A 230,686-nucleotide genomic window follows, 5' to 3' on the forward strand; every position below is an offset into this window, starting at 1 on the left:
GTGGAAGCCGCTGACGAGCCGGTGCTGACGCACTGAGCAGGCGGTGAGGACGACGGTGCCCGTGCCCCTCGGGGTGCGGGCACCGTCATGTCCGCCTCGGTCAGCAGATGCGCGTCCGGCTCTCCATCGCGCGGCGCGCGGTGTCCTCGTCGCCGTACACCTCGCACATGTGGCGGCCGTCCGGCGTCGCCGTGTGCTCGACCTCCCACAGGCTCGTCTCGCTGCCGTCCAGGAGCAGGAACGCGTGCTCGTACAGCGTGAAGCCCGCGTCCCGCCCGTCCACCTGGCACTGCCGGCCGAAGATCTGCGTGATGTGGTGGGCGAAGGCGGCCCGCAGCCGGCGGGCGGTCCCCTCGCCGGGTGCGTCCCCGTTCTCCGCGCGGCGCAGCACCCGGCGTGCGTGGTCCGCGGAATTGTCCGGGGCGTACGTCCGGGGGAGCGGGGCCGGGGGTGCGGCCATCAGGGCGGTGAGGATCTCCAGGTCGGCCTGGGGGCCCTCGTCCCCGAAGAGAAGGGTGTCCTGGAAGCCGCCGGTCAGGCGGGCCGCGGCGATGTGCACGTCGGCCTCGTCGTCGTAGAGCTCGTGTTGCCGCAGGCCGGGCTGCGAGCCGTACCGGGGATCCGCGGCGTCCCGCTGACCGCCGTGGATCAGCTCCCACAGGGCGAACGGGGTGCCGTCGGCCAGCAGATACGTGTGCCGGTAGGTCTCGCGGTGCAGGGTGGAGCTGTGGTGCGAGGAGTGCAGGGAGCTGCTGTGGGCGAGCGCGGTGCCGAGCCGCTCCACCGAACTGTCGGGCAGGTCGAACGAGTTGAGAGCCCGTCGCAGGAGTCGCTCGAGGTGCTGCTCGGTTGTCTCGTACGGATCGCTCAAGGTGCTGTCTCCAGGCCGTCGCCGCGTGTTACTCGATGCGTGCATAACGTAGTCCCTGGGTCTGACATCGTGACCGGGGTTCACAAAAACGTACGGTGCACGCAGAAGGTTCCCGGCGATTTTCCCGAACTTCCTTACGCGGGAGGTGAGTCGGTTCCCGGTCCGGTGCCGTCCGCCGGCTGCCCGGGACGGCCCTGCGTGCCGTAGAGATCGCCGTACGAGGGGTAGGTGCCGCCTCCCGCGCAGCCGTTCACGCCCGAGGCCGCCCGCACGGCCTTCACGATGGCGCGGGTCACGGCCTGCGCACCCGCCGCCAGCAGGTCGTTGAGCGCGATCGGGTTCGCCGGGTCCAGCGCGTGGGTGCCGGTGGCCAGGGCGAAAACGGTGTCCCCGTCGGTCAGCAGATGCACGGGATGGATGGCCCGCGCCAGTCCGTCGTGCGCCGTGCCCGCGAGCTTCTGCGCCTGCGCGCGGCTGAGATCGGCGTCCGTGGCGACGACGGCGAGCGTGGTGTTGAGCGGGGGGCGCGTGTTCCCGTCGTGCGCCTGCGCCAGGCGCTGTTGCGCCGCCCGGTGGATCTCCGGCGCGGGGGCGACGGCCGGCTCGGCGGCTCCGTATTCGCCGTACAGCACCCCGGTACGGGGATCGAGCACCGAGCCGGCGGCGTTCACCACGACCAGCGCGCCCACGGTGAGCCCGGAGGGCAGCCGCACGCTCGCCGTCCCCACCCCGCCCTTGAGCTGTCCGGCGACCGCCCCCGTGCCCGCGCCGACACACCCCTCGGCGACCGCCGCCCCGGGCGCCGTGCGCGCGGCGTCCTCCACGGCGGCCCGGCCGGTGGCCGCGTCCGGGCGGGCCCGCCAGTCACCGCCCCGCCCGAGGTCGAAGAGGCACGCCGCCGGGACCACCGGGACGACCTGTGCCGGATCGGCGCCGACCCGCACCCCGCGCCCCTGCTCCTCCAGCCAGGCCATCACCCCCGACGCCGCGTCCAGGCCGTACGCGCTGCCGCCGGTGAGGACCACGGCGTCGATGCGCTGCACCAGATTGCGCGGGTCGAGCGCGTCCGTCTCCCGGGTGCCTGGGCCGCCGCCGCGTACGTCGACCGCCGCGACCGCACCGCCCTGAGGGGCGAGGACCACGGTGGTGCCGCTGAGCGCCCCCTCGCCCGTGAGCCGCGCATGCCCCACGCGCACCCCGGCGACATCGGTCAGTGCGTCCTGCGGGTCCGGCAGCCGCGAAGGAGTCGGCGGGCGGGTGCTGTCCTGGCCGGTCATCCGGTGCTCCTCGTGGTGCGCGCGGCTGGTTGCGGGGCTGCACGGCGAACGTACCGGCAGGGGTGGGGGAAGGTGACCTCTCCACCGCATCGGGCACGAACCCGGACCGCGCACCGCAACCGGCCGCATGCCGGGTGAGCGGTGCGCCCACCCGGCCGTACCCCCGGGAGTCGCAGGGCGACGCGCTCACCCCGTAGCTCCACAAAACAGGACCAAAATCCCCATACGGCCCTACGGTGACGGGGTGACCGAGCCACCAGAAGCCTCCGCTGCCGCCGCGCAGCCCGCCCCCGGTGTCAGCGCCGGCTCCTCCGGCGCGGCCGAAGACCCGCCGCCCGCCGGCTCCGGGGCCGCGGGTCCCCGGTCCGCCACCGCGCGCGCGACCGCGGCCGGTGCCATCGTCTCCCTCCTGCTCATCATCGCGATCGTGCTCGGCAGCAGGCTTCTGGAGAACTTCGACTCGGCCCTCCTGCCGTACGCCGTGGCCACGGTCTTCCTCGCCTTCGGAGTGGCCTACCGCTACACGGTCTGGATCTCCGCACCGGGAGCCAGGCGGCTCTTCAGGAAGGGCTGGGGGAGCCTCTTCTCTGCCGCCAACTTCCGCCAGGCCCCGACCGCCCTGCCGAAGATGATCGCCACCTACCTCGGCTTCCAGAAGTTCCTCGGCGCCCGCTCCCACGCCCGCTGGGCCGCCCACCAGCTGATCTTCTGGGGCTGCATCCTCGCCTCCCTGATCACCTTCCCGCTGACCTGGGGCTGGTTCACCTTCACCTCCGGCAGCGGGTCCGGGCCCGGCTACGAGATGCGTATCTGGGGCTTCAAGATCATCGGCTTCGACTCCCTCAACATCCTCGGCTGGCTGATGTTTCACGGCCTGGACATCGCGGCGGTGCTCGTCATCCCGGGCGCCTGCTACTTCCTGTGGCGCCGGATGAAGGACCGCGGTGCCATCACGGGCCAGCGGTTCGGCTACGACCTGGTGCCGCTCATCGCGCTCGTCGTCATCTCCGTGACCGGCCTGCTGCTCACCTTCTCCTCGATCTTCCTGCACGGCGGCGGATACGAGTTCCTGGCGATCCTCCACATGGTCGCGGTGGTCTTCACCCTCATCTACATCCCGTTCGGGAAGTTCTTCCACATCGTCCAGCGCCCTGCCGCGGTCGGGATGCAGCTGTTCAAGTACACCGGCCGGCAGGACGAGAAGGTCTTCAACTGCCGCCGCTGCGAGGAGCCCATCGACACCGCCCGTACGTCGAGAACCTCCGGGGCACCATGCGCGACCTCAGCCTCGACTTCGACGCGTGGACCGAGTACTGCCCGCGCTGCAAGCGGGTGCTGCGCGGCAGTGCCTATCTCTCCCAGGTGAAGAAGGGCTTCAATTGACCGCGGATCCGCGAGCGGCCGACACACGTGCGGTCATTCCTCTCGACCCCTCCCTCGCGCCGCCGGGCACCCGCGCCTTCCGGGACGCGGGCGGCATCCCCGCCGACCAGTGGCACGCCGACCAGAACGGCGAGACTCTCGTCCCCACCCACTGCTGCTTCTGCGGCGTCCAGTGCGGGATGTATCTGCGCGTCGACCGGGCCGGCAAGGTCTTCGGTGTCGAACCCCGCAACCACGACATCAACCGGATGCGCCTGTGCCCCAAGGGCATCAACGCATATCAGCAGGTCAACCACCCCGACCGGCTCACCGCCCCGCTCATGCGCCGCTCCCGTGACGAGGACTTCCGTGAGGTCTCCTGGGACGAGGCGCTCGACTTCACCGTCGCCGAGATCAAGCGCATCCAGCAGACCCACGGGAACGACGCCTTCGGGCTGCTCGGCGGCGCCAGCCTGTTCTCCGAGAAGACCTACCTGGTCGGAAAGTTCGCCCGGGTCGCCCTCAAGTCCCGGCACGTCGACTACAACGGCCGGCTCTGCATGGTCAGCGCGGCGGGCGCCAACAAGCTCGCCTTCGGCATCGACCGGGCCGGGAACCCCTTCTCCGACATCCTGCTCACCGACTGCCTGCTGATCGCGGGCTCCAACGTCGGCGAGTGCTTCCCCGTACTGACCCAGTACGTCTGGGGTGCCCGGGACCGCGGAGCCAGCCTGATCGTCATCGACCCGCGCGAGACGGCCATCGCCCGCACCGCCGACATCCACGTCGCCCTGAAACCCGGCACGGACTCGGTGTTCTTCAACGCCGTCCTGAACGTGGTCATCGAGGAAGGGCTCACCGACGAGAACTACCTCGCCGCCCATGCCACCGGCTGGGCGGAGGTGAAGGCCAAGGCCGCCGAGTACCCGCCGTCCAGGGCCGCGGAGGTCTGCGGCATCCCGGCCGAACAGGTCGTCCAGGTCGCCCGCACCTTCGCCCGCGCACCCCGGGCCATGGCCTGGCACGCCCGCGGCATCGAGCACCACTCGCAGGGCGTCGAGAACTGCCTCACCGTGATCAACCTCTGCACCGCCACCGGACACATCGGCAAACCCGGCGCCGGATACGGAACCCTCACCGGCCAGGGCAACGGTCAGGGCGGCCGTGAACACGGCCAGAAGTCCGACCTCCTGCCGGGCGGGCGCTCGATCATGAACGAGGAGCACCGACGGCAGATCTGCGAGATCTGGGGGATCGAGGAGTCCGAACTCCCGCCCGCCGGTACGTCGATGATGGAAATGGTCTGGCAGATGCAGCGCCGTGAGATCCGCGGACTGATCGGCATCTGCAACAACCCCTTCGTCTCCCTGCCCAACTACAAGGTGGTCAAGGAGGGGTACGACGCGACGGAGTTCCACGCGCAGTTCGACTTCTTCCTTTCCGAGACCGCCGCCAACGCCCATGTCGTCTTCCCCGTCACCAGCTGGGCCGAGGACGACGGGGTGATGGCCAACGCCGAAGCCCGAGTGGTCAAGCACAACAAGGCCCAGGAGCCGCCCCCCGGCGTACGGACCGACACCTGGGTGATGTGCGAACTCGCCAAGCGCCTAGGCGTGGGCGACAAATTCGCCTTCGCCGACTCCCGCGAGGTCTTCGACGAACTGCGGGTCGCCTCCGCCGGCACCGTCAACGACTACTACGGCATCACCTACGAGCGGCTGGAGGAGACGGGCGGAATCGCCTGGCCCTGCCCCTCCACCGATCACCCCGGCACCCCCCGTCTCTTCGAGGACGGCAGGACCTACCACCCCGACGGCAAGATCCATATGCAGGTCGTCGACTGGCACCCGCCGATGGACCCGTACGACGACGAACACCCCATGTCCCTCACCACCGGACGCACCGTCGCGCACTTCCTCTCCGGCAACCAGACCCGCCGCCTGGGCGCCCTCGTCGAACAGACCCCGCGCCCGTGGGCCGAGATCCACCCCTCCCACGGCTTCCGCAACGGCGAACCGGTCCGCGTCGTCACCCGGCGCGGCAGCGAGGTCTTCCCCGCCCTGGTCACCGAGGCGATCCGCCCCGACACCGTCTTCATCCCGTACCACTGGCCCGTGCCCGCCGCCGCCAACGCGCTGACCATCGATGCCCTGGACCCCCGCTCCAAGATCCCGGAGTACAAGGTGTGCGCCTGCCGCATCGAGCACGCCGAGAAGATCGACGAGGTCCCCGCACCTCCTGTCGCGCCCGGACACGTCGCCTACCCGGAGACCCAGGTCTCCCGTACCGACCCGTTGCCGCCCACGTCCCCGCAGGGCCGTGGCACCTCGGAGAGGAGCTGATGCCCGCATGATGGGCAGAACGATCTTTATCGACCCGGGGCGCTGCATCGGCTGCCAGGCCTGTGTCTCCGCCTGCCGCGAATGCGACTCGCACCGCGGCAAGTCGATGATCCACCTCGACTACACCGACGAGGGCCAGTCCGTCGCCTCCCTCCCCACGGTCTGCATGCACTGCGAGGACCCCGTCGCCCCGTGCGCCGAGGTCTGCCCCGCCGACGCGATCCTGGTGACCGCGGACGGGGTGGTGCAGCAGGCCGACACCACCCGCTGCATCGGCTGTGCCAACTGCGTCAACGCCTGCCCCTTCGGCGTCCCGAAGATCGACCTCCAGGCCAAGCTGCAGATGAAGTGCAACCTCTGCTACGACCGCACCGCCTACGGTCTCGCCCCCATGTGCGCCACGGTCTGCCCGACGGGCGCCCTCTTCTACGGCACCGTCGAGGAGCTCCAGGCGGAGCGCCCCGGCGTCCAGGTCGCCGACACCTTCGTCTTCGGCGAGAGCGAGGTCCGCACCGGCGTCGCCATGGTCGTCCCCGCCGACCGGGTCCAGTGGCCGGTGCCCGGCGGCCTGCCCGTCGTGGAGATCAACGGGAAGGACGTCCGCCGATGAGCGTCACCGGACAGCAGCCCTCCGGGGACCCGCGGGGCGCCCTGCACGACCGGATCGCCGCGGACTCCCTCACCACCCGGCGCGACTACCTCCGGATCGTCGCCACCGTCTCCGGTGGCCTCGCCGTCGGCGGCCTCGGCGTCGCCGGTGGCATCCTCCCGCGCCACGGCGACCCCGACGACGACAAGGCACTGGAGCCGAAAAGGGTCAGCGGCCAGCTGCTGCCCGGGGAGTCCGTCTCCTTCCACTACCCGGACGAGGAGGACGTCGCTGTCGCCGTACGGCTCAACGACGGCACTCTCGTCGGCTACTCGGCGATCTGCACCCACCTCGCCTGCGCCGTGCTGTGGCGCAAGGACCGGGGCTCCGAGGGGAGCTGTACTGCCCCTGCCACGAGGGTGTCTTCGACGCCCGTACCGGCGAGGTCACCGCGGGACCGCCGCCCCGGGGACTGCCCAAGGTGGTCCTCACCGAGCAGCCGGACGGCAGCATCTGGGCGGTGGGCACCACCCGCTCCGGCGAGAGCATCGAACACGGCCTGTGCCGCCAGCTCGGCGACGACCGCTCGGACCTCGCCTCCCGGATCGGCTGTCCCGGGGCCAAGAGGGGCGCCGAGGCCCCCGCAGCCGCGGGAGTCTCCCGTACCGCCCCGACCGGGGCGGCCGAGGCCGGGACCGGCCCCGAGACCACCGGCAGGCGGACATGACCGATGCCCAGCAGCCCGAGCCGGGCCCGCACTACCCGGAGTACCACCCCGGCAGCGCCCGGCCCGAGCTCAACCGGCCCGTCCGTGAGCGCTACCCGCAGATCCGGCCCACCAGCGGCTACGGCGACCCCCGCGTCCGCCACACCGGGCCGGGGCCGGGGGCCGGCAGCGACCAGGAGCCGGAGCGCTCGTCGAAGCTGACGGCGCGGCTGACCCTGGCCATGACCGTGGTCATCGGACAGCTCTGGGGCCTGACCGTCATCGTCGACGAATGGATGGAGGGCAACTCCGGCACCGCCTGGTGGGGGCCGGTTTCCTCTGCCTGTCGTTCCTCGTCGTGCTCGGCCTCTGGGCAGTCGACCCGAAGGACCGCTGACCACCGCCGTCTCTCGGGGGCGGATGCCCGCTCTGAGGGCGGCCGCACCCGGAGAGCCCGGGTGGCCCGGAGTGGCCCGGAAGGGCGAGGTGTGCGGGAGGGCCCGGGGTGGTCCGGAGGGACGGGTGTGCCGGAGGGCGGCCGCACCCCGCCGGGGGCCGGGGTGCCCCTGAGAGCGGCGGTGTCCCGAAGGGCGGCCGTACCCTGGGGGGTATGAGTACCGCCCCCACCCCCGGACCGCGTGATTCGAAGCCGGAACCGCCGGACCGGCCGAAGCCCAAGCCGGCGTTGATCTTCGACGATCCGCTGGACCAGCAGTCCGCGGACGACACGGACCGGGGCTGGGGAGAGCGGGCCCCGTCCGGCGGCAGCGCCGCCGACCTGGCCCGATTCCTCGACGAGAAGCCCCCGCACCACGGCTGAACCGGCGCTCCGGGCCCGGCCGGGGTGCTTGCGGCCGCGCGAGCTATCCCTCGCGGTCCGGTCCCGGACCGGCGTCGCGGTTCTCCCCGGCCGGGCCGCCACGCTGCGCGACGAGCGCGTCGCGGATCTCCTTCAGCACCTCCAGCTCGCTGATCTCCAGCGTCTCCTGGACGCCTTCCTTCGCCGCCAGCATGGCCGCGCGCCGGGCGAGGTACTTCGCCATCGGCAGGACCATCAGGAAGTAGACGACGGCGGCGGTGATCAGGAAGCTGAGGGTGGCGCTGAGCACCGAGCCCCACAGGATCCGGATTCCGTCGGTCGTCTCGCCCGTCTTCGGATCCGTCAGGCAGGGGCCCTTGAGACAGGAGCTGTAGCTCTCCAGGTTTTTCGTGCCCACCGCACCGACGAGCGGGTTGATGACGCCCCTGACGATCGCGTTCACGATGTTGGTGAACGCTGCGCCGATGACCACGGCGACCGCCAGATCGATCACGTTGCCACGCAGCAGGAAGGCCTTGAAGCCCTCCAGCAGACCGAACTTCTTCTTCTCGCTCAAGGGTGAGCCGTCCTTCGTACGTGCCGTGGGGGGAGCAAACTCCCGGGCAACCTACGGCAGTACGAGATGAATCGACCCAATCCAGCGCTGTTGTCAGGTGACATGGTGGTTCATCAGTACGAATCAGCACAGGATCACCGCGAGTCCGGCCGAGACTCCCGCACCTGCCAGGGTTGCGGCCGTGGTCCGGGGCACGGACAGCACGATGAGAGCGCCGCGCTCCAGCGAGCCTTCGGCGGACGCCTGCGGCACCTGGGTCACCCGCGCGTTCTTCGCCAGCACCCGGGCCTCGGTGTCGGGCCCCTCGGACGCGATCACGTCGACGTGATCTCCCGGCCGCAACAGCCGCACGGTCGCCGCATCCGCGATCCGGACAGGCGCCGACACCAGCCGGGCCGGCGGCGACGCCTGCTCCGGAGCCGTCCCGGCCGAGCCCGCGGACGCGCCGGATGCCCCGTGTGCCGCCTCGCCGCCCCCGCCCCCGCTCCCGCCGAGCCCCGAGGCGGCCAGCGCGGCAGCCGTCAGCGCCAGCCCCGCGGCCATCGCCCGCCGCTGGCGCCACACCGCCCGCCGCAGCCGGTGCCCGCTGCCTCCGCGCACCCGCAGGGGCGGGAACGCGGGCACCCCGCAGGGCGCAGGCGGGGGCGCGCACACCGGCGGAGAGCCGGAATCGGAAGGAGCAACGGGCCGGGGAGAAGGTACGGGGAAACCGGAAGGGCGCATGCCAAACACCGCCTGCAGTAAGGAAACTCAGGGAATCGAGGGAGTCGGAGAATCGAAGAGTGCGACCGGAAGACCGACCGGACCAACGAGCCGGAAGACCGACCCGGACCACTGGCCCGGACCACCGGCCCGGACGCCCGGACCCAGCAGCTCCGGACGAACAACCCTCACGATCCACCCTCCGGGCGATTCCCGCCGAGCCCTGTGGACGGCCCACCCGATGTGGATAACTCCCTCACCCACCCGATGTGGATAACTCCCTCACCCACCCGAGGTCGTCACCCGCCCCACCTCACGCCGACTCGTTCCCCGCCCTGCCTCCCGGCAGCTCGCACCGACGCTCGCCCCGCACGAGGCCGACGCCCGCCCAGCCTCCCGTGCAGTCCGCGCCGACACCCGCCCCGCCTCCCGGCAGTCCGCGCCGACGCCCGCCCCGCGCCCGAGGACAGCCCCGCGCCCGAGGACAGCGCCCGCCCCGCCCTACGGCAGCTCGATCCCCGTGTCGATCCCGTCCAGCGCGTGTCCGCACGGGCAGGCGCGGTCCGCCTCTGCGGGCAGTGCGGTCACCGCGTCGAAGAGGACCGTGCGCAACCGGTCGACATTGGCCGCGAACACCTTCAGGACTTCGGCGTGGGAGACGCCCTCGCCGGCTTCCGCGCCCGCGTCCAGGTCGGTCACCAGCGTCATCGTCGTGTAGCAGAGGCCCAGTTCGCGGGCGAGCACGGCCTCGGGGTGGCCGGTCATGCCGACCACCGACCAGCCCATCGCCGCGTGCCAGCGCGACTCCGCCCGGGTCGAGAAGCGCGGCCCCTCGACGACGACCAGGGTCCCGCCGTCCACCGGCTCCCAGTTCCGGCCCCGGGCCGCCGCCATCGCGACCTTGCGCCCCTCGGGGCAGTAGGGGTCGGCGAAGCCGAGGTGCACCACGTTCGGTGCCACCCCGTCCGCCCTGGTCTCGCCGTCGTAGAACGTCTGGACGCGGGTCTTCGTGCGGTCCACGAGCTGGTCCGGCACGAGCAGCGTCCCCGGCCCGTACTCCGGGCGGAGCCCGCCCACCGCGCACGGGCCGAGCACCTGGCGCACGCCGACCGAGCGCAGCGCCCACAGGTTGGCCCGGTAGTTGATGCGGTGCGGCGGCATGTGGTGGCCGCGTCCGTGCCGGGGGAGGAAGGCGACCCGGCGGCCGCCGATCTCGCCGAGGAAGACGGAGTCGCTGGGCGCTCCGTAAGGGGTCTCCACGCGCACCTCGGTGACGTCCTCCAGGAAGGAGTACAGCCCCGAACCGCCGATGACACCGATCTCTGCCGTACCGCTCTCTGCGCTCACCATGCGGTCACAGTATCGGGGGCGGGAAACGCCGAGGACCCCGCCGAGTGGATCAGCGGGGTCCCAGGTGGAGCGGGTGGGCCGACGGCGGTTCAGGCGGCCGACGTACCGCTCGACGAAGACGATGAGGACGACGAGGAACTCGAAGAGGAGGACGCCGAGGACGAGGACGTCGACGAAGAGGCCGAGGACTTGCTGTCCGACCCCGTCGAGGACGACGATCCGGAACCGGACGTCTTCGCGGCTGCCGGGGCGGGCGTGCTGCTCGACGAGGAACCGCGGCTGTCGTTCCGGTAGAAACCGGATCCCTTGAAGACAATGCCGACCGCCGAGAACACCTTCTTCAGGCGTCCTTCGCAGTTCGGGCACACCGTCAGGGCGTCATCGGTGAACTTCTGCACCGCTTCGAGGCCCTCGCCACACTCGGTGCACTGGTACTGATAGGTCGGCACTTGTTCCTCCTGGCACTCTGACTCGATGAGTGCTAACGACGCTCCATAGTGACGTATTCCGCTGGATCAGTCCACCGTGACCGGCCCGCGGTGACGGACACCACGTGCCACGGTCCGCCCCGAAGCCCTCGGATGGAGCCGGGATCGCAGTGCCAGCAGGGTGACCAGCGCCAGCGCCGTACCCACCAGCGGCACCAGGAATCCGGTGCTCGCGCCGTGGGCGTCCGCGAGCCGTCCGGCGACCGTCACGGCCGCCGCCTGCCCGAGGGCGACCGCGCCCGTCAGCCAGGTGAACGCCTCGGTCCGGGCGGAGCCCGGCACCAGTGCCTCGACCAGCGTGTAGCCGCTGATCAGGGCCGGGGCGATGGACAGGCCGACCAGCAGCCCCAGCCCGGCAAGCAGCGGTACGGAGTGCACCGCCCACAGGCCCGACGCGGTCAGGGTGAGTGCGGCGTACCCGGCGATGAGCCGGCGCCGCGGTCCGGTCTTCCAGGCGATGGCTCCGCAGGCGATCCCGGCCAGCATGTTGCCGGCCGCGAAGATCCCGTACAGCAGCCCGTTCGCGCCGGGGCTGCCGATCTCCTCGGCGAAGGCGGTCAGCGAGACCTGCATGCCGCCGAAGACCGCGCCGATCCCGAGGAAGGCCACCGCGAGCACCCGTACGCCGGGTACGGACAGGGCGGAGGCGTGCCGCTGGGGGCCGGTGGACGTGGTGTCGCGCACCGCGGGCTGGGTGGCGCGCTGTGCGGCGAAGAACAGGCCGCCGACCAGCGTCAGGGCGGCTTCGGCGATCAGTCCCGCCGCCGGGTGCACCGAGGTGCACAGCGCGGTGGCGATGACCGGTCCGATGACGAAGGTGAACTCGTCCGTCACCGATTCGAAGGCGGCGGCGGTCGACATCAGCGGTGAGGCCTCACGGCCGGGTGCCGCGCCCAGCACGGCCGCCCAGCGGGCCCGCACCATCGGGCCGACCTGCGGGATGGATGCGCCGGTGGGCACGGCCGCCAGGAAGAGCGCCCACATCGGCGCGTCCGCGAGGGCCAGCACCGTCAGGGCGGATACGGACGCGGCGTGCACCAGGACACCGGGCAGCAGCACCGCCCGCTGGCCGAAGCGGTCGGCGAGCTTGCCGGTCTGCGGCGCGAACAGGGCCATGGAGACGCCGCTCACGGCCGCTACCGCGCCCGCGCTGCCGTACGAACCGGTGGTGTGCTGGACCAGCAGGACGATGCCGATGGTCAGCATGGCGAAGGGCTGCCGTGCGGCGAAGCCCGGCAGGAGGAAGGTCCACGCACCCGGGGTGCGCAGCAACTGCCCGTATCCGGGGCGGTCGGAGACCGTGGACGCCACGGTCCATGCCTTTCTGCTGCCTGGTGGCGGTGCTCCTGCGGGGCGGGCCGGCACGTGGGTGCGGGCCCGGTCAGGGGCTGCCGAGAGCTGTCCTCTTCGCGCGGGACTGCGGTAGATGCCGGGCGCTCGCAACAGAGGCGGAGGACGCCACGACCGCCATACGGTCGCGCCAGCTCTGCGTCAGGCAGAGTTGGTGTCGATCAAATCAGTGAGTAGCGGTGGATCAAGTCGTTGCCGGACGCGGCACTTCGGTGCGGCACCGGGGTGCGTCACAGCTGTGCGCAGCGTCGGCGGGTTTCCTTCATGGTACAGGCAAAGACTCTTGCGTACCTGTGATTCCGCGCAAGTCACCCTCCGTAACCTGGGAACGCGGGTGTGTTTTCAGTGGTGGGCCTTTGTCTCGTGAGACTTCTCCCGGCGCGTCCTGGCCTCCCGTGCCTTTGCCTCCTCCGGTGTCCTGCCGAGCTTCTTCACCGCCTTGAGGGCATTGGACACGTGGGGGCCGGTGAAGGCTTCGCCGCCGGTGTGCCCCTCGGCTCCCAGCCAGCCGGCCAGCTTGCCGCCCTCGCCGACCGCCCGCAGCCGTGCCTCCGCCGCGTCGCGCACCGGATCGGTGGCCACGACCAGGAGTTCGTCCCCGCGGCGCAGCACCGTGGGCGGCGTGGGCACGAAGCTCTTGCCGTCCCGTACGACCAGAGTGACCGCGGCCCCGGAGGGCAGGCGCAGTTCGCCGACCTCCACGCCGTGCATCTTCGACTTCCCGGGGATGGCCACCGAGAGCAGATGTCCGCGCAGCCGCTCCAGGGGCGCCGACTCGATGCCCAGGTCGGCGGCCTCGGACGGGTCGTCGGCGATCTTGAGGGCCTTCGCGAGCCAGGGCAGGGTCGGGCCCTGGATGAGGGTGTAGACGATGACGAGCACGAACACGATGTTGAAGACCCGGGTGGAACCCTCGATGCCGGACACCATCGGGATGGTCGCCAGGATGATGGGCACGGCGCCGCGCAGCCCGGCCCAGGACATCAGGGCCTTCTCCTGCCAGGGCAGCCGGAACGGCGCCAGCGAGATGAAGACCTCCAGCGGCCGGGCCACCACGGTCAGCACCAGGCCGACGACGACGGCGGGCCAGAAGTCGTCGAGCAGGTCGTGCGGGGTGACCAGCAGGCCGAGCAGCACGAACATGCCGATCTGGGCCAGCCAGCCGAGTCCGTCGGCGAAGCCGCGGGTGGCGGGCCAGTGCGGCAGCTTGGCGTTGCCGAGGATCATCGCCGCGAGGTAGACCGCGAGGAAGCCACTGCCGTGGACCATGGCGCCCGCCGCATACGCGGACACCGCGATCGCCATCACCGCGATCGGGTAGAGGCCGGAGGCGGGCAGTGCCACATGACGCAGTCCGTACGAGCCGAGCCAGCCGACGGCGATGCCCACGGCCGCGCCGATCGCCAGTTCCAGGGCTATCTCGCCGACCAGCAGGTACCAACTGTCCACCGGGCCCTGAGTGGAGAAGGCGACCACCAGGATGACCACGGGGGCGTCGTTGAAGCCCGACTCGGCCTCCAGGACGCCGGTGATCCGGGCGGGCAGTGGCACCTTGCGCAGCACCGAGAAGACCGCGGCTGCGTCCGTCGAGGAGACGACCGCGCCGATGATCAGCGCCTGCCGCCATTCCAGGCCGACCAGGTAGTGCGCCCCGGCCGCTGTCACACCCACACTCACCGCGACACCGACGAGGGAGAGCATCACGGCCGCGGGCAGCGCGGGTTTGATCTCTTTCCACTTCGTGCCCAGGCCGCCCTCGGCGAGGATGACCACGAGGGCCGCGTAGCCGATCACCTGCGTCAGTTCCGCATTGTCGAACTTGACGTCGAAGATCCCGTCCTGCCCTATGGCGATCCCGATGCCGAGGTACAGGAGCAGGCTGGGGAGCCCGCTGCGTGACGAGATGCGTACCGCCGCCACCGCGACGAGCAGGACGAGTGAGCAGACGAGCAGCAGCTCGTTGAGCGCGTGGACAGTCAGTGGCCGGTCCTTCCCTGAAAAGGCCTGCCGGATCGTGTTCCGGCGGCCGGTACTTCGTTACCTTACCTAATCTTTAACGTTTTCTTGATGCGTTCGAGTACTCGTGCGATCGCTACGCAATTCGAGTCATCCCGATACCGCGTCAGAGGGGCTCCGACGCTGCGCCTATGGTTGCTCCTGCACTCCCAGGACCACCCTGCCCCTCGAAGGACAGCGATGCCCGCCAACACAACCGCCTCTTCCGGCTCCACCGGTACCGCCGGTGGCGGGACCGGCAAGAAGAAGGGGCGGCGCGCCCGCCTGCTCGTGATCGTCCTGGTGCTGGCGCTTGTCGCGGGTATCGGTTACGGCACGTACTGGTCCGTATCCACCGTGCGGGCCTCGTACCCGCAGACCCGCGGGACAGCCCAGCTCGCCGGCCTCGACAGCAACGTCGAGGTGAAGCGCGACGGCAACGGGATCCCGCAGATCTACGCGGACTCCGACGCCGACCTGTTCCGCGCCCAGGGGTTCGTCCAGGCGCAGGACCGCTTCTGGGAGATGGACGTCCGCCGTCACATGACGGCCGGCCGGCTCTCCGAGATGTTCGGCTCCGGCCAGGTCGAGACGGACTCCTTCCTGCGCACGCTGGGCTGGCGCAAGGTCGCGCAGGAGGAGTACGACCACGTCCTGTCCCCGGAGACCAAGAAGAACCTCCAGTCGTACGCGGACGGGGTGAACGCCTACCTCAAGGGCCGCGACGGCAAGGACATCTCCGTCGAGTACGCGGCGCTCGGCTTCACCAACGACTACAAGCCGACGGAGTGGACCCCGGTCGACTCGGTCGCCTGGCTGAAGGCCATGGCCTGGGACCTGCGCGGCAACATGCAGGACGAGATCGACCGTTCGCTGATGACCAGCAGGCTCGACTCGAAGCAGATCCAGGACCTGTATCCGCCGTACCCGTACGACAAGCACAAGCCGATCGTCAGCGAGGGCGCGATCTCCCCGGTCACCGGGAAGTACGACCCCAAGGCGACGCCTTCGGAAGGCGTCGGCTCGTCCACCGCGCAGGGTGCCACGCAGGGCCTGAACACCCAGCTGGGCGCGCTCTCCGACACCCTCGACGAGATCCCCGCGCTGCTCGGCCCGAACGGCACCGGCATCGGGTCGAACTCCTGGGTGGTCTCGGGCAAGTACACGACCACCGACAAGCCGCTGCTGGCCAACGACCCGCACCTGGCGCCGCAGCTCCCCTCGCTCTGGTACCAGATGGGGCTGCACTGCCGCACGGTCTCGGCGACCTGCAAGTACGACGCCGCCGGCTACACCTTCTCCGGCATGCCGGGCGTGATCATCGGCCACAACCAGGACGTCGCCTGGGGCTTCACCAACCTGGGCGCGGACGTCACCGACCTCTTCCTGGAGAAGGTCTCCGGCGACGGCTACCAGTACGACGGCAGGGTGAAGCCCTTCACCACCCGCGAGGAGACCATCAAGGTCGCGGGCGGCAGCGACCGGCACATCACCGTCCGTGAGACGAACAACGGTCCGCTGGTCTCCGACCGCAGCAGCGAGCTGGAGAAGGTCGGCCAGAAGGCCCCTGTCACCAATGCCGCCCCGGACCGTGCGGACGGCTACGCGGTGGCGCTGAAGTGGACCGCCCTGGAGCCGGGCAAGTCCATGGACGCGGTCTTCGAGCTCAACCGGGCCAAGGACTTCACGTCCTTCCGTGCGGCGGCCGAGCACTTCGAGGTCCCCTCGCAGAACCTCATCTACGCCGACACCAAGGGCCACATCGGCTACCAGGCGCCGGGGAAGATCCCGGTCCGCAGGTCCGGCGACGGCACGATGCCCAGCCCCGGCTGGTCCTCGGCGTACGGCTGGAAGAAGGACCCGATCCCGTTCGACGAGCTGCCGTACGAGTACGACCCCAAGCGCGGCTACATCGTCACCGCCAACCAGGCCGTGATCGACGAGGACAAGTACCCCTACCTGCTCACCAAGGACTGGGGCTACGGCACCCGCAGCCAGCGGATCAGCGACCTCATCGAGTCGAAGATCAAGGGCGGCGGGAAGATCTCGACCGATGACATGCAGAAGATGCAGATGGACAACACCAGTGAGATCGCCGCGCTGCTGGTGCCCGAACTGATGAAGATCAACATCTCGGACAAGGACATCCGGGAGGCCCAGAAACTGCTGGAGGGCTGGGACTACACCCAGGAGGCCGACTCCGCGGCGGCCGCGTACTTCAACGCGGTCTGGCGCAACATCCTCAAGCTGGGCTTCGGCGACAAGCTGCCCAAGGAGATGCGGGTCAAGGGTGAATGCCTCAACGTCCCGCCGGCCAGCAGCTCCGGCCCGGTCGACGAGCAGGACAAGCTGGTGCGCGAATGCGGTCAGCGCGCCCCGGACTCGGCACAGCCGGACGGCGGTGACCGCTGGTACCAGGTCGTCGCGAACCTCATGGACAAGCCGGACAGCGACTGGTGGAAGTCGCCGAGGAGCCGCAAGGACCCGGCGACCGAGAACCGCGACGAGCTCTTCGCCCGCGCCATGGAGGACGCCCGCTGGGAGCTGACGGCCAAGCTCGGCAAGGACATCACCACCTGGAACTGGGGCCGGCTGCACCAGCTGACCCTGAAGAACCAGACCCTCGGCAAGGAAGGGCCCGGACTGCTCCAGCGGGCACTCAACCGGGGCCCGTGGGACCTCGGCGGCGGCGAGGCCGCGGTGAACGCCACCGGCTGGAACGCGGCCGGCGGCTACGAGGTCGTCTGGGTGCCGTCGATGCGGATGGTCGTCAACGTGGGGGACTGGGACAAGTCCCGCTGGATCAACCTCACCGGCGCCTCCGGGCACGCGTTCAGCGCGCACTACACCGACCAGACGGACAAGTGGGTCAACGGTGAGCTGCTCGACTGGTCCTTCGGCACCAACGCGGTGGCCGGATCGACGACCGACACGCTGACCCTGAAACCGTAGGGCGGGCGCCCGGACGTTCAGCCGCGGCTGAAGCGCCGGGAGCCGGCCGGTGTCACCACGGCGTCCACGGGGTGGTCGTGCGGTTCCTCCGGGACCCGCGCGGCCACCTCGTCGCCGTACAGCAGGACGATCAGCGCCGGGTGCGCCCCGGCCGCAGCGAGCCGCGCCAGTACCCGGTCGTAGCTGCCGCCGCCGCGGCCGAGCCGCATCCCGCGCCCGTCCACCGCGAGGCCCGGCAGCAGCACCACGTCCGCGCCCAGGACGGCCTCGGGGCCGAGCCGCTCCCCGTCCGGCTCCAGCAGCCCCCGGCCGGCCGGCAGCAGCCGTCCGGCGCCCTCGTACGGGGCCCAGTCCAGGTCGTTGTCGGCCAGGAGCACGGGCAGCAGCACCCGTACGCCGCGCGTGCGCAGCGCGTCCAGCAGGGCGTGCGTGCCCGGCTCGCGCCCCACCGAGACGTACGCGGCGACGGTACGGGCTCCGGAGACCTCGGGGAGCGCGAGCGCTTCGCGGGCCAGGGCGGCGGCGGCCCGCTCGACGTCCTGCGCGGTCAGGAGGCGGCGCGCGGCGCTCAGTTCACGCCGCAGCAGCGCCTTTGCGGACATGTCGGTGTTCAACGGGGCACCTACAGATCTCTCGTACAGGCATATATAAGTACAAAGTTAACCGGAGGCTCATGTTCCGCCCAGAGGCGGCGGTTAAGGTTCAGCGCATGACTCAGTCGAACCCCAGGATCAGCAAGGCTGTCATCCCGGCAGCGGGCCTCGGTACCCGCTTCCTGCCGGCCACCAAAGCCACTCCCAAAGAGATGCTGCCTGTCGTCGACAAGCCTGCCATCCAGTACGTGGTCGAGGAGGCGGTGGCCGCCGGCCTCTCCGACGTACTGATGATCACCGGTCGCAACAAGCGTCCCCTGGAGGACCACTTCGACCGCAATTACGAGCTGGAGTCCGCGCTCACCCGCAAGGGTGACGCCGAACGGCTGCGCAAGGTCCAGGAGTCGAGCGACCTCGCCACCATGCACTACGTCCGCCAGGGCGACCCGCGCGGCCTGGGCCACGCGGTGCTGTGCGCGGCGCCGCACGTCGGCGACCAGCCGTTCGCGGTGCTGCTCGGCGACGACCTGATCGACCCGCGCGATCCGCTGCTGGCACGCATGGTGGAGATCCAGGAGCGTGAGGGCGGCAGCGTCATCGCGCTGATGGAGGTCCCGCCGGAACTGATCCACCAGTACGGCTGCGTGGCCGTCGAGCCCACCGCCGAGGGCGATGTGATGCGGATCACCGGCCTGGTCGAGAAGCCGGAGCCGGCCGACGCGCCCAGCAACCTCGCCATCATCGGCCGCTACGTCCTGGACCCCGCGGTCTTCGAGATACTGCGCCGGACCGAGCCGGGCCGCGGCGACGAGATCCAGCTGACGGACGCGCTGCAACTGCTGGCCGAGGACGAGAAGATCGGCGGCCCGGTGCACGGCGTCGTCTTCAAGGGCCGCCGCTATGACACCGGTGACCGGAGCGATTACCTCCGTGCCATTGTCAGACTCGCGTGCGAACGTGAAGACCTGGGGCCGGAGTTCCGGACCTGGCTCCGCAGTTACGTCACCGAGGAGATGTAGCACCTTGAGCAGCACGATCTGGTCGGTGGACGAGCACCTGGAAGACATCCTCGCCGCGGTGAAGCCGCTCGAACCCATCGAGCTGCAACTGCCCGAGGCACAGGGCTGCGTCCTGGTCGAGGACGTCGTGGTGGAGATCGCCCTGCCGCCCTTCGACAACAGCTCGATGGACGGCTACGCGGTCCGCGTCGCCGACGTGGAGGGCGCCACCGAGGAGTTCCCCGCCGTCCTCACCGTCATCGGTGACGTCGCGGCGGGCGACGCCGGTCTCTCCGGTGACCAGCGCGTGGGACCGGGCGAGGCCGCCCGCATCATGACCGGCGCCCCGCTGCCGGCCGGTGCGGAGGCGGTGATCCCGGTCGAGTGGACCGACGGCGGCACGGGCGGCGGCCCCGCCGCCACGATGCGCGCCCACAGCGACGCCCCCGAGGGCGCGGGCGGTGAGGTCCGCGTCCACCGCCCGGTCGAGGCCCGCGCCCACGTCCGGGACCGCGGCAGCGACGTACGTCCGGGAGACCTGGCGCTGCGCGCGGGTTCGGTGATCGGACCCCCGCAGATCGGCCTGCTCGCGGCGATCGGCCGCTCCACGGTGAAGGTGCGTCCCCGCCCGCGCGTCGTCGTCATCTCGACCGGCAGCGAACTGGTCCAGCCCGGCGAGGAACTGACCGGCGGCCAGATCTACGACTCGAACAGCTTCGCGCTGACGGCCGCCGCGCGCGACGCCGGAGCGATCACCTACCGGGTCGGCGCCGTCACCGACGACGCCGAGACGCTCCGCGCCACGATCGAGGACCAGCTGATCCGCGCCGACATCGTCGTCACCACCGGAGGCGTCAGCGTCGGCGCGTACGACGTGGTCAAGGAGGCCCTGTCCTCGGTGGGCGACGAGGACGAGCCGGGCAGCGGCATCGACTTCCGCAAGCTGGCCATGCAGCCCGGCAAGCCGCAGGGCTTCGGCTCCATCGGCCCCGACCACACCCCGCTGCTGGCGCTGCCGGGCAACCCGGTGTCCAGTTACGTCTCCTTCGAACTGTTCGTACGGCCCGCGATCCGCACCCTGATGGGCCTGCCGGACGTGAACCGCCCGAGCATCCGGGCCACGCTGGTCACCGGGAAGGCGCTGTCCTCGCCCGCCGGCAAACGGCAGTTCCTGCGCGGCACGTACGACGCGCAGGAAGGCACCGTCACCCCCGTCGGCGGTTCCGGATCGCATCTGATCGCGGCCCTCGCCCAGGCGGACGCGCTGATCGTGCTGCCCGAGGACGTCACCTCCGCCGAGCCCGGCGCGGACACCGAGGTGATCCTGATCCGCTGACCGACGCCCGGTGGCGGTACGGTATCTGCCGCTGTGCCTTCCGGGGGACACCCCCCGGACCCCGGGACTGCACCCCGGTGCAGCACAGGGGCAACCGGCGCCCTACCGCTAGGCGGAGTTAGTTGAGTACGCAGAACAGGCTGACGCATATCGACGAGGCGGGCGCCGCCCGCATGGTCGACGTCTCCGAGAAGGACGTCACCGCGCGCGTCGCCCGCGCCAGCGGCCGGGTCCTCGTCTCACCGCGCGTCGTCGAGCTGCTCCGTGGCGAGGGTGTCCCCAAGGGCGACGCCCTCGCCACCGCACGTATCGCCGGGATCATGGGCGCCAAGCGCACCCCGGACCTGATCCCCCTCTGTCACCCGCTCGCCGTCTCCGGGGTCGAGGTCGACCTGAGGGTGGCCGACGACGCGGTGGAGATCACGGCCACCGTGAAGACGACGGACCGCACGGGCGTGGAGATGGAAGCGCTGACCGCGGTGTCGGTCGCCGCGCTCACCGTGATCGACATGATCAAGGCGGTCGACAAGGCCGCGGTCATCACCGACGTCCGGGTCGAGGCGAAGTCGGGCGGCAAGTCCGGCGACTACCGGCGCCCCGCGCCCGGCGGGGCGGACGCATGACCGCGCCGGAGACGCCGCCCGCCCCGTCCGATTACCGCGCCCTCGTGGTGACCGCGTCGAACCGCGCCGCCGCCGGGGTCTACGCCGACAAGGGCGGTCCGCTGATCGCCGAGGCGCTGAGCGGGCTCGGCTTCACCGTCGACGGGCCGCAGGTAGTCCCGGACGGCGACCCGGTCGAGCAGGCGCTGCGGGCCGGGGTGGCCGCCGGGTACGACGTCATCGTGACCACCGGCGGTACGGGCATCTCGCCCACCGACCGCACCCCCGAGGCGACCCGCCGCATCCTGGACCACGAGATTCCCGGCATCCCCGAGGCGATCCGGGCCGAGGGCCGCGACAAGGTCCCCACGGCCGCGCTCTCGCGCGGACTGGCCGGTGTGGCCGGCCGCACGGTCGTCGTCAATCTGCCCGGTTCCACCGGCGGCGTCCGCGACGGCCTCGCGGTCCTGACCCGACTCCTGGTGCACGCCGTCGACCAGCTCCGCGGCGGCGATCACCCCCGACCCGGGAGCCCGAGCTGAACGTCCCGACCTGGCCGGTGATCCTGGTGGACGGCGATGTCGCCCTCCGGCCGATAAAACTGCGAGACCAGAGCGCGTGGCGCGAGGTCAACCGGCGCAACCGGGACTGGCTGCGCCCCTGGGAGGCGACCGTGCCGCCACCGGCTCCGGGCGGCCCGGTGGCCCAGCGGCCCACGTACCGGCAGATGATCCGTCATCTGCGCGGCGAGGCCAACGCCGGCCGGATGCTGCCCTTCGCCATCGAGTACCAGGGCCGGCTGGTCGGTCAGCTGACCGTCGCCGGGGTCACCTGGGGCTCGATGTGTTCGGGCCATGTCGGCTACTGGGTGGACCAGGAGGTGGCGGGCCGCGGGGTGATGCCGACCGCCGTCGCCCTCGCCGTCGACCACTGCTTCCGCGCGGTCGGACTGCACAGAATCGAGGTGTGCATTCGCCCGGAGAACGGGCCCAGCCGGCGGGTCGTGGAGAAACTCGGATTCCGCGAGGAGGGGATCCGGCCCCGCTATCTGCACATCGACGGCGCATGGCGGGACCATCTGATCTACGCGCTCACGGCCGAGGAGGTGCCCGACGGGCTGCTCCGGAGGTGGCGACGGGCCAGGCCGGAACGCCCCGGAACACCGTCCTAATAAGATGTATGTTCGAAATTGATCGGCGCATGACTGCTAAAGACCCCGCAAACGCCGACTGTTGATCCGAACAATCACAAAAAAAGTCCGTGATATCAGCCGGATCGTGCGACACACCGCGTCAATTGGCGGATGCCTCCGCGCAAACCCCTCTACGGTGTGAGATGTGAGCAGCAGCGGCCTCATCTACGCAGTCATCGTCGGGGCCTGGGCCGCCTACTTGGTGCCGATGTGGCTCCGCAGGCAGGACGAGCTCAACGAAGCCCGTCCGACGGAACGCTTCAGCACCGCCATCCGGCTGCTGTCCGGACGGGCGGCGATGGAGCGCCGGTACGCCAAGGGGCTCCAGGAACGCACCGACGATGAGGCGGCGCCCGACGCCGAGCCGGACGTGAGCACGGATCGAATGGATTCCGTCGACGTCCGGGACTTCTCCGCGCCTCCGGCGCACACCGAGGCCCGGGTGCACGACCCGGCCCGTACGCCGGACCGCACCACGCCGGAGCGCGCACCGCGCAAGCGCCCGGCCCCCAAGCGCGCATCCGACCCCGCATCCGACCGGCGCCGGCGCCCCGGCGGCATCGACGCCGAGCGGGCCCGGCGTGCGCAGCGCACCCAGGTCCTCGCGCGCCGTCGGCGCACCACGGTCATGCTCTTCCTCGCCTTCACGCTCGGCGCGATCGTCGCGGCGGTCGGCGGCCTCCGCTTCCTCTGGGCCCCCGCGGTTCCCGCGGTGCTGCTGAGCACGTACATCGTGCATCTGCGCGCCCAGGAACGGCGCAGGTTCGCCTTCACCATGGACCGGCGCCGGGCCGAGGTGGCGGCGCAGCGGCTCCGCGAGAACCGCCCCCGCAGGCACCAGCCGGCCGCGACGGCCCCCGCCGAGCCGGACGAGGACCCCGAAGCGCGCCACCCCGCCCCGAGCCCACCCCCACGCTCTCCCCGCAGGAGGCCGGCCGCCGCGCCCTGGTCGAGCAGACGGACCACGCGGAGTGGGTGGACCAGCAGCGCGAACGAGGCCGGGTCCAGGGCGACAGCTGGGAGCCGGTCCCGGTCCCGCTGCCGACCTACGTCACCGCCCCGGTCGCCCCGCGCGCCGGCGGCGGCGTCGAGGTCGGCAACCCGGAGACCTGGAGCGCGGCCCGCTCCAGCACCGCCGAACCCACCCAGCCGGCCCCGCACCCCACGGCACCCCCGTGGACCCGGCGCCACGCCAGCGCACCAACCAGTCCCGCCGCTCCCGCGACCGGGGCCGGACCCCCCTCTTCGACCAGTACGAGGACGGCGACCGCCCCCGCGCGGCCAACGAGTGAGACCCCCGCACCGCACTGCGACACCGACTCGGCTGACCAGCGCGGAACGGATTTCCGAGCACCCCGTCGAGGGTGCTAAAGTTTCACTCGTTGCAAGGGCCTGTGGCGCAGTCTGGTAGCGCACCTCGTTCGCATCGAGGGGGTCTGGGGTTCAAATCCCCACAGGTCCACCGCAGCTCAGAGCCCCTACCGGGGAAATCCGGTAGGGGCTCTTTGGCGTCGTACAGCAGCGGAGTACAGCAACTGCACACGAAGTCCGAATCGACCCACAGCTCACCAGCCGCCCTCTTGGCGATCTCCCGAGCCTCCCGGCGGATCCGCAGCGCGGTCATGCAGATCTCAGGCAGGGGCAAGGTGGCCGACGACGCCTCGGTCTTGGTCTCGTCGTGCACCAGCTGGCGGTCGATCCGTCTGGAGGAGCACTCAAAGCTCTGGGTCGGCTGATTGCACGCAGCGGAACCCGACGTGGCTGGTGGTGTCGCGAGGGCCGTGCGCCTGGCGTGCGGCTGGCCGGTACCGGCGGCAGTAGGAGGGTGCGCAGAGGTGTGAGCCGCCTTTGATGACGAACTGGTCGTGCTCGCTCAGGGTGGTGCGTGGCAGGCAACAGGCGGGTGCGGTGCCTTGGCCGCCGAGCCCGGGCGCTTCCGCCGAGTGGTTGGGGGTCCAGCGTGTTGCGGTCAGTTCCCAGACGTTGCCGGTCGCGTCGTAGAGGCCGTAGCCATTGGGCGGGAACTTCTTCACTGGGGAGGTCCGGGTATGGCCGTGCGGGGCCGTGTTCTGGAAGGGGAAGCGGCCGTGCCAGGTGTTGGCCATGATCTGCCCGCTGGGCATGAAGTCCTTCCCCCAGGCGTAGGTTGCGCAGTCCAGGCCGCCTCGTGCGGCGTGTTCCCACTCGGCCTCGGTGGGCAGCCGCTTGCCCGCCCATGCGGCGTACGCCTGAGCGTCTTCCAGCCCGATGTGCACCACGGGGTGCTGGTCCCGGCCGTGGACGGTGGAGCCGGGGCCTTCGGGGTGGCGCCAGCTGGCGCCCGGCACCCAGCGCCACCATTGAGTCCAGTCGTGCAGAGGTACGGGTCCTGATGTCGGGGTGAACACCTGCGAGCCGGGCACCAGCAGCGAGGGGTCGGCTCCGGGGAAATCACGTGAATCGGGGGTCGTCTCCGCGATGGTCACGTGCCCGGTGTCGGCGACGAAGCGGTGGAACGCGTCGTTCGTGACCGGATGGTCGTCAACCCAAAGGCTGTCCACCCTTGCGGTGACCACCGGGCCTTCCTCGGGGTAGAAGTCGGCGCTGCCCATCCTGAAGGCCCCGCCCGGAACCAGGGTCATGCCGCACCGGGACGCGCGGTCGTTGTCAGGTTCCACGCTCGGAGGGCGGCCGGGTTCTCCTTCGACTGCGCCGATATCCGCCCCGAGGCCACCTGCGCCCCGCATGGTCTCCCTCATGCGCCTTGCGGGGGCTGGACCCCGTGCTCGGGCTGGTGCTGTGCCAGGTCGGGTGTTTGGGCATGGGGATGGCGGAGCGTCGTGACGTACTGGGTGATGGGGCCGATTTGCAAGTGCTCGTGCGGCACCAGCTGTCCGGGCTCGGGTGGGGTGTAGGGGTCGGGTGTTCCTGGTTTGATCGGTGGCTCGATCGCCAGAGACTTCAGGAATGCGCCGGCTGCGGCGGCCATCGGATGCACCACCCAGGCATGTGGGAAGTCGACAGGGTGCTCTTCGCGCGGGTCCCATTCGAGGTTGTACAGGGCCGGTACGTTGTAGGGCGCCCAGGTGGAGTAGAAGTCGTCGTTCTGGAACAGGTGGGCTTTCCACTGGTGCCACTTCACCGCCTGTAGCCGGTTGCCCTGCATGCACAGGACGGTGTCGCGGCCAGATTCGTCGTTTTGGCCGAGAAGGAAATCGCGCATGTCCATCCCGTCGATCTGGCGGTCAGACGGGACAGTTCCGCCGCCGGCCAGCACCAGAGTGGTGAACAGATCGACTTCGTGCACGAGTTCGTTGCTGACCGTGCCGGGCTCCACGTTGCCCGGCCAGCGGATGATGCACGGCGTCCGGTTCGAGCCCTCCAGCGAGGTGAACAGGGAGCCGCGCCACGGGCCGGCGAATCCGCTCCACAGGCCGCCAAGCGGATCAGGGTCACTGGCGGGCATCCGCCACGTTGAGTCGGGTCCGTTGTCGGACGTCCACACCACGATCGTGTCGTCGGCCAGCCCCAGCGCTTCGCACGCGTCCAGAATCCGGCCGGTGAAGTCGTCCACCTGGGTCAGCAGGTCGGCCCAGTTCCCCCGCCGCGTCTTGCCCGCGTACTCCGGATCGGGAATCGGCGGGACGTGTACCTGGGTGTAGGGCAGGTACAGGTAGAAAGGCTTTCCCTCGTCGTGAGAGCGGTGCATGAAGTCGATCGCCCAGTCGGTGATCTTGCGGTCGAACTCAGCCCGGAACTGAGTGTCGTAGGTGGCGATCACTTCATGCTCTTCGCCCTTCCTGCGTCTGTAGATCGGCTCGGGCTCCAGAGGGATTTTGGTATCGCCTGTGTAGGGCGCTGAGGTGACAGTGCCTTCGGGGAAGTAGGACTGCGTTGTCCACAGCACCTCGTCGGCGGTCCGCGGTGACCACACCGCCTCGTCGAACCCGAAGTCGACAGGGCTACGGCTCTCCGGATCACTGCCCAGGTGCCACTTGCCCCACATACCGGTCGCATAGCCCGCATCGGAGAGCGCCTGGGCGATCGTGATCTCCCACTGCGTCAGGCCGTCCGGGCCCCCTGTGAGCGGGACCGTCTGCGTCCCGGAGCGGATCGGGTGCCGGCCGGTCAAGAGCGCGGACCTGCTCGGCGTGCACTGTGCTTCGACGTTGAAATTCAGCAGCCTCGATCCTTCGGAGGCCAGCCTGTCGATGCGCGGTGTCGGTGCCCCGCGCAACACCCCGCCGCCGTAGCACCCTGGCTCACCCCATCCGAGGTTGTCCCAGAAGAACACCACGATGTTCGGCTGGTCAGTGCTCACGATCTACTCCTCACCGCAGCTGGTCGAGCTAGGGCAGCCTCTGATTCGTGACCTGGACGACTAGGTCCCCCGCCCTTGTGTGGCCGCGATCTAGACAGGGACCCGCCACGCTGGGACACCGCACGCCCACAGGGTGCACTGAACCAATGCTGCGCCACCATGCCTGTCCAGGCATCTGCAACCGATGGTGAGGAGCTGCGAGCAGGCGTGCCAGATACGTGCTGGACCGAACGGCCAGTCACGGTCATTTGAAGCCGCCGCGGTTTCCGCAATGTCTCTTACGGTCGTCGCAGAGGCAACCAGGCTGACCTGCGGTTATGTCCTACATGACCCGGCTTACGGAGCAGATGTCGTTCCGGTTGGCCGGAGCCACCGGCGTTCAGCACCCCGGACGCCCGTTCTGGTCTGCCGATACCCGCTGTGCAGACTCCAGGATCACGGCCCACGGAAGTTCTCGATTTGCCGGCCGTAGTTCGCGCTCGCCGGAGCGACGACGTAGCGGTCAGCAACAGGGTGTGGGCGAGGCTCAGTCGGCAAGCGAGGCGTATCCCGCACCGGCGAGCCGGTCAGTGCTTCCAGGCGTTCCAGCTCGCCGTTCGCCCCTCAGCCCCCGCATGGACAGGCTCGCAGCCCTCAGCGACCGCCACGCCGATAGTTCGCATCGAGGGGGTCCGGGGTTCAAATTCCCCAGGTCCACCGCACACCGCAGCTCAGAGTCCCTACCGGGAAATCCGGTAGGGACTCTTTGGCGTCGTACAGCAGCGCGATCCATCCACCGTCACGGCGTTCCTGCGGTGCCGAAGTGTCCGCGTCGCGGTGCGATGACGCATGCCGGGGGCCGAGGCACAGACCGATTCAACCGCGACGAACTTCCCTGGCTGCACCCGGCGTCGTGTCGTTCTGCGGTGTGAACTGTGCGCGCGGGACATCCGGACCGGCACCCGCGCCGATGGCCGCTTTCCCTCGTCCCGCGCCGGGTCAGTGCGCGGCGTCCAGGCGGGCCCGCTGTTCGTCCGTCAGCTCCAGGTCGACCGCCGCCAGGTTCTCCTTCAGCTGGGCCACCGACGACGCGCCGGCCAGCGGGATCACGGGCAGGCGGCTGCCGATCTGCCAGGCCAGCACGACCTGGTTGACGCCGGCGCCGGTCTCGGCGGCGACCTCGTGCAGTACCGCGAGGCGGGCGGGTGTGCCGGGGTGGTCGAAGTCCTGGGGGAGCGGCTTGTCGGCACGCGTGTACGCGCCGGTCAGGAGCGGCGAGTACGCGACCAGGGTCAGGTCCGGTTCGGCGCGCAGGTAGCTGAGCAGTTCGGGTCCGGCGTGGCCGAGGCTGCCGTCCTCGAAGAGCGGGCTGGGGACGTCGGACCGGGGGCGGAGGTAGCTGTGCTGGTACTGGAACACCTCGTAGCCGGGGACCCCGGCCGCGGCCGCGAGCGCCCGGGCGCGCTCCAGCCGCCAGACGGCGTGGTTGCTGGCACCCAGCAGCCCGACCGTCCCGTCCGACGTCAGCTCCCCCAGCGCCTCGACGGTTTCGCGGAGCGGGACGGTCCGGTCCTCGATGTGCGCGTAGAGCAGGTCGAGCTTGTCCACCCCGAGCCGCTCCCTGCTGCGCTCGGCGGCCTCCCGGACCGCCTTCGCCGACAGGCCCTCCGGGTTGTCGACGTAGCCGGTGCCGGGGGCGAGGGGTTCGGCGCCCAGCTTGGTGGCGATGACTATCTCGTCACCGATACCGCGGCTGCGCCGCCACTTCCCGAGCAGCCGCTCGCTCTGGCCGCCGAGGCCGCCGTCGACCCAGAAGGCGTAGTTGTCGGAGGTGTCGATGAAGGTGCCACCGGCCTCCACGTAGTGGTCGAGGACGGCGAACGAGGTCTTCTCGTCGGTCACCGACCCGAAGAGCATCGCGCCGAGCGCCAGGACGCTCACCTCGCGGCGAGTGGCGGGATCCGTTCCTATGGTGCGGTACTTCATGGCTTTCCCCTCCGGTTCCGGTCACCCTCGGTCGGTGGCCGTGGGAGGGAGTGTGGTTGTTGAAGTGCGCTTCATCGCAAGGGGGTCGGCCTGCCCCGGCAGGCTCAGTGGCGCGTGCGGAATGTGCGGCGGCACCTCGTCGGCAGGGGTGAAGTGCCTTTTGAGCAGCGGTCTTTGGCCGGGTGTCAGGGCGTGGCGACCGGTTCCGGAAGTGGATATCCGCTCCGGAGTACGCTTCGCCTACGCTGAGAGCGCTCACATGCATCAGTGTTTCCCGTACAGAGGAGCGTCCTGTGACGGCCGGCATACCGCACCCGCAGATCGACACCAGCAAGCCTCACCCCGCGCGCGTCTACGACTGGTTGCTGGGTGGCAAGGACAACTACCCGGTCGATCAGCAGGTGGCGGAGACCCTGCCGGAGGAGGCGCGGGGCAACGCGGCGCGGAACCGGGCGTTCATGCACCGGGCCTCGGCCTGGCTGGCGCGTGGCGGGATCGACCAGTTCCTCGACATCGGCACCGGCATCCCCACCGAACCCAACCTGCATCAGATAGTCCAGGCAGTCACACCGGCGGCCCGGATCGTGTACGCGGACAACGACCCGATCGTGCTGCGCCACGCGGAGGCACTGCTGGTCAGTGCTCCCGAAGGGGCCACCGACTACCTCCACGCCGACGTGCGGGAGCCGGAGGCGATCCTCGAACGGGCGCGGAAGCTGCTGGACTTCGACCGGCCCATCGCCCTGTCCCTGATCGCGCTCATGCACTTCCTGCCGGACGACCAGGACCCGTACGCAATCACTCGCACTCTCGTCGACGCGCTCGCCCCGGGCAGCTACCTGGTCCTTTCGCACGGCACCGCCGATCAGCACCCCGAGCTGAAGCAGGAGACCGAGACCGCGTACAAGAAGGGGGCCATCGCGCTGCGGATGCGTACGCGCAGCGAGGTGGAGCCGTTCTTCGAGGGACTGGACCTCGTCGAGCCCGGACTCGTTCCCGCCGCCGAGTGGTACCGGGAGGGTCCGGCGCCGGTCAACGAGCGCAGCGGTTTCTACGTGGGTGTGGGACGGGTCCGATGAACACCCGGGCGGGCCGGGAGTTCGCGGCGGCGGACGGTGTCACCCTCGTGTACGACGACTCGGGCCCGTCCGGAGGTCTGCCGCCCGTCGTCCTCGTCCACGGCCATCCGTTCAACCGGAGCATGTGGCGCCCGCAGGCGGCGGCGCTGGTGGCGGCCGGACATCGGGTGATCACGGCCGACCTGCGGGGCTACGGGGACAGCGACGTCGTGCCGGGGCGCACCCTGTTCCTGGACTTCGCCGACGACATCGCCGCGCTGCTGGACCACCTCGGCATCGGGCAGGCCGTCGTCGGCGGGCTGTCCATGGGCGGGCAGATCGCCATGGAGTTCCACCGCTCGCACCCGGACCGGGTCGCGGCCCTGGTCCTCGCCGACACCTCCCCGGTCGCCGAGACCGAGGACGGCAAGGCCTTCCGCAACCGGCTGGCCGACCGGCTGCTCGCCGAGGGAATGGACGGTTACGCGCGCGAGGTGATCGACCGGATGATGGCCCCGTACAACGTCACCGCACTGCCCGACGTGGCCGCGCAGGTGCTGGAGATGATGCGCACCACCGCTCCCGAGGGGGCCGCGGCCGCACTGCGGGGCCGGGCCGAGCGGGCCGACTACCGGGAGTCGCTCGCCGGGGCCGTGGTGCCGGTACTGATCGTCGTCGGGGCGGACGACGGATACACGCCGGTCGCGGACGCGCAGGCCATGCACGGGCTGATTCCGGACGCGGAGCTGGTGGTGGTCGAAGGGGCCGGCCACATGCCCAACCTGGAACGGCCGGAGGCGTTCAACGACGCCCTGATCGGGTTCCTCGACAGCCCCTAGGGTCTTTCGTTTGGGTCAGGCCGGATAAGGGAGCGGGGTCCGGTGCTGTGCCTCGCAAGGCGGAGGAGGGAGCCGACGCGGAGCGTCGGCGACCGACGACAACGCCGCGAGGTGCGGTGCCGGGGCACGCGAGCCCGGCATGATCCAAACGAGAGGCCCTAGCCCTGCAGCGGCTTGGCGAAGCAGCGGCTGTTGTCGTACGTCCGGTAGTGGCCGAACTTCCCGCAGGGCGTGTAGCCGCTGGAGAGGTAGAGGGCGATCGCCTCGGGCTGCTGGTCGCCGGTCTCCAGCACCATGCGGGTGCGGCCCGCGGCGCGGGCGTCGTCCTCCAGGGCGGCCAGGATGCGGCGGGCCAGTCCGTGGCCGCGTTCCTCGGGTATCACGTACATCCGCTTGAGCTCGGCGTCACCGTCCGAGTAGCCCTCGGCGTTGTGCTCCTGCGCGCGCCAGCCGCCGGTGGCGACCGGGCGTTGTGCCGCGTCGTAGGCGACCAGGTACAGACCGTGCGGCGGGTCGAACATCGTGGCGTCCAGCGGTGTGATGTCGCCCTCGTCCCCGTAGCGCTCGGCGTATTCGAGCTGCACGCTGTCGTTGAGTTTGACGGCGTCGGGGTGATCGTAGGCGCATGGCTGGATATTCATGCGAGACATCGTACATGTATGCGGATGCGGGATGTCGATATCGTGCCGGAATGCTGACTGTGACCTCCGTGAATGTAAACGGCCTCCGCGCCGCCGCCAAGAAGGGCTTCGTCGAGTGGCTGGCGCAGACCGAAGCCGATGTGATCTGCCTCCAGGAGGTCCGGGCCGAGCCGCAGCAGCTGCCCGACGAGGTGCGTGAGCCCGACGGGTGGCACACCGTCCACGCGCCGGCCGCCGCGAAGGGCCGGGCCGGGGTCTCGCTGTACTCCCGCCGGGCGCCGGAGCGGGTGCAGATCGGGTTCGGCGGCTTCGGTGACGCGGGGAGCGAGGAGTTCGACGCGAGCGGCCGCTACGTCGAGATCGACCTGCCCGGTGTCACGGTCGCGAGCCTGTACCTGCCCTCCGGCGAGGTCGGCACCGAGAGGCAGGACGAGAAGGAGCGCTTCATGGCGGCCTTCCTGCCGTACCTCGCGGGGCTGAAGGTGCGGGCCGCCGCCGAGGGCCGAGAGGTGGTGGTCTGCGGTGACTGGAACATCGCCCACCAGGAGGCGGACCTCAAGAACTGGAAGGCCAACAAGAAGAACTCCGGCTTCCTCCCCGAGGAGCGGGAGTGGCTGACCCGGGTCTTCGGCGAGGCCGCGTACGTCGACGTCGTGCGCGCCCTGCACCCGGACGTGGAAGGCCCGTACTCGTGGTGGTCCTACCGGGGGCGCGCCTTCGACAACGACGCGGGATGGCGCATCGACTACCAGGTGGCGACCGCCGGGCTGGCGGAGCGCGCGGTGAAGGCGTGGGTCGAGCGGGCCACCACGCACGGCGAGCGGTGGAGCGACCACGCGCCGGTGACGGTGGTGTACGAGCAGTAGGAGCGGGCCGCCTGTGCGTACGTGCGGGGGGCGGTTGCCCCCTTTGTGACGGTGGCCTGTTCCCCGTGCGTGCGTCGGCGGCTGCCCTGCTCCGGCGGCTGCCCCGTGCGCGCGCCGGCCGCTGCCCTACGCCGGTGGCTGCGCCGCCTCCGCGTCGCGGCGCAGGCGCCGGTCCAGGGCCATGGAGAGTTCCGCGTCCACCACCGCGCGGGCCAGCGGGCGCAGTTGGGGTGGTTCGGCCTGCGTGCTGTGGTCGCGCAGGGTCGCCACGAAGAGGTCGGCGAGGGCGTCCGCGTGTTCCCGGACCCGGCGGCCGGAGGCGAGCACCTCGGCGAGCGGGACCCCTTCGCGTACGAGCTCGGCGGACACCTCCAGGAGACGGCGGCTGATGTGCACGATCTCGTCGCCGTCCGTGCCGAGGTAGCCCAGTTCCATGGCGGTCGCCAGGTTCTCCGGGGTGGACTCGCCCTCGAAGTAGTCCGCGAGCTGCTCGGGGGTGAGCCGGACCGGGGTCTCCTCGGTCGGTTCGCCCAGGCCCAGCACCTCGGCGACGTCGCGGCCGCTCTCGAAGGTGCGGGCGAGGTCGGCGATGCCGGTGAGGGTGTGGCCGCGCTCCAGCAGGCCGGCGATGGTGCGCAGCCGGGCCAGGTGGTGGTCGTCGTACCAGGCGATGCGGCCTTCGCGGCGGGGCGGTGAGATCAGGCCGCGTTCCCGGTAGAAGCGCAGGGTCCGTACGGGGATGCCGGCCTCCTTGGCCAGCTCCTCCATCCGGTATTCACGGTGCTCGCGTCCGTCTGCCACACCCGCACCCTACCGGCCTCCCCCGCGAGGGAGGCCGCGTGTTGTACCGCCGGTAACTTTCCTTCGCCGTACCCTACCCATCGGTACGGAGCTGTTCTAGTCTCCCAACAATGCCAGTGATTGCTGGCAGAGTCGTGTGACGTACCGCGGGAGGCGGCAGCATGGCCCAGCACGAGCATGTACGAGTGGCGGTGATCGGATCCGGGTTCGGGGGCCTCGGAGCCGCTGTCCGGCTGCGCCGCGAAGGCATCACCGATTTCGTGATCCTGGAACGCGCCGGGTCGGTCGGTGGCACCTGGCGCGACAACAGTTATCCGGGCTGCGCCTGCGACGTACCGTCCCACCTCTACTCGTTCTCCTTCGCGCCAAACCCCGAGTGGCCCCGCACCTTCTCCGGGCAGGAGCACATCCGCGCCTATCTGGAGCACGTCGCGGACACCTTCGGGCTGCGCCCGCACCTCAGGCTGAACCACGAGGTGACGATGATGCGCTGGGACCGGGAGGAGCTGAACTGGGTCATCGAGAGCGCCGACGGCACCACGATCGTCGCCGACGTCGTCGTCTCCGCGACCGGTCCGCTCTCCGACCCGAAGATGCCCGACATTCCGGGGCTCGCCGACTTCCCCGGCAAGGTCTTCCACTCCGCCCGCTGGGACCACGACGCCGACCTGACCGGCAAGCGCGTCGCGATGATCGGCACCGGCGCCTCCGCGATCCAGATCGTGCCGTCGATCCAGCCGAAGGCAGGGAAGCTGACGCTGTTCCAGCGCACCCCGCCGTGGGTCATGCCGCGGATGGACCGCTCCATCAGCGGCGCCGAGCGCTGGCTGCACCGCACGCTCCCCTTCACCGGCACCGCGCGCCGCGGACTCCTCTGGGGAATCCGGGAGTTGCAGGTCAGCGCCTTCACCAAGCACCCCGACCAGCTGGGTCTGGTCGAGCGGATAGCCAAGTCCAACATGGCGCGGTCGATCAAGGACCCGGCGCTGCGGGCCAAGCTGACCCCCTCGTACCGGATCGGCTGCAAGCGCATCCTGCTCTCCAGCGCCTACTACCCGGCGCTCGCGCAGCCCAATGTGGATGTGGTCGCCTCCGGTCTGAGCGAGGTGCGCGGGTCGACGGTCGTCGCGTCCGACGGCACGGAGGCCGAGGTCGACGCGATCATCTTCGGTACGGGCTTCCACGTGACGGACATGCCGATCGCCGACCGGGTGGTGGGCGCGGACGGCATCACGCTCGCGGAGTCCTGGAAGGACGGGATGCAGGCGCTGCGCGGTGCGAGCGCGGCCGGCTTCCCCAACTGGATGACGATCATCGGTCCCAACACCGGGCTCGGGAACTCCTCGATGATCCTGATGATCGAGGCCCAGCTGAACTACCTGGCCGACTACCTGCGGCAGCTGGACGTGCTCGGCGGGCGGGCCGCACTCGACGCGCGGCCCTCGGCCGTCGGGGCCTGGAACCGGGGCGTGCAGGAGCGGATGAAGCGCACGGTGTGGAACACCGGTGGCTGCAACAGCTGGTACCTGGACTCCAACGGGCGCAACACCACGGTCTGGCCCGGCACCACCGCCGAGTTCCGCAAGGTGACGCGCAGGGTCGACCTCGCGGAGTACGAGGTCGTACGGGCGCCCGCGGGGCGCGATACGCACAAGGCCGTGGCCGAGGAGGTCGCGGGATGAGCCGGCAGCTGCGGCGCGAGGTCACCCGTCCGGTGCCCGCGCGCGAACTCATGGCCGTCTCCGCGGACGGCTCCCGCGTCCATGTCGAGGTGCACGGGCAGGACGGCGCACCCGCCGTGGTGCTCTCCCACGGCTGGACCTGCAGCACCCGCTTCTGGGACGCGCAGATCCGGGACCTGGCCGTGGACCACCGGGTCATCGCCTACGACCAGCGCGGCCACGGCGGCTCGCCGGCGGCCGGCCGGAACGAGTACACCACCGACGCGCTGGCCGACGACCTCGAAGCGGTGCTCGCTGCCACGCTGGCGCCGGGCGAGAAGGCCGTACTCGCGGGGCACTCCATGGGCGGCATGACGATGATGGCCGCCTCGCGGCGGGCCGGTCTGCGCGAGCACGCGGCCGCCGTGCTGCTGTGCAGCACCGGGAGTTCGCTGCTGATCGCGGAATCGCTCGTGCTGCCCATGCGGGCCGGCGCGGTGCGGTCCCGGATGACCCGGGCGATCCTCGGTGCGCGGGCACCGCTCGGGCCGGTCACGCCGCTCTCCAGGCGCATCCTCAAGTACGGCACGATGGGCGGGGGTTCGGCTCCGGACCTGGTCGACATCTGCGCCCGGATCGTGCACGCCTGCCCGCGCGCGGCCCGGGTCGCCTGGGGGCAGGTGCTCGCGGAGCTCGATCTCGACGAGGGCGTACGGGAACTGCGGGTGCCCACCGCGGTGATCGCGGGTACGGCCGACCGGCTGACGCCGCCCGTCCACGCCCGCGCCCTCGCGGCGGCGCTGCCCGAGTGCCTGGGGCTCACCGAGTTGGCGGGGGTAGGACACATGACGCCGGTCGAGGCGCCGGAGACGGTCACGGCGAAGATCCGGGAGTTGGCGAGCACGTACCTCCCGGTGCAGGGTACGGCTGTTGTCGAGGGCAAGGAGGAGGTCGCATGAGCGGCAGGCGCAGTCTCGAAGGACAGGTCGTCGTCGTCACGGGCGCGGCGCGCGGCGTGGGTGAGCTGCTGGCCCGCAAGCTCTCGGCGCGGGGCGCGAAGCTGGCGCTGGTCGGCCTGGAGCCGGACGAGTTGAAGAAGGTCTCGGAGCGGCTGCACGCGGAGAGCGACCACTGGCACGCGGACGTCACCGACCACGAAGCCATGGCGCGGGTCGCGCAGGAGGTCAAGGAGCGTTTCGGGAAGGTCGACATCGTCGTCGCCAACGCGGGCGTCGCCTCCGGCGGACCGTTCGTCGACTCCGATCCGGTGGCCTGGCGACGGGTCATCGAGGTCAACCTGATCGGCGGCGCGGTGACCGGCCGGGCGTTCCTGCCGGTCCTGATGGAGAGCCGCGGCTACTTCCTGCAGATCGCCTCGCTGGCCGCGATCACTCCGGCACCGATGATGACCGCGTACTGCGCGTCCAAGTCGGGCGTCGAGGCCTTCGCGCACAGCCTGCGGGCCGAGGTCGGCTACCGCGGGGTGAAGGTCGGGGTCGGCTACCTGTCCTGGACGGACACGGACATGGTGCGCGGCGCGGACCAGGACGACGTGATGCGGGAGCTGCGGCAGCGGCTGCCGTGGCCGTCCAACCGCACCTACCCGCTGGGCCCGGCGGTCGACCGGATCGTGGCCGGCATCGAGCGGCGCTCCGCGCACGTGTACGCGCAGTGGTGGCTGCGCGGGATGCAGTCCGTGCGGGGTTACCTGCCGGCGCTGATCGGCGCCGTCGGGCAGCGGGAGATGCAGCGGTTCGGATCGCGGCTGGAGGGCGTCAGCAAGGGGTTGGTGGGCGCCGGAGGCGCCGCTGACCAGGACGAACGCGCGGCGCGCACGCAGCGTGAGTGATCGAAATGCGGCGAATGTCCGGGCGTGTAAGTCTGGTCGAGGCCCCACCGGGGCCACCCCCACGCACCCCACAGAGGAGTGAACAGCATGGGCATCGCCGACCAGTTCAAGGACAAGGCGCAGGATCTTGCCGGCCAGGCGCAGAAGAAGATGAAGGACGGCAAGGGCGAGAACCGGGGCCGGTCGCAGAATGCGTCCGACCGGGCCTCGGACGCGTCTGAGCGGGGTCGTGACAGGGCCCGGGGTGCGGCGGACGACCTTCGCGAGAAGTTCGACCGTTGACGTCTGCGCTTTCGCTAGTTGCGCGTTGAGGGACGCGCCCGGTTTCCGGGCGCGCCCCTTTTCTCTGTCTCCAGGGCGCCTTGGCGGCCCAGCCGCGTCGGGGCGGATCTACCCCAGCGCCCTCTCCAGTGCGTCGAACGCCGCATCTACCCGCGCCCCGTGGTCGTCCGCCAGTGCCGCCGCCGGCTCTCCCGCGAGGAGGCGGCGGGCGGTGGTGGCGTAGACCGAGCGGTAGGCCGCGACGGTCAGGGCCGCCGCGAGCTCCGGGTCGGCGAATCCGGAGCCGGTCCCGGCGAAGGTCCGTGCCAGGGCGTGCTCCAGGTCCTCCACGCCCTCGCGGGCGCGGGCGCGCAGGGCGGGCGAGGCCAGGACGATCCGCCAGAAGGCGGGGAAGTCGTCGTCCACCGCGGACAGCGGATGGCGCTGGTCGAGGAGCCCGAGCGCCAGGCCGCGCAGGGCGGCCAGCGGGGACTGCCCCGGCCCCCGCTCCCGTACGGCCTGGGTGAACAGTTCGATCGCCTGGGGGATGCGGTCGAGGAAGAGATCCTCCTTGCGCGGGAAGTAGTTGAAGACCGTCATGGCGGAGACGTCGGCGGCCCGGGCGACCTCCGCGACGGTCACCTCGTCGAAACCGCCCGTGAGGAACAGCCCCGTCGCCACGTCCGAGATCCGCTGCCGCGTCGCCCGCTTCTTCCGCTCCCGCAGCGGCAGTTCCGCTTCCTGGCCTTCCCGGTCCTTCGTCATGGCGAAAACTCTAGCGAGAAAACTATAGCGAACATACTTTTATAGTGACTAAAGTTATCTGGCATGGATCTCATGACGCGCTACGACGTGGTGGTCTCCGGCGCCGGACCCGTCGGCCTGCTGCTCGGCTGCGAACTGCGGCTCGGCGGGGTGGACCGGGTACTGATCGTCGAGCGCATGGCCGAACCGGACGAGACGATCAAGGCGGGGGCCGTCAACACCCCCACCGTCATGGCCCTCGACCGGCGGGGGATGCTGCCCGCCCTGGTGCAGGTGCAGCGGCGGGCGATGGAGCTGTTCCGGGAGTTCCAGCGGGCGCGCGGCGGCGACGAAAACACCCCACCGCCCCCGAAGTTCGCCGGCCACTTCGCCGGGATCATGCTGGACGCCCGGCTGCTGGACGCGGCGGACCCGGCCTTCGCCGACGCCGGTCCGGCCGGTGACGTGGGGCTGGTGCCGCAGGCCGCGCTGGAGCGGCTGCTCGCCGACCGTGCCCGGGAGCTCGGCGTCGAGCTGCGCAGGGGGGTCGAGCTGACCGGCTTCGAGCAGGACGACGACGGGGTGACCGTGCACCTGGCACCCGCCGGCGGCCCGGCGCCCGAGTCCGTGCGCGCGGGCCGGCTGGTCGGCTGCGACGGCGGGCGCAGCACCGTGCGCAAGCTCGCCGGCTTCGACTTCCCCGGGACGCCGCCGGAGATCACCGGTTACCAGGCGATGGTCGGCCTGGCCGGCGCCGAAGGGCTCGGAGCCGGCTGGATCGCGACGGACGCCGGCCTGTACGCCTACGGCCCGGTGCCCGGCCGCATCCTCACCGTCGAGTTCGACGGACCGCCCGCCGACCGCACGACGCCCGTCACCGCCGAGGAGCTGCAGGGCAGTCTGCGCCGGGTGTCCGGCGTGGACGTCACCGTGACCGAGGTGCGCACGGCGACGCGGTTCACCGACAACTGCCGTCAGGTCACGGACTACCGGGCCGGCCGGGTGCTCCTCGCGGGCGACGCGGCCCATGTGCACTCACCGTTCGGCGGGCAGGGGCTGAACCTCGGCATCGGGGACGCGATGAACCTGGGCTGGAAGCTCGCCGCCGTGGTGTGCGGCCGGGCGCCGGAGAGCCTCCTCGACTCGTACACGGCCGAACGGCATCCGATCGGCGCCTGGGTGCTGGAATGGAGCCGCGCCCAGGTCGCCCTCATGCGGCCGGAGTCGCACGCACGCTCGCTGCGGGCGGTGGTCACCGACCTGACCCGTACCGTCGACGGCACCACCCACCTGGTCAAGAAGATCTCCGGCGTCTGGCAGCACTACGACCTGCCGGGCAGTCATCCGCTGGTCGGACGCAGCGCACCCGACCTGGAACTCGCCGACGGCAGCCGGCTCGCCGACCACCTGCACGGCGGCCGCGCACTGCTCCTGGACCTGGCCGACGACCCGAAGCTGCGGGCCGAGGCCGAGGGCTACGGCGGCCGGGTGGACGTCCGGGCCGCCGCCTGCCCCGGCCGTCCGGAACTGGCCGGGCTGCTGGTGCGCCCCGACGGGTTCACGGCCTGGGCCGCCGACCGGCAGGGGCCGGACGCCGGGCGGGAGCAGGCGGGCCAGGAGCCGGGGAGCCGGTGGCGGACGCGTTGGAGCGGTGGTTCGGAGCGCCCGCAGCGTGAGCCCCGGCGCCTTCCCGCAGGGCGGCCCTCAGCGCGGCGGCAGCGGCGGCCGGCGGCGGTCGGGGACGTCGGAGTAGGTCGGGGCCGTCGCCGGCGGGTTCGCGGCCAGCAGGTCAAGGGCCGCCCACACCGCGTCGTCGAGCACCGCGTGCCGGCCCTCCGCCCAGTCGAGCGGGGTGCGCAGGGCCTCCAGGTCCGGTTCGACCCCGTGGTTCTCCACCGACCAGCCCCAGGCGTCGAACCAGGCCGCGTTCATCGGCACCGTGATCACCGTGCCGTCGCCCAGCTGGTGCCGGCCGGTCATGCCGACCACCCCGCCCCAGGTGCGCTGCCCCACCACCGGGCCCAGTTTCAGCAGGCGGAACGCGGCGGTGATCATGTCGCCGTCGGAGGACGTCGCCTCGTCGGCAAGCGCGACCACCGGGCCCCGTGGGGCGTTGGAGGCGTACGACACCGGCTGGGCGTTGCGGGTCAGGTCCCAGCCGAGGATGGTGCGGGTGAGCTTCTCGACGACCAGTTCGCTGATGTGGCCGCCCGCGTTGCCGCGCACGTCCACGATCAGGGCCGGCCGGGAGACCTCCAGGCGCAGGTCCCGGTTGAACTGGGCCCAGCCGGAGCCGCCCATGTCGGGGATGTGCAGGTACCCGCAGCGGCCGCCGCTCACCTCCCGTACGACCTCACGGCGTTTGGCCACCCAGTCCTGGTAGCGCAGCGGGCGTTCGTCGACCAGGGGGACGACCGCCACGCGGCGGGCGCGGCCCTCGCCGCCGGCGGGCAGGAAGGTCAGCTCGACCGTCGTGCCGCCCGCCGCGGAGAGCAGCGGGTAGGGGCCGGTGACCGGGTCGACCGCGCGGCCGTCGACATGGGTGAGGACCGCGCCCTCCCTGATGCCCGTACCGGCCAGGGGCGAACGGGCCTTGGAGTCCGAGGAGTCGCCGGGCAGGATGCGCTGGATGGTCCAGTCGCCGTCCCGGCACACCAGGTTCGCGCCCAGCAGGCCGATCGCCCGCTGGTAGTGCGGCGGGCCCTCGTTGCGGCGTGCGGGCGCCACGTACGCGTGGGAGGTGCCCAGCTCGCCCAGCACCTCACGCAGCAGATCGGCGAACTCGTCGGGGGTAGAGACGCGTTCGACCAGCGGGCGGTACTGGTCCAGGATGGCCGGCCAGTCGATGCCGCACATGTCCGGCTCCCAGAAGTAGGAGCGGATGATGCGGCCCGCCTCGTCGTACGCCCCCCGCCACTCCGCGGGCGGGTCGACGTCGTGCAGGATGCGGCGCAGGTCGAGGAAGACCGTGGAGTCGTTGTCGCCGGGTTCGGACGAGGGGACGGCGCTGAGCTCGCCGTCGTCCATGACGACGAGCCGTGAGCCGTCGCCGCTGACGGCGAACCAGTCGATGTGGCTGACGAGTTGGGTCTTCTTCGCCTTGGCGATGCTGAAGTGCTCCAGGGTGGGGCGGCCCGACATGTCCGCCGGGTTGGCGAACGTCTCGCCGAGCGCGCCGGAGATCGGCCAGCGCAGCCAGACCAGCCCGCCGCCGGCGACCGGGTACAGCGCCGAGTACTTGGAGGCGGACACCGGGAAGGGCGTGACGCGGTTCTGCAGGCCCTCGAACTCGACGGTGACCGTGGAGCCTTCGGCCGCCCCGGCCTCGGCGGAGTCCACCGGATCGAGGCCGCCCGCGGCCGGCCGGCCGTCGGGGGAGAGGGCGAAGGGCGACGGGGTCGCCGAGGAGAGCGGGACCAGGTACGGGCGGCAGCCGAGCGGGAAGGAGAGGTCGCCGGTGTGCACGTCGTAGACCGGGTCGAAGCCGCGCCAGGAGAGGAAGGCGAGATAGCGGCCGTCCCCCGTGAAGACGGGATTCTCGTCCTCGAAGCGGCCGTTGGTGACGTCGACGACCACCGGTTCCCCCGGACCCGTGATCCGGGCGAGCTTGATCTTGCGCAGCGAACGCCCGATGCCCGGATGCGACCAGGTCAGCCAGGCACCGTCCGGCGAGAAGGCCAGATCGCGGACCGGGCCGTTGACGGACCGGATCAGTTCGGTGGGTTCGCCGGTGGCGGTCTCCTCGTCGGTGTCCAGGAGCAGCAGCCGGCCGTCGTGCGAGGCGATGGCGAGCCGTTCGCCGTCCGGGTCGGCGATCAGCTCCTGGACCCGGCCGACCAGGCCGGGGGCGAGCCGGCGCGGCGGACGGTCGCCGCTGGCGCGCGGCAGCGAGGCGATCTCGATCGAGTCCTCGCCCTCCGCGTCGGTGACGTAGGCGACCTGGCCACCGCTGCCGAGCATCTCCGGCAGCCGGACCCGGACGCCGGGGGTGTCGCTGATGGTGCGGGCGGGGCCGTCGCGGTGGGTGAGCCAGTACAGGCTGCCGCGTACCGAGACCGCGCTGGCACGGCCGGTCTCGTCGACGGAGAGCGCGTCGACATGGCTGGCGGCCGGCACCTGGTAGCTGCGCCGCCCGGCCCGCGGCCCGCCGAGCCGGACCGCCAGCTTCCGGGGGCCCGCGGTGGGCGACTCCAGGTCGTCGACCAGCCAGAGTTCCCCGGCGCACTGGTAGACGACCCGCCGGCCGTCGCTGGAGGCGTGCCGGGCGTAGAACGCGTCGTGGTCGGTGTGGCGGCGCAGATCGCCGCCGTCGGGCCGGCAGGAGTAGAGGTTGCCGACGCCCTCGTGGTCGGAGAGGAAGGCGATCCGGCCGCCGACGAACATGGGCGAGTCGAGGTGCCCGCCGATGTCCGGCAGCAGTCGCTCCCCGTGCAGCCACAGCCGTCCGGTCGCGCCGCCCCGGTACCGCTTCCAGGCGGCCGGCTCGTGCGGGGGTGTGCCGGTGAGCAGCAGGGTGCGCCGTTCGCCGTCGATGTCGGCGACCGCGATGTCGGAGACCGGGCCCCAGGGAAGCTTGCCGCCGGGGCTGCCGTCGGTGGGCAGGCTGTAGGCCCAGGAGAAGTACGAGAACGGCTGGTTGTGCGAGGAGACGGCGAGGATCTGGGCGGCGTCGCCCGGGTCGGGGGTCCAGCCGCGGACCCGGGCATCCGTCGAGCCCCAGTAGGTCAGCCGGCGGGCCGGGCCGCCGGCCACGGGTGCGAGGTGGATCTCGGGGTCGAGGCTGCGCCAGGTCGTGTAAGCGATCCGGGTCCCGTCGGGGGAGAAGCGCGGGTGGCTGACTCTGGTGCGGTCGACGGTCACCCGCCAGGCGCGTCCGGGCTGATCGCCCTCGGGGACGAGGGGGGCGACCCAGAGATCGTCCTCTGCGGCGAAGCAGAGCAGATCCTCGTGGAGGTGCGGGAACCGGAGATACGAGACGTCGTCACTCACCCCCCAATGCTTTCCGGGCGAGGGGGCGGCGGCAACTTGTGGTGCGGAACACAAGCGAAACGATTTCGTTTCGCTCGACCGGCGAGGTACCGTCGAGGTGTACGAAACAGTTTCGTTCGATTGACTGACGTACGAATGAGACGGACTCAGCGGAACAGGAGGTCGAGACATGGCACGGACAAGGCTCACGCCCGAGCGTGAGAGCGAGCTGTACGCCGCCGTGCTCGACCTGCTTCGCGAGGTCGGCTACGACGCCCTGACCATGGACGCCATCGCCGCGCGCACCCGTTCCAGCAAGGCCACCCTCTACCGCCAGTGGGGGAGCAAGCCCGAGCTCGTCGTCACGGCCCTGCGGCACAACAAGCCGGTGTCCCTCGGCGAGGTCGACACCGGCTCGCTGCGCGGCGACTTCCATGCCGTGCTGGACCGCACCGACGACTGTCAGATGGAGAAGGACTCCGCGCTGATGCGGGGTCTGAGCCATGCCGTCCACGAGAACCCCGACCTCCTCCAGGCCCTGCGCGAACTGCTGATCGAGCCGGAAATGACCGGCCTCGAGATGCTGCTGCGCCGAGCCGTGGACCGGGGTGAGCTGCGTCCGGACAACCCGGCGCTGAAGTACGTACCGCACATGCTGATCGGCGCGTTCGCCGCTCGGCAGCTGGTCGAGGACCGCGCTGTCGACCATGCGTTCCTCACCGACTACGTCGACTCCGTGATCCTCCCCGCTCTCGGAGTCTGACCCCCGTCCCTCGCACGGCCCTCTCCCCACGCCCCACCTGACACGCCGCTCTCGTCGTCGGGCTGGTTCCTCACGCCCTGTTTCCACTCAACGACCTGACCGGGAGTACGCCTCCGTGGCCACATTCCTCTACAAGCTCGGACGGCTCGCCTTCCGGCGCCGCCGCTATGTCGCCCTCGTCTGGGTGGCACTGCTGGCGCTCGCCGGATTCGGTGCGGCCTCCGCGTCCACCGCCACCTCCAGCTCCTTCTCGATCCCGGGTACGGAGGCCCAGAAGGCCTTCGACCTGCTGGAACAGCGATTCCCCGCAGCCAGCGCCGACGGCGCCACCGCACGCATCGTCTTCAAGGCCCCCCAGGGCGAGAAGATGACGGACCCGGCGAACAAGGCCGACGTCAAGAAGATCACCGGTGAGCTGAAGTCCGGCTCGGACCAGATCGCCTCGGTCGTCGACCCGTACGCGGGCAAGGCCGTCTCCAAGAACGGCACGACCGCCTACGTCTCGGTCACCTACAAGGTCAGCTCCATGGAGCTGACCGACGCCACCCGGGACGCCCTTCAGGACGCGGGCGAGACGGCACAGAAGACCGGGATGACCGTGGAGATCGGCGGTGACGCGCTCCAGGTGATGCCGGAGACCGGCGCTACCGAGGTCATCGGCATCGCGCTGGCCGCGGTGGTGCTCGTCATCACCTTCGGCTCGCTCATCGCGGCGGGGCTGCCGCTGCTCACCGCCCTGATCGGGGTCGGCATCGGCGTCTCGTCGATCACGGCGCTGGCCAACGTGCTCGACCTCGGCTCCACCACCTCCACCCTCGCGATGATGATCGGCCTCGCGGTCGGCATCGACTACGCGCTCTTCATCGTCTCCCGCTACCGCGCCGAACTGGCCGAGGGCCGGGAACGCGAGGAAGCGGCGGGCCGTGCGGTCGGCACGGCGGGTTCCGCGGTCGTCTTCGCCGGGCTCACCGTGGTCATCGCCCTGGTCGGCCTGGCCGTCGTCAACATCCCGATGCTGTCGAAGATGGGCTTCGCCGCCGCCGGCACGGTCGCCATCGCCGTCCTCATCGCGCTCACCCTCGTCCCCGCCATGATGGGCTTCGCGGGCAAGCGGGTCATGGGGCGCAAGGCGCGCAAGGCCGCCGAGGCCGAGAACAAGCCCGACGCCAAGCCGAACATGGGCACCCGCTGGGCGCGGTTCGTGCTGCGCAAGCCGGTGTGGGTGCTGCTCGTCGGCGTCATCGGTCTCGGCACGATCGCCATCCCGGCCGCCTCGCTGGAGATGGGTCTGCCGGACGACGGCGCCCAGCCCACCAGCACCACCCAGCGCCGCGCCTACGACCTGCTCTCCGAGGGCTTCGGCCCCGGCTTCAACGGCCCGCTGCTGGTCGTCGTCGACACGGCGAACAGCTCCGACGGCAAGACCGCAGCCAAGCAGGTCGGTGACGAGATCTCCGGCATGAAGGGTGTCGTCGCCGTCACCCCGGCCACCTTCAACAAGGCCGGCGACGCGGCGATGATCACCGTCGTCCCGAAGGACCGCCCGAGCTCCGTCGAGACGGAGAACGTGGTCCACGCGATCCGTGACGCGGGCAAGGACATCAAGTCCGACACCGGCGCCGAGGTCCTGGTCACCGGTGCCACCGCGATGAACATCGACTTCTCGCAGAAGATGAACGACGCGCTGCTGCCGTATCTGGCGCTCGTCGTCGGCCTCGCCTTCCTGCTGCTGATGGTGGTCTTCCGGTCGGTCCTGGTGCCGCTGAAGGCGGCGCTCGGCTTCCTGCTCTCGGTCGTCGCGGCCCTGGGCGCGGTCGTCGCGGTCTTCCAGTGGGGCTGGCTCGGCTCGCTCTTCGGGGTGGAGCAGACCGGTCCGATCATGTCGATGATGCCGATCTTCATGGTGGGTGTCGTCTTCGGTCTCGCGATGGACTACGAGGTCTTCCTCGTGACCCGGATGCGGGAGGCGCACGTCCACGGCGAGAAGCCCGGCCAGGCCATCGTCACCGGCTTCAAGCACGGCGCCAGGGTCGTCACGGCCGCGGCCGTGATCATGATGGCGGTCTTCTCCGGCTTCATCGGCTCCAGCGAGCAGATGATCAAGATGATCGGCTTCTCGCTCGCCATCGCCGTCTTCTTCGACGCGTTCGTCGTCCGCATGGCCATCGTGCCCGCGGTCCTCGCGCTGCTCGGGAAGCGGGCCTGGTGGCTGCCGCGCTGGCTGGACCGGGCGCTGCCCAACGTGGACGTCGAGGGCGAGGGGCTGCGCAAGGAGCTCAGCGACACGGCCTCGGCCGACTCCGGCCCGGACGCCGGCGGCGAGCGTGAGCTGACCCGCGTCTGAGCCGTCCCTGAGAGCCGCTGACCTCCGGGGCCACGTCTGAGCGGAGCGCGGCCCCGGAAGCGCCGGTTACCTGTGGGGACGGGGGGGCCGGAGCGACGAGAGCCCCGTGCACATGGTGCACGGGGGCTCTCGCCATGACACCCGTCAGGCGCGCGCGGTCTCGGTCCTGGCTTCGGTGTGCGTACGGCGCAGGAAGCGGATCAGGGGCGCGCTGTCGAACTGCACCACCTCGACCCCGCTCGCCGAGTGGAGTTCGACGACCAGCTGGGCCCGGCCGCACGGCCAGATCCGGAGACTGTCGCGCTCGACGGGGGCGCGCAGTCCGCGCTCCAGCAGCTCGCGTCCGACGGCCCACTCCGCGCCGCCGGGGAAGGCGATGTGGATCGTACTGGGGCCGTCCGCGGTGTCGTACCGCAGCTCGACGGGGACGGTGGGCAGGTCGCGGGCGTCGGTGACGAGCCGGGCTCGGGCATGTTCTTTGATCACGGGGGACATGGGCCGGCTCCTCCTGTTTATACGTCTTCGTCCTCCAATGTCCCATATTTTACGTAAAGAGCACTGTGAGAACTCTGGGCAGTTGTGACAGACCCGCTCTTGCGAACGCTTCGCAACAAGGCTCTATCATTGAGAGGTTCATGACCCCGCGCAGCAATGCAGTAACGCAGGAAGCGGAGCCTCCCCCATGCATGTACCCGACGGATTCATCAATGCACCCGTCTCCGCCGTCGCCGGAGTCGTGGCCGCCGGTGCCGTGGCCGTCAGTCTGAAGGGGGCCCGCCGCGAGCTGGACGAGCGCACCGCGCCGCTGGCCGGACTGGTCGCCGCCTTCATCTTCGCCGTGCAGATGCTGAACTTCCCGGTCGCCGCCGGTACCAGCGGCCACCTCCTGGGCGGAGCGCTGGCCGCGATCCTGGTCGGGCCGTACACCGGCATCCTGTGCATATCCGTCGTGCTGATGATGCAGGGCATCCTCTTCGCCGACGGCGGGCTGACCGCGCTCGGGGTGAACATCCTCGACATGGGCATCGTGACCACCGTCGTCGCCTACGCCCTCTTCCGCGGCCTGGTCCGCGTGCTGCCCCGCACCCGCCGCTCCATGACCGCCGCCTCCTTCGTCGCCGCGCTCGTCTCCGTACCGGCCGCGGCCTGCGCCTTCACGCTGATGTACTGGATCGGCGGCACCACCGACATCCCGATCGGCAAGGTCTTCACCGCGATGGTCGGGGTCCACGTCCTGATCGGCATCGGCGAGGCCGCGATCACCGCGCTGACCGTCGGCGCCGTCATCGCCGTACGCCCCGACCTGGTCCACGGCGCCCGCGGTCTCACCGCCCCGCTCAAGCTCCGGGTCGACGGCGAGCTGGTGGACGCGCCCACCCGGGAGCCCGTCGCCCCGGTCGCGGCCACCCGCTCCAACCGGGGCCTGTGGGCCACCGGCCTGATCACCGCTCTCGTGCTGGCGGGCTTCGTCTCCTTCTACGCCTCCGCCAACCCCGACGGCCTGGAGAAGGTCGCCACGGACCAGGGCATCGACAAGAAGGCCGAGGAGCACGCGGCCAAGGACTCCCCGCTCGCCGACTACGGCGTCAAGGACATCTCCGACGCCCGGATCTCCGGCGGACTGGCCGGCGTGATCGGCGTCGGCGCCACCCTGGTCGTCGGCAGCGGCGCGTTCTACGTGGTCCGCCGCCGGCGGACGACGGACGAGCCCGCTGTCCTCACCCGCACCGACGAGAAGGTCTGATGGGCGCGGGACACGCACACAAGCTCTACCGGCACGGCCACTCGCCGGTCCACGACCTGCCGCCGCACTGCAAGCTCGCCGCCGTCTTCTGCTTCGTCGTGGTCGTCGTCACCACCCCGCGCGAGGCCGTCTGGGCCTTCGGGCTGTACGCGCTGCTGATCGCGGGCGTCACCGTGCTGGCTCGCATCCCGGCCGGCTTCCTGCTCAAGCGGCTGCTGATCGAGGTGCCGTTCGTCGCGTTCGCACTGCTCATGCCGTTCGTGGTGCCCGGCGAGCAGACGCACGTGCTGGGCCTCTCCGTCAGCGTCCCCGGTCTCTGGGGCGCCTGGAACGTCCTGGCCAAGGGCACCCTCGGCGTCGCCGCCTCGGTACTCCTCGCCTCCACCACCGAGCTGCGCTCCCTGCTGCTCGGCCTGCAACGCCTCAGGCTGCCGCCGCTGCTCGTCCAGATCGCCTCCTTCATGATCCGGTACGGCGATGTGATCACCGACGAGATGCGCCGGATGTCCATCGCCCGCCGCTCGCGCGGCTTCGAGGCGCGCGGGGTCCGGCAGTGGGGGGTGCTGGCCAAATCGGCCGGCGCGCTCTTCATCAGGTCCTACGAGCGCGGCGAACGCGTCCACCTCGCGATGGTCAGCCGCGGCTACACCGGCTCCATGCCGGTCATCGACGAGGTGACGGCCTCCCGCACCCAGTGGGCGTACGCCTCGGCCCTCCCCGTGCTCGCCCTCGTCGTCTGTCTGCTGGGATGGACCGTATGAGTCAGCCCTCCGCCGCCCCGTGCCGCCCACGCCGCCGTCCCTGGAGGTCAGCGGTCTCGCCTACGCCTATCCCGACGGCCATCAGGCCCTCTTCGGCGTCGACCTGACCGTCGCGCACGGCGAGCGCGTCGCCCTGCTCGGCCCGAACGGCGCCGGCAAGACCACCCTCGTCCTCCACCTCAACGGCATCCTCGACGCGGGCGCCGGCACCGTCCGGGTCGCCGGGCTCCCGGTCGCCAAGCGCAACCTCGCCGAGATCCGCCGCCGCGTCGGCATCGTCTTCCAGGACCCCGACGACCAGCTCTTCATGCCCACCGTCCGCGAGGACGTCGCCTTCGGACCCGCGTCCGGCGGACTGCGCGGTGCCGAGCTGGAGGAGCGGGTCACCGACGCGCTCAAGCAGGTCGGCATGGAGGAGTACGTCAACCGGCCGCCGCACCACCTCTCCTTCGGCCAGCGCCGCCGCGTCGCCGTCGCCACGGTCCTCGCCATGCGGCCGGAGATCCTCGTGCTGGACGAACCCTCCTCCAATCTGGACCCGGCCTCCCGCCGCGAACTCGCCGACATCCTGAGGTCGCTGGACGTCACCGTGCTGATGGTCACGCACGACCTGCCGTACGCCCTGGAGCTCTGCGGCCGCGCGGTCATCCTCAGCGACGGCGTCATCGTCGCCGACGACCGCACCCAGGACCTCCTCTGCGACGAGGAACTGATGGGCGCCCACCGGCTGGAGCTCCCCTTCGGATTCGACCCGCGTTCCGTGACGGTGAACATGAGGTGACCCGCCCCACCTGCGACCTGCGGTGCAATGCACCATGGGGGGATGAGCGGGAGCGCAGGAGCAGGCGTGGACGTACGGGGCACCGTGGCGCCCGGATTCGAACCGGTCCGGGATGCTTTCATCCGTAACTTCGAGCAGCGCGGTGACCGCGGGGCGGCGGTCGCCGTCTACCGGCACGGGCGCAAGGTCGTCGACCTGTGGGCCGGGACCAGGGACGTCGACGGCGTCGAGCCGTGGGCCGTCGACACCGTGCAGGTCGTCCGCTCGGCGGGCAAGGGCGTCGCGGCCGCCGTCCCGCTGCTCCTGCACCAGCGCGGCCAGATCGACCTGCACGCCCCGGTCGGCACCTACTGGCCGGAGTTCAAGGCGAACGGCAAGGAGCGCGTCCTCGTACGCGATCTCCTCGCCCACCGGGCCGGCGTCCCGGCCCTGGACCGGCCGCTGACCCCCAGGAGGCGGCCGACGGCGTGAGCGGGCCGCGGGCGGTCGCCGCCCAGCGCCCCCAGTGGCAGCCCGGCACCGAGCACGGCTACCACGCGCAGACCTACAGCTGGCTCGTCGGCGAACTGGTGCGACGCGTCAGCGGACGTACCGTCGGCCGCTGGGTCGCCGAGGAGATCGCCCGCCCGCTCGGCCTGGACTTCTGGTTCGGGATCCCGGCGGACGAGGCACACCGGGTGGGCCGGATCGGCCAGGTCGAGCCGCCCGCCGGGGACGGCACCGGCGCGCTGCGGATGCGCCCCAAGCGCTCGGTCGTCGATGCCTACCGCGACCCCGAGTCGCTGACCCGCAAGGCGTTCGGGGCCATCGACCCGTTCCCCGACGAGAACGACCCCGGTTACCGGGCCGCCGAACTCCCCGCGTCCAACGGCATCGCCACCGCCCGGGGCCTGGCCCGCATCTACGCCGCGATGATCGGCCCGGTCGACGGCCACCGGCTGTTCGCCCCGGCCACGCTGACGCTGGCCCGCACCGAGGAGTCCGCGGGCCCCGACCGGGTGCTGGTCGTCTCCACCCGGTTCGGCCTCGGCTACATGCTGCACGGACCGGCCTCCCCGCTGCTGTCCCCGGGCTCCTTCGGCCACCCGGGCCGGGGCGGTTCGCTCGGCTTCGCCGACCCCGAATCCGGCATCGCGCTCGGCTATGTGACGAACGGTCTGCAGAAGGGAGTCACCGCCGACCCCCGCGCCCAGGCCCTGGTCCGCGCAGTACGGTCGGTGCTATGACTCCTGCTGCGCGCTCGCGATTCGACGGTTACGGCGTACTCATCACCGGTGCGGGCCAGGGCATCGGCGCCGCCACCGCCCGCAGACTGGCCGCCGAGGGAGCCCGGGTCCTGGTCACCGACCTGGACCGCGACCGGGCCGGGCGGGTTGCGGCGGAGATCAGGCAGAGCGGCGGCTCGGCCGACTCGCTGGCCTGCGACGTGTCCGAACGGGCCGCGGTCGAGGCGGCGGTGGCCCACGCCGTCTCGGTGTTCGGCGCCCTCGACGTGCTGGTGAACAACGCCTACTCGTGCACCCCCGACTCCGCGCTCTTCGAGGACGAGCCGGACGAGGCCTGGCAGCGCGACCTGGACGTCACGCTCAGCGGCGCCTACCGGTGCTCGCGCGCCGCGCTGCCGCACCTCGCCGCGTCCGGCCGGGGCGCCATCGTCAGCATCGGGTCGGTCAACGGCGAACAGGACTTCGGCAACCACGCCTACAGCGCCGCCAAGGCGGGCCTGGCCAGCCTCACCCGTACGCTCGCGGGCCACGCAGGACCGCGCGGGGTGCGGGTCAACCTGGTCGCGCCCGGCACGATCCGCACCGACGCCTGGGCAGGACGGGACGCCGAACTCTCCCGGCTCAGCGGCCTCTACCCGCTCGGCCGGGTCGGTGAGCCCGAGGACATCGCGGCCGCCGTCGCCTTCCTCGCCTCCCGCGACGCGGCCTGGGTCACCGGTACGACGCTGTCCGTGGACGGCGGGCTGACCGCGGTGAACACGGCCTTCCGGCGGGCACTCGCGAAGGAGTAGGGCGCCCGTCATCCACCGCGGTCGGCGTACGCGCACGCCGCTCCCGCGCACGGCGCTGAGCCGCACCGCACAGCACGGCACCGGCCTCCCGGGGCAGTCCCGGGAGGCCGGTGTGTGAGGTTCCCGTCCCCCTCAGGCGGGTACCTCCAGTTGCTGCTTCTGCTCGTTGCCGGCGCCCTCCCGGGCGGCTCCGCGGGAGGTGAACAGCCGGTCCGCGGCCAACGCGCCGGGACCCGTGAAGACGATCAGAAGCAGCGTCCAGCAGAAGAAGACCGCTGCCTCGCCGCCGTTCTCCATCGGCAGCAGACCTCGCTGCTGGTGCACGTCGAAGTACGCGAACGCCATGGAGCCGGAGCCCACGAACGCGGCCGTTCTCGTACCGAGGCCGAACAGCACCAGGGTGCCGCCGGCCAGCTGGATGACAGCGGCGTACCAGCCCGGCCAGGTACCCGCCGGGACCGGTGCGCCGCCCAGGACGCCGAAGACCGAGGCGAGCCCGTGGCAGGTGAAGAGCAACCCGATGACGATGCGGAACAGGCTGAGCGCGTAGGGCTGTGCCCGCCCCAGGTGAGTGATCATCATGAGGGCCGTCCTCCTGTCAGCTGTAGACGCCGAACTCGTAGAGCGAGTAGCCGTAGCCGGAGCCGCGGGCCGTGCCGTTGATCCGCACGTAGCGGCCCGTGCCGTTGACGTCGATGTCGTCGATGTCGCCGTTGCCGTCGGTCACCGACTTCACCGTCGTCCAGCTCTGCCCGTCCTCGGACGTCTGGATGTCGTACGCCTTGCCGAACGCCGGGTCCCAGGCGAGCTGCACGTGCTTGAAGCTCGTCGAGGCGCCGAGGTCGACCTGGACCCACTGCGGGTCGCTCCAGTCACTGGCCCAGCGGGTGTCGAACTTGCCGTCCACCGCGTTGGCCGCACCGCATGGGCAGCCGCCGGTCGGGTCGGTCTGGGAGGTGGAGGCCGTGGCGGTCTTGCCCTGGGACACGTTCGTCCCGTCCACCTTCGGCGGGATCACCTTCAGCGACTTGGTCTCGATGCCCTCGTTGCCGTGGCCGTCCGTGGCCTTCACGTAGACCTTGTAGACGCCCGTCTTGCTGGGCGCCTTCGCGGTCAGGGTGCCGTCGCCGTTGTCCTTGGTCTCGGCGGGTACCAGTGCCTTGTTCTGGTCGATGTAGTTGCTGCTGAAGAGCACCTGGTAGGTGATCGCGTCACCGTCCGGGTCGGTGGTGCGGGTGCTGATCTTCACGTCGCTGCCGGTGGCGACACCGGTGGTGGCACCGTCCACCGCCATGTCGGTGATCACCGGCGGGGTGTTGTCGCCGGAGGTGTCGGCCCCGTACGCCTTCTTCACCGCGTAGTACGAGAGCCGCTTCTGGCCGCCGGGCAGCAGGTTGAACCACACGCCGCCGAAGTCGTCCTCGACGCCGTAGTGGAACATCGTGGCGCCGAGCGCCACCCCGGTGTGCCCGGTGATGCAGCCCCACGCCTTGGTGTAGCCCTCGCCCTTGGCGACATCGGTCGGCTCGGTCGGGACGCCGTTGGCGTCGTCGTCGACCTCCCACTCACCGGCCGGACCCGTCTCGGTGACGATGTAGGGCTTGTCGTAACCGCCCTGCTCCCAGTCGGACTTGATGTTGCACACCGCGTTGTAGGCGTTGACGGCGTACAGGTCGAGGTCCGGGGCGTTCTTCTTGTAGTACGGCCAGGCGCCGGTCCAGGCGTCGGTCGAGGTGACCGGGTGGTTGGGGTCGACCGCGTGGATCTTCTTCGCGATGTCGTTGACGAAGGTGGTGTACGCGTTGCGCTGGGCCTCCAGCTCGTCTCCGCCGTAACAGTTCTGCAGGCCGAGCGTCGACTCGTTGCCGACGTTCCACATCAGCACGCCGGGGTTGTCCTTGTAGGTGTCGACCCACTTGGGGAACTCGGCGAGCATGTTGTTCTTGTACTCGGTGTCCGTCAGGTAGTTGACGCAGCCACCGGCGCCCGGACCGCCGCCCGGCTGGAGCCAGAAGCCGGCGATCACCTTGACGCCGTGGGCCGCCGCCGTGTCGAAGAGCGGCTTGCTGGTGGCGTCGGTGCCCCAGGTGCGGATGGTGTTGACGCCCATGGACGCCACGTCCGGCATGTACTTCTCCGCGTCGGCGACGGAGGGGCCCCAGGTCAGACCCTTGACCGTATACGGCGAACCGTCCACGCTCAGCTGCCAGTTGCCCTGCGAGCCGGTGACCTTGACGATGCTGCCGGCCGCCTGGGCGGCGGGCGCCTGCAGAGCCACCAGGGCTCCGGTCAGCAGCGCCGCCGCCGCGAATGGGGCCACGATGCGCCTGGCCGTGCGGGTGGGGGGTGGTGCATGTCCATCTCCTTGCGGGTGGGGGGAGGCGGGTGCGGGGGGAGCGTCGTACGTGATCTTGGAGAGCGCTCTCCGGAATGGGCCGAAAAATGGCCCCGGCTCCGGGGGTGGTGGCCCTGCGGGCTACGGGAGTTCGTAGTTGCCGTCGAGCACGGCGCCCGCGTCGGGGTGGTTCTCGTCGTAGCCGTGCGGGTCGCACTGCAGACCGCCCTTGACGCAGTGGGTGACCATCGCGTCGAGGGTGGCGGCGTCCCACCCGTTCATGAAGTCGTAGTGGAAGGAGAAGCCGGCGCCGCTCGCCAGTTTCACCTGCGACATGTCACCGTTGACCGGCCAGGCCATCTTGAACTCGATCATCGGCAGCGCGACGGGGTGGTCGGCCGGGCAGGAGTTGTAGTTGGCGCCCCCCGCCACCGGGTAGGCCATGTGGCTCTTGTGGTCGGGCGTGTCCAGGTGGATGCCGTCCCAGCAACTCGGCGCCTGGAGGCGCAGGTTGAGGTAGGTGTCCCGGCTGGTCGGGCAGGTGGCCGGGAAGTCGTAGTTCTTGAACGACTCGCCGCACTCCCAGCCCTCGACGGTGCCCTTGAGGTTCTTGAACTCGTCCTTGGTCTGCATCGGGCTGCCGACGACGTACCGCAGTCCCCTCGGGAACGGCCGCACGCTGCGGTAGTCGGTGACGCCCGACTTGTAGTAGATGGTCTGGACGCCCTCGGGGAGGATCTTCGTGTCCCCGTTGAACAGGCTCGGCATCCAGTAGCCGGACTTGTCGCCGGGAGCCAGGCAGGTGGTGCCACCCGCCTCCAGCGAGGCGGTGGTGGTGTTGGCGTTCGTCGTGGTGTTGCCCATGAACGTGTGGTCATGGGACTTGCCGGGCTGCCCCGGGTAGACGATCGGGTCGTCCGGAGCGGTGTGCGTCGGGGCGCACTTGGCCTGGAACTCGTGGAAGTACGCCGGCGGCGGTACCTCCGTCGAGGGGGTGACCCCGGTGACCGGCGGGTCGGCCATGATGTAGCCGTCGCCGTCCGGGTCGTCGCCCGAGGCCTTGGTGGAAGCGGCCATCCCGGGCATGCCCGGCATGGAGTAGGCGGCGTGCTCGGCGTGGGTGCCCGCCGCTGCGGCCGGCGTTTCGGTGGACGCGTTCGCTGTCGCCGTGATTCCGGCGATCCCGGCCGTGGTCAGGGTCAGCGAGGTGAACAAGAGCAGTCCGGTGAGTGTTCTTGACCTCCGTGGCATGGAGACCTCCTGCTGCGTGGGTGGGGGAACGTGGGGTGGTGGGAGAGCGCTCTCCCGTCCCGGAGTGTTCCGCTCCTGACAAGAGCGTGTCAATAGTTGGTGAACAGCTGTCGTCGGCGTGAAATCTGCGGAACGGGACGCGCCGGCCTCCGACAAGGCGCACTGGCCTGCGAGGAGTTGACCGCACGCCCACTGCCGGGCGCCCCGCTGGTGAGGCATGGAAAAGGAAGAAAGGGCCGGACGAGCCGGCCCGCCCCGCCCGTGCCGCTCAGGTGTGACGTGCTGGAATGCGGGTGGAGCCCGACCGCCGATGCGTCGAGGCTGCTGGACGGGAGTGACTTGTGAGGGTTTCGGGCCGATGGCGGATATTCCTGATCACCCAAGTGCTCCTGACTTCCGGGGTACTTGCGGGGACGGGATGTACCGCCGATGGTGCGGGGGAGCCCGCGGGCGGGATGACGCCGAAGGCGGGCGCCTACCTGAACTCGGCCCTCGACATCATGGAGGCGAACTCCCTGGTTGCCGCGGACGTGAACTGGCCGAAGGTCCGGCGGGGCGCCGTCGGCCGTGCGCGCGGGGCCCGGACGCCGGCCGAGACCTACCCGGCGATCCGGGACGCGCTACGGGAGCTGGACGACCACCACAGCACCTTCCGGGACCCTGAGGAGGCGTCCGCGGAGCTGAATGCGCCGCCTGAGGACCTGATACTTCCCGAAGGCCGCCTCCTCCCGGGCGCCGTCGGATATCTGCTGCTACCTCCGGTCCCGTCCGACGGTGTCGCCGCCCCCTACGTCCGCTCGGCGCGCTCCACCGTCCGTTCGCTCGACGGCCGGGGCGCCTGCGGCTGGGTCATCGACCTGCGGGGCAACCACGGGGGAGACATGTGGGGGCCGCTCGCCGCCGTGGGGGCCGTCCTCGGCGACGGCACGGTCGGCGCGGCCGTGTACGCGGACGGCAAGAAGGACCCCTGGGTGATGGAGCGCGGCACTCCCCGTCAGTACGCGGCGAAGTGGGGCCCCGCCGAGCCCCTCGCGCGGCCGGCGCCTCCGTGGCCGTCCTGACCGGCCCCGTTACCGCGAGCGCGGCCGAAGCGGTCACCATCGCGTTTCGGGGGCGCCCCCGCACCCGTACGTTCGGGAAGCCGACCGCCGGCGTCCCCACCGCGAACTCGTCGTACCCGCTCTCCGACGGGGCACTGGTCGTCCTGACCGTCGCCCGCGAGGCCGACCGGGACGGGCACCTCTACGACGGGCCCATCGCCCCCGATGTGGACGTTCCGTACACCCCGGGGACCGACCGGGTGCGCGACGCCGCTGCGGACTGGCTCGGCACGCAGGCGGCCTGCCGCCGGTCGCGCTGACCGTCGGGTCGTCGGGCAGCGGGTTGCTCAACTCGCGTGCAGCATCAGCCCGATGCCCACCACCATCAGCCCGGCCGCCGCGATCCGGGGCGCGCCGAACCGCTCCTTGAAGAACACCGTGCCGATGGCCGCGCCGACGATGATCGAGGACTCGCGCAGCGCCGCGACCGGGGCCAGTGCCGCACGGGTCTGGGCCCACAGGACGAGTCCGTACGCGGCCACGGACAGTGCCGCGCCGAGCAGTCCGCGCGTGGCGTACGGCCGCAGTTGGGTCACCAGTGCCGAGCGGCGGCGGTACAGGGCGTAGAGGGGAATGGCGACGCCCTCCAGGACCATCAGCCAGGCGATGTACCCGAGCGAGCTGCCGGAGGCGCGTACCCCGACGCCGTCGACCGTCGTGTAGCCGGCGATGGCGAGACCGGTCGCGAGCGCGGCCACGATCGCCGGCCAGTGCGGGCGCTTGCCGGAGCCGCGGATGCCCCACAGGGCCAGCCCGACCAGTCCCGCCGAGGCGACCGCGACACCTGCCGTGGCCCAGCCGTCCGGGCGCTCGCCCACGAAGACGGCGGCGAGGACGGTGACCACGAGCGGGGCGGTGCCGCGGGCGATCGGGTACATCTGGCCGAAGTCGCCCAGGGTGAACGAGCGCATCAGCAGCAGCATGTACGCCACGTGCAGGACGGCGGACGCGAACAGGTACGGCCAGGCCTCCGCCGCCGGGAACGGGACGAAGCCGGCGGCGGCCGCCCCGATCAGCAGCCCGCCCCCGGAGATCAGGGTGAAGGACAGCAGCTGGTCCTTGATCGCGTGCGCGATGGCGTTCCATCCGGCGTGGGTGAACGCGGCGACCAGGACGGCGAAGGCGACCAGCGGCGTCATGCGGGCTGCTCGCGCACGTCCACCACCGTGGCGCCGGCGTGCTCGATCAGTGACTGCGGGCCGAGCGGGAAGACCGTGTACGGGGTGCCCGCCGCCGCCCACACCACCTCGTGGGCCAGCAGCCCGCGGTCGGCCAGCACCCGGGTCCTGGTGCGGTGCCCGAAGGGGGGCACGCCACCGATCGCGTAGCCGGTGGCCTCCCGGACCACGTCCGCCCCGGCCGCCGGACCTTCGCGGCGCCCAACTCCTGCCGCACGAGCTCCATATCGACGCGCGAGGAGCCGTCCATCAGGACCAGTACCGGTACCCCGTCGGCCTCGAAGATCAGCGACTTGACGATCTCGCTGAGCTCGCAGCCGAGGGCGGCCGCGGCCTCGGCGGCGGTCCGGGTGGCTTCCGGGAAGCGTCGGATCTCGACGTCGAGGCCGAGCTCGCGCAGTGCCTCGGCGAACCGGGGGTGGGCGGCGGCGGTGTCGGTGCCTGTCGGGGCGTTGGTGTCGGGAGTGCTCATGGTCTGCACGCTATCGGCCGAGGTCGGTGGCGTGCGAGCGGGTTCCGGGACCCGCTCGGTGTACGGCGGGGGCCCCTGTCGTGGTTGCGGGGTGGGGGTGGGGCGTGCGAGTGGTTGAGGTGCGGGATGCCGCCCGGACGGAGCGCGGTCCGATTCGCCTCCTGCGTGGGGGCTTCGAACCGGAGGGGCGCGGCGCTGTGCCGGCGCGCAGCTCGCACAGGTCCGCCGGTCTCGCGGCCGGACAGCGGATTCCGGGCGTCCGTGCGAAAGCTCTTGCGCAATGGTCAAGAATCGTTGACCATTACTCGCATGCCTAGCGACGATCTTCCCGAGACGTTTCACGTCACCACTGACGAGCAGTTGCGCGCGGTCTCCAATCTCACGCGTCACCGGATCATGGCCGTGCTCCGCTTCGAGCCCGCGACGATCACGCAGATCGCCGGGCGGGTGGGCCTTGCGAAGGGGAGTTCCAGCTATCACGTACGGCTGCTGGAGCGGGCCGGCCTGGTGAAGGTGGTGCGGACGCGGAAGGTGCGGGGTGTCACCGAGCGGTACTACGCGATGGCCGCGGGGGCGATCGCGCTGCCGGATCCCGGCGAAGGGGGGCCGGACGTGCTGATGCGCCATGCGGTGGCGGACCTGGAGGCGTCGCCGGGGGATGGCGAGCGGCACGTACGGATGGCGCATCTGCGGCTCACCGAGGAGCAGTTCGCGCAACTGGGGGCGCGGCTGCAGGCGCTGGCGGACGAGTACCGGGAGCTGTCCGATCCGTCGCTGCCGGACGCGTCGCTCGTCTTCGCACTGTTCCACCCGGCAGCGCGTGAGCAGGCCGACGGGGGTGCCAAGTGAGAGCATCAACAGGGAAGTTGCCGACCGGGTTCGGGCGGCTGTGGACCGCGCAGACGGTCTCCTCGCTCGGTGACGGGGTGACGCATGCGGCACTGCCGCTGCTCGCGCTGACGCTGACGCGGGACCCGATGGCGCTCGCCGTCGTCACGGCCGCCGGGACGCTGCCGTGGCTGCTCTTCGGGGTGCTCGGCGGCGCGCTGGTGGACCGCTGGGACCGCCGGCGCACGATGTGGGTCGCGGACACGGCACGTGCGGCGCTGCTCGCGATACCCGCGGCGGCGGCCGCCCTCGACGTGCTGAGCATTCCGCTGCTCGCTGCCGTCGCCTTCCTGCTCGGCCTCGGCGGGCTCTTCTTCGACACGGCCGCCACGGCCTATCTGCCGGATCTGCTCCGCCGCGACTCCGTGCTTCTGGAGCGCGCCAACTCCCGCCTGCGCGGCGCCCAGACCGCCATGTCCGGCTTCGTGGGGCCGCCTGCGGGCAGTGCGCTGCTCGCGCTCGGGCGGGCGGTTCCGCTGCTCACCGACGCGGTGTCGTTCGCGCTCTCCGCACTGCTCGTGCGTACGTTGCCCGCCATGCCCAGGCCCGTGCCGGAGGTCCGCGAGTCGCTGCTTCGGCAGGCACGGGCCGGTGCCGCGTACGTCTTCCGGGACCGGGTGCTGCTCGGCCTGGCGCTCCGCCCGGCGGTCGGGAACGTCGCCTTCCTCGCCGTGGAGACCGTCCTCGCCCTCTTCGCGCACGAACGCCTGGGCATCGACACCTACGGCTTCGGCCTGCTCCTCACAGCGGAGGCGACCGGCGGCCTGCTGGGTGCGGGCATCGCCTCCTACCTCGGCCGCCGACTCGGCACCGGCACCGCACTGACCTGCACGGCCGCCGTGGAAGGGCTTGCCATGCTGGGCCTGGCCGCTGCCCCGAACCCGTACGTGGCCGGGCTGGCGCTCGCCGTCTGCGGGGCCGGCATGGGCGCCACGATGGTGCTCGCGCCCTCCCTCCGGCAGGCGATCGTCCCCGCCCACCTCATGGGCCGGGTCGCCTCCACCTCCCGCATGCTGGCCATGTGCGCCGCCCCCGTCGGGGCCTTCCTCGGCGGCTGGCTCGCCACCACCTACGACATCCGCACCCCGCTCTACGCGGCCGCCGTCCTCCTCCTGGCGATGACGGCCGTCACGGCGTCCATGACCAGCAACCGCCGGGTCGAGGAGGCGCTGCGTGCCGCCGCCCCGGCCGGCGGCCCGGATCACCCGGTGGCCAAGGACCCCGTCCACGAGGGTGCACCTGACCTGGTGTGACGCCCCGCCGCGCAGGCGTCACCACGGGGCGGGTGACAGGTCCCCGCGGGGCGCGACCAGGTGGCCGGGGCTGTCGGTTGCGGCGAGTTGGCGCCGGCCGTCACGGCCCCGCGAGCAGGACCGCCGCGACGACCGGCCCGGCCGCGTCGCCGCCGTGGCCGCCGGACTGGACGAGGGCCGCCGCTGCCAGGTCGTTGCTGTAGCCGGTGAACCAGCTGTCGGACGTGGCGTGGCCGTCGATCTCCGACGAGCCGGTCTTGGCGCCCTTGTCGCCGCCCACACTCGCCATGGCCTGGGTCGCGGTGCCCTCCGGAGCCGTGGCGGTGTAGTGCAGCATCTCCTTCAGCTGCGCCGACACCCCGCCCGGAAGCGGGTTCGCGGTGGCGAAGGTCCGGTTGTCCAGGCTCTTCGGGACGATGTAGGGCTGCAGGAACTGTCCGTGGGCGGCGGTGGCGGTGACCGACGCCATGTTCAGCGGGTTCATCTGGATCTTGCCCTGGCCGATGAACGACGCGGCCGTCTCCGAGCCTTCCGAGGCGGGCACCTTGCCGTCGACCGTGGCGATACCGGTCCGCCAGACCTGGCCGATCCCGAAGTACTGCCCGGCCTCGTCGTGCAGCGCCGTGTCCCGCTTGTCGCCCAGCGGCAGCACCGGCTTGATGAAAGCGGTGTTGCAGGACCTGGCGAAGGCGGTCTTCAAGGTGGGGGCAGGCATCGAGAACTCGTCCAGGTTGTGGAAGGTCACGCCCTCCCAGGGCACCGTGGACGGGCACTTGACCGGCGAGTTCGCGGAGCCGAGGCCGTTCTGGATGATCATCGCGGCGGTGATTATCTTCATCGTCGAGCCGGGGGCCACCGCGGCGCTCCGGGCCGGTTCGAAGCCGTTCGCCGGGTTGTTGGCGATGGCCCGGATCGCACCGCTCGACGGTTCCACCGCCGCCACGGACGACTTGTCGAACTTCTTCACCGCCGCCTCGGCCGCCGCCTGGATCTTCGCGTCCAGCGTGGTCGTCACCCGGCCGGGCTTCCCCTTCACGAGGGTCAGCAGCGTCTTGTCCACCCCGTCCGCGTTGGCGCTGTTGATCCAGGTCTCGATGCCCGTGGTGCCGCCGGCCTTCTCGCCGTACTTCTTGCGCAGCTCGTCCAGGATGCCGCCCAGCGACGGGTACTTCTCCTTGCTGAGCACCTGGCCGTTGCGGTCGACCGCCTCGATCGACGCGGTCGAGGACTCGCCGGTCTCCAGGGTCTCGCCCTCCCGGAGTTCCGGATGGATGACGCTGGGCTTCCAGTCGACGAGCGCGTGGCCGGTGGTCAGGCCGCGCACCACGGTCAGGTCCGAGTCGTAGGACCAGGTTTTGGTCTTCCCCTTGTACGAGACGGTCGCCCGGACCGTGTAGGGGACCTTCGAGCCGGTTGCCGCGCCGGGGGTGATCACGGCCTTGGTGACGTGTGCCGACTCGCTGTACTGCGTCAGGACGGATGCGGCGTCCGCCGCGTTGTTGGTGAGCTTGGACGCGACCTCCGCGTCGCCCTTCGCCCACGCCGCGAGGAAGTTCTTCGACGTCTGGGCTATCTCGTCCTTGGTGACCGGGCCGGTCCGCACCTCCTGCGAGGTGGTCTTCGCATCCGAGCCGCCGCCGACTCCGCTGTCCCCGAGCCCGTCCAGGACGTTGTACGCCCCGTAGCCCACCCCGCCGACCACGACGGCGAACACCCCGCCGATCACGGCGACCTTCGCTCCACTGCGCATGCGTGCAGTCCCCCTCCCCAGGAGGCCCCTTGAACATGTTCAAGGGGGCTTTTCCGGGCACTTTACGGGACTGCTGTGACAGCGGAGTCCGTTGTTATCGGAACGCGATCCGCCATGGCGTGAACAGGCCAGCTAAATCCAGGTATCCAGCCACATCCGGTCGCGCCAGGAGTTCTCCGGAATGGAGGTTCCGGTGTACAGCGGCCAGAAATAGATGAAATTCCAGACAATCAGCAGGACAAGTACGCCCGCCGCGACCGCTCCCAGGGTCCGGCGCCGTTCTCCCGAGGGGTCACTGGTCGTCAGGCCCATTTCGTGTTTTGTCCCGGTACCCGCCGCCGGACCCAGCATCGCGCCGATCATCATCGCCACCGCGAGGCACAGGAACGGCACGAACACGACCGCGTAGAAAAGGAAGATGGTGCGCTCCTGGTAGAGGAACCACGGCACCCACCCCGCGGCGACACCGCAGGCGATCGCGCCCGCCCGCCAGTCGCGTCGGAAGAGCCAGCGCCACAGCACGTAGAGCAGCGCGAAGCACGAGGCCCACCAGAGCAGCGGGGTGCCGATTGCCAGCACCTCGCGTGCGCACTTGCCGGTCTCCGACGCGGCGCAGCCGTTCTGCTCCTCGTAGAAGTACGAGACCGGCCTGCCCAGCACGATCCAGCTCCACGGGTTGGACTGGTAGGTGTGGCCGGACGTCAGGTTCACGTGGAACTCGTAGACCTGGTTCTCGTAGTGCCACAGGCTGCGCAGCCAGTCGGGCAGCCAGGTCCAGCTGCCGCCCTTGCCGTCGGTGGCCGCCCAGTCCCGGTAGTAGCCGTGCCGGCTGGGGGAGTTGTGAATGATCCAGCCGGTCCACGAGGCGATGTACGTGAGGATCGCGACCGGCACCGTGGAGAAGAACGCCGGGACCACGTCCCGCTTCAGCACCGCCGCGTACGGCCGTACCGCACCCGCCGTACGCCGTGCCCCCACGTCCCACAACACCGTCATCAGGCCGAACGCGACCAGGATGTACAGCCCGTTCCACTTGGTGGCGAAGGCGAGCCCCAGCGAGAGCCCGGCCGCCAGACGCCATGGGCGCCAGCCGAGCCGCAGGTTCTCCGCGACCCCGGCGTCCGGCCGCAGCACCCCCTCCGCGTCGACCGGCAGCGCGGCCGCGAGCCGGCGCCGGGCCCAGTCGCGGTCGATCAGCAGACAGCCGAACGCGGCCAGCACGAAGAACATCAGCACCAGGTCGAGCAGCGCGGTGCGGCTCATCACGAAGTGCAGCCCGTCCACCGCGAGCAGGGCGCCCGCCAGGCAGCCCAGGAACGTGGAGCGGAAGAGCCTGCGGCCGATCCGGCACAGCATCAGCACCGACAGCGTGCCGAGCACCGCGACCATGAACCGCCAGCCGAACGGGGTGAAGCCGAAGAGCTGCTCCCCGATCCCGATGATCCACTTGCCGACCGGCGGATGCACCACGTAGCCGGGGTCCACCGGGATCTTCACCCGGGACGGATCGCTGAGGATCAGCTTGTCGATGTCCTTGGGCCAGGCCCCTCGTACCCCTGGTTGATCAGCGCCCAGGAATCCTTGGCGTAGTACGTCTCATCGAATATCACCGCGTGCGGGCTGCCCAGGTTCCAGAACCGCAGCACCCCCGCGACCAGCGCCACCAGCAGCGGACCGCCCCAGGCCGACCAGCGCAGCAGCCGGTCCGCGAGCAGCGGGGGCACGCCGAGCACCGCCCACAGCTGGCTCCCGGGGCGGGTGTACGGCGGAACCAGCCGTTCCCGCAGCCCGATCCCGGGCCGCGGTGAATGACCGAAGCGGCGCAGCCGCTGCTGCCAGGAAGTCGGCTCCGGGCCGTGCTGATCCCCGGCGTCTTGGCCTTGCCGGGCTTCGGGCGCTGTACTCGTCACCGCGCCATCGTAGGGAACGCATCTGTGCGAGCGGTGTCGCCCGTGCTGGGAGTATGGACGTTGTGACTGGAACGACTGGAACGCTGGTACTCGCAGGGACCCCATCGGTGACGTGGCGGACGCCCCGCCACGCCTCGCCGCCGAACTGGAGACGGCCGACGTCGTCGCCGCCGAGGACACCCGCCGGCTGCGCCGGCTGACCCAGGCGCTGGGCATCCACACGACGGGGCGTGTCGTCTCCTACTTCGAGGGCAACGAGTCCGCCCGTACGCCCGAACTCGTCGAGGCGCTGACCGGCGGCGCCCGCGTGCTGCTGGTCACGGACGCCGGGATGCCGTCCGTCTCCGACCCCGGCTACCGGCTCGTCGCCGCCGCGGTGGAGCACGGCATCAAGGTCACCGCGGTGCCCGGCCCGTCGGCCGTGCTCACCGCGCTCGCCCTGTCCGGGCTGCCGGTGGACCGGTTCTGCTTCGAGGGCTTCCTGCCGCGCAAGGCGGGCGAACGCCTCGGCAAGCTCCGCGAGGTCGGCGACGAGCGCCGCACCATGGTCTTCTTCGAGGCCCCGCACCGGCTCGACGACACCCTGGCCGCGATGGCCGAGGTGTTCGGCGCCGACCGGCGCGCCGCCGTGTGCCGGGAACTGACCAAGACGTACGAGGAAGTGAAGCGCGGTCCGCTGGGCGAACTCGCGGCCTGGGCGGCCGAGGGCGTACGCGGTGAGATCACCGTCGTCGTCGAGGGCGCGGCCGACTCCGGGGCCGAGGGACTGGACGCCGAGGAGTTGGTGCGCAGGGTGCAGGTGCGAGAGGAGGCGGGGGAGCGGCGGAAGGAGGCGATCGCCGCCGTGGCCGCGGACGCGGGGCTGCCCAAACGCGAGGTGTTCGACGCCGTCGTGGCAGCAAAGAATGCGGCTCGGACCGGCCCTGCGGACGGCAAAGGACTATCGTGAAAGGCAAAGCGAAAGCCGCGTACCGGCCCCTTTTGCCACGAGAAGGCCAAGACCGCTCAAACACTCGACAGGGCCCGGTGCGCTCCCGCCGGTAAAGGCGTCCACTGGACAGCAGGACGCATTCTCCGGAGTGCTTGTCCGGCGGACAAGAGGAGCAGGCATGAGCGAGATCGCAGCAAGCACCGTGCACGAGGCGTATGCCTTCGCCTGCATGAGGTGCGGATTCGGCTGGGAACAGGCCTACGAGATAGAGCACCACGTCGACGCTTCCCACAACGCATTCGTGGTCTACAAGGCGGACGGCGAACGTGTGCCCTCGCCCCTTTCCACGCCCACCTGCACGAACTGCGGCGGGCATGTCGTCCGGATCATGCGGGCCGGCCGGGTCTCGACGGTCCAGCAGCTCCTGCGCAACCGCGACTCCGACGCCGCAGCCGACGCCCGTGAGCGGGAGAGCGAGGCCGTGGCGGCCACCGCCGCTCCCACCGGCGGGCACCACTGGCACCTCTCCGACCTGCTCCACCCCTTCCACCGCAAGTGAGGCCCAAGTTCCACCGCAAGTGAGGCCCAGGCCCTTCCACCGCGAGTGAGGCTCCGGCCGCGGTCCTCGTACGATCGTGGCCATGAGCCGTACCGAAGCCCCGCCGCTGCCCGAACCCCTCCGGGTGCCGGTCGCCGATTCGCACACCCACCTGGACATGCAGGACGGCACCGTGGAGGAGGGCCTTGCCAGGGCCGCCGCGGTGAACGTGACCACCGTGATCCAGGTGGGATGCGACGTGAAGGGGTCGCGCTGGGCCGCCGAGACCGCGGCCGCGCACGCGAGCGTGCACGCGGCGGTCGCCCTGCACCCCAATGAAGCGCCGCGGATCGTGCACGGGGATCCGGACGGCTGGTCGCGGCAGGGTGCCCGCGAGGCGGGCGGCAGGGCCGCCCTCGACGAGGCCCTCGCCGAGATCGACGCGCTGGCCGCGCTGGACCACGTGCGGGGCGTCGGCGAGACCGGGCTCGACCACTTCCGGACCGGCCCCGAGGGCATGGCGGCCCAGGAGGAGTCCTTCCGGGCCCACATCGAGATCGCCAAGCGGCACGGCAAGGCGCTCGTCATCCACGATCGCGAGGCGCACGCCGATGTGCTGCGCATCCTCGCGGAGGCGGGCGCTCCCGAGCGGACCGTCTTCCACTGCTACTCCGGCGACGCCGACATGGCCCGGATCTGCGCGGACGCCGGGTACTTCATGTCCTTCGCGGGCAACATGACGTTCAAGAACGCCCAGCCGCTGCGCGACGCGCTGGCCGTGGCGCCCACGGAACTGGTCCTGGTCGAGACGGACGCACCGTTCCTGACCCCCGCCCCGTACCGCGGACGGCCTAACGCGCCGTATCTGATTCCGGTCACGCTGCGCGCCATGGCGGCGGTGAAGGGCATCGACGAGGACACCCTGGCGTCGGCGATCGCCGAGAACACGGCTCGCGCGTTCGACTACTGACCCGGCCGTTCGCGACGCTGGGTAGTCGCGCCGCTTTGGAGAGTCACAGGAGCTCCGCTATCGTCCCGGGCGCCAAGAGTGAGCCGGCCGGTACGGATCTTCTGGAGCGTCGTGAGCAATTCGCAGGGCAGCCACCGTGCTGCACGTGGCCGGGGGCGCACGGCGGCCGTGACTCCGCGCGGCCCCGTCACCGCCGTCGTCCCGGGCCCGTCGCCCGTACCGCTGCACGAGGAGCTGACGCTCGGCGCGTGGCCGCTGCACGCGCCGACCGCCGTCGACCTGGTGGCGGGCGGCCCCGCCCCGGTCACCGGCCCCCGCACGGGCCCCTGGCAGGCCCCCACGGTGCCGGCGTTCACCGTCCCGCCCGTCGCCGCGACGCCCACCCCACCATGCCGGCGTTCACCGTGCCCACCCCCACCGTGCCGGCCTTCACCGTGCCCGCTCCCGGCGGCCGGGCGGGTGCGCGGCGGGCCGCCCGGCGGCGCAGGGTGCCTGTCCGCTCCGAGAACCTGCGCCGCCTGGTCCCGCAGGCCCTCGTCGTCGCGTTCCTGGCGGGCGGCACCACCGCGTTCGTCGCCGACGACAAGGCGGTGACCCTGGACATCGACGGGGAGCCCCGCACCCTGCACACCTTCGCGGACGACGTCGGCGAACTCCTCGCCGACCAGGGCATCGCCGTCGGCGGACCCGGGACGGTGTTCCCGGCGCCCGGCAGCGAGCTCGGCGACGGCGACGAGATCACCGTCCGCAGCCGGCGCCCGGTGACGCTCACCCTCGACGGGGTGCGGCGCCGCGTCTGGACCTCCGAGCACACGGTCGGCGACGCCCTGCGCCGGATCGGGGTGCGCGCCGAGGGGGCCTACCTCTCCGTCTCCCGGGCCGCGCCGATCGGCCGCACCGGACTGGCGCTGGACGTACGCACGGAGCGCACCGTGACCGTGATGGCCGACGGCCGCGAACACACCGTCCGCACCAACGCCGCCACCGTCCGCGAGGCCGTCGCACGGGCCGGCGTCGCCCTGCGCGGCGAGGACACCACATCCGTGGCCCCCGACAGCTTCCCGCGCGACGGCCAGACCGTCTCGGTGCTGAGGATCACCACCACCCGGGAGGTGCGCGAGGAGCCACTGGCGTACGCCGTCGAACGGACCGGGGACAGTTCGCTGGCCGTCGGCACGGAGGTCGTCGAACGGGAGGGGCGGGACGGCTCGCGCCGCGTCCTGTACACCCTGCGGACCGTCAACGGCGTCCGGCAGAAGCCCAGGGAGGTGGACGCGGAGCTGGTGCGGGAGCCCGTCAGCCGGGTCGTGCGGGCCGGCACCGGGCCCGGTCCGGCGCCCAAGCCGGGCTGAGCGCTGTCCCGCGGTCCCCGCGGACCGTGCGGGCAGCGGGGGCGAGCTACGGCGCCGCCCGGCGGCCGTAGGCTTGACGGGTGAGCACCACAGAGCCCGACGCCCTCCTGGGCCCCGCAGACATCCGCGAGCTGGCCGCGACGCTGGGCGTACGCCCCACGAAGCAGCGCGGCCAGAACTTCGTCATCGACGCCAACACGGTCCGGCGGATCGTGCGGACCGCGGAAGTCCGCCCGGACGACGTGGTGGTCGAGATCGGCCCCGGCCTGGGTTCGCTGACCCTGGCGCTGCTGGAGGCGGCCGACCGGGTCGTCGCCGTCGAGATCGACGACGTGCTGGCGGGCGCCCTGCCGGCCACCGTCGCCGCCCGGATGCCGGAGCGCGCGGACCGGTTCACCCTCGTCCACTCGGACGCGATGCTGGTACGGGAACTGCCCGGCCCGCCGCCCACCGCACTGGTCGCGAACCTCCCGTACAACGTCGCCGTGCCCGTACTGCTCACCATGCTCGACCGCTTCCCGAGCATCGAGCGGACCCTGGTCATGGTCCAGGCCGAGGTCGCCGACCGGCTGGCCGCCGCCCCGGGCAACAAGGTCTACGGAGTGCCGTCGGTCAAGGCCAACTGGTACACGGACGTCAAGCGCGCCGGCTCCATCGGGCGCAAGGTCTTCTGGCCCGCCCCGAACGTCGACTCGGGACTGGTGTCCCTGGTGCGCCGGGCCGAGCCGGTCGCCACCACCGCGAGCAAGGCCGAGGTCTTCGCGGTCGTCGACGCCGCCTTCGCCCAGCGCCGCAAGACGCTGCGGGCGGCCCTGTCCGGCTGGGCGGGCTCCGCGCCCGCCGCCGAGGCCGCCCTGGTCGCGGCCGGCGTCTCGCCGCAGGCCCGCGGCGAGGCACTGACGGTCGAGGAGTTCGCCGCCATCGCCGAGAACAAGCCCGCGGCGCCCGCCGCAGCGGACCAGGCCGCCGGGAGCGCCGAGTGAGTGTCACCGTCCGGGTACCGGCCAAGGTCAACGTCCAGCTCGCCGTCGGCGCCCCGCGCCCCGACGGCTTCCACGACCTGGCCAACGTCTTCCTCGCCGTGGGCCTGTACGACGAGATCACCGTCACCCCGGCCGACGGGCTGCGCGTCACCTGCGCGGGGCCCGACGCAGCCCAGGTCCCCCTGGACGTCACCAACCTCGCCGCCCGCGCCGCGATCGCCCTCGCCGAGCGGCACGGCATCGCACCCCGTGTGCACATCCACATCGACAAGGACATCCCGGTCGCGGGCGGGATGGCGGGCGGCAGCGCCGACGGGGCAGGCGCCCTGCTGGCCTGCGACGCGCTCTGGTCCACCGGCGCCACCCGCGAGGAACTGCTCGCCATCTGTGCCGAGCTGGGCAGCGACGTCCCGTTCAGCCTGGTCGGCGGCGCGGCCCTCGGAGTGGGCCGCGGCGAGCAGCTGACGCCCGTCGAGGTCGGCGGTACCTTCCACTGGGTCTTCGCGGTCGCGGACGGCGGCCTCTCCACCCCGGCCGTCTACCGCGAGTTCGACCGGCTCACCGCGGACACGCAGGTGCCCGCGCCCGTCGCGTCCGACGCGCTCCTGGCGGCGCTGCGCGCCGGTGACACCACGGCACTCGCGGGCGCCCTGAGCAACGGCCTGCAGCCCGCGGCGCTGTCACTGCGCCCCTCGCTGGCCGACACCCTCGCGGCGGGCACCACCGCGGGCGCGGCCGCCGCGCTGGTCTCGGGCTCCGGCCCGACCACCGCGTTCCTGACCGAGGACGAGGCGTCGGCCCGCAAGGTCGCCGACGCGCTCATCGCCTCGGGAACGTGCCGCAACGCCCGGATCGCGACATCCCCCGCGCCGGGCGCCACGCTCCGCTGACCGTGGCGCCGCGGACGTGCGGCCAGGCTCAGCCGAGCCGCACGCTCCGCTTCGCCAGCTCGTAGGCGGGGAGCATGCTCCGGTGCTCCTGGGTGTCCAGCCCGCCCAGGTGCACCACGACCGGGCCTTCGGGGGTGGCTACGGCGAAGGCGTGTGCCTCGCGCGACTCGTCCATGACCTTGCTGTGGACGGTGTAGCCCGCCTCGACCACGGACAGCTTCCCGACCGTGCTCTGCCTGTACGTGATCTTCGAGGCGTTCTCGTCGGCCTTCACGAAGCCCTCCAGCGCCTGGCGCGGGGAGCCGCCCTTGCCGTCGCCCTGCCAGACCCGCAGGAATCCGATGTGCCCGGCCGGCTTCGCGTCGATCTCACAGGCCATCGAGACCGGACCCTGCGTGGCGAGAGCGGCGAACTCCGGGTCGGTCTCGGGGGCGACGGCCTTCGCCTTCCAGCCCTTCGCCACATCGAAGGTGACCCGCAGCTCGCACCCGGAACCGGCGCCCCCGACCGTGCCGCCCCTGGCCGCCGTCTTCCCGGCGGCCCGCTTCGTCGCCCCGCCGTCCGGGCCGGGGCCCGCCTTCGCACCGTCGCCCGACTCCGACGAGCAGCCCGTCAGCGCCCCCGCGACCAGCAGTACGGGCACCAGCCCGCGAACCGTACGACCCACCATGAAGTCCCCACCCCGGCGCAATTCAGGGCCCGCCCCCCGGGCCTTGATCATTTCGGGCAAGGTACCGCACGTACGGGGCCCCGCGGGAGCCGGTTACGGGCCCGCCCCGCACGGGTGAGCGAGCGCTCGTGCGGAGCTCCGCACCGTGGCGACTACGCTGAAGGTCAGAGTTTTCCTTCGAGCTGGAGCGTTCGTGGCCGTCAACCTCGTCAATGTCGAGCAGGTCAGCAAGGTGTACGGCACCCGTGCGCTGCTCGACGGTGTGTCCCTCGGTGTGTCCGAGGGGGACCGGATCGGTGTCGTCGGTCGTAACGGAGACGGCAAGACGACCCTCATCCGGATGCTCGCCAAGCTGGAGGACGCGGACACCGGCCGCGTCACCCACAACGGCGGGCTGCGGCTGGGCGTCCTGACCCAGCACGATTCGCTGGATCCCAAGGCCACGGTCCGCCACGAGGTCATCGGTGACCTCGCCGACCACGAGTGGGCGGGCAGCGCCAAGATCCGCGATGTGCTGACCGGACTCTTCGGCGGTCTCGACCTGGCGGGCTTCGAACACGGCCTGGACACCGTCATCGCCCCGCTCTCCGGCGGGGAACGCCGCCGGATCGCGCTCGCGAAGCTGCTCATCGCCGAACAGGACCTGATCGTCCTCGACGAGCCGACCAACCACCTTGACGTCGAGGGCATCTCCTGGCTGGCCGGCCATCTGCGGGCCCGCCGCTCGGCGCTGGTCTGCGTCACCCACGACCGGTGGTTCCTCGACCAGGTCTGCACGCGCATGTGGGACGTCCAGCGCGGTGCGGTCCACGAGTACGAGGGCGGCTACAGCGACTACGTCTTCGCCCGTGCCGAACGGGAGCGGATCGCCGCCACCGAGGAGGGCAAGCGCCAGAACCTGATGCGCAAGGAGCTGGCCTGGCTGCGGCGCGGCGCCCCCGCCCGTACGTCCAAGCCGCGCTACCGCATCGAGGCGGCCAACGAACTGATCGCCGATGTGCCGCCGCCGCGCGACACCAGCGCGCTGATGAAGTTCGCCAACGCCCGGCTCGGCAAGACGGTCTTCGACCTGGAGGACGTGACCGTCCAGGCAGGGCCCAAGACGCTGCTCACGCACCTCACCTGGCAGCTCGGTCCCGGTGACCGGGTCGGCCTGGTCGGGGTCAACGGCGCGGGCAAGACCTCGCTGCTGCGGGCGCTGGGCGAGGCCGCCCGCACCCAGGGCGAGGAGCAGCCCGCCGAGGGGAAGATCATCGTCGGCAAGACGGTGAAGCTCGCCTACCTCTCCCAGGAGGTCGCCGAGCTCAACCCGAACCTGCGGGTGCTGGAAGCGGTCCAGCAGGTGCGTGACCGGGTCGACCTCGGCAAGGGCCGGGAGATGACCGCGGGGCAGCTCTGCGAGCAGTTCGGCTTCACGAAGGAGAAGCAGTGGACCCCGGTCGGCGATCTGTCGGGCGGTGAGCGGCGCAGGCTGCAGATCCTGCGGCTGCTGATGGACGAGCCCAACGTCCTCTTCCTCGACGAGCCCACCAACGACCTCGACATCGAGACCCTGACCCAGCTGGAGGACCTGCTCGACGGCTGGCCCGGGTCGATGATCGTGATCTCCCACGACCGGTTCTTCATCGAGCGGACCACGGACCGCGTGATGGCGCTGCTCGGTGACCGCTCGCTGCGGATGCTGCCGCGCGGCATCGACGAGTACCTGGAACGCAGGCTGCGGCTCGCCGGGACGGTCACGCCCGCCTCGGTCCCCGCGTCGGCCCCGCAGGCCGCCGCGTCGGCACCGGCCGTCTCGCCGCAGGCCGCACGTGCGGCGAAGAAGGAGCTGCAGAAGGTCGAGCGGCAGCTCGACAAGATGTCGACCCGCGAGACGACGCTGCACGCCCAGATCGCCGACAACGCCACGGACTTCGAGAAGGTGGCGAAGCTGGACGCCGAACTGCGTGAACTGGTGGCGGAGCGCGATGTGCTGGAGATGCGCTGGCTGGAACTGGCCGAGGACTCCTGACCGCTGAGGGGCGGCACCGCACAACTGGGGTGACTGGCCCCGCCGGTGTGGCCGGTGGGGCTTGTGGGGCGGATGGTAGAAAGAGATCTTGCCCGGCGCGGTAGCCGGACCGTGCCGCACCGCAGGTGACAAAGGAACAGGGGGACGGGCCGATGAGCCAGCCGCCCGGACAGCAGCCGCCGCAGGGTGAGTTCGGAGCCCCTTACGGCCCGCCGCCCGACACGCCCCCCACCCCGGGCCAGGGCACGGCGCAGCCGTCCGGCCCGTACGGCGCCGGTCCCCAGCAGCCCGGCCCCTACGGACAGCCCACGCAGCCCGGCCCGTACGGCGTGCCCGGTCGGTCCGGCCCGTACGGACCGCAGGCGCCCCAGGGTTACGGCTACCCGCCGCAGCCCGGCCCGTACGGGCAGGCGCCCCAGGGGTACGGCTACCCGCCACCGCAGCCGCCGCAGTCCGGCGGGCCCCGGGGCGGCGGACGGTTCCGCGGCAGGACCGGCGTGCTCGTCGGTGCCGTGCTCGCGGTGGCGCTCCTGGCCGGTGGCGGTATCTGGTACGTCTCCGGCGGGGACGACAACGGCGGCAGGCCCACGAACTCCGGTCACGGCTCGGGACACCCGAAGGTCTCGCCCTCGCCGACCGAGGGCGGCGGCAAGGACGACGACAAGGGCGACGACACGATCAGCCCCCGCGCGGAGGCCGACGCCATCAACGCCGCGCTCGAGCCCGGCGAGGCGAAGGCCCTCTGGATCCAGAAGGGCGGCGTCGATCTGCCGGAGCTCGGCGACGACGTGTACGGGCCGTGGATCGTCGGCGACACCATCGTCAAGGCCATGTTCCACACCGTCTCGGGTTACTCCGTCACCGACGGTGAGCTCAGGTGGAGCCTGCGGCTGCCCACCAACGCGTGTGCGGCGCCCTCCCGGCCCACCGCCGACGGCAAGATCGTCCTGGGCATCAAGCACACCACCGCGGGCGACGCGGAATGCAGAGACCTGCAGATGATCGACCTCAGGACGGGCAAGGCCGGCTGGCGCAAGTCGTACGTCCGCCAGGGCGCCTGGGACGGGCTGTCCGACCTCGCGATGTCGATCAACGGCGACACCGTGACCGTGGGCCGCACCAGCAGGACCGACGCCTTCCGGGTCAGCGACGGCAAGGTGCTGTTCGGGGAACTGCCCGGCAACTGCCAGCCGTTCGGGTTCGCCAGCGGCGACGTGGCGATCGCCGCCGCGAGCTGCCAGACCGCCGCGGACGACCACAAGGAACAGCAGGTACAGAAGATCGACCCCGCCACCGGAAAGCGGCTGTGGACGTACAAGGTGAAGAAGGGCTGGCAGGTCGCGCAGATCTACTCCGCCGACCCCGTGGTGATCTCGCTCAAGCAGCCGGACAAGTGGGGCATCCTCGTGCTCAACGCCGACGGCACCTACCGCACCCAGCTCTCCGGCGGACCGGGCAACTACGCGCCCAAGTGCGACAAGGACATGATCGTCCAGGGGGCCGACCTCGACAACTGCGTCGGGGTGGCCGCCGATGCGAACACGTTCTACATGGCGACCGGGCCCGTCGACATCAAGGCCGGTACCGGCAACAGGGTCGCCGCGTTCGACCTGACCACCGGCAAGCACAAGTGGACGGTCGCCTCCCCGGCCGACCAGCCCTTCGTGCCGATGCGGACCGAGGGCGGCAAGCTGCTGATGTACGTCGAGGCGGCCAAGAACAAGGGCGGCGGCATCGCCACCCTCCCGCCCACCGGCGGCACCCCGCAGATGCTGCTGCGCCACCCGGCGTCGGGCGCCGCCACCGAACGCGGCTTCTACGACCCGCGCATCGCCTACGTGGGCGGACGCTCCTTCCTCATGCAGACGAGGATGAGCGGCAGCAACGACGAGGAGATCGAGGCGCGATCCATGGTGGCATTCGGCAACTGACGGCGGCTTAGGCGTAACGGCGGCATCACGGGCCGGTTCTCCCTTGGGAACAGGGGTGGACCGAACCGCAGCCCGCCCTGTGGCGGGTGGTACAAAGAAGCCCCGCTCGACTGTCGTGACACTGCGGAATCCATGCCCGATTCGCTCCATTTCGCCGGGGATCAGGGGGTCTTGTTCGACCCTCGGAGCCCCGGCGGAATCGCGGGGGAGTCCGGAACGGGCACAGGACCGCACGAAGGGGGACGCGCTGATGACCCAGCCGCCCAGCCAGCAACCGCCGCAGGGAGGCTTCGGCGCTCCACAGGAGCCGCCGCAGGGGGTTCCTCAGCCGCCCAAGGGCCCGCCGCAGACCCCGCCGCCCGCGCAGCCGCCCCAGCCGCCGGCCGCCCCGCCGGGCCCGCCGTCCGCGCAGCCGGGCTACGGCTACCCGCAGCAGCCCGGTCCCTACGGGCAGCCGCAGCAGCAGGGTCCGTACGGCCAGCAGCAGCCGGGCCCCTACGCCCAGCAGCCCGGCCCCTACGGCCAGCCGCAGCAGCCCGGTCCCTACGGCCAGCCGCAGCAGCCCGGTCCCTACGGCCAGCCGCAGCAGCCCGGTTACGGATACCCGCAGCAGCAGTACCCCGGCGCACCGGTCCCGCCAGGACCGACGGGCCCCGGCGGCGGCAACCCCTTCAAGGGCAAGCCCCTGATGATCATCGCGGCCGCGGTCGCCGCGCTGCTGGTCATCGGCGGCGGTGTCTACCTGGCCACGAGCGGCGGCGACGACGGCAAGAAGCCCGTCGCGAAGGAGAGCAGCGGCGGCCCGCAGCCGTCCGTCTCGCCCTCCGTCGACGAGGGTGACGGCAACGGCACCGGCCGCGAAGGCGGCGACGACCTGAACGGCGGCCGCAAGCCCGGCGAGGCGAAGGTCCTCTGGCTCCAGAAGAACGACGTCGACCTGCCGCGCAACGGCGCCGACGTGTACGGCCCCTGGGTCGTGGGCGACACCCTCGTCAAGGGGATGTACCGCACCTTCGCCGGCTACGGGGTGGCCGACGGCAAGCAGAAGTGGAAGCTGAAGCTGGACACGGACATCTGCTCCGCGCCCTCGGAGGTCACCAGCGACGGCAAGATCGTCATCGGGGTGAAGAACGGCACCACCGACAAGGCCGACTGCTCGGAACTCCAGCTGCTCGACCTCAACACCGGTAAGACCGGCTGGAAGAAGGAGATCAAGAGCAGCGGTCTCTTCGACCTGATGTCGGACATCTCCCTCGCCATCAGCGGCGACACCGTGACGGTCGGCCGCACCGGTGCCTCCAACGCCTTCCGGGTGAGCGACGGCAAGGAGCTGTTCGGCAAGCGGGACGGGATCTGCCAGCCGTTCGCCTTCGCGGGCGGACCCAAGCTGATCGCCGCCACCAGCTGCCGCGTCCAGGACGTCGAGAACCCGCAGCACGAGATCGAGGAGATCGACCCGGTCACCGGGAAGCCCAAGTGGACGTACAAGCCCGCCCGTGGCTGGGAGGTCGACAACGTCTACTCGGTGAGCCCGCTCATCGTGTCGCTGACCAAGGGCAGCAGCTCCGAGGACAAGCAGTGGAGCATCCTGGCGCTCAAGGAGAACGGCACGCTGCGCTCCCAGATCGTCAGTGACAAGGGCGACAAGTTCCCCGCCGGCTGCGGTAGCGCCTTCGCCATCTTCGGCAAGTCCGTCGACGGCTGCGACGGTGTCACGGCCGACGCCAACACGCTCTACATGCGGACGCAGGACGACACCAGCGGCACCTCCCGCACCAACAAGGTCGTCGCGTTCAACCTGAACACCGGCAAGACGAAGTGGAAGGCGAACTCGCCGGCCGAGCACACGATGAAGCCGCTGCGGATGGAGGGCGGCAACGTGCTGCTCTACGTGGACGCGGGCTACGACAACGGCGGCGGGATCGCCACCCTCGCGCCGACCGGCGGCACTCCGCAGATGGTGCTGCAGCACCAGGACTCGACCTCGGAGATCGAGAGCTCGTTCTACGACGAGAAGATCCTCTACGCGGGCGGCCGTTCATTCATCGTGAGCGGGCGGGTCAGCGCGACCAACGACAAGGAAGAGCTGGAGACGAAGACCATGATGGCCTTCGGCAAGTGACGGCTCGCACCTGAAGGCACCCGGCCGGCCGCGGACGACACCAGACCCGCCCGCGGCCGGCGCCGGCCCCCGACTTACTCACTTTCTCCCGAGGTACGCAACGCCATGACGCAGCCGCCCCAGCCGCCGCCCAACGATCCGCCCCAGGGCGGGTTCGGCGCACCGCAGGACCCGCCGCCCGGTGGGTTCGGCGCCCCCACGCCGCCGCCCGCCGATCCCTTCGGCAAGCCGCCGGCCACCCCGCCGACCCCGCCGACCCCGCCCCAGCAGCAGCCCGGCTACGGCTACCCGCAGACGCCGCCGCAGGGCCAGCCGCCGCAGCCCGGCTACGGCTTCCCGCAAGGTCAGCCGCCGCAGGGTCAGCCGCAGCAGCCGGGCTACGGGTTCCCGCAGGGCCAGCCGCAGCAGGGTTACGGGTTCCCGCAGGGTCAGCCGCCCCAGCAGCAGGGCTACGGCTATCCGCAGCAGGGCCAGCCGCCCCAGCAGGGCTACGGCTACCCCACCGCTCCGATGCAGCAGCCCTACCAGCCGCCGCAGCAGGGCGGGAACGGCCCGAAGAAGTTCTCCACCCAGGCGCAGATCATCGTTGCCGCGGTGGTCGCCGTGGCGCTGATCGTCGGCGGCGGTCTCTGGTTCGCCTCCAGCGGTGGCGACGACAAGAAGGACGAGGCGTCCAGCTCCGCCGGCACCACCGGTGAGGGCAAGGGGAGCGGCGGCAACGGCCCCGGCGGCGGCGGCAAGGAGAAGGCCCCGGCGAACACCAAGGCCGAGGTCGCCTTCCAGCTGCCGCAGCCCAAGGTCACCGACGTCACGAGCGTCGACGGCTCCTGGCTGACCGACAAGGCGTACGTGAAGACGGGCGTCAACGAGATCGTCGGCTACGACCAGGCCAAGGGCACCAAGCTCTGGTCGATCCCGCTGCCCGGTCAGCTGTGTGCCGCCTCCCGGCACATGAGCAAGGACTTCAAGACGGCCGTCGCCTTCGAAGAGGGCAAGCGGACCGCGACGAAGAAGTACCAGGCGTGCAACCACGTGGGCGCCCTCGACCTGAACACCGGCAAGCTGATGTGGAACAAGTCGGTGACCGCCGCCTCCGGTGGCGACGCCCCCGTCAGGTTCGCGGAGGTTACCCTCAGCGGCACCACGGTCGCCGCGGCGGGCACCGAGGGCGGCGCCGCCTTCGACCTGAACACCGGCGCCGAGCGCTGGAAGCCGAAGGTCAGCACCGACGGCTGCTACGACACGGGCTACGGCGGCGGTGAGGCACTCGCCGTCGTCCGCAAGTGCGGCACGTACGACGACCCGCAGCTCACCATCCAGGCGCTGAACCCGACCACGGGCGCCCCGATCTCCTCGTACAAGATGCCGCCCGGTGTCGACTACGCGAGCATCGTCTCCACCAAGCCCCTGGTCGTCGCGGCCGACGTCGGCGACACCGCCGGTGACGGCAGCGGGATCTCCGACTTCTTCTCGATCGACGCGGCCAGCGGCAAGCTGCTCGTCAGGATTCCGGCCGACGCGGAGAAGTACGCGGCGAGCTGCCGGTCCACCGAGGTCGAGAGCTGCCAGCAGCTCGCGGTCGGCAACAACCGCATCTACCTGCCCACCGAGGAACACGAGGGCAACAGCGACGACTACGGCAACACCAACGAGATCGTCTCCTTCGACCTGACCACCGGCAAGCCGACCAGTGACCGGGCCGACGCGGGCGAGCGCTACACGATGTTCCCGCTGCGCATGGACGGCGGCAACATCATCGCGTACAAGGAGCCCCCGTACGACAAGGGCGGCCAGATCGTCTCCATCGACGGCAGCACCTTCAAGCAGACCGTGCTGCTGGAGAACCCGAGCGACGAGTCCGTCCGGGACGCGGAGACCAGCTTCTCCGCGGAGTACGCCGAATTCCGTTACAGCAGCGGGCGGTTGTACATCTCCGAGACGATGCTCAGCAAGCCGAGTTCCAGCTCGCTGGACGACAAGGAATACCTCGTCGTCGCATTCGGCGCCAACTGATCAGACATCAGTAATGCCCCTGGCCCTGCCGGTCGATCATTCGACCGGCAGGGCCGGTCGTTTTCTGTCCGTCAAGCAGCCCTGAAACGCGCATGATTCGGCATTCCGGTGGTCTTCTGTCAGCTAAGGTGCCCGCTGCGTCGAACAAGCGTGTAACTTGCCGGGTCTAGAGGGCCGGGGGGCCTGGCGGCGGTGCTACGGGGGTGCTCGATGGGCGTGCGGCTCATGGTGGTCGATGACCACCGACTGCTCGCCGAGGCGCTCGCCTCGGCGCTGAAACTGCGTGGTCACCGGGTGCTCGCCGCAGCCGCGCCCACCACAGGAGCGGCCGAGCTGGTGGTCAGCCGGGCCCCGGAGGTCTGCCTGTTCGGCACGGCGGCGCCCGCCGAACCCGGCGCCTTCGACCCGATCGTGCGGATCAGGCGCGAGCGCCCGCAGATCGCGGTGGTGGTGCTCGGCCCGGTGCCGAGTCCGCTGGGGATCGCGGCAGCCTTCGCGGCCGGCGCCGCGGGCTATGTCCGTCACGACGAACGCATCGAGGGCGTCGAGCGGGCGATCACCAAGGCGCGGGCCGGTGAGGCGGCGGTCGCGCCGCAGCTGCTCCAGTGCGCCTTCGCCGAGCTGCTCAACCCGGCCGTCCAGCCGGACGACGAGGGGCAGCGGCTGCTGCAGATGCTCACGCCGCGCGAGGTCGAGGTCCTGGTCCGGGTCGCCGAGGGCGAAGGTACCCGGCTGATCGCCGCCGGCATGCGGATCGCGCCGAGCACCGCGCGCACCCACGTGCAGCGCGTGCTGATGAAGCTCGGCGTCGGGTCCCGGCTGGAGGCGGCGGCGCTCGCCGCCCGCACCGGCCTGCTGGACCGGGCGGCCGTGGGGACGCGGCAGGGGCCGGACACCGTCGGGTGACGGCTGTCCGGCCCCTGCCGGTGGTGGTGCGGTGACGCGTCAGCTGTCCGGCGTGTCCGTGGTGTCGGGGACGCCGGCCGGCGGCTGGGCCGGGCGCAGCTTCAGCCAGACCAGGAAGAACAGCCCCAGGGCCAGCATGGCCAGCCCGGTCCACAGGTTTATGTGGACGCCCTGGGCCTTCTTCAGGTCCGCTTCCGACGGGCTTATCCCGGCGATGGTGACGATGACTCCGTAGACCACGAAGAGACCGCCGATGATCCGCCGGATGTCGAAGAGGCGGGCCGCCGTCGCGGACTTCTGCTCCAGATCGGAGACTTCCTTGTGCAGGTCAGGCATGGTGAGTTACTCCGATCAGAACGAGTAGGGGATGTAGCAGGCGGCGGCGAGCACGATCGCGCCCCAACCCAGCAGGGCCGGCTTGCGGTACCAGGCGCTGTCGCCCTCCTCGGGCACCTCGGCGTCGCCCGGCGACTCGGTTCCGTAGACCAGACCGGCCAGTTCGGCCTCGGGCTTGGGAGCCGTGAAGAGCGTGACGGCGACCATCACGACCGCACCGGCGACGAATCCGACGATCGCGGAGACGAAGTTGGCGCCCTGGTCGCTCGGGATGTCGATGATGCCCTGCTTGTAGATGACGAAGTAGTTGACCATCGCGGCCGTGGTACCGGCGACCAGGCCCCAGACGCCGGACTTCATCGAGGCGCGCTTCCAGAACATGCCGATGATGAAGACGACGAACATCGGGACGTTGAAGAAGGAGAACAGCGTCTGGAGGTAGCTCATGATGTTGGAGAAGCTGGCGGCGATGAACGCCGTGCCGATGGAGGCCACCACACCGATCACCGTGATCCCCCGGCCGAAGCCCAGGTAGTACGCGTCCGGCTGGTCCTTCTTCACGTACCGCGCCCAGATGTCCGTGGTGAACACGGTGTTGAACGAGGAGACGTTGGCCGCCATACCTGCCATGAACGCGGCCAGCAGACCGGTCACCGCGATGCCCAGGACACCGTTGGGCAACAGCTCCTGCATCAGCAGCGGGATGGCGTCGTTGTAGGTGAGGTCCGAGCCGGGGGTGCCGATCTTCGGCACGAGGACGGCGGCGACCAGACCCGGGATCATCACCAGGAAGACGATGAAGATCTTCGGGAACGCGGCGATCAGCGGGGTGCGCTTGGCCGCCGAGAGGTTCTTCGCGGACAGGGCGCGCTGCACCTCGGCGAAGTTGGTCGTCCAGTACCCGAACGAGAGCACGAAGCCCAGGCCGAGGATGATCGTCAGCCAGTTGGCACCGAGCGGGTTGGCGTCACCGATGCCCGTGCCGCCCCAGGCGGACATGAAGTCCTGGCCGTGGCTCTTCTCCAGTGAGCCGGACAGTCCGTCCCAGCCGCCGACGCGCTTGAGGCCCAGCAGTGTCAGTGGGATCAGCGCGGCGAGGATGACGAAGAACTGCAGCACCTCGTTGTAGATCGCGGAGGAGAGCCCGCCGATGGTGATGTAGACGAGGACGAAGAGACCCGCGACCACGATCGCGACCCACTGCGGCCAGCCGAGGAGCGCCTCCACGACGATCGACAGGGCGTACAGGTTGACGCCCGCGATCAGGATCGCCGCGAAGGCGAAGAGTATGGAGCTCAGCAGGTGCGCGGACTTGTCGAAGCGCTGGAGCAGGAACTCCGGTACGGAGCGCACCTTCGACCGGTAGTAGAAGGGCATCATCACGAGGCCCAGGAAGACCATGGCCGGGATGGCGCCGATCCAGTACCAGTGCACGACCGCGACGCCGTACTGCGCGCCGGTCGCCGCCATGCCGAGGATCTCGGTGGCGCCGAGGTTCGCCGCGACGAAGGCCAGACCGGTCACCCATGCGGGCAGTGACCGTCCGGAGAGGAAGAAGTCGAGACTCGTCTTCACGCTTGCCCGAGCGGCGAAGCCGATGCCGAGAACGACGACGAAGTAGATCGCCAGAATCGTGTAGTCGAGCCCGTTCGTGGGGAGCCGGAGCCCTGCAGCCAGATATTGCATGTGGGGGTACTCGCTTCGTTGCGCGAACTGAACCCGAAGGAAACTACGCTCTTGTGTTCAGAAAATGAACAGTTCCGATGAGGTTCTTTGTTGGATTGTGATCGTATTGCCGGAATCCCGGGCCCTAACCCTGGCGAGATCCCGCTCACATGTGCGCTCGCGCACTACCTCATGTCGTAGGCGTCCACTCATTGACGCCCCTGTTGACTTGTGGTTCATTGTGTTGGGTTATGTTTGGGAGGAGTCTGGTGAAGAAGACGGTTACGACGCTCGCCGACGGCCGGGAGCTGCTCTACTACGACAGCCGCGACGACGTGGTCCGCGATGCCGTCGACCGGCGGCCGCTCGACCCGGTGGCGACGTCGTCCGAGATCCGCCGGGACCCCCTGCTCGGGGACAGCATCGCCATCGCCTCGCACCGCCAGGGCCGCACCTACCACCCGCCGGCCGACGAGTGTCCGCTCTGCCCCTCGCGGGAGGGACGGCTCAGCGAGATCCCGGACGACAGCTACGACGTCGCCGTCTTCGAGAACCGCTTCCCCTCGCTCGCCGGCGACGCCGGCCGCTGCGAGGTCGTCTGCTTCACCTCCGACCACGACGCGTCGTTCGCCAACCTCACCGAGGAGCAGGCCGGCCTGGTCCTGGAGGCCTGGACCGACCGCACCGCCGAGCTCGCCGAGCTTCCGCAGGTCAAGCAGGTGTTCTGCTTCGAGAACCGGGGCGCCGAGATAGGCGTCACCCTCGGCCACCCGCACGGCCAGATCTACGGCTACCCCTTCGTGACCCCGCGCACCGAGCTGATGTTCCGCTCGATGGCGGCCCACCGCGCGGAGACCGGCGGCAACCTCTTCGACGACGTGGTGGCCCGTGAGGAGGCGGACGGCTCGCGGGTCGTCCTCGCCGGGGAGCACTGGATCGCCTTCGTGCCGTACGCGGCGCACTGGCCGTACGAGGTCCATCTGCACCCGCGCCGCCGCGTCCCCGACCTGCGGGAACTCGACGACGCCGCGCGCATGGAATTCCCACAGGTCTATCTGGAACTCTTGAGGCGATTCGACCGGATCTTCGGCCCCGGCGAGCCGCAGACCCCGTACATCTCCGCCTGGCACCAGGCACCGTTCGGGGTTCCCGGACGGGAGGACTTCGGGCTCCACCTCGAGCTCTTCACCATCCGACGCACCCCCGGCAAGCTGAAGTTCCTCGCGGGTTCCGAATCCGGCATGAACGTGTTCATCAACGACGTGCCGCCGGAGACCGCGGCCCAGCGACTGCGAGAGGTAGCGAGCGAGTGAGCAAGTCCCCCAAGAAGTACCTGGTGACCGGCGGCGCGGGATACGTGGGCAGTGTGGTCGCCCAGCACCTGCTGGAGGCGGGGCACACCGTCACCGTCCTCGACGACCTCTCCACCGGCTTCCGCGAGGGCGTCCCGGCCGGGGCCGAGTTCATCGAGGGCCGCATCCAGGACGCGGCGAAGTGGCTGGACCCCTCCTACGACGGGGTGCTGCACTTCGCCGCGTACTCCCAGGTCGGCGAGTCCGTCACCGACCCGGAGAAGTACTGGGTCAACAACGTCGGCGGCTCCACCGCGCTGCTCGCCGCCATGCGCGACGCCGGGGTGCGCACCCTGGTCTTCTCCTCCACCGCCGCCACCTACGGCGAGCCGGTCTCCAGCCCCATCACGGAGGCCGACCCCACCGCCCCGACCAGCCCGTACGGCGCCACCAAGCTCGCCGTCGACCACATGATCACCGGCGAGGCGGCCGCCCACGGACTGGCCGCCGTCTCGCTGCGCTACTTCAACGTGGCGGGGGCGTACGGCAGCTGCGGCGAACGGCACAGCCCCGAGTCGCACCTGATCCCGCTGGTCCTCCAGGTCGCCCTGGGACAGCGCGAGTCGATCTCCGTCTACGGCGAGGACTACCCCACCCCCGACGGCACCTGCGTCCGCGACTACATCCACGTCGCCGACCTCGCCGAGGCCCACCTGCTGGCTCTCGGCGCGGCCACCGCGGGCGAGCACCTGATCTGCAACCTCGGCAACGGCAACGGCTTCTCGGTCCGCGAGGTCATCGAGACGGTCCGCAAGGTCACCGGCCACCCGGTCCCCGAGACCGCGGCCCCGCGCCGCGGCGGCGACCCGGCCGTCCTCGTCGCCTCCGCCACCACCGCCAGGGAGCGCCTGGGCTGGCAGCCGTCCCGCGCCGACCTGGCCGGAATCGTCTCCGATGCCTGGACGTTCGCCCGCCGAGAGGAGCCCACCGCACCATGACCGACCACGCTGAGCTGACCGCCGCCTTCACCGAGCTGTACGGGACCGCGCCCGAGGGGATCTGGGCGGCACCCGGCCGGGTCAACCTGATCGGCGAGTACACCGACTTCAACGGCGGCTTCGTGATGCCGCTCGCGCTGCCGCAGACCGCGCGGGCCGCCGTCGCCCGCCGCACCGACGGCCAGCTGCGGCTGCACTCCACCGACGTGCCGGGCGGTGTCGTCCAGCTCGCCGTCGAGGAGCTCGCCCCGCACTCGGGCCACGGCTGGGCCGCCTACCCGGCCGGGGTCGTCTGGGCGCTGCGCGAGGCCGGCCACCAGGTCACCGGCGCCGACATCCAGCTGACCTCCACCGTCCCCACCGGCGCCGGGCTCTCCTCGTCCGCCGCCCTCGAAGTGGTCACCGCACTCGCGCTGAACGACCTGTTCGGGCTCGGCCTCACCGCGGCCGAGCTGGCGGTCCTGGCCCAGCGCGCGGAGAACGCGTTCGTCGGCGTCCCCTGCGGCGTCATGGACCAGATGGCCTCGGCCTGCTGCACCGAGGGCCACGCCCTGCACCTGGACACCAGCGACCTCACCACCCGCCAGGTCCCCTTCGACCTGGCCGCCCACGGCCTGCAGCTCCTCGTCGTCGACACCCGGGTCAAGCACGCGCTGGGCGACGGCGCGTACGCGGAGCGGCGCGCGGGCTGCGAGGAGGGCGCCCGGGTACTCGGCCTGCGTATCCTGCGTGAGCTCCCCTACGAGGGGCTGGCCGCCGCGCTCGACACGCTGGCCGAGGCCGGCGCGGACGAGTCCGTCGTGCGCTATGTACGCCATGTGGTCAGCGACAACCAGCGGGTCGAGCAGGTCATCGCACTGCTCGACGCCGGTGAGGTGCGCGCGGCCGGACCGGTACTCACGGCGGGGCACACCTCGCTCCGGGACGATCTGCGGGTCTCCTGCGTGGAGCTGGACCTGGTGGTCGCCACGGCGAACGCCGCGGGTGCGCTCGGTGCGCGGATGACGGGCGGCGGTTTCGGCGGCTCGGCGATCGTGCTGGTGGAGGAGGCGCAGGCGGACACGGTCACCAAGTCCGTGCTGGAGGCGTTCACCTCGGCCGGCTACGCGGCCCCGGGCGTCTTCCCCGCGGTCCCGTCGGCAGGGGCGCGCAGGCTCGCCTGACCGGCCGGCCGGGACGTCCTGCCGAGCTGCTTGGTGAGGGTGAACTCGGTGACGCCCGGCGGGTAGTCCGCCACCTGCCCGACCACTTCGTAACCCCGCTTCCGGTAGAAGTCCGGGGCCTGGAACTCCCAGGTCTCCAGCCGGGAGCGGGTGCAGTCCCGGTCCGCGAGGGCTACCCGTTCCGCCTCGGCGAGCAGTCGCGAGCCGAGGCCGGAGCCGCGGTGGCGGGCGTCGACCCAGAGCAGATCCACATGGAGCCAGTGCGCCCAGGTGCGGCCGGTCAGGCCGCCGGCGATCCCGCCCGCCCCGTCCAGCGCCCAGACCTCCAGCGGGACCTCGTGTGCGGCCGGCGTATCGCGCAGCGCGCGGATCTCCGGGGAACCCGCGGTGTTGTCGTCACGCAGCCGACGGCCCAGCAGAATACGACGTTCTTTGTCTACTTCTGTCTCAAGACGGAACATGAACAACACCCTAGGACCGGCCGGACGGTCAGTTCTGCGAATCACCTTCCGCTCCGGGCCACCGCCCGTACGCTGATGCTCAGCACCGGTGGGGGCCGGTGCTGATTCAGGGGTACGAGACAGCCGGGTGCGACGCCCGGGCGGGGTGGCAGTCGGTGCACGGCGGCGGCCGTGGCACTGCGGTCCAACTCCCCGTTCCGGGCGTCGTACCCGTGCCGGTCCGTCCCTGCCGGGGGGTCGCACGCTACGGGGCGCCCCAGAACACGCAGCGTGGGGGTACCTGTGGTCCGTATCCGGGTTCTCGTGGTCGACGACCACCGCATTTTCGCCGAGTCGCTCGCCGCGGCGCTCGCGGCCGAGCCGGACGTGGACGTGGCGGCGGCGGGCAGCGGCCCGGCAGCCCTGCGCTGTCTGGAGCGCGCGGCCGCCGAGGGACGCGGCTACGACGTGATGCTGGTCGACGCCGAACTGGGCATCCTGGCCCCGACGGGGGGCCGCAGGGCCTTGGGTCCGGTGCCCGCTCCGCGCACCGGGGAGGGCGGTCAGGTCGTCGACGGGATCTCGCTGGTCGCCGGGGTCCGTGCCGCCCGGCCGTCGGTCCGTACGGTGGTGCTCGCCGAGAAGGACGACCCGCGCCGGGCCGCGCTCGCGCTCCAGGCGGGGGCCGGCGGCTGGGTCGCCAAGGACTGCTCGCTGCAGCGGCTGCTGGCGGTCATCCGGGGCGTGCTGCGCGACGAGACACATCTGCCCGCAGCCCTGCTCACCGGCGTGCTGCGGGAGCTGATGGCGGAACGCAAGCACCGCAGCGAGAGCGAGGAGCTCGTCGAGTCACTGACGCCGCGCGAGCGCGAGGTGCTGCGCTGCATGGTGGCGGGGCTGGGGCGCAAGGCGGTGGCGGAGCGGCTCTTCCTCTCCCCGCACACGGTGCGTACGCACATGCAGAACGTACTGGGCAAGCTGGGCGTGCACTCGACGCTGGCGGCTGTCGCGCTGGCGAGGCGGGCCGGGGTCGGCCCCGCTGATCCGGCGGCGCCCCGCGACCCTTCGCTAACCGGGGATGTTGTCGAACGGGGCAGTCAACTGGCGTAGCAGTCCGGCCAGTTCGCCGCGCTGATGGCGGGAGAGCTCGCCGAGGATGGCGCGCTCCTGGGCCAGCAGGCCGGCCAGTGACTGGTCGGCCTTGTCGCGCCCCTCGGCGGTGAGCCGGACCAGTACGCCACGGCGGTCGCTCGGGTCGGGGAGCCGCTCGACGAGGTTCTTCTTGGTCAGCCGGTCGATGCGGTTCGTCATGGTGCCCGAGGTGACCAGGGTCTGGGTGAGCAGCTGGCCGGGGGAGAGCTGGTACGGATCGCCCGCGCGCCGCAGCGACGTGAGCACGTCGAATTCCCACGGCTCCAGATTGTGCTCGGAGAAGGCGATCCTGCGGGCCCGGTCGAGATGGCGGGCCAGGCGGGAGACGCGGCTGAGGACCTCGAGTGGTTCCACGTCGAGGTCGGGGCGCTCTCGGCGCCATGCAGCGACCAGTCGGTCGACCTCGTCCTCCATGTGGATCAGTGTAGAGGGTCTGTCGACATGAAGTCTCTTGAATTCGAGTGTCTTGACATCAAGATACTTTCTGGCTGATCCTGGACGGCATGACCGCACCCACCTGGGATCCGCAGCAGTACCTGCGTCACGCGGACCATCGCACCCGTCCCTTCCACGATCTGCTGGCCCGCATCCCCGAGCTCCCGGGTGCCCCCGCCCCCCGGATCGCCGACCTCGGCTGCGGAGCGGGCAACGTCACAGCCCTGCTCGCCGAGCGCTGGCCCGGGGCCCGCATCACCGGCTACGACAACTCCCCGCAGATGCTGGAGCGGGCCCGCTCCCACGCCACCGCCCTGCTGGACTTCGCCGAGGCCGACGCCGCGACCTGGACGCCCGCCGGGAGTCACGACCTGATCGTCTCCAACGCCCTGCTCCAGTGGGTCCCCCGCCACGCCGACCGCTTCCCCGACTGGCTGGACGCCCTCAGCCCCGGCGGCATCTTCGCCCTCCAGGTCCCCGGCAACTTCGACCAGCCAAGCCACGCCCTGATGCGCGAACTCGCCGAGTCCCCGCGCTGGCGCTCCCGGCTGGGCGGCCGCCTGCGCCACGCCGGCGCGGTACTGAGCCCCGCCGCCTACCTGGACCGCCTCACCGCTCCCGGCCGCACGGCCGACGTCTGGGAGACCACCTACCTCCACCTCCTGTCCGGCGAGGACGCCGTCCTGGATTGGGTGAAGGGCACCGGGCTGCGCCCCGTCCTCACCGCCCTCGCCGACGACGAGGAGGCGCGTGACGCCTTCCTTGCCGAGTACCGCGATCTGCTGCGCGCCGTTTACCCCGCGGGCCCGCACGGTACGGTCTTCCCGTTCCGCCGCATCTTCGCCGTGACCCGCAGGGAGAAGTGATGATCGCCGCAGTCGACCATGTCCAGCTGGCCGCCCCCGAGGGCTCGGAGGAGGCGCTGCGCGCCTACTACGTGGACACCCTCGGCATGACGGAACTCCGCAAGCCCCCGGTCCTGGCCGCCCGCGGCGGATGTTGGTTCCAGGCGGGCCCGGTCCAGCTGCACCTGGGCATCGAGGCGGACTTCCGCCCGGCCCGCAAGGCCCATCCGGGCCTGCGCGTGGCGGGCATCGAGGCCTACGCGGCCCGGCTGGCCGAGCACGGCGCGGAGGTGAAGTGGGACGAGGAACTTCCGGGCCACCGCCGCTTCTTCAGCCACGACCCGGTGGGCAACCGGCTGGAGTTCCTGGAACCGGACGCCGGCTGAGCGGCCGCGCCGCACGCGGGAGCGCCCTGCCCCGGAGATCCGGGGACAGGGCGCTCGTGGTCCGGCGGGACGCTCAGTACATGTTGTTGTAGATGTCCCAGCCGTAGCCGATCTTCACGCGCTTGGCGATCGTGCCGGTGCCGGTGGACGTGTAGCGGTACACGTCACCCTTGCCGTCGACGCCGAGCAGGTCGGCCTTGCCGTCACCGTCGATGTCACCCGGTGCGGAGAACTTCTTGTAGGTGTTGAAGCCGGTGCCGATCTTCACCCGTGCCTTGAAGGGCGTGGTGGCGCTGCCCGTGCCCTTGTACAGGTAGAGCGTGCCGCCGGAGGTGCGGGCCACCACGTCGGACAGGCCGTCGCCGTTGAGGTCACCCGCGCCGACGAGCTTGTTGTACGTGTTGAAGCCGTAGCCGACCTTGAGCTTGGTCGCGAAGCCGGTGCCGAGCCCGTTGCCCTTGTACAGGTACAGGTTGCCCTTGGTGTCGCGCGCCAGCAGGTCGCCCTTGCCGTCGCCGCTCAGGTCGCCGGGACCGGTGAGGCTGTTGTAGACCTGCCAGCCGCTGCCGATGTAGTTCGCCCCGACGTAGAGCTGGCCCTTGTACAGCTGGACGAGGTCGGCCCAGCCGTCGTTGTCCAGCGAGGAGGCGAGCGACAGCGTCACCTGGTTCCAGCTGCTGTCCGAGCTGCTGGACTGGCGGGGGAAGAGCTGCCCGTTGTTCCTGGCCTGGTACCAGTAGATGCGCCCACCGGTGGTCCGGGCCTCGACCTCGTGCTTGCCGAAGTCCGGGTTGCCGCCCGCGCCGACGAACAGGGCCGCCGCGTTCCATCCGGTGCCGCCGGTCGTCCGCGGCTCGAAGGTGCCGTAGCCGGTGGACAGGTAGGTGTAGACGTCGCCGCCCGGCTTGCGGGCGACGATGTCGCTGAGCCCGTCGCCGTCGACGTCGTCGACACCGACGAGCTGGTTGTAGATGTCGAAGCCGTAGCCGGTCTTGACGCGTGCCTTGAAGGGCTTCGCGAGGTCGCCCGTGCCGGCGTAGAGGTAGAGGTCACCGGCGGGCGTCCGGGCGAAGACATCGCCGATGCCGTCGCCGTTCACGTCGTTGGCGCCCACGATCTGGTCGTACGAGCCCCAGCCGTAGCCCACCTTCACACCGGCCGCGAAGGGCGCCGTGTCGACCTTGCCGGTGGACCGGTAGGCGTAGAGGTCGCCCGAGGGGGTGCGCGCCAGCAGGTCGCCGCGGCCGTCCCCGTCCAGGTCGCCGGGGGCGACGACCTTGTTGTACTTCTGCCAGCCGGTGCCGGACCAGGTCGCGTAACCGGTGCTGTCCGCGCCCCAGCTCTGGTAGAGCGAGAGCTTGCCCGTCGCCGACAGCGTGAGGAAGTCGGGCATCCCGCCGCCGTCGAGGTCGCCCGGCGCGATGATGTCCTTGGGCATCTCGTACTGGTCGTTGCTGTTGATCGTGTACTGGTGAGCGCCCGACGAGTCGGCCATCACCCACAGGTTGCCGTCCAGGCCCCGGTACATCGTGTCGCTGTAACCGTCGCCGTTCACGTCGAGGCGCGGCCTGGCGGGAACGACCGCCGCCTTCGCGCCCGCGACGGCCGCCGCGCGCGACTTCTTCGCGGCACGCTTCGGCAGGACGAGGGTCGGCTGGGCGCCGGCCGCGGGAGAGACCCGCGGTGCGGTGCCGTGCGGCGCGGGCGCCGCGCCATCGGCCGAGGCCGGAGCGGCCAGCAGCATGCCGGCCGAGAGAACGAGTGCGGTGCAGGCCGCGAGCCGGCGTGCGCGCGTGGCGCGTGCGGGCATGGCGCGGCCGGGTTCCACAGAAGACAAAGCCCCCCAGGGGTAAGTGGTGGAACCGGGAGAAACGCATTCACAGGTGCATCACATGCAGGGTGAAAGGTTCCCGGGATGGTCACAGACTCTACAACTGTGACTCACGGGACTGAAGTGGTTTAGCGCTGGATCATGTTTCGGCTTGGACACGCCCGGACCCGGCCCCCGCCGCCCCACCACTCAGTTCTTGCGGTGCCCTATCAGCCGCGGCTTCGACTCCAGGTTCTCCAGGCCGTGCCACGCGAGATTCACCAGATGCGCCGCGACCTCGGCCTTCTGCGGCTTGCGGGCGTTCACCCACCACTGGCCCGTCAGCGCCACCATGCCGACCAGCGCCTGCGCGTACAGCGGGGCCAGCTTCGCATCGAAGCCCCGGGCCTTGAACTCCAGTCCCAGGATGTCCTCGACCTGCGTGGCGATGTCGCTGATGAGCGAGGCGAACGTGCCCGTCGACTGGGCGACCGGCGAGTCCCGGACCAGGATGCGGAAACCGTCCGTGGACGTCTCGATGTAGTCCAGCAGCGCGAACGCCGCCTGCTCCAGCAGCTCCCGCGGGTGACCCGCGGTCAGGGCGCTGGTCACCATGTCCAGGAGCTGACGCATCTCCCGGTCCACCACCACGGCGTACAGCCCCTCCTTGCCGCCGAAGTGCTCGTAGACAACCGGCTTGGAGACCCCGGCGCGCGCCGCGATCTCCTCCACCGATGTGCCCTCGAAACCCTTGTCGGCAAAGAGGGTGCGACCGATGTCCAGCAGTTGCTCGCGGCGTTCCTTACCGGTCATCCGCACACGCCGGACTCGCCGGGTGGAGGGTGCACGGCTGTTCTCGCTGCTTGCGCTTCCGTCGGTCGCCACGTCGTCAATCATGCCGCGTCGGCCTCCGCCGAGTGGCGCCGGGACTCGATACGGGCGGCGTCGGGCCAGCGCACGTCGGTCGCCCAGCCCAGCTGCTCGAACCAGCGGATCAGCCGGGCACTCGAGTCGATCTGCCCCTTCATCACACCGTGCCGCGCACTCGTCGGGTCGGCGTGGTGCAGGTTGTGCCAGGACTCACCGCACGACAGGACCGCCAGCCACCACACGTTGCCCGACTTGTCGCGGGACTTGAAGGGGCGCTTGCCGGCCGCGTGGCAGATGGAGTTGATCGACCAGGTCACGTGGTGCAGCAGGGCCACCCGGACCAGGGAGCCCCAGAAGAACGCCGTCGCCGCACCCCACCACGACATCGTGACCAGACCGCCGACCAGCGGCGGGATCGCCAGCGAGAGGATCGTGAAGGCGAGGAAGTGACGGGAGATCCCGCGGATCGCCGGATCCCTGATCAGATCCGGGGCGTACTTCTGCTGCGGCGTCCGCTCCTCGTCGAACATCCAGGCGATGTGCGCCCACCACAGGCCCTTCATCAGGGCCGGCAGCGTCTCGCCGAAACGCCACGGCGAATGCGGGTCGCCCTCGGCGTCCGAGAAGCGGTGGTGCCTGCGGTGGTCGGCCACCCAGCGCACCACGGGACCTTCCACGGCGAGCGAACCGGCCACGGCCAGGGCGATGCGGAGGGGGCGCTTCGCCTTGAACGAACCATGGGTGAAGTAGCGGTGGAAGCCGATCGTGATGCCGTGGCAGCCGATGTAGTACATCGCCACCAGCAGACCGAGATCGAGCCAGCTCACACCGCGGCCCCAGGCCAGCGGCACCGCCGCGACCAGGGCCACGAACGGCACGACGATGAACAGCAGGAGCGCGATCTGCTCGATCGACCGCTTGTTGTCCCCGCCGAGCGTGGCGGAGGGGGGACCGTCGGCCGCCGGAGCGGCCTCGATCACGTCGGGGCTGGTCTTCATGGGGAGTCCCCTGGGGAGTGAGAGCACGACGGACAGACAGGTCCTGCCGCCCGGATCGCACCGAGCCGATCCGGGCGGGAGCACCTGGGGGCTACGCGTGCGTAACCTACGGCGTCGTAAGTATGGCAGCGCGGAGGCCCGCCACAAGGGGGAGAAGCCGACCGGGCACAGAGTGGCGGCATACGGGGTAGGGGACATGGCGCGTACCCCGGACGTACCCACCGTGAACACGGAACACCTTCCGGGGCGCGAACAGCACCGACGGCACGGACACCTATCCTGGAGAGGTCGGACAGCGCGGTCCGCACTCTGCTTTCCCGGGGGTGGCGTGGCACCCGCTGCCAGCCGTGGGCCCCGGATCCCGTGCTCAACCACTGCAAGGAGCCGCACACTGTGAGCAGTGCCGACCAGACCCCTGCCGCCAGCGCCGAGCTGCGCGCCGACATCCGCCGCCTCGGTGACCTGCTGGGCGAGACCCTCGTACGCCAGGAGGGCCAGGAGCTCCTCGACCTCGTCGAGCGGGTCCGCGCCCTGACCCGCACCGACGGCGAGGCGGCAGCCGAGCTTCTCGGCGACACGGACCTGGAGACCGCCGCGCAGCTCGTGCGCGCCTTCTCCACGTACTTCCACCTCGCCAACGTCACCGAGCAGGTGCACCGCGCCCACGAGATGCGCGACCGCCGCGCCGCGGAGGGCGGGCTCCTCGCCCGCACCGCCGACCGGCTCAAGGACGCCGACCCGGAGCACCTGCGGGCCACCGTCAAGAACCTGAACGTACGGCCCGTCTTCACGGCGCACCCCACCGAGGCCGCGCGGCGTTCCGTACTGAACAAGCTCCGCCGCATCGCCGCACTCCTGGAGACCCCGGTCATCGAGGCCGACCGGCGCCGGCAGGACATCCGGCTCGCCGAGAACATCGACCTCATCTGGCAGACCGACGAACTGCGCGTCGTCCGTCCGGAGCCCGCCGACGAGGCCCGCAACGCCATCTACTACCTCGACGAGCTGCACGCCAACGCGGTGGGCGACGTCCTGGAGGACCTGGCCGCCGAACTGGAGCGCGTCGGCGTCGAGCTGCCCGCCGGCACCCGCCCCCTCACCTTCGGCACCTGGATCGGCGGCGACCGCGACGGCAACCCCAACGTGACGCCCGCCGTCACCTGGGAGGTGCTGATCCTCCAGCACGAGCACGGCATCACCGACGCCCTCGAACTCGTCGACCAGCTGCGCGGACTCCTCTCCAACTCCATCCGCTACACCGGAGCCACCGACGAGCTCCTCACCTCCCTCCAGGCCGACCTGGAACGCCTCCCCGAGATCAGCCCCCGCTACAAGCGGCTGAACGCCGAGGAGCCCTACCGGCTCAAGGCCACCTGCATCCGGCAGAAGCTCGTCAACACCCGCGAGCGTCTCGCCTCGGGCACCCCGCACCGCCCCGGCTGCGACTACCTCGGCACCTCCGAGCTCCTCGCCGACCTGGTCCTCATCCAGACCTCGCTGCGCGAGCACAAGGGCGGCATCGTCGCCGACGGCCGGATGGACCGCACCATCCGTACGCTCTCCGCGTTCGGCCTGCAGCTCGCCACGATGGACGTCCGCGAACACGCCGACGCCCACCACCACACCCTCGGCCAGCTCTTCGACCGGCTCGGCGAGGAGTCCTGGCGCTACGCCGACATGCCGCGCGACTACCGGCAGAAGCTCCTCGCCAAGGAGCTCCGCTCCCGCCGCCCGCTCGCCCCGACCCCGGCCCCGCTGGACGCCGCGGGCGAGAAGACCCTCGGCGTCTTCCATACCATCAAGGAAGCCTTCGAGCGCTTCGGCCCCGAAGTCATCGAGTCCTACATCATCTCGATGTGCCAGGGTGCCGACGACGTCTTCGCCGCCGCCGTCCTCGCCCGCGAGGCCGGACTCCTGGACCTGCACGGCGGCTGGGCCAAGATCGGCATCGTGCCGCTCCTGGAGACCACCGACGAGCTCAAGGCCGCCGACGTCATCCTCGACGAGATGCTCGCCGACCCCTCCTACCGCCGGCTCGTCTCGCTGCGCGGCGACGTGCAGGAGGTCATGCTCGGGTACTCCGACTCCTCCAAGTTCGGCGGCATCACCACCTCCCAGTGGGAGATCCACCGCGCCCAGCGCCGGCTCCGCGACGTCGCCCACCGCTACGGCGTACGGCTGCGCCTCTTCCACGGCCGCGGCGGCACCGTCGGCCGCGGCGGCGGCCCCTCGCACGACGCGATCCTCGCGCAGCCGTGGGGCACGCTGGAGGGCGAGATCAAGGTGACCGAGCAGGGCGAGGTCATCTCCGACAAGTACCTCATCCCCGCGCTCGCCCGGGAGAACCTGGAGCTGACCGTCGCGGCCACCCTCCAGGCCTCCGCGCTGCACACCGCGCCCCGCCAGTCCGACGAGGCCCTGGCCCGCTGGGACGCGGCCATGGACACCGTCTCCGACGCCGCCCACGCCGCGTACCGCAAGCTCGTCGAGGACCCGGACCTGCCGACGTACTTCCTCGCCTCCACCCCGGTGGACCAGCTCGCCGACCTGCACCTGGGCTCCAGGCCCTCCCGCCGCCCCGGCTCGGGCGTCTCGCTGGACGGGCTGCGCGCCATCCCGTGGGTCTTCGGCTGGACCCAGTCACGGCAGATCGTGCCCGGCTGGTACGGCGTCGGCTCCGGCCTCAAGGCACTGCGCGAGGCCGGTCTGGACACCGTCCTGGAAGAGATGCACGAGCAGTGGCACTTCTTCCAGAACTTCCTCTCCAACGTCGAGATGACCCTCGCCAAGACCGACCTGCGCATCGCCCGGCACTACGTCGACACCCTCGTCCCCGACGAGCTCAAGCACGTCTTCGACGACATCGAGGCCGAGCACGCGCTGACCGTCCAGGAAGTCCTCAAGGTCACCGGCAACACCGAACTGCTCGGCACCAGCCCGGTGCTCCAGCAGACCTTCGCCATCCGTGACGCCTACCTGGACCCGATCTCCTACCTCCAGGTGTCACTGCTGGCCCGCCAGCGCCAGGCGGCCGAGCGCGGCGAGGAAGCCGACCCGCTGCTCGCCCGCGCCCTGCTGCTCACCGTCAACGGTGTCGCGGCCGGGCTGCGCAACACCGGCTGATCAACGCCGTCGCGGGTGCGGTCCCGTCACAGGGCGACGAACGTCGCCACCAGCAGGACCGCACCCGCGATCCCGGTGCCCCAGGCGATCCGGGTCAGCCGCAGACCGCCGCCGATCACCAGCGCGGCAAGGACCAGCGCACCGCCCAGCGGCAGCCACGCATGCAGGAAACCCGGCGTCCCCGTCCGTACGACCTCGAAGGTGTCCGGCTTCACGACGACGGGGAAACGATCCCCCTTCTTCGCCGCCACGGACTTCTCGACCGACACCCGGGAGCGCGCGGCCCCGTCGTCGGACGGCGCGTAGGGGCCCGTGCAGACCTCGCTGCCGCACGCGGTGACCGTCATGGTGCCGTGCTCGCGGCCCTTGGCCAGCACTATGTGCTGGGCCGAGTCCCACGAGGACAGAAACCCCGCGACGAGCAGCAGCAGGACGACACAGCCGAGCCCGGCGCTGCGGCCGTACTGCAGGGCACGGTGGGAGGAGCTGCGTTTCATGGGGGCCGATCCTTGGCCAGGGCCCCGCATCCGGTCAAGCCGCGGCCGAAAACAGCCCGGTTACCGGTGGGTATGTCTGGATTTCCGGCCCGTCGGAGCTCAGGAGTTGTACGCGCTCTGCGCGCGCTCCAGACCCTCCGCCAACAGGCACTCCACCGAGTCCGCAGCCCGGTCCACCAGGAACGCGAGCTCCTTGCGCTCCGTGGACGAGAAGTCCTTCAGCACGAAGTCGGCGACCTGCATCCGGCCCGGCGGACGTCCGATCCCGAACCGGATCCGGTGGTACCCCGGCCCCATCGACTTCGTCATCGACTTCAGCCCGTTGTGGCCGTTGTCGCCGCCGCCCAGCTTCACCCGCAGCGTGCCGTAGTCGATGTCCAGCTCGTCGTGGACCGCCACGACGTGATCGAGCGGCACCTTGTAGAAATCGCGCAGCGCCGTGACGGGACCGCCGGACAGATTCATGTACGACATCGGCTTCGCCACCACCACCCGGCGGCTCAGCGGTCCGGGCGGGCCGATCCGGCCCTCCAGCACCTGCGCCTGCGCCTTCGGCGCCCGCTTGAACTTCCCGCCGATCCGCTCCGCGAGCAACTCGGCGACCATGAAGCCGACGTTGTGCCGGTTCGCCGCGTACTCGGGACCGGGATTGCCCAGGCCCACGATCAGCCAGGGGTCGGTGGCGTCGGACATCGCGCTGGGTCTCCTCGCGTACGTACCAGTGGCAGACAGGGAAAACGGGGCGGCGGACCTCCCGAAGGAGACCGCCACCCCGTCAGTCAAGCAGGTGGGGCGAGGCTCAGGCCTCGGCAGCCTCGGCCTCGGCGGCCTCGGCGGTCGGCTCCTCGGCCTGCGCGGAGACGATCTGGAGCACGACGGCGTCCTCGTCACCGGCCAGCACGGAGCCCTTGGGCAGCGGGATGTCCTTGGCGAGGATCGAGTCGCCGGCGTCCAGGCCCGCGATGGAGACCGTGACGGACTCGGGGATGTGGGTGGCCTCGGCCTCGACGAGCAGGGTGTTCTGCACGTACTCCAGCAGGTTGGCGCCCGGGGCCAGCTCGCCCTCGACGTGCACCGCGATCTCGACGTTGACCTTCTCGCCGCGCTTGACGGTCAGCAGGTCGACGTGCTCGATGTTGCCCTTGAGGGCGTTGCGCTGCACGGCCTTGGGGATGACCAGAACGTCCTTGCCGTCGACCTCGAGGCCGATCAGGACGTTGGCGGTACGGAGCGCGAGCTGCAGCTCGTGGCCCGGCAGCGTGATGTGCACGGACTCGGCGCCGTGGCCGTAGATGACGGCGGGCACGAGGCTGGCGCGACGGGTACGGCGGGCAGCGCCCTTGCCGAACTCGGTACGGACCTCGGCGTTGAGCTTGATCTCGGCCATGACTGCACTCCTCGTAAGGTGACAAAACTCCGGTGGGTCACCCGGCCCACGACAGGCCTGCTACGAAGAGCGCGTCGATAACGGACCGCCGTACCTATGGGTACGGCCTCCCTCGCCGAGCAACTCGCTGAGTCTACCCGGCGGGGAGGCCGTACCCAAAGTGGATCTTCTGTGACGCTTTTTCCTACTGCTCGCGCCTACTGCTCCTCGAAGAGGCTCGTAACCGAACCGTCCTCGAAGACCTCGCGCACCGCGCGCGCGATCGTCGGCGCGATCGAGAGCACCGTGATCTTGTCGAGCTCCAGCTCACCCGGGGTCGGCAGGGTGTCCGTGAAGACGAACTCGCTGACCTTCGAGTTCTTCAGGCGGTCCGCGGCCGGGCCCGAGAGCACGCCGTGCGTCGCCGTCACTATGACGTCCTCGGCACCGTGCGCGAACAGCGCGTCGGCAGCGGCACAGATCGTGCCACCCGTGTCGATCATGTCGTCGACCAGCACACAGACCCGGCCCTCGACGTTGCCCACGACCTCGTGGACGCTGACCTGGTTCGGCACGTCCTTGTCGCGGCGCTTGTGCACGATCGCCAGCGGAGCGTCCAGCCGGTCGCACCAGCGGTCGGCGACGCGGACCCGGCCGGCGTCCGGCGAGACGATCGTCAGCTTCGAGCGGTCGACCTTCGCACCGACGTAGTCGGCCAGGATCGGCAGCGCGAAGAGGTGGTCGACCGGGCCGTCGAAGAAGCCCTGGATCTGGTCGGTGTGCAGGTCCACCGTGAGGATGCGGTCCGCACCGGCGGTCGCCATCAGGTCCGCGATCAGACGGGCCGAGATCGGCTCGCGGCCGCGGTGCTTCTTGTCCTGGCGGGCGTAGCCGTAGAACGGCACGATGACCGTGATCGAGCGGGCCGACGCGCGCTTCAGCGCGTCCAGCATGATCAGCTGCTCCATGATCCACTTGTTGATCGGAGCCGTGTGGCTCTGGATCAGGAAGCAGTCGGCGCCGCGGGCGGATTCCTGGAAACGGACGTAGATCTCACCGTTGGCGAAATCGAAGGCCTTCGTCGGCACGAGGCCGACACCCAGTTGGTGTGCAACCTCCTCGGCCAGCTCGGGGTGGGCGCGGCCGGAGAAGAACATCAGTTTCTTCTCGCCGGTCGTCTTGATCCCGGTCACAGCACAGTCTCCTCAGACGTGTTCCTGGCGCTGCACGCAGATGTCCCGATGTGCAACGAGCCAGCCGAAATGGGGTGAGCATCTATCACGGTACGCCGTGCGCGACGCACCTGATTCCGGTCAGCTTTGGCTGCCGGTGTCCTCCGCCGAGGCCTGAGCCGCCTGTGCGGCCGCGCTGCCCGGACGCTTGCGGGCCACCCAACCCTCGATATTCCTTTGCTGGCCGCGGGCCACGGCCAGCGAACCGGACGGCACGTCCTTGGTGATGACCGAGCCGGCCGCGGTGTAGACGCCGTCCCCGACCGTGACGGGTGCCACAAACATATTGTCCGACCCGGTCCGGCAGTGCGAGCCGATCGTCGTGTGGTGCTTGGCGACCCCGTCGTAGTTCACGAAGACGCTCGCGGCACCGATGTTGGTGTGATCGCCGATCGTCGCGTCACCGACGTACGACAGGTGGGGGACCTTCGTGCCCTCGCCGATCGTGGCGTTCTTCATCTCCACGTACGTACCGGCCTTGGCCTTCGCACCCAGCTTCGTGCCGGGCCGCAGATACGCGTACGGGCCGACCGTCGCCCCCGGGCCGACCTCGGCCCGGTCCGCGACGGTGTTGTCCACCCGCGCGCCCGCGTGCACGACGGTGTCCGTCAGCCGGGAGTTCGGGCCGACCTCGGCGTCCTCCGCGAGGTGCGTCGTCCCCAGCAGCTGGGTCCCGGGGTGCACGATCGCGTCCCGCTGGTACGTCACGGTGACGTCGATCAGCGTCGACGCCGGGTCCACCACGGTCACGCCCGCGGTCATCGCCCGCTCCAGCAGCCGCTGGTTCAGCAGCCGGCGGGCCTCGGCGAGCTGCACCCGGTTGTTGATCCCGAGGATCTCCCGGTGGTCGCCGGCGACCGAGGCGCCGACCCGGTGCCCGGCCTCGCGCAGGATGGACAGCACATCGGTGAGGTACTCCTCGCCCTGGCTGTTGTCGGTGCGGACCTTGCCCAGCGCGTCCGTGAGCAGTCGCCCGTCGAAGGCGAACACCCCGGAGTTGATCTCACGGATCGCGCGCTGCGCCTCGGTGGCGTCCTTGTGCTCGACGATTTCGGTGACCGCTCCGGTCGCCGGGTCGCGGACGATCCGGCCGTAGCCGGTGGAGTCGGGGACCTCGGCGCTCAGCACGGTGACGGCGTTGGCGTCGGCGGTGTGTGTGGCGGCGAGCGCGGTGAGCGTCTCGCCGGACAGCAGCGGGGTGTCGCCGCAGACCACGATCACGGTGCCCTCGACGGCCCGCCCAGCTCGTCGAGCCCGACGCGCACCGCGTTGCCGGTGCCCTTCTGCTCGGCCTGGAAGGCGGTGCGGACCTGTGCGTCCGCGGCGGTGAGATGTGCGGTGACCTGCTCACTCGCGTGGCCGACGACCACGACGAGGTGCTGGGGCTCCAGCTCGCGGGAGGCCGCGACGACATGTCCGACGAGCGAGCGCCCGGAGATCTCGTGCAGGACCTTGGGGGTCTTCGACTTCATGCGGGTGCCCTCACCCGCTGCGAGGACGACGACGGCTGCCGGGCGTTCGGAGCTCACGGATATGCCCTTCGGCTTCGGGTGGTGGACATCCGCAGGATACCGGGGGGCATGGGGCCGGACATGAGGGCGGGCCCCGACCGGAGAGGTCGGGGCCCGTTGCGTGGGCTCCCGGGGAAGGAATCGAACCCTCATTCAATGGACCAAAACCATTTGTCCTGCCATTAGACGACCCGGGATGGTCTTGCACTTATGTCCGGTTTTGCGGTTCGGGCGAAAGTGCAGCACCTACTATGCCGTACCACCAGCCCTCGATGCGACGGTAAAGATCAGCACTTTGTAGTACATGGATCGCAAGGCAGCCCCGGTAATTCTCGCCGACGTTCTTCCGGACAGTGACGGGCTGGTGCTTCTTCAGTGTCGTCTTGCCGAATCGTGAACTATCGGCACCCGTGTGTGCCATCCAGAAGCGTTCGGCTTCGGCCACGTCCGCAGTCTCGTGGATGTTCACGTGGAACTTGAGCTGCTCCTGGGTGAAGCCGAGGAGGCGCAGCCAGGTAAGGAAGACGCCGATCACGTCGGGATCGCTGTTGATGAAGGAGACGCGTTCCGATCGGCGGTAGGCCTTGGATTTGCTCCCTTCCGCCCAGTAGAGCGCCACACCCACCAGGAAGAGCTCGCGGTCACTCAGTGAGGCGGTCTCACGGCGGGCTGATTCCCGGGTCTGTTGGCGCTCCGTCTCGCGTCGGTGAAGCGTGGCTTCCCAACCGCGCCGGGCGATGGCCGAGGCGTCCTCGCGGCTGCGCCTCGGCGGCTTCGGCAGATCCCGCACCCACAGCGAGATCGAACCCTTGGAGCACCCCAGCTCCACCTGGATCTGGTCGTACGTCATGCCCTGGAGCCGCAGTTCGCGCGCCTTCTTGCGCAGGTCGTCCTTGGCGTTGGGCCGCTTCGTCCACTCGGGGGCGGGCTCACCCTCCAGGAGGCGGTTGAGGAGGTCGTTGTTGTGGAGCTTCAGCCGGTCGCGGATCTGACGGCGGCTCAAACCCTCGCGTCGCAGCGCGACCGCCTGCTCCCGGAGGCCCTCGAAGTCGGCGTACTTGCTGGTGATTTCCGTCATGGGACAAGCGTTGTCCGGAATGCGGACGCACGGGTCGAATGTGCGGTCGATTCGCCATTTCGGGCGATCGTCGATCGTTTCTTCAGCATTCGTACGCGCGACGTGCTGTTCAGGTCACCCGAAAATGAGGTGCGCCCGCCCGTACGCTGGACGTCATGACCGCAACGGGGGCAGACCGGGAAGCGGCGGGTCCGACCACCCGCAGCTACTGGTGGTGGGAACGGCGACGGAGTGTCGCACTGGATGTGGGACTGGCGCTGCTTTCGGCGCTGGAGTGTGCGTTGGAAGGGGTGGCGTTCGCGGGGGACACCGGGCTGCCGGTGCCGCTGGGAGTGGTGTTCGGGCTGTTCGCGGGGGCCGTGCTGCTGGTGCGCAGGCGGTGGCCGATCGCCGTGGTGCTGGTGTCGGTCGCGACGACGCCGGCCGAGATGGGCTTCCTGATGGGCCTGGTCGGCCTGTACACGCTGGCCGCGTCCGACGTGCCGCGGCGGATCACCACGCTGCTGATGAGCATGTCGCTGGTGGGCACGTTCCTCGTCACGTACGTGCGGCTGCGGCAGGGCGTCTCGGCCAACGCCGACTTCGGTCCCGGCGACTGGTACGTCCCGATGCTGTCGCTCTTCATGGCGGTGGGGCTCTCCGCGCCGCCGGTGCTGTTCGGCCTCTACATAGGGGCGCGTCGCCGCCTGATGGAGAGCCTGCGGGAACGGGCGGACTCGCTGGAGCGGGAGCTGTCGCTGCTCGCGGACCGGGCCGAGGAACGGGCCGAGTGGGCGCGCACCGAGGAGCGGACGCGGATCGCCCGCGAGATGCACGACGTGGTCGCCCACCGGGTGAGCCTGATGGTGGTCCACGCCGCGGCGCTGCAGGCGGTCGCGCCCAAGGACCCGGCCAAGGCGGTGCGCAACGCCGTGCTGGTCGGCGATATGGGGCGGCAGGCGCTGACGGAGCTGCGCGAGATGCTCGGGGTGCTGCGCACGGGCGAGCCGATGGTGGCCAGGGTGACCAAGGTGCCGCTCGCCTCGGTCGGCCGGGTGGCCGCGGCCGCGGCGGAGGACGGGCCACGGCTCCACGAGGTGGAGACGCTCGTCGGGGAGTCGCGGGCGGCGGGGATGACGGTGGAGCTCTCGGTGGAGGGCGAGGCGCGTCCGTACGCCCCCGAGGTCGAGCAGACGGCGTACCGGGTCGTGCAGGAGGCGTTGACGAACGTGCACAAGCACGCGGCGGGCGCGAAGACCTGGGTGCGGCTGGCGCACCGGGGGGCCGAGGTCGCCATGCAGGTGGAGAACGGTCCGTCGGACGCGGGCACGGCGGACGCGGGATTGCCCTCGGGGGGCAACGGTCTCCTGGGCATGCGGGAGCGGGTGCTGGGGCTGGGCGGGGTGTTCGTCTCCGGCCCGACGGACGCGGGCGGCTTCCGCGTATCGGCGGTACTCCCGCAATCCACCCCACCCGCCGTCTGAGGCCGCGGACGGGCTTCGGGGCCGGGCCGGCCTCTCAAGCCCGTCCGGCGTTTGAGGACGGACCCTCACGGTGGTGACCGGGGCGCCCGGCGAGACCCGGCGACCCGGAGACCCGAAGACCCGGCGCCTCCGGCGCCCGCTCAGCCCGAGACGAGCCGTTCCGGCTGGATGCCGGTGACCAGCGTGGCCAGCGCCTGGTCGATGTCCGGGCCGAGGTACCAGTCGCCGGTGTGGTCGACGCTGTAGACCCGGCCCTCGGTGTCGATCGCGAGGACGGCCAGTCCGTCCCCCTCGTCGCCCAGGGGCGCGACCTCCGTTTCCAGGGCGCGTCCGAGGTCCGCCAGGGTCCGGGCGAGGTGCAGCCCGCGCAGGGGGTCGATCCGTACCGCCGCCGGTGCGATCTGGCGGCCCGGTGCGGTCGCGGTGATGTGCAGGCCGCCGAATTCGGCCCAGGCCTCCACCGCTGCCGGGAAGACGGCGTGCTGGTGGCCGGCCGGTGATGCGTGCGAGCGCAGGGCGTCGGCCCATTCCTCGGCCTGCCGGATGTCCCAGCGGCCCGGCTGCCAGCCGGCGGCGCGCAGGGCCGCGTCGACGGCGACGGGGAAGCGGGTGGAGGTGTGGCGGTCGTGGTTCGCCGGGCCCGCTTGTTCGGGGAAGTCGTTTCGGTCGGCCATGTGGGCGCGGTCAGCCCTTCTCTGCGGTGGTCGCCGCTCCGGTCGTGGTGAGGTCGATGGGGCGTACGCCGAAGTGGCCGAGCATCACCGAGCAGGAGCGGCAGGGCGGGACGTAGCTGCCGTGCATGGGGTCGCCGTCCTCGCGGATGTGGCGGGCGGTGAGCCGGGCGTGCTTGAGCGCGCGGCGGGCTTCGCCGTTGGTGAGGGGCTTGCGCTGGGCTCGTTTGGAGCGGCCGGTCTCCGCGGCGGTGAGGTGCCGGGAGAGCAGTATCGCTTCGGGGCAGCGGCCGGTGAAGCGTTCGCGCTGACCACTGGTGAGGGTGTCGAGGAAGTCCTGGACGAGGTGGTGCAGGACAGGTGGCTGGTCGCCCTTGCCGGCGGTGCAGGTGAGAGTTTCGCCGCGTACGGACAGCGCTGCGGCCACCGCGGGCAGGATGCCGTCGCGGCGGTGGGTCAGACGGGGTGCGTGGCTGGTTTCGGTGCTGCTCCAGCTGAGTCGCGGGTCCCCGGTTGTGACGGTGTGTGCTGTGTGTGCGGTGTGCATGGTGCTGTGTCCCTCCGTGCCCGCAGCGGCAGCTGCCGAATGTGCACGCCCCCTGTATGCGGGTGACAGCCTGCCAAATGTGTCGGGTCGTGTGAAAGCTGGGTCGGGGAAAGGTGTGTGCGTGTCGCGCGACAGCGGCCCTGTCGTCGCTCGTCCGTCACGCCGCCGTGACGGTTCGTGACGGAATTGGCCGCGGGCAGGAGGGGCGGGCCCCGTTCTTGCGCCACCGCATAGGCTGTGACCGGACCGCCCCATGGGCAGGTCGGTCCTCATCAGCCAGACGCAGCAGGGGGCAACCGCCATGACGACAGGTCGGCTCGGGCAGCAAGCCGCGCCACCGAACGGGGCCTACGCCGGGCAGCTCGTGCACTTCCCGGATCCGGTCCGGGCGTCCCGCCACCCCAGAGGTGTGCGCATGGACGGGAACGGCTGTCCGGAGTTCGCGCCGTACGCGCGCGCCGCCGCCGAGATCGCCGAGCCCCCGCAGGGCTTCGGCATCGATGAGCTGCGGCTCACGGACTACGTATCGGCGAACGCGGCGTTGGCGGCCAGCGGCCATGAGCTGTGGGACACGATCCCGGCGGTGGCCACCCCGCACGGCTGGACCTGGCACCACGTGCCGGGCGGCCGGCGCATGGAGTTGGTCCCGGTCGAGGTGAAGGCGCTGCTGCGGCACCACGGCGGGCTGGCGACGACCGCGGTGGACCAGAACAAGCGGGGCACGCGTCCGCTGCAGGAGACCCGGCCCGCGCACTTCCGGCTTCCGAAGGGGGCCGTGGCGGTGAGCGAGCAGCAGATCCAGGGTGTCGAGGAGGACCTCGGCTACCGGCTGCCCGGTGCGTACCGCTCGTTCCTGAAGGCCGCCGGTGGCTCGGCCCCGGTCGGTGCGGCGCTCGACGCGGAGCTCGGCCTCCTGGTCGACCAGCCGTTCTTCACGGTGCGCGAGGAGGCCGCCGTGAACGACCTGGTGTACGTCAACAAGTGCCTGCGGGACCATCTGACCAAGGACTATCTGGGGGTCGGTTTCGTTCAGGGCGGCATTCTCGCGGTCAAGGTCCGGGGCCAGGCCATCGGTTCGGTCTGGTTCTGCGCGTACGACGACGCGAGGGACCAGGACGGCTGGAGCGTGCAGGAGCGGGTGGACCGGCTGCTGCTGCCGTGCGGTGCGGACTTCGACGCCTTTCTGCAGCGCCTCGCGGGCAATCCCCCGGAGCTGGAGACGGTGGCGAACCTGATGGTGGACGGCGGCTTCGCGTACGCCGTCCCGGTGGAGGGGTGAGCGCGGTGGTGACCTTTGCGCAGGCGCAGGAGCGCGCGGACGAGTGGGTCAACGGTGATGTTCCGGCGTACCAGCACCGCGAGGTGAGGGTGCGTGAGTTCGAACTGGGCTTCGTGGTGTGGGCCGAGGACCGCGTCGACGGCCCGGTTTCGGACGGTGGCCGGCAGCGGCTGGTGATCGCCCGGGACAGTGGTGAGGCGACGTTGTGGCCGGGGCTGCCGGTGGGTGAGGTGATCCGGCGGCACGAGGAGGAGTACGGCGCTGTGGACGTGGCGGAGGCTGCTCCGGAGCCGCCGCAGCGCATCGACCTGAACCAGACGTCGTTCCTGTTGAGCCCGCCGGAGTGGCTCCAGGAGGCCGCGGACAAGCTCGGTATTCCGGACCGGCGGGCGGATCGCGCCGGGGAGCCGGCCCCGCCGGCTGCCCCCGCCGCTCCTTCCCCTTCCCCTTCCCCTTCTCCTTCTTCTCCTCCTTCGCAGGGCGGGCAGGACGCTTACGAGCCCACCGCGTACTCCGGGGTTCCGGCGTCCGCGCCGCAGCCGCCGGCCGGGGCCACGCCGTGGGCGGGGACCGACACCAACGCAGGCTCCGACGAGGGGGAGGTGGCGCTGCCGGCCACGGTGTTCGCGCCGCCGCTCTCCGGCGCGGACGACGAGGGCGCGCCGCCCAGGGTGGTGTCGGCCGAAGCGCCGACCGCGCTGATGTCGGGCGGCAGTGCGCTGCCCCGGACGGCGATCGTGCCCGGTCTGGGTCCGCAGCGTCCCGGGGCTCCGGCTCCGGGCGCCCCCGGCACTCCCGCACCCGGACACCGCGGTGGCCCCGACAGCTCCCACCCCGGGGACATCGCGGACGCCGCCACCAGCAAGGCCGCCGTCTCGCCGCGTGGTCCGCGCGGCGGGGGTTCGACGACCCCGCCGCCGCCCGGTGCCCCAGGCATCCCGGGTTCGCCGGCGGGTGCGCCGCTGCCGCCGCCCTCGGGGCCGGGTGCGCCCGGAGCTCCGGCGGGCGGGTACATGCCGACGCAGCTCGCCCCGCAGCAGGGCCCGCCCGGTGTTCCGGGCGCCCCGCAGCCCCCGGTGCGCCGACTCCGCCGCCCGGTGGCGACGTGCACCAGGCAGCCACCATGTTCGCTTCCCCGGGTCAGGTCGGCCCGTCGGCTCCGCAGCCGCCCGGTCCGCCCGGTCCGCCCGGTGTGCCGGGTGCTCCGCAGCCCCCCGGCCCGCCCGGTCCGCCGCCGCCCCCCGGGTCGACGCCGCCCCCCGTCGGCGGTGCGCACCATGCGGCGACGATGCTCGCGGGCCCGGCGCAGATGGGCCCCTCGGCTCCGCGGCCGCCCGGTCCGCCGGGCGCTCCGGGTGCCCCGCAGCCGCCCGCGCCGCCCGGCGCCACGCCGCCTCCCGGTGGCGGTGTGCATCACGCGGCGACGATGCTAGCGGGTCCGGCGCAGATGGGCCCGTCCGCTCCGCAGCCGCCGGGTCCGCCCGGTCCGCCCGGTGCGCCGATGGGCGGTGCCCGCGGTCCGGTGCCGCCGCCCGGCCACACCCCGCCGCCCCCGGCGTACGGGTATCCGCAGGCGCCGGCCGGTCAGCCGACCGTCGGCCCCGGCTACCAGGCGGTGCTGCGCTACCGCGCGCCCGACGGCAGCGAACAGCAGCTGATCCGGCGTTCGGCGCCCGGCACCCCGCACCCCGAGTGGCAGATGCTGCACGAGCTGCGGGCGATGAACGTGCCGCCGCAGCAGGTCATCGAGCTGCACACGGAGCTGGAGTCGTGCGAGCTGCCGGGTGGTTACTGCGCCCGGATGATCCGGGAGACCTGGCCGCAGGTGCGGATCACCAGCGTCGCCCCGTACGGCACCGATCACGCCAGCCGGCAGCAGGGCATGCAGCATCTGCTCACCCACCAGGGTGAGCTGCACCAGGTCGCGGACGGCCCGGCGCGTCCCGCGCCGGTGCGGGCGCCGCTGCCGCAGCTGCCGCCCGCGATGCCGGTGCCGCCGGAGGCCGTGGCGGAGGAGCTGCTGCAGGCCTTCGGTCCGCAGGGCGTGCTGCGCTTCGACCAGCGCGCGGTGTCCCGTCAGGGTGTGCCGGAGGTCGTGGCGAGGACGCTGGTGTGGGCGGGACTGCCCGCCGACTTCGGGCCGTTCTTCTGGGCGCAGCCGGGTCAGCCGGTGGTGCCGACGCTGGCCGAGCTCGCCGCGCAGCGACAGGTGCAGCCGGCGTCCGACGCGGGGTCGTACCTCGTGATGGGTTCGGACTTCGGCCGGGCGATCTGCGTGCAGTACGGGACGGCGAACATCGTGGCCGTGCCGGTGGAGGCGGGGCCCGGCGGGCAGTCGGTGCCGCCGCAGTTCGTGAACACCGGGCTGCCGGAGTTCACCCGGTCCCTGGCCCTGCTCGGCCGGATGTGGCGGCTGCGTTTCGGCCTGAATCCGGAGCAGGCGGGCCGCTGGACGGTCGACTTCCAGGCACAGCTCGTCGCACTGGACCCGGCGGCGCTCGCGTCGCCGGAGAGCTGGTGGTCGGTGCTGCTGGAGCAGATGTGGGACGGCTTGATCTGATCGTCGAACATCCGTAGTACTTCAACGGGTGTGGTGCTCCGTCCCCTGCTGGGGGGCGGGGCACCACGCCTTTTCCGGCTGTGATGCCTGTCGCTTCCGTCTTGAAAGCATCGAAACGATTCCGACTTCCGGGCCAATTGCCGCATCCTTGACGTATTGCGGGATGGTCGGGTCGGAGAGTCGGAAAGAGGCGTCAAGGATGAGTTCTGCACCGGTGTCCGCACACGGCTTCGTCGGCGTGCGCGGACGTGGTTACCGTCCGGAGCAGGTGGACCGCACGGTGGCCGCGCTGTCGGCGGAGCGGGACGGGGCCCAAGAGCAGGTGGCGCGGCTGACGGCGCTGGCGGAGCGGCTGTCGGCCGAGTCCGCCCGGCTGGAGGAGGCCGTGGCCGTGCTGCCGCCCCAGGACTATGTGTCGCTGGGGGAGCGGGCGCAGCAGATCCTGGCGCTCGCGGAGGACGAGGCGGAGTCCGTGCGGGGCGCCGCGCAGGAGGACGCCCAGTCGCTGCGGGACGCGGCGGACCGGGCGGCGCGGGCCCTGCGCGAGTCGGCCCGCGCGGATGCGGAGGAGATGCGGGCGGCCGCGGTGGGCCATGCCGGCCAGGCGCTGTCGGCGGCGGAGGGCTCGGCCGGTGAGCTGCTGGCCGCGGCGCGGCTGGAGGCGGCGGCGGCCCGCGAGGAGTCGGAGGCCGCGATGGCCGGGACCCGCCGTCGCACGGAGAGCGTGCTGGCGCACCAGGAGCAGGAGCACGCGGAGCGCTGGAAGGCCGCGGAGCAGGAGCTCGCGCAGGCCGAGGCGGCGCAGTCGGCGGAGCACACGGAGCTGACCGGGCGGGCCGAGGGCGGGCTGGCCGAGGCGCGGCGGACGCTGGCCGAGGCGGAGGAGACCGCGCGGCACGGCCAGGAGGACGCCGAGGCGCAGGGTGCGGAGCTGATCGCCGGCGCCCGGGTGCGTGAGGAGCGGGTGGCGCGGGAGACGGAGCGGATTCTGCGGGAGCACGAGGAGGGCCGCGAGGAGGTGCAGGCGCACATGGCGCACGTCCGCAGTTCGCTCGCGGCGCTCACCGGGCGGGTGACTCCGGCGGGGGACTGATCCGCCGGAGGGCGAAGGCCGGGCGGTGCGCGATGAGCGCCGCCCGCCCGCCGCCCGTGACCGCGTGGTCAGGTGCGGCCCGCCGGGGGCGCGCCTGCCAGGATCCACGGCTCCTGTGCCTCGTACATCCGCCGTTCCTCGACGGCGGTGCGCTGTCCGAGGACCGTGCCCAGCCAGCCCGCGAGGAAGCCGGCCGGGATGGAGACGAGCCCGGTGGTGGTGAGCGGGAACCAGTTGAAGTCGTGCCGGGGGAAGACGGCGCCGGGTGATCCGGAGACCAGGTTGGTGCCGGTGATCAGGACCAGCACGGCCGCGGTGCCGCCGATGAGGGTGCAGAGCAGGCCGGTACGCGTGAAGCGGCGCCAGAACATGCTGTAGACGAGCGCCGGAGCCAGCGCCGACGCCCCGACGCAGAACGAGAGCGTGACCAGCGCCTGGAGGTTCCAGTGCCGGGCCGGTACGGCGAGGGCGATCGTGAGCAGTCCCACGCCGACCGCCGCCGCCTGGGCGGTGCCCATCTCGACGGTGCCGGCGACGGGTGCCTTGCCCGGTGTGCGCACGCCGTGCAGCCCGTGGGCGAACAGGTCGTGGGCAAGGGAGTTCGCGCAGGCCAGGATCATCCCCGCGACGGAGGAGAGCAGGGTCAGGAAGATCGCGGTGGTCATGGCCGTGACGACGAGCGCGCCGGCCTCGCCGCCCCCGGCGACCGCCCCGCTGACCTGTAGGACCGCGCTGTTGCCCTGGGCTCCGGCGGCGGTGATGAGGTCGTGGCCCACGAGTGCGGCGGCGCCGAAGCCGATCACGGCGAGCAGCAGGCACAGGACGACGACGGCCGAGACGGCCCAGGACATCGAGCGCCGGACGTCCGGTGCGCTGCGGGCGCTGGACATGCGCATGGTGATGTGGGGAAGGCAGGCGCCGCCGAGCACCACGGTGAGTTCGGAGCTGACCATGTCGGTGCCGTTGCCGCCGAACTGGAGTCCGGAGTGCAGGAAGGCGTGGCCCGCGCCGCTGCCCTGGCGGGCCGCCGTGAGCAGGGCGCCGGTGTCCCAGCCGAACCTGTTCATGATCAGTACGGAGACGGTGAGGCAGGCGCCGAGGAGGACGACGGTCTTGACGATGTGGATGAGGGCGGTGCCCTTCATGCCGCCGATCGCCGCGTAGCTGATCATCACGATGCCGAGGGTGACGATGGAGCCGGTGCGGAACCCCGAGCTGTCGAAGCCCAGGATGAACGCCAGCAGGTCGCCGCTGCCCGCGAGCTGGACGACCATCAGGGGGACGAGGGCGACGAGGGTGACCGCGCAGCCGGCGATCCGGACCGCCCGGCCGGGTGTGCGGCGGGTGAGCATGTCGCCCATGGTGAACCGGCCCGCGTTGCGCAGCGGTTCGGCCAGCAGGAACATCAGCAGGACGAGCGAGAGCGCGGTGCTCAGGGCGAGCACCAGGCCGTCGTAGCCGGTGAGCGCGATGACCCCGGTGGTGCCGAGGACGGTGGCGGCGGAGAGGTAGTCACCGGCGATGGCGAGGCCGCCCCGGACCGGTGAGAGCGAGCGGAAGCCGGTGTAGAACTCGTCGAGGTCGTCGCGGTCCGGGCCGGTCATGACGCAGAGCAGCAGGGTCACGGTGGCCACGGCGATGAAGGCGACGAGGGACATCGTCTGGGCCGACTCGTCGAATCCGGTCATCGGCGGGCTCCTGTTCTGCGCAGTTCTGCGGCCAGCGGGTCGACGGTGCGCCGCGCGATCCGCTCGTACAGGGCGATCGCGAGGAGTGTGACGGGGAGTTGGCACAGGCCCAGTGCCAGACCGGTGTTGAGGCCGCCGCCGATCTCGTGGTTCATCAGGTCCGGGGCGAAGCCGGACAGCAGCAGGAAGAGCGTGAAGTAGCCGAGTGCGGTCAGGGTGGCGGTCCGCCGCAGCAGGCGGTACGCGGTCCGCAGCCGGCGCAGGTCGCCGTGGTGTCCGGGGGCGGGGCGGGGCACGGCGGGCGGGGCCGGCCGGCGGGTCGGTGGCGCGGGCGCCGAACTCTGCCAGGGCAGCAGGGACTCCGGCCGTTGCGGGGGCGGGTAGGCGGGCCGGTGGCTGGGGCGTGCGGGCCGGTACGCGGGCTGCTGGGGGCGCCCGTGCCGGGGGGAGTGCGAGGGAGGGGGTTCGTACGACATGGCGGTGCCGCTCCTTGCATGGCTCGGGCCCGGGGACGGACTGCAAGGTCGAAGCGCGGGGTGCGCTGTAGGAGCGCGAACGCTACTCGCGGGTACGGCGGCTGGGGAGGGGCTGGCGTGAAGTACCGACGGTAACTCGTCAGTTGTCTAGTCTTCTGGCGGTGAGGGAGCGCTCTCAGGCTCTTCGGTGAGGATCGGGAAGCGCCTGGGGGTCACGAAGAGGAGTACCAGCAGGGTGAGTACGGCGGCCGCGGCGGCCCCGAGGTAGACCTGGTCGACCGCCGCGTCAACGGCCCGCCGCAGATAGTCCGTTGCCGCCGCCGTCAGTGAGCCCGGGTCCTCCAGGGCGTGCGAGACGGAGTCCAGGTCGCCGGGCAGGCCGGGCACAGGCGCGTCGGCGAGCCGGGAGGCGAGGACGCCGTTGGCGACGGCGCCGAAGAGCGCCGCGCCGATGCTCTGGCCCAGCTGGCGGCAGAAGAGCACGGAAGCCGTCGTCGTACCGCGTTCGGACCAGCCGACGGTCGACTGGACGCCGACGATCAGCGGGAGTTGGAAGAGCCCGAGCGCCGCGCCGAGCAGCAGCATGATCAGGGCGGGCTGCCAGGCCTCGCCCGGATAGGGCAGCAGCGGGAAGGCGAGCAGGACCAGCAGGGCGCCGGTCATGCCGGTGATCGCGGTGCGGCGGAAGCCGATGCGGTTGTAGACCCGGTTGGAGAACGCCGCCGACACCGGCCAGCTCAGCGTCATCACGGAGAGCACGAAGCCGGCCGCGATCGGTCCGAGGCCGAGCACCGACTGCGCGTACGTCGGCAGGAAGACGGTGGGCGCGACCATCAGCAGACCCATCGCGCCCAGGGCGAGGTTGACCGAGGCGATGGTGCGCCGCCGCCACACCCAGCCGGGGATCACCGGTTCGGCGGCGCGCCGTTCGATGAACACGGTCAGCGCCGCCAGCGTGGCGGTCGCCCCCAGCAGCCCGAAGGAGGGGGCCGAGAGCCAGGGCCAGGCGACGCCGCCCTGGACGAGTGCGGTCAGCAGTACGGCGCCGGTCGCGAAGACGGCGAGGGAGCCCGCCCAGTCGATACGGGGGCGGGGCGCTCCGGCCGCACGGCGGGCGCGGGACGGCTCGTGGAGGTGGCCCACCACGAGCCAGAGGGCGAGCGCCCCTACCGGCAGGTTGATCAGAAAGATCCAGCGCCAGTCCGCGTACACCGCGAACAGCCCGCCGAGCAGCGGTCCGGCGACCGCCGACGTGGCCCAGACGGTGGACAGCCTGGCCTGGATCCTCGGCCGTTCCTTCAGCGGGTAGAGGTCCGCGGCGATGGTCTGGACGGTGCCCTGGAGGGCGCCGCCGCCGATCCCCTGTACGACGCGGAAGGCGATCAGCGCGGCCATGTTCCAGGCGGCGGCGCACAGTACCGAGCCGAACAGGAAGAGGATCACGCCGGCGATCAGGACCGGCTTGCGGCCGAAGGTGTCGGAGAGCTTCCCGTACACCGGCAGCGTGACGGTCACCGCCAGCAGGTAGCCGGAGAAGATCCAGGAGAAGACGGAGAAGCCGCCGAGATCACCGACGATCTGCGGGATCGCGGTGGAGACGATGGTGCCGTCGATGGCGGACAGCGCCATGCAGAGCATCAGCGCCGCGACGACACGGCCGCGTCGGCCGGGCGCCGCGGGGGAGGGTGCGGGGCCGAGCCCCGACCCCGATATCGCTTCCGTACCGCCGCCCGCGCCACTCACCAGGATTCCTTCCCCATGCACGTACTTTCGGACACTGTCTCACCTGCGGCCGCCGGTGGGCAGACGGCAACCGGCACTCGCCCCGGCCCGCAGTGCTCCACCCCCATGCGTGCACCCATGGGACCACCCCCTGAGAACCCGCTCCACCCAAGGGCCGAGACCCCTAGGGGTAGCTCCTTACTTGTGTCCAGGGGCTGTTCCTCCGGGCGGAGGACGTGCCCGGCCCCGCCCGGGCCGTAGCGTGGTCCTTGCACCGCGATTGCGGCAGACCACAGGGGGCGGGGTGGGGTAAACCCCACCCGAAGACTGCGCTGGGCACCAGCGCGCAGGACCCCCTCCAGCGACCAGACTTCACAGCAGAACGGCGACAACACGTCGTCGGCCGACATAGGAGATAAACCGTGACAACGGCTGTAACCATTCCCAGGCACGGGGGCACTGGAGGGCGTACGGCTGTTGCTGCGCGAGCGCGGCAGGTCGTCAAGGCGTACGGGGTGGGGGAGACCCGGGTCGTCGCGCTCGACCATGTCGATGTGGACATCGCCCGCGGGCAGTTCACCGCCATCATGGGCCCGTCCGGCTCCGGCAAGTCGACGCTGATGCACTGCCTGGCCGGTCTGGACACCGTGACCTCCGGGCAGATCCACCTCGCCGAGACCGAGATCACCGGTCTCAAGGACAAGAAGCTGACCCAGCTCCGCCGCGACCGCATCGGCTTCATCTTCCAGGCGTTCAACCTCCTGCCGACGCTCAACGCGCTGGAGAACATCACGCTGCCGATGGACATCGCGGGCCGCAAGCCGGACGCCGCGTGGCTGCGGCAGGTCGTGGAGACCGTGGGCCTGTCCGAGCGGCTCAAGCACCGCCCGACCGAGCTCTCCGGCGGCCAGCAGCAACGGGTCGCGGTGGCGCGGGCGCTCGCCGCCCAGCCGGAGATCATCTTCGGTGACGAGCCCACCGGGAACCTGGACTCGCGGGCCGGCGCCGAGGTGCTGAACTTCCTGCGCAAGTCCGTCGACGAGCTCGGCCAGACCATCGTCATGGTCACCCACGATCCGGTCGCCGCCTCCTACGCGGACCGCGTGCTGTACCTCGCGGACGGACGCATCGTCGACGAGATGCTCAACCCCACCGCCGACCAGGTGCTGGACCGGATGAAGGACTTCGACGCGCGCGGGCGGACCTCATGACCGTCTGGAAGACCTCGATGCGCAACTTCTTCGCGCACAAGGGACGCATGGCGCTCTCCGCCGTGGCCGTCCTGCTGTCGGTGGCGTTCGTGTGCGGCACGCTCGTCTTCACCGACACGATGAACACCACGTTCGACAAGCTCTTCGCGGCCACCTCCGCCGACGTCACCGTCAGCCCGAAGGCCGCCGAGGTCGCCGACACCCCCGAGAACGGCAAGCCCGAATCGCTGCCCGCCTCCCTCGTCGCCCGGGTCGAGAAGGCCGACGGGGTGAAGGAGGCCGAGGGCGGCGTCTCCAGCATGGCCGTCACGGTCGTCGACAGCCACAACAAGAACATGGGCTCCGAGACCGGAGCCCCCACGATCGCCGGCAACTGGACGCACAACGACCTGCGTTCCATGGAGATCACCTCCGGCCACGCACCGCGCGGCCCGACCGAGGTGATGGTCGACGCCGACACCGCGAAGAAGCACCACCTGAAGATCGGTGACGAACTGCGCACCATCGCGGTCACCGGCGACATCAGGGCGAGGATCAGCGGCATCGCCGCCTTCAAGGTCACCAACCCCGGCGCGGCGATCGTCTACCTCGACACCGCCACCTCCCAGCAGAAGCTGCTCGGCAGTGCCGGCGTCTTCACCCAGGTCTCCATCACCGCCGAACCAGGCGTCAGTGACGCCCAGTTGAAGAAGAACGTCGCCGCGGCACTGGACGGCTCGGCCGCGTACAAGGTGCAGACCCAGAAGGAGGCCGCGGAGGCCAACAAGGACTCCATGGGCTCGTTCCTCGACGTCATGAAGTACGCCATGCTCGGCTTCGCCGGGATCGCCTTCCTCGTCGGCATCTTCCTCATCGTCAACACCTTCTCGATGCTGGTCGCCCAGCGGACCCGCGAGATCGGCCTGATGCGGGCCATCGGCTCCAGCCGCAAGCAGGTCAACCGGTCCGTGCTGCTCGAAGCGGTGCTGCTCGGCATCTTCGGATCGATCCTCGGCGTCGGCGCCGGGATCGGGCTCGCCGTCGGGCTGATGAAGGTCATGGGCGCCGTCGGTATGGAGCTGTCCACCCAGGACCTCACCATCGCCTGGACGACCCCGGTGGTCGGGCTCGCGCTCGGCATCATCGTGACCGTCCTCGCCGCGTACATCCCGGCCCGCCGGGCCGGCAAGGTCTCCCCGATGGCCGCTCTGCGCGACGCCGGAACGCCGGCGGACGCCAAGTCGGGCTGGATTCGGGCCGGGATCGGCCTGGTCCTCACCGGCGGTGGCGCGGCGGCGCTGTGGGCGACGACGCAGGCGGACAAGTCCAGCGACGGCTCGCTCCTCCTAGGCCTGGGCGTGGTCCTCACGCTCATCGGCTTCATCGTGATCGGCCCGCTGCTGGCCGGGATCGTCGTACGGGCACTCAGCGTCGTCGTCCTCAGGTTCTTCGGCCCGGTCGGCCGGCTGGCCGAGCGCAACGCACTGCGCAACCCGCGGCGCACCGGAGCGACCGGCGCGGCGCTCATGATCGGCCTCGCGCTGGTGGCCTGCCTCTCGGTGGTGGGCTCCTCCATGGTCGCCTCGGCCACGGACGAGCTGGACAAGTCGGTGGGGGCGGACTTCATCGTGCAGTCGTCCAGCGGCCAACTGATCGTGCCGCAGGCCGCGAAGGCGCTTCGGACCGTGCCCGGCATCGAGCACGTCACGAACTACAAGAGCGTCAGCGCGAAGCTCACCGCACCGGACGGCTCGACGGAGGACGAGGGCGTCGTCGCCGCCGACCCGACGTACAAGGAGGACCTGCGGCGCACCACGGTCGCCGGTGATCTGGCCGCGGCGTACGGCAAGGACGCCATGTCGGTCGGCAACGGGTACGCGACCCGCCACCACCTCAAGGTGGGCGACCGCCTGACCGTCGCGTTCAAGGGCGGCGACACCGCGAAGCTGAAGATCGCCGCGATCACCTCGGACGACACGAGCGTCGACAACGGCGCGATGTACACCAACATCAAGACGGCCGAGAGCTACGTCCCCGCCGACCGGATGCCCAAGAACATGATCATGTTCGCCAAGGCGCAGGACGGCAAGGAGAAGCAGGCGTACGCGGCCCTCAAGAAGTCGCTCGCCGACTACCCGCAGTACAAGGTGCAGAACCAGGCCGACTTCAAGCAGGACCTGAAGGACCAGATCGGCCAGCTGCTGAACATCGTCTACGGCCTGCTCGCCCTGGCGATCATCGTCGCGGTGCTCGGGGTCGTGAACACCCTGGCCCTGTCGGTCGTCGAGCGGACCCGCGAGATCGGCCTGATGCGCGCCATCGGCCTCTCCCGCCGCCAGCTGCGCCGGATGATCCGGCTGGAGTCCGTGGTCATCGCCCTGTTCGGCGCCCTGCTCGGCCTCGGCCTGGGCATGGGCTGGGGCACCTCGGCCCAGAAGCTGCTGGCACTGGAGGGCCTCGGCGTCCTGGAGATCCCGTGGCCGACGATCATCACGGTGTTCGTCGCCTCGGCCTTCGTCGGACTGTTCGCGGCCCTGGTCCCGGCCTTCCGGGCAGGCCGGATGAACGTCCTGAACGCCATCGCCACGGACGGGTGAGAAAGCGGCCCGCATAGAATGACGGTTCCGGCCCCGGGGCGTTCCTCCAAACGCCCCGGGGTCGATTCGTGTCCCCGCAGGGCCCGGGAAGGGCGAGGGGCGTCCCCGGAACACCGTTGCGGAAGCGACTGTCAGCCCGGAGTCGTAGGCTGGACACCCCGGCCCGTCCGGGGGTGGTTCACGGCTCAGGCCGGATCAGGAAACCACCCTCAGCACGTGTCGGGCCCTTCGCGTTGCCCACTGGCAGCAGCCGGCTGCCAGATCTCGCCCTCGTTACCCGGACGGAAGCCCTTCATGAGCCTGCACGGTCTGCTGGATGTCGTCGTACATGACCCGGCGCTGTCCGAAGCGGTGAAGGCCGCCGGGGACGGCCACCGCATGCACATCGACCTGGTCGGCCCGCCCGCCGCCCGGCCCTTCGTCCTGGCGGCACTGGCCAGGGACGCGGGGCGGACCGTGCTCGCCGTCACCGCGACCGGGCGCGAGGCCGAGGATCTGGCGGCCGCGCTGCGCACGCTGCTGCCGCCGGACACGGTCGCGGAGTTCCCGTCCTGGGAGACCCTCCCGCACGAGCGGCTCTCGCCCCGGTCCGACACCGTGGGCCGCCGCCTCGCCGTGCTGCGGCGCCTCGCGCACCCCAGGCAGGACGACCCGGAGACCGGGCCGGTCTCCGTGGTCGTGGCGCCGGTGCGCTCCGTCCTCCAGCCGCAGGTCAAGGGGCTCGGCGACCTGGAGCCCGTGGCGCTGCGCATCGGGCAGAGCGCCGACCTCGGCGAGACGGTCGAGGCGCTCGCGGCCGCCGCGTACTCCCGGGTCGAACTGGTCGAGAAGCGCGGCGAGTTCGCGGTCCGCGGCGGCATCCTGGACGTCTTCCCGCCGACCGAGGAGCACCCCCTGAGGGTGGAGTTCTGGGGCGACGACGTCGAGGAGATCCGCTACTTCAAGATCGCCGACCAGCGGTCGCTGGAGATCGCCGAGCACGGGCTGTGGGCGCCGCCCTGCCGCGAGCTGCTGCTGACCGACGAGGTCCGCGAGCGGGCCGCCGCGCTCGCCGAGGCCCACCCCGAGCTGGGCGAACTGCTCGGCAAGATCGCCGAGGGCATCGCCGTGGAGGGCATGGAGTCGCTCGCCCCGGTCCTCGTCGACGACATGGAGCTCCTGATCGACGTGCTGCCCAAGGGCTCGATGGCCGTGGTCTGCGACCCCGAGCGGGTGCGCACCAGGGCCGCCGACCTGGTCGCCACCAGCCAGGAGTTCCTCCAGGCGTCCTGGGCGGCCACCGCGGGCGGCGGCGAGGCCCCGATCGACGTCGGCGCGGCCTCGCTGCGCGGCATCGCGGACGTCCGCGACCGGGCCCGCGAGCTGGAGATGATGTGGTGGTCGGTCTCCCCCTTCGCCGCCGACGACGAGCTGGACGACGACACCCTCAAGCTCCGGATGCACGCCCCGGAGACGTACCGCGGCGACACCGCCCGCGCACTCGCCGACACCAAGGGCTGGCTGGCCGACGGCTGGCGCACGGTGTACGTCACCGAGGGCCACGGCCTCGCCTCCCGTACCGTCGAGGTGCTGGGCGGCGAGGGCATCCCGGCCCGCCTCGACGCGGATCTCGGGGAGATCTCACCGTCCCTCGTCCATGTCTCCTGCGGCGCCATCGACTACGGCTTCGTCGACCCGCAGCTGAAGCTCGCCGTCCTCACCGAGACGGACCTGACCGGTCAGCGCACCGCCATCAAGGACCTGGGCCGGATGCCGGCCCGCCGCCGCAAGAGCATCGACCCGCTGACGCTGGAGACGGGCGACTACATCGTCCACGAGCAGCACGGCGTGGGCCGCTACATCGAGATGGTGCAGCGCACGGTGCAGGGCGCCACCCGCGAGTACCTCCTCGTCGAGTACGCCCCCGCCAAGCGCGGCCAGCCAGGCGACCGGCTCTACATCCCGACCGACCAGCTCGAACAGGTCACCAAGTACGTCGGCGGCGAGGCGCCCACCCTGCACCGGCTCGGCGGCGCCGACTGGACCAAGACGAAGGCGCGCGCCAAGAAGGCCGTCAAGGAGATCGCGGGCGACCTGATCAAGCTCTACGCGGCCCGGATGGCGGCCCCCGGCCACGTCTTCGGCCCGGACACCCCCTGGCAGCGCGAACTGGAGGACGCCTTCCCGCACGCGGAGACGCCCGACCAGCTCACCACCATCGCCGAGGTCAAGGAGGACATGGAGAAGTCCGTACCCATGGACCGGCTGATCTGCGGCGACGTCGGCTACGGCAAGACGGAGATCGCCGTGCGGGCGGCCTTCAAGGCGGTCCAGGACGGCAAACAGGTCGCCGTCCTCGTCCCCACCACCCTCCTGGTCCAGCAGCACTACGGCACGTTCACCGAGCGGTACGCCCAGTTCCCCGTCAACGTGCGGGCGCTGAGCCGCTTCCAGTCCGAGTCCCAGTCCAAGTCGACGCTCGAAGGGCTGCGCGAAGGCTCCGTCGACCTGGTCATCGGCACCCACCGCCTCTTCTCCTCCGAGACGAAGTTCAAGGACCTCGGCCTGGTCATCGTCGACGAGGAACAGCGCTTCGGCGTCGAGCACAAGGAGCAGCTGAAGAAGCTCCGCGCCAACGTGGACGTCCTCACCATGTCCGCGACGCCCATCCCCCGTACGCTCGAAATGGCGGTGACGGGCATCCGCGAGATGTCGACGATCACCACGCCGCCCGAGGAGCGCCACCCGGTCCTCACCTTCGTCGGCCCGTACGAGGAGAAGCAGATCGGCGCGGCCATCCGCCGCGAACTGCTCCGTGAGGGCCAGGCGTTCTACATCCACAACCGCGTCGAGTCCATCGACCGGGCCGCGGCGCGGCTGCGCGAGATCGTCCCCGAGGCCCGGATCGCCACCGCACACGGCCAGATGTCCGAACAGGCCCTGGAACAGGTGGTGGTGGACTTCTGGGAGAAGAAGTTCGACGTCCTGGTCTCCACGACGATCGTCGAGTCCGGCATCGACATCTCCAACGCCAACACCCTGATCGTGGAGCGCGGCGACAACTTCGGCCTCTCCCAGCTCCACCAGCTGCGCGGCCGCGTCGGCCGCGGCCGCGACCGCGGCTACGCGTACTTCCTCTACCCGCCGGAGAAGCCGCTCACCGAGACGGCCCACGAGCGCCTCGCCACGATCGCCCAGCACACCGAAATGGGCGCGGGCATGTACGTGGCCATGAAGGACCTCGAGATCCGCGGCGCCGGAAACCTCCTGGGCGGCGAACAGTCCGGCCACATCGCGGGCGTCGGCTTCGACCTGTACATCCGCATGGTCGGCGAGGCGGTCGCCGGCTACCGGGCCTCCCTCGAAGGCGGCGTGGAGGAGGAGCCCCCGCTGGAGGTCAAGATCGAGCTCCCGGTCGACGCGCACGTCCCCCACGACTACGCCCCCGGCGAGCGGCTGCGCCTCCAGGCCTACCGGTCCATCGCCTCGGCCTCCTCGGAGGACGACATCAGGGCGATCCGCGAGGAGCTCACCGACCGCTACGGCAAGCTCCCGGAGCCGGTCGAGAACCTCCTCCTGGTAGCCGGCCTGCGCATGCTGGCCCGCGCCTGCGGGGTGGGCGACATCGTGCTCCAGGGCTCGAACATCCGGTTCGCCCCGGTGGATCTGCGCGAGTCGCAGGAGCTCCGCCTGAAGCGCCTGCACCCGAAGACGATCATCAAGCCGGCCCTCCACCAGATCCTGGTCCCGCGCCCCACCGCCGGAAGGATCGGTGGCAAGCCGGTCGTGGGCCGCGAACTGCTGGCGTGGACGGGTGAGTTCCTGACGACGATCCTGGGGTCGTAGCGCGGGGTCTGACCCCGGATGCATTGGCCCCATCGGCCCCGCCGGACATTCGGCGGGGCCGATGGGGTGCCAGGGGTCAGTGCGCGGGAGGCTTCCTGAACGTCAGCCACACGGTTTTGCCGAGGGTGTGATGGTCTACGCCGAACTCTGCCGCCAGTGCGCCGGCGAGGAACAGGCCGCGACCCGAACAGTTGCTCTCTTCCGGCTGCTGGACCACAGGCAGGCCGCCGCCGCTGTCCCGTACCTCCAGGCGCACGAGCTCCTCCGTCGCGCGGAGGCCGACGGCGAACTCCCGTCCCGGCGGGACGCCGTGGAGAACGGCGTTGGTCGCCAGTTCCGAGACGCAGAGCCGTATGTCGTCGACCAGGGGAGTCAGCCTCCACTCCGTGAGAACGCCGACGACGAAGTCGCGTGAGGCACCGACGGAAGTGCGCCGTCGGGGGAAGCGCCGTTGCTGCGACAGAGACACGGTGGTTCACCGCCTTGCTCGTGGGCCGTAACGCGATGACCGTACTGCTATTCGCGAAAAGCGGCAAGGTATCCTTTGGGGGAGTCCGGACGCGTCGCCTACCGTGTGCATCGAAAGGGTCGCTCGGGCGCCGACGACGAAGGAGACGGTCATGGGTGAGGGCGAGCGGATCAGCACGTCCGCCCGGTATCTGGCGCCGGCCGTCCCGGGCGGCACAGACGCCTGGGGAGCCGAGGCGGCGGCCGCGGGGCGAAGAGGAACGCAGCGGATCGTGCGGGCCGGAGAGGTGCTGGCACCCGACCGGATCGCAGACATGCTCGGGGTGGAGCGCGGCTGCCAGGTCGTCGAGCGCCGACGGATCATGCATCTCGACGGTGAGGCGTGCGAGTTGACGGACAGCTACTACCCGGTGGAGATCGCCCGGGGCACGGGCCTGGCCGGGACGGGGAAGATCCGGGGAGGTGCCGTTCGGCTGCTTGTCGATCTGGGGTTCACCGGCGTACGTGCGCAGGAGGACGTGGTGGCCCGCATGCCGTCCGAAAGCGAGCGGGCGGCCCTGAGCCTGGAGGCCGGTGAGCCCGTGCTCGAACTGACGCGGCTCACACTGGCCGCAGATGACCGGCCCATCCAGGCCGATGTGATGGTCATGCCGCCGCGGGGCCAGAAACTGCGGTACGAGATCAGGATCGGATGACTGTGCCAGGACCGGACGCGGAAGCTGCGGACCACCGCTCCCTGCACGCGCGGATCGCGGCCGATCTGCGGGACGAGATCATGTCCGGGGAGCTGGCTCCCGGAGCCAGCCTGCCTTCCACCGTGCAGCTCAAGGAGCGTTTCGACGCCTCGAACGCGACCGTGCAGAAAGCCCTGCAACTACTCAAGGGCGAGCAGCTGGTGATCGGCAGGGCGGGTGCCGCCGTGACGGTCCGGGACCACCGGCAGCGCACGGTCCGCCCGGCCTCGTACATGGCCCCGGCAGGCTCGGGGGAGCCGTACCGCTGGCTGACCGAGACCGAGAGGAACGGCTCCCGGGCCCACACCGCGCTCCTCGAAGTCGCTGAGGCCGAGCCACCCGCGGATGTCGCCGAGGCGCTACGGCTGCCCGCATCCGGTACCGCGCTCCTGCGCCGCCAGCTTCTGATGATGGATGACGAACCGGTCGAACTGGTCTCGTCCTACTACCCGCTGGAGATCGTCCGTGGCACCGCGATCACGGAACGCCGAAAGATCCCTGGCGGCACTCCCACGCTCCTCGCGACGCTGGGCCATCCACCACGCCTCAGCGTCGACCGGGTCTCCGCCCGCGTGCCCACCCAGGACCAGTACCAGGCACTGCGACTGCCCGGCGACCTGCCGGTGCTGCGGACCCTGCGCGTCGTGTACAGCGACGACGAGCGCCCGATCGAGGCGACCCTCATGGTCAAGGCGGGCCATCTGTACGAGTTGCAGTACGAGTTCGCTGCCGACTGACCGAGGGCCTGGGCGTGGCGGGTTCGCAGGCCCGCGCGGGGTGTGATCCGGGACGCATCCATGACGAACACCGGTCATGGATGCGTCCCGGCGGGGAAGACGTCCATAGGATTCCCGGGTTGGTTCGGCTTTCTCCCCGTCAGGACGGCTACGAGTGATATCTCCCCGCGATTGTCGAGTGTTGGTGCCCGCCCTCGGCGTGGCAGTCATGCTGTCCCTGGCGGGCTGCGACCCCGACAAGATCGCCTCCGGGATCGAATCGCCGAGCGCCGGATCGAACGGCGGCGGTGAGTCCGTCACCGGCTTCGGCGCACTGCCGCTCGACAACGGCGACGGTACGAAGCCGGGCCTGGCGCCGCTCACTTCGGACAAGGACCGGGCGGCTGCCCGGAAGGTCATCGAGAAGGTGGCCACCAAGGGGCGTGGGCCGAAGACCGGCTACGAGCGGGACAAGTTCGGGTACGCCTGGAAGGACTCCGTCGACGACGTCCCGCTCTCCCACAACGGCTGCGACACCCGCAACGACCTGCTCGCCCGGGACGGCAAGAAGGTCGAACTCCGTTCGGGCTCCGACTGCGTGGTCGTCGCCATGACGCTCAAGGACCCGTACACCGGCAAGACCATCGAGTGGCGCAAGAAGCAGGCCACCAAGGTGCAGATCGACCACGTCATGCCGCTGTCGTACGACTGGCAGATGGGCGCCGCCCGGTGGAGCGAGGCCAAGCGGCAGCAGATCGCCAACGACCCGCTCAACCTCATCCCGGTGGACGGGCCCGCCAACGGCTCCAAGAGCGACTCGGGCCCGGCGTCCTGGCTGCCGCCGTACAAGCCGATCCGGTGCTCGTACGCGCTGCGGTTCGCCCAGGTCTCGCTCAAGTACGAACTCCCGGTCACGGCGCCGGACAAGAAGGTCATGCTGGAGCTGTGCGGCGGCTGACCGCCCGGCGGGACCCGGTGGAGCTGGGCGAGGCGGCCCCGCGGTGACGGACGGGCGGCGCGCGAGCCGGGGCGGCAGCGGTACGGTCACGTCCACGTGAGCGGAACCACAACGGTTCCGTACAACCCGGGGCCGCCCGCCGGTGTCGCCCTTTACGCTCGGATCTGCGCGCACGCCCATGTGCGCGCGGAAGTTCCACGACCGTATCCAGGAGCAGCCATGTACGCCCCGGGTTATCCGCCGACGGCGCCGCACAGAGTCCCCAGCCGGGCCTGGATCGTGTCGATGCGGGTGCTGTTCTGCGCGCTCTCGGTGTTCTCCATCGGGATGCTGCTCTGGGCCCCGCTGCTCCGGCTCGCGATCGTGCGCCGCAGGGTCTTCGACTGGTGGCTGACCGGGGGCGCGTTCGTGGCCGTCCTCGCGATCCTGCTGGTGGTCGGCCGGGACGACGGCGACGCACACGGCATCGACTTCGTACTCATACCGCTGCTGCTCCTGGGGATGCTGGCCGCGCCCGTCCACTACCTCGTCGCGGACGTCCGCCACTACGGACGGGTCACCGGGCAGAAGACCATGGGCGGATACGTGCCGCCGGCGCCGGCGCCGGGGTACGGGTACGCCACCACCGTGCCGTCGACCGGACAGCCGGGGCCGGGCCCGCAGCCCGTCCCGCCGCAGCAGACCTTCCCGCAGCAGACCTTCCCCCAGCCGCACTACCAGCAGCCGCAGCCCCCTCAGCAGACCCCGCCGCCCGCGCAGTACCCGCAGCCCCAGCGCATCGACCAGGTCCGCGCCGAACTCGACGAGTTGAGTGACTACCTCCGCAAGGAGGAGGGCCGGTGAGCGGTCGCCTCATCGGCGGGCGGTACGAACTGGCGACGATCCTCGGACAGGGCGGCATGGGCCAGGTCTGGACGGCCTACGACCAGCGCCTCGACCGCCGGGTCGCGGTCAAGCTGCTCCACCCCGACCGGGTCATGGGCTCCATCGGCAGCCAGGCGGCGGCCGAACTGCGGCGCCGCTTCGTCCGTGAGTGCCGGGTCACCGCACAGGTCGACCACCCGGGCCTGGTCACCGTCCACGACGCCGGCAGCGACGGCGACGACCTGTTCCTGGTCATGAGTCACGTCGAGGGCTCCGACCTCGCCGACCACCTCGCCGAGCACACCCCGTACCCCTGGCAGTGGTCCGTCGCGGTCGCCGCCCAGCTCTGCGCCGTCCTGTGCGCCGTGCACGCCGTGCCGATCGTCCACCGCGACCTCAAGCCCCGCAACGTCATGGTGCGCCCGGAAGGCACCGTCCTCGTCCTCGACCTCGGTGTCGCCTCGGTCCTGGACACCGACACCACCCGCCTCACCCACACCGGCTCTCCCATCGGCTCCCCGGCCTACATGGCGCCCGAGCAGGCGATGGGCGGCGCCGTCGGCCCGTACACCGATCTGTACGCACTCGGCGTGCTCCTGCACGAACTGCTCAGCGGCGACGTGCCGTTCGCCGGATCCACCGCCCTCGGCGTGCTGCACCGCCACCTCTACGAAGCACCCGTCCCCGTCCGGCAGCTCCGGCCGAACGTCCCCGAGGCGCTCGAAGCGCTCGTGCTGCGGCTGCTCGCCAAGGACCCGCAGCACCGTCCCGCCAGCGCCCAGGAGGTGTACGAGAGCCTCGCCCCACTGCTCCCCACCCGGAGCACCGGGCTGCCGTCACAGCCGCTCGACCCGACCCGCCCCTTCCTGCGCCCGCACGCCCCGTGGCCCGACCGCGTCACCACCCCGCCCGCCGCCCAGCCCGCCCCGATGCCCGCCCGGCCGGATGTCGCGGCCGCCGTCGACGAGGTCAAGAAGCTCCTCGGTGAGGGGCGGATCACCCAGGCCGTGGACCTCCTCGGCGGCATCCTCCCGGCCGCCGCCGAACAGCACGGCGAAGGCTCCCCGGTGGTCCGCATCCTGCGCAAGCAGTACGCGGCGACCCTGATGGACGACGGCCAGTACCGCCGCGCCCTGCCCGAACTGCGCCGCCTCGCCGACGACCACGCGGCCCAGGCCGGACCGGCCGACCCGCAGACCCTCCAGTTCCGCCGCGACGCCGCGCACTGCCTGGAACAGCTGGGCGAGACCGCCGCCGCCCTCGCGGAGTACCGCGCGGTCCTGCCGTACTACGAGAACCGCTACGCGACGGGCAACGACCCGGCACGCTCCTACGAGATCCGCCACCGCATCGGCCACCTGCTGCTCGCGCTCGGCGACCACGCCGCGGCCCGCGGCCAGCTGCAGTCACTGCTGTACGACACCGAGCGGATGTACGGCCCGCACCATCCGCTGCCCGCCGAACTGCGCCGGCAGCTGGAGCGCCAGCTGAAGGTCCGCGGCGGCTGAACCACGGCCCACGCGAGCCAGTTCACCCAATGGCCGCCCTCGGCCACACGTTCCATCCGCTCCCGACATATCGACCGGCTGATGTACATTCGTGCTGATCTCGCTGGTAGTGCCTTGTTTCAACGAGGAAGAGATTCTCGAACGCTTCCATGAACGCGTGACGGATGAGATGACCCGGCTGGGCCATGAATTCCAGCTCGTGTACATCGACGACGGGAGCGCGGACCGGACCCTGCCGATCCTGCGGGAGCTGGCCGCCGCCGATCCGCGGGCCCGCTACGTCTCCTTCAGCCGCAACTTCGGCAAGGAGGCCGCCATGCTGGCCGGCCTCCAGCACGCCGAGGGCGACGCCGTCGTCATCATGGACGCCGATCTCCAGCATCCCCCGGAGCTCATCGGCCGCATGCTGGAGGAGCACGCCCACGGCTACGACCAGGTGATCGCCCGGCGCACCCGCACCGGCGACCGCGTCACCCGGACGGTCACCGCCCGTGCCTACTACTGGCTGATCAACCACCTGGTCGACGTGGAACTCGTCGACGGCGTCGGGGACTTCCGGCTGCTGTCCCGCCGGGCCGCCGACGCCGTACTCGAACTCACCGAGTACAACCGCTTCTCCAAGGGACTCTTCGCCTGGGTCGGCTTCCCCACCACGACGTTCAGCTACGAGAACGCGGTCCGCGAACAGGGCCGGTCCGCCTGGACCTTCGGAAAACTGCTGAACTACGGCCTCGACGGGCTCCTCTCGTTCAACAACAAGCCGCTGCGCGCCGCGCTCTACCTCGGGCTGCTGCTGATGTCCCTCGCCTTCCTCTACGCCGGATGGATCGTCGGCGTCGCCCTGGTGAAGGGGGTCGACACCCCCGGATACGTGACCCTCCTCGTCGTGGTCACCGCCCTCGCCGGCGTCCAGATGGTGCTGGTCGGGGTGATCGGGGAGTACGTCGGCCGGATCTACTACGAGGTGAAGCGCCGCCCGCACTTCCTGGTGAAGGACACCAACACCCGGATCCGCCGGCCGGCCCCGGAACAGGAACCCCTGGAGTTCGTCCGCCGATGACGCTCAAGGCACAGCTGGCCCGCTTCGCCCTGGTGGGCGTCGTGAACACCGGCACGTACTACGGCTGCTACCTCGCCCTGCTGACCCGGCTGCCGTACATCGCCGCGCACGTGGCGGCCTTCGCGCTCAGCATGACCGGATCGTTCTTCCTCAACTCCTACTTCACCTACCGGACCCGCCCCACCTGGCGGAAGTTCCTGCTCTTCCCGCTCACCAACGCCGCCAACTTCGTCATCACCACCGGCGGTGTCTACCTGCTGGTCGACCTGGCCGGGTTCAGCAGCCGGTACGCCCCGCTGGTCGCGGCCGCAGCCGCCATCCCCCTCACCTTCGTCGTCTCGCGCACGATCATGCTGCGGCCGGACGTACCGCCGAAAACGACTCTCCCGGTGCGCTGATCGAGGCCCCGCGGAGCCCACATCCCCAACTCCTCCCGAATCGTTGGTCGAATCAGTGGCCCGGACCACTTCCACTGCCTAACATCGATCACCGCAAGGCTTTGTGCACCGCCGCACAATCTCCTCGGGAGGCTCCTTTGCACCGCCGCCGTCGCACCGCGCTCACCGTCTCCGCCGCACTGCTCGTCGCAGCACCCCTCCTCTCCGCCTGCGGCAGCCAGGCCCACCCGGGCGCGGCAGCCGTCGTGGGCGGGGACCGGATCGCGGTGTCCACCGTGCAGGCCCAGGTGGCGGACGTGCGCGACGCCCAGAGCAGCTCCAAGCAGGCTGCCCAGACCACCGGCCAGTCCGGCCAGCTCGTCCGCGCCAAGCTGCACGGGATGATCCTGGACCGGGTCCTGGACCGCGCCTCGGCGGACGCCGGCGTGACGGTCAGCCGTGCCGAGATCCAGCAGATGCGGAAGTCGGCCGTCGCCCAGTACAAGGGGGAGAAGGGGCTGCGCGCCGCGGTGCTCCAGGAACGCTGGATCTCACCCGGCCAGATCGACGCCTTCCTGCGCGAACAGATCCAGCTCACCAAGCTGTCCCAGGCACTCAACGCGGACCCCTCGACCCCGGCCGGCACGAAGATCCTCGGTGACGCGCTGACGAAGGCGTCCAAGGCACTGAGCGTCGACGTCAATCCGCGCTTCGGCACCTGGGACAACAAGCAGATCCAGCTCGCGGACTACAAGGCACCCTGGATCAACCAGGTCACCAAGCCGGACCGGGCGGCGGCGGAGGCCGGGGCGTAGCGGAACCCGGGCGGCCGGGTAGATTCGCAGCGTGAACGCTGAAGACCCCGGCCGCATCGTCCTGCTCACCGCCAGCCACCGGGTCGCGCCCGGACTGCTGTCCTGGCCCGCCTGGCAGACCCTGCACGCCGCGGACCGGGTGCTGTGCGGCGAGCCGGACCAGCCGCAGCTGCCGTATCTGCGGGAGGCCGGCGTCAGCGTCGAGCCCGCCGTCCCCGACGCGCAGGAGCTCGTCGAAGCGTGTTCCGGCGGCCGGACGGTGGTCGTCCTCAGCGGCGGCGAGGGGAACCAGCCGCTGACGGACGGGCTGGCCCGGCTGGCCGGCTCGGGACGGGTGCAGATGCCGAACCTGGAGCTGCTGCCCGGTTCGTACGACCTGCCGGGCGCCCGGCTCCTCGATGTGGTCCAGGTCATGGACCGGATCCGGATCGAATGCCCCTGGACCTCGCAGAAGACCCACAAGGGCCTCGCCAAGTACGCCATCGAGGAGGCGTACGAACTCGTCGAGGCGATCGAGGACGGCGACCGCGAGGAACTGCGCGAGGAGCTCGGCGACGTACTCCTCCAGGTCGTGTTCCACGCCCGCATCGCCGAGGAGGACGAGCAGGAGCCGTTCTCGCTGGACGATGTCGCGGCCACCCTCGTCGAGAAGCTGATCCACCGCCATCCGCACGTCTTCGGCGACGAGACCGCCGAGACGCCGGAGGACGTCCACGCGCACTGGCTGCGGACCAAGGCCATCGAGAAGCAGCGCGCATCGGTGACCGACGGCGTGCCGCTCGGCCAGCCAGCTCTGGCGCTCGCGGCGAAGCTGGCCGGCCGGGCCCGTACCGCCGGGCTCGACGTGACGCTCCCCGAGGGCGACGGCATCGGCTACCGGCTCCTCGCGCTGGCGGTACGCGCGCAGGAGGACGGCACCGACCCGGAGGCCGCCCTGCGGGCCGCGGGGCGGGCCTACCGGGACGCGATCAGGGCGGCGGAGGGCAACGGGTAGCGGGATGGAGGGCAGCGGCTAACGTCGGGGGTGAACGACAGCCCCGCCGACACCCCTGCCGACTCCTCCGCCGACCACGCCCCCGCCGGCTGCCCCGCGCATGCGGCGGCCGCCGTGCCGCCCGCCCCCGAACTCTTCACCTGGGAGTTCGCCACCGACCCGTACCCCGCCTACGCGTGGCTGCGCGAACACAGCCCCGTGCACCGGACCACGCTGCCCAGCGGGGTCGAGGCCTGGCTCGTCACGCGGTACGCGGACGCTAAGGAGGCCCTGGCCGACAGTCGGCTCTCCAAGAACCCGGCACACCACGCCGAGCCGGCGCACGCCAAGGGCAGGACGGGCATTCCGGGCGAGCGCAAGGCGGAGCTGATGACGCATCTGCTGAACATCGACCCGCCCGACCACACCCGGCTGCGGCGTCTCGTGTCGAAGGCGTTCACTCCCCGCCGCATCGCGGAGTTCGCACCGCGCGTGCAGGAGCTGACGGACCGCCTCATCGACTCCTTCGTGGAGAAGGGGGAGGCCGACCTCATCCACGAGTTCGCCTTCCCGCTCCCCATCTACGCGATCTGCGACCTGCTCGGCGTCCCGCGCGAGGACCAGGACGACTTCCGGGACTGGGCGGGCATGATGATCCGCCACGGCGGCGGTCCGCGCGGCGGGGTGGCTCGTTCCGTGAAGAAGATGCGCGGCTATCTCCTCGAACTGATCCACCGCAAGCGCGAGACCCCGGGGACGACCTGATCTCGGGACTGATCCGGGCCAGCGACCACGGCGAGCACCTGACCGAGAACGAGGCCGCAGCGATGGCCTTCATCCTTCTCTTCGCCGGCTTCGAAACTACGGTCAATCTCATCGGCAACGGCGTCCACACCCTGCTGCACCATCCGCAGGAGCGCGAGCGGCTGCAGCGGTCCCTGGCAGCGGGGGAGACGGAGCTGCTGGCCACCGCCGTCGAGGAACTGCTGCGTTACGACGGGCCGGTGGAGCTCGCGACCTGGCGGTTCGCCACCGAGGCACTGACGATCGGCGGACAGCGGATCGCCGAGGGGGACCCCGTACTGGTGGTGCTCGCGGCCGCCGACCGGGACCCCGAACGCTTCGACGGCCCGGACTCGCTGGACCTCTCACGGCGTGACAACCAGCACCTCGGTTACGGACACGGCATCCATTACTGCCTGGGAGCACCGCTCGCCCGGCTGGAGGGGCAGGCCGCGCTCGCCACGCTGCTCACACGCCTTCCTGACCTGCGACTTGCGGTGGAACCTGTCGATTTGCGCTGGCGTGGCGGGCTCATCATGCGTGGACTACGCACACTTCCGGTGGAGTTCACCCCCGGAGTCGCCTCCGAGGAAAGTGACACTCTGTCAACTCTGTGACTTTCACGTGATCTCTGCTGCATCGACTTGTGACACACGTTCGAGTCCCGCTAGGTTCACCGTTCGACTCACCCGTCACTCGTCCGTCACACGGAAGGCATTCCCATGGGCTCCGCGAACGGCAGACACCGTCGCCCTCGGCAGGCACCCGCGATCATCGTCGCCGCAGGCGTGACCGGCTCGGCCATCGCCATCCCGCTGCTCGGCGCGGCCGGTGCACACGCGGCAGACGCCTCGACCTGGGACCGGGTTGCCGAGTGCGAGAGCGGCGGCATGTGGAGCGCCGACCTCGGTAACGGTTACTACGGTGGCCTGCAGTTCTCGCAGGAGGTCTGGAAGTCGTACGGCGGCGACTCGTACGCCCCGCGCGCGGACCTCGCCAGCCGCTCCCAGCAGATCGCCGTGGCGGAGAAGGTCCTGGACGACCAGGGGCCGAAGGCGTGGCCCAGCTGCGCCGTCATCTCCGGCCTCGCCGTGGACGGGACCCTGCCGGGTGTCGACCCGGGCAGCACTCCGTCCGCCGACCCGTCGGACAGTGCGGACCCGTCGGACAGTGCGGACCCCTCGGACGACGCGGAGTCCGGCGACGCGTCCCCGGAGGCGACGGACACGCCTTCGGACGACGCCTCGGACGACGCGGCGGGCAAGGGCGGTGCGCCGGACGACTCGGCGTCCCCGGCCGCCGACTCGTCCGCCAGGCCCTCGCGCTCCGGCTCGTCCGGCGCGACCGACCCCTCGGGCGCCACTGACGCGTCCGGCCGGGCGGGCGGCAAGCACCGCGGTACCCCGTCCCCGAGGGGGCCGGCAGTGACCGGGATTCGGGGCGGCACGCCTCGCGCGGCGAAGGTGACGGGCGGGGCAAGGGCGCGCCCGCAGCGGACGGCACGTACACCGTCCGTCCCGGCGACAACCTCTGGGCGATCGCGGACGCACAGAAGCTGCCTGGCGGCTGGACGGGGCTGTACGAGGCCAACAAGTCCGAGGTCGGCTCCGATCCGGATCTCATCCTGCCTGGCCAGAGCCTCGACCTCGGAGTGAAGGCCGGCTGAGAAGGGCCCTGGATCCAGTCTGATCAACAGCTGAAAACACCCCGAAACTGGGGTAGTTAAGAGGCCTATGTCCCACTTTTGACTAAGTGAGACATGGGTCTCTTTGCGTGAACTGGCGTGTCTTGTCCGAGAGGTCCCCGCGCATCCGCTGCGACCTGCGCAAACAGACGTTCTTCGGATGCAAGTAAGGGCTGTTTATCCGGTATGTCCTTCTTTGATGTGGGGGGTTCATGTGTTTACGGTCGGAACCGCTCGCACCGCGGGCCCCGTCGACCGTCACGCCGAATCCTGCCGTCGGTCGAAGGGAACAGACGCGTAAAGCGCCGTAGGCAGGAGCGGGGGACCCAGGTAAGTGCCGGGCCGATCGTCGCAAGACGCATCAGGACCGGCTTGGGGTGAAGTCGTGCGCCAGCGCGCATGACCGGGCAACTCACTAGGCCCGAACCCGACAGCTCACCTCGCAGGCGTCGGTGAGGAGAAGTCTCGATGCTGCTCAACAGCAAGGGCAACAAGCACCGTCGCCCGTCCAAGGCCGTCCGTATCGCCACGCTCGCCGGTGTCACCGGTGCCGCCATCGCCGTGCCCCTGATGGGTGCGACCGGCGCGTCCGCGGCCTCGGTGTCCACGTGGGACGCCGTCGCCCAGTGCGAGTCCGGTGGCAACTGGTCCATCAACACCGGCAACGGCTACTACGGCGGTCTGCAGTTCTCGCAGTCCAGCTGGGCCGCCGCCGGCGGTACCCAGTACGCGGCCCGCGCCGACCTGGCCAGCAAGTCCCAGCAGATCGCCGTGGCCGAGAAGCTCCTCGACATGCAGGGTCCGGGTGCCTGGTCCTGCGCCGGCGCCGGCAACCTGAGCAACGACGGTGTCGACCCGGGCGTCGACACCGGCTCCTCCGCCGGCAAGGCCGAGGCCGCGCCCAAGAAGGCCGAGCCGAAGAAGGCCGAGCGCACCGAGGCCCCCGCGACCAACCGCTCGGAGCGTTCGGCGGCGCCGTCGAAGAAGACCGTGACCACCCCCACCGGGGAGAAGGTCAAGAAGGGTGACGGCGAGTACAAGGTCGTCACCGGCGACTCCCTGAGCAAGATCGCCGCCGACCACAAGGTCAAGGGCGGCTGGAAGCACCTGTTCGCGCTGAACAAGGACATCGTCAAGCACGCCGACGTGATCTTCCCGGGGCAGCAGCTCCACCTGGTGAAGTAGTTCGGCCTCTCCTCGCCGACCGCCCCGGTCCGGCCCGCACCTTCCCCCCCCGTGCGGCCGGGCCGGGGCTTCCCGCATTGCGCCTTGATCGTTCAACTGTTGTGGTTACCGGTCAGTAAATTTCTGGTCGTTTGCCCTGCTATGCCTGCCCTCGGGTCCTTTTTCGTCCCAGGGGACGGGCGTGCGGCCGTCTCGGACGGCCGAGCCGGTTAGGCTCTTGTCGCAAGGCCAAAGTGACCCTGCACCACCAGCGTCATATCCCAGAAGGAGATCGCCTCGTGCCGTCCATCGACGTCGTCGTAGCCAGGGAAATCCTCGACTCCCGGGGCAACCCCACGGTCGAGGTCGAGGTTGGCCTCGACGACGGCAGCACGGGCCGTGCTGCCGTCCCGTCCGGAGCCTCCACCGGTGCGTTCGAGGCCATTGAGCTTCGCGACGGTGACCCCAACCGCTACCACGGCAAGGGTGTCGAGAAGGCCGTCCTCGCCGTCATCGAGCAGATCGGCCCGGAGCTCGTCGGCTACGACGCGACCGAGCAGCGGCTGATCGACCAGGCGATGTTCGACCTGGACGCCACCGAGAACAAGGGCTCGCTCGGCGCGAACGCCATCCTCGGTGTCTCGCTCGCCGTCGCCCACGCCGCGTCCGAGGCCTCGGACCTGCCGCTGTTCCGCTACCTCGGTGGCCCGAACGCGCACCTGCTGCCCGTCCCGATGATGAACATCCTCAACGGTGGGTCGCACGCCGACTCCAACGTGGACATCCAGGAGTTCATGATCGCCCCGATCGGCGCGGAGTCCTTCTCCGAGGCCCTGCGCTGGGGCGCCGAGGTCTATCACACGCTGAAGAAGGTCCTCAAGACCAAGGGCCTGTCCACCGGTCTCGGCGACGAGGGCGGCTTCGCGCCGAACCTGGAGTCGAACCGCGCCGCGCTCGACCTCATCGTCGAGGCCATCAAGGAAGCCGGCTACGCCCCGGGCAAGGACATCGCGCTCGCGCTCGACGTCGCCGCCTCGGAGTTCTACAAGGACGGCAAGTACGAGTTCGAGGGCAAGTCCCGCTCGGCCGCCGAGATGACCGAGTACTACGAGGAGCTCGTCTCCGCGTACCCGCTGGTCTCCATCGAGGACCCGCTGTACGAGGACGACTGGGCCGGCTGGAAGGTCATCACCGACAAGATCGGCGCCAAGGTGCAGATCGTCGGCGACGACCTCTTCGTCACCAACCCGGAGCGCCTGGCCCGCGGCATCGAGGAGGGCTCCGCCAACGCCCTGCTCGTCAAGGTCAACCAGATCGGTTCGCTGACCGAGACCCTGGACGCCGTCGAGCTGGCTCAGCGCAACGGCTTCAAGTGCATGATGTCCCACCGCTCCGGCGAGACCGAGGACGTCACCATCGCCGACCTCGCGGTCGCCGTGAACTGCGGTCAGATCAAGACCGGCGCCCCGGCCCGCTCGGACCGCGTCGCCAAGTACAACCAGCTGCTGCGCATCGAGGAGATCCTCGACGACGCCGCGGTGTACGCGGGCCGCTCGGCGTTCCCGCGCTTCAAGGGCTGACACGTACAGCAGGCGCTGACAAGCCCGACCGGGGCAAGTGCCCCGGCCTCCGTCCGTCCCCGCACTCGGTCCCGTACCGTGTGCGGGGACGGACGTGCGTAATGGGGAGGCGGAGACATGGCCGCGAAGGACCGGGACCGGTTCTCCACCGCGACCCGGCTGAGGCTGCTCGGTGAGCAGACCGCAGCCCGCGTGTACCGCTCCCAGAACCGCCGCCAGGCCCGCCGCTCCCGCCTCACCGGCCGGGCGGCCTTCCTGGCCCTCATCGTCTGCTCCCTGGTGGTCGCGCTCGCGTACCCGATGCGGCAGTACGTGTCGCAGCGCGACGAGATCGCCGACCAGGAGCGGCTCGCGCAGGAGGCCGAGGCGCGTACCGAGGAACTGCGCGACGAGAAGGCGCGCCTCCAGGACGACGCGTACATCAAGCGGCTGGCCCGCGAGCACCTGCACTACCTTCTTCCCGGGGAGACCGGCTACACGGTGGTCGACCCCGACGCGGTCAAGGAGCGCAACGGAAAGCCGGAGGAGTCCGGCCGGCCGTGGCACTCCAACCTGTGGGACGGCGTCGACAGCGCCGACCGCGGCTGACCCGTATTCCTTTCACCTCTGCAGAACCGCAGTTCGAGCAGCCCGATCAGAACCTAGGCAGGCATGGAAACGCCCCCTCCCCAGACCGAGTCCACCGCGCCCACCGACGCGGACATCGCCGCGTTCCAGCAGCAGCTGGGGCGGCCGCCGCGCGGGCTGCGTGCCATCGCGCACCGCTGTCCGTGCGGAAACCCGGATGTGGTCGAGACGCAGCCCCGGCTGGAGGACGGTACGCCGTTCCCGACGACGTTCTACCTGACGTGCCCGCGTGCGGCGTCCGCGATCGGCACATTGGAGGCGAACGGGGTCATGCGGGAGATGACCGAGCGCCTCGGTACGGATCCGGAGCTGGCCGCGGCGTACCGGGTCGCGCACGAGGACTACATCGCGCGGCGGGACGCCATCGAGGTGCTGGAGGGCTTCCCGAGTGCGGGGGGCATGCCGGACCGGGTGAAGTGCCTGCACGTGCTCGTGGGGCACTCGCTGGCCGCGGGGCCGGGGGTGAACCCGCTGGGGGACGAGGCGATCGCGATGCTGCCGGAATGGTGGCGCAAGGGGCCGTGCGTTTCGCCCTGCGGCGGGCCGGGCTCGGACGAGGGCTGACCCATCCCCCGGGGCTCCGCCCCCGGACCCCCGCTCCTCAATCGCCGGAGGGGCTTGGAGGGGGCTCCGCTCACGGACCCCCGCTCCTCAATCGCCGGAGGGGCTTCGGCCCCGAACCCCCGGTCCTCGAACGTCGGAGAGGCTTGAAGACATGACGCGCGTGGCCGCCATCGACTGCGGTACCAACTCGATCCGCCTGCTGGTCGCGGATGCCGACCCCGGCACCGGAGAGTTCGTCGAGCTCGACCGGCGGATGGAGATCGTCCGGCTCGGGCAGGACGTCGACCGGACCGGCCGGCTCGCCCCCGAGGCGCTGGAGCGGACCTTCGCGGCCTGCCGCCAGTACGCGGCGGTGATCAAGGAGCACGGTGCGGAGAAGGTCCGCTTCGTCGCCACCTCCGCTTCCCGGGACGCGGAGAACAGGGACGACTTCGTCCGCGGTGTGCTGGACATCCTGGGTGTGGAGCCCGAGGTGATCAGCGGCGACCAGGAGGCCGAGTTCTCGTTCGACGGAGCCACCAAGGAGCTGACCGGGCGCGACGACCTGGCGAAGCCGTACCTCGTGGTGGACATCGGCGGCGGCTCCACCGAGTTCGTCGTCGGTGACGACCGGGTGCGGGCCGCGCGGTCCGTGGACATCGGCTGTGTCCGGATGACCGAGCGCCACCTCGTGCGGGACGGCGTGGTCGCGGACCCGCCCGCAGCTGCCGCCGTCGAGGCGATCCGCGCGGATGCCGAGGCGGCCCTGGACCTGGCCGGCGAGAGCGTCCCGCTCACCGGGGCGGGCACGCTCGTGGGGCTCGCCGGCACGGTCACCACCATGGCGGCGATCGCGCTGGGTCTGGAGGAGTACGACTCCGAGGCGATCCACCACTCCCGGATCTCGCTGGAGCAGGTCCGGGAGATCACCGGGCGGCTCCTCGCCTCGACCCACGCGGAGCGCGCGGCGATGGGTGCGATGCATCCGGGACGGGTCGACGTGATCGGCTCCGGGGCACTGATCCTGCTGGCCGTCATGGAGCGCACCGGGGCCCGCGAGGTGGTCGTCAGCGAGCACGACATCCTCGACGGCATCGGCTGGTCCATCGCCTGAGGGCGCGGGGTAAGGCCCTTGGCGGGCCGGAGCCGCAGAATGCCCTCCCCGGGGCTCCGTGAGGGGCGCCGGGGGCGGGGTGCGCGGCGGGCCGGGAACGGCGCTCATACGCATTCCTGCCTGCACCTTTGAGCCGCTGAGGGCCACCCGGGGGACCCCTCCCGAGACACGTCGCGACGAAGTTCGTGAACTTCTTCACAAGGAATTCGGTCCCTTGGGGCAGACTTCTGCTCCGTACGGGCCTCCGGGAGGGTGTGCGGGGTCACTCGCGACGCGAACGGGCCGGTTCCAGGGGTGTTGCGGGAGTGTGAACCGCGGGGGTGGTCCACCCCGCCCGGCGGCTCAAGGGCCAGCTCACAAGCGGTGAACAACGTTCGCCACGGTGTCGTGGTTCCCCTCCGGGGCCATGAGCTGGGTCACGTGGGCGGCGAAGTGTAGCAGAGGGTGGGCCATACCTTGTGAAGGGGCTCACGAGCATGCCCCCCGAGGGGGGTGGATACTCGATGGCATGAGCACCACGGAGCGTCCCAGGATCCTCGTAGTAGGCGGTGGGTACGTAGGCCTGTACGCAGCTCGGCGCATTCTGAAGAAGATGCGCTACGGAGAGGCGACCGTCACGGTCGTCGACCCCCGGTCGTACATGACGTACCAGCCCTTCCTCCCCGAAGCTGCTGCCGGCAGCATCTCGCCTCGGCATGTCGTCGTCCCGCTGCGACGCGTGCTGCCCAAGGCTGAGGTTCTCACCGGCCGAGTCACGACCATCGACCAGGACCGCAAGGTCGCCACGGTTGCGCCGCTCGTCGGCGAGGCCTACGAGCTGCCCTTCGACTACCTGGTCATCGCGATGGGCGCGGTCTCCCGTACCTTCCCGATCCCCGGCCTGGCCGAACAGGGCATCGGTATGAAGGGCATCGAGGAGGCCATCGGTCTGCGCAACCACGTTCTGGAGCAGCTGGACAAGGCTGACTCGACCACCGATGAGGATGTCCGCCGCCGGGCGCTCACCTTCGTCTTCGTGGGCGGCGGGTTCGCCGGTGCGGAGACCATCGGCGAGGTCGAGGACATGGCCCGCGACGCGGCGAAGTACTACACGAACGTGAAGCGCGAGGACATGCGCTTCGTGCTCGTCGACGCCGCCGACAAGATCCTTCCCGAGGTCGGCCCGAAGCTGGGCACCTGGGGCCGGGAGCACCTGGAGTCCCGTGGCGTCGAGGTCTTCCTCTCGACCTCCATGGACTCCTGCGTCGACGGTCACGTGGTGCTGAAGAACGGCCTCGAGGTCGACTCCAACACCATCGTGTGGACGGCCGGCGTGAAGCCGAACCCGGCGCTGGCCCGCTTCGGTCTGCCGCTCGGCCCGCGCGGTCACGTGGACACCTCCGAGAAGCTCCAGGTGCAGGGCACCGACTACATCTGGGCCGCGGGCGACAACGCCCAGGTTCCGGACCTGATCGGCCGCAAGGCCGGCAACCCGAACGCCTGGTGCCCGCCGAACGCCCAGCACGCGCTGCGTCAGGCCAGGGTCCTCGGTGACAACGTCATCTCCGGGATGCGCGGCTTCCCGCAGGCCGACTACAGCCACGCCAACAAGGGTGCGGTCGCCGGTCTGGGCCTGCACAAGGGCGTCGCGATGATCGTCATGGGCAAGGTGAAGATCAAGCTCAAGGGCCGTCTCGCCTGGTACATGCACCGTGGCTACCACGGCATGGCGATGCCGACCTGGAACCGCAAGATCCGGATCTTCGCCGACTGGACCCTTGCGATGTTCCTCAAGCGCGAGGTCGTCTCGCTCGGCGCCATGGAGACGCCGCGCGAGGAGTTCTACGAGGCCGCCAAGCCCGCCCCCGCGCCGGCCGCCGCCAAGCCGGTGGGCGAGAAGGCCAAGGCCTCCTAGTCCTCCCCCGGGCCGGAGGCAAACACCTCCTGGTCCGCCCGCGGATGCCCCGTATCCGCACTGTCCGTCGCACAACGCCCGAAGGGGCCGTCCGCCATCCGTGGTGCGGGCGGCCCCTTCGGCGTATCGGCGCGGGGTGGGGTGGTGTGCGGTGCGGGGGTGCGGGGGCCAGCGGCCCGGCGGATGCATGTGCCGTACAGGTATTTTGCCGATCCATTGCGCAGTAGCGGGATGGCCCGGCCGCCGGAAACTGTTGAGGGGGTGTACCTCGCCGCGGCGCCAAGGGTGCCGGGGCGTGGTCCGAGACATGTGTGGGCATGTCTGGGCACGTCGGGAAACACCATCACGGAGGTGTGCGCCATGGCAGACGCCGCGTCGCGGCTGACCGCTCTCGCCCAGGAGTTGCTGGGAGAACCCCTACCGGTCCGCATCCGGGCCTGGGACGGCAGCGAATCCGGGCCGCCCGGTGCCCCCGTCCTCGTCATCAGGAACCGTCGCGCCCTGCGCCGGCTGCTGTGGAAGCCGGGCGAACTGGGCCTGGCCCGCGCCTGGGTGGCCGGGGAGATCGACATCGAAGGCGACCTGTACGAGGCCCTGGACCTGATCGCCGGGCTGATCTGGGACCGCGGCGCGGAGGCGAAGGACAGCGTCCACCCGGTCCGCGACCCGAAGCTGCGCGCCGCCGCCAAGGGGCTGCTGCAACTGGCCGGCCCCTGGCCGCCGCCACCTCCGCCCCGGAGGAGGTACGCCGCCGCACCGGCACCCTGCACACCAGACGCCGCGACAAGGAGGCCATCAGCCACCACTACGACGTGGGCAATGACTTCTACGAACTGGTCCTCGGCCCGTCCATGGTCTACTCCTGCGCCTACTGGGAGGACGGCGGGAACCTCGAGGACGCCCAGCGCGACAAGCTCGACCTGGTCTGCCGCAAGCTCGCCCTGAAGGAGGGCGACCGCCTCCTGGACGTCGGTTGCGGCTGGGGCTCCATGGCCGTCCACGCCGCCCGTGAGTACGGCGCCCGGGTCACCGGCGTGACCCTCTCCACCGAACAGGCCGCCTTCGCCCGCAAGCGCATCGCCGAAGAGGGGCTGACCGACCGGATCGAGATCCGGGTCCAGGACTACCGGGACGTCAGGGACGGCCCGTACGACGCCATCTCCTCGATCGGGATGGCGGAACACGTCGGCTCGGTCCGCTACCGCGAGTACGCCGACGACCTCTACGCACTCCTCAAGCCCGGCGGGCGCCTCCTCAACCACCAGATCGCCCGCCGCCCGGAGAGGGACGAGTCCGCGTACCACGTGGACGCGTTCATCGACGCCTACGTCTTCCCGGACGGCGAACTGGCCCCGGTGGGCCGGACCGTCGCGACCCTCGAAGAAGCCGGCTTCGAGGCCCGCGACGTCGAGTCGCTCCGCGAGCACTACGCACTGACCCTGCGCCGCTGGGTCGCCAACCTGGAGAGGGACTGGAGCCGCGCGGTGAAGATGACCTCGCCCGGCCGAGCCAGGGTCTGGCGGCTCTACATGGCGGCCTCCGCGCTCTCCTTCGAACACAACAAGATCGGCGTCAACCAGATCCTGGTGGTGCGTCCGGTGGCGGGCGGCAACGCCCGCATGCCGCTGCGCGCCCGCGACTGGAAGGCGTCCGCGACCGGCTGAGCCGGACCCGGACGCGGCAGAGGGCCGGTACCCGCCACGGCGGGTACCGGCCCTCTGCCGTAGGCCGTCCGGCACTACTCGGTCTTGATGGCCGTCAGCATGTTGAGCCTGGCGGCGCTGCGGGCCGGCCACATCGCGGCCAGCACCCCCACCAGTCCGGCCAGCAGCAGGAAGAGCGCGATCCGGCCCCACGGCACGACCAGGGCGTACTGCGGGATCTGGGACGACGCGGCCTGGCCGATCGCCCAGCCGAGGAACAGGCCGAGCGCGATGCCGACCACCGCGCCGAACAGCGAGATGACCACGGCCTCCAGCCGGATCATGCGCTTGACCTTGCGCCGGTCCAGGCCGATCGCCCGCAGCATGCCGATCTCCTGCTGCCGCTCGAAGACCGACATCGCCAGGGTGTTGACGACCCCGAGCACCGCGATGATCAGGGCCATCGCCAGCAGGCCGTACATGATGTTCATGACGAGGTTGATGGAGCCGCCGAACATGTCCCGGATGTCCTGGCGGTCCATGACGCTCATGCCCGGGTTGTCGCCCAGCGCGTTCACCAGGGACTGCTCGTTGGCCGCGCTCGCGCCGCCGTCCGTCTTCACCCAGATCTCGCGGATGTCCGCGCGGCCCTCGTGCGGGGCCACCTTGTCGCGGGGGATCAGGACGGGCGACAGGAACTCGTTGTCCTTGTAGAGCGCGCCGACCTTCAGGCTCTCCTTCTTGTCGTCCTCGTAGGTGACCGGGACGCTGTCCCCGGCGTGCCAGCCGTGCGACTTCGCGGTCTTCTCCGAGACGGCGATCTCGCCCTTGCCGAGGGAGTCCATCGAGCCCGCGACGGTGTCGACGGCGAGGACCCTCTGCACGTCGCCGGGGGTGACGCCGGACGCCGAGAGCGAGGTCTTGCCGATGTCCAGCCAGACGGACTGCTGGGGCGAGACGGCGGTGACGCCGTCGGCCTTCTCCAGGGCGGTGAGCGCCGACTCGTCGAGCGAGTCCCCGCTCGCCATCGACACCATGTAGTCGGCCTTGACGTTGTCCGTCGTCATCCGGTCGACCGCCTGGCCGAGGGTGACGCCGAGCACCGAGATGCCGGTGACGAGGGTGAGCCCGATCGCCAGCGCGGAGGCGGTGGCACCGGTGCGCCGCGGGTTACGGACCGCGTTCTGCGCGGCGAGCTTTCCGGAGACCCCGAACAGCCGCTGCAGCAGCGGGCGGACGAGGGCGATCACCGGCCGGGACAGCAGCGGGATGAGGATGATGATGCCGATCAGCGCCAGGAAGGCACCTGCCGCGATGGCGAGCTGCGCACTCGTACCGGACTTCGCCGCACCGGCCATGATCGCCGCCGCGCCGAGCAGGGTGATGACCGCGCCGATCGAGTTGCGCAGGACCAGGGACTTCACGGTGGCCACCGCGTGCATGCTGTTCATCGCCGCGACCGGCGGGATCTTCGCGGCCCGCCGGGCGGGCAGCCAGGCGGCCAGCACGGTGATCACGACACCGACGGCGAAGGCGGTGAGGACGGTGGTCGGGGCGACCACCAGCGGGCCGGCCGGGATCTTGCCGCCGAACAGGCTCATCGCGGAGCGCAGCCCGGTGGCGAGACCGAGGCCCAGGGCGAAGCCGATGACGGACGCGATCAGGCCGACCACGGCTGCTTCGAGCAGCACCGAGCGCTTGACCTGGCGGCGCGAGGCACCGACGGCGCGCAGCAGCGCCAGCTCCTTGGTGCGCTGGGCGACCAGCATGGTGAAGGTGTTGGCGATCAGGAAGATGCCGACGAAGAGCGCGATGCCCGCGAAGGCGAGCAGCACCCTGTTGATGCTGCTCAGCTCGGACTCGGTCTGCTCGGCCTGCTCGTCGGCGCGTACCTTGCCGGTCTTGGCGACGGCGTCCTTGGGCAGCAGCGGCTTCACCGCGGTCAGCAGTTGCTGGTCGGTGGCGCCGGACGCGGCGGTGACGGAGGCGTCCTGGAACTCGCCCGGCCTGAGGAAGAGCTTCTGGGCCACCGCGGTGTCGAAGAGGACCAGGCTGCCGCCGGCGTTGACCGCGCCGTCCTCGGTGGTGAAGACGCCGGCGAGGGTGTACTCCTTCACCGGCCCGTTCGTGGCGACCCGGACGTGGTCCCCGACCTTGTACTCGCCCTTCTCCGCGGTGTCCTTGTCCAGGGCGATGCTGCCCGCCCCGGCCGGCCCCGAGCCGTCGGTGAAGGAGTACTGCGCGTCCTTGCCGCCCTTGCCGGGGGCGAAGTTGGCGCCGGTGTTGGACCAGCCGTTGCCGATCAGCTTGCCGTCGGGGTCGGCTACCCCGGCGAAGCCGGAGACCCGTCCGGTGGCGCTCTCCACGCCGTCCAGGCCCTGGATCTTCTTCAGGGTGGCGGCGTCGATGCCGGGCGTCTTCGCATCGCGCTGGTCGGCGTAGGTGGTGACCGCGACGGCGACGTCGTCGTAGTTCTTCGCCGACTGGCTGCGGAAGGCGTTTCCGAGGGTGTCGGTGAAGACCAGGGTGCCGGAGACGAAGGCCACGCCGAGCATCACGGCGAGGACGGTCATCAGCAGCCTGGCCTTGTGCGAGAGCACATTGCGCAGGGCGGTACGGAACATGTCTGTCAGTCCTGGGGATGGGGAGGGGTTCCGGACGGGGGCATGGGTCAGGCGTCGCGCGGCACGAGGCGGTGCGACGACGGGCCCGGGGAGGGGCCGGGCTAGCTGGTGCGGCCCTTGGCGTCGAACGCCTTCATCCGGTCCAGCACCCCGTCCGCGGTGGGGTGCATCATCTGGTCCACGATCGCCCCGTCCGCGAGGAAGATCACCCGGTCCGCGTAGGAGGCGGCGGCCGGGTCGTGGGTCACCATCACCACGGTCTGGCCCAGCTCGCGCACCGAGTTGCGCAGGAAGCCGAGGACCTCGGCGCCGGACCGGGAGTCGAGGTTGCCGGTCGGCTCGTCACCGAAGATGATCTCCGGCTGCGAGGCCAGGGCGCGGGCCACGGCGACGCGCTGCTGCTGGCCGCCGGAGAGCTCGGTGGGCCGGTGCTTCAGGCGGTCGGCGAGGCCGACCATGTCGATGACCTTGCGCAGCCAGTCCTGGTCCGGCTTGCGGCCGGCGATGTCCATCGGCAGCGTGATGTTCTCCAGCGCCGACAGCGTCGGCAGCAGGTTGAACGCCTGGAAGATGAAACCGATCTTGTCCCGGCGCAACTGGGTGAGCTGCTTGTCCTTGAGGGACCCCAGCTCCGTCTCACCGATCCGCACCGATCCGCTGCTGAAGCTGTCCAGACCGGCCACGCAGTGCATCAGCGTGGACTTGCCGGAACCCGACGGGCCCATGATCGCGGTGAACTCGCCCTGCGGGAAGTCCACGGTGACCCGGTCCAGGGCGGTCACCTTGGTCTCGCCCTCTCCGTAGACCTTCGAGAGTTCCGTGGCGCGGGCTGCCACCGCGGTGGCGCGGCGAGCGGTGGACATGGTGGTCACGGGAGACTCCAGGGTCGGTTTCGTACGGGAACGGAGTGCCCGTCCCCGAGGGGCCCGCCAGGGGCCGCTTCCGGGGGATGGGCACTGCTCCATCGTCTCCGCCGTTCCACCTCCGGTCGTCACTCCCGGTGCCCGTTCCGGGGGCCCTCTTGAGTCGCACCACAGGGGCGCCGGCGTCCTCCTGCGGTATGACATGGACCCTGAGCCGGGTGGACCTGTGGGTGGGCTCGCCCGCGCCCGTGGCGGGGTCCTCGACCGGGGGGCGAGCGGGGCGCCGGGTGCGTGCTCGGCCGCCCGGGTGGACGTCCTGGGCTCGTCCGTCACCCGGCAGGGGTGGCGTACCCCTGGCGATCCATGGCGTGCCCCTGGCGAATCGGCTGTGTGGGTGCGGCGAATTTCCGTCAATTCGGATTACCTGTCGCCGCGCCCACGACCCGCCCAGGCATGTGACTATCCCTCTTGGGCGTGCTGACGATCCCTCAAACGATCAATAAAATAAGACAACATCGAGCCACTGCTCGGCTGATCGACGGGCGCCCACGGATAGGGTCATGTGCCAACGCGGAGCCGCGCGCCAAGCCCGGATGGTGGAATGCAGACACGGCGAGCTTAAACCTCGCTGCCCCTCGGGGGCGTGCCGGTTCAAGTCCGGCTCCGGGCACCATCGCGCGCAGGGGACGAGCAGGGACCGTACGGCGTCGGGCGGCATGAACGCCCCACGTCCGAGCCCCGCACCGGCATGGTCGCGGCCTTCGGGGACGATCACTCAGGGTCCGGTCGCAGGGGTGCGCACGAGTTCCTGCGGGACAGCCCTCAGACCGTCCCGGGCGGGACCTGTCCGCCTGTTGCCGCGTCTGCGGCCGGGGCGGGGCCGTCCGCGGTGCGGCGGGTCAGGGCGCACACCGCGGCGCCGAGGGCGAAGCCGTAGACGGAGACGAGGCCGTGGCCGTTGGACTGGGCGAACCAGACCACCAGGCCGAGCGCGGGCACGGCGGCCGCGAGCAGGGTCTGCTTCACGTTCTCGGGGTCCCGGGCAGCGCGCAGCCTGCGCAGGAGAAGGGCTGCGGACAGGGTCGCGGCGAGGAAGTACGTGGCCCCGGAACTTCCGGCGAAGTTGCGGGGGTCGGTGCTGTGGCCGCTCTCGCCGAACAGGGCGTCGATCCGCCCGGGCAGCAGGATGCCGGCGAGGAACAGGCCCAGCGTCAGGGGTGCGCCCCAGAACCAGTCGGCCAGCGCGGCGATGACGGCCAGAGTGGCGATGTTCCAGGCGCCGCCGAGGAGACCGCCGTTCTGCATGAAGGTCGCGGTGAGGATCCGCCACCAGCCGGATCTGGCGGGGTCGCTGTCGAGGGCGTCCATCGCGCCGGACCAGCAGAGCTGGGTGATGACCCCGGCGAGGGCGACCGCGGTCAAGGCCACCGCCGCCCACGGGATGCCGCGCCCCCGCAGGGTGCCCCGGCCGACCAGGGCCAGTCCGCCGTTGATCATCAACATCATCAGTGCTGCCGTGGTCACGTTGAACAGCAGTCCGCCCATCGCCACCACCCCCTTCCAGCGCAGTTTGAATCCCCCGATGATGACAGTAGACGCGGCCTCGGCAGTTTGCCGCAGGTGGCGACGCGGCTCGACACGCAGGCGGGCAGCATGTACTGCCACGTGCCCAACAAGAGCGCCCTGCTCCAGCTGATGGCCTGGCACTGGCCATGGCGGCGCGCAGCAGCCAGCAGCAACCTCGCATGTGAGCGTCCAGCTCTGCCGAGCATCTTTGTGACGGTCCATCGGCTCCGGCCGGCGGACCGTTCTCGTTGTCGGACTCGCCCCGCCCCGCCCGTTTGCGTCCGGCCCTGCCGGCCGGTGGCGTCTCCGAATTGGGACCTGGATTGGGCCCCAGGGCCCGTGCCGTAACAGGGGCCCCTCTCGTAGCCTCCCTGCCCTAAGGCCATACGGGAGGACAAGCCATGTCACGGACGAGGTCTCGGGAGCCCATACCCGGCAGCAGGCGGGGTGACCGGGGCGCCACCGCGTTCGAGTACCTCGGCACGATCCTGGTCGTGGTGGCCCTCATCGGCGGTATGGCGGTGGCCGGCCTCGGTGGGCAGATCAGCCACCGGATCCACTGCCTCGTCGCCTCGATCGGCGGCGGCAGCGGCGGGTGCGACAGCGGCAAGGGCGGCGAGGCGGGCGGCGATCCCAACGCCGAGTTCGAGCCCATCACCTGTGCCACGGTCACCAAGTCCGGTACCCAGGGCGGCAAGTTCGGCGTCTCGTTCGAGACCCTCGGCATCGAGTTCGGCGGCGAATTCGGCTTCGAGGAGACGACGTCCAAGGCCAAGACGGATGTCAACAAGGACGGCAAGATCGACGACAAGGACGAGCAGGTCTCGCTCACCTTCACGGATGCCGGTTCGGTGAAGGGCACGGAGAAGCCGAAGGCCCGCGTCAAGATCGGCGACGTCGGCAAGGACAAGGTGGAGATCGGTGCGGGTCTCACGGTCACCACGGGCGACACCTGGGTGTTCGACAGCCAGAAGGAAGCCGACCAGTTCCGCAAGGACCTCCAGGAGTACAAGAAGCTCAACCGGCTGAACAAGCTCTCCAACCTCAGCCCGGTCGTGGGCGGCGCCACCGAGGTCGCCAGTTGGTTCGGCAAGGGGCCGAAGGCCACGGAGAGCCGCCTCAAGAACAACATCGAGGACAAGCTCGGCAACAAGCACATCACCACCCAGAAGCTCAGCCTCGAGGTCGCCGCCCAGGCCGGTTTCCAGTTCGGCGCCGGGATGAACGCCCCGGACACGACCAACCCGGACGGCACGACCACCCCCGCCCCAAGCCGGGTGCCACCGTCGAGGCCGGCGTCAAGATCTCCGAGGCCCAGGAAGTCACCCTCACGCAGAACCACATCAACAACACCGACGCGTACACCTACCAGGCCAAGGCCACCGGTGGCGCGTACGCGAAGGGCGAGGCCGGCCCCGCCAAGGCCGGTGCCGAGGCCAGTGGCTCGGCGGCGGGGGCCATCACCGTCACCGTCGACAGCAAGACGGGCAAGGTGAAGAGCATCACGATGACGCGGACCCTGGAGGGCAAGGCGGAGGCCAACGCCGGTGTGAAGGGTGATGTCAACGGCAACAAGAAGGGCGGCGGCACGACCACCCAGGTCGTCACGACCACCGTCCCGCTGGACGACAAGAACCTCTCCAAGGAGGAGTCCGACCGCATCAAGTCCCAGATGTTCTCCGGCCAGGGCATGAACAGCGCGTTCAACTACCTGTTCACCGGTTCGCCGGTCCCGACCGAGGACCCCGGCACCGACGATCCGTTCGGCCACTACGCGTTCCAGCACGGCCAGGTCAGCAAGCAGGAGTACGACGGGTCCTCGTCGTCCGAGGAGATCGGTCTCGACATCAACCTGGAGGTGGCGGGCATCAACGGCGCCTACACCACGTCCGAGACCGAGAAGAACCTGCAGAAGGCCGAGTTCCTGGGGGCGCCCACCAACGGGCAGCGCTCATTCGTCCCGTACAGCTACTGTGCGAACTGATCGACCAGTACAAGGAGACGTGATCATGACCTACCGTTCCCTCCGCCGGACGGTGCAGGCCGTCGCCGTCACGACCGCTGTCCTCACCGCCGGCCTGACGCTCACCGCGTGCGGCTCCGACAAGGACGGCACACCGGCCGCGCCCAGCGGCTGGAAGGAGTTGTCGGGGCCGACCGTGTCGCTCTCCTACCCGGACGATCTGACCGAGCAGAGCAAGGCGGAGCGCGGCAAGCTCAACGACGCCGCGGCTCTCCGCAGCGAGGGGGACCGGCCCACGGTGAAGGTGTCGATCCAGAGCGGCTTCGCCAGCGCCTCGAACGGGGACGACGCGGCCTCGGTCGGCAGGGCGCTGCTCATGGCGACCACCGAGGTGAAGGGCACCAAGGACGCGGACGTCGAGGGCGCGAAGGGCGCCAAGCGCATCGACTTCACGTACACCGGCACGGGCGTGCCGCAGTCGCCCCCGAAGGGGGCCGAGGTCAACGGCGTGGTCATCACGGGCGTCGACTCCGACGGGAAGATCTACTCCGTGCGCATCGACGCCCAGGCGGGCAAGCTGAGCGACGCCGACCGGACGAAGATCGTCGACAGCATCAAGGTGAAGTAGTGCCCGAGCGCCGGCCGACGACGAAGAGGCAGTCGAATGTCCCGATATGACGCACGCCGCGGGTACGCCCCGCCCCCGCGCACGACAGGCCCGGCTGCTCGACCTGATGCTGCCCTGGGCCGCGGGCATCCTGGTGACGCTGATCGCGGAGCTGGGCGTCGCCGTGGTCGTCTGGGACTGGATAGCGGGCGACGACCCGTCGAACGTGGCCTCGCCGGCCCGGACCATCCTGTTCCTGCACCTGCCGTCCGCGCTCTGCATCGCGCTCGGCACCTGGGCCGCGGCGGCCCTGCACCGCTCGCCGTCGCGCGATTCGCGCGTACGGCACCTCCTCGCCGCGTTCGCGCCCGCCGTGGCCCTGCAGTTGGTGATCTTCTTCTCCCAGGGGAGCGACCTCACGGTCATCACCTTCCTGGTCCAGCTGGTGGTTCTGGTGGTCGGCTGCGCGGTGGGCTTCCTCGCCGACCGGCTGCGCAACGGTGAGAGGTAATCAAGGAACCCATGAACACCTCGCTCGTACTCATCGGTGTGGTCGCCCTGGTGGCACTCAGGTCCTCGCACGGACCGTCCAGCAACTGCGCGGAGCACGCTCCGGCGTCTCCGCGCCGGCGCGCTGCATCCGCGTGTACGAGCGCGACACGGCGACCGGCTCCTCGAACGACCGGCGGACCTGGCACGTCTTCGCGTTCAGCGCGCAGAACGGGGAGTGGGTCGAGTTCCAGGACGGCGGCAACAAGCGCTTCATCGAGGGCGCACGGGTCACGGTGCGCTACGACCCCGCCGACCCGAAGCGGACCGCCACACTGGCAGGCAGCTCGCGCGGGGTCCTGGCCGAGGGGGCCGTGGGCCTGGCCCTGATGGGGCTCGTGCTGGTGATGTTCCTGACGGACTTCCCGGAGAATTTGTTCTCCTGACGGGATGCCCGGCTATCCCCTCGGGGAGCCGGGCGTGGGCGGCCAAGGAGAAGAAGGCGCTGTACCGCCGGATCGCCGAGCTCGGTCACGAGTACGCGGGCACCGAGCCGCGGAACATGCTCGTCACCCTCACGGAGAACGAGTCGATCGACTGGTCGTTCGGCAACGGGGCGGCGCAGCACGCCCCGTGACGGGCTCCAGGATTCCGGCGACCGACGCGCCTCCGCGAGTGACCACCGCGCGCCCGGCCACCCGACGACGAAAGAGCGTGAACGCGCCGACCCTCCGCCGGGTGGCCGGTTCCCGCTCCTCCGTATCAGCCACGCCCCCGCCCCTGCACGTGAAGTGCGGCCGGAACCAGCCCGGGCCCTCGCGTCACCTGCGTGCCGCGGGCGTTGAGAGGGACGGTCGGGAGGCCTTGCCCGCGCCCCGGCGGCAGGGCGCGGTGCTCTCTCATCTCCCTGACAGAGGCGCCGAGTTGTTGCTCAGAAGAGCCACTTGTACTGGTTCCAGCCGTACGTGCCGATCTTCACCTTGGGCTTGTACGGGGAGGCGGCGTCGCCGGTGCCTGCGTACATCCACAGCGCGCCGGCCTTGTCGCGGGCGAGAAGGTCGGTCCGGTGGTCGTTGTCCATGTCACCGATGGAGACGAGCCGGTTGTACTGGTTCCAGCCGCTGCCGATCCTGGTGCGCTTGTCGTACGGCGCGTTCTGGTTGCCCGTGCCCGTGTAGAGCCACAGGACCCCGGCCTTGTCGCGGGCGACGATGTCGTTCCTGCCGTCGCCGTTCAGGTCGCCGTTGCCGGCGAGCTCAGTGTAGGTGTCCCAGCCGTAGCCGACCTTGATGCGCTTGGTGACCGTGCCGTTCTCGTGGCCGAGGTAGAGATAGAGGTCGCCCTTGGAGTCGCGGGCGAGCAGGTCGCTTGCGTCGGCTCCACCGAGGTTGCCCACGGAGACGATCAGGTCGTAGATGTCCCAGCCGTAGCCGATCTCCTTCGACACCTGCGTGTCGGCAATCTGGAACCGCATCTTGTCGCCCACGCGGAGCCAGAAGCCGTCACGCTCTCCGTCGGCCGTGAGGTCGACCTGGGTGATGGCACTGACGGTCACGGTATATCCCTCGAACACGCGATAGGCGAGCCTGCCCCCGTGCCTCTTCTCGTAGGAGTACAGGTACGCGTCTTCGGTTATGCCGTACAGGGGGTACGACGGGGGAACGGCCCCGGGTGCGGCGGTGGAGGAAGCCGCCGCCGATGGCTTGTCGGCTGCCGTGCCGGCCGGCGGCCGCGCGGAGTCTGCGGCCACGGCGGAGGTGCCGGTGGCGACAAGGGCGACGGTGAGGGCCGCGGCTGCGGCGCGAGCGGCTGTTCGTCTGTGCCTACGGCCAGAAGTGTTGGCCACGAAGTGCTCCCTGGATCGTGATGGGCCGTGTCCCGCGGCGAGTTGCCGGCGGGCCACGGATTCGGCTGAATCGTGTCACGCCTGTGGGCACATAACCTTCACTTCTGATCAGTGCGGCAGGACCTCGGCCTTTGCGAGTCGTTCAACCTCGTCGCGTTGAAGGGGGATGAACCAGGCGGTCGCAGACGTTCGCGCCACTCGGGGCCGCCGGCCGCAGGAGCGAAGGGAGTTGCAGCCCGACGGGTGAAAACAGGTGGGCCGCTAACCGCGTGACTGCGAGATTGGTCCCATGATCGAAACAGGGCACAAGAAGGATCTGCAGCTGTATCTGCAGGACGCGCGCGACACGTTCCTGTGGAAACTCGAAGGCGCGTCCGAGTACGACGTCCGTCGCCCCATGACCCCCACCGGCACAAATCTGTTGGGGCTGGTCAAGCACGTGACCGGCGCCGAGGCGTTCTACTTCGGCGAGGTCTTCGGCCGGCCCGTGGAGGCGCCGGTGCTCTGGATCGCCGGTGACGCCGAGCCGAATGCGGATCTGTGGGCCACCGCCGACGAGGCGCGTGAGCAGATCGTCGCGCAGTACCGCCGGGTGTGGGCGCACTCGGACGCCACGATCGAGTCGTTGGAGCTCGATGCCGTCGGCCGGATGCCAGGGGAAGGGCGCCAGGAGCTGACGCTCCACCGGGTCCTTGTCCACATGGTCGCCGAGACCCAGCGGCATGCCGGGCACGCCGACCTGGTCCGGGAACTGATCGACGGGACCACCGGGCTGCGGAAGGGCAGCGACAACATGGCGCCCGGCGACGCGGCGTGGTGGGGGAGTCATCGGGACCGGGTGGAGCGGGCGGCTCTGGACGCTTCGGGCGGTTCCGGGAGCGCGTCGAGGTGGGCGGAGCAGGGTCAGGTTGCGGGGGACGGGCCGGGGGCGGGTGCCGTGGACTCCCGGTGACGGGGGCCGGCATGGGGTAGCCGGCGTACGGCTCGGGAGGTCAGGGGGAGGAGGGCTGCGACAGCGGAGGCGACACCGGCGGCCGCGGTGAGGTGGAAGGCGCCGTACGTCTGGGACAGCGGGCCTACGGACAGCTGGCCGATCGGGATCGCGACGTACGACAGCAGGTCGTCGTAGGAGGCGACGCGCGAGAGGACGTGCGGCGGGACGTGTTCCTGCAGTGAGGTGTCCCAGGCGACGGCGGTGACGGCGGAGCCGAGCCCGGCGACGAACGCGGCGGCGAGCAGCCACGGGGCGGGCAGACGCGCACCGAGCGCGAGCAGGGGGAGCGCGGCGAGTGCACTGGTCAGCTGTCCGAGGCGCAGCAGGTGCCGGACCACCAGCCGGTACATCAGCAGGCTCGACACCAGCAGACCGAGGCCGCGGGCGCTGAGTACGAATCCCCACGTCGCTTCGCCGTCGAGCTGCCGGGTGAGCTGGGGCCCCAGGATCTGCCAGGTGCCGGTCTGGGCCAGATTCATCAGGCAGAAGGACAGCGCGCCGGCCCACACCCAGCGGATTGCACGGAACTCTGTCCACCCGTCGCGGATGTCGGTCAGGACGGTGGTCCGCGGGGCGCGGACCTGGCGTGCGTGCACGGCCGTGCCGCGTACGTGTCGTGCGGGAACGTGAGCCGCGCGAGGAAGACCGCCGCGAGCAGATAGGTGCACGCGTCGAAGGCGATGGCGGGACCGCTGCCGGCCGCCGCCACGAGCACGCCCGACAGGCTCGGCCCGAGGATCTTCGTGGCGTTGCGTGCCGTTCCCAGCAGCGAGTTCGCCTGCTGGAGCCGGGCCTTGTCGACGAGTTGCGGTACGACCCCGCGCAGCGCCGGGGTGGTGAACGCGGCGAGTGCGCCGTTGAGGAACTCCAGTACGGCCACGGCAGGCAGCGAGTAGTGGCCGGTCAGCAGGAGCGCCGCGACCGCGCCCTGGGTGAGCGCGGCGCCCAGGTGGGAGGCCACCAGCACGGTCCGGCGTGCGGAGCGGTCGGCCACGGCCCCGCCCAGCAGGAGCAGTGCCAGCAGCGGCAGCATGTGGGCGGCCAGGACCACACCGAGGTCATGAGCGCTGCCGGAGGCGTCCAGGACCGCGAACGCCAGCGCGACCGGTGCCATCGAACTGCCGAGCAGCGACACCAGCCGTCCGGCGTAGAACGCGCGGAAGCGCGGTTGCTTGAAGAGAGCGGGGAGGGCGGGGAGAGCAGGAAGAGGAAGAAGTAGAGGCACCGGTGGATTCTGCTGAGACCCCGATGGCGCGCGCTAACGTTTCGGCACGAGGCGAAAGTTCAGGAGCGAAGGGCCCGGAGGCGAAGCGTGGTACTGCTGCGGCTGAGCTCGTTGGCGCTGTCGCGGTCCAGGTTCGCACTGTCGCCGCTGGCCGAGACGCTGGGCTCGATGAGCGTGCTGACCAAGCCGTGCTCCGACCCGTGGCTGCTGCCCTGGTACACCCGCCACCACGACGCCTTCCGTGCCGTTCTCGACGCCGACCCGTTCGCCAAGGGGCTGGTCGAGCTGATCGGCTCGACCAAGTACCTGCCCGGCTACATCACCCTCCCGCCGTCCGGCGGGATGCGCACAGCATTCGCCGACGAGCTGGCGCCGGTCGTGGCCGCCCGCGACGAGGCCGTAAGCGCCGATCTGGAGGCGGCCGTGGCGCACAGTTGGCAGCGCCACGATCTGCGGTGGCTGACCGGACACGGGTGGGGCGCCCGGACGGCCGACCTGTTCCGGTACACGTGGCATACGCATGTCGTCGCGGACTGGCCGCGCCGCCGGGCGCTGCTGGAACGGGACGTCAGCTATCGGGCGGGGCTGCTGGCCGCCTACGGCTGGCCCCGCGCCCTGCAGCAGATGAACCGCCGCAGCGCCTGGGTCGGCACCGACGCGATCCGCTTCAGCCATCAGCCCGGCCCGGACCGCGTCGTCGGTGAGGACGGCATGCTGTTCGTGCCGGTCTGTGTGACGAGCGGCACCTGGCTGTCCGAGGAGCCGCCCGACCGGTACGCCCTGGTCTACCCGGCCCGTGGTGCCGCTGCGGTCGACCCCGGGCGGCGGGAGCCCGCGCGCGCCCTGGAACGGCTGATCGGCACCGGCCGCGCCGCCGTGCTCCACGAGCTGGCGCGCCCCGCCACCAGCACGGAGCTCGCCGGCCGGCTCGGCCAGTCCCTCGGCACCGTCGGGGGGCACCTGGCCGTCCTGCGTGATGCGGACCTGATCGCGGGTACGAGGGTCGGCAGGCGCGTCGTCTACCGGCGCACCGAGGCCGGCGATCTCCTGGCCGGGCAGTGCACGGCCTGATCAGGGGCCCGGCACCGGACGGAAAGATCCTCCCCTGGCACTAGGGAGATTGCTTTGCCTAGCCATTACTCTTGTGGGAAGGCCACGCTGGGTGGCCATGGAGGAGTGAGATGAGGAGCAGCAACCCGGTCTTCTCGCGACGGGGCTTCAGCCGCGACAACGGTTACGCGAACGTCAACGCGGCACCGCAGGCCGGGGCCCCCGTAGCGGGTGCCAACCCGTACGCCACCAACCCCTACGCCCAGCCGGACAGCCAGTACGGCGCCCCGCAGGCGCCGGCGCGCTCCGGTGTGATGACGATCGACGATGTCGTCACCCGTACGGCGCTGACGCTGGGTACGGTCGTGCTCGGTGCCGCGCTCGCCTGGGCGCTGCTGCCGGTGGACGAGGCCAACCTCAACAAGTCGTACGGCATCGCGATCGGCGCCGCGCTGATCGCCTTCGTGCTGTCGCTCGTCCAGTCCTTCAAGCGCAAGCCCGTTCCGGCGCTGATCATCGCGTACGCGGCCTTCGAGGGCGTCTTCCTCGGGGTCATCTCCAGCGCGGTCAGCACCTACATCTCGCCCGGTGTCGTGATGCAGGCGGTGATCGGCACCATGTGTGTCTTCGCCGGTGTGCTGTTCGCGTACAAGATGCGCTGGATCCGGGTCACCCGCCGGTTCTACGGCTTCGTGATGGCCGCCGCCATGGGCTTCATGCTCCTGATGGTGGTCAACCTGCTGTTCGCCGCGTTCGGTGGCGGTGACGGCCTGGGCTTCCGCAGCGGTGGCCTCGGCATCCTCTTCGGTGTCGTCGGCATCATCCTCGGCGCGTGCTTCCTGGCCCTGGACTTCAAGCAGGTCGAGGACGGCATCGCTTACGGCGCCCCGCGCGAGGAGTCCTGGCTGGCGGCCTTCGGCCTCACCATGACCCTGGTGTGGATCTACCTGGAGATGCTGCGCCTGCTCTCCATCCTCAGCGGCGACGACTAGTCGTGGAGCCGGCTCACCCGCCGGCTTGCCCGAACGGCCCGCAGGCTCCGTCACGGAGCCTGCGGGCCGTTTCCGTTCCACGCTCTTTCCTGTGTCACGGGGACGGGGACAGGAGGCCGCTAGAGCAGCTTGCGGGCCGCTCTGCGCAGGTCGTACTCGTGGACGATCGCCTTGGCGTGTCCGTAGGCGAGGTCGTGTTCACCCCGCAGCCAGCTGACCTTCTCCTCGAAACGGAGAGCGGGGCCGTCCTCGACGGTGCGGAGCCAGTCGGGGATATCACGACCGGTGCATTGCGGGATTCTGGAGAGCAGATTGCGGTGGGTCTCTTCGGAGAAGACTTGGGACATCGGCGCCTCCGACGCGTTGTGCGCGTTGCTGGTCCTTCCCGACACCGTGCCTGAGCGTCGGCCCGTTGGCAACCGTCCCGGAGGGGCGCGTAGGGTCGCGGAGTGCTCGATACGACGCCCCTGATCATCGCCGTGGACCGATTCGCCGACCGGTTGCGTGCCGCCCCGCAGAGCAGGCTGCAGCGTGGAGCGGCGGCCGAAGGGCTGGCCGTGGCCAGGGAATTGGCCGTGCGGGCCCAGCGCGTGGAGGCGCCGGAGCGGGAGCCGAGGATCATGCCGGACGCCGGGATGTTCGCGATCGGCGACCAACTGGCCGTCGCGGGGCGGGATCTGGCCGTGGCACTGGAAATGGCCCCGTCCGTGGAGCTGGACGAGGCCGTGCAGTTCGTCGAGGAAGCCACCGCGCGGGCGTTCGCCTAGCCGACAGCCGGCGGGCGGTCGGCGCTCGGTGCGCGCGGTGTCCTGGGGGCGGCCGACGAGAGCCGCTGGTGGCGGGGGTGGAGCCGGTGACCGGTCCGCGCGCTAGAAGCTCGCGATGACGCGGTCGGCCAGTATGTAGACGTTCTCCCTGCCGCACGAGAACGTCAGCGCGTACGCACCGGACACACCGGAACCACCCAGCAGCACCGGGTGCTCACCGGCCTGCAGCGACTCGGACAGGCGCTCGGCCGTCTCGCGGTGGCCGGGGGTCATACAGAGCGTGGTGCCGTCGGCGAAGACGTAGACGTCCAGGGTGCCGAGCGGGCCGGGGCGCACGTCGGAGAGTTCGGTGCGGCTGTCGGCGAGCTCTTCCAGGCGGTTCACCGTGCGCTCGTGGTCGGTGACGACGGGTGTCTGTACCGGCACGAAGTCGGGGTGCGAGGGGTGGCGGCGGCGGGCCGCTGCCAGCTCGGGCGAGTCCTCGGCGAACTCCACGATCTCGGGGAGTTCGGTGACGTCGGCCAGCTCGGCCAGTTCCGTCAGCTCCTCCAGAGCTTCGGTGGCGTCGAGGTCCATCGCCTCCAGACCGGCGAAGTCCGACATCTCCAGGCCGGCGAAGTCCGACTGCCGCGGCATGAAGAACGGGGCGTCCTCGCCGATCCCGGCCAGGCCGCCCAGCAGGGACGGGGCGTCGGCGGCGTCGCGGGCCTCCTGCGAGGCCCAGAAGGCACGGGCCTCGGCGAGCTCCCGCTCCCGCTCCTCGGCCAGCGCCTCGGCGACCGCCGCGCGTATTTCCGCGGCAGGGGTGGCGTCGTTACGGCTCTGAGCGGGTACAGCAGCTGTATGGGCGCGGCCGTCGGCCAGCTCCCTTCGCAGGGCCGTTACCTGCCTACGCAGCCCGTGAGCGGCGTGCAGAGCAGCAGCGCCCACGGCCGTGGCAGCGGCGGTGGTCAGCAACAGGGCAAGAGGCATGGCGCTCACTGACATACTCCCGGTTTCAATCGATCCCCCGACTTCCTACATCAGCTTGACCTGTACCGGCACCCTGTGTCAGTGCATTACGTCACGAATTGGACAGGTCTTTGTGCCTGGGGTTTAGCCCTGATGCGGGTGTGACCTGCGGGAATGACTCTCCCCCAGGAGATAGGTCACATCCTGGGGGAGATTCGGTCACGGTCGGGGCTCGGAACCGGCCATTCTGTCCGGCCGAAGGGCCTCGGAGCGGTGGTGCGACGCCCCGCTGCGGCCCGGCCCGAAGCGGCTCAGCTCAGCTCAGTCGCTCGATGACCATCGCCATGCCCTGGCCGCCGCCCACGCACATCGTCTCCAGACCGAACTGCTTGTCGTGGAACTGCAGGCTGTTGATCAGCGTGCCGGTGATCCGCGCGCCGGTCATGCCGAAGGGGTGGCCGACGGCGATGGCGCCGCCGTTGACGTTGACCTTGTCCAGCGGCAGGCCGAGGTCACGGTAGGACGGGATCACCTGGGCCGCGAAGGCCTCGTTGATCTCGGCCAGGTCGATGTCGTCGACGGTCAGGCCGGCCCGCTTGAGGGCCTGCTTGCTCGCCTCGACCGGCCCGTAGCCCATGATCTCGGGGGAGAGGCCGGAGACGCCCGTGGAGACGATCCGGGCCAGCGGCGTCAGGCCGAGCTCGCGCGCCTTGGTGTCGGACATGATCACGAGCGCCGCGGCGCCGTCGTTGAGCGGGCAGCAGTTGGCCGCGGTGACCAGGCCGTCGGGGCGGAAGACCGGCTTCAGGCCCTGCACGCCCTCCAGGGAGACGCCCGCGCGGGGGCCGTCGTCCTTGGAGACCACGGTGCCGTCCGGGGTCGTCACCGGGGTGATCTCGCGCTCCCAGAAGCCGTTCTTGAGGGCTTCCTCGGCGAGGTTCTGCGACCGGACGCCGAACTCGTCCATGTCCTGGCGGGTGACGCCCTTGATCCGGGCCAGGTTCTCCGCGGTCTGGCCCATCGAGATGTACGCGTCCGGGACCAGGCCGTCCTCGCGCGGGTCCTGCCAGCTCGCGCCGGACTCCTCGGCGCGGGCCGCGGTGCGGGCCTCCGCGTCGGCGAAGAGCGGGTTGTGGGTGTCCGGGAGGCTGTCGGAGTTGCCCTTGGCGAACCGGGACACCATCTCGACACCGGCCGAGATGAAGACGTCGCCCTCGCCGGCCTTGATGGCGTGCAGCGCCATGCGGCTGGTCTGCAGGGAGGACGAGCAGTAGCGGGTGACCGTACAGCCGGGAAGGTGGTCCATCCCCATCTGCACGGCGATGATGCGGCCCAGGTTGTTGCCCTGCTCGCCGCCGGGGAGGCCGCAGCCGAGCATCAGGTCGTCGATGTCCTTGGGGTCCAGCTCGGGGACCTTGGCCAGCGCGGTCTGGATGATCGTGGCGGTCAGGTCGTCCGCCCGCAGGTCCTTCAGCGAGCCCTTGAAGGCCCGGCCGATGGGGGAACGGGCAGCAGAGACGATCACGGCTTCGGGCATCACGCGGCTCCATGAGGGATGGAAGGCTTGTGGCAGGACTGCTCTGGAAGTTACCCGGACGTACCGCAGAGGTCACCCGACAGGCAGTGTGATGCGGGCCTCTTTTCTAAGCAACCGCTCAGTCTGGCGCCCGGCCCGTTTCCGTCGGGGCCGGGCATCGGTCCGCAGGGGCGGCGCCCCTGTCCGGCCCGCTTAACCTGTGGATGACGGACGGCATCAGGAGGAAACGCGGTGACGGAGCGCAGCTCGCTGCGGGACCTTGTGTACGAGACCCTGCGGCGGCGGATCGTCGAGGTCGAACTCCAGCCGGGGCAGCGGCTCGTGGAGCGGGATCTCGCCGCCGAGCTGGAGGTCTCCCGCATCCCGCTGCGCGAGGGGCTGCGGCTGCTCGCCGCGGAGGGACTGGTCGTGCTGGTCCCGCACCGGGGCGCCCTGGTGGCGCCGTTCACGCCGGCCGACGTGCGGGACCTCTTCGACGTACGTGAGTCGCTGGAGTCCCTCGCGGCCCGGCTGACCGCCGAGCGCCACGACGAGGCCGGCCTGGCCCGGCTGGCGGAGCGGCTGGAGCGGGCGAGGGCGGCGACCGGGTCCGGTGACTGGCGCGCCATCGCCGAAGCGAACGCGGGCTTCCACGTCGACATCGTGGAGCTGGCCGCCAATCCGCTGCTCAGCGGCATCATGGGCCCGCTGGAGGCCCGTACCCACTGGCTGTTCCGGCTGACCGCCCAGCGCGACCCGGACCAGCAGTGCGCCGAGCACGAGGAGCTGTACGAGGCCGTCGCGGCCCGGGACGCGGACCGGGCGGCGGCCCTCGCCCACGCACACGTGGCGAGCGGCCGGGCGACCAGCACGGAGCTGGCCGCCCGCTGGTCGCACCCCGAGGTCGACCCGGCCGAGGTCGCCTCCCGCCGTCGGCGCCGCCGCGCCCCGGCGGCCCCGGCGGCCCCGGAGCCCGCGCAGGCCCCGGCCACCCCTGCGGTGTGAGGCGGTGAGCGGCGCAGCGCCCCGTAAGGCGGTGACGGTGCCCTGCCCCTGTGCAGCGGCATGAGGCGCTGACCGGTGCCGCGCGACACCGTGAGGAGGCGTGCGGCTGCGGCCGGCGGGCCCGATCCCCGGCCGTCCGCGCTCAGGCGTGCCGCGGTGAGGTGTCGGTGCCCGGACGTCGCTCCACGCGGGTGGAGCCGCCCTCGCCGTGCATCTCCGGGTGCGGGTGCGGCTCGGTGGGCGCGGGCAGACGCCGCCGCCTGCGGTGCTTGAGGAGGGCCCAGGGGGCTCGCGCCCCGGTGACCTCCGTACCGGCCTCCTTGGCCGCCTGGGAGGCCGCCTTGGCCACCGGCAGGATGTCCTCACGCCGGGCGCCGTCCAGATGATCGGACTCGGGCCACAGCCCCAGCACCGCGCAGAGCGTGGGCAGCAGCGCCATCGCAGCCGTCGCGTAGCCCTCCGCCGACGGGTGGTAGTTGTCCGGGCCGAACAGCTCCCGCGGATTCGCCTCGAACTCCGGGCCCAGCAGGTCGCCCAGCGACACCGTGCGCCCGCCCTGCTCCACGGAACCGATCGTCTGCGCCGCCGCCAGCTGCCTGCTCACCCGCCGGGCCAGCCACCGCAGCGGCTGGTAGACCGGCTCGATGGTGCCCAGGTCCGGACAGGTCCCGACCACCACCTCGGCCCCCGCCGTACGCAGCCTGCGCACCGCCGTGGTCAGACAGCGCACCGACTGGGTCGCGGGCATCCGGTGCGTCACGTCGTTCGCGCCGATCATGATCACGCAGACATCAGGGACCCGGGCCGGGTCGGCCAGCAGCAGCGAGACCTGCCGCTCCAGGTCGTCCGACCTGGCACCCGGCTGCGCGACGTTGCGCAGGTCCACCGGCCGTTCGGACACCGCCGCAAGCCCCGAGGCGAGCAGCGCCCCCGGTGTCTGCCCGGCCCGGCGCACCCCCTGCCCGGCCGCCGTGGAGTCCCCGAGCAGTCCGAACCGCAGCGGATCCGACGGTCCGGCGAACGCCACTCCGTACCGCCCGTCCGCGCTCGGCGGGACCGGCGCTGTGCCGCCTCCCACCAGCCGCTTCGCCAGCTGGACCTCCGCCAGCAGGATGCCTACCGCCGCGGCTCCCAGCAGCCCGACGCTGCCGCCGCCGTAGGCCGCGCCCGCCGCGATCCGCCGTGCCACCCTCGCCCTCGACACAGTCCGGTCCACCTCCTCGTCGCCTTACGGCCTCACCCACGACCGCCAGCGGCGTCGCGGCGTACCGCGGGTGAGGTCGTCACTGCCGTACACAGAGCTAACTGCCCCCAAGGGGCCGTCGTTCAATCGCTTCGCCCAATCTCGTGCCCGTACGCATACTCTTGCGGCACCATCTCGGAGACCCCGGAGTACACGGTGCAATTCCACGATTCGATGATCAGCCTCGTAGGCAATACCCCGCTGGTGAGGCTGCGCAATGTGACGGCAGGCATCCAGGCGACGGTCCTGGCCAAGGTCGAGTACTTCAACCCCGGCGGCTCGGTCAAGGACCGGATCGCCCTGCGCATGATCGAGGCCGCCGAGCAGAGCGGCGAGCTGCAGCCCGGCGGCACGATCGTCGAGCCGACGAGCGGCAACACGGGCGTCGGCCTGGCGATCGTCGCGCAGCAGAAGGGCTACAAGTGCATCTTCGTCTGCCCGGACAAGGTGTCCACGGACAAGATCAATGTGCTGCGCGCCTACGGAGCCGAGGTCGTCGTCTGCCCCACGGCGGTCGACCCCGAGCACCCGGACTCGTACTACAACGTCTCCGACCGGCTGGTCAGTGAGACGCCGGGTGCCTGGAAGCCCGACCAGTATTCCAACCCGAACAACCCCCGCTCCCACTACGAGACCACCGGTCCCGAGCTGTGGGAGCAGACGGAGGGGAAGATCACCCACTTCGTCGCGGGCGTCGGCACCGGCGGCACGATCAGCGGCACCGGCCGCTATCTGAAGGAAGCCAGCGGCGGCGCGGTCAAGGTCGTCGGCGCGGACCCGGAGGGCTCGGTCTACTCGGGCGGCTCCGGCCGGCCGTATCTGGTCGAGGGCGTCGGCGAGGACTTCTGGCCGTCGGCGTACGACCGCACGGTCACCGACGAGATCGTCGCCGTGTCCGACAAGGACTCCTTCCAGATGACCCGCCGGCTCGCCAAGGAGGAGGGCCTGCTGGTCGGCGGCTCCTGCGGCATGGCGGTCGTCGGTGCCCTGGAGGTCGCGAAGCGGCTGGGGCCGGACGACGTGGTCGTCGTGCTGCTCCCGGACAGCGGGCGCGGCTACCTGAGCAAGATCTTCAACGACGAGTGGATGGCGGACTACGGCTTCCTGGAGGGTTCCGGCCCGTCCGCGCGCGTCGGGGACGTCCTCGGCTACAAGGAGGGACCGATCCCGACGCTCGTCCACATGCACCCGGAGGAGACCGTCGGGGAGGCGATCGACGTCCTGCGTGAGTACGGCGTCTCGCAGATGCCGATCGTGAAGCCGGGCGCGGGCCACCCGGACGTGATGGCCGCCGAGGTCATCGGCTCGGTCGTCGAGCGGGAGCTGCTGAACGCGCTCTTCGCCCAGCGCGCGTCGCTCTCCGACCCGCTGGAGAAGCACATGTCGCCGCCGCTGCCGCAGGTCGGTTCCGGCGAACCGGTCGAGGACCTGATGGCGGTGCTCGGCGGCACGGGTGCGGCGGACGCGGCGATCGTGCTGGTGGAGGGGAAGCCGAAGGGTGTCGTCAGCAGGCAGGACCTGCTGGCGTTCCTCGCCAAGGACGCGTCGGCGGTCGCCAAGCCGTAGGGCCGGGATGTAAACGGCCGGAGTGCGGGCTTCGCGAAAACGGTACGAGCGCGACACGTACCCGCAGCACCCGCTTAACACGGGTCGGGCAGATTAGTGGGTGTCGGCAGGGAAACCCGCCGGCACCGATACGGCGACACGGACTACGGAGCGGCTCCCGGACCTCCACCGTCGCCTGGATGCGGAGACCGGCCCTGACCCGGACCGCGTCCCTCGCGGGGACCGCCGTCGTCCCGCCCCCTGGGAAACCGGGGGTGCGGCGGTCCCCGCGATTCATCTATGCGCGGAGATCGCGCGCACCCTCCTGGTCCCCGTCGCCCTCCTGCGCGCGGGGCGTGGCAGCCCAGCTCGCCAGCAGCGCGAGGCGTTCCGCGCTCCGCGACCCGGGTTCCGGGGTGTAGACCACCACGGACTGATCGGGGTCACCGGGCACGCCGAGCGTTTCGTACGGGAGCGTCAGCGCGCCCACCACGGGGTGGTCGATCCGCTTGACGCCGTACGTCTTCGCCTTCACCTGGTGGTCCGCCCACAGCCGGCGGAAATCCTCGCTCTTCATCGACAACTCGCCCACCAGTGCGGCCAGTTGTTTGTCGTCGGGGTGCAGCCCCGCGTCCAGCCGCAGATACGCGACCGTCTCCGCCGCCACCGCCGGCCACTCCGGGTACAGCTCCCGCGCGGCCGGTTCCAGGAAGGTCTGGCGCGGCATGTTGCGGTCGGCCGCGGGCATGCGGGAGAAGCCGACGACCGCGTCCCCCATCGCGTTCCAGGCCAGCACGTCCATCCGGCGGCCCAGGATGAAGGCGGGCGCCCGGTCGAAGGTGTCCAACAGCAGCCGCAGCCCCGGGCGCACCCGCTGGGCGGCGGGCGGCGTCGCCTTGCGCGTCCCGGGGCGCGCCACCGTGCGCAGGTAGGCGTGTTCCGTCTCGTCCAGCCCGAGCACCCGGGCTATCGCGTCGAGCACGGCGTCCGAGACGCTGGGGCCGCGCCCCTGTTCCAGCCGGATGTAGTAGTCGACGCTCACCCCCGCGAGCTGTGCGACCTCCTCGCGGCGCAGGCCGGGTACCCGCCTGCGGCCGTAGGAGTTCAGCCCGACGTCCTCGGGCTGAATGCGGGCACGTCGTGAGCGGAGGAAGTCTCCGAGGTCGCCGTCCATGCCGCCGATCGTAGAAGACCGGGCCGCCGCCCAGCCTGGTACTGCCGGACCCAGGAAAGACGCATCCCTGGGTAGCCGCCCCGCACTGCCGCAGAGTTGGGCCCAGGCCGGGGAGACGCCCCGGCCCCACAGCACAAGGGAGTACGGACATGTCGTACGGGACGCTCGCAGGCCGCACCGCCGTCATCACCGGAGCCGCCAGCGGCATGGGGAACGCGACCGCCCGGCTGCTCGCCGCGCAGGGGGTCTCGGTGGCGCTGCTGGCCCGCCGCGCGGAGCGGCTGGACGAGCTGGCCGCCAAGATCGGCGCCGACGGCGGCCGGGCGCTCGCCGTCGTCACCGACGTCACCGACCAGGCGTCCGTGGACGCCGCCGCCGAGCGGGTGCACGCCGAGTTCGGCCGGGTGGACCTGGTGGTCAACGCGGCCGGGGTGATGCTGCCGAACCCGGTGGACGAGGGCCGCACCGACGAGTGGCAGCGGATGCTGGACACCAACGTGGCGGGCGCCCTGCGCATCATCCGGGCCTTCACCGCCGACCTGGTGGCCGCGGCGGCCGAGGGCCGCACCGCCGACTTGGTCAACATCTCCTCGATCGGGGCGCACGTCACGTTCCCCAACTACGCGGTGTACGGCGCGACGAAGGCCGCGCTCACCTATCTCTCGGCCTCGCTGCGCACCGAACTCGGGCCGCGCGACGTCCGCGTCACGAACATCGAGCCCGGCCTCACCGACTCCGAACTGGCCGGACACGTCGACAACGCGGAACTCAGCGGCCAGCTCGACGGCATGTTCGACGCGCTCGGCGGGCTGTCCAGCGACGAGATCGCCGACCTGATCGCCTACACGACCAGCCGGGCACGCCACATCAACCTGCGCCAGCTGGTCGTCCTGCCGACCCGTCAGGCGTGAGACCCGTCGGGCCGCTCAGTCCTCCCAGTCGGGCTTCGGCCGCTCGGCCTCCCGGCGCCGGAACAGCCTCCTGCCGCCGGTCGCCTGGAAGGCGTTGACGCCGACGATGCCGAGCCAGGCCACGACCAGCCCCTGGATGCCCGCGTTGGCGACGCCGATGGCGGACAGCGGGATGGCCAGGACCAGCGTGATGATCGCGAATCCGTAGCGCTCACCGAAATGCCCCATCGGCGGCTCCGGGGTACGCGCCCCCGGGCGACGACGATCTGCTGCTCCGCGAGATGACGCCTGACCCGCCGGTCGAGCGTCCCGTCGAGCCGCTGCTCGACCTTCTCCAGAAACGACTCGACGAGCGCGGACTCGTAGTCGGCCCCCAGCTCGCTGCGGGCCTGCAGGGTGGCCTTGAGCTCCTTGTTGAGCTCGGTGTCGGGTGCGTCCATGGTCCTACGGTACGAAGCCGGGGCGGCAGGGTCAGTGGGGCTAACCCCCCTGTTTTCCCGGTGGGTGGGCGCCGGGGTGCGGCGACACGCCTCCTGACGGCAGGACCGGACGAGTTCGACGCGTTCTGTGCGGCGACCGCCAAGCGCCTGGCGGGACCCGCCCAGCGGATCTGCATATGGACATGCAGGTCCCTTGCTGGCTGAATGGATCTGTCGGAGCCGGATCGCGGCGCGACGGATCTACCGAGGGGACAGGATGAGCGGGAGCAGCCCGACCGCGAGGTTGCAGCAGCTGTTCGAGGGGCGCAGGCTCACGCCCACCCAGCGGCGCATCGCGCACTCGATGGTGCGCCGGGCCGGTGAGGCACCGTTCCTGTCCAGCGTCGAGCTGGCCGAACTGGCCGGGGTCAGCCAGCCCTCCGTGACCCGGTTCGCCGTCGCGCTCGGCTTCGACGGCTATCCCGCGCTGCGCCGGCACCTGCGCGAGGTCACCCCGGCCGGACCCGTCGCGGGCGGCGGCGAGGACACGTACAACGAGTACCAGCAGGCGGTGCACGCCGAGATCGAGAACCTGCGCCACCTCGCCGAGCTGCTCGCCGACGCGGGACCGGTCGAGCGGGCCGGACGGCTGCTCGCCGCCTCGCGGCCGCTGCTCGTGCTCGGGCTGCGCGCCGCCTCCTCGCAGGCCCGCGGGTTCGGATACTTCGCCGCCAAGGTGCACCCCGACGTCCGGGTGCTCGACGAGGGCGGCAGCATGCTGCACGACCGGATCGACGCCGCCCGGCGGGCCGGGGCCAGTGCGCTGATCTGCTTCGCGTTGCCGCGCCACCCCCGGGAGGTCGTGGACGCCCTCGCGTACGCACAGGAGCAGGGACTGTCCGTGGTGTCGGTCGCCGACTCGGCCTTCGCCCCGGTGGCGGCCCACAGCGACCTGCTGATCCCGGCCGCCGTCGGGACCGGGCTCGCCTTCGACACGGCGTGCGCGCCGATGCTGCTCGGGCGGGTCCTGCTGGAGGCCATGTGCGACGACCTGCCCGACGCGCAGGCGCGGCTGGAGGAGTTCGACGCGAAGGCGGCGGCGCGGGGTCTGTTCATCGAGTGAGCGGTGCGTTCGCCCCGTGCGGGGGGCGGTTCCGTGAGCTTGCCCGGTCCCGGGCTGGGGGTTTTGTCCTCAATCGCCGGACGGGCTTGAGTGGTGCGGGTGCCCCGTGGGGGGTGCGCTGTGTTCGGTGGGTGGTGGTCCGGTGCCCCTCCGGGGCGTCTCCTCAAACGACGAACGTTCCGCGGGTACGCGAGGGGCCCGGGTATCTGTTCGTCGTCCTGCGGGGACTCCCCTGCACGGCCCCGGACCGGTCCGTCCCGCGTCTGCGACGGTCATGGGGGCCGGTGTGCAGACGCGACCGATGCAGGGGGTGGGGACGTGCAGGGGAGTCCCCGCAGGAAATGGCGTAGGACCCGGGTCCCTCGCGGACCCGGGTGAACACGCCATTTCTGAGGAGACGCCCCGGAGGGGCACCACCCCCACCCACCGGGCAGAGCGCACCCCCCACCTCGGGGCCCCGGAACCCCACGGGGTGACCCGCGCATCTCAAGCCCGTCCGGCGATTGAGGACGGAACCCCGAACCAAGGGCCCCGCACCCCGCGGGGTGACCCGCGCATCTCAAGCCCGTCCGGCGATTGAGGACGGAACCCCGAACCAAGGGGACCCGCACCCCGCGGGGTGACCCGCGCATCTCAAGCCCGTCCGGCGATTGAGGACGGAACCCCGAACCAGACGAAGACTCGGCCCAGGCGTCAGAGCTCCAGCTCGGCTTCGATCCTCTTCAGCTGGTGGCGGGCCATGGCCAGGTTGGCGCGGCCGGAATCCAGGACCAGGTAGAGGAACAGGCCGTTGTTCCCACGGGTCTTGAGCAGCCGGATCAGGTGGTACTGGGTGCCCAGGGTAATCAGGATGTCCTCGATCTCGTCCTGGATGCCGAGGTGTTCCATGGTGCGGAGCTTGGCCCGTACGACGTCGGTGTTGCCCGCCGCCGCGACCTCCAGGTTGAATTCCTTGCCGCCCCCGAGGGTGCCCAGGGCCATGCCGCTCGTGTAGTCGACGAGGGCGACACCGGTGGTGCCCTCGATGGACGACATCGCTTCCTTCAGTGACGCTTCGGTGTTCGCCATGAGTGCTCGATTCCTTTCCCTGACCGGCCGTGCTGACCGGTCGTTCCGTTTCTGGTGTGCTGAGCTGTTCCGTGGTGCGGGCGGCGGCCGGCAGTGCTGCGGGGGGTGCCGTCCGCCGGTGTCAGGTCGGTCGGTGGGGCAGGGCGCCCGGTTGCTGCGGTGGGCGTGGCTCGGGGCTCCGCTGGCCGGGCGGGGGCTGCGGGGTGCGCTCCAGTGCGGCGTCGACCAGCTCGCCGATCCGGGTGCCGGCCCGGCGGCCCTCCAGATGGAGCCGGCCGACGTTGATCCGGTCCTCGGCCAGCAGGGTCAGCACGGCCGACGAGCCGGCGGCGTACGTGGCGATGTAGCCCGTCTCGCCGCGCACGAGGAGTTCGCGGAAGCCGCCCCGGCCGGTCGCTTCCGTCATCCGGATCGAGACGCCGAGCGCGGCCGCGGTCAGTGCGGCGACCCCCTCCGCCTCCACCCCCGGGGTGTCATGGGCGAGGACGAGGCCGTCGGTGCTGGCCGCCAGGGCGCCGAGGAGGAGCGGCACCCGGGCCCGCAGCCGCTGGAGTTCGGCCAGGACGTCCTGGACTTCGGCCTCGGGCACCATCAGCTGTCTCCTCCCGGCACGCTGTCTGAGCGCGCGTATCACAGGGCCTCCAATGCGTCTCGGAGCCGGCGCAACAGGGCGACGTCGGGGTCGGCCGTGACCTCGGGCAGCGCGATCCGGGCGGCCGCGGAGGCGGCGGGGCCGGTCGGCTGCCGGACCGCTTCCACCAGCCCGGCGGCCGCCAGCCGCCGCAGGTCGACCAGGGTGTGGAACGCCGACCTGCCCAGCTCCTGGGCGATGCCGGTCGCGGTACGCACCCCGTCCACGCAGTCCAGGACGCGGCGTTGGCGCGGTGGGACGGGGGAGTCGACGGGGCGGCCGGTCCGGACGAGCGGGGCGCTGTCGGTCACCGCCTCCGGCCAGATCCGGTCCAGCAGTTCCCGGCGCCGGAGCGTCTCGCGCTGCACGGCATCGACGGGGACGGGGCGGACCGGGCCTATCCAGTGGGCGACCCCGTACCGGAAGCGGGCCGGGGTGCGGGTCGGGGCGAGGGCGAAGAACGCCGCGTCGTACAACGCCCCCAGGTGGCACAGCTCCAGCGCGCCGCCCGGCACCCGCCCGCTGTCCACGAGGTAGCGGCCGACCCGCTGTCCGGCACCGGCCTGGGCGACCGCGTCCCACCAGCCCTCGCGGTGCAGTGCGCCGCCCCGGGTGAGCAGGACGTCGATACCGGGCGTGGCCGGGCTCTCGGCGTGCACCACCTTGCCGTCGGCGAGGTAGAGGGTGCCGCGGTCGCGCATCAGGGCGCCGGTGGCCCGTTCGGCTGCGAGGCGCTGGAGCATGGGCGAGAGTACGGGGACGGGGGCGGGTGCGGGGGCGGTCGTTCTCATGCCAGGACCAGCCGCTCGGCCATCTCGCCCAGCCGTATCCGGGCCAGGGCCAGATTGCCCTCCGCGCGGTCCAGCCAGAGGTGGAGGAAGACGCTGCTGTCGAAGGCCGTCTCGACGAACCGGAGGATGTGGTACCCGGCGCGGGTGGTGACGATGACATCCTCGACCGGGGGCGCCGTCCCCGCGCTGCCGGGCGTGGCCGGTGCTTCGGGTGGGCCGAGCGCGAAGGCGGGCTGCTCGGCCGCCATCCGTGCCACCTCGGCCGTCTCGGCCGCGGTGGCCTCGTGATCACCGTTGGGCGAGTCGCCGATGGTGCCGAGAGCGAGACCGCTCGTCCAGTCGACCACGGCGGCGCCACGGGCACCGGGCAGTCTCATGACGTCGAGCAGGCATTCGTCGATTCCGGGCACGCGGACTCCCCTCCGACGCTGCGTGCGGCTGTGACCACGAGGTTACGCAACGTGCTTGCACCAGGTGGAGGTTTTGGCATTTTCCACAGGTACATGCAGGCGATGGCGGAAAATGCCCCGCCGGAGGCCGATGGGCGTGGCCCGCAGGCCCGCCCGCGCCCCTTCGCCCGGCCGCTCGGGCCCCCTTCGTGCCGACTCCCTCCCCACCCTGTTGACTGGAGCTATTCAGTCAATCAAGATGTGAATAGAAAATTCACAGTCGCGAGGAGGCATTGCCATGTCAGGACCCCGCCCCGTACGGGCACCGCGCGGTACGGAACTGAGCGCCCTGGGATGGCAGCAGGAAGCCGCCCTGCGCATGCTGCAGAACAACCTGGACCCCGAGGTCGCCGAGCACCCCGACAAGCTCGTCGTCTACGGCGGCACCGGCAAGGCGGCCCGGGACTGGCGCTCGTTCGACGCGATGGTGCGCACGCTGCAGACGCTCAAGCAGGACGAGACGATGCTCGTCCAGTCCGGGCGGCCGGTCGGCGTCATGCAGACGCACGAGTGGGCCCCGCGGGTCCTGATCGCCAACTCCAACCTGGTCGGCGACTGGGCGAACTGGGAGGAGTTCAGGCGCCTGGAGGCCCTCGGGCTCACCATGTACGGCCAGATGACCGCCGGCTCGTGGATCTACATCGGTACGCAGGGCATCCTGCAGGGCACGTACGAGACTTTCGCCGCCGTCGCCGCCAAGAAGTTCGGCGGGACGCTGGCCGGGACGATCACGCTGACCGCCGGGCTCGGCGGCATGGGCGGCGCCCAGCCGCTCGCCGTGACGATGAACGACGGCGTCGCGATCTGTATCGACTGCGACCCGCGCGCCATCGACCGCCGCATCGAGCACCGCTTCCTGGACGTGAAGGCCGACAACCTGGAGCACGCCCTCCAGCTGGCCACCGAGGCGCGGGACGCCCGCAAGCCGCTCTCCATCGGCCTGCTCGGCAACGCCGCGGAGCTGCTGCCGCGCATGCTGGCCGAGGGCGCCCCGGTCGACATCGTCACCGACCAGACCAGCGCGCACGACCCGCTGGCCTACCTCCCGCTCGGGATCGACTTCGACGACATGGCCGCGTACGCCACCGAGAAGCCCGCCGACTTCACGCTGCGCGCCCGTGAGTCGATGGCGAAGCACGTCGAGGCGATGGTCGGCTTCATGGACGCGGGCGCCGAGGTCTTCGACTACGGCAACTCGATCCGCGGCGAGGCCCAGCTCGCGGGCTACGAGCGGGCCTTCGACTTCCCGGGCTTCGTGCCCGCCTACATCCGGCCGCTCTTCTGCGAGGGCAAGGGCCCGTTCCGCTGGGCGGCCCTGTCCGGCGAGGCGTCCGACATCCACAAGACCGACAAGGCGATGCTCGAACTCTTCCCGGAGAACGAGTCGCTGCACCGCTGGATCAAGATGGCCGGCGAGCGCGTGCACTTCCAGGGGCTGCCCGCCCGCATCTGCTGGCTCGGCTACGGCGAGCGCGACCGGGCCGGTGAGCGGTTCAACGACATGGTGGCGAGCGGTGAGCTGGCCGCGCCGCTCGCGATCGGGCGCGACCACCTGGACTGCGGTTCCGTGGCCTCCCCGTACCGGGAGACCGAGGCCATGCTCGACGGGTCCGACGCGATCGCGGACTGGCCGCTGCTGAACGCCATGGTCAACGTGGCGTCGGGGCCTCCTGGGTCTCCATCCACCACGGCGGCGGTGTGGGCATGGGGCGTTCCCTGCACGCGGGCCAGGTGACGGTCGCCGACGGCACGAAGCTCGCGGGCGAGAAGATCCGCCGGGTGCTGACCAACGACCCGGGCATGGGGTCATCCGGCACGTGGACGCGGGGTACGACATCGCGGAGTCGGTCGCCGCGGACAAGGGCGTGCGGGTGCCGATGACGGAGGACGGGGCGTGACGTCGCCGACCGGGTCGCCGGCCGGCGGCCCGCAGCCTTCCTTCCAGGCCATGTGGCGGGAGCTCGCTCCCATCGGGCGTCATCCGGAGAGCGGCGGGTACCGGCGTCACGCCTGGACCGCCGCCGACGCGGACTGCCGTGCGTGGTTCCGAGCGCAGGCCGAGTCGCGCGGGCTGACCCTGGAGCTCGACCGCAACGGCAACCAGTGGGCCTGGCTCGGCGACCCGCTGGCCGGGGACGCGGTCGTCACCGGTTCGCACCTCGACTCGGTGCCGGACGGCGGCGCCTTCGACGGGCCGCTCGGCGTCGTCTCCTCCTTCGCCGCCCTCGATGAACTCCGCCGCAGGGGAGTGGAGTTCACCAGGCCGCTGGCCATCACCAACTTCGGCGACGAGGAGGGCGCCCGCTTCGGCCTCGCCTGCGTCGGCTCCCGGCTCGCCGCCGGCCAGCTGACGGTCGAGGCCGCACACCGGCTGCGGGACGGCGAGGGCATCACGCTCCCGCAGGCCATGGAGGCGGCCGGGCACGACCCGGACACCCTCGGCCCGGACCCCGAACGGCTTGCCCGTATCGGCGCGTTCGTCGAGCTGCACGTCGAACAGGGCCGCGCCCTCGACCTCAGCGGCGACCCGGTCGGCATCGCCTCCGCGATCTGGCCGCACGGCCGCTGGCGGTTCGACTTCCGCGGCGAGGCCAACCACGCGGGCACCACCCGCCTCGCCGACCGGCGCGACCCGATGCTCACGTACGCCGAGACCGTGCTGGCCGCACGGCGGGAGGCGGAACTGGCCGGCGCACTGGCCACCTTCGGCAAGATTGCCGTCGAGCCGAACGGCGTCAACGCCATCCCCTCCCTGGTACGCGGCTGGCTCGACTCCCGGGCCGCCGACCAGGACACCCTGGACACCGTCGTCACCGGCATCGAGCACGCCGCCCGGGAACACGCCCGGCGGGCCGGGATCGATCTCGAAGTCGTACGGGAGTCCTTCACGCCCGTCGTGGAGTTCCAGCACGCCCTGCGCGACGAGCTGGGCACGATCCTGAAGGGCGCCACCCGTGGCACCGGCCGCGCCGTCCCCGTGCTCGGCACCGGAGCGGGCCACGACGCGGGTATTTTGTCCGCTTCGGCCCCTACCGCCATGCTGTTCGTACGGAACCCCACCGGGATCTCGCACTCGCCGGCCGAACACGCCGCCGAGGACGACTGCGTGGCCGGGGTGATCGCACTCGCCGACGTACTGGAAGGTCTCGCGTGCCGCTGACAACGGAGCCGACGGGCAAGCCCCCCGCCGTGACGTACTGGCTCTCCCATGCCTGGCTCGGCACCCATGTCGAGCCGGGCGTGGTCCTGGAGGTGTCCGGAGGGCTGATCGCCGGGGTGCGGACCGGCGTCGACTCGCCACCGCCCGGCGCGACCGTGCTGCGCGGGCTCACGCTGCCCGGCCTCGCCAACGCCCACTCGCACGCCTTCCACCGGGCCCTGCGCTCCACCGTCCAGGTCGGCTCCGGCACCTTCTGGACCTGGCGCGAGACGATGTACCAGGTCGCGTCCCGGCTCACCCCGGACACCTACTACGACCTGGCCCGCGCGGTGTACGCCGAGATGGCGCTGGCCGGCATCACCGCGGTCGGCGAATTCCACTACCTGCACCACGCGCCGGGCGGCACCCCCTACAGCAACCCGAACGCGATGGGTGAGGCTCTGATCGCGGCCGCGCGCGAGGCCGGCATCCGGATCACGCTGCTGGACACCGCCTATCTCGCCGCCGGATTCGGCCGACGGCCCTCCCAGCACCAGCAGCCCGACCGGCACCAGCTGCGCTTCTCCGACACCACCGCCGACGCCTGGGCCGAACGCGCCTCCCTCCTCAAGGGCGACGAACACGCCCTGATCGGCGCCGCCGTCCACTCGGTCCGTGCCGTACCCGCCGACCAGCTCGCCACGGTCGCCGAATGGGCCGAGGCGCGGCAGGCGCCGCTCCACGTCCACCTCTCCGAGCAGACCGCGGAGAACGACGCCTGCCTCGCCACCCACGGCTGCACCCCCACCCGGCTCCTCGCCGACCACGGGGTCCTCGGCCCGCGCACCACCGGCGTGCACAACACCCACCTCACCGACGAGGACATCGCGCTCATCGGCTCCTCGGCCACCGGCACCTGCATGTGCCCGACCACCGAACGCGATCTCGCCGACGGCATCGGCCCCGCGGTCGCCCTCCAGCGCGCCGGCTCCCCGCTCTCGCTGGGCAGCGACAGCCACGCCGTGATCGACCTCTTCGAAGAAGCCCGCGCGATGGAGCTCAACGAGCGCCTGCGCACCCGGACCCGCGGGCACTGGACGGCGGCCGCACTGCTGCGCGCCGCCTCCGCCGACGGCCACGCCGCGCTCGGCCGGCCCGACGCGGGCATCCTCGAACCGGGCGCGCCCGCCGACCTGGTGACGATCGCCCTGGACTCCGTCAGAACAGCGGGGCCGGTACCCCGGCTGGCTGCCGAAACAGCCGTATTCGCCGCCTCCGCAGCCGATGTGCGCCACACGGTGGTCGCCGGCCGGCACATCGTGCGAGACGGACAGCACGCACTGGTCGCCGACGTCCCCGCAGCGCTCGCGAAGGCCATCGCCGCCCTGCACCACTGAGCGCTCTTGAGGGGCCGGTCAGCCCCGCGCCCCCGCCGACACGCAAGGAGAGCAGCCCCCCGATGACGACGACCGCCATCTCCCACATCTCCGCACTGGTCACCAACGACCCCTCCCTCGGTGACAACTCCCCCCTCGGACTGATCCAGGACGCGGCCGTCGTCATCGAGGGCGACCGGGTCGTCTGGACCGGTGAATCAAGCAAAGCACCCGCCACCGACAACGCCGTCGACGCGGCCGGCCGGGCCGTGATCCCCGGCTTCGTGGACTCCCACTCCCACCTCCTGTTCGCCGGTGACCGCACCCAGGAGTTCAACGCCCGGATGTCCGGCCGGGCCTACACCGCCGGCGGCATCAGGACCACCGTCGCCGCCACCCGCGCCGCCACCGACGAGGAACTCTCCGCCAACGTCGCCCGCTACCTCGCGGAGGCGCTGCGGCAGGGCACCACCACCTTCGAGACCAAGTCCGGCTACGGCCTCACCGTCGAGGACGAGGCCCGCGCGCTGCGCATCGCCGCCCGCCACACCGACGAGGTGACCTTCCTCGGCGCCCACATCGTCTCCCCGGACTACGCGGACGACCCGGCCGGCTACGTCGACCTGGTCACCGGTCCGATGCTCGACGCCTGCGCCCCGTACGCCCGTTGGATCGACGTCTTCTGCGAGAAGGGGGCGTTCGACGGGGACCAGGCCCGCGCCGTGCTCACCGCGGGCCTGGCCAAGGGTCTGCACCCGCGCGTGCACGCCAACCAGCTCGGCCACGGTCCCGGCGTCCAGCTCGCCGTCGAACTCGACGCCGCGTCAGCCGACCACTGCACCCACCTCACCGACGCCGACATCGACGCCCTGGCCCAGTCCGCCACCGTCGCCACGCTGCTGCCCGGCGCCGAGTTCTCCACCCGCGCCGCCTGGCCCGACGCCCGCCGCATCCTCGACGCGGGCGCCACCGTCGCGCTCTCCACGGACTGCAACCCGGGCTCCTCGTTCACCTCTTCCATGCCCTTCTGCGTCGCACTCGCCGTGCGCGACATGGGCATGACCCCCGACGAGGCACTCTGGTCCGCCACCGCGGGCGGCGCCGCGGCCCTGCGCCGCACGGACATCGGCCGCATCACCCCCGGTGCCCGTGCCGACCTGGTGATCCTGGACGCGCCCAGCCATGTCCATCTCGCCTACCGGCCGGGCGTACCGCTGGTGCACGAGGTCTGGCGGCGCGGCGAGCGCATCGGTGTACGGGAGCGCGCCTGACGTCACGGCAGCAACGCGGAAGGACCTGCCCCTTGTCGGGGCAGGTCCTTTGTCCGGCAGTCCTCGCACGGCGGTGCGAGGTGCCCGCTCATTCGTCCAGCGTCAGGCCCTTGCGGAGCTTGGCCAGGGTGCGGGAGAGCAGCCGTGACACGTGCATCTGGGAGATGCCGAGCTCCTCGCCGATCTCCGCCTGCGTCAGGTTGGCGACGAACCGGAGCGAGAGGATGTGCCGGTCGCGGCCCGGCAGCGAGGCGATGAGCGGCTTCAGGGACTCGACGTACTCGATGCCTTCGAGACCGTGGTCCTCGTAGCCGATCCGGTCGGTCAGCGCGCCTTCGTTCTCGTCCTCCTCGGGCTTGGCGTCCAGCGAGCTCGCGGTGTACGCGTTGCTCGCGGCCATGCCCTCGACGACCTCGTCCTTGGTGATGCCCAGGCGGTCGGCGAGCTCGCCCACGGTGGGCGCTCGGTCCAGCTTCTGGGCGAGCTCGTCGCCCGCCTTGGCCAGGTCGAGCCGCAGCTCCTGCAGGCGGCGCGGCACGCGCACGGACCAGCTGGTGTCACGGAAGAACCGCTTGATCTCGCCGACGATGGTCGGCATCGCGAAGGTCGGGAACTCGACTCCCCGGCTGAGCTCGAAGCGGTCGATCGCCTTGATCAGGCCGATGGTGCCGACCTGGATGATGTCCTCCATCGGTTCGCTGCGGGAGCGGAACCGGGAGGCGGCGAACTTGACCAGGGCCAGGTTCAGCTCGACGAGCGTGTTGCGTACGTAGGAGTACTCGCGGGTGCCCTCTTCGAGGGACTCGAGCCGGGCGAAGAGCGTCTTCGAGAGCGCCCTGGCGTCGAGCGCCCCCACTTCGGCGTAGGGCGGGATCTCGGGGAGCCCCGCGAGGCCGTCGGTGAGGTCTTCGGTGTCGCTGTTGTCACTGCTTGTGGTGCTGCTGCGCGGACCGTCCAGGACGGTCGCGGCAAGGGAGTCTGATTCGGTCAGTCCCTGAGGACATGCTGACGTCGCGTGGTGGGTACGCGATTCGTCGAGCCGGGGTGACATGGTCTCCTCCATCGTTCTCGGCATATGGCTGCCGATGCCGATACGTGTCTCCTGCGGTGAAGCGGCGCCTCCAAAGCCGGCCGTGTTTTGGGTGTCCCCCTACCCTTACCCGGTCTTTGCGGGTCGTTACAAGCTCCAATTGACGCTATATGTCCGGTTTGTTGAGGTCTTCGGCTACCGCGTGGCGCACGGAACGCGTACTGTTTTAGGAACATCAGCGACAGCTGCAACGCAACTGCATGCACGGTGATGCAGACAGTGACGATCAGTGAAGAGGGACGGGCATGGGCCGCGGGACGGTCGGCAGCGCGAACCGGGGGCGGCTTCAGGTCGAGGCCCGGACCGATGGCCGCAGCGAGATTGTGACGCCAGTGGGTGAGCTCGATCACCACACGGCCGATCTGCTGCGCGAGCCCTTGGAGCACGCGGTCGAGCAGGGGCGTGCGCGCCTGGTGGTCGACTGCTCGAAACTCGAATTCTGTGATTCCACCGGACTGAACGTCCTGCTCGGTGCCCGCCTCAAGGCGGAGGCGGCCGGGGGAGGGGTCCATCTGGCCGGAATGCTGCCGGTGGTGGCGCGGGTCTTCGAGATCACCGGGGCCGAGGCGGTTTTCACCGTCCATGGCTCCCTCGAAGAGGCCCTGGAGAGCTGATCGGGACGTGCTCTTTCGTCCCGGATGTCTCATCTGTTGCCCGCGTCACGCGATTCGCGTAGGCGAAGTGGGTGTTGTCACCAATCGGCCGGGCAGGAGACCCCCCGTCAGGCCCTCGGTGAGCTGCACGCTCGGTATCTGTGCGGTAGCTGTATGAGTGTCGGTAGCGGTATCCGTTTTTTGTATCTGTTCGATGGCGACATGGTGAATCGGTGAGGTGAAGCGCTGATGAGCACCACCCGGCAGCATCCGCCGGGCGACCTCGGCCGCGAGCCGGAGGGCGCAGGCGTGGGTGCACGCGCCGACGCGGAGACCCGCGCGGAAGCGGGCGCCGGCGTTCCCTCCGGCGGGCCCGTCGAGCGGCAGTGGCGCACGCTGTCGCTCCGGGAGGCCAGCGGCATCGTGCCGACGGCCCGAGATTTCGCCCGTCAGGCCCTCCACGACTGGGGCTGGCTCCCCGCGGCGACCGCCGACCGCCGTGCCGCCGCCGAGGACGTCCTCCTGGTCGTCTCCGAGCTGGTCACCAACGCGTGCCTGCACGCGGACGGCCCCGACGAGCTCCGGATCTCGTGCACGCCGAAGGCGCTGCGCGTCGAGGTCGCCGACGGCAGCGCGGGACAGCCCGCACCGCGTACCCCGCACCGGGCGGGGCGCCCCGGTGGCCACGGCATGTTCATCGTGCAGCGGCTCTGCCTGGACTGGGGAGTCCTGCGGGTGCCGGACGCCCCCGGCAAGACCGTCTGGGCGGAACTGGCCGCCCCGGCGTAGCCGCCCGCGGGTTTCCTGCCCGGACCCGGGGGAGCCCCCTCCCCCGGGAGCCCGTCCCGGAATAACCGAAGAGCCTGAGCACCTTGAGGAGCGCGCCGATCCGGCGCGCTCTTTGTCTTCCCTCCACAAGGCCCCAGGCGTACCTTGAGCGCCCAATCTGATGTGTCGTCAGTTATTGGTGCCGCGCCCGAGCGGCGCACGGCGACTCCCGGCATGAGGGGAACTCGAGGTGTCGTACCAGAAGCGAACAGCTCTCGCGCTGGCGTCCGGGCTGGCGGGGGCGGCGGTGCTGATGGCCGCGCCCGTCGCCCACGCGACGGTCGTGGACGTCAACTACAAGTGCAAGACCCCGATCGGGGACAAGGCCGCCGTGTCGCCCATCGACATCAAGAGCGTCAGGAGCGGCAGTGGCTACAAGCTCACGATGTCCTTCCAGAAGGGCGTCTCGTCCAGCCCGGTCGAACTGGGCAAGGGGGCGATGAACCCCAGCGCGGTGATCAAGGTGGGCGGCGCGGACCCGGGCCAGGTCGCGGTCTCCGGACCGGCCAACCCCGCGGCGATTCCCGCCAACAGCCCCATCAAGATCAGTGACCTGTCGGGGACGTACACCCCGAAGAAGAGCGGCAAGGTCGACTTCACCGCCGGGGTGCTCACCATCAAGGCGCTCGGTACGACGACGACCTGCACCCCGTCCAACAACCCGGGCCCCTCGCTCACCCTCGACGTCAAGGCCGGCGGCGGCGGTGCGCAGAGCGCACCGGACACCGGCGGTTCGCTGCCGAAGACCGGTCCGCTCGACTCCGCGGTGGCGCTCGGCACGCTGGGCGGCACGGTCCTGCTGGCCGGCGCGGCCGGGGTCCTGTGGCTGACCAGGCGCGGGCAGCGGGCCGCGGGCTGACAACCCCGCGCACCGCAGCCGCCGTCACGCACCAGGGAGCCGCCCATGTCGCCGATGACCGGTCACGCCGCCCGATTCGCCCTCGCCCTGCCGCTGCTCGCCGCCCTGTGGGCCACCCTCACCCCGGCCCCGGTGGCCGGCGCCGCCGAGCACCCGGCTGCCCCGGCCTGGACGGCGCAGCCCGCGGCGAACGGCGACGGCCGGGGCGGCGGCAGACCGTACCTCTACCTGGAGGGCCTGCCCGGCAGCGTCCTCCAGGACCGGCTCTCGGTCACCAACCCGGGCCCGGAGCCGGTCACCGTACGGCTGCGCGGCGCGGACGCGTACAACACCGGCAGCGGCGGCTTCGCGGTGCGGGGCGCGCACGGCTCCACCGGGACGGGGGCCTGGCTGCGCACCGCCGCCACGAAGGTGACCGTCCCCGCCCGCACCCGCGCGGAGGTGCCCGTCTCCGTCACCGTGCCGCCGGACGCGCTGCCCGGCGACCACCCTGGTGCGATCGTCGCCGAGAGCGGTGGCCGCTCGGTGGGCGTCCGGGTCCAGCTGCGTGTCGGCGGGCCGACGCTGGCCGCGCTCACGGTCGAGGACGTCACGGTGTCCGGGCGGACCATCCACTACACGCTGGTCAACCGGGGCAACGCGGTCCTCGTGCCACGTCTGGCGGTCAGCGCCGACGGGTTGTTCGGGGCCCTGCTGCGGCGCGACGCCCGCACCCTGCCCGTGGAGCTGCTGCCCGGACAGCGGGTGCGGTTCACCGAACCGTGGCGGGACACCCCCGCCCTGGACTCCGCCACCGTCCGGCTGCGCGTCACGGCGGCGGGCGGCGCGCACGGCGAGGCGACGGCCGCCGCGCGCTTCGTCCCCTGGACACCGGTGGCCGGCGGCGCGCTCCTCCTGCTGGGCGCCGTCGCCGCGGGTGCGTACGGCATGCGGCGACGGCGAAGAGCGCGGCAGGGCGGGCGCGACGACGGGCCCGCCCCGTCCCCTGACCCACAACAGCGACCCGATGAGAGGCACTTGGTGAAGGCGGGAGCGGAATCGTGACTGGAAGGACCGGACCGGTGGGACCCCGCAGCGACGGCCGCGGGCGGGCGGGCGTGCTGCTCGCCGTACTGCTCGCCACGCTGCTGCCCGCCCTGCTGCTGACCGCGACCGCCGCCCACGCCGCAGGCCGGAGCGCGGCGGACCCGAAGCCGGCGGTGACGCTCTCCAAGAAGCAGGCGGGCAAGGGCGGCGAGGTCACCGTCAAAGGCAGCGGCTGGCCGGCCGGCACCCTGCTGATGATGCTGATCTGCGGTCGGTCCACCCCCGCACGCGGCGTGATCGGCGGCACCAACTCCTGCGCCAACGCGGACGGCCGGGCCGTCACCACCGACTCCAAGGGCGCGTTCACCAAGAAGCTGCCGGTCGCGGAGCCGCCCGAACCGTGCCCCTGCGTGGTGCACGTCGCCACGGTCACCGGCGAACAGGCCCTGGCCGACGCCGTGTTCGTCGTCGCCGGACACCCCGTCGCCGCACTGCCCGAGCGGAGCGGTGACGGGAAGCTCGCCGTACTCGCCAGCACCCGGCTGGAGGGCGACAGCGGAATCCTCACCTGGTTCGGCGCCCCGGCGTCGCGCCGTCTCGTCCTCACCGTCGGCAACCTGGGCTCCGCCGCGGTCAAGAACCCGGTCTTCGAGGTCGGCACCGCACACGGCGTCTACGCCCCGCAGTGGGAGGAGCGGCAGTGGCGAGGGACCATCGAGCCCGGCCGCAAGGCGCGCGTCGAACTCCCGGTCGAGCTGTCGCCTGGCGCCCACGGCGACTACCAGATCTCGCTGAAGTACGGCTCGAAGGTGCTGGCCGAGCAGCCGTGGGGGGTCGGCCGCCCGTGGGGCGTGACGCTCTTCTGGATCCTGCTCTGCCTCGTCGTGCCCGCCGCCGTGTTCCGGATCGGCATGGCGATCGTCGACAAGGTACGGCCGCGCCCCGCGCATGCGTCGCGCCGGCGCCCCGGCCGGCTCGCCGAGGTGACCGCCCGGCTGCCGAGGCTGCGGCGGGCACCGGAGCCACCCGTGAGCCCCGCGCCCGCGACGGGCGCGAGCACCCCGGCGGCCGCGCTGCCGTGGTTCACCCCTGATTCCGCACCGTCAGAGCACAGACCGACGACGAAGGGACATTCGTGAGTACGCAACGCAGGACGGTCGCGGCGGGAGTCGCGATGATGATCGGCGGGGCGGGCATGCTGCTGGCCGCGAGCCCGGCCCAGGCCGCCGACGTCTCGTACAAGACGGAGTGCATACCGCCACCCATCTCCGGCCTGCCGGCCGTGCAGGGCACCACGAAGGTGCAGCTGACGGCGCCCGCGGCCGCCAAGGTCGGGGACACCGTCGAGGTGGTGTGGAAGACGGTCGAGGCCGCCTCCAGGAACCCCGACGTCCTGGACCTGGACAAGGACACCGTCAAGCCGACCGGCACGGTCAAGCTGGGCGGTGCCGCCACCGGCGACCTGAAGATGGAGGGGCCGCGGCAGAACCCGGCGATCCCCAAGAACAGCCCGATGATCCTGCCGGACATGAAGGGCTCGCTGAAGCTGGAGAAGGCGGGTGACCTCACGCTGACGCCCGACGGGTACAACATCAACGTCTCCAAGCCGCTCTCCACGGACACCAAGTGCTCCCCGAAGGAGACGGTCCAGCCGGGCGCGACGATCAAGGTCACGGACGGCGGGGGCGCGACCACCGGCGGTGCCGACACCGGTGGCGCGGATGCCGGCGGTGCGGACGCGGGTGGTGCGGACGCGGGCGGTGCGGATGCCGGCGGTGCCGACACCGGCGGCGCGGATGCTGGAGGTGCGGACGCGGGCGGTGCCGACACCGGTGGTACGGACGCCGGAGGCGCCACCGCGGGCTCCGGCGGCAGCGGCGGTGCCACCGACTTCCCGGGCAAGGAGGTCGCCGTCGACTTCGCCTGCAAGTCACCGGGCCCGGCCGCCATCGCCGGCAAGGTGACGATCAACGCCAAGAAGGACGGCGGGAGCTACGGACTCACGGTCAAGACGGCCAAGGGCGTGATGGACAGCCCGGCCGATCTGCCCGCGGGTGCGCTCAAGCCGTCCATGAAGATCGTCATAGGCGGCGCGGACAAGGGCTCGGTGAACGTCACCGGGCCCGGGAACCCCGCGCCCCTGGAGACCGGGAAGCCGGTCGACCTGCCGGACATGACCGGTACGTACAAGCCGGGGGCCTCCGGCAAGTCCACCCTCACCCCCGGCACCCTGACGATCGACGTCACGCTGGGCACATCGAAGATCAACATCCCGTGCACGGTCAAGGGCACGCCGAAGGCGTCGCTCGAACTCGACACCACCGCCCAGCAGGGCGGTGCGTCCGGCGGCGACACCGCGGGCTCCGGCGGAGCGGCGGCGGCGGGCGGCACGGCCTCCGGCGGCGGGCTCGCGGCCACCGGAGCCGAGGACAACGGCGCCCTGCGCGCACTCGGCCTGGTCGCCGGCACGGCGATCCTGCTGGGCGGCGCGGTGTTCACCTTCACCCCGTGGCGCAGGCTGCGGTCCGGCCGGTGAGCTGAGCCCGTGGACGACGGCAGGGGCCGCCGCACCGTTTCGACGGTGCGGCGGCCCCTGCTCGGTGCGTCGTGCGGTCAGCTCACATCGCTCATGTGCTGCGTGACCTTCCGGCGGTACATCCAGATGCCGACACCGGCGATGACCGCGAGGATCGCCTCGAAGGCGACGGCGCCCGAGGTGTTCAGGTCGACGCCGAGCTGCGGGGACGTGAGGAGGCCGGTCACGGAGTCACCGGCGGTGACCGCCAGGAACCAGACACCCATCATCTGGGAGCTGTACTTCGCCGGGGCCATCTTCGTGGTGACCGACAGGCCGACCGGGGAGAGGCAGAGCTCCGCGACGGTCTGGATGAAGTAGATCGCCACCAGCCACATCGGGCTGACCCGGCCGCCGTTGGCGGCGGTGTCGATCAGCGGGATCATGAAGACGACGAAGGAGATGCCGATCAGCGTGAGGCTGGAGGCGAACTTGACGGCGGTGCTCGGCTCCTTGCCGCGCTTGTTCAGCCACAGCCAGCCAGAAGCGACCACGGGTGCTATCGCCATGATGAAGACCGGGTTGAGCGACTGGTACCAGGACGTCGGGAAGTCGAAGCCGAACAGGCTGTTCGTCGTCGAGTTCTCGCCGAAGATCGACAGGGTCGAGCCGTTCTGGTCGTAGATCATCCAGAAGACGGCTGCGACCACGAAGAACCAGATGTAGCCCGACAGCTTGGACTGCTCGGTGTTCGTCAGTTCCTTGTCGCGCTTCATGCGCACCAGGACCGCGACCGGGATGATCAGACCGGCGATGGTGATCGGCAGCAGCGCCCAGTCGGCGAAGTTGCCGGTGACGGCGAGCAGCGTGTAGAAGACGCCGGCGACGATCAGCCAGATGAGGCCCTTGCGCAGGACGGAGCGCTTCTCCTGCTCCGTCGCCGGGGTGGAGACGACGTCGCTCTCCGGGCTCAGGTGGCGGGTGCCGAGCATGAACTGGGCGAGACCCAGGGCCATGCCGATCGCGGCCAGCGCGAAACCGAAGTGCCAGTTGACGTTCTCGCCGACGGTGCCGATGGACAGCGGGGCGAGGAAGGCACCGAGGTTGATGCCGATGTAGAAGAGCGTGAACCCACCGTCGCGGCGCGGATCCTCCGGCCCCTTGTAGAGGTGGCCGACCATCGTGGAGATGTTCGCCTTCAGCAGGCCGGAGCCGAGCGCGACGAGCACGAGGCCGGCGAAGAAGGTCGCCGAGTTGGGCACGGCCAGCGTGATGTGGCCGAGGATGACGACGGCGCCACCGATGGCGACCGTCTTGCGCGGCCCCCAGAAGCGGTCGGCCATCCAGCCGCCGGGCATGGCGAGCAGGTAGACCATCGCCATGTACACGGAGTAGATCGCCGTCGCCGTGGTGGCACTCATGTGCATGCCGCCGGGCGCGATCAGGTACAGCGGAAGCAGTGCCTTCATGCCGTAGAAGCTGTATCGCTCCCACATCTCGGTCATGAAGAGAGTGGCCAGGCCGCGGGGGTGGCCGAAGAAGGTCTTCTCCGCGCCGACGGGGCGGGCGGGGTCCTTCGTCAGGCTGGACGCCATGGTCGATCCTTGCTTGCTCGGGACGCGCGTCGCCTCGTGAGCGGTGCGCGCCCGGTGGGGGAGGCCGGCACCGACGCGGGTACGCCCACCGCGTCGGGATCCACGCCCGGTGCCTTCTTCGGCGCTCCGGGCCCGGCCCACAGGTCTCTCACTGAAAACTTCCGGACTGGCGGGTACCAGCCCCGCACACAAAAGAGACCCTGGGCGCTAATAGCTGCCCAAAGGTCCTTGAGTGGTGCAACAGGCGTTGAGACACAATACGACACGACACGGGGCGATATGGAAGGACTTGAGACATGGATCACAGGTCCAGGTGCAACCACAGTCCCACATTCGAAGGTCCGGACCTGAACCGGGCACAGACCCGCAGGGCTTTTGGATCACCTCACTGCTTGTGCGCTGCGCGGACTACCATCACTCCATGACCCGTGTACTGCTCGCCGAGGACGACGCATCCATCTCGGAGCCGCTGGCCCGCGCCCTGCGTCGGGAGGGTTACGAGGTCGAGGTCCGCGAGGACGGTCCGACCGCTCTCGACGCCGGCCTCCAGGGCGGCATCGACCTGGTCGTGCTCGACCTGGGGCTGCCCGGCATGGACGGCCTCGAAGTCGCCCGAAGGCTCCGCGCCGAGGGGCACACCGTGCCGGTCCTGGTGCTGACCGCCCGCGCCGACGAGGTGGACACGGTCGTCGGCCTCGACGCGGGCGCCGACGACTACGTCACCAAGCCCTTCCGGCTGGCCGAACTCCTGGCCCGGGTGCGGGCACTGCTGCGCCGCGGGGCCACCGAGCCCGCCCCGCAGCCCGCCACCCACGGCGTCCGGATCGACGTCGAGTCGCACCGGGCCTGGATGGGCGACGAGGAACTCCAGCTCACCGCCAAGGAATTCGACCTGCTGCGGGTCCTGGTCCGCGACGCGGGACGGGTCGTCACCCGCGACCAGCTGATGCGCGAGGTCTGGGACACCACCTGGTGGTCGTCCACGAAGACCCTCGACATGCACATCTCCTGGCTCCGCAAGAAGCTCGGCGACGACGCGGCCAATCCCCGCTACATCGCCACCGTCCGGGGCGTCGGCTTCCGCTTCGAGAAGAGCTGACGTACAGAAACACTCATGCGCCGACGACTGATCAACTCCACCCTCGCCGTGGTGCTCGTGGTGATCGCCGTCTTCGGCGTCTCCCTCGTCATCGTGGAGACCCGCACCATCAGCAGCAGCGCCCAGGAGAGCGTCGACTCCGAGGCGCTGCGGCTGATCAACGTGATCGAGAGCCGGCTGCTCGGCTCCGAGCGGATCAACCCCGGGGTGCTCGCCGAACAGGTCGACAACAAGCGCTACGCCCGCGTGGAGATGCCCGGCCGCGCCCCGATCGAGGTGGGCGAGCGCCCCAGCGGCAGGGTGATCAGCGCCTCGGAGAAGGGCGAGCACGGCGAGAAGGTCACCGTCGAGGAGTCCGGCTCCGCCGTCACCCGCGAGGTCGGCCGCACCCTGATGATCATCGGCGCGGTGGCGCTGCTGGCCATCGTCTCCGCCGTACTGCTGGCCGTACGCCAGGCCAACAAGCTGACCTCGCCGCTCACCGACCTCGCCGAGACCGCGGAACGCCTGGGCTCCGGCGACCCGCGCCCGCGCCACAAGCGCTACGGGGTGCCGGAGCTGGACCGGGTCGCCGACGTGCTCGACGCCTCCGCCGAACGGATCGCCCGGATGCTGACCGCGGAGCGCCGGCTCGCCGCCGACGCCTCCCACCAGCTCCGTACGCCGCTGACCGCGCTCTCCATGCGGATCGAGGAGATCTCCGTCACCGACGACCCGGACACGGTGAAGGAGGAGGCGAACATCGCCCTCACCCAGGTCGAGCGGCTCACGGACGTGGTGCAGCGGCTGCTGACCAACGCCCGCGACCCGCGGACCGGCTCGGCCGTCGTCTTCGACCTCGACGAGGTCGTCAAGCAGCAGATCGAGGAGTGGCGCCCCGCCTACCGGGGCGAGGGCCGCGCCATCGTCTGCTCCGGCAAGCACGGGCTGCGGGCGGTCGGCACCCCCGGGGCGGTCGCGCAGGTGCTGGCCGCGCTGATCGAGAACTCACTGATGCACGGCGGCGGCACGGTCGCCCTGCGCACCCGCGTCACCGGGAACCAGGCGGTCATCGAGGTCACGGACGAGGGCCCCGGGGTCCCCGCCGACCTGGGCGCGCGGATCTTCGAGCGGACCATCAGCGGCCGCAACTCCACGGGCATCGGCCTCGCGGTCGCCCGCGACCTCGCGGAGGCGGACGGCGGCCGCCTGGAACTGCTCCAGCAGCAGCCCCCGGTCTTCGCCCTGTTCCTCAGCCGAGTGGCCCTGAACAGAAAAGAACCGGAACGCCCGGTGAGGTAGCCCCAGCCATCTGAAGCAGATCAAGCCCGTCCGGCGATGGAGGACAAGTCGTCCGCCCGGACGCCCCGTGCCTGCCGACGAACCCGCTACCGCCGCACCACATCGACCCGCGCAGCAGGCGCAGCCACAGGCACGGCCGCCGGCTCGGGCATGGGCGCCGGCACAGCCACCGCACCCGGCCCGGTCTCACTCAGCGCCGGCTCTTTGTCAGGCAGCGCCTTGAAGACCCAGGTCCGATAGGACCAGAAGCGGAACAGCGTCGCGACACCGATCCCGACGATCTTGAAGACGTTGCTCTGGACCGGGCTGTTCCAGCCGAACCCGTACGTCGCCGCGTACAGCACACCGGTCTCGATGACCGCCCCCACCGCACTGAACAGCAGGAACAGCGTCAGCTCCCGGGTGCGCCCGCTCTTGTCGCGGTCCCGGTAGGTCCAGTAGCGGAAGCCGATGTAGTTGCAGAGGATGGCGACGAGCGTCGCCAGCAGGCCCGCCCGCACCGTCGGGATGTCCGTGTAGCGCCACAGCAGGTTGGATACCGCGATATTGACGACCAGGCCGACCGCGCCGACCACGCCGAACTTGGCGACCTCCCGGGCCAGCAGATCCAGCCGGTCCCGCAGTGCGCCCCGTTCACTCATGGTGATTGCTCAGCCCGTCTGTCGGTTCGGCTTCAGGTTCCGTCAACCCAGCCATGCTAACCAGCCCGTCCGCCGGCTGCCCGTGAGTACCGGCACAGGTGTGGCGAGGCTGTGACACCCGCCACCCGTCCCGGTGCCCGCAGCCCCGGGCGCGGGGCATCGTCGGGCGGCCCCGGAGCGTGCGGATACCCTGGAGGAGTGACGTTCCCGGTAGTCGGCATGGTCGGTGGCGGTCAGCTCGCCCGTATGACCCACGAGGCGGGCATCCCCCTCGGCATCAAGTTCAAGCTCCTCAGTGACACCGCTCAGGATTCGGCGGCCCAGGTGGTGAGCGAAGTCGTCGTGGGCGACTATCGCGACCTGGACACGCTGCGTGCCTTCGCGCGCGGCTGTGACGTGATCACCTTCGATCACGAGCAAGTGCCGACCGAGCACCTGCGGGCCCTGGAGGCGGACGGCATCCCCGTGCGCCCCGGCCCCGACGCTCTGGTGCACGCCCAGGACAAGGGGGTGATGCGCGCGAAGCTCACCGAGATCGGCGCGCCCTGCCCCCGCCATCGCATCGTGAAGGACCCGGCCGACGCCGGGGCCTTCGCCCAGGAGGCCGGCGGCTTCCCCGTCATCCTCAAGACCGTGCGCGGCGGCTACGACGGCAAGGGCGTCTGGGTGGTCCGCTCCGAGGCGGACGCGGCCGACCCCTTCCGGGCCGGCGTCCCGGTCCTCGCCGAGGAGAAGGTCGACTTCGCACGCGAGCTGGCGGCCAACATCGTCCGCTCGCCGCACGGCCAGGCCGTGGCCTACCCGGTCGTCGAGTCCATCCAGGTGGACGGCGTCTGCGACACGGTCATCGCGCCGGCCCCCGAGCTGGACGAGCGGATCGCCGGCGAGGCCCAGCAGCTCGCCCTGCGCATCGCCTCCGAACTCGGTGTCGTCGGCCATCTCGCCGTCGAGCTCTTCGAGACCGCCGACGGCCGCATCCTGGTCAACGAGCTGGCCATGCGCCCGCACAACTCCGGGCACTGGACCCAGGACGGTGCGATCACCTCGCAGTTCGCCAACCACGTCCGGGCCGTCCTCGACCTCCCGCTCGGCGACCCGCGCCCGCGCGCCACCTGGACGGTCATGAGCAACGTCCTCGGCGGCGACTACCCGGACATGTACCAGGCGTACCTGCACTGCATGGCCCGCGACCCGCAGCTCAAGATCCACATGTACGGCAAGGACGTGAAGCCCGGACGCAAGGTCGGCCACGTCAACACCTACGGCGACGACCTGGCGGATGTGCGCGAGCGCGCCCGGCACGCGGCCGACTACCTGCGAGGAACGATCACCGAATGACTTCCCCCGCCTCCACCGCGCCGGTCGTCGGCATCGTCATGGGCTCCGACTCCGACTGGCCCGTCATGGAAGCAGCGGCCAAGGCGCTCGACGAGTTCGAGATCCCCTACGAGGTCGACGTCGTCTCCGCCCACCGCATGCCGCGCGAAATGATCGCGTACGGGGAGGACGCCGCGGGCCGCGGCCTCAAGGTGATCATCGCGGGCGCGGGCGGCGCCGCCCACCTGCCCGGCATGCTCGCCTCGGTCACCCCGCTGCCGGTCATCGGCGTGCCGGTCCCGCTGAAGTACCTGGACGGCATGGACAGCCTGCTGTCCATCGTGCAGATGCCCGCAGGGGTCCCCGTGGCCACCGTCTCGGTCGCCGGCGCACGCAACGCGGGCCTGCTCGCGGCGCGTGTCCTCGCCTCCCACGACAGTGAGCTGCAGGCCCGCATGGTCGAGTTCCAGAAGGAGCTGAACGACCAGGCGGCGGAGAAGGGCAAGCGCCTTCGCAGCAAGGTCGAGGGCGCGGACTCCTTCGGCTTCGGAAAGTAGGACAGCGATGGACCAGCTGGAGCGGGCCCGGGAACTCCTCGCGGAGCACCCGGTCGTCGACGGCCACAACGACCTGCCGTGGGCGCTGCGCGAACAGGTCAACTACGACCTGGACGCGCGCGACATCGCCACCGACCAGTCGGCCCATCTGCACACCGACATCCCCCGGCTGCGCGCGGGCGGCGTCGGCGCCCAGTTCTGGTCCGTCTACGTACGGTCCGACATGGCGGGCGAGGACGCCGTCAGCGCCACCCTGGAACAGATCGACGCGGTCGCCGAACTGCTGGAGCGCCACCCCGCCGACCTGCGCCGCGCGCTGACGGCCGACGACATGGAGACGGCCCGCGCCGAGGGCCGCATCGCCTCCCTGATGGGGGCCGAGGGCGGCCACTCCATCAACAACTCACTGGGCACCCTGCGCGGCCTGCACGCCCTCGGCGTCCGCTACATGACGCTCACCCACAACGACAACATCGCCTGGGCCGACTCGGCGACCGACGACCCGGGAGTCGGCGGACTCTCGCCGTTCGGCCACGAGGTCGTACGGGAGATGAACCGCACCGGCATGCTGGTGGACCTCTCGCACGTCGCGGCGACGACGATGCGCGACGCGCTCGCCACCTCCACCGCCCCGGTGATGTTCTCGCACTCCTCGGCGCGGGCGATCTGCGACCACCCGCGCAACATCCCCGACGACGTCCTCGCACAGCTCCCGGCCAACGGCGGCATCGCCATGGCGACCTTCGTGCCGAAGTTCGTCCTGCCGGAGGCGGTCGCCTGGACACAGGCCGCGGACGAGAACATGCGCGCCCAGGGCCTGCACCACCTGGACACCACCGAGCGGGGGATGAAGATCCACGCCGCGTTCGAGGCGGCGAACCCCCGCCCGATGGCCACCGTGGCCACGATCGCCGACCACCTCGACCACATGCGCGAGGTCGCCGGGGTCGACCACATCGGCATCGGCGGCGACTACGACGGCACGGCATTCCTCCCGGAGGGCCTGGAGGACGTCTCGGGCTACCCGAACCTCGTCGCGGAGCTGCTCGGCCGTGGCTGGTCCGCCGCCGACCTGGCCAAGCTCACCTGGCAGAACGCGGTACGGGTGCTGCGCGCCGCCGAGGACGTCGCCCGGGACCTGCAGACCCGCCGCGGCCCGTCCCACGCCACGATCGAGCAGCTGGACGCCCCGAAGGCCTGAGCCGGGGGCGGGTGAACCGGGACAGCCCTTAGCAGGCGCAGAGACAGAACGGGTGCCCCGCCGGATCGGCGTACACCCGGAACGTCCGCTCCCGGTCCGCCGCGTCGAGCACCGTCGCACCCAGGGCCAGCACCTCCCGCTCCGCCGCGTCCAGGTCGCTCACGGTCAGGTCCAGGTGGAACTGCTGCGAGCCCTCCGGGCTCGGCCACCGCGGTGGTACGAAGTCGGGTGCGGCCTGGAAGGCGAGCGGCGTGCCGAAGCCGCCGGTGAGATCGACCCAGCTGTCGCCGTTCTCCTCCACCACGGTGACGTTTCCGCCGAGCACCTCGGCGTAGAAGCCTGCGAGGGCTACGGGGTCCGGGCAGTCCAGAACGACGACACCCAGCGTGGCGACGGCCATGACGTTTCCTCCTGGGACAGATGCGGTCATGCGGTTACCGGTATAGGGCTCCAACAAGTAACCGTTACTGCATGCTCCCCCAACGGGGGTAACGTCGCAACCATGAATGAGAGGGAATCCGCGCCCGGCGGACTCGCGCTGATCGAGGTCCTGGTCAACACCCTGGACGTCGAGACGGGTGCGGACACCCTCACCACGGTGGAAGGGCGTGCCGAACTCGGGATCACCGAGCCGGACGTCCCGGCGGCCCGCGACCTGCGCGAGGCCCTGCGCACCGTCTGCCTCGCCCATGCAGGCCACTGCCCGCCCGACGACGGCTCGGTCTCCCTGCTGGACCGCCTGCTCGCGGACGCGCCCCTGCGCGTCGCCGTGGACGCGGCGGGCTCCGCGGTGCTGCGCCCCGCCGGGGACCCCGCGGGACTGACCGCCAGGGTCGCGCTGGCCATCGCCACCGCGTCTGCCGACGGGACCTGGGCCCGGCTCAAGGCGTGCGAGGCGGCGGACTGCCAGGAGGCGTACTACGACCGCAGCCCGGCGGGGCGCCGCCGCTGGTGCTCGATGTCGGTGTGCGGGGCCCGCGCGAAGATGCGCGCGTACCGCGCCAGGCGCGGCTGACACGCGTCGGCTCAGGCCTCGGCCGGCCCGCGACCCGACACGTCCACGCGTCGGCTCAGGCCTTCGGCCGGCCCATCGCGCGGTACGTCCACCCGGCCTCGCGCCACACCACCGGGTCCAGGGCGTTGCGCCCGTCCAGGATGATGCGGCGGTCCACGGCCTCGCCCAGCACCGCCGGGTCCAGCTCGCGGAACTCGCTCCACTCCGTCAGGTGCAGCACCACATCCGCGCCGCGCACCGCCTCCAGCGCCGTGTCCGCGTAGCCGAGCGTGGGGAAGAGCCGGCGGGCGTTGTCCATGCCCTTCGGGTCGAAGACGGTGACCTGGCCGCCCTGGAGGTGGATCTGCCCGGCGACGTTCAGGGCGGGCGAGTCGCGTACGTCGTCCGAGTCCGGCTTGAAGGTGGCGCCCAGGACGGCCACCCGCTTGCCGAGGAACGAGCCGCCGCCCACGGCTTCCCGGGCGAGCTCGACCATGTGGCCCCGGCGCCGCATGTTGATGGAGTCGACCTCGCGCAGGAAGGTCAGCGCCTGGTCGGCGCCCAGCTCACCGGCGCGCGCCATGAACGCCCGGATGTCCTTGGGCAGACACCCGCCGCCGAACCCGATCCCCGCGCGCAGGAACTTCTTGCCGATCCGCTCGTCGTGGCCGATCGCCTCGGCCAGCTTCACCACGTCGCCGTCGGCGGCCTCGCAGACCTCCGCCATGGCGTTGATGAACGAGATCTTGGTGGCGAGGAAGGAGTTGGCCGAGGTCTTCACCAGTTCGGCCGTCGGGAAGTCGGTCACCACGAAGGGGGACCCCTCGGCGACCGGTACGGCGTACACCTCGCGCAGCAGCTTCTCGGCCCGCTCGCTCTCCACGCCGACGACGATCCGGTCCGGGTGCAACGTGTCCTTGACCGCGAAGCCCTCGCGCAGGAACTCCGGGTTCCACGCGAGCTCCGCATCCGCGCCGACGGGCGCGAGCTCGGCCAGCCGGGCCGCCAGCCGCGCCGCCGAGCCGACCGGCACGGTGGACTTGCCGACGACGAGTGCGGGCCTGGTCAGATGTGGTGCGAGCGATTCGAAGGCGCTGTCCACATAGCTCATGTCGCAGGCGTACTCGCCGTGCTTCTGCGGGGTGTTCACGCAGACGAAGTGCACATCACCGAACTCCGCCACCTCTTCCCATGAGGTGGTGAACCGCAGCCGCCCGCTGGCGCCCGCGATGCCGGCGACGTGCTTCTTGAGGATCTCTTCCAGCCCCGGCTCGTACATCGGGACCTTGCCGGCCGACAGCATCTCGATCTTCTCGGGCACGACATCGAGCCCGAGGACTTCGAAGCCCAGCTCCGCCATGGCCGCGGCGTGGGTGGCGCCGAGATAGCCGGTGCCGATCACAGTGATCCTGAGGGCCATGTAGTGCTCCTGGGAGATGCGGACAGACGTGCGGTGAACGAGCATAGTCGTGCCCCCGAATCGCCTCATTCGGGCTGTCGCGAAGCTCACGGCCCCAGCTCATATGCCTTTACCGGGGCGGGAGCCTAAAATTGGGTTACTTAACGGTAGTTAGCATCTTGGGGAGTGAGCGTCTTGGCGGGTTCGACCGATTTCGACCTGTACCGTCCGGCCGAGGAGCACGACATGCTCCGTGAGTCGGTGCGTGCGCTCGCCGAGGCGAAGATCGCCCCCTTCGCGGCCGCGGTCGACGAGGAGGCCCGCTTCCCGCAGGAGGCGCTGGACGCCCTGACCGCCGCGGACCTGCACGCCGTGCACGTCCCGGAGGAGTACGGCGGCGCCGGTGCCGACGCGCTCGCCACGGTCATCGTGATCGAGGAGGTTGCCCGCGCCTGCGTATCCTCCTCCCTCATCCCGGCCGTGAACAAGCTCGGCTCGCTCCCCGTGATCCTTTCCGGCTCCGAGGACCTGAAGAAGAAGTACCTGGGCCCGCTCGCCAAGGGCGACGCGATGTTCTCGTACGCCCTCTCCGAGCCGGACGCGGGTTCCGACGCCGCCGGCATGAAGACCAAGGCCGTGCGCGACGGCGACTTCTGGGTCCTCAACGGCGTGAAGCGGTGGATCACCAACGCGGGCGTCTCCGAGTACTACACCGTCATGGCGGTCACCGACCCGACCAAGCGCTCCAAGGGCATCTCGGCCTTCGTCGTCGAGAAGTCGGACGAGGGTGTCTCCTTCGGCGCCCCGGAGAAGAAGCTCGGCATCAAGGGCTCCCCGACCCGCGAGGTCTACTTCGACAACGTCCGCATCCCCGCCGACCGCATGATCGGCGAGGAGGGCACCGGTTTCGCCACCGCGATGAAGACCCTCGACCACACCCGCATCACGATCGCCGCCCAGGCACTCGGCGTCGCCCAGGGCGCGCTGGACTACGCCAAGGGCTACGTCCAGGAGCGCAAGCAGTTCGGCAAGCCGATCGCCGACTTCCAGGGCATCCAGTTCATGCTCGCCGACATGGCCATGAAGCTGGAGGCGGCCCGCCAGCTCACCTACTCGGCCGCCGCCAAGTCCGAGCGCCTCGACAGCGACCTCACCTTCTTCGGCGCCGCGGCCAAGTGCTTCGCCTCCGATGTCGCGATGGAGGTCACCACCGACGCGGTCCAGCTGCTCGGCGGCTACGGCTACACCCGGGACTACCCGGTGGAGCGGATGATGCGCGACGCCAAGATCACCCAGATCTACGAGGGCACCAACCAGGTCCAGCGGATCGTCATGGCCCGCAACCTGCCGTAACGGCGTCACGTACCTCGCAGCACAGCGCACAGCCTCTCCACCCGCAGCAGAGCCTGCACCCGCAGCACCCGCAGTGTCAGCGCCCCGCTTCCGGCCCGTTCCGGTCGCGGGGCGCAGTGCTGTCGCCGCGCCGCGGGTCCACCGGCCGGCGCGGTGGCTTCTCCGTCGGGGTCCACTCGACTCCGAAGCCGTACGCCCGGTCGATCTGTTCGTGGCTGGACAGGACGGGATGGCCGGGGAACCAGCGGACCTCGCGTCGGACGGTGAGCCCCGCGCCGTCCGGAGTGACGAGGGCGACGGCGCAGGCGATCGAACCGGCGGGGGACTCGTCGAGCAGGATCCGGCACCCCGGGTCGCCCGGCGCGGTGACCGAGACGGCCGCGCCCAGCCGGCGGAAGTCCACCGCGCCCTCGTAGATGTAGACGAAGAAGAGCAGCCGGTCGAAGAGTGCCCGGTGCTCCGGATTCACCCGGAGCGTCTCGCCGTCGGACGACTCCCCGGTCCGGTCGTCGTGGTCGAGCGCGACGTACGGCCACGAGGTGAGCGAGCCGTAGTCGTCGGCCAGGGCCTGCACCACCTTCACCGTCCCGTCCTTGAACGAGATGAGGCAGCACAGGTTCAGATCCGCCCCGGAGCCCGGCAGCCAGTTGAGATTGGCCTGAAGTGCACCCCTGCCGCCGAACCGGGTGTGCGGCGCGGCCCGGGTCAGCTCGGGCGGACGCGTACGCGCGCGCGGTGGTGAGCTGGTGGTGGGCCCGGCCACGGGCTCCGTCCGGGGCGGGCCGCTCGGGCCGCCCAGCCTGATCACGCCACGCGGTCTGTCATCGGTACTCATGAGGCCCCCCGGCCAGGTGTTCCGTCGGGAACGCGGGTCTGGATTGTATGCCTGAGCTGACGAGCCGTGAGGTACGCTCTGCGCCCACGGCGATACTCCATGTGTGCACCGCCGTGCGGGGGCGCGGGCGCTAGGTGATCGCTGGGGAGCGAGAGGCGCGAAGTGGGGAGTCCCCTGAGGTTCTCTCCTAGGGATGGGCATGCCCGTAAGTGCATTGATGGATCGTCAGGACGTCGCCCGGCTGGTCAGGAAGCTCGCCGCCGAGCCGCGGCTCGCCACCCGGGAAGCCGAACTCAGCGCGCTGGCAGCGGCGTTCGCGTCGAAGGACACCGCGCTGCTCGATCCGTGGACGGAGCTCGACCTGCTCCACGCGTACGCCCGGCCGGAGAGCATCGGCCTCACCGACGGCGGCGCCGAGGAGCACCGGGCGTGGTCCTGGCTCGAGGCGCTGCTCGGCGCACTGGTCTTCGTGCCGCTGATGATGACGTGGTACGGCCTGACGCAGGCGTCCAGTGCCTACCAGGCGCTGACCGGAGCCGACCCCAAGGCGGCGTCCAGGCCCTTCCTGCAGTTGTGGCAGTCCGGCTTCGACGGGCATCTGACCGGTGCGTTCACCTTCGGGCACGTCGCGATGGGCGCGACCTCCGCGATCGCGCTGCTCTTCGCGCTCGTACTGGTGCACGGACTGCGCAAGTCCTCCGTCACCCGCCGCGAGGAGAGTGCGCAGCGCGAGGCGGAGAGGCTGGTCAGGAGCCTGGTGCCGGTGCTGACCCGGGCCCAACTCGTGCTGAACACCCACCGCTTGTCGTCACCGCAGCGCTTCACCGCCGAGCTCACCGAGGCGGCCGCCACGCTCACCCGCCTCGGCAACAAGGCGGTCAAGGTGCAGAAGGACCTCTCGGCCGCGGCCGAGGTCGTGGGCGGCGCGGTGGAGAAGGCCGAGCGGCGCCTCGCCGGGATCGACAGCTCGGTACGTCCGCTGGAGGATGCGGCGGGCCGGATCGAGGAGGCCGTGCGTGACGGCGGCAAACAGGTCGAGTCGGCGGTGAGCGGCAACGGCGTCCTGGTGAGCAAGGCGCTGGAGGACGTCCGCGAGGTCAACAGCTCGGTGCGCGACGTGATCGACTCGGCCGGGGACCGGGTCGAGGATTCGCTCAGCACCCTTGCCGCGTCGCAGCGTTCGTTCACCACCGGCATCGAGGTGGCCTCCGACGTCTCCGCGCAGGTACTGAGCCGGCTCAGCGACGTCGCCGAGGAATCGGCCCGCGGTGTCGAGGCGTCGCGCGACGTCGTACGACGGCTGGCCGACCAGACGGGGGCGCTCCAGGAGGTGGCGGAGCGGTTCGGCGGACTGGTGGACGCGCTGCGGACCGTGCCACCGCCCGCTGACCGGCGGGCCCGGCCCCCGGTCGAACTGGAGAAGGTGCCCCAGGACGCCGTCCCGCCGCGGGGCGGCACCCGATGAGGGCGCCCCGCTTCAACCCGCTGCACCTGGCGGGCTGGCTCTTCGCCGACATGCTCCTGGTGCTGGCCCTGGTGGCGATGGGGGACCGCGGCGATCCGCTGGCGGCCGAGGCGGTGGCCAAGCCGGGGAGCTCCGCGTCGGCGAAGCCGAAGCCGTCGAAGGCACCGAAGCCCAAGGGCCCGCGTTCCGTGGTGAACAAGCCCGTGAAGGTGTCCATCGACGCCGCGCCGGGGGACAAGAGCCACATCAAGCAGCGGCTGCGGGCGGTGACCGCCCCGTACCGGGGGCGTCAGGCCGCGTTCGTCCTCACCTTCGGCCGGCACGCGGACCCGGGCGCGGGCGGCGCGTACGCCCACGAGGTCAACACCCTGCTGGGCAAGGCCCGTCCGGACATGTTCAAGGGGGCCACGACCCGCGACTTCTGGAAGGGCGGGTCCTCCTCGGGCCACGCCGACATCGAAATCTACTTCTACACCTACTGACCGGCACAACCGGAGGTACGAGACCGTGCAGATCCTTCCGTTCTACCTGCTCTGTGACGAGTCGGGCTCGATGTCCGGCGGCCCGATCGACGCCATCAACAACGCCCTCCCCGAGCTGCACCACGAGATCAGCACCAACCCGACGGTCGCCGACAAGACCAGGTTCTGCCTGATCGGATTCTCCGACGACGCGAGCGTGCTGCAGCCGCTCGTCGACCTGAGCGACATCGACCAGGTCCCGGCCCTGGCGGCCGGCGGGCTGACGTCGTACGGCGACGCCTTCCGCACGCTGCTGCGGTGCATCGAGGCAGACGTGGCCGCGCTCAAGGCGGAGGGGCACGAGGTCTACCGCCCGGTGGCCTTCTTCCTCTCCGACGGAATCCCCACGGACCACGGCTGGGAGCAGGCGCACAAGGAGCTGGAGCAGTCCCGGTTCTGCCCGAAGATCATCGCGTTCGGCATCGGTGACGCGGAGGAGGTCACGATCGGACAGGTGGCCAACTTCCGGGCGTTCATGCAGAAGGACGCCACGGTGTCCCCCGCCCAGGCCCTGCGGGAGTTCGCCTCCAGCCTGACCCGTTCCATCGTGCGGTCCGCGAGCAGCATCGCCGCCGACGGCGGGTCCGGGTTCACGCTGGCAGTGGACGAGACCGTGCCCGGGTTCTCGACCGTTTCCCTCGACAAGCTCTGAGGACGTGATGATGGAGCAGGAGGGACCGGGCGGGTCCGGTGGGGATGCCGGGCACGACGACCCGTTGCAGGCGGTCTGGCAATCGGTCGAGTCGATCGTTGCGCCCGGTCGCTCGCAGCCGCCGCAGCAGCAGCCGTCGCAGCAACTGTCGCAGCCATCCCAGCAGTTGCCCGGCCGGCTGCCACCGCATCAGCCGGCCGGCGTTCCGGAGGCCCAGCAGCCGCCCGGTGTCGCGGAATCCCAGGGGGCGCCCGGCGCGCGGGAAGCCCAGGGGTCGCCCCGGGCCCGGGAATGGCAGTCGGCGCCCGGCGTCCTGGAACGGCAGTCGGCGCCCGAACACCGCCCCGTACGTCAGGAGCCCGCCCCGGCACGGGAGTGGGCCCCCGCGCCCGAGCCCGCCCCGGCACCGGAGATCGCCCCCGCACCGGAGCGTCGAACGGCCGGAGCGGAACCGGCGCCGCCGCTCGGCGGACCCCTTGGCGAATCGGTCGGCGAATCAATCGGCGAACCCGTCGGCGAACTCCTCGGCGAGGCTGTCGGTGCACTCGGGGAGCCCCGGCACAGCGGCAAGCGGCCGCCCTCCTACGCACCCGTCCCACAGGGCCTGCCGAGCGCGGGCGAGGACCCGGCGGCGGCCGTTCTGCCCGACATCGTCGTGGACGGTGCGGCATACGGCCCGCTGACAGTCAGGGCCGCCTCCGTGCGCGGGGACTCCCACCGGTACCTGGGTGAGCCGCGCCAGGACGCGTTGTGCGTCACCCGGATCGGCACGCCCGGAACCGGGGAGATGATGCTGCTCGCCGTCGCCGACGGGGTCGGCTCCGCGGCCCGTTCGCACGTCGGGTCCAACCAGGTGTGCCGTCTCGCGGCCGTCTATCTGGACCGGGTGGCGCAGGCCCTGCTCTCGGCACTGCGCGCCGATGACCTGCCCGCCTTCACCGAGCTGGCGGACGAGGCGGTCGGCCGGATCGCCGTGCTGCTCGCCGACCTGGCGATGCACGAGAACCAGAAACCCGAGGCGTACGCGACGACCCTGCGGGTCCTGCTGGTGCCGCTGGACCCGGCCGTCCGCACGCGCGGCTTCCTGGCCGTGGGCGACGGCGGCACGGCCCTGCTGCGGGCCGGTGCCTGGCACCTCGACGTCACGGAGGAGGAGGATCCCGACGGATCGGGGATGATCGACACCCGCACGGCCGCCCTGCCGCTCACCCGTACCGCCGTGGCGAGGCTCCTGGCTCCCGCGATGCCGGGCGACGTACTGGTGCTCTGCACCGACGGCCTCTCCACCCCGCTGGCGGGGGACCAGGAGATGCGCGACTTCCTGCGGGCGGCCTGGGGCAGCGGTGCGGTGCCGGGGCCCGTCGACTTCCTGTGGCAGACGCAGTTCCGGGTGAAGTCGTACGACGACGACCGCAGCGCAGTCGTGCTGTGGGAGGGGCCCGCATGAGCGTGCACGACGGCCTGGACGTCACCTACGACTCCCTGAAGCTGTTCGACAAGGTCGGCGACGGCGGACAGGGGGAGGTGCACGCGATCGGCGGGCCCGGTGCGCTGCTCTACAAGAGCTATCGGGAACCGCACAAGGTCGACGGTGCCGCCCTCGCCGCGCTGGTGTCGCTCCGGCAGGCCCTGGGGCAGGCCGACCGCGACCGGCTGGACCGGGAGGCGGCGTGGCCGTTGTGCCGGGTGGTGGACGGGGACAGGGCCGTCGGCTTCCTCATGCACCGGGCGCCCGATGCCATGACCTGGAAGACGTCGAAGGGGGACAGCAAACTCGTCGAACTGTCCTACTTGCTGCGGCTGCCGAAGGCCGCCTGGCAGTCGGTCAGGCAGCCCTCGCCGGCCGAGCGGTACACGCTGGTCGTGGCGCTGGTGGCGCTCTTCGAGTGGCTGCACTCGGTGGGTCTGGTGGTCGGGGACCTTTCTCAGGCCAACGTGCTGTGGACGGTTCAACCCGCGCCTGCCGTATACCTCCTGGACTGCGACGGTGCCAGACTCTCCGGGCAGCGCCCGGTGCTTGAGCAGGCGGACACCCCGGACTGGCACGACCCTCTCGCCCCGCAGGGAACCGTCTCCGTGGACAGCGACCGCTACAAGGCCGCTCTGATGGTCGGCCGGGTGCTTGCCCAGGACGCCTATGTCTCGCCCGGCAAGCCGCTGGTCCCCGTGCCGGGAGTGCTGGACGAGCGGCGGGAGGCGGCGGTGCGGCGGCTCTGGCAACAGGCGGAGGGCGCCTGCGGCACCCGCCCCGATCTGGGCCAGTGGCGCACCGCGCTGGCGGGCCGCGACGTGATCAAACTGATCGCCGCCCGCCCGGCCCAGCGCCCGTCCGTCGACCGGTCGAAGTTCGACGGCAACCGCCAACGGGGCACGATCAGCTTCCGGGACTGACGGGGGCGGCGGAATCTCGGCACCACTACTGGTGATCAACTCGCGCCACTATGGTGGACCGATGCCATCGGTCAAGCAGGTCCAGATCACCTTCGACTGCGCGGAACCCGAGCGCGTCGCCCGCTTCTGGTGCGAAGTGCTGGGATACGTCGTACCGCCTCCCCCGGAGGGGTTCGCCACCTGGGACGACTACGACCACTCGCTGCCGCCCGAGCGTCAGGGCGCCGGGTTCGTCTGCATGGACCCCGCAGGCGTGGGGCCGCGTATGTACTTCCAGCGCGTCCCCGAAGGGAAAGTCGTCAAGAACCGGGTGCACCTCGACGTACGCGTCGGAACCGGGCTCGTGGGCGAAGAGCGCCTGGCCGCACTCGAGGCCGAGTGCGCACGGCTGATCCCGCTCGGCGCGGTGCGCGGGCTGCTGCAGCTGGCCGACGAATTCGACGAGTCGTGCCTCGGGATGCAGGACGTCGAGGGCAACGAGTTCTGCCTCGACTGAGCGGCCACGAAGGTGTCTCGCCGCGTTGTCGGGACGCCCGCATACATCCAGTGTGGGACGCCCGCATACATCCAGTGTGGGACGTCCGCATACCTCCGGTGTGCGGACGTCCCTCGGCCTTGCGATGCACCGCATCTGACGCCGTGCGCTGTCGCCGCACGTACTGGCCGCGACGGCAGCCGTGCCTCTTCCTCGACGGCTACCCGGTACGACGCGTCACTTGGGTGCCTGGAAGCCGCCGATCCGCTGTTCCAGCAGGTCGGCCAGGCGCAGTGTGGTGCGGTCCTCGAACATCGGGCCTATGAGCTGCACTCCCACCGGCAGACCCTCGGGGGACCGGCCCGCGGGTATCGCGGTGGCGGGCAGGCCGGGCATGGTGGCAAGTCCGGCCCAGACGAGCTGGTCGAAGTACGGGTACTCGACGCCGTCGATGTCGAGCCGGCGTTCCAGCAGATCAGGGTTGTGGTCGTGCGGGAACGCGGGGGTCGGCGTGATCGGACACACCACGGCATCGAACTCGCCGAACAGCTGCCGCCAGCCGTGGCGGTGCAGCTCGCGACGGTTGTTCACCTGGATCCAGTCGCGGTGGCTGCACGCCATGCCGCGCAGCCGCGCCGCGCCGAGACTCCGGTCGTGTGCGCTCAGTCCGGCGGCGCGGGTCCGCAGCTGCTCGTACGCCTCGACGGGAAAACGCGCAACGGAGCCCGAGAACAGCAACTGCGTGTAGAGCGTCCCGGCTTCGGCCAGATCGGGCAGCAGCGGACTGTGCCGCTCGACGCGGGCGCCGCCGTCGACCAGCGCGTCGGCCACCCGGTTCACGCCCGCGCGCACGGCGGCCCCGGTCGCAATGAGCGGATGCTCGTCGAGGACCAGGACCCGGAAGTCGCGGAGCCGCTCATGACGCGCGGGCGGCAGCGTCACGCGGTGCGCCACGCCGGACGTCAGTGGGTCAGGACCGGCCATGACGTCGAGCAGGAGCGTGAGGTCGCGGGCGGCGCGCGCCATCGGACCGACGACGGCGAGGTCGAGGTCGAGCGGCAATGCCGGCTCGGCCGGCGGGACCATACCGCGGCTCGCGGCCAGCCCGACTGTCGGCTTGTGCGCGTAGACACCGCAGAAGTGCGCGGGGGTGCGCAGCGAGCCGGCGAGGTCGGAGCCGATGGACAGCGCGCCGAACCCGGACGCCAGGGCCGCCGCCGATCCACCGGAGGACCCGCCCGAGGTGCGAGCGTGATCCCACGGGTTGTTGGTGGTGCCGTAGATGTCGTTGAAGGTCTGGATGTCCTGTAGCCCCAACGGCACATTGGTCTTGCCCAGCACCACCGCACCGGCGGCCTTGAGCCGTGACACCTGTACCGCGTCCTCGGCCGGTACGAAGCCCCGGTGCTGCGGCATGCCCCAGGTCGTGGGCAGCCCGGCCATGTTGTACGACTCCTTGACCGTCACCGGAATGCCCAGAAGGGGTCGATCCTCCCCCGGCCGAATTCCTGGTCGGCATGACGCGCAGCCGCCCGGGCCCGATCGAAGTCGGACACACAGATCGCGTTGATCACTCCCGCGTCCCGCTCGATCCCAGCGATCGCCGCCTCGGTCAATTCCACCGAGGACACCTCACCAGCGCGCAACGCGGCTGCCATTTCTCCGGCCGACCGGAAATTCCCATCCATGAATCCGACGCTAACGGACCGCCCCGGAAGCCATAAAATCCCATTTCCCGCAACGGGAGATTCCGCGAAATCGCTTGGCTGGGTGGGCGGTTCCGTCGTCGTAGGTACGGACGCGCCAGGAGGTGTCGCGGGGCTACTCCTCGGTGAAGACTTCCTCGGCGGAGGAGGCGGTGGCAGCGCGTTGAAGCCACTGGTGCAGGCGCTGCGGGTCGTTGCAGTCGGCGATCTTCGTTCGGATCTCGTCGGTGACGGCGATGCCGCGTACTTCGAGGACCAGCAGGAGGCCTTCGGCTCGGCCCTCGGCGCGGCCCTCGTCCCGGATTTCTTCCGACATGAAGGACTTGTAGAAAGAGAGGTCCACGGCCACCAGGTTCCTCCACTGTTGTGCGGCCGGGCGGTTGCCCAGGCCTTGTGCGGTGAGTTCGACGATGGGGTCGGCGATGTTCTCCGGTGCCTCCCGCAGCGCGGCGGACAGCGTTTTCAGTATGGCACCGACGTCCGGATTGTCGGCGTGTGCGATGGCGGCCAGAGTGGCGAGCGCGAGGTCCTTGCGGGCTTCGGCCACGTTCGTGATGACGGGCATGTTGTGTGGACCCGCGACGAGGGGGTTGAGAGTGAGCGTCTGCCACTGGCGGAGGCCGATGCTGAGGGGGCGAGCGGCCCATTCGGCCGTCACGAGGTCCTGGCAGACGACCAGGAGCAGGACGGGCAGGCCGCCGTATCTGTTGTAGAGGTAGCTGACGTAGTAGGGCCAGCTGATTGTCTTGCGCGGGTCCTTCTTGCCCTGGGCCTCGATGGCGAGAAGGAAGGGGCCGTCGTGCTCCGTTTCGATGCGTAGAAGGGTGTCGACCCGGCGTTCGACCGGGCTGGTTTCGGTGAGGTCGGTCGGTAGGACGGTGGCTGAGGTGGGCGGCGGGATGTCGATGCCCAGCACTTCGGAGACCCGGGAGAAGAGGCCCGGGTACTCCTGGAAGATGCGGTGCATTGCCTCGTGCGGTGAGCTGACCAATGCAGGTCCGTTCGGGTTGAGGGTGGGGCGAGGGAGCACTGTCGCGGGGCTACTCCTCGGTGAAGACTTCCTCGGCAGAGGAAGCGGTGGCAGCGCGTTGGAGCCACTGATGCAGGCGCTGCGGGTCGTTGCAGTCGGCGATTTTCGTTCGGATCTCGTCGGTGACGGCGATGCCGCGTACTTCGAGGACCAGCAGGAGGCCTTCGGCCCGGCCTTCGGCTCGGCCCTCGGCGCGGCCCTCGTCCCGGATTTCTTCCGACATGAAGGACTTGTAGAAAGCGAGGTCCACGGCCACCAGGTTCCGTTCGGGTCGAGGGTGGGGCGACCGGAGACAAGTTCGTCAGGCCGCTTCGTACAGGTCGGTGTGTTCGGTTCGGCAGTCGCGGCAATGTCCTGGCTCGGTGGCGCGGAAGGCGCGTTCGCACGTTTCGCAGTTCTGGAGCGGGATGACGATGACCCTGCGGCGCGGTGGTGGTGCCAGGGCCTCGGTGCCGGGCAACGGCGGTGGCAGGCGGGTCGTGATCCGGTGCCGCAGGAGCCTCGCCGGGTGCCTGAGAGGCGTCGGGAGGTCTGCCGTCAGGGCGTGGCGGATCGTGTCCGGGTGGGCTTCACGTTCCAGCCAGGTGATGACGCCTGGGGTGAGCGTGCTGATCTCGGCCTCGGAGAGCGTGAGTTGGGGTGCCTGGCGGCGGAGGTCGGCGAGCAGCGCGGCGGCCGTGCGATGCAGGTCCGGTGTGGGGGTGTGAGGCTGGGGAGTGGCGGCGGTGTCGCCCTGGGAGCCGTGGGCGGCGGTACGAAGGCCGGGGCGGGCAGCGGCGTCGGCTCGGGCAGTGGCTCCGGTGCCGGTTCCGGTGTCGGGACGGGCCGCGGTTCGGGGGGCGTCCGGATCGGTGGCGGCGGGGGTGGTGCGGGCCGCTGCCCTGCCGGTGGGGCGGTGCGCTGCGGTCGTCGCTCGGGTGGTGCTTCTGTGCCGGGCTGGTTGTACGAGACCGTGCGGGTGACGACCCGGCCGTCCGGGAGGCGTACGCGGTTGCGGTGCAAGTAGCCCGTGGCCTCCAGTTCGCGCAGGGCGGCCGCGATGCGGGCTTCGCTCTCCGGGAAGCGCTCGGTGAGGGTCTTGATGCCGGCCTTCGCCCCGGTGGGCAGCGACTGGATGTGTACGGCCAGCCCGATCGCGATGAGGGAGAGGCCGCGGTGCTGGGCGAGGTGGTTGCCGATGATCGTGAAGCCTGCGGCGTGCCGGACGTTGACGTGGATGACACCGGATGTCGGTGTGACGTCAGGCGGGGAGCCGGGGGAGCCGGGCTGGGCGCACGGGGGCGCGGTAATCTGCGGGGTATCCATCAGGAAGCGTTCTCTTCCTCGTGGTCAGGCCCTCGGGCGGGATTCGCAGTCCCAGCCGGGGGCCGTCTCATGTCTGTGGTTGTCGCGGCGAGCATATGCCAGCCAACCCGCCTCAAATCCAGCCCAGTTGTTGTTTTTCACCCGTGCGAGTGACGGGGGTCTGAGTGGGGTGGGGTCATTTCCCTAAGTTCTTTAAAGCCTTTAGACGTCGTGGTCCGCCGCGTCGCGGACCACCGGGTCGTGAATCAGCGCGTCTTGGGCGTCCACGACCCGGTGGCGGCGGTCACGGTGCGAGGTCGAGTTCCGCCCATACCGTCTTGCGCGGGACCGGTCCGGGGATGACGCCCCAGTGGTCGGCGAGGGCCTCGACGATGAGCAGGCCCCGCCCCCACTCCGCGTCGGCCGCAGGCGCGGATGGTACGGGCAGCCGGTCGCCCCGGGTGTCGGTGACCTCGATCCGCAGCAGCGCATCCCTCCGCACGGTGAGCCGCAGTTGGAAGTCCCTGCCCTGCACACGGCCGTGCACGGTGGCGTTGGTGGCGAGCTCCGCGACGATGTGCGCGGCCGACTCGGAGGGGAGTCCCCAGAGGTTGAGGTGGGCCACCGCGAGCAGGCGGGCGAGCCTGGCGCCCCGGCGGGTGGGTGAGAGCAGCACGGTGAAAGCCCAGCTGGTGGTGGGGTGTTGGGGGCTGGCGATTTGTTGGTTCACATCACTCAGCGTGGCCGCGTCTGCGTACCGTGCACAGTGACGAAGCCCTTGCGTACGGTGATTGTCCGGGGCTTGTCCAGTGCTGTCCTGGCTGTCCGGCGTGACGTGCGGGGAACGGGGGCGGTTGAGGAAGTACGGGCACGCACGTCGGAAGTGGGGCACGGATGAGTGTGGACGGGGTCGGTGCGGAGCAGGGTGATGGCGGGGCGGTCGAGCCCGGTTGGGATGAACTGCGCTATGGGATTCTGAGCCGTACCCGGAACACGGCGCGCCCCCGGCCTGGGACATGATCCGCGGTCGTGGGGCATCCGCATCTGCCGAGCGCCGAGGTCGCCGTCACCGCCGCGCGCGAGGTCGCTCGCGCGTACAACGTGGAGATGACCGTCACCGACGACATCGGCGCCGACCAGGCCTCGCGCCGCGCCTCGGCCGGCGCCTTCGCGGTGCTCGATCCCGGCGGTTCGTTGCCGCACGAGGCGTTCATCGGGCTGGGCGGTTCACCCGTGGTCACCGTCCAGGTCTTCCCCGAGGACGACGCGAAGATCACCGTCGAGGGAGTGGTGTTCGATGACGTCCCGCGTGACTCGGTCCCCGCCTTCCTCCGCTCCGCCCGGCCCGCGAACGATTGACTGTGGATCGTCTACGCGCCGGGTCCGCGGGGCCTGTCGCTCAGCGGACCCGGTCGTAGATGAGCGACAGGGTGCCGTGCTCGCCCGCGGACTGGGCGGCCAGCGTCCACCGGCCCGTGGGCAGGCCGTCGTCGAACAGGCGGGGTCCGCCGCCGAGGAAGACCGGGAAGACCGTGAGCGCCAGCCGGTCGACCTGGTCGGCCGCCAGCAGCGCCTTGATGACACTCGCGCTGTTGAGCACGAGGATGTCGCCGCCCTCGGTGGCCTTGAGGTCCGCGACCACCTCGGCGGCCGGCCTGTCGACGAGCGTCGTCCGCTCCCACGGCGCCTTGTCGAGTGTGGAGGACAGGACCACCTTCTCGGTGTCGAGCAGCCACTGCGCGAAGCCCTCGTCGCGCGGGTCGACGCCCTCCGCACCGATGACGGTCGGCCAGAAGCCCAGGAAACCCTCGGCGTTGACCCGCCCGAGCAGGGCAGTCGTCGCGGTCTCGTGGACGCCGGCCATGTGGTCGCGGGCGACGTCGGTGTGGGCGTACGGCATCACCCAGCTGTTGTCCTCGGGGCGCGGGCCGGCGTAGTGGCCGTCGAGGGAGAGGCTCATGTTGATGACGACCCTGCGGCCGGCGGTCTGCTCGGTCATTTCGTGCTCCCTGTGTCGGTGTCGTGGTCCGTGTCTTCGGTGTCTTCGGTGTCGTGCGGGTCCGCGGCGAGGATCGCCGCGAGCCTGTCCAGGCTCTGGCCGAAGCCGATCTCGATGCCTGCGACGAAGTCCGCGGAGTCGACCGTGGTGTCAGCGAGCTCCCAGTGGACGTCGAGGTCCGTGCCGGTGCCGGTGCCGGTGGGCCGGAGGCCGAGGCCGACGTGGGCGGTGAAGGCGGGGGTCCCGTCCGGAAGCAGCGGGGAGAGCCGGTAGGTCAGACGTTCACCGGGGCGTACGTCGTCGACGACACCCTCGGCGCGCCCGACGACCGGCTCGGAGCCGTCGGCGTCCTCCGCGTCGCGGTACTCCTGGACGATCCGGCCGCCCGGGCGGGCCTCGAAGACGAGCTCCGATATGCGGAGGTCGTCGGGCGCCCACCAGCGGGCGAGGAGCGCGGTGCGGGTCAGGTGGCGCCAGACCGCCTCGGGGCTCGCTGCCAGCGACCGGAGGAACCCGAACGAACGGCCGTCCGCCCACCCCGGCCGCTCCGCCGCGAGCCGCTCCGCGCGGAGATCCGCCCCGTAGCGGTCGAACGTGGTGTCCGCGCCGCCGACCTGGTCGGCCGTGTCGGCGAGCCGGCCGAGCGCGTCCGCCAGCTCCCGCAGGGCGGCGGACCGGAGCGCGTAGACGCGGCGCTGGCCGGTGCGCTGCGAGGTGACGACCCCGGCGCGCTCAAGGGTCTGGAGGTGTTTGGTGGTCTGCGGCTGGCGCGCCTCGGCCAGCTGGGCGAGGACACCGACCGAGCGGGGCCGCTCGGCCAGCAGACTCACGAGCCGCCAGCGGGCCGGGTCGGCCAGTGCGATGAGGAGTGCGTCCATGGCTCCAATATTCACCGTAGAGAATATTCTCGTCAAGGAATATGTCGGCTGAGGCGCCTCCGGCCGGTCCCGGCCGGTCATTCAGGGGCGGCGAGGGGAGGGGCGAGTGCGGAGTCGTCGTCCATGCCGCCGGCCCCGCGGTGAGCGCGCCGGGCGGCAGCGGCCGAGGAGCCTGGCCGGCGTTCGGTGGCGTACCTTCCCTGTGCATGACGGACATCGACAAGCTCACCGGCCTGTTCGAGGCGCTGGGCGCCGACGACGCACCGGGCTGGGCCGACTCGGAGGCCGAGGAGGACATCCCTCAGCTGGCCCGGTACCGGTTCCTGCGCATGGTCTGGCAGGACATCGACGTCTGGAGTTCGGCGGCGCCCGACTGGGTCGAGGCCTACCGGAAGGACGGCCCGGCGAGCGGTGCCGTCGAGCGGGCACTGCGGCTCGGGCTGACCCCCGGTGAACTGGGTGAGATAGCGCGCGAGGTCGCGAGGGAGACCGCGTTCGGATTCCTCCTCGGACTGGCCGACCCGGCGGACGGCGAGCTTGCGCCCGAGACCGAGGCGCAGTTGCCCGGCTGGTGCCTGGCCGAACTGTCGCCCGGGGGCGAGCCCACGGGGCGGGTGCTGGGCGCGCTCCACGAGGACCTGGACGAAGTGGAGCCGCAAGGCCCGACCGGAGGTGTCAGTTGACCGCGTTCGACGTCAGCGAGCGGCGGATCTGGGACGGGCGGGCCGAGAGCTACGCCCGTACCTTCGCCCGCCTCTGCGCCCGTACGGTTCCCGCACTGCTGGACGCCGCCGAAGCGGGGCCGGGACGCGGCTGCTCGACGTGGGGTGCGGGAGCGGCAGTGTGACGGTCGCCGCCGTCGGCCGGGGCGCGGCCGTACGGGCCGTGGACGCCGAACCCGGCATGGTCGAGGCGACCCGGCGGGCGGCGCCCGGCGTCGAGGTCCGCACCGGCTCCCTGCCTCAGCTCCCCTATCCCGACGGCGAGTTCGACGCGGTGGTGGCGAACTTCGTGCTCAACCACGTAGGCCGGCCGCTGGAAGCGCTCGTCGAACTGCGCCGGGTCACCCGCCCCGGCGGCCGGGTCGCCGTCACCATCTGGCGGGTGCCGGGCGCTCCCGGCCAGGCGCTGATCGGGCGCGCCGCCGAGGCCGCCGGACTGACCCGGCCCGAGTGGCTGGCCACCGTCGACGAGGAGCACAACTTCCCGCGCACCACGCAGGGGCTGGCGGAGCTGCTGACGTCCGCCGGACTCGCGGACGTGCGGAGCGAGGAGCTGTCCTGGGACCACCACGCGGACGCGGAGGAGTGGTGGGCCGGTCCCGCGGCCGGGGTCGCCGCGATCGGACAGCTGGTCAACAGCCGGGGGCCGGAGGGCGTGGCCGCGGCGAAGCGGGAGTACGACGTGCTGTGCCGCGAGTTCGCCGACGCCGGCCGGGGAGGGCGGCTGGCGCTGCCGCACGCCGCGCTGCTGGCACAGGGAAGGGTGTAGCGGCCCCCCGTGCCGCGTGGCCGGGGTGAGGGAGGGCGGAGCGGCAGCCCGTAACGCCTGACCCGTGCCGCCCGGCCGGGAGCGTGCCTGCGGCGACCGGCGGTCGCGCAGACGGCGGGGCCCGGACGGTGAACCGTCCGGGCCCCGCTGCCTCGGCTCGCCTCAGTTGCTGGAGACCGTGACCTTCTCGTCGTTGTTGAGCTGCTCGACCAGCTGCTTGACCTTGGTCTTGTCCCAGACCAGGTTGCCGCCCGTGGAGCCGGAGATCGGCATGTTCATCGACTTGCCGTCGCCGCCCGTGACGCCCTTCATGGCGAAGAACATGTTGCCCAGGTCCCAGAGGGACATGTCCTTGTCGACGACGAGGGTGTCCAGGCCCGCGCCCATCGTCGGGTACAGCTTGAACGGGTTGAGGATCGTGGACGGCGTCGCCGTCTGGTTCGCCAGCGCCGCGAGGAACTTCTGCTGGTTCTTCGTACGGTCCAGGTCGCTGGCCGCGAAGGCGTACCGGGTGCGGACGAAGGCGAGGGACTGCTCGCCGTTCAGCGTCTGCTTGCCCGCCTGGAAGTCGGCGCCGGAGTTCTTGTCCTTGAACGCCTTCGGGATGTCGAGCTCGACCCCGCCGATCGCGTCCACGATCTGGGCGAAGCCGCCGAAGCCGATCTCGACGTAGTGGTCGATGTGCAGGCCGGTGTTGAACTCGACGGTACGGACGAGGAGTTCGGGGCCGTCCTCGGCGTACGCGGCGTTCAGCTTCGTCGTGCGGCCCGTGCCGGGGAACTTCTTGCCGGACTCGGAGCCGACGAACGACGGGATCTCGACGTTCGAGTCGCGCGGCAGCGAGACCAGTGTCGGGCCGTTGGAGCCGTCGTGCAGGATCATCATCGAGTCGGTCCGCTTGCCCTCGGCGGAGCCGGTGTGCAGCTTCTTCTTGTCCTCGGCCGTCATGCCCTCGCGGCTGTCGGAGCCCACGATCAGGTAGTTCGTGCCGTCGCCGCCGTCGGGCCGCTCGATGACCTTGGACAGGTCGACGTCGCGCTTCAGCTTGGAGTCGGCCCAGAAGTACGTACCGACGGAGACGGCGAGCACCACGACCACCAGGGCCAGCGCGCCGATCTTGATCCGGCGGCGCCAGTCCGGCGCCGCCGACGGGCGGCCCTGGACGTATCCGCCGTCACCGGGTCCACCGCCGTGCGGTCCGCCGCGGCCGCCGTTGCCGCCGCCGTAGACCTGGCCCGTGTTGTAACCGCTGTCGTACTCTGCGTCGTCGTAGCCGCCGGACTGCTGCGGCACCTGCGGCGGCCTCGACGGCGCGGGGCGCCGCTGCGGCGGGGCGGGCTGCTGCGGGACGGGGCGCTGGACGTGCGGCATCCGGCGGGCGCTCTCGGGCCGGTCGCTTGCGCTGCCCTGCCCGTAGCGGTTGCCGCTGCGGTTGTCGTCGCTCCAGCCCTCGGGCCTATCGTTCATACGATCCAGTGTGCAGGCCCGGCCCACTGCTATTACAGGGTGTGAGGGAAATCGGACCAGGGCTGTTGCGAAGCTGATGCATTGCGACGTGCCCGAAGCCCCCGCATAGGGTGGAGGGCATGACAGATCAGGCGCCGCGCCCGGAGGGCGACATTCCGGGCAAGCCGACCGCGGCCTCCCGGACCACCCTCAGCCACATCATGACCGGCAGCGACACGAATCTGCTGGGTACGGTGCACGGCGGCGTGATCATGAAGCTGGTCGACGACGCGGCGGGCGCGGTGGCCGGCCGGCACTCCGGCGGCCCCGCGGTGACCGCCTCGATGGACGAGATGGTCTTCCTGGAGCCGGTCCGCGTGGGTGACCTTGTTCACGTGCGGGCCCAGGTGAACTGGACCGGCCGCTCCTCGATGGAGGTCGGCGTCCGCGTCATGGCGGAGCGGTGGAACGAGTCCACCCCGGCCCAGCAGGTCGGCAGCGCCTACCTGGTGTTCGCGGCGGTCGACGCGGACGGCAAGCCGCGCGCCGTACCGCCGGTCGTCCCGGAGACCGAGCGCGACAAGCGGCGCTACCAGGAGGCGCAGATCCGCCGCACGCACCGGCTGGCCCGGCGGCGCGCGATCAGGGAACTGCGCGAGAAGCGTGTGGCCGACGGCATCGAGGACTGACCCGCGCCCCGTCCCGTAGGGGCCGACGGCGTCGAGGGCTGAGGGCCGGGAGCCGTCGCGGCTCCCGGCCCGTCACTCACGGGCAGACCACCTCGTCGCCCGTGACCGCACCGAACCTGCCCCGGTCGGGCTCCTCGGCCCGGACCCGCGCCACCTTGCTGTAGTCCGCGCCGGCGATCACCTTCATCGTGGGCCCCTGCCCCTTCACCGCCCGCAGCTCCACCCCCGGCAACGCCGCCGCCAGCGTCTTCGCGGACCGGTCCCAGCGCGGGTCGTACATGATCAGGGTGTGCTTGAGAGCGCGCTGCCCGTCGGTGAGCGGGGCCCGGGTGGTGTCGAAACCGGTGGCGTGCAGCGCGGTGTCGACCGTGCCGCCGAGCCCGTCCTTCGGAGTCCCGTTGTAGACCTGGACCCGGATCCGCTGCGGCGCGACGTCCACCGTCCTCGCCGGCGCCTGCTTGGGCTTCTGCACCGTGAGCGGCTTGTCGTCGCGCAGCGCCTGGAACAGCTGCGCCGACTTCTTCGGATCCCACTTCACCGTCGAGCCGATGCCCTTCACCTGGTAGGCGACGTCACCCATCGGCACCGAGGTGAATTCGGACGAGGCGGCGGTGAACCCCCGCATCGCCTGGCCGATGTCGAGCATCTGCTGCGTACCGAACCCCTTGTCCGCCCGTACCGACTTCAGCATCGTCGAGGCGACCTCGCGGAACTTCACCGGGTTCAGCAGCACCCCGCTGCTGGTCGCCTGCTTGATCAGCGAGGCCAGGAACTTCTGCTGGCGCTGCATCCGGCCCAGATCGGCGGCGCCGTCGACGTGCCGGGAGCGTACGTACTGGAGCGCCTGGCCGCCGTCCAGCGTGTGGGTGCCGGCCGCGAGGTCGAGACCGGTGTACGAGTCCTTCATCGGCCGGGCGGTGCAGATCCGCACCCCGCCCAGGGTGTCCACGGTCGTCATGAAGCTGGTGAAGTCGACCTCCAGATAGTGGTCGACCTTGACGCCCGTCATGTGCTCGACGGTCCGCACGGTCAGACCTGGCCCGCCCTCGGCGTAGGCGGCGTTCAGCTTCACCGGATGGGCGGCGTGCTCCTTGCCCGAGGTCTGGTCCCGGTGCGCGGGGATCTCCGCGAAGCTGTCGCGCGGCAGGCTGACGACGCTGGCACGCTCCTTGTCCGCGGACAGGTGCACCAGCATGACCGTGTCGGTGCAGTGGCAGGGCGCACCGCCCAGCCGGTACTTCTGCTTCTCGTCCTCGGTGATCTTGTCGCGGCCGTCGGTGCCGACCAGCAGCAGATTCATGCCGTTGCCCGCCCGGGGCCGGTTCTTCATGTCCTTGAACGGGTCGATCCGGTCGATCCCGGTCTCCAGGTTGGTCACGACGGCGTGGCCGATGCCACCGGCACCGAGGACCAGGACGGACAGCCCGGTCGCCACCCGCATGCCCCAGCGGGGTCTCTCGTCCTGCTTTCTGGGCCGCCTGCGCTGCGGGGGAGCGGCACGGGGCCGCGGTGGACGGGGGAGCGGTGCGGCGTGGGCACGGGGGGACACCTCCGCGGTGCAAGGGGGATCTGTCGCACGGTAGGCCCATACGATCTGCATCCCGGTCAGCAACCCGGCGGCGCGCGCCGCAGTCCCCCATTCGCGGTAACGTGGCGGCCGAATAACGCCGCCTGGTGGGGTGCGAACCCCCGGCGCCCCCGAGGACCCACCGAGGACCACATGTCTGCCGCGCAGCACCCCGCCGTCTCCGTGATCATGCCGGTGCTCAATGAGGAGCGCCATCTCAGGAACTCCGTCCGGCACATCCTGGAGCAGGAGTACGCCGGAGAGATGGAAGTGGTGATCGCGCTCGGCCCTTCCACGGACCGTACGGACGAGATCGCCGCCGAGCTGGTCGCCGAGGACCCCCGGGTCCACACCGTGCCCAACCCCACCGGCCGCACGCCCGCCGCGCTCAACGCCGCGATCAAGGCCTCCCGCCACCCCATAGTGGTGCGCGTCGACGGCCACGGCATGCTCTCGCCGAACTACATCGCGACCGCCGTCCGGCTCCTGGAGGAGACGGGCGCGCAGAACGTCGGCGGCATCATGCACGCCGAGGGCGAGAACGCCTGGGAGGACGCAGTCGCCGCGGCCATGACGTCGAAGATCGGCGTCGGCAACGCCGCCTTCCACACGGGCGGCCAGGCGGGACCTGCCGAGACCGTGTACCTGGGTGTCTTCCGCCGGGAGGCCCTGGAGAAGGCGGACGGGTACAACATCGAGTTCATCCGCGCCCAGGACTGGGAGCTGAACTTCCGCATCCGTGAGGCCGGCGGCCTGATCTGGTTCTCGCCCGAGCTGCGGGTGCAGTACCGCCCGCGCCCCTCCGTCCGGGCGCTCGCCAAGCAGTACAAGGACTACGGCCGCTGGCGCCACGTCGTCGCGCGCTACCACTCCGGCTCGATCAACCTGCGCTACCTGGCACCGCCGACCGCCGTCGTCGCGATCGCGGCGGGCATCGTGGTGGGCGCGGCGGTCACCCCGTGGGCGCTGGTCGTCCCGGCCGGGTACGCGGCGGCCATCGTCGCCGGGTCGCTCCCGGCGGGCAAGGGCCTGTCGCTGAAGGCACGGGCGCAGATCCCGGTGGCGCTGGCGACCATGCACATGTCGTGGGGGTACGGCTTCCTGACCAGCCCGCGCTCGCTGGCGAAGAAGGTCATCGCCAGCCGCCGCCCGGCGGTCCGCGAGCCGGACGCACCGGTGGCCTGAGCGGGGCGGCACAGTACGTACATGAGAGGGGGCGCCCGGTGAACCGGGCGCCCCCTCTCATGTGTTCCGCGGGTCCGCTACATCTGTCGGTACGGCCAGTACACGTCCATGCAGTCGTCCGTCTTGCCACCGTTGACCGACTCGGTGCCCTCCAGCGGGTCGCTGTCGTCGGCCACGGCCTTCGGGAACGTGGCGCCCGTCCGCCAGTCCGAGCCGACCGTGAGCGTCAGCCCGGCCCCGTCCGGCGTCTCCTTCACGGCACTGGTCGGCAGCGACAGCGCCTTGGCGACCGACAGCGCGTCGGACTTGCCCTGGGCGCCGGCACTGCGCGGATACGCCACCTCGGTCGTCAGCGCCGAGCCGGGATCGGCCGACGTGTCCGCCTCGGTGAAGCCCTTGGCCTTCAGCAGGTCCCGGACGGTGCCGGCCCGGCCCTGGGCCGGTGCCTGGCCGTCGGCGGAGGTGCCGTTGACGACGGTCACCCCGAGCGAGGCGGGAGCACCGGCCTTCGGGCCGGCCGCCGCCTTCTTCGCCGCCTTGGCGCGGTCCTTCGGGTCGAGCGACTGGTCGTCGCGCAGCAGCGCCCAGAGCTTGTCGGCGGCACCGGGCTTCGGCAGGACGTGGGCGTCGGGGTCCTCCGGGTCTTCGATCCGCGGCATCGTCAGCATGTTCATCTTGTCCAGCGGCACGTTCTTCAACTGCATGCCGAGGTCGAACAGCTTCTTCACCGTGCCGATCTCCTCGGAGACCTGGAGCGACTTGGTCCCGGTCTCGGCCAGGTTCATCAGGCGTCCGGTGTCCGTGAAGGCGTTCTGGTTCTTCAGCTCACGCATGACGGAGTTCAGATACATGTGCTGGGCCTTGGACCGGCCGATGTCGCTCTCGAAGGCATGCCGGGTGCGCAGCCACTTCAGGGCGTCCTCGCCCTTGATCTTGTGCCGGCCCGCCGTCAGCCTCAGGTGGGAACCACCGGGCACGCCGGGCTTGGACACGTCGTTGACGTTCTGCTTCACACACACCCAGGCGCCGCCCACGGCGTCCGCCATGTCCACCACACCTGCGAAGTCGACCATCATCCAGTGGTCGATGTAGACACCGGTGAGCTTCTCCCAGGTGTCCAGCGTGCAGCCGGGGCCGCCGCGCAGCGTCTCGTTGATGATGCCGTTGCTGGCGGGGTACTTCTTGTGGGTCTCGGGGTTCTCACAGGCCGGGATGTCCACCCGGGTGTCCCGCGGGATGCTGACGACCGAGGCGTTCTTCCGGTCGGCCGACACGTGGAGCAGCATCTGCACGTCGGCAAGTGGGGTGCCGCCGACGCTTTCCTTCGACCCGCCGAGCCTGAGGTTCTCCTTGCTGTTGCGGCTGTCGGAGCCGATCAGCAGGAGGTTCAGCGGGGTCTGGCCCGCGGCGTTCGGCGCGGTCTTCTTCGCCGCACTGTTGCCCGCGCTCCGCTCACCCTTGCGGAGGTTGCCGTTCAGGTGCTGGTACCAGAGATAACCGGCCGAGCCGGTGGCGAGTATCAGGAACGCGACGGAGAAGGCTATCCAGCGCAGCACGCGCCGCTTCTTCCGCTTCCCGGCGCGGTGGGGCCGGCCGCGCCGGCCGCCGTGGCCCGCACCGTGGCCCGCGCCGCGGCGGCCGCTGTCCGCGTCGCCCGCTTCCGCGTCCCCGCCCGGTGCGGCGGCGTCGCTCTTCCCGTCCTGGTAGAGACCGTCGTCCCAGCCGTGCTGACCGGCATGCCGGACGCGTGGCCGCGTCCCCTCCCCAGGCGTGCTGCTCCGTCCCACCAGGACCCCCCTGCTGCTCAGACTCGCGGTATGGCGCAGTGACCCGGTGTCACTTGGCGCACTCTGCCTTGTCGGCGCTGGCCTTCGGAATGTCGATCTTCGCCGGACCGGTGATGGGGGTGCCCGCACCCTTGAAGTCCGCCCCCAGCGTCAGCTTCATCGCCTGCAGCCCCTCGGCGTCGGTGGTCCCCTTCTTCAGGGCCGAGCCGGGCAGGCCCATCATCGCGGCGAGCGCCCGTGCCTGGTCCGCCTGGTTGGGCGCGTACTCAAGCGTCGTCTTGGCGAGCTTCGCCGGGGCGTTGGCCTTGTTCGTGGACTTGAGGACGCCCTCTTCGTTCTGCAGCCAGGTGACGGTCTGCTGAGCCGCGCCGGCGATCCCGCCGCCGTTGTAGACATCCACGCGCACGTCGGCGGCGGCCGCCTTGGTGCCCTTCAGCAGCGCGTCCTGCTTGCTCTTGGCGGCCTTCTTCTGCGCGGCCACCTCGGTCAGCGAGGTGTCGTCCTGCATCATCGAGAACAACTGAGGCGCCTTGTTCGGGTCGACGACCACCGTGATCGGCTTGGGCTCGGCCGGGTTGTCTATCACCGGAACGGTGACGAACGAGATGTTCTTCGTGTCGATCTTCTTCAGTTCCTTGGCGAGCGAGGTCAGCTTCGGCACCGAGTTGATGGCGGAGTCGACCGTCAGCGCCTTGGTCGCCGCGTCCGCCAGTTTGAACAGTTTCGTCGGACTGGTCAGCGTGTCCTCCGACTTCATCTGCCGGATCATCGAGCCGATGAACTGCTGCTGCACCTTGATCCGGTCCAGGTCGCTCTGATTGCCGAAGCTGTGCCGGGTCCGTACGAACGCCAGCGCGTCCTCGCCCTGGATCTTGCTCTCGCCCGCCGGGAGGTCGAGGTGCGAATCGGGGTCCTTGACCGGGTGCGCGAGGCAGACCTTGACGCCGCCGACCGCCGTGGACAGCTGCTTGACCGCGTTGAAGTCGACCATCATGAAGTGGTCGACCTTCAGGCCGGTGAGCGCCTTGACCGTGTCCATCGTGCAGCCCGGGTCGCGGTCGTTCTGGCCGAGGCTGGTGTTGAACCGGACGTTCTCGGTGCCCTGGATGGTCTTTTCCGAGCCGTCCGGCTGCTTGGACTTGCACTCCGGGATGTCGGTGACGAGGTCACGCGGGATGCTCAGCGCCGTGGCGTTGGTGCGGTCCTCGGAGACGTGGAACAGGATGTTCGTATCGGCGTGGCCGACACTGCCCTTGTCGCCGTAGCCCTCGTTGCCCTTACCGGTCCGCTTGTCCGTGCCGATGACCAATATGTTCAGCGGCGCGTTCGCCGTGGCGACGTCCTTGTTACCGCGGTCGCCGATGTCCACGGAGTTCAGGTTGCCGTTGAAGTGCTGGTACAGCAGGTACCCGCCGACCGAGGTGCCCACGAGCAGGAAGGCCGTCACGCCGCCCGTCCAGAGCAGCGCCTTCTTGCGGCGCGCCTTGGGAGCCTTGCGCTTGCGGCGGCCGGCACCGTTCTCGGCCGGGCCGGAACCCGAGCCGGAACGTTCCTGGCCGCGCGGGCCGGACGCCGAACGGCGGCCCCCCTGCCGCGGCACCTCGCGACCGCGGCGCGAACCCTCGCCCGCCGCCGCGCCACGCCCTCCGCCGCCGTCCTCAGGGCCTGCGCCTCTGCGCCTTGATCCGCGCGGAGCCGAGGTGTCCGCGCTGCCGCGCGAATCCTCTCCGGATTGGTTCAGTCGCAGTTCGTAGTCGCCGGTGTCCGGGTTGAGAACCCACTGGTCTGCGGGGTCGATTCCGTCCGCCCGCCCACGGCTTTGTGCATCCACGGTTGCCTGAGTCCTCCGTCGGTGCCACGCGAGGCGCCTCCCCCGAAAGGCGCTCAATCTTTCAGTCCGTAAGTGCTCGGCCCGAGGGCCGGACGCACCGGATCGCGTCACACTATCCGTCCGGTTCGGCGTCGAGCGACGGGCGTGACACATTCCACGACCCTTACAACCGGGCATTCTTCCCATTGCACGCCGAACGCTGATGTCCGCTTGGTCATTGCTTTACTGCTTGCACAGGTCGGTCGCGGCGTTGTTGCCCGAATAGGTGGGCGTGGGGCTGGGACCAGGAGCGCCGGACGCCCCGCCGGACCTGCTGTCCTTGTCTTCATCCTGTGAATGTTCCGAGCCCTCCCCGTTGCCGGTGTTCTTGCCGTCGTCGCCGTTGAGCTGATCCGCCGGAACAACTGCGAGCGGCTCGTCGTCGCGCAATTGCTTGAAGAGCTTGTTCGCGGCGGGTTGTACGAGTTCATCCCGGTTCGGGTTGGGCCGGTACGGCTGCCGCGGGACGGTCAGGAACTGAACCTTCTCGGTCGGTACGTTGCGCATGCCGCGTACCAGCTCGTAGAGGTCCTTCAGGCTGTCCAGCCCCGGGTCGGTGGTCAGCGCCTTCGTCGCCGCGTCCAGCACCGGGTAGAGCCGGGTCGGGTTCAGGAGCACGCCGTTGCTCTGCACCTTGTTGACCAGCGCGCCCAGGAACTGCTGCTGGCGGTCCATCCGTTCGGTGTCACTGCCGTTGCCGATTGACTTCCGGGCCCGCACGTAGCCGAGCGCCTCCTCGCCGTCGAGCTTCTGGCGGCCCGCCGGGAGCTTGAGGTGCGCGGCGGAGTCGTTGATCGGCTCCTTGAGACAGATCTGGACGCCGTTCACCGCGTCGACCATGTCCTTGAAGCCGTTGAAGTCGACGACCATGTAGTGGTCGATGCGGATGCCGGTCATCTTCTCGACGGTACGGATGGTGCAGGCGGTTCCACCGAACTCGAAAGCCCAGTTGAACTGGCCGAATTGCGGCTTGCTGGCGGTCTTGTCCGGCTTGTGGCAGGACGGGATGTTCGCCATCAGGTCCCGCGGGATGGACATCGCGGTGGCGCTCTTCCGGTTCGCGGCCAGGTGCAGCAGGATCGTGGTGTCCGAGCGCTGGCTGCCGCCGTCGTCGCGGCCGTACTTGCGGTTGTCCCCGGCCCGGCTGTCGGAGCCGATGAGCAGGATGTTCTCCGCGTTGTGGACGACGGACGCGGGCCGCTCCTTCTCGTACGCCTTGAGTTCGGCGGCCGCGGAGGTGTCCGTCCGGATGTTGCCGTCGAGCTTCTTGTACAGCCACCAGCCGACGCCCGCGGCGACGAGCACGACGAACGAGGCACCGAGCGCGGTCCAACGCAGCCAGTGCCGCTTGCGCTTGACGGTGATGTCGATGGTCGGGCCCGGCCGGGAGCCCCCGGGCTGCGGTTCGTCCGAGGCGTGCGAAGGTCCGCCGCCCGGCCCGTCGCCCGATCCGCTGCGCGTCTCACCGCCAGGGGCGCTCTGCGGGGTGTCCTTCTCCCCGCGCTCCTCACCGGTCGACCCGTCCGGCGTCTGGTCCTCGCCCGCGGCCGAGTCGTCGGGGTCGGCCGGCGTGCCGGCACTTTCGGTCACGTCTGCGTCCATCCTTCACGTTCGGCAGCGCACTGGGGCCGCCGGTTGCAGAAGTAGACGGCTGAACCTCACGCTTGGTTGTGCCTTGAGTGGTCTGTACCGCAGATCATGTACCGGAGTTGACGTTCAGCCGGGAGGGCTCGGCCCACGCTGGGCCGGACGGGTGTCCCTCGGACCGCTTGTCGTACCGCGCTGTCGACCGGGACCGGGGCCGACCGCATGGCCGTCCGGACGGGGCCGGCGCCCGGTGAACGCAGGGTGTGCCGCGTGGGCGCGAGGCGGGCGCCCGGCCGTCACACGGTGCGGGTGACGCGCTCGCTCTCGACGCGCTGGGCCAGCTTGTCCTCACCCAGCTGCCCGAGGTGCCGGCACAGGACCACGGACCCCCCGGTCGCCAGCGGCGCGAAGAGCCCCGCGCTGAGGCCGTCCCAGGTGTCGTACGTCCGCCCCGAGAGCAGCCGCGACCCGTCGCCCAGGCCCAGCGCGGCACCGTCCTCGCGGGCCCGCGCGACCAGCTGCGCCGAGGTGAGCGCGACCTCGCCCACGGCCAGCGCCGGGGCATCCGGGTCGACCGGCGCGAACGGGACGAACCTGTCGCCCTGCCCCGGCACCTCCACGGCGTAGTCCGCGAATCCCTCGGGCGGCTGCGGGAACCTGCCGCCCATCGGGCGCAGCGCCAGCGCGATCCGCTCACCGCTGCAGGCCCGTGCGGCCTCCAGCGTGTCCGGACCGGTGACGACGAGATCGGCGGCGGCGGGGTCGCCCTGCACATCGACGACGACGCCGACCGAGGAGCAGGCGAGCAGCCAGACGGCGGACTGCCAGTGCGCGGGCAGCAGCAGCGCGAGCCGGTCGCCGGGCTCCGCGGCCAGGTCGCCCTGCAACAGGTTGGCGGTCTTGGCCACCCAATTGGCGAAGGTGGCCACGGACAGTTCGACGCGCTCTCCGGTGGCGTCGTCGTAGAAAGTGACCATGGGGCGGGCCGGGTCCGCGGCAAGCGCGGAACGCAGCAGGTCGGCAGGGGTGCGGTCGCTGGCGTTCATCCGCGCAAGGGTACGCGGCGGTGGCGGGCCGGACCGGGCACAGCGGGTGCCTGGTACACCGGTTCGGCAGACGGGCCGTCAATTGCCCGGCGAAACACCGGTCGCCGGAGTTGTCCGGTTGTGCCCAGGATCATTTGTATGCGTGCCTTCATTGCATCCTCCATCGGTGTCACCTGTGCGGCAGCTCTCGTACTGCCGCTCGCCGCGCCCGCGGGCGCCGCCTCCGACGCCCCCGCCCATCCGACCGCCACGGACCAACGGTCCGCCGAGGCCTCCGAGCCCGCCCAGCTGCCCGGCTCGACGCAGTCCCTGGCCCTGTCCCCCTGTCCACCGCCTCCGCACGGGCCACCGACGCACCCGCCGCCGCAGCCGCCGGGCAGGGGCTGGCGGAGCGCGACGTCCACCCGTTCTCCATGGTCGGCGTCGTCTGGGACGACGTGGACGCCGAACTCCACGGCACCGCCCAGGTCCGCACCCGCGCCACCGGCACCGGCCGCTGGTCCGGCTGGCAGGAGCTGGAGACGCACAACGCCGAACACTCCGCCGACCCCGGCACCGCCGAACGCGACTCGGGCGCCGCCCGGGGCTCCACCGCCCCGCTCTGGGTCGGCGCCTCCGACGGCGTGCAGGTCCGGGTGCGCCCCGAGGCCCCCGACACCAGGGACGCCGAGACCTCCGTACCGCTGCCCGGCGGCCTGCACCTCGAACTGGTCGACCCCGGCGCGGACCCGCAGGAGACCCCCGCCACCGGTGCCGCCGGCGCCGACCGCACCGCCCGGCAGGGTGCCGCAGCGCTCCCCGCCCTGGGCAGGTCCGCCACCGACGCGGCCGCCGGCTACGCGCCGGGCGCCAAGCCGTACATCGGACCCCGCCCGCGGATCATCACCCGCAAGGGCTGGGGCGCCGACGAGAAGCTCCGCGAGCGCACCTTCGCGTACACCAAGACCGTCAAGGCGGCCTTCATCCACCACAGCGCCACCGGCAACAACTACAAGTGCTCCCAGGCGCCCTCGGTGCTGCGCGGCATCTACCGCTACCACGTCAAGAGCAGCGGCTGGCGGGACATCGGCTACAACTTCGCCGTCGACAGGTGCGGAAACATCTACGAGGGCCGGGCCGGCGGTGTGACGAAGGCCGTCATGGGCGCGCACACCCTCGGCTTCAACACCAACACCATGGGCATCGCGGTGCTCGGGACCTTCACCAACTCGACCCCGCCCGCCGCAGCCGTCAACGCCGTCGCGAAGCTCACGGCCTGGAAGCTCGGCCTGTTCGGCGCCAACCCGAAGGGCAAGGTGACGCTCACCTCGGGCGGCAGCAACAAGTACAAGAAGGGCAAGAAGGTCAAACTGAACGTCATTTCCGGCCACCGGGACGGATTCGCAACCGAATGCCCCGGAGCACGTCTCTACAAGAAGCTCGGCACGGCACGGACCAGCTCGGCCCGGCTCCAGGGCCGCTGACGGGGAAGGAGCCGAACGGCGCCGACGGCGCCCGGGGCCTGCTGCGGGCTGCTGACCGAAGGACACCCCCTCCGGTCTGCATACACTGGCCAGCCCAAGAAGCTGTTGTCCGATCTCCGCTGGGCGCGGGACGCCTGGCACGGCCGCTCGCGGCGTTGCCGGAGTGCCCGAATGGCTCCGCCATGAGGACACTCCGGCGCCTTGCGATCGACCGCGCCGGACGCCCCGCGCTGATCCAGCGGAGATCGGACAACAGCTTCTTACCAGGCCCGGCCCCAGCAGGAAGCAGAGACAGTGCTGTGACAGAGGCAAAAGAAGCGATTCTCCTGGTCGGCGGCAAGGGGACCCGGCTGCGCCCACTCACGGTGCACACGCCGAAACCCATGGTTCCGGCGGCAGGCGTCCCCTTCCTCACGCACCAGCTGGCGCGTGCCCGGGCGGCCGGGGTCGAGCACATCGTCCTCGCGACGTCGTACCTGGCGGAGGTCTTCGAGCCGTACTTCGGCGACGGCTCGGAGCTCGGCCTCCACATCGAGTACGTCACCGAACGTGAACCGCTCGGCACCGGCGGCGCCATCCGCAACGTCGCGCAGCGGCTCACCTCCGGTCCGGACGAACCGGTGCTCATCTTCAACGGCGACATCCTCACCGGACTCGACATCCGGGCGCTGGTCACCTCGCACGCCGACTCCGGAGCGGACGTCTCGCTCCACCTCACCCGGGTCGACGATCCGCGCGCCTTCGGCCTCGTCCCCACGGACGACAGCGGTCGCGTCACCGCGTTCCTGGAGAAGCCGCAGACCCCCGAAGAGATCGTCACCGACCAGGTCAACGCGGGGGCGTACATCTTCCGCCGGTCGGTCATCGACACCATCCCGGCCGGCCGGCCGGTCTCGGTCGAGCGCGAGACCTTCCCCGGACTGCTCGCCTCCGGCGCGCATCTGCAGGGCATGGTCGACTCCACGTACTGGCTGGATCTCGGCACTCCACAGGCCTTCATACGCGGCTCGGCCGACCTGGTCCTGGGCCGCGCCCCCTCCCCGGCCGTCCCCGGGCGGTGCGGCGACCGGCTCGTGATGCCGACCGCCACCGTCGCCCCCGACGCCAAACTCTCCGGCGGTACGGTCATCGGCGCCGACGCCGTCATCGGCGCCGGCGCGAGGATCGAGGGCTCCACCGTGCTGGCGGGCGCGGTCGTCGAACCGGGGGCCGTGATCACGGACTCCCTGGTCGGAGCAGGTGCCCGAGTGGGCAGCCGGACCGTGCTGGTGGGCGCCGTCATCGGCGACGGGGCCAAGGTCGGCGCCGACAACGAACTGCGCGACGGCATCCGGATCTGGTGCGGGGCGCACCTGCCGGCCGCGTCCGTGCGGTTCTCCTCGGACGAATGACCGGGGCGATCCGCTCCTCGTAGGACAGCCCGACTGGCCGGAATCAGCCGTACCCTCGACAGGCACCCCCGACTACCGAGGACCTCACCCGTGGCAGGACGATTCGCTCCCCGCAGCGCCCCGCGCGCGGCCGTCCCGCGCCAGGCGACGACGCCCGCACCGGCGGCGCTCACCCGCGTCTGGACCCCGCCGGGCCCGCTCGACCTGCGGCTCGTCCTCGGACCGCTGCGCCGCGGCCCCGCCGACCCCACCTTCCGGATGTCCGCGGACGGCTCCGTCCGGCGGGCCACCCGCACCCCCGCGGGCCCCGGCACGCTCCACGTCGTCGCCCGCGAAGGCCGGATCGAGGCGGCTGCCTGGGGCCCCGGCGCGGCCTGGCTGCTGGACCAGCTGCCGACGCTGCTGGGCGCGGCGGACGAACCGCACGCGTTCACCCCGCGCCACCGCCTGCTCGCGGTGACGCACCACCGCAGACCGGGGCTGCGGCTGCTGCGCACCGGACTGGTGATGGAGTCCCTGATCCCGTCGGTCCTGGAGCAGAAGGTCACCACGGACGAGGCGTACCGCGCCTGGCGGCTGCTGGTCCGCAAGTACGGGGAGCCGGCGCCCGGCCCGCAGGAGTACGGCCTCTACGTCATGCCGGATGCCCGCACCTGGTCCCTGATCCCGTCCTGGGAGTGGCACGGCGCGGGCGTCGACAGCAAGCGCTCGGCGACGATCCTGCGCGCGGTCCGGGTGGCCCGCCGCATGGAGGAGGCGGCCGCCATGGAACTGACCGAGGCGATGGCCCGGCTCCAGGTGATCCCGGGCATCGGCCCCTGGACGGCCGCCGAGACCCTGCAGCGGTCCAACGGCGCCCCGGACGCGGTGACGGTCGGCGACTACCACCTGCCCGGCATCGTCGGCCACGCACTGGCCGGCAACCGGAACGCCGATGACGAGGAGATGCTGGCCCTGCTGGCCCCGTACGCCGGCCAACGCCACCGGGCGACACGTCTGATCATGCTCTCCGGCAACACCCCGCCCCGCCACGCCCCGCGTATGCAACCGCGCAACATCGCGAGCCTGTGACGCGAACCCGGCCCCGCCCGGCGCGCTTCGGCCCGTCCGGCGACTGAGGACCTGGGTCCGGGGCGGAGCCCCGAAACCCACGCCCCTCAGCGCACCGTGACGAACTCCTCCGCACCCCGCGCCCCCGAGCCGGAGGCGTCACCGCCGCCCGGCCCACGGCCACCGCTCCCAGCGGATCCCAGGACGAGGGCAGCTCCAGCACCTCGCGCACGACATCGCGGCAGAACATCGTCGAGGACACCCACGCCGACCCCAGCCGCTCACCCGCCAGCGCCACCAGGAAGTTCTGGATGCCGGCGCCCGCGGCGACCACGAACATCTCGCGTTCCGCCGCGTCCCGCCGCTCGTCCCCGTAGGTGTGGGAGCCGTCCATCACCAGGCACGGAACCACCAGATACGGCGCCCGGCGCAGCACGTCGCCCCGCCGCACCCGCTTGGCGACCGACTCCTCGCTCCTGCCGTCCCGCCGCAGGTCCGCGATCCAGGCATCCCGCATCGCGTCCAGCAGCCGGGTCCGCGAGTCCGGCGACTCCAGCAGGACGAACCGCCACGGCGTCGTGTGATGCGGCGCCGGCGCCGTCACCGCCGCGGCCACGGCCCGCCGCACGGCTCCCGGGTCCACCGGCTCGTCGGTGAACTCGCGCACTGTCCGCCGCTGGGTCACCGCCTCCCGTACCGCCTCGGACGTGCCCAGCCGGAACATGTCGTCGGCCGCGACCCGCACCATCGCGCGGGCGCCGCCGGCGTCCGCCGGGTCCACGACATGGCCGAGCCCGCGCACCACCGCGACCGGCAGCCCGTCCGCCTTGCCCTTGACCAGGTCACCGGCCGAGGCCAGCTCGTCCGCGGTGGCGACCACGGTCGCGCTCAGCGGATTGCCGTGCGCGTCGCTCCCGCCCCGCAGGTCGTCCAGCACCCGCACCCCGGCCGCCCCGATCGCGACATCGGTCAGCCCGTTGCGCCACGGCCGCCCGAAGGTGTCCGTGACGACGACGCCGACCTCGACGCCGAGGGTGTCCCGCAGGCCCTCGCGGATCGCCCGGGCCGACGCGTCGGGGTCCTCGGGCAGCAGCAGGACCGTTCCGGCGGGGGTGTTGGAGGCGTCGACCCCGGCCGCGGCCATCACCAGGCCCTGCCGGTTCTCGACGATCCGCAGCGTGCCGCGCCGCGCCACCACCCGTACCGTCTCGGCGTCGATCGCCGCCTCCCGGTCGGTGGCCTCGACGATCCGGCCCTCCGCCTTGGAGACGATCTTCGAGGTGACGAGCAGCACGTCGCCGTCGGCCAGACCGGGCTCGGTGGCGGCGATCAGCTTCGCGAGATCGTCCCCGGCCCGCACCTCGGGCATTCCGGGCAGTGCCCACACCCGGTACGAGGGCGCGGCGTCCGGGGCGGCGCTCATGCCCGTACCTCCTCGGCGAGGGCCAGTGCCTGCCGCGCCATCTCGGCCGTGGCGGCGACGTCGGTCATCATCAGCGGTACGCAGCGGCAGCGGATACCCGCGGACTCCACCTCGTCGACCGCGCCCGCGTCCACGGTGTCGACGAGCCAGCCGTCGAGCAGCCCGGAGCCGTAGTGCTGTGCGACCGCGGCGGCCGTCGACTCGACGCCCACCGCGGCGAGCACCTTGTCGGCCATCCCGCGCACCGGCGCGTCACCGACGATGGGGGAGAGGCCCACGACCGGCACCCCGGCCTCGGCGATGGCTTCCCGGATGCCGGGCACGGCGAGGATGGTGCCGACGGACACGACCGGGTTCGACGGCGGGAAGATGATGACGTCGGCCTCGGCGATCGCCTCCAGGACGCCGGGCGCCGGCTTGGCCTGCTCGGCACCGACGGGCACGATCGCCTGGGCCGGGACGGAGGCGCGCAGCTTCACCCAGTACTCCTGGAAGTGAATGGCTCTGCTCTCGCCGTCGACATCGACCGCCACATGCGTCTCGACCCGGTCGTCGGACATCGGCAGCAGCCGGACCCCCGGCTTCCAGCGCGCACAGAGCGCCTCCGTGACGGCGCTCAGCGGGTAGCCCGCGCCGAGCATCTGCGTCCGGACGATATGGGTCGCGAAGTCACGGTCGCCGAGCCCGAACCACTCCGGGCCCACGCCGTACGCCGCGAGTTCCTCCTTGACCTGGAAGCTCTCGTCGGTACGGCCCCAGCCCTGGTCCTCGTTGATGCCACCGCCGAGGGTGTACATCACGGTGTCGAGGTCGGGGCAGACCTTGAGCCCGAACAGATGGATGTCGTCACCGGTGTTGCCGATCACCGTGATGTCCGCGTCGGGCGCGGCCTCCTTGAGGCCACGCAGGAAACGAGCACCACCGATACCGCCGGCCAGAACCACAATGCGCATGCGGACAGTTTGTCAGGCGGAGCCCGGTGGACGTCGGCGGGCCGTCAGACCGTGGCGCCGGCCGGAACGCACTGGGTGGCGTGCATCGGCATGTCGGTCAGGCCGGGGTAGTAGACGTGCAGGCTGACGGCCGGTTCGAGGGAGGCGTTGACCACCTCGTGGGCGTAGCCGGGTGCGAAGACGCGCTGGGCACCGGCGCCCAGGGTCCGCTTGCCGCGGTCCGTACGCTCGGTCAGTTCGCCTTCCAGCACGGTCAGTACGCCGGAGGACAGGCCGTGGTCGTGCAGGCCGCTGCCCTGGCCGGGGACCCAGCTGAGCAGCCAGACCTCGTAGCCGAGCGGGGTCGCGTGGGCTTCGGGGACGGTGTGCAGCCGGTGGTACCAGCGGCTGGTGGCGTCGTACTGGACGAGCGGGGCCCACCTGGCGCGGTCGTCGGCGATGCTGCGTGCGAGCCCGACGAACTCCGCCACGGTGGTGGGGTGCTCACGGGCGGGGCGCAGCAGGTGCTGGACCTCGAGGAGGTCGCCGGCGATCTGGAGGTCGCTGTCGCTGTTCATGGGTGCGGTGGTTCCTCGGCATGGGGTGCAGTACGGATGCAGGGGTGTCGCGAGGACCGGAGGGACCGGGTGGCCGCGGGCCGCGAAGGCCGCATGGGGAGGGTCCGGGGGTCCGGGATGAGCTGGGTCCGGCTGGAGCGCGAAGGCTCAACAGCTGAGACAGCTGGAACAGCAACAGCGAGCCTGCACAGCGCTGCGGAACCCACGGACGTGGGTGACGCGCATTGCTGAGGTCACTGGCATGGCATCAAGGAGAACCGGAGAACCTCCGACTGTCAACCCAATGCCCGATTTGGGGGTAATGTTTCACCTCATCCGGTTGCTCCGAGCGGAGAAAGGTTTGTGCAGCCCCCGCAGCGGAGATGTGGCGCAACAGGTGGACCGCTAAACGCAGTCGCACCCCCGTGACCCGACTGTGATCTTGGTCGCTTCGGTGATCGAATCGCAACGTGACCACCCCTCCGGGAGTTCCTTCCTGTGTGAGGTGAGCGCGCGAGGGAGCCCATGGCATATGTCAGGTTTTTGGTGATTTGAACACTTTCCGCATACGCTTGGTTCCGCAGAGTGAATACCGGGCCCAATAGCAGATCTGCGCTTGACTGGCCCGGAGATACACACTTGTAATTTCACTCGTGTCGTTCGGCCGATTCGATAACGGCCGCATCACGGGGACGCAAGAGACAGACGAGGGGCGCACATGACCGAGCTGTTCCAGCAACTGCTGGTCGAGGACGCGGACGAGGAACTCGGCTGGCAGGAGCGCGCACTGTGCGCGCAGACCGACCCCGAGTCCTTCTTTCCCGAGAAGGGCGGATCCACCCGCGAGGCAAAGAAGGTCTGTCTCGCCTGTGAAGTCCGGTCCGAATGCCTTGAGTACGCCCTTTCCAAAGACGAGCGATTCGGCATCTGGGGCGGTCTTTCCGAGCGCGAACGACGCCGTCTGAAGAAGGCCGCGATCTGATAAGCCACCCAAGAGCCGTCCCGTAATCCCTGGCGGGCGCACGACGACAGCCAGGGATTACGGGACGGCCCTTGGCCGCCGGACACCACGTCCGGGCAATCCGGGGCCGGCGACACCGGCCCCTCCGCGGAGCCGACCGCTCCCCGGACCAGGGCGCCCATGGCCCGCCGCCTGCACCATGCCCGCAGGCGGCGGGCCATTGCCATGCCCGCCCAAGGCTGCGCCCCGGCCCCGGCGCCGACGGCTCACCGGACCCCGCGCACGGCCCCCGGCCGCTGTGCCGTTGCCCTCGTTCAACCGCTCCGCGCCACCCCGGTTATCCGTACCGTTAGTGTGGGGCCCCGTCCGAGACGCGCCAACGACCCGACAGAGCGCGCGTGTACACCAATGCAGCCCCCGGGGGACGCCCCCCGGACCCGGCCGGAGGGCCCGTACCTCGATGTCCGTGCACAGCCATTCGACGGCGCCGTACGCGGCTGCCGCCGCCCCAGAGTTCCCCCGGCATGTCGTCACCGCCGTGCTCGTCTCCCACGACGGCGCACGCTGGCTGCCCGACGCTCTCGCCGGGCTGCTCGGGCAGGAACGCCCCGTACAGAACGTCGTCGCCGCCGACACCGGCAGCGCCGACGACTCCGCGCGGCTGGTCACCGAGGCGCTCGGCGCCGACCGCGTCCTGCACCTCGCGCGGCGTACGAGCTTCGGCACCGCAGTCGACGAGGCGAGCCGCACCGCCGGTGTGCTCACCCCGGACGACCTGCCGTACCTGAAGCGGCCCAGCGGCTGGGACCCGGTCACCAGGTCCTGGCGCGACGACGCCTACGACCTGCCCGAACTGCCCCACGGCGAACCGGTGCAGTGGCTCTGGCTGCTGCACGACGACTGCGCGCCCGAGCCCGACGCACTCGCCGAGATGCTGCGCGTCGTCGACTCCGACCGGCACGCGGCGATCGTCGGACCCAAGCTCCGCGGCTGGTACGACCGCAGGCAACTCCTCGAAGTCGGCGTCTCCATCGCCAACAGCGGCCGGCGCTGGACCGGACTCGACCGGCGCGAGCAGGACCAGGGCCAGCACGACCAGGTCCGAACCGTCCTGTCCGTCTCCACCGCGGGCATGCTGATCCGCCGTGACGTGTGGGAGGAGCTCGGCGGGTTCGACCGCAGGCTGCCCCTGATGCGTGACGACGTCGACCTGTGCTGGCGCGCCCACATGGCCGGGCACCGGGTGCTGGTCGCCCCCGACGCCGTCCTGCGGCACGCCGAGGCGTCCGCCCGCGAACGCCGTCCCATCGACTGCGCCGGACGCTCCGTCTCCAGCCCGCACCGCGTCGACAAGGCCGGCGCCGTCTACACGATGCTCGTCAACGCCCGCGGCAAGCTGCTGATCTGGGCGCTGCTCCGGCTCGTGCTCGGTACCCTGCTGCGCACGCTCGCCTACCTCGTCGGCAAGGTGCCCGGCCAGGCCCTCGACGAGGTCGCCGGGCTCCTCGGCACCCTGCTGCGCCCCGGCCGGATCCTGGCCGCCCGGCGCACACGCGGCAAGGGGAACATCGACCCGGCCGAACTTCGCGGGCTCTTCCCGGCACCGGGCGCCACCGTCCGCGCGACCGTCGAGCAGGTCGCCGGGAACTTCGGCGGCAGCTCGGAGGCGGAGGCCGGCGGCTCGCGGCACGGCGCCGTCGAGTCCGGACCGGGCGGTGACGACGCCGATTTCCTGGAGATCGACCAGTTCGCACGGCTGAAGCGGGTCGGGCGCAAACCGGGCCCTGTCCTCTTCGCCGTCCTGCTCCTGGTCTCCCTCGTCGCCTGCCGCGGCCTCCTCGGCGGCGGCGCACTGGCGGGCGGCGCACTGCTGCCCGCACCGGGCGACGTCTCCGACCTGTGGGGCCGGTACGCCGACGGCTGGCACACCGTGGGCACCGGCGGCACCCAGACCGCGCCGCCCTACCTGGCCATGATCTCGGCCCTGTCCGCGCTGTTCCTCGGCTCCACCGGTTTCGCGCTCACCCTGCTGCTGGTCTGCTCGGTCCCGCTCGCCGGACTCACCGCGTACTTCGTCTCCAGGCCGCTGCTCCCCTCGCGGCTGCTGCGGGCCTGGGCGAGCGTCGCGTACGCCTTCCTGCCCGCCGCCACCGGGGCCCTGGCGACCGGTCGCCTCGGCACCGCCGTCCTGCTCGTCCTGCTCCCCCTGATCGCCCGCACGGCCGTCTCCGCGCACGGCCTGCGCAGCGGCGGGGGGACGCGCGGCAGCTGGCGCGCCACCTGGGCGTACACCCTGCTCCTCACCCTCGCGATGGCGTTCACGCCCATCGTCTGGCCCCTCGCGGTGGTCCTCGGCCTCGGTGTCCTGGCGCTGCGCCGCGACGACATCACCGCCTACGGACTCCGCTTCGTCGCCGCGATCGGCACCCCGCTGCTCGTGCTGGCGCCCTGGTCGCTCTCGCTGCTGACCAGCCCGTCGTCCTTCTTCGAGGAAGCGGGCCTGGAGACCGGTACGGGCACGGCCTCCGCCCTGGACCTGCTCGGGATCAGCCCCGGCGGACCGAAGGCGGCGGGCAGCGTCCTGCTGCTCGGCATCGTGCTCGCGGCGCTGGCCGCGCTGCTGCGCGGGGAGCGGCAGTTCGCGGTCCGGACCGCCTGGGCCGTCGCCCTGGTCGGCCTGGCCTTCGCCGGGCTCGCCAACGGCTCCGGCTGGGCGGGCCCCGCCACCCTCGTCTACGGCAGCGCGCTGATCGCCGCCGCCCTGATCGGCGCGGACGGCGCCCGGGTACGCGTCGCCGAGCTCAGCTTCGGCTGGCGCCAGCCGGTAGCCGTCCTGATCGCCCTCGCCGCCGGGGTGGCCCCCGTACTGGCCGCCGTCGGCTGGATGATCGGCGGCGCCGCGGGCCCGCTGGAGCGACGTGACCCGGTGCAGGTGCCGGCGTTCGTCGCCGAGGAGAGCAGCACCCGCGACCAGCCCCGCACCCTGGTCCTCGGCGGCACCTCACCCGGCTCCGTCGCCTACACCCTGGTCCGCGGCTCCGGCGCCCGGCTGGGCGACGCCGAACTGGCCGCGGCCGGGGCGGCAACAGCCACCTCGACAAGGTCGTCGCCAACCTGGTCGCGGGTTCCGGCGCCGACCAGGGCAGCCAGCTCAGCGGTTTCGCGATCCGTTACGTCCTCGTGCGGGACGGCGCACCGAAGCAGATGAGCCGGGTGCTCGACGCGACGCCGGGCCTCAGCCGGCTCAGCCAGCTGGACGGCAGCGCACTCTGGCGGGTCGACCGGCAGGTCGCCCGCATCATGATCATCCCGTCCACCGCCGGTGACGAGCAGCTTCCGGTCGGCTCCCTCCCGGTCGAGGCGCACACCAAGATCCCCAAGGGCGGCAGCGGCCGGGTGCTGCGGATCGCCGACGCGGCCGACCCGGGCTGGCAGGCCACGCTCGACGGCCGGACGCTGACCCGCAAGACCGTCGACGGCTGGGCGCAGGGCTTCGAGCTCCCCGCCGAGGGCGGCTCGCTGGACCTCACGTACGAGACGCCCTTCACGCACTCCGCGTGGATCTGGGCCCAGGCCGCGTTCGCCGTCGTCCTGCTGGTCCTGGCCCTGCCGGGCCGCCGCCGGGAGATCGACGACGACCTGCCCGAGGAGACCGCGCCGGTCCCCGCCGAGCCGGTCGCGGGCGAGGGGCGCCGGGCGCGCAGGCTGCGCGCGGCCGCCCAGGCGGAGGGCGAGGCCGACGGCGAGGACGTCGACGCGGAGGACCGGGCCGAGTACGTCCCCGCCATGCCGCCGTCCGCGCCGCAACCGCCGGCCGTCGACGACCAGGGCGTCTTCGTCCCGCAGCAGGCGGACGGCGAGACAGGCCAGTACGCGGCCGTCCCGCAGCAGGCCGAGGGCGACACCGGCCAGTACGCGGCGGTCCCGCAGCAGGCCGAGGGCGACACCGGCCAGTACGCGGCGGTCCCGCAGCAGGCCGAGGGCGACACCGGCCAGTACGCGGCGGTGCCGCAGCAGCAGTACGGCGAATGGGACGCCCAGCAGTACCAGGGCGCCGACTACCCGCAGCAGTACCAGGACGGCCAGTACCAGCAGGGCCAGTACCCGCAGGGCCAGTACGGCGCGGGGCAGCAGCCCGACGCCGCCGGCTACGACCCGTACGGCTATCCGCAGCAGCAGGGCGACTACACCCAGTACGACCAGGGCCAGGGCCAGGGGCAGTACCCCGGCGCCCCGTACGACGCCAACGCCCCGTACGGCACGGGTGACCAGTACGGCAACACCCAGTACGACGCGGGCCAGTACGACACGAACCAGTACGCCCCCGGCCAGTACGGCGAGCAGCAGCCGCCGCACGATCCCCAGAACCCCGACGAGAACACCGACGAGAACCCCGCCCCGGGCCAGAACCCGTGGCCGACCGGTAACGCATCGCGAGGCGAGTCCGAGTGAAGTCCACCAACCTGTCCCTCATCGTGGGGGCCGCCGCTCTCGCGGCCGTCACCGGATTCGCCGCGCTCACCGTGCCCGGAGAGGGGGGCGCCACGGAGGCGAAGGCAGCCACGCGGCTGCCCGTGGAGCGGTCGAGCCTGCTCTGTCCCGAGCCCGGTCTCTCGGACCTCGCGGACACCACGTACACGTCCTTCACTCCGGCCGGGAAGAGCGGCGGCGAGGCGGGCGTGGCCGAACTGCAGTCGTCCACGGCGGCCAAGGACGAAGCGAAGAAGGGCAAGGAGAAGAGCAAGGGCAAGGGCAAGGCGGCAGACCCGGACAAGCCCGTCCTCGCCCTCAAGGAACCCGGCAAGCCGGCCACCGCCGAGGTGTCCGGCTCGGACGCCCCCGCCCTCGTCGGCACCGCCACCGGCCGGCTGGCCCCCGGCTGGACCGCCCAGCAGACCACCACCGTCGAGGCGGGCGAATCCCGCGGCGTGCTCGGTGTCGGCTGCACCGCGCCCGACACCGACTTCTGGTTCCCGGCAGCGAGCACGGCGAAGTCCCGCGAGGACTACGTCAACCTCACCAACCCGGACGACACCGCCGCCGTCGCAGACATCGAGCTGTACGGTCCCGACGGCACGCTCAAGTCCGATGTGGGCGAGGGCATCACGGTCCCCGCCGGATCCGGCGTCCGCGTCCTGATCTCGACGCTGACCAGCAAGGCGGCCGAGGACGTCACCGTCCACGTCACCACCCGTACCGGACGGGTCGGCGCCGTCGTCAGGACCGCGGACAGCAGGACCGGCAGCGACTGGCTCACCGCCTCCGCCGCCCCGGCGGGCACCCTGGTGCTGCCCGGCATCCCGGCGGACGCGACCTCGGTCCGGCTGGTGGCCTTCGCTCCCGGCGAGGACGACGCGGACCTGAAGGTGAAGCTGCTCGGCAAGACGGGCGCGATCTCCCCGGCGGGCCACGAGGACCTGCACGTCAAGTCGCGGATGACCGCCGGGGTCGACCTGAAGGACCTCACCCGGGGTGAAGCCGGCTCCCTGCAGCTGACCCCCGCCCAGGACGGCAGGGCCACCCCGGTGGTGGCCGCACTGAGGGTGGTCCGCGGCAAGGGCGACAAGCAGGAGGTCGGCTACATCCCGGCGACCGGGCCGGTAGGCGCGCAGGCGACCGCCGCCGACAACCGCGCCAAGGGCTCGGTCCTCTCGCTCACCGCGCCGGGCGCCGCAGGCACCGTGAAGGTCACGGCATCCGCGGGCAGCAAGGGCGGTACCCCGGTCAGCAAGACGTACAAGGTCGCCGCCGGCACCACCCTGGCGGTCACCCCGCCGGTACCGGCAGGGCTCAAGGGCACGTACGCGCTGACCGTCGAGACGCAGTCGGGCGGCCCGGTCCACGCCGCCCGCACGCTCACGCTCCCGCAGGACGGCATCCCGATGTTCACGGTGCAGACCCTGCCGGACGACGGCGGAACGGTCGAGGTGCCCGCGGCCGAACAGGACCTGTCGGTCCTGGACGACTGAACGCGGCTGCGGGGGCCCGGCCCCCGCAACCGCGCCCTGCTACTCCTGCCCGTACCGGGGATCGACCGACTCGGGCGAGAGCCCCAGGAGCTCCGCGACCATCTCCACCACGACCTCGTGCACCAGCAGCGCACGCTCGTCGCGATTCTTGGTGCGGATCTCGACGGGTCGCCGGTAGACGACGATCTGCGCCGGCCGTTCCTTCTCCGCGGGCAACGCGCTCCCCAGCGGTACCGCCTCCTCCGCGGTACCCGGTACGTCGAGAACCACGAAGTCGACCTCGGCCAGCTGCGGCCAGCGCCGCTCCAGCCGCTCCACCGAGTCCTGCACGAGATCACGGAAGCTGTCCGCCCGGCTGACCGAGAGCGGCACCTGGGGCGGGGCGACGGGCCCGCGCATGCCTCGGCCGTGTCGGTCTCGGCGCCGTGGTCTCGGCTCGGACGGGAGGGGCGGCGGTACGGGACTGTCCATCACTGACGCAGCGTAACGCTCTGCGCGGCCCGCCGGTCGCTGCTGCCCGGGTAGCGAACCGGCCTGCCCGCTCCTGAGCAATCCGGCCATGCGGGAGCCCCTTTCCGGCCCTGCTCCTGACCACTGCTCTCCCACCTTTTGACCGCTTTTGGATCGAGTGGTGACCGGAATCGTTGTCGTCATGACCTGCACCCCTCTGTTGCCGTGCAGGTCAGGGGAGTTGCACCGGAAGCGGCCGCGCCGAGCTCCCGGGGCGACACGGTGGGGTGAGCTGAGGGAGAGTCGTCGCGGCCCGCTCAAGAGTGCGGTACCGTCCAACATCGTGAGCCCTGTACGTCGCTGTTCGCGCACCGCGTGCGGCCGCCCTGCCGTCGCGACACTGACGTACGTCTATGCCGACTCGACTGCGGTCCTCGGCCCGCTCGCCACCTACGCCGAGCCCCACTGCTACGACCTCTGTGCCGAGCACAGCGAGCGCCTGACCGCGCCCCGTGGCTGGGAGGTCGTCCGGCTCTCCGATCCCTCCGCGCCCACCCGCCCCAGCGGTGACGACCTCGAAGCGCTCGCCAACGCCGTACGGGAAGCAGCGCGTCCGCAGGACCGCGGCGCCGGGCCAAGGGGCGGCGGTCCGCGCGCCGCCGATCCGATGGAGGTCGCCCGCAGGGGCCACCTCCGCGTGCTGCGCTCGCCCGACTCCTGAGCCAGGACTGCCGCCGGGTAGTTTGGCTGGTCCGAAGAGACCACAGGAGGACCGGCCCGTGACCGCAGATCTGTCGCAGCTCGTGAAGGCGTACGACGTGCGCGGTGTCGTGCCCGACCAGTGGGACGAAGCCCTTGCCGAGCAGTTCGGGGCGGCGTTCGCCGAGGTGACGGCCGCGGACGCGATCGTGATCGGCCACGACATGCGC

General features: G+C 71.1%; 184 protein-coding genes, 3 tRNA genes, 25 pseudogenes and 1 riboswitch (2 of these 213 only partly in view). Of the genes and pseudogenes, 128 read left to right on the top strand and 84 right to left on the bottom strand.

Going from position 1 to position 230,686, the window contains the following annotated elements:
- On the top strand, positions 1-36 hold the final stretch of the coding sequence (locus LNW71_RS18665; protein WP_250969276.1) for an MFS transporter. The gene continues 1,506 nt to the left of window position 1, outside the view; the window shows 36 of its 1,542 coding nt (coding positions 1,507-1,542); the start codon falls outside the window, past its left edge; the stop codon is at positions 34-36.
- Positions 37-100: 64 nt separating this feature from the next.
- Here LNW71_RS18665 and LNW71_RS18670 read toward each other — a convergent pair whose 3' ends face one another.
- Together LNW71_RS18670 and LNW71_RS18675 are read right to left on the bottom strand one after the other, a co-directional pair.
- Positions 101-871, bottom strand: coding sequence for a DUF6227 family protein (locus LNW71_RS18670; RefSeq protein WP_250969277.1), 771 nt, complete (start codon positions 869-871; stop codon positions 101-103).
- A gap of 134 nt (positions 872-1,005) precedes the next feature.
- Positions 1,006-2,148, bottom strand: a complete 1,143-nt coding sequence (locus LNW71_RS18675; protein WP_250969278.1) for a P1 family peptidase — start codon at positions 2,146-2,148, stop codon at positions 1,006-1,008.
- 244 nt (positions 2,149-2,392) lie between these two features.
- On the opposite strand from LNW71_RS18675, the pseudogene LNW71_RS18680 reads away from it, so the two are divergent.
- The 6 genes and pseudogenes from LNW71_RS18680 (at position 2,393) to LNW71_RS18705 (ending at position 7,967) form a co-directional block, all read left to right on the top strand.
- A pseudogene (locus LNW71_RS18680) lies at positions 2,393-3,531 on the top strand (MFS transporter).
- Positions 3,528-5,852 carry a molybdopterin oxidoreductase family protein gene (locus LNW71_RS18685; RefSeq protein ID WP_250969279.1) on the top strand — a complete coding sequence of 775 codons (2,325 nt, stop codon included), beginning with the start codon at positions 3,528-3,530 and terminating at the stop codon, positions 5,850-5,852. The pseudogene LNW71_RS18680 and the gene LNW71_RS18685 overlap by 4 nt, the downstream one beginning before the upstream one ends.
- 7 nt (positions 5,853-5,859) lie before the next feature.
- Positions 5,860-6,462 carry a 4Fe-4S dicluster domain-containing protein gene (locus LNW71_RS18690; protein WP_024489583.1) on the top strand — a complete coding sequence of 201 codons (603 nt, stop codon included), beginning with the start codon at positions 5,860-5,862 and terminating at the stop codon, positions 6,460-6,462.
- Positions 6,459-7,168, top strand: a pseudogene (locus tag LNW71_RS18695) (Rieske (2Fe-2S) protein). The gene LNW71_RS18690 and the pseudogene LNW71_RS18695 overlap by 4 nt, the downstream one beginning before the upstream one ends.
- Positions 7,165-7,544 (top strand): annotated as a pseudogene (locus LNW71_RS18700) (hypothetical protein). Before LNW71_RS18695 ends, LNW71_RS18700 begins: the two co-directional pseudogenes overlap by 4 nt.
- Positions 7,545-7,757: 213 nt before the next feature.
- Complete coding sequence (locus LNW71_RS18705) at positions 7,758-7,967, top strand: hypothetical protein (protein ID WP_250969280.1); 210 nt, start codon at positions 7,758-7,760, stop codon at positions 7,965-7,967.
- Positions 7,968-8,010: 43 nt separating this feature from the next.
- On the opposite strand, the gene LNW71_RS18710 is transcribed toward LNW71_RS18705, so the two are convergent.
- The 6 genes from LNW71_RS18710 to LNW71_RS18735 form a co-directional block, all read right to left on the bottom strand.
- Positions 8,011-8,523, bottom strand: a complete 513-nt coding sequence (locus LNW71_RS18710; RefSeq protein WP_250969281.1) for an MscL family protein — start codon at positions 8,521-8,523, stop codon at positions 8,011-8,013.
- A 123-nt stretch (positions 8,524-8,646) separates the two neighbouring features.
- Positions 8,647-9,246 (bottom strand): RcpC/CpaB family pilus assembly protein, encoded by a 600-nt coding sequence (locus tag LNW71_RS18715; RefSeq protein ID WP_374119426.1) that lies wholly within the window; start codon positions 9,244-9,246, stop codon positions 8,647-8,649.
- A gap of 480 nt (positions 9,247-9,726) precedes the next feature.
- A complete protein-coding gene (locus tag LNW71_RS18720; RefSeq protein ID WP_250969282.1) occupies positions 9,727-10,575 on the bottom strand; it encodes an S-methyl-5'-thioadenosine phosphorylase in 849 nt (282 codons plus the stop codon).
- A gap of 89 nt (positions 10,576-10,664) precedes the next feature.
- Complete coding sequence (locus LNW71_RS18725; protein WP_250969283.1) at positions 10,665-11,024, bottom strand: FmdB family zinc ribbon protein; 360 nt, start codon at positions 11,022-11,024, stop codon at positions 10,665-10,667.
- A gap of 66 nt (positions 11,025-11,090) precedes the next feature.
- Positions 11,091-12,374, bottom strand: a complete 1,284-nt coding sequence (locus LNW71_RS18730; RefSeq protein WP_250969284.1) for an MFS transporter — start codon at positions 12,372-12,374, stop codon at positions 11,091-11,093.
- A 381-nt stretch (positions 12,375-12,755) separates the two neighbouring features.
- Positions 12,756-14,333, bottom strand: a complete 1,578-nt coding sequence (locus LNW71_RS18735) for a potassium/proton antiporter (protein ID WP_250969285.1) — start codon at positions 14,331-14,333, stop codon at positions 12,756-12,758.
- A 276-nt stretch (positions 14,334-14,609) separates the two neighbouring features.
- Here LNW71_RS18735 and LNW71_RS18740 point away from each other — a divergent pair, with 276 nt between their 5' ends.
- Positions 14,610-17,360 carry a penicillin acylase family protein gene (locus LNW71_RS18740; RefSeq protein ID WP_250969286.1) on the top strand — a complete coding sequence of 917 codons (2,751 nt, stop codon included), beginning with the start codon at positions 14,610-14,612 and terminating at the stop codon, positions 17,358-17,360.
- A 17-nt stretch (positions 17,361-17,377) separates the two neighbouring features.
- On the opposite strand, the gene LNW71_RS18745 is transcribed toward LNW71_RS18740, so the two are convergent.
- A complete protein-coding gene (locus LNW71_RS18745; RefSeq protein WP_250972060.1) occupies positions 17,378-17,962 on the bottom strand; it encodes a 5-formyltetrahydrofolate cyclo-ligase in 585 nt (194 codons plus the stop codon).
- Positions 17,963-18,069: 107 nt separating this feature from the next.
- Here LNW71_RS18745 and galU point away from each other — a divergent pair, with 107 nt between their 5' ends.
- From galU to LNW71_RS18780, 7 genes and pseudogenes are all read left to right on the top strand, one after another.
- Complete coding sequence (gene galU, locus LNW71_RS18750; protein ID WP_250969287.1) at positions 18,070-18,972, top strand: UTP--glucose-1-phosphate uridylyltransferase GalU; 903 nt, start codon at positions 18,070-18,072, stop codon at positions 18,970-18,972.
- A 4-nt stretch (positions 18,973-18,976) separates the two neighbouring features.
- The gene (gene glp / locus LNW71_RS18755; protein WP_250969288.1) at positions 18,977-20,287 is read left to right on the top strand and encodes a gephyrin-like molybdotransferase Glp; all 1,311 of its coding nucleotides are present in this window, start codon (positions 18,977-18,979) and stop codon (positions 20,285-20,287) included.
- Between the two features lie 122 nt (positions 20,288-20,409).
- Positions 20,410-20,910 carry a cyclic pyranopterin monophosphate synthase MoaC gene (gene moaC / locus LNW71_RS18760; protein WP_250969289.1) on the top strand — a complete coding sequence of 167 codons (501 nt, stop codon included), beginning with the start codon at positions 20,410-20,412 and terminating at the stop codon, positions 20,908-20,910.
- Positions 20,907-21,431 (top strand): MogA/MoaB family molybdenum cofactor biosynthesis protein, encoded by a 525-nt coding sequence (locus LNW71_RS18765; RefSeq protein WP_250969290.1) that lies wholly within the window; start codon positions 20,907-20,909, stop codon positions 21,429-21,431. The genes moaC and LNW71_RS18765 overlap by 4 nt, the downstream gene beginning before the upstream one ends.
- A 17-nt stretch (positions 21,432-21,448) precedes the next feature.
- Positions 21,449-22,060, top strand: a complete 612-nt coding sequence (locus LNW71_RS18770; protein ID WP_250969291.1) for a GNAT family N-acetyltransferase — start codon at positions 21,449-21,451, stop codon at positions 22,058-22,060.
- Between the two features lie 166 nt (positions 22,061-22,226).
- Positions 22,227-23,373, top strand: a pseudogene (gene glpR / locus LNW71_RS18775) (gephyrin-like molybdotransferase receptor GlpR).
- A gap of 96 nt (positions 23,374-23,469) precedes the next feature.
- Positions 23,470-23,543, top strand: a tRNA-Ala gene (locus tag LNW71_RS18780).
- A gap of 253 nt (positions 23,544-23,796) precedes the next feature.
- Here the strand turns inward: LNW71_RS18780 and LNW71_RS18785 are convergent.
- The 3 genes from LNW71_RS18785 to LNW71_RS18795 form a co-directional block, all read right to left on the bottom strand.
- Entirely contained in the window at positions 23,797-24,738 is a 942-nt protein-coding gene (locus LNW71_RS18785; RefSeq protein WP_250969292.1) for a formylglycine-generating enzyme family protein, read from the bottom strand.
- Positions 24,739-24,815: 77 nt separating this feature from the next.
- Positions 24,816-26,381 (bottom strand): sulfatase-like hydrolase/transferase, encoded by a 1,566-nt coding sequence (locus LNW71_RS36515; RefSeq protein WP_250969293.1) that lies wholly within the window; start codon positions 26,379-26,381, stop codon positions 24,816-24,818.
- A 978-nt stretch (positions 26,382-27,359) separates the two neighbouring features.
- Entirely contained in the window at positions 27,360-28,346 is a 987-nt protein-coding gene (locus tag LNW71_RS18795; protein WP_250969294.1) for an aldo/keto reductase, read from the bottom strand.
- A gap of 293 nt (positions 28,347-28,639) precedes the next feature.
- Between LNW71_RS18795 and LNW71_RS18800 the strand changes: the two genes are divergently transcribed.
- Together LNW71_RS18800 and LNW71_RS18805 are read left to right on the top strand one after the other, a co-directional pair.
- Entirely contained in the window at positions 28,640-29,425 is a 786-nt protein-coding gene (locus tag LNW71_RS18800; RefSeq protein WP_250969295.1) for an SAM-dependent methyltransferase, read from the top strand.
- On the top strand, positions 29,422-30,243 hold the full coding sequence (locus tag LNW71_RS18805; protein ID WP_250969296.1) for an alpha/beta fold hydrolase: 822 nt from the start codon (positions 29,422-29,424) through the stop codon (positions 30,241-30,243). The genes LNW71_RS18800 and LNW71_RS18805 overlap by 4 nt, the downstream gene beginning before the upstream one ends.
- A gap of 158 nt (positions 30,244-30,401) precedes the next feature.
- On the opposite strand, the gene LNW71_RS18810 is transcribed toward LNW71_RS18805, so the two are convergent.
- Positions 30,402-30,884: a GNAT family N-acetyltransferase gene (locus tag LNW71_RS18810; RefSeq protein ID WP_250969297.1), complete on the bottom strand. Its 483-nt coding sequence runs from the start codon at positions 30,882-30,884 to the stop codon at positions 30,402-30,404.
- A 50-nt stretch (positions 30,885-30,934) separates the two neighbouring features.
- On the opposite strand from LNW71_RS18810, the gene LNW71_RS18815 reads away from it, so the two are divergent.
- Complete coding sequence (locus tag LNW71_RS18815) at positions 30,935-31,750, top strand: exodeoxyribonuclease III (RefSeq protein WP_250969298.1); 816 nt, start codon at positions 30,935-30,937, stop codon at positions 31,748-31,750.
- Between the two features lie 126 nt (positions 31,751-31,876).
- Here the strand turns inward: LNW71_RS18815 and LNW71_RS18820 are convergent, their stop codons facing one another.
- Positions 31,877-32,518, bottom strand: a complete 642-nt coding sequence (locus LNW71_RS18820; protein WP_250972061.1) for a MerR family transcriptional regulator — start codon at positions 32,516-32,518, stop codon at positions 31,877-31,879.
- A 194-nt stretch (positions 32,519-32,712) separates the two neighbouring features.
- Between LNW71_RS18820 and LNW71_RS18825 the strand changes: the two genes are divergently transcribed.
- From LNW71_RS18825 to LNW71_RS18840, 4 genes are all read left to right on the top strand, one after another.
- Positions 32,713-34,233: an NAD(P)/FAD-dependent oxidoreductase gene (locus LNW71_RS18825; RefSeq protein ID WP_250969299.1), complete on the top strand. Its 1,521-nt coding sequence runs from the start codon at positions 32,713-32,715 to the stop codon at positions 34,231-34,233.
- Positions 34,230-35,171, top strand: a complete 942-nt coding sequence (locus LNW71_RS18830) for an alpha/beta fold hydrolase (protein ID WP_250969300.1) — start codon at positions 34,230-34,232, stop codon at positions 35,169-35,171. The genes LNW71_RS18825 and LNW71_RS18830 overlap by 4 nt, the downstream gene beginning before the upstream one ends.
- The gene (locus LNW71_RS18835) at positions 35,168-36,061 is read left to right on the top strand and encodes an SDR family oxidoreductase (protein WP_250969301.1); all 894 of its coding nucleotides are present in this window, start codon (positions 35,168-35,170) and stop codon (positions 36,059-36,061) included. Before LNW71_RS18830 ends, LNW71_RS18835 begins: the two co-directional genes overlap by 4 nt.
- A gap of 87 nt (positions 36,062-36,148) precedes the next feature.
- Positions 36,149-36,343, top strand: coding sequence for a hypothetical protein (locus LNW71_RS18840; protein ID WP_250969302.1), 195 nt, complete (start codon positions 36,149-36,151; stop codon positions 36,341-36,343).
- A gap of 108 nt (positions 36,344-36,451) precedes the next feature.
- Here LNW71_RS18840 and LNW71_RS18845 read toward each other — a convergent pair whose 3' ends face one another.
- Positions 36,452-37,087 carry a TetR/AcrR family transcriptional regulator gene (locus LNW71_RS18845; RefSeq protein WP_250969303.1) on the bottom strand — a complete coding sequence of 212 codons (636 nt, stop codon included), beginning with the start codon at positions 37,085-37,087 and terminating at the stop codon, positions 36,452-36,454.
- Between the two features lie 72 nt (positions 37,088-37,159).
- On the opposite strand from LNW71_RS18845, the pseudogene LNW71_RS18850 reads away from it, so the two are divergent.
- Positions 37,160-38,599: pseudogene (locus LNW71_RS18850) on the top strand (FAD-dependent oxidoreductase); the annotation flags it as partial.
- A 171-nt stretch (positions 38,600-38,770) separates the two neighbouring features.
- Here LNW71_RS18850 and LNW71_RS18855 read toward each other — a convergent pair.
- The gene (locus LNW71_RS18855) at positions 38,771-42,055 is read right to left on the bottom strand and encodes a S41 family peptidase (RefSeq protein WP_250969304.1); all 3,285 of its coding nucleotides are present in this window, start codon (positions 42,053-42,055) and stop codon (positions 38,771-38,773) included.
- A gap of 169 nt (positions 42,056-42,224) precedes the next feature.
- On the opposite strand from LNW71_RS18855, the gene LNW71_RS18860 reads away from it, so the two are divergent.
- Both LNW71_RS18860 and LNW71_RS18865 read left to right on the top strand, forming a co-directional pair.
- Positions 42,225-42,797 carry a TetR/AcrR family transcriptional regulator gene (locus LNW71_RS18860; protein WP_250969305.1) on the top strand — a complete coding sequence of 191 codons (573 nt, stop codon included), beginning with the start codon at positions 42,225-42,227 and terminating at the stop codon, positions 42,795-42,797.
- Positions 42,798-42,912: 115 nt separating this feature from the next.
- A complete protein-coding gene (locus tag LNW71_RS18865; RefSeq protein WP_250969306.1) occupies positions 42,913-45,141 on the top strand; it encodes an MMPL family transporter in 2,229 nt (742 codons plus the stop codon).
- A 144-nt stretch (positions 45,142-45,285) separates the two neighbouring features.
- On the opposite strand, the gene LNW71_RS18870 is transcribed toward LNW71_RS18865, so the two are convergent.
- Entirely contained in the window at positions 45,286-45,636 is a 351-nt protein-coding gene (locus LNW71_RS18870; protein ID WP_250969307.1) for an SsgA family sporulation/cell division regulator, read from the bottom strand.
- Positions 45,637-45,823: 187 nt separating this feature from the next.
- Here LNW71_RS18870 and LNW71_RS18875 point away from each other — a divergent pair, with 187 nt between their 5' ends.
- The 5 genes and pseudogenes from LNW71_RS18875 to LNW71_RS18895 all read left to right on the top strand — a co-directional run bounded on the left by LNW71_RS18875 (position 45,824) and on the right by LNW71_RS18895 (position 50,444).
- A complete protein-coding gene (locus LNW71_RS18875; protein WP_250969308.1) occupies positions 45,824-46,885 on the top strand; it encodes an energy-coupling factor ABC transporter permease in 1,062 nt (353 codons plus the stop codon).
- Positions 46,885-47,646: a cobalt ECF transporter T component CbiQ gene (gene cbiQ, locus LNW71_RS18880; protein ID WP_250969309.1), complete on the top strand. Its 762-nt coding sequence runs from the start codon at positions 46,885-46,887 to the stop codon at positions 47,644-47,646. The genes LNW71_RS18875 and cbiQ overlap by 1 nt, the downstream gene beginning before the upstream one ends.
- Positions 47,647-47,665: 19 nt before the next feature.
- Positions 47,666-48,427: an ABC transporter ATP-binding protein gene (locus tag LNW71_RS18885; RefSeq protein WP_250969310.1), complete on the top strand. Its 762-nt coding sequence runs from the start codon at positions 47,666-47,668 to the stop codon at positions 48,425-48,427.
- Positions 48,428-48,493: 66 nt separating this feature from the next.
- Positions 48,494-49,653 (top strand): annotated as a pseudogene (locus LNW71_RS18890) (serine hydrolase domain-containing protein).
- The gene (locus tag LNW71_RS18895; RefSeq protein WP_250969311.1) at positions 49,650-50,444 is read left to right on the top strand and encodes an SDR family NAD(P)-dependent oxidoreductase; all 795 of its coding nucleotides are present in this window, start codon (positions 49,650-49,652) and stop codon (positions 50,442-50,444) included. The pseudogene LNW71_RS18890 and the gene LNW71_RS18895 overlap by 4 nt, the downstream one beginning before the upstream one ends.
- 132 nt (positions 50,445-50,576) lie before the next feature.
- Here LNW71_RS18895 and LNW71_RS18900 read toward each other — a convergent pair whose 3' ends face one another.
- The 3 genes from LNW71_RS18900 to LNW71_RS18910 form a co-directional block, all read right to left on the bottom strand.
- Positions 50,577-51,023 (bottom strand): DoxX family protein, encoded by a 447-nt coding sequence (locus LNW71_RS18900; RefSeq protein WP_250972062.1) that lies wholly within the window; start codon positions 51,021-51,023, stop codon positions 50,577-50,579.
- 19 nt (positions 51,024-51,042) lie between these two features.
- Positions 51,043-52,764 (bottom strand): discoidin domain-containing protein, encoded by a 1,722-nt coding sequence (locus LNW71_RS18905; protein WP_250969312.1) that lies wholly within the window; start codon positions 52,762-52,764, stop codon positions 51,043-51,045.
- A gap of 156 nt (positions 52,765-52,920) precedes the next feature.
- Positions 52,921-54,030 carry a DUF1996 domain-containing protein gene (locus LNW71_RS18910; protein ID WP_250969313.1) on the bottom strand — a complete coding sequence of 370 codons (1,110 nt, stop codon included), beginning with the start codon at positions 54,028-54,030 and terminating at the stop codon, positions 52,921-52,923.
- Positions 54,031-54,485: 455 nt separating this feature from the next.
- On the opposite strand from LNW71_RS18910, the gene LNW71_RS18915 reads away from it, so the two are divergent.
- Both LNW71_RS18915 and LNW71_RS18920 read left to right on the top strand, forming a co-directional pair.
- The gene (locus LNW71_RS18915; RefSeq protein ID WP_250969314.1) at positions 54,486-55,091 is read left to right on the top strand and encodes a S41 family peptidase; all 606 of its coding nucleotides are present in this window, start codon (positions 54,486-54,488) and stop codon (positions 55,089-55,091) included.
- The gene (locus LNW71_RS18920) at positions 55,079-55,390 is read left to right on the top strand and encodes a S41 family peptidase (RefSeq protein WP_250969315.1); all 312 of its coding nucleotides are present in this window, start codon (positions 55,079-55,081) and stop codon (positions 55,388-55,390) included. The genes LNW71_RS18915 and LNW71_RS18920 overlap by 13 nt, the downstream gene beginning before the upstream one ends.
- 27 nt (positions 55,391-55,417) lie before the next feature.
- Here the strand turns inward: LNW71_RS18920 and LNW71_RS18925 are convergent, their stop codons facing one another.
- Together LNW71_RS18925 and LNW71_RS18930 are read right to left on the bottom strand one after the other, a co-directional pair.
- Positions 55,418-56,269: an EamA family transporter gene (locus LNW71_RS18925; RefSeq protein ID WP_250969316.1), complete on the bottom strand. Its 852-nt coding sequence runs from the start codon at positions 56,267-56,269 to the stop codon at positions 55,418-55,420.
- Positions 56,266-56,780 (bottom strand): annotated as a pseudogene (locus tag LNW71_RS18930) (YbaK/EbsC family protein). The gene LNW71_RS18925 and the pseudogene LNW71_RS18930 overlap by 4 nt, the downstream one beginning before the upstream one ends.
- 309 nt (positions 56,781-57,089) lie before the next feature.
- Here LNW71_RS18930 and LNW71_RS18935 point away from each other — a divergent pair.
- Positions 57,090-57,629, top strand: coding sequence for a transcriptional regulator (locus tag LNW71_RS18935; RefSeq protein WP_250969317.1), 540 nt, complete (start codon positions 57,090-57,092; stop codon positions 57,627-57,629).
- A 17-nt stretch (positions 57,630-57,646) separates the two neighbouring features.
- Positions 57,647-58,921, top strand: coding sequence for an MFS transporter (locus LNW71_RS18940; protein WP_250972063.1), 1,275 nt, complete (start codon positions 57,647-57,649; stop codon positions 58,919-58,921).
- Between the two features lie 100 nt (positions 58,922-59,021).
- Here LNW71_RS18940 and LNW71_RS18945 read toward each other — a convergent pair whose 3' ends face one another.
- Both LNW71_RS18945 and LNW71_RS18950 read right to left on the bottom strand, forming a co-directional pair.
- Positions 59,022-60,671 (bottom strand): penicillin-binding transpeptidase domain-containing protein, encoded by a 1,650-nt coding sequence (locus tag LNW71_RS18945; RefSeq protein ID WP_250969318.1) that lies wholly within the window; start codon positions 60,669-60,671, stop codon positions 59,022-59,024.
- A 132-nt stretch (positions 60,672-60,803) separates the two neighbouring features.
- Positions 60,804-62,581, bottom strand: a pseudogene (locus LNW71_RS18950) (dolichyl-phosphate-mannose--protein mannosyltransferase).
- 53 nt (positions 62,582-62,634) lie between these two features.
- Here LNW71_RS18950 and rsmI point away from each other — a divergent pair.
- From rsmI to LNW71_RS18980, 6 genes and pseudogenes are all read left to right on the top strand, one after another.
- Positions 62,635-63,530: pseudogene (gene rsmI / locus LNW71_RS18955) on the top strand (16S rRNA (cytidine(1402)-2'-O)-methyltransferase).
- A gap of 160 nt (positions 63,531-63,690) precedes the next feature.
- On the top strand, positions 63,691-64,071 hold the full coding sequence (locus LNW71_RS18960; protein ID WP_250969320.1) for a hypothetical protein: 381 nt from the start codon (positions 63,691-63,693) through the stop codon (positions 64,069-64,071).
- Between the two features lie 82 nt (positions 64,072-64,153).
- Complete coding sequence (locus LNW71_RS18965) at positions 64,154-65,020, top strand: TatD family hydrolase (RefSeq protein WP_250969321.1); 867 nt, start codon at positions 64,154-64,156, stop codon at positions 65,018-65,020.
- 389 nt (positions 65,021-65,409) lie between these two features.
- Positions 65,410-66,372 carry a ubiquitin-like domain-containing protein gene (locus tag LNW71_RS18970; RefSeq protein WP_374119427.1) on the top strand — a complete coding sequence of 321 codons (963 nt, stop codon included), beginning with the start codon at positions 65,410-65,412 and terminating at the stop codon, positions 66,370-66,372.
- An 80-nt stretch (positions 66,373-66,452) separates the two neighbouring features.
- Positions 66,453-67,355, top strand: a complete 903-nt coding sequence (gene rsmA, locus LNW71_RS18975) for a 16S rRNA (adenine(1518)-N(6)/adenine(1519)-N(6))-dimethyltransferase RsmA (RefSeq protein ID WP_250969322.1) — start codon at positions 66,453-66,455, stop codon at positions 67,353-67,355.
- Positions 67,352-68,245, top strand: a complete 894-nt coding sequence (locus tag LNW71_RS18980; protein WP_250969323.1) for a 4-(cytidine 5'-diphospho)-2-C-methyl-D-erythritol kinase — start codon at positions 67,352-67,354, stop codon at positions 68,243-68,245. The genes rsmA and LNW71_RS18980 overlap by 4 nt, the downstream gene beginning before the upstream one ends.
- A 28-nt stretch (positions 68,246-68,273) precedes the next feature.
- On the opposite strand, the gene LNW71_RS18985 is transcribed toward LNW71_RS18980, so the two are convergent.
- Positions 68,274-68,915: a lipoprotein gene (locus tag LNW71_RS18985; RefSeq protein ID WP_250969324.1), complete on the bottom strand. Its 642-nt coding sequence runs from the start codon at positions 68,913-68,915 to the stop codon at positions 68,274-68,276.
- A 193-nt stretch (positions 68,916-69,108) separates the two neighbouring features.
- Here LNW71_RS18985 and LNW71_RS18990 point away from each other — a divergent pair, with 193 nt between their 5' ends.
- From LNW71_RS18990 to LNW71_RS19010, 5 genes are all read left to right on the top strand, one after another.
- Positions 69,109-70,926 (top strand): ABC-F family ATP-binding cassette domain-containing protein, encoded by a 1,818-nt coding sequence (locus LNW71_RS18990; RefSeq protein WP_250969325.1) that lies wholly within the window; start codon positions 69,109-69,111, stop codon positions 70,924-70,926.
- 152 nt (positions 70,927-71,078) lie between these two features.
- Entirely contained in the window at positions 71,079-72,857 is a 1,779-nt protein-coding gene (locus LNW71_RS18995; RefSeq protein WP_250969326.1) for a PQQ-binding-like beta-propeller repeat protein, read from the top strand.
- Positions 72,858-73,107: 250 nt separating this feature from the next.
- Entirely contained in the window at positions 73,108-74,979 is a 1,872-nt protein-coding gene (locus LNW71_RS19000; protein WP_250969327.1) for a PQQ-binding-like beta-propeller repeat protein, read from the top strand.
- A gap of 105 nt (positions 74,980-75,084) precedes the next feature.
- Positions 75,085-76,992: a PQQ-binding-like beta-propeller repeat protein gene (locus LNW71_RS19005; RefSeq protein ID WP_250969328.1), complete on the top strand. Its 1,908-nt coding sequence runs from the start codon at positions 75,085-75,087 to the stop codon at positions 76,990-76,992.
- Positions 76,993-77,202: 210 nt separating this feature from the next.
- The gene (locus tag LNW71_RS19010; protein WP_250969329.1) at positions 77,203-77,898 is read left to right on the top strand and encodes a LuxR C-terminal-related transcriptional regulator; all 696 of its coding nucleotides are present in this window, start codon (positions 77,203-77,205) and stop codon (positions 77,896-77,898) included.
- 39 nt (positions 77,899-77,937) lie between these two features.
- On the opposite strand, the gene LNW71_RS19015 is transcribed toward LNW71_RS19010, so the two are convergent.
- Both LNW71_RS19015 and LNW71_RS19020 read right to left on the bottom strand, forming a co-directional pair.
- On the bottom strand, positions 77,938-78,234 hold the full coding sequence (locus LNW71_RS19015) for a hypothetical protein (RefSeq protein ID WP_250969330.1): 297 nt from the start codon (positions 78,232-78,234) through the stop codon (positions 77,938-77,940).
- A 15-nt stretch (positions 78,235-78,249) separates the two neighbouring features.
- A complete protein-coding gene (locus LNW71_RS19020; protein WP_250969331.1) occupies positions 78,250-79,920 on the bottom strand; it encodes a sodium:solute symporter family protein in 1,671 nt (556 codons plus the stop codon).
- A gap of 248 nt (positions 79,921-80,168) precedes the next feature.
- Here LNW71_RS19020 and galT point away from each other — a divergent pair, with 248 nt between their 5' ends.
- The 3 genes from galT to galK are packed head-to-tail and all read left to right on the top strand — an operon-like array spanning position 80,169 to position 83,352.
- Positions 80,169-81,212 (top strand): galactose-1-phosphate uridylyltransferase, encoded by a 1,044-nt coding sequence (gene galT / locus LNW71_RS19025; RefSeq protein WP_250969332.1) that lies wholly within the window; start codon positions 80,169-80,171, stop codon positions 81,210-81,212.
- The gene (gene galE, locus LNW71_RS19030) at positions 81,209-82,189 is read left to right on the top strand and encodes a UDP-glucose 4-epimerase GalE (protein WP_250969333.1); all 981 of its coding nucleotides are present in this window, start codon (positions 81,209-81,211) and stop codon (positions 82,187-82,189) included. The genes galT and galE overlap by 4 nt, the downstream gene beginning before the upstream one ends.
- On the top strand, positions 82,186-83,352 hold the full coding sequence (gene galK / locus LNW71_RS19035; protein WP_250969334.1) for a galactokinase: 1,167 nt from the start codon (positions 82,186-82,188) through the stop codon (positions 83,350-83,352). The genes galE and galK overlap by 4 nt, the downstream gene beginning before the upstream one ends.
- A gap of 23 nt (positions 83,353-83,375) precedes the next feature.
- Here galK and LNW71_RS19040 read toward each other — a convergent pair.
- Positions 83,376-83,813 (bottom strand): annotated as a pseudogene (locus tag LNW71_RS19040) (GNAT family N-acetyltransferase); the annotation flags it as partial.
- A gap of 282 nt (positions 83,814-84,095) precedes the next feature.
- Here LNW71_RS19040 and LNW71_RS19045 point away from each other — a divergent pair.
- A complete protein-coding gene (locus tag LNW71_RS19045; RefSeq protein ID WP_250972064.1) occupies positions 84,096-84,902 on the top strand; it encodes a response regulator transcription factor in 807 nt (268 codons plus the stop codon).
- Here the strand turns inward: LNW71_RS19045 and LNW71_RS19050 are convergent.
- A complete protein-coding gene (locus tag LNW71_RS19050) occupies positions 84,861-85,358 on the bottom strand; it encodes a MarR family transcriptional regulator (RefSeq protein WP_250969335.1) in 498 nt (165 codons plus the stop codon). The two genes, LNW71_RS19045 and LNW71_RS19050, sit on opposite strands and share 42 nt — an antisense overlap.
- Positions 85,359-85,447: 89 nt before the next feature.
- Here LNW71_RS19050 and LNW71_RS19055 point away from each other — a divergent pair, with 89 nt between their 5' ends.
- Positions 85,448-86,245 carry a trans-aconitate 2-methyltransferase gene (locus LNW71_RS19055; protein WP_250969336.1) on the top strand — a complete coding sequence of 266 codons (798 nt, stop codon included), beginning with the start codon at positions 85,448-85,450 and terminating at the stop codon, positions 86,243-86,245.
- Complete coding sequence (locus LNW71_RS19060; protein ID WP_250969337.1) at positions 86,245-86,610, top strand: VOC family protein; 366 nt, start codon at positions 86,245-86,247, stop codon at positions 86,608-86,610. The genes LNW71_RS19055 and LNW71_RS19060 overlap by 1 nt, the downstream gene beginning before the upstream one ends.
- A 73-nt stretch (positions 86,611-86,683) precedes the next feature.
- Here LNW71_RS19060 and LNW71_RS19065 read toward each other — a convergent pair whose 3' ends face one another.
- The 3 genes from LNW71_RS19065 to LNW71_RS19075 form a co-directional block, all read right to left on the bottom strand.
- On the bottom strand, positions 86,684-88,420 hold the full coding sequence (locus LNW71_RS19065; RefSeq protein WP_250969338.1) for a VCBS repeat-containing protein: 1,737 nt from the start codon (positions 88,418-88,420) through the stop codon (positions 86,684-86,686).
- Between the two features lie 210 nt (positions 88,421-88,630).
- Positions 88,631-89,317, bottom strand: a complete 687-nt coding sequence (locus LNW71_RS19070; RefSeq protein ID WP_250969339.1) for a TetR/AcrR family transcriptional regulator — start codon at positions 89,315-89,317, stop codon at positions 88,631-88,633.
- Complete coding sequence (locus LNW71_RS19075; protein ID WP_250969340.1) at positions 89,314-90,288, bottom strand: fatty acid desaturase; 975 nt, start codon at positions 90,286-90,288, stop codon at positions 89,314-89,316. Before LNW71_RS19075 ends, LNW71_RS19070 begins: the two co-directional genes overlap by 4 nt.
- Positions 90,289-90,681: 393 nt before the next feature.
- On the opposite strand from LNW71_RS19075, the gene ppc reads away from it, so the two are divergent.
- Positions 90,682-93,411 carry a phosphoenolpyruvate carboxylase gene (ppc, locus tag LNW71_RS19080; RefSeq protein ID WP_250969341.1) on the top strand — a complete coding sequence of 910 codons (2,730 nt, stop codon included), beginning with the start codon at positions 90,682-90,684 and terminating at the stop codon, positions 93,409-93,411.
- A 26-nt stretch (positions 93,412-93,437) separates the two neighbouring features.
- Here the strand turns inward: ppc and LNW71_RS19085 are convergent, their stop codons facing one another.
- The 7 genes and pseudogenes from LNW71_RS19085 to LNW71_RS19115 all read right to left on the bottom strand — a co-directional run bounded on the left by LNW71_RS19085 (position 93,438) and on the right by LNW71_RS19115 (position 99,095).
- Positions 93,438-93,908: a hypothetical protein gene (locus LNW71_RS19085; RefSeq protein ID WP_250969342.1), complete on the bottom strand. Its 471-nt coding sequence runs from the start codon at positions 93,906-93,908 to the stop codon at positions 93,438-93,440.
- 99 nt (positions 93,909-94,007) lie between these two features.
- On the bottom strand, positions 94,008-94,601 hold the full coding sequence (gene pth, locus LNW71_RS19090) for an aminoacyl-tRNA hydrolase (RefSeq protein ID WP_250969343.1): 594 nt from the start codon (positions 94,599-94,601) through the stop codon (positions 94,008-94,010).
- 106 nt (positions 94,602-94,707) lie between these two features.
- The gene (locus LNW71_RS19095) at positions 94,708-95,295 is read right to left on the bottom strand and encodes a 50S ribosomal protein L25/general stress protein Ctc (RefSeq protein WP_250969344.1); all 588 of its coding nucleotides are present in this window, start codon (positions 95,293-95,295) and stop codon (positions 94,708-94,710) included.
- Between the two features lie 197 nt (positions 95,296-95,492).
- Positions 95,493-96,467: a ribose-phosphate diphosphokinase gene (locus LNW71_RS19100; RefSeq protein WP_250969345.1), complete on the bottom strand. Its 975-nt coding sequence runs from the start codon at positions 96,465-96,467 to the stop codon at positions 95,493-95,495.
- Positions 96,468-96,587: 120 nt separating this feature from the next.
- Positions 96,588-98,035, bottom strand: a pseudogene (gene glmU, locus LNW71_RS19105) (bifunctional UDP-N-acetylglucosamine diphosphorylase/glucosamine-1-phosphate N-acetyltransferase GlmU).
- A gap of 108 nt (positions 98,036-98,143) precedes the next feature.
- Positions 98,144-98,214: transfer RNA gene (locus LNW71_RS19110), tRNA-Gln, on the bottom strand.
- Between the two features lie 11 nt (positions 98,215-98,225).
- The gene (locus LNW71_RS19115; protein ID WP_250969346.1) at positions 98,226-99,095 is read right to left on the bottom strand and encodes a hypothetical protein; all 870 of its coding nucleotides are present in this window, start codon (positions 99,093-99,095) and stop codon (positions 98,226-98,228) included.
- 155 nt (positions 99,096-99,250) lie between these two features.
- Here LNW71_RS19115 and LNW71_RS19120 point away from each other — a divergent pair, with 155 nt between their 5' ends.
- Positions 99,251-100,558, top strand: a complete 1,308-nt coding sequence (locus LNW71_RS19120; protein ID WP_250969347.1) for a histidine kinase — start codon at positions 99,251-99,253, stop codon at positions 100,556-100,558.
- A 140-nt stretch (positions 100,559-100,698) separates the two neighbouring features.
- On the opposite strand, the gene LNW71_RS19125 is transcribed toward LNW71_RS19120, so the two are convergent.
- Both LNW71_RS19125 and LNW71_RS19130 read right to left on the bottom strand, forming a co-directional pair.
- Positions 100,699-101,232, bottom strand: a complete 534-nt coding sequence (locus LNW71_RS19125; protein ID WP_250969348.1) for an SUKH-3 domain-containing protein — start codon at positions 101,230-101,232, stop codon at positions 100,699-100,701.
- A 10-nt stretch (positions 101,233-101,242) separates the two neighbouring features.
- On the bottom strand, positions 101,243-101,776 hold the full coding sequence (locus tag LNW71_RS19130) for a YwqJ-related putative deaminase (protein ID WP_250969349.1): 534 nt from the start codon (positions 101,774-101,776) through the stop codon (positions 101,243-101,245).
- Positions 101,777-102,077: 301 nt separating this feature from the next.
- Between LNW71_RS19130 and LNW71_RS19135 the strand changes: the two genes are divergently transcribed.
- The 3 genes and pseudogenes from LNW71_RS19135 (at position 102,078) to LNW71_RS19145 (ending at position 106,708) form a co-directional block, all read left to right on the top strand.
- Positions 102,078-103,055, top strand: a complete 978-nt coding sequence (locus LNW71_RS19135; RefSeq protein WP_250969350.1) for an SMI1/KNR4 family protein — start codon at positions 102,078-102,080, stop codon at positions 103,053-103,055.
- Positions 103,056-103,060: 5 nt separating this feature from the next.
- Positions 103,061-105,615: pseudogene (locus LNW71_RS19140) on the top strand (SUKH-4 family immunity protein).
- 199 nt (positions 105,616-105,814) lie between these two features.
- Positions 105,815-106,708 carry a cellulose-binding protein gene (locus LNW71_RS19145; protein WP_250969351.1) on the top strand — a complete coding sequence of 298 codons (894 nt, stop codon included), beginning with the start codon at positions 105,815-105,817 and terminating at the stop codon, positions 106,706-106,708.
- A 68-nt stretch (positions 106,709-106,776) separates the two neighbouring features.
- Here LNW71_RS19145 and LNW71_RS19150 read toward each other — a convergent pair whose 3' ends face one another.
- The 3 genes from LNW71_RS19150 to LNW71_RS19160 form a co-directional block, all read right to left on the bottom strand.
- Positions 106,777-108,396, bottom strand: coding sequence for a cation acetate symporter (locus LNW71_RS19150; RefSeq protein ID WP_250969352.1), 1,620 nt, complete (start codon positions 108,394-108,396; stop codon positions 106,777-106,779).
- Positions 108,393-108,872, bottom strand: coding sequence for a DUF485 domain-containing protein (locus LNW71_RS19155; protein WP_250969353.1), 480 nt, complete (start codon positions 108,870-108,872; stop codon positions 108,393-108,395). Before LNW71_RS19155 ends, LNW71_RS19150 begins: the two co-directional genes overlap by 4 nt.
- A gap of 147 nt (positions 108,873-109,019) precedes the next feature.
- Entirely contained in the window at positions 109,020-110,615 is a 1,596-nt protein-coding gene (locus LNW71_RS19160) for an MFS transporter (protein WP_374119428.1), read from the bottom strand.
- Positions 110,616-111,016: 401 nt separating this feature from the next.
- Between LNW71_RS19160 and LNW71_RS19165 the strand changes: the two genes are divergently transcribed.
- The 3 genes from LNW71_RS19165 to mfd all read left to right on the top strand — a co-directional run bounded on the left by LNW71_RS19165 (position 111,017) and on the right by mfd (position 118,206).
- On the top strand, positions 111,017-111,805 hold the full coding sequence (locus tag LNW71_RS19165) for an ABC transporter ATP-binding protein (protein WP_250969354.1): 789 nt from the start codon (positions 111,017-111,019) through the stop codon (positions 111,803-111,805).
- Positions 111,802-114,381: an ABC transporter permease gene (locus LNW71_RS19170; protein ID WP_250969355.1), complete on the top strand. Its 2,580-nt coding sequence runs from the start codon at positions 111,802-111,804 to the stop codon at positions 114,379-114,381. Before LNW71_RS19165 ends, LNW71_RS19170 begins: the two co-directional genes overlap by 4 nt.
- Positions 114,382-114,675: 294 nt before the next feature.
- On the top strand, positions 114,676-118,206 hold the full coding sequence (mfd, locus tag LNW71_RS19175; protein WP_250969356.1) for a transcription-repair coupling factor: 3,531 nt from the start codon (positions 114,676-114,678) through the stop codon (positions 118,204-118,206).
- Between the two features lie 76 nt (positions 118,207-118,282).
- Here mfd and LNW71_RS19180 read toward each other — a convergent pair whose 3' ends face one another.
- Positions 118,283-118,675 carry an ATP-binding protein gene (locus LNW71_RS19180; protein WP_250969357.1) on the bottom strand — a complete coding sequence of 131 codons (393 nt, stop codon included), beginning with the start codon at positions 118,673-118,675 and terminating at the stop codon, positions 118,283-118,285.
- Between the two features lie 151 nt (positions 118,676-118,826).
- On the opposite strand from LNW71_RS19180, the gene LNW71_RS19185 reads away from it, so the two are divergent.
- From LNW71_RS19185 to LNW71_RS19275, 18 genes and pseudogenes are all read left to right on the top strand, one after another.
- Positions 118,827-119,369 (top strand): UTRA domain-containing protein, encoded by a 543-nt coding sequence (locus LNW71_RS19185; protein ID WP_250969358.1) that lies wholly within the window; start codon positions 118,827-118,829, stop codon positions 119,367-119,369.
- Positions 119,366-120,145, top strand: a complete 780-nt coding sequence (locus LNW71_RS19190; protein WP_250969359.1) for a GntR family transcriptional regulator — start codon at positions 119,366-119,368, stop codon at positions 120,143-120,145. The genes LNW71_RS19185 and LNW71_RS19190 overlap by 4 nt, the downstream gene beginning before the upstream one ends.
- Positions 120,146-120,353: 208 nt before the next feature.
- Positions 120,354-121,082 (top strand): HNH endonuclease family protein, encoded by a 729-nt coding sequence (locus LNW71_RS19195; RefSeq protein ID WP_250972066.1) that lies wholly within the window; start codon positions 120,354-120,356, stop codon positions 121,080-121,082.
- A gap of 219 nt (positions 121,083-121,301) precedes the next feature.
- A complete protein-coding gene (locus LNW71_RS19200; RefSeq protein WP_250969360.1) occupies positions 121,302-121,925 on the top strand; it encodes a hypothetical protein in 624 nt (207 codons plus the stop codon).
- Entirely contained in the window at positions 121,922-123,454 is a 1,533-nt protein-coding gene (locus LNW71_RS19205; RefSeq protein WP_308294504.1) for a serine/threonine-protein kinase, read from the top strand. The genes LNW71_RS19200 and LNW71_RS19205 overlap by 4 nt, the downstream gene beginning before the upstream one ends.
- A 91-nt stretch (positions 123,455-123,545) precedes the next feature.
- Positions 123,546-124,514, top strand: a complete 969-nt coding sequence (locus LNW71_RS19210) for a glycosyltransferase family 2 protein (protein WP_250969361.1) — start codon at positions 123,546-123,548, stop codon at positions 124,512-124,514.
- Complete coding sequence (locus LNW71_RS19215; RefSeq protein ID WP_250969362.1) at positions 124,511-124,912, top strand: GtrA family protein; 402 nt, start codon at positions 124,511-124,513, stop codon at positions 124,910-124,912. Before LNW71_RS19210 ends, LNW71_RS19215 begins: the two co-directional genes overlap by 4 nt.
- 137 nt (positions 124,913-125,049) lie before the next feature.
- Entirely contained in the window at positions 125,050-125,706 is a 657-nt protein-coding gene (locus LNW71_RS19220) for a SurA N-terminal domain-containing protein (protein WP_250969363.1), read from the top strand.
- 31 nt (positions 125,707-125,737) lie between these two features.
- A complete protein-coding gene (locus LNW71_RS19225) occupies positions 125,738-126,700 on the top strand; it encodes a nucleoside triphosphate pyrophosphohydrolase (protein ID WP_250969364.1) in 963 nt (320 codons plus the stop codon).
- Between the two features lie 30 nt (positions 126,701-126,730).
- A pseudogene (locus LNW71_RS19230) lies at positions 126,731-128,079 on the top strand (cytochrome P450).
- Positions 128,080-128,184: 105 nt separating this feature from the next.
- Positions 128,185-129,128: pseudogene (locus LNW71_RS36180) on the top strand (transglycosylase family protein).
- A 311-nt stretch (positions 129,129-129,439) separates the two neighbouring features.
- Positions 129,440-129,610: riboswitch (cyclic di-AMP (ydaO/yuaA leader) on the top strand.
- 4 nt (positions 129,611-129,614) lie between these two features.
- Positions 129,615-130,331 (top strand): transglycosylase family protein, encoded by a 717-nt coding sequence (locus LNW71_RS19245; RefSeq protein WP_250969365.1) that lies wholly within the window; start codon positions 129,615-129,617, stop codon positions 130,329-130,331.
- 278 nt (positions 130,332-130,609) lie between these two features.
- The gene (gene eno / locus LNW71_RS19250) at positions 130,610-131,890 is read left to right on the top strand and encodes a phosphopyruvate hydratase (protein WP_073738482.1); all 1,281 of its coding nucleotides are present in this window, start codon (positions 130,610-130,612) and stop codon (positions 131,888-131,890) included.
- A gap of 117 nt (positions 131,891-132,007) precedes the next feature.
- A complete protein-coding gene (locus LNW71_RS19255; protein ID WP_250969366.1) occupies positions 132,008-132,478 on the top strand; it encodes a septum formation initiator family protein in 471 nt (156 codons plus the stop codon).
- A gap of 63 nt (positions 132,479-132,541) precedes the next feature.
- Positions 132,542-133,081 carry a DUF501 domain-containing protein gene (locus LNW71_RS19260; RefSeq protein WP_250969367.1) on the top strand — a complete coding sequence of 180 codons (540 nt, stop codon included), beginning with the start codon at positions 132,542-132,544 and terminating at the stop codon, positions 133,079-133,081.
- 151 nt (positions 133,082-133,232) lie between these two features.
- Positions 133,233-134,174 (top strand): Ppx/GppA phosphatase family protein, encoded by a 942-nt coding sequence (locus tag LNW71_RS19265; protein WP_250969368.1) that lies wholly within the window; start codon positions 133,233-133,235, stop codon positions 134,172-134,174.
- A 508-nt stretch (positions 134,175-134,682) separates the two neighbouring features.
- On the top strand, positions 134,683-136,068 hold the full coding sequence (locus LNW71_RS19270; protein ID WP_250969369.1) for an NAD(P)/FAD-dependent oxidoreductase: 1,386 nt from the start codon (positions 134,683-134,685) through the stop codon (positions 136,066-136,068).
- Between the two features lie 360 nt (positions 136,069-136,428).
- Positions 136,429-137,732 (top strand): annotated as a pseudogene (locus LNW71_RS19275) (class I SAM-dependent methyltransferase).
- 74 nt (positions 137,733-137,806) lie between these two features.
- Here LNW71_RS19275 and LNW71_RS19280 read toward each other — a convergent pair.
- Entirely contained in the window at positions 137,807-140,335 is a 2,529-nt protein-coding gene (locus LNW71_RS19280) for an ABC transporter permease (RefSeq protein WP_250969370.1), read from the bottom strand.
- A gap of 101 nt (positions 140,336-140,436) precedes the next feature.
- A complete protein-coding gene (locus LNW71_RS19285; RefSeq protein ID WP_250969371.1) occupies positions 140,437-141,207 on the bottom strand; it encodes an ABC transporter ATP-binding protein in 771 nt (256 codons plus the stop codon).
- Between the two features lie 578 nt (positions 141,208-141,785).
- Between LNW71_RS19285 and LNW71_RS19290 the strand changes: the two genes are divergently transcribed.
- Positions 141,786-141,871, top strand: a tRNA-Leu gene (locus tag LNW71_RS19290).
- A 149-nt stretch (positions 141,872-142,020) separates the two neighbouring features.
- Here LNW71_RS19290 and LNW71_RS19295 read toward each other — a convergent pair.
- Positions 142,021-142,863: a hypothetical protein gene (locus LNW71_RS19295; RefSeq protein WP_250969372.1), complete on the bottom strand. Its 843-nt coding sequence runs from the start codon at positions 142,861-142,863 to the stop codon at positions 142,021-142,023.
- A gap of 302 nt (positions 142,864-143,165) precedes the next feature.
- Between LNW71_RS19295 and LNW71_RS19300 the strand changes: the two genes are divergently transcribed.
- The 6 genes and pseudogenes from LNW71_RS19300 to LNW71_RS19325 form a co-directional block, all read left to right on the top strand.
- Positions 143,166-144,260 carry a hypothetical protein gene (locus tag LNW71_RS19300; protein WP_250969373.1) on the top strand — a complete coding sequence of 365 codons (1,095 nt, stop codon included), beginning with the start codon at positions 143,166-143,168 and terminating at the stop codon, positions 144,258-144,260.
- Positions 144,257-144,748, top strand: a complete 492-nt coding sequence (locus LNW71_RS19305; RefSeq protein WP_250969374.1) for a hypothetical protein — start codon at positions 144,257-144,259, stop codon at positions 144,746-144,748. Before LNW71_RS19300 ends, LNW71_RS19305 begins: the two co-directional genes overlap by 4 nt.
- Before the next feature lie 25 nt (positions 144,749-144,773).
- Positions 144,774-145,355 carry a hypothetical protein gene (locus tag LNW71_RS19310; RefSeq protein ID WP_250969375.1) on the top strand — a complete coding sequence of 194 codons (582 nt, stop codon included), beginning with the start codon at positions 144,774-144,776 and terminating at the stop codon, positions 145,353-145,355.
- A 46-nt stretch (positions 145,356-145,401) separates the two neighbouring features.
- The gene (locus LNW71_RS19315) at positions 145,402-145,845 is read left to right on the top strand and encodes a hypothetical protein (protein ID WP_250969376.1); all 444 of its coding nucleotides are present in this window, start codon (positions 145,402-145,404) and stop codon (positions 145,843-145,845) included.
- On the top strand, positions 145,835-146,269 hold the full coding sequence (locus LNW71_RS19320; RefSeq protein ID WP_374119429.1) for a DUF3592 domain-containing protein: 435 nt from the start codon (positions 145,835-145,837) through the stop codon (positions 146,267-146,269). Before LNW71_RS19315 ends, LNW71_RS19320 begins: the two co-directional genes overlap by 11 nt.
- Positions 146,270-146,316: 47 nt before the next feature.
- Positions 146,317-146,460: pseudogene (locus LNW71_RS19325) on the top strand (tautomerase family protein); the annotation flags it as partial.
- Positions 146,461-146,754: 294 nt separating this feature from the next.
- Here the strand turns inward: LNW71_RS19325 and LNW71_RS19330 are convergent.
- A complete protein-coding gene (locus LNW71_RS19330) occupies positions 146,755-147,669 on the bottom strand; it encodes a VCBS repeat-containing protein (RefSeq protein WP_250969377.1) in 915 nt (304 codons plus the stop codon).
- 289 nt (positions 147,670-147,958) lie between these two features.
- On the opposite strand from LNW71_RS19330, the gene LNW71_RS19335 reads away from it, so the two are divergent.
- The gene (locus LNW71_RS19335) at positions 147,959-148,621 is read left to right on the top strand and encodes a DinB family protein (protein ID WP_250969378.1); all 663 of its coding nucleotides are present in this window, start codon (positions 147,959-147,961) and stop codon (positions 148,619-148,621) included.
- Here the strand turns inward: LNW71_RS19335 and LNW71_RS19340 are convergent.
- Positions 148,573-149,259, bottom strand: coding sequence for an MFS transporter (locus LNW71_RS19340; protein WP_250969379.1), 687 nt, complete (start codon positions 149,257-149,259; stop codon positions 148,573-148,575). The genes LNW71_RS19335 and LNW71_RS19340 overlap by 49 nt on opposite strands.
- The gene (locus LNW71_RS19345) at positions 149,217-149,888 is read right to left on the bottom strand and encodes an MFS transporter (protein WP_250969380.1); all 672 of its coding nucleotides are present in this window, start codon (positions 149,886-149,888) and stop codon (positions 149,217-149,219) included. The genes LNW71_RS19340 and LNW71_RS19345 overlap by 43 nt, the downstream gene beginning before the upstream one ends.
- Positions 149,889-149,975: 87 nt before the next feature.
- Here LNW71_RS19345 and LNW71_RS19350 point away from each other — a divergent pair, with 87 nt between their 5' ends.
- Complete coding sequence (locus LNW71_RS19350) at positions 149,976-150,959, top strand: winged helix-turn-helix domain-containing protein (protein ID WP_250969381.1); 984 nt, start codon at positions 149,976-149,978, stop codon at positions 150,957-150,959.
- A gap of 110 nt (positions 150,960-151,069) precedes the next feature.
- Positions 151,070-151,930 (top strand): Bax inhibitor-1/YccA family protein, encoded by an 861-nt coding sequence (locus LNW71_RS19355; protein ID WP_250969382.1) that lies wholly within the window; start codon positions 151,070-151,072, stop codon positions 151,928-151,930.
- Positions 151,931-152,049: 119 nt separating this feature from the next.
- Here LNW71_RS19355 and LNW71_RS19360 read toward each other — a convergent pair whose 3' ends face one another.
- Positions 152,050-152,277, bottom strand: a complete 228-nt coding sequence (locus tag LNW71_RS19360) for a DUF4287 domain-containing protein (RefSeq protein WP_250969383.1) — start codon at positions 152,275-152,277, stop codon at positions 152,050-152,052.
- A gap of 102 nt (positions 152,278-152,379) precedes the next feature.
- Between LNW71_RS19360 and LNW71_RS19365 the strand changes: the two genes are divergently transcribed.
- Positions 152,380-152,697, top strand: a complete 318-nt coding sequence (locus LNW71_RS19365; RefSeq protein WP_250969384.1) for a hypothetical protein — start codon at positions 152,380-152,382, stop codon at positions 152,695-152,697.
- A gap of 102 nt (positions 152,698-152,799) precedes the next feature.
- Here LNW71_RS19365 and LNW71_RS19370 read toward each other — a convergent pair whose 3' ends face one another.
- Both LNW71_RS19370 and LNW71_RS19375 read right to left on the bottom strand, forming a co-directional pair.
- Positions 152,800-153,684 (bottom strand): hypothetical protein, encoded by an 885-nt coding sequence (locus LNW71_RS19370; RefSeq protein ID WP_250969385.1) that lies wholly within the window; start codon positions 153,682-153,684, stop codon positions 152,800-152,802.
- 280 nt (positions 153,685-153,964) lie between these two features.
- Entirely contained in the window at positions 153,965-155,185 is a 1,221-nt protein-coding gene (locus tag LNW71_RS19375) for an acetyl-CoA C-acetyltransferase (RefSeq protein WP_250969386.1), read from the bottom strand.
- 231 nt (positions 155,186-155,416) lie between these two features.
- On the opposite strand from LNW71_RS19375, the gene LNW71_RS19380 reads away from it, so the two are divergent.
- The gene (locus tag LNW71_RS19380) at positions 155,417-156,169 is read left to right on the top strand and encodes a GntR family transcriptional regulator (RefSeq protein ID WP_250969387.1); all 753 of its coding nucleotides are present in this window, start codon (positions 155,417-155,419) and stop codon (positions 156,167-156,169) included.
- A gap of 142 nt (positions 156,170-156,311) precedes the next feature.
- On the opposite strand, the gene LNW71_RS19385 is transcribed toward LNW71_RS19380, so the two are convergent.
- Positions 156,312-157,358: an SGNH/GDSL hydrolase family protein gene (locus LNW71_RS19385; RefSeq protein WP_250972068.1), complete on the bottom strand. Its 1,047-nt coding sequence runs from the start codon at positions 157,356-157,358 to the stop codon at positions 156,312-156,314.
- Positions 157,359-157,568: 210 nt separating this feature from the next.
- On the opposite strand from LNW71_RS19385, the gene LNW71_RS19390 reads away from it, so the two are divergent.
- Positions 157,569-158,978: a cystathionine beta-synthase gene (locus tag LNW71_RS19390; RefSeq protein ID WP_250969388.1), complete on the top strand. Its 1,410-nt coding sequence runs from the start codon at positions 157,569-157,571 to the stop codon at positions 158,976-158,978.
- 277 nt (positions 158,979-159,255) lie between these two features.
- Here LNW71_RS19390 and LNW71_RS19395 read toward each other — a convergent pair whose 3' ends face one another.
- A complete protein-coding gene (locus tag LNW71_RS19395) occupies positions 159,256-160,131 on the bottom strand; it encodes a helix-turn-helix transcriptional regulator (protein WP_250969389.1) in 876 nt (291 codons plus the stop codon).
- A 149-nt stretch (positions 160,132-160,280) separates the two neighbouring features.
- Here LNW71_RS19395 and LNW71_RS19400 point away from each other — a divergent pair, with 149 nt between their 5' ends.
- Positions 160,281-161,042: an SDR family oxidoreductase gene (locus tag LNW71_RS19400; RefSeq protein WP_250969390.1), complete on the top strand. Its 762-nt coding sequence runs from the start codon at positions 160,281-160,283 to the stop codon at positions 161,040-161,042.
- Between the two features lie 15 nt (positions 161,043-161,057).
- Here the strand turns inward: LNW71_RS19400 and LNW71_RS19405 are convergent.
- Positions 161,058-161,482 (bottom strand): annotated as a pseudogene (locus tag LNW71_RS19405) (hypothetical protein).
- 256 nt (positions 161,483-161,738) lie between these two features.
- Between LNW71_RS19405 and LNW71_RS19410 the strand changes: the two are divergent.
- Positions 161,739-162,584, top strand: coding sequence for a MurR/RpiR family transcriptional regulator (locus LNW71_RS19410; protein ID WP_250969391.1), 846 nt, complete (start codon positions 161,739-161,741; stop codon positions 162,582-162,584).
- Positions 162,585-163,277: 693 nt separating this feature from the next.
- Here the strand turns inward: LNW71_RS19410 and LNW71_RS19415 are convergent.
- From LNW71_RS19415 to LNW71_RS19430, 4 genes are all read right to left on the bottom strand, one after another.
- On the bottom strand, positions 163,278-163,652 hold the full coding sequence (locus LNW71_RS19415) for a hypothetical protein (protein ID WP_250969392.1): 375 nt from the start codon (positions 163,650-163,652) through the stop codon (positions 163,278-163,280).
- 121 nt (positions 163,653-163,773) lie between these two features.
- Positions 163,774-164,244 carry a roadblock/LC7 domain-containing protein gene (locus LNW71_RS19420; RefSeq protein ID WP_250969393.1) on the bottom strand — a complete coding sequence of 157 codons (471 nt, stop codon included), beginning with the start codon at positions 164,242-164,244 and terminating at the stop codon, positions 163,774-163,776.
- Between the two features lie 38 nt (positions 164,245-164,282).
- Positions 164,283-165,074 (bottom strand): transcriptional regulator, encoded by a 792-nt coding sequence (locus LNW71_RS19425; protein WP_250969394.1) that lies wholly within the window; start codon positions 165,072-165,074, stop codon positions 164,283-164,285.
- The gene (locus LNW71_RS19430) at positions 165,071-165,484 is read right to left on the bottom strand and encodes a hypothetical protein (protein ID WP_250969395.1); all 414 of its coding nucleotides are present in this window, start codon (positions 165,482-165,484) and stop codon (positions 165,071-165,073) included. The genes LNW71_RS19425 and LNW71_RS19430 overlap by 4 nt, the downstream gene beginning before the upstream one ends.
- 277 nt (positions 165,485-165,761) lie before the next feature.
- On the opposite strand from LNW71_RS19430, the pseudogene hutU reads away from it, so the two are divergent.
- The 4 genes and pseudogenes from hutU (at position 165,762) to hutI (ending at position 171,309) form a co-directional block, all read left to right on the top strand.
- Positions 165,762-167,421 (top strand): annotated as a pseudogene (hutU, locus tag LNW71_RS19435) (urocanate hydratase).
- 50 nt (positions 167,422-167,471) lie between these two features.
- The gene (locus LNW71_RS19440) at positions 167,472-168,683 is read left to right on the top strand and encodes an allantoate amidohydrolase (RefSeq protein ID WP_250972069.1); all 1,212 of its coding nucleotides are present in this window, start codon (positions 167,472-167,474) and stop codon (positions 168,681-168,683) included.
- Positions 168,674-170,059: a formimidoylglutamate deiminase gene (locus LNW71_RS19445; protein ID WP_250969396.1), complete on the top strand. Its 1,386-nt coding sequence runs from the start codon at positions 168,674-168,676 to the stop codon at positions 170,057-170,059. Before LNW71_RS19440 ends, LNW71_RS19445 begins: the two co-directional genes overlap by 10 nt.
- A 62-nt stretch (positions 170,060-170,121) precedes the next feature.
- Positions 170,122-171,309 carry an imidazolonepropionase gene (gene hutI / locus LNW71_RS19450; protein WP_250969397.1) on the top strand — a complete coding sequence of 396 codons (1,188 nt, stop codon included), beginning with the start codon at positions 170,122-170,124 and terminating at the stop codon, positions 171,307-171,309.
- Between the two features lie 88 nt (positions 171,310-171,397).
- On the opposite strand, the gene LNW71_RS19455 is transcribed toward hutI, so the two are convergent.
- Entirely contained in the window at positions 171,398-172,360 is a 963-nt protein-coding gene (locus LNW71_RS19455; protein ID WP_250972070.1) for an RNA polymerase sigma factor SigF, read from the bottom strand.
- Positions 172,361-172,644: 284 nt separating this feature from the next.
- Here LNW71_RS19455 and LNW71_RS19460 point away from each other — a divergent pair, with 284 nt between their 5' ends.
- From LNW71_RS19460 to LNW71_RS19485, 6 genes are all read left to right on the top strand, one after another.
- The gene (locus LNW71_RS19460; protein ID WP_250969398.1) at positions 172,645-173,013 is read left to right on the top strand and encodes an STAS domain-containing protein; all 369 of its coding nucleotides are present in this window, start codon (positions 172,645-172,647) and stop codon (positions 173,011-173,013) included.
- Between the two features lie 228 nt (positions 173,014-173,241).
- On the top strand, positions 173,242-173,781 hold the full coding sequence (locus LNW71_RS19465) for an ATP-binding protein (protein ID WP_250969399.1): 540 nt from the start codon (positions 173,242-173,244) through the stop codon (positions 173,779-173,781).
- A 229-nt stretch (positions 173,782-174,010) separates the two neighbouring features.
- The gene (locus LNW71_RS19470; RefSeq protein ID WP_250969400.1) at positions 174,011-174,679 is read left to right on the top strand and encodes a peptidase; all 669 of its coding nucleotides are present in this window, start codon (positions 174,011-174,013) and stop codon (positions 174,677-174,679) included.
- A gap of 45 nt (positions 174,680-174,724) precedes the next feature.
- On the top strand, positions 174,725-175,723 hold the full coding sequence (locus LNW71_RS19475) for a hypothetical protein (protein ID WP_250969401.1): 999 nt from the start codon (positions 174,725-174,727) through the stop codon (positions 175,721-175,723).
- A gap of 17 nt (positions 175,724-175,740) precedes the next feature.
- Positions 175,741-176,844 (top strand): hypothetical protein, encoded by a 1,104-nt coding sequence (locus LNW71_RS19480; protein ID WP_250969402.1) that lies wholly within the window; start codon positions 175,741-175,743, stop codon positions 176,842-176,844.
- A 38-nt stretch (positions 176,845-176,882) separates the two neighbouring features.
- Positions 176,883-178,241, top strand: a complete 1,359-nt coding sequence (locus LNW71_RS19485) for a hypothetical protein (protein ID WP_250972071.1) — start codon at positions 176,883-176,885, stop codon at positions 178,239-178,241.
- Between the two features lie 77 nt (positions 178,242-178,318).
- Here the strand turns inward: LNW71_RS19485 and LNW71_RS19490 are convergent, their stop codons facing one another.
- Complete coding sequence (locus LNW71_RS19490) at positions 178,319-179,815, bottom strand: oligopeptide:H+ symporter (protein ID WP_250969403.1); 1,497 nt, start codon at positions 179,813-179,815, stop codon at positions 178,319-178,321.
- 421 nt (positions 179,816-180,236) lie between these two features.
- On the opposite strand from LNW71_RS19490, the gene LNW71_RS19495 reads away from it, so the two are divergent.
- Together LNW71_RS19495 and LNW71_RS19500 are read left to right on the top strand one after the other, a co-directional pair.
- Positions 180,237-180,914, top strand: coding sequence for a response regulator transcription factor (locus LNW71_RS19495; RefSeq protein WP_018524728.1), 678 nt, complete (start codon positions 180,237-180,239; stop codon positions 180,912-180,914).
- 15 nt (positions 180,915-180,929) lie between these two features.
- Positions 180,930-182,195, top strand: coding sequence for an ATP-binding protein (locus LNW71_RS19500; RefSeq protein WP_250969404.1), 1,266 nt, complete (start codon positions 180,930-180,932; stop codon positions 182,193-182,195).
- A gap of 86 nt (positions 182,196-182,281) precedes the next feature.
- Here LNW71_RS19500 and LNW71_RS19505 read toward each other — a convergent pair whose 3' ends face one another.
- Positions 182,282-182,836, bottom strand: a complete 555-nt coding sequence (locus LNW71_RS19505) for a GtrA family protein (RefSeq protein WP_250969405.1) — start codon at positions 182,834-182,836, stop codon at positions 182,282-182,284.
- A 198-nt stretch (positions 182,837-183,034) separates the two neighbouring features.
- On the opposite strand from LNW71_RS19505, the gene LNW71_RS19510 reads away from it, so the two are divergent.
- Genes LNW71_RS19510 through LNW71_RS19520 form a run of 3 tightly spaced genes read left to right on the top strand, consistent with a single transcriptional unit; the run spans position 183,035 to position 185,911 of the window.
- Positions 183,035-184,174: a 5-(carboxyamino)imidazole ribonucleotide synthase gene (locus tag LNW71_RS19510; RefSeq protein ID WP_250969406.1), complete on the top strand. Its 1,140-nt coding sequence runs from the start codon at positions 183,035-183,037 to the stop codon at positions 184,172-184,174.
- Complete coding sequence (purE, locus tag LNW71_RS19515) at positions 184,171-184,710, top strand: 5-(carboxyamino)imidazole ribonucleotide mutase (protein ID WP_250969407.1); 540 nt, start codon at positions 184,171-184,173, stop codon at positions 184,708-184,710. Before LNW71_RS19510 ends, purE begins: the two co-directional genes overlap by 4 nt.
- Before the next feature lie 7 nt (positions 184,711-184,717).
- Positions 184,718-185,911: a dipeptidase gene (locus LNW71_RS19520; RefSeq protein ID WP_250969408.1), complete on the top strand. Its 1,194-nt coding sequence runs from the start codon at positions 184,718-184,720 to the stop codon at positions 185,909-185,911.
- A 28-nt stretch (positions 185,912-185,939) separates the two neighbouring features.
- Here LNW71_RS19520 and LNW71_RS19525 read toward each other — a convergent pair whose 3' ends face one another.
- The gene (locus tag LNW71_RS19525; protein ID WP_250969409.1) at positions 185,940-186,311 is read right to left on the bottom strand and encodes a VOC family protein; all 372 of its coding nucleotides are present in this window, start codon (positions 186,309-186,311) and stop codon (positions 185,940-185,942) included.
- A gap of 102 nt (positions 186,312-186,413) precedes the next feature.
- Between LNW71_RS19525 and LNW71_RS19530 the strand changes: the two genes are divergently transcribed.
- On the top strand, positions 186,414-186,926 hold the full coding sequence (locus LNW71_RS19530) for a CGNR zinc finger domain-containing protein (protein WP_250969410.1): 513 nt from the start codon (positions 186,414-186,416) through the stop codon (positions 186,924-186,926).
- 55 nt (positions 186,927-186,981) lie between these two features.
- Here the strand turns inward: LNW71_RS19530 and LNW71_RS19535 are convergent, their stop codons facing one another.
- A complete protein-coding gene (locus LNW71_RS19535; protein WP_250969411.1) occupies positions 186,982-188,325 on the bottom strand; it encodes a UDP-glucose/GDP-mannose dehydrogenase family protein in 1,344 nt (447 codons plus the stop codon).
- 174 nt (positions 188,326-188,499) lie between these two features.
- Here LNW71_RS19535 and LNW71_RS19540 point away from each other — a divergent pair, with 174 nt between their 5' ends.
- Positions 188,500-189,657 carry an acyl-CoA dehydrogenase family protein gene (locus tag LNW71_RS19540; protein WP_250972072.1) on the top strand — a complete coding sequence of 386 codons (1,158 nt, stop codon included), beginning with the start codon at positions 188,500-188,502 and terminating at the stop codon, positions 189,655-189,657.
- A gap of 76 nt (positions 189,658-189,733) precedes the next feature.
- Here the strand turns inward: LNW71_RS19540 and LNW71_RS19545 are convergent, their stop codons facing one another.
- Positions 189,734-190,492, bottom strand: a complete 759-nt coding sequence (locus LNW71_RS19545) for a tellurium resistance protein TerA (RefSeq protein ID WP_250969412.1) — start codon at positions 190,490-190,492, stop codon at positions 189,734-189,736.
- Between the two features lie 217 nt (positions 190,493-190,709).
- On the opposite strand from LNW71_RS19545, the gene LNW71_RS19550 reads away from it, so the two are divergent.
- The 6 genes from LNW71_RS19550 (at position 190,710) to LNW71_RS19575 (ending at position 196,017) form a co-directional block, all read left to right on the top strand.
- Positions 190,710-191,957, top strand: coding sequence for a hypothetical protein (locus LNW71_RS19550; protein WP_250969413.1), 1,248 nt, complete (start codon positions 190,710-190,712; stop codon positions 191,955-191,957).
- Positions 191,954-192,439 (top strand): hypothetical protein, encoded by a 486-nt coding sequence (locus LNW71_RS19555; protein ID WP_250969414.1) that lies wholly within the window; start codon positions 191,954-191,956, stop codon positions 192,437-192,439. The genes LNW71_RS19550 and LNW71_RS19555 overlap by 4 nt, the downstream gene beginning before the upstream one ends.
- Positions 192,440-192,464: 25 nt before the next feature.
- Entirely contained in the window at positions 192,465-193,130 is a 666-nt protein-coding gene (locus LNW71_RS19560; RefSeq protein ID WP_250969415.1) for a VWA domain-containing protein, read from the top strand.
- A gap of 7 nt (positions 193,131-193,137) precedes the next feature.
- On the top strand, positions 193,138-194,577 hold the full coding sequence (locus tag LNW71_RS19565) for a protein phosphatase 2C domain-containing protein (protein WP_250969416.1): 1,440 nt from the start codon (positions 193,138-193,140) through the stop codon (positions 194,575-194,577).
- Positions 194,574-195,521 carry a hypothetical protein gene (locus tag LNW71_RS19570; RefSeq protein ID WP_250969417.1) on the top strand — a complete coding sequence of 316 codons (948 nt, stop codon included), beginning with the start codon at positions 194,574-194,576 and terminating at the stop codon, positions 195,519-195,521. The genes LNW71_RS19565 and LNW71_RS19570 overlap by 4 nt, the downstream gene beginning before the upstream one ends.
- Before the next feature lie 61 nt (positions 195,522-195,582).
- A complete protein-coding gene (locus LNW71_RS19575) occupies positions 195,583-196,017 on the top strand; it encodes a VOC family protein (protein WP_250969418.1) in 435 nt (144 codons plus the stop codon).
- 216 nt (positions 196,018-196,233) lie between these two features.
- On the opposite strand, the pseudogene LNW71_RS19580 reads toward LNW71_RS19575, so the two are convergent.
- The 5 genes and pseudogenes from LNW71_RS19580 to LNW71_RS19600 form a co-directional block, all read right to left on the bottom strand.
- Positions 196,234-197,684: pseudogene (locus LNW71_RS19580) on the bottom strand (amidase).
- A gap of 133 nt (positions 197,685-197,817) precedes the next feature.
- Positions 197,818-198,693: a hypothetical protein gene (locus LNW71_RS19585; RefSeq protein ID WP_250969419.1), complete on the bottom strand. Its 876-nt coding sequence runs from the start codon at positions 198,691-198,693 to the stop codon at positions 197,818-197,820.
- 49 nt (positions 198,694-198,742) lie between these two features.
- A complete protein-coding gene (locus tag LNW71_RS19590; RefSeq protein ID WP_250969420.1) occupies positions 198,743-198,982 on the bottom strand; it encodes a hypothetical protein in 240 nt (79 codons plus the stop codon).
- Between the two features lie 51 nt (positions 198,983-199,033).
- A pseudogene (locus LNW71_RS19595) lies at positions 199,034-200,037 on the bottom strand (helix-turn-helix domain-containing protein).
- A gap of 283 nt (positions 200,038-200,320) precedes the next feature.
- Positions 200,321-200,746 (bottom strand): ATP-binding protein, encoded by a 426-nt coding sequence (locus LNW71_RS19600; protein ID WP_250969421.1) that lies wholly within the window; start codon positions 200,744-200,746, stop codon positions 200,321-200,323.
- A 299-nt stretch (positions 200,747-201,045) separates the two neighbouring features.
- Between LNW71_RS19600 and LNW71_RS19605 the strand changes: the two are divergent.
- Positions 201,046-201,354: pseudogene (locus LNW71_RS19605) on the top strand (hypothetical protein); the annotation flags it as partial.
- A 61-nt stretch (positions 201,355-201,415) separates the two neighbouring features.
- On the opposite strand, the gene LNW71_RS19610 reads toward LNW71_RS19605, so the two are convergent.
- Positions 201,416-202,015, bottom strand: a complete 600-nt coding sequence (locus tag LNW71_RS19610; protein ID WP_250969422.1) for a dihydrofolate reductase family protein — start codon at positions 202,013-202,015, stop codon at positions 201,416-201,418.
- The gene (locus LNW71_RS19615) at positions 202,012-202,893 is read right to left on the bottom strand and encodes a metalloregulator ArsR/SmtB family transcription factor (RefSeq protein ID WP_250969423.1); all 882 of its coding nucleotides are present in this window, start codon (positions 202,891-202,893) and stop codon (positions 202,012-202,014) included. The genes LNW71_RS19610 and LNW71_RS19615 overlap by 4 nt, the downstream gene beginning before the upstream one ends.
- 206 nt (positions 202,894-203,099) lie before the next feature.
- Here LNW71_RS19615 and LNW71_RS19620 point away from each other — a divergent pair, with 206 nt between their 5' ends.
- On the top strand, positions 203,100-203,576 hold the full coding sequence (locus LNW71_RS19620; RefSeq protein WP_250969424.1) for a hypothetical protein: 477 nt from the start codon (positions 203,100-203,102) through the stop codon (positions 203,574-203,576).
- Positions 203,573-204,384: pseudogene (locus tag LNW71_RS19625) on the top strand (class I SAM-dependent methyltransferase). The gene LNW71_RS19620 and the pseudogene LNW71_RS19625 overlap by 4 nt, the downstream one beginning before the upstream one ends.
- A gap of 162 nt (positions 204,385-204,546) precedes the next feature.
- Here the strand turns inward: LNW71_RS19625 and LNW71_RS19630 are convergent.
- A complete protein-coding gene (locus LNW71_RS19630; RefSeq protein ID WP_250969425.1) occupies positions 204,547-205,851 on the bottom strand; it encodes an LCP family protein in 1,305 nt (434 codons plus the stop codon).
- A 119-nt stretch (positions 205,852-205,970) separates the two neighbouring features.
- Here LNW71_RS19630 and LNW71_RS19635 point away from each other — a divergent pair, with 119 nt between their 5' ends.
- A complete protein-coding gene (locus tag LNW71_RS19635; RefSeq protein ID WP_250969426.1) occupies positions 205,971-206,519 on the top strand; it encodes an acyl-CoA thioesterase in 549 nt (182 codons plus the stop codon).
- Between the two features lie 76 nt (positions 206,520-206,595).
- On the opposite strand, the gene LNW71_RS19640 is transcribed toward LNW71_RS19635, so the two are convergent.
- Positions 206,596-207,960: an LCP family protein gene (locus LNW71_RS19640; RefSeq protein WP_250969427.1), complete on the bottom strand. Its 1,365-nt coding sequence runs from the start codon at positions 207,958-207,960 to the stop codon at positions 206,596-206,598.
- Between the two features lie 279 nt (positions 207,961-208,239).
- Here LNW71_RS19640 and LNW71_RS19645 point away from each other — a divergent pair, with 279 nt between their 5' ends.
- Positions 208,240-209,271: a glycosyltransferase family 2 protein gene (locus LNW71_RS19645; RefSeq protein WP_250969428.1), complete on the top strand. Its 1,032-nt coding sequence runs from the start codon at positions 208,240-208,242 to the stop codon at positions 209,269-209,271.
- A gap of 77 nt (positions 209,272-209,348) precedes the next feature.
- Here the strand turns inward: LNW71_RS19645 and LNW71_RS19650 are convergent, their stop codons facing one another.
- The 4 genes from LNW71_RS19650 to LNW71_RS19665 all read right to left on the bottom strand — a co-directional run bounded on the left by LNW71_RS19650 (position 209,349) and on the right by LNW71_RS19665 (position 215,561).
- Entirely contained in the window at positions 209,349-211,058 is a 1,710-nt protein-coding gene (locus LNW71_RS19650; protein WP_250969429.1) for an LCP family protein, read from the bottom strand.
- A gap of 49 nt (positions 211,059-211,107) precedes the next feature.
- On the bottom strand, positions 211,108-212,889 hold the full coding sequence (locus LNW71_RS19655) for an LCP family protein (RefSeq protein ID WP_250969430.1): 1,782 nt from the start codon (positions 212,887-212,889) through the stop codon (positions 211,108-211,110).
- Between the two features lie 222 nt (positions 212,890-213,111).
- A complete protein-coding gene (locus tag LNW71_RS19660) occupies positions 213,112-214,518 on the bottom strand; it encodes an LCP family protein (RefSeq protein WP_250969431.1) in 1,407 nt (468 codons plus the stop codon).
- 293 nt (positions 214,519-214,811) lie between these two features.
- Entirely contained in the window at positions 214,812-215,561 is a 750-nt protein-coding gene (locus LNW71_RS19665; protein WP_250969432.1) for a TIGR03089 family protein, read from the bottom strand.
- A gap of 138 nt (positions 215,562-215,699) precedes the next feature.
- On the opposite strand from LNW71_RS19665, the pseudogene LNW71_RS19670 reads away from it, so the two are divergent.
- The 3 genes and pseudogenes from LNW71_RS19670 (at position 215,700) to LNW71_RS19680 (ending at position 219,486) form a co-directional block, all read left to right on the top strand.
- Positions 215,700-217,024 (top strand): annotated as a pseudogene (locus tag LNW71_RS19670) (peptidoglycan recognition protein).
- 299 nt (positions 217,025-217,323) lie between these two features.
- Positions 217,324-218,415, top strand: a complete 1,092-nt coding sequence (locus LNW71_RS19675) for an NDP-sugar synthase (protein ID WP_250969434.1) — start codon at positions 217,324-217,326, stop codon at positions 218,413-218,415.
- A gap of 90 nt (positions 218,416-218,505) precedes the next feature.
- Positions 218,506-219,486 carry a DNA-3-methyladenine glycosylase 2 family protein gene (locus tag LNW71_RS19680; RefSeq protein WP_250969435.1) on the top strand — a complete coding sequence of 327 codons (981 nt, stop codon included), beginning with the start codon at positions 218,506-218,508 and terminating at the stop codon, positions 219,484-219,486.
- An 86-nt stretch (positions 219,487-219,572) separates the two neighbouring features.
- Here LNW71_RS19680 and LNW71_RS19685 read toward each other — a convergent pair.
- The 3 genes and pseudogenes from LNW71_RS19685 to LNW71_RS19695 form a co-directional block, all read right to left on the bottom strand.
- Positions 219,573-220,888, bottom strand: a pseudogene (locus tag LNW71_RS19685) (coenzyme F420-0:L-glutamate ligase).
- Positions 220,885-221,841 carry a 2-phospho-L-lactate transferase gene (cofD, locus tag LNW71_RS19690; protein ID WP_250969436.1) on the bottom strand — a complete coding sequence of 319 codons (957 nt, stop codon included), beginning with the start codon at positions 221,839-221,841 and terminating at the stop codon, positions 220,885-220,887. Before cofD ends, LNW71_RS19685 begins: the two are co-directional and overlap by 4 nt.
- A 44-nt stretch (positions 221,842-221,885) precedes the next feature.
- Positions 221,886-222,398 carry a cysteine dioxygenase family protein gene (locus tag LNW71_RS19695; protein ID WP_250969437.1) on the bottom strand — a complete coding sequence of 171 codons (513 nt, stop codon included), beginning with the start codon at positions 222,396-222,398 and terminating at the stop codon, positions 221,886-221,888.
- A 697-nt stretch (positions 222,399-223,095) separates the two neighbouring features.
- Between LNW71_RS19695 and LNW71_RS19700 the strand changes: the two genes are divergently transcribed.
- From LNW71_RS19700 to LNW71_RS19710, 3 genes and pseudogenes are all read left to right on the top strand, one after another.
- Positions 223,096-223,359, top strand: coding sequence for a WhiB family transcriptional regulator (locus LNW71_RS19700; protein ID WP_024494319.1), 264 nt, complete (start codon positions 223,096-223,098; stop codon positions 223,357-223,359).
- Positions 223,360-223,798: 439 nt separating this feature from the next.
- Positions 223,799-227,790: pseudogene (locus LNW71_RS19705) on the top strand (glycosyltransferase).
- Complete coding sequence (locus tag LNW71_RS19710; RefSeq protein ID WP_250969438.1) at positions 227,787-229,307, top strand: DUF5719 family protein; 1,521 nt, start codon at positions 227,787-227,789, stop codon at positions 229,305-229,307. The pseudogene LNW71_RS19705 and the gene LNW71_RS19710 overlap by 4 nt, the downstream one beginning before the upstream one ends.
- 39 nt (positions 229,308-229,346) lie before the next feature.
- Here the strand turns inward: LNW71_RS19710 and LNW71_RS19715 are convergent, their stop codons facing one another.
- Positions 229,347-229,778: a metallopeptidase family protein gene (locus tag LNW71_RS19715; protein WP_250969439.1), complete on the bottom strand. Its 432-nt coding sequence runs from the start codon at positions 229,776-229,778 to the stop codon at positions 229,347-229,349.
- 322 nt (positions 229,779-230,100) lie between these two features.
- Here LNW71_RS19715 and LNW71_RS19720 point away from each other — a divergent pair, with 322 nt between their 5' ends.
- Positions 230,101-230,478 (top strand): DUF3499 domain-containing protein, encoded by a 378-nt coding sequence (locus tag LNW71_RS19720; protein WP_250969440.1) that lies wholly within the window; start codon positions 230,101-230,103, stop codon positions 230,476-230,478.
- Positions 230,479-230,536: 58 nt separating this feature from the next.
- Positions 230,537-230,686, top strand: partial view of a phosphomannomutase/phosphoglucomutase gene (locus LNW71_RS19725; RefSeq protein ID WP_250969441.1) — the beginning only. Its footprint extends 1,221 nt past the window's final position; 150 of the gene's 1,371 nt are visible here — the first part of the coding sequence; its start codon is at positions 230,537-230,539; its stop codon lies off the right edge, out of view.

Source organism: Streptomyces sp. RKAG290 (assembly GCF_023701695.1).
Taxonomy (GTDB): Bacteria; Actinomycetota; Actinomycetes; order Streptomycetales; family Streptomycetaceae; genus Streptomyces.

Bases quoted from the DNA above. Each gene is read 5' to 3' on its own strand.
- LNW71_RS19300 (WP_250969373.1), top strand. From the start codon at position 143,166: ATGTCACGGACGAGGTCTCGGGAGCCCATACCCGGCAGCAGGCGGGGT.
- LNW71_RS19700 (WP_024494319.1), top strand. From the start codon at position 223,096: ATGACCGAGCTGTTCCAGCAACTGCTGGTCGAGGACGCGGACGAGGAA.
- LNW71_RS19130 (WP_250969349.1), bottom strand. From the start codon at position 101,776: ATGCACACCGCACACACAGCACACACCGTCACAACCGGGGACCCGCGA.
- LNW71_RS18965 (WP_250969321.1), top strand. From the start codon at position 64,154: ATGAGCCGTACCGAAGCCCCGCCGCTGCCCGAACCCCTCCGGGTGCCG.
- LNW71_RS19050 (WP_250969335.1), bottom strand. From the start codon at position 85,358: ATGGAGGACGAGGTCGACCGACTGGTCGCTGCATGGCGCCGAGAGCGC.
- LNW71_RS19215 (WP_250969362.1), top strand. From the start codon at position 124,511: ATGACGCTCAAGGCACAGCTGGCCCGCTTCGCCCTGGTGGGCGTCGTG.
- hutI (WP_250969397.1), top strand. From the start codon at position 170,122: ATGACGACGACCGCCATCTCCCACATCTCCGCACTGGTCACCAACGAC.
- LNW71_RS19505 (WP_250969405.1), bottom strand. From the start codon at position 182,836: ATGAGTGAACGGGGCGCACTGCGGGACCGGCTGGATCTGCTGGCCCGG.
- LNW71_RS18945 (WP_250969318.1), bottom strand. From the start codon at position 60,671: ATGCGCAGTGGAGCGAAGGTCGCCGTGATCGGCGGGGTGTTCGCCGTC.
- LNW71_RS18705 (WP_250969280.1), top strand. From the start codon at position 7,758: ATGAGTACCGCCCCCACCCCCGGACCGCGTGATTCGAAGCCGGAACCG.
- LNW71_RS19015 (WP_250969330.1), bottom strand. From the start codon at position 78,234: ATGCCTGACCTGCACAAGGAAGTCTCCGATCTGGAGCAGAAGTCCGCG.
- LNW71_RS18810 (WP_250969297.1), bottom strand. From the start codon at position 30,884: ATGAATATCCAGCCATGCGCCTACGATCACCCCGACGCCGTCAAACTC.
- LNW71_RS19645 (WP_250969428.1), top strand. From the start codon at position 208,240: ATGTCTGCCGCGCAGCACCCCGCCGTCTCCGTGATCATGCCGGTGCTC.
- LNW71_RS19615 (WP_250969423.1), bottom strand. From the start codon at position 202,893: ATGGACGCACTCCTCATCGCACTGGCCGACCCGGCCCGCTGGCGGCTC.
- LNW71_RS18820 (WP_250972061.1), bottom strand. From the start codon at position 32,518: ATGGAGGAGCTGGCCAAGGAGGCCGGCATCCCCGTACGGACCCTGCGC.
- LNW71_RS18830 (WP_250969300.1), top strand. From the start codon at position 34,230: ATGAGCCGGCAGCTGCGGCGCGAGGTCACCCGTCCGGTGCCCGCGCGC.
- LNW71_RS19565 (WP_250969416.1), top strand. From the start codon at position 193,138: ATGATGGAGCAGGAGGGACCGGGCGGGTCCGGTGGGGATGCCGGGCAC.
- LNW71_RS19155 (WP_250969353.1), bottom strand. From the start codon at position 108,872: ATGTCGTACGAACCCCCTCCCTCGCACTCCCCCCGGCACGGGCGCCCC.
- LNW71_RS19055 (WP_250969336.1), top strand. From the start codon at position 85,448: ATGACCGCACCCACCTGGGATCCGCAGCAGTACCTGCGTCACGCGGAC.
- LNW71_RS18910 (WP_250969313.1), bottom strand. From the start codon at position 54,030: ATGCCACGGAGGTCAAGAACACTCACCGGACTGCTCTTGTTCACCTCG.
- LNW71_RS19010 (WP_250969329.1), top strand. From the start codon at position 77,203: ATGGGCGTGCGGCTCATGGTGGTCGATGACCACCGACTGCTCGCCGAG.
- LNW71_RS19245 (WP_250969365.1), top strand. From the start codon at position 129,615: ATGCTGCTCAACAGCAAGGGCAACAAGCACCGTCGCCCGTCCAAGGCC.
- LNW71_RS19695 (WP_250969437.1), bottom strand. From the start codon at position 222,398: ATGAACAGCGACAGCGACCTCCAGATCGCCGGCGACCTCCTCGAGGTC.
- LNW71_RS19120 (WP_250969347.1), top strand. From the start codon at position 99,251: ATGACCGCAACGGGGGCAGACCGGGAAGCGGCGGGTCCGACCACCCGC.
- LNW71_RS19310 (WP_250969375.1), top strand. From the start codon at position 144,774: ATGACCTACCGTTCCCTCCGCCGGACGGTGCAGGCCGTCGCCGTCACG.
- LNW71_RS19005 (WP_250969328.1), top strand. From the start codon at position 75,085: ATGACGCAGCCGCCCCAGCCGCCGCCCAACGATCCGCCCCAGGGCGGG.
- LNW71_RS19190 (WP_250969359.1), top strand. From the start codon at position 119,366: ATGACTGTGCCAGGACCGGACGCGGAAGCTGCGGACCACCGCTCCCTG.
- LNW71_RS18900 (WP_250972062.1), bottom strand. From the start codon at position 51,023: ATGATCACTCACCTGGGGCGGGCACAGCCCTACGCGCTCAGCCTGTTC.
- LNW71_RS19460 (WP_250969398.1), top strand. From the start codon at position 172,645: ATGGGCCGCGGGACGGTCGGCAGCGCGAACCGGGGGCGGCTTCAGGTC.
- galK (WP_250969334.1), top strand. From the start codon at position 82,186: ATGACCGACCACGCTGAGCTGACCGCCGCCTTCACCGAGCTGTACGGG.
- LNW71_RS19395 (WP_250969389.1), bottom strand. From the start codon at position 160,131: ATGGACGGCGACCTCGGAGACTTCCTCCGCTCACGACGTGCCCGCATT.
- LNW71_RS19065 (WP_250969338.1), bottom strand. From the start codon at position 88,420: ATGCCCGCACGCGCCACGCGCGCACGCCGGCTCGCGGCCTGCACCGCA.
- LNW71_RS19535 (WP_250969411.1), bottom strand. From the start codon at position 188,325: ATGGCCCTCAGGATCACTGTGATCGGCACCGGCTATCTCGGCGCCACC.
- LNW71_RS18970 (WP_374119427.1), top strand. From the start codon at position 65,410: ATGCCGGCGTTCACCGTGCCCACCCCCACCGTGCCGGCCTTCACCGTG.
- LNW71_RS19635 (WP_250969426.1), top strand. From the start codon at position 205,971: ATGACAGATCAGGCGCCGCGCCCGGAGGGCGACATTCCGGGCAAGCCG.
- LNW71_RS18835 (WP_250969301.1), top strand. From the start codon at position 35,168: ATGAGCGGCAGGCGCAGTCTCGAAGGACAGGTCGTCGTCGTCACGGGC.
- LNW71_RS19265 (WP_250969368.1), top strand. From the start codon at position 133,233: ATGACGCGCGTGGCCGCCATCGACTGCGGTACCAACTCGATCCGCCTG.
- LNW71_RS19465 (WP_250969399.1), top strand. From the start codon at position 173,242: ATGAGCACCACCCGGCAGCATCCGCCGGGCGACCTCGGCCGCGAGCCG.
- LNW71_RS19485 (WP_250972071.1), top strand. From the start codon at position 176,883: ATGATCGGCGGGGCGGGCATGCTGCTGGCCGCGAGCCCGGCCCAGGCC.
- LNW71_RS19280 (WP_250969370.1), bottom strand. From the start codon at position 140,335: ATGTTCCGTACCGCCCTGCGCAATGTGCTCTCGCACAAGGCCAGGCTG.
- LNW71_RS19360 (WP_250969383.1), bottom strand. From the start codon at position 152,277: ATGTCCCAAGTCTTCTCCGAAGAGACCCACCGCAATCTGCTCTCCAGA.
- LNW71_RS19270 (WP_250969369.1), top strand. From the start codon at position 134,683: ATGAGCACCACGGAGCGTCCCAGGATCCTCGTAGTAGGCGGTGGGTAC.
- LNW71_RS19715 (WP_250969439.1), bottom strand. From the start codon at position 229,778: ATGGACAGTCCCGTACCGCCGCCCCTCCCGTCCGAGCCGAGACCACGG.
- LNW71_RS19260 (WP_250969367.1), top strand. From the start codon at position 132,542: ATGGAAACGCCCCCTCCCCAGACCGAGTCCACCGCGCCCACCGACGCG.
- LNW71_RS18815 (WP_250969298.1), top strand. From the start codon at position 30,935: ATGCTGACTGTGACCTCCGTGAATGTAAACGGCCTCCGCGCCGCCGCC.
- LNW71_RS19185 (WP_250969358.1), top strand. From the start codon at position 118,827: ATGGGTGAGGGCGAGCGGATCAGCACGTCCGCCCGGTATCTGGCGCCG.
- LNW71_RS19085 (WP_250969342.1), bottom strand. From the start codon at position 93,908: ATGAAACGCAGCTCCTCCCACCGTGCCCTGCAGTACGGCCGCAGCGCC.
- LNW71_RS19375 (WP_250969386.1), bottom strand. From the start codon at position 155,185: ATGCCCGAAGCCGTGATCGTCTCTGCTGCCCGTTCCCCCATCGGCCGG.
- LNW71_RS19150 (WP_250969352.1), bottom strand. From the start codon at position 108,396: ATGACCGGATTCGACGAGTCGGCCCAGACGATGTCCCTCGTCGCCTTC.
- LNW71_RS19355 (WP_250969382.1), top strand. From the start codon at position 151,070: ATGAGGAGCAGCAACCCGGTCTTCTCGCGACGGGGCTTCAGCCGCGAC.
- LNW71_RS19520 (WP_250969408.1), top strand. From the start codon at position 184,718: ATGGACCAGCTGGAGCGGGCCCGGGAACTCCTCGCGGAGCACCCGGTC.
- LNW71_RS18870 (WP_250969307.1), bottom strand. From the start codon at position 45,636: ATGTCCCCCGTGATCAAAGAACATGCCCGAGCCCGGCTCGTCACCGAC.
- LNW71_RS19575 (WP_250969418.1), top strand. From the start codon at position 195,583: ATGCCATCGGTCAAGCAGGTCCAGATCACCTTCGACTGCGCGGAACCC.
- LNW71_RS19020 (WP_250969331.1), bottom strand. From the start codon at position 79,920: ATGCAATATCTGGCTGCAGGGCTCCGGCTCCCCACGAACGGGCTCGAC.
- LNW71_RS18740 (WP_250969286.1), top strand. From the start codon at position 14,610: ATGCCCGCCAACACAACCGCCTCTTCCGGCTCCACCGGTACCGCCGGT.
- LNW71_RS19315 (WP_250969376.1), top strand. From the start codon at position 145,402: ATGACGCACGCCGCGGGTACGCCCCGCCCCCGCGCACGACAGGCCCGG.
- LNW71_RS19640 (WP_250969427.1), bottom strand. From the start codon at position 207,960: ATGCGGGTGGCGACCGGGCTGTCCGTCCTGGTCCTCGGTGCCGGTGGC.
- LNW71_RS19200 (WP_250969360.1), top strand. From the start codon at position 121,302: ATGTACGCCCCGGGTTATCCGCCGACGGCGCCGCACAGAGTCCCCAGC.
- LNW71_RS19490 (WP_250969403.1), bottom strand. From the start codon at position 179,815: ATGGCGTCCAGCCTGACGAAGGACCCCGCCCGCCCCGTCGGCGCGGAG.
- LNW71_RS19115 (WP_250969346.1), bottom strand. From the start codon at position 99,095: ATGACGGAAATCACCAGCAAGTACGCCGACTTCGAGGGCCTCCGGGAG.
- LNW71_RS19475 (WP_250969401.1), top strand. From the start codon at position 174,725: ATGTCGCCGATGACCGGTCACGCCGCCCGATTCGCCCTCGCCCTGCCG.
- LNW71_RS18985 (WP_250969324.1), bottom strand. From the start codon at position 68,915: ATGGTGGGTCGTACGGTTCGCGGGCTGGTGCCCGTACTGCTGGTCGCG.
- cofD (WP_250969436.1), bottom strand. From the start codon at position 221,841: ATGCGCATTGTGGTTCTGGCCGGCGGTATCGGTGGTGCTCGTTTCCTG.
- LNW71_RS18895 (WP_250969311.1), top strand. From the start codon at position 49,650: ATGACTCCTGCTGCGCGCTCGCGATTCGACGGTTACGGCGTACTCATC.
- pth (WP_250969343.1), bottom strand. From the start codon at position 94,601: ATGTCCGACGCCACCGACCCCTGGCTGATCGTGGGCCTGGGCAATCCC.
- LNW71_RS18675 (WP_250969278.1), bottom strand. From the start codon at position 2,148: ATGACCGGCCAGGACAGCACCCGCCCGCCGACTCCTTCGCGGCTGCCG.
- LNW71_RS19000 (WP_250969327.1), top strand. From the start codon at position 73,108: ATGACCCAGCCGCCCAGCCAGCAACCGCCGCAGGGAGGCTTCGGCGCT.
- LNW71_RS18690 (WP_024489583.1), top strand. From the start codon at position 5,860: ATGATGGGCAGAACGATCTTTATCGACCCGGGGCGCTGCATCGGCTGC.
- LNW71_RS19070 (WP_250969339.1), bottom strand. From the start codon at position 89,317: ATGATTGACGACGTGGCGACCGACGGAAGCGCAAGCAGCGAGAACAGC.
- LNW71_RS18715 (WP_374119426.1), bottom strand. From the start codon at position 9,246: ATGCGCCCTTCCGGTTTCCCCGTACCTTCTCCCCGGCCCGTTGCTCCT.
- LNW71_RS19255 (WP_250969366.1), top strand. From the start codon at position 132,008: ATGGCCGCGAAGGACCGGGACCGGTTCTCCACCGCGACCCGGCTGAGG.
- LNW71_RS19145 (WP_250969351.1), top strand. From the start codon at position 105,815: ATGAGTTCTGCACCGGTGTCCGCACACGGCTTCGTCGGCGTGCGCGGA.
- LNW71_RS19125 (WP_250969348.1), bottom strand. From the start codon at position 101,232: ATGGCCGACCGAAACGACTTCCCCGAACAAGCGGGCCCGGCGAACCAC.
- LNW71_RS19420 (WP_250969393.1), bottom strand. From the start codon at position 164,244: ATGGTGCCCGAGGCCGAAGTCCAGGACGTCCTGGCCGAACTCCAGCGG.
- LNW71_RS19060 (WP_250969337.1), top strand. From the start codon at position 86,245: ATGATCGCCGCAGTCGACCATGTCCAGCTGGCCGCCCCCGAGGGCTCG.
- LNW71_RS19455 (WP_250972070.1), bottom strand. From the start codon at position 172,360: ATGTCACCCCGGCTCGACGAATCGCGTACCCACCACGCGACGTCAGCA.
- LNW71_RS19135 (WP_250969350.1), top strand. From the start codon at position 102,078: ATGACGACAGGTCGGCTCGGGCAGCAAGCCGCGCCACCGAACGGGGCC.
- LNW71_RS19440 (WP_250972069.1), top strand. From the start codon at position 167,472: ATGTGGCGGGAGCTCGCTCCCATCGGGCGTCATCCGGAGAGCGGCGGG.
- cbiQ (WP_250969309.1), top strand. From the start codon at position 46,885: ATGGGCGCGGGACACGCACACAAGCTCTACCGGCACGGCCACTCGCCG.
- LNW71_RS18925 (WP_250969316.1), bottom strand. From the start codon at position 56,269: ATGACGCCGCTGGTCGCCTTCGCCGTCCTGGTCGCCGCGTTCACCCAC.
- LNW71_RS18960 (WP_250969320.1), top strand. From the start codon at position 63,691: ATGAGCGAGATCGCAGCAAGCACCGTGCACGAGGCGTATGCCTTCGCC.
- LNW71_RS19370 (WP_250969385.1), bottom strand. From the start codon at position 153,684: ATGTCAGTGAGCGCCATGCCTCTTGCCCTGTTGCTGACCACCGCCGCT.
- LNW71_RS19530 (WP_250969410.1), top strand. From the start codon at position 186,414: ATGAATGAGAGGGAATCCGCGCCCGGCGGACTCGCGCTGATCGAGGTC.
- mfd (WP_250969356.1), top strand. From the start codon at position 114,676: ATGAGCCTGCACGGTCTGCTGGATGTCGTCGTACATGACCCGGCGCTG.
- LNW71_RS19620 (WP_250969424.1), top strand. From the start codon at position 203,100: ATGACGGACATCGACAAGCTCACCGGCCTGTTCGAGGCGCTGGGCGCC.
- LNW71_RS18845 (WP_250969303.1), bottom strand. From the start codon at position 37,087: ATGACGAAGGACCGGGAAGGCCAGGAAGCGGAACTGCCGCTGCGGGAG.
- LNW71_RS18745 (WP_250972060.1), bottom strand. From the start codon at position 17,962: ATGTCCGCAAAGGCGCTGCTGCGGCGTGAACTGAGCGCCGCGCGCCGC.
- LNW71_RS19525 (WP_250969409.1), bottom strand. From the start codon at position 186,311: ATGGCCGTCGCCACGCTGGGTGTCGTCGTTCTGGACTGCCCGGACCCC.
- LNW71_RS19425 (WP_250969394.1), bottom strand. From the start codon at position 165,074: ATGAGAACGACCGCCCCCGCACCCGCCCCCGTCCCCGTACTCTCGCCC.
- LNW71_RS19495 (WP_018524728.1), top strand. From the start codon at position 180,237: ATGACCCGTGTACTGCTCGCCGAGGACGACGCATCCATCTCGGAGCCG.
- LNW71_RS18860 (WP_250969305.1), top strand. From the start codon at position 42,225: ATGGCACGGACAAGGCTCACGCCCGAGCGTGAGAGCGAGCTGTACGCC.
- LNW71_RS19500 (WP_250969404.1), top strand. From the start codon at position 180,930: ATGCGCCGACGACTGATCAACTCCACCCTCGCCGTGGTGCTCGTGGTG.
- LNW71_RS18805 (WP_250969296.1), top strand. From the start codon at position 29,422: ATGAACACCCGGGCGGGCCGGGAGTTCGCGGCGGCGGACGGTGTCACC.
- LNW71_RS19095 (WP_250969344.1), bottom strand. From the start codon at position 95,295: ATGGCCGAGATCAAGCTCAACGCCGAGGTCCGTACCGAGTTCGGCAAG.
- LNW71_RS18720 (WP_250969282.1), bottom strand. From the start codon at position 10,575: ATGGTGAGCGCAGAGAGCGGTACGGCAGAGATCGGTGTCATCGGCGGT.
- LNW71_RS19400 (WP_250969390.1), top strand. From the start codon at position 160,281: ATGTCGTACGGGACGCTCGCAGGCCGCACCGCCGTCATCACCGGAGCC.
- LNW71_RS19630 (WP_250969425.1), bottom strand. From the start codon at position 205,851: ATGAACGATAGGCCCGAGGGCTGGAGCGACGACAACCGCAGCGGCAAC.
- LNW71_RS19555 (WP_250969414.1), top strand. From the start codon at position 191,954: ATGAGGGCGCCCCGCTTCAACCCGCTGCACCTGGCGGGCTGGCTCTTC.
- LNW71_RS19075 (WP_250969340.1), bottom strand. From the start codon at position 90,288: ATGAAGACCAGCCCCGACGTGATCGAGGCCGCTCCGGCGGCCGACGGT.
- LNW71_RS18915 (WP_250969314.1), top strand. From the start codon at position 54,486: ATGACGCCGAAGGCGGGCGCCTACCTGAACTCGGCCCTCGACATCATG.
- LNW71_RS18935 (WP_250969317.1), top strand. From the start codon at position 57,090: ATGCCTAGCGACGATCTTCCCGAGACGTTTCACGTCACCACTGACGAG.
- LNW71_RS19415 (WP_250969392.1), bottom strand. From the start codon at position 163,652: ATGGCGAACACCGAAGCGTCACTGAAGGAAGCGATGTCGTCCATCGAG.
- LNW71_RS19545 (WP_250969412.1), bottom strand. From the start codon at position 190,492: ATGAGTACCGATGACAGACCGCGTGGCGTGATCAGGCTGGGCGGCCCG.
- purE (WP_250969407.1), top strand. From the start codon at position 184,171: ATGACTTCCCCCGCCTCCACCGCGCCGGTCGTCGGCATCGTCATGGGC.
- LNW71_RS18795 (WP_250969294.1), bottom strand. From the start codon at position 28,346: ATGAAGTACCGCACCATAGGAACGGATCCCGCCACTCGCCGCGAGGTG.
- LNW71_RS19665 (WP_250969432.1), bottom strand. From the start codon at position 215,561: ATGAACGCCAGCGACCGCACCCCTGCCGACCTGCTGCGTTCCGCGCTT.
- LNW71_RS18995 (WP_250969326.1), top strand. From the start codon at position 71,079: ATGAGCCAGCCGCCCGGACAGCAGCCGCCGCAGGGTGAGTTCGGAGCC.
- LNW71_RS19570 (WP_250969417.1), top strand. From the start codon at position 194,574: ATGAGCGTGCACGACGGCCTGGACGTCACCTACGACTCCCTGAAGCTG.
- LNW71_RS19550 (WP_250969413.1), top strand. From the start codon at position 190,710: ATGGATCGTCAGGACGTCGCCCGGCTGGTCAGGAAGCTCGCCGCCGAG.
- LNW71_RS18840 (WP_250969302.1), top strand. From the start codon at position 36,149: ATGGGCATCGCCGACCAGTTCAAGGACAAGGCGCAGGATCTTGCCGGC.
- LNW71_RS19410 (WP_250969391.1), top strand. From the start codon at position 161,739: ATGAGCGGGAGCAGCCCGACCGCGAGGTTGCAGCAGCTGTTCGAGGGG.
- LNW71_RS19170 (WP_250969355.1), top strand. From the start codon at position 111,802: ATGACCGTCTGGAAGACCTCGATGCGCAACTTCTTCGCGCACAAGGGA.
- LNW71_RS19610 (WP_250969422.1), bottom strand. From the start codon at position 202,015: ATGACCGAGCAGACCGCCGGCCGCAGGGTCGTCATCAACATGAGCCTC.
- LNW71_RS18875 (WP_250969308.1), top strand. From the start codon at position 45,824: ATGCATGTACCCGACGGATTCATCAATGCACCCGTCTCCGCCGTCGCC.
- LNW71_RS18825 (WP_250969299.1), top strand. From the start codon at position 32,713: ATGGCCCAGCACGAGCATGTACGAGTGGCGGTGATCGGATCCGGGTTC.
- LNW71_RS19195 (WP_250972066.1), top strand. From the start codon at position 120,354: ATGCTGTCCCTGGCGGGCTGCGACCCCGACAAGATCGCCTCCGGGATC.
- LNW71_RS18765 (WP_250969290.1), top strand. From the start codon at position 20,907: ATGACCGCGCCGGAGACGCCGCCCGCCCCGTCCGATTACCGCGCCCTC.
- galU (WP_250969287.1), top strand. From the start codon at position 18,070: ATGACTCAGTCGAACCCCAGGATCAGCAAGGCTGTCATCCCGGCAGCG.
- LNW71_RS19335 (WP_250969378.1), top strand. From the start codon at position 147,959: ATGATCGAAACAGGGCACAAGAAGGATCTGCAGCTGTATCTGCAGGAC.